Origin of the sequence: Rhodopseudomonas palustris, assembly GCF_034479375.1 — a bacterium.
Taxonomy (GTDB): Bacteria; Pseudomonadota; Alphaproteobacteria; order Rhizobiales; family Xanthobacteraceae; genus Rhodopseudomonas; species Rhodopseudomonas palustris_M.
Genome location: NZ_CP140155.1, coordinates 3,488,802 through 3,719,487, shown reverse-complemented (window position 1 = coordinate 3,719,487; position 230,686 = coordinate 3,488,802). Strand labels below are relative to the sequence as shown.

Sequence of the window (230,686 nt, the reverse complement as noted above, 5' to 3'; positions counted from 1 at the left end):
TGTATCGCGACATCACGGCGCTGAAGGAGGCCGAGCGGCAACTGCGCCAGGCGCAGAAGATGCAGGTGATCGGCCAGCTCACCGGCGGCGTCGCGCACGATCTCAACAACATCCTCACCGTGCTGACCGGCGGCGTCGAAATCCTCGCCGACGGCGTCAGCGACCACCCGACGCTCAAGGACGTGGCCTTGATGGTCGATCAGGCGGTGACCCGCGCCAGCGACCTCACCCACGGGCTGCTGTCGTTCGCCCGCAAGCAGCCGCTGCAGCCGCGCAGCATCGACGTCAACGCGCTGATGCAGGAAACCGCGCGGCTGCTGCGCGCGACTCTCGGCGGCGACATCGAGGTCGCGTTCGATCCCGAGCCCGACCTCCGCCGGGCGCTGGCCGATCCGTCGCAGCTCTCCAGCGCCCTGATCAATCTGGCGATCAACGCCCGCGATGCGATGCCGCGCGGCGGCAGGTTGCGGCTCGCCGCCGCCAATGCCGATCTCGACCAGGTCTACGCCGATCAGCACGACGAGGTCGCCGCCGGGCGCTACGTGGTGCTTTCGGTGACCGACACCGGGATCGGCATTCCGGCGGCGATCCGCGACCGGGTGTTCGAACCGTTCTTCACGACGAAGGCGGTCGGCGAAGGCACCGGGCTCGGTCTCAGCATGGTGTACGGCTTCGTCAAGCAGTCCGACGGCCACATCGAGATATGCAGCGATCAGGGCGTCGGCACCACGGTCCGGCTGTATCTGCCCTGCGCCGCGGCGCAGGACGATGTCGGCGATGCCGACGCGCCGCGGCGGGCGCAAGGCGGCCGCGAGACCATTCTGGTGGTCGAGGACGACCTCTTGGTGCGCAGCTATGTGATGACCGATCTGGCGGCGCTCGGCTACACCGCGCATGCCGCCGCGACCGCCGCGCAGGCGATGGCGCTGGTGTACGACGAACTCGAATTCGATCTGCTGTTCACCGATGTGAGGCTGTCGGGCGGCATCGACGGCCGGCAGCTCGCCGAGACGCTGCGCAAGCACAGACCCCATCTCAAGGTGCTGCTCACGTCCGGCTACAAGGCCGGCACGCCGAGGCAGCCGGGCGGCCCCGAGGACGGGGTTCTGATGCTGGAGAAGCCCTATCGCCGCGCCGAACTGGCGCGGATGCTGCGGCTCGCGCTCGACGGCGAGGCCGCCGCGCAGGCGAGCGACGGCGAGGTCCGCTTGCGCGGCAGGTAGTCGTCGCGTCAGGCTTTCGCCGGGGCGAAGCGGTGGGTCAGCCTGAACCCGTCGCGGATGTTGAGGCCGAGCAAGGTCAGGTTGACCGCTCCCGCCACGAGTTCGATCGCCTGCACCACGGCGAAGCTCTGATCGAACAGCCCGGCGTCGGCGCGCTGCTGCAGAAAGAACGCGCAGGGCACCAGCACGGCGATGCCGTTGATGGCGATGATCGGCATGCGTCTGCGTTTGCTCGCGACGTCGGGGTGCTGCGACCGGCCGCCGAGCCTGAAGCCGCTGGCGCCGGCGAGCGCGATCGACGGCACCAGCAGCAGCAGGCCCCACAGGATCGCGCGCTTGACGGCCGCGATCCCTTCCGGATCGCCGCCGAGTTCGACGGCGACGGTCGACAGCCAGAAGCAGAGGATGGTGAGAAAGGCGATGATCCCGGCGACCGGGTGAAGCGTCCTGATCATTCTGAACTCCCGTTCTCGGTGTGAAGCTCGAGCCGGCCCCGCAGGGCCGCGAGGTTGTCGGTGGTCTTGCGCAGTTCGCGGGCGGCGAGCCCCGACGCCATCGCGTCGGCGACCGGCCGCCACAATTCGGTGGCGCGCGCGAACACGCGCTGGCCGCGCGGCGTCATCACCACCAGCCGGGCGCGCTTGTGCGCCGGGTTGGGGGCGAAGTCGACCAGGCCGGCTTCGGCCAGTTCGTCGACGATGCGCTGCACCGACTGGCGGGCGAGGCCCATATTGTCGGCGAGCCGGGCGACCGGAAACGTGCCGCCGCCGTGCGCGATCGATCCCAGCACCTGCCAGCGCGCGCTGCTGAGGCCGAGCGGCTTCACCAGCGCGTCGCCGAACCGGATCAAGGCGCCGTTGAGCCGGAACACTTCCAGCACCAGCGCATTGGCGGGATGGTCGAACGGTGCCTGGGGCTCGTCTTTCATGACAGCATACTGCCATATGGACAGGATGCTGTCAAATTGCTTCGGTTCGCGACCCCCGCGTATCGGCCTTGTGGGCTCGAGAGATCGGGTCAGACGCCGCTGAACTTTGGAGTTCCGTTGGAACCGCCGCACTACACCTTCGATCGCGACAGGCTGACGGCTCTTTCCCGGTTCGCCATTCTCGACACGCCCCCCGAGCGCGGCTTCGACGACATCGTCGAACTGGCGGCGCTGATCTGCGAAACGCCCGTGGCCCTGGTCAGCCTGGTGTCCGAGGATCGTCAGTGGTTCAAGGCGCGGATCGGGTTCGACGCCTGCCAGACCGACCTGAACAGTTCGGTATGCGCCCACGCGCTGATCGAACCCGATCTTCTCGTGGTTCCCGATCTGACGCGCGACGCGCGCACCCGGAACAATCCGCTGGTCACGGGCGATCCGTTCATCCGGTTCTACGCGGGCGCGCCGCTGCGCACGGCGGGGGGCCACGTGCTGGGCAGCCTGTGCGCGATCGATACCAGGATCCGGCCGGGCGGCCTCACCGACGCGCAAGCGATTGCCCTGCGGACCCTCGCGCGCCAGGTCGTGGCGCAGCTCGAATTACGCCTCGCCGTCGCGCAACGCGATGCGCTGCTCGCCGAGCAGAAGGCCGCGGAGATCCGCCGCAACGGCCTGCTCGAGATCGGCGACCGGCTGCGCGACGCCACCACGATCGGCGAGGTGACGCGCGCCGCCGCCAAGGTCGCCGGCGAAACGCTTCAGGTCGCGCGCGCCGCGTTCGGCCGGTTCGACGAAGGCGACGAGGTCGTCGAAATCGAACCGGACTGGACCGCGGAGGGCGTGGTGTCCGCGGCCGGACGGCACCGGCTCGCCGACTATGGCGACAATCTGCTGGCCGGCGTGCTGAGCGGGCAGCCGCTGGTGATCACCGACGTCACCACCGATCCCGCCACCGCGGGGCATATCGAGCCGCTGCTCGCGCTCGACATCCGGTCGCTGGTCAACATGCCGGTGATCGAACACGGCCGCACCGTGGCGATGCTGATCGTCCACGCCAGGCAGCCGCGGGCCTGGGCGCCGGAAGTGCTGGCCTATCTCGGCAACATCGCCGACCGGATCGAGACCGCCGTCGCCCGGCTGCGCGCCGAGGCGCAGCAGCGCCTGCTGAACGACGAACTCAGCCATCGCATGAAGAACACCATGGCGCTGGTGCAGGCGATCGCGTCGCAGACGTTGAAGAACGTCCCCGACAAGGCGCCCGTCAAGGCGTTTTCCGACCGGCTGCTCGCGCTCAGCATGGCCCACGACGTGTTGCTGCAGCAGGACTGGCGCTCCGCCCCGGTGCGCAGCATCGTCGAGACGGCGATCCGCATCTTCGACGATGTCGGCCGGTTCGACGTCTCGGGGGGCAGCGTCCCGCTGGGATCGCGGTCGGCGCTTTCGCTTGCGCTGCTGCTGCACGAGCTGACCACCAACGCCGCGAAATACGGCGCGCTGGCCAACGACAGCGGGCGCGTGCAGATTGCCTGGACGATCGAAGACGCGGACGGCGAAGCCGAGCTTCGGCTGCGGTGGCGTGAATCCGGCGGCCCTGCCGTCGCTCCGCCGTCGCGCCAGGGTTTCGGCTCGCGACTGCTGAAGATGGGGCTGGCGGGCACCGGCGGCGCGCAGCTTCATTATCATCCGGCGGGCGTCGAGGCGGAATTCAGTGTTTCGCTCGCCGAATTGCAGACCTAGCCGGGGCAGGACCAATGGTGGATCGAGAAACCGTCGTACTGGTCGTCGAGGACGAGCCCGTTCTGCGCATGAACGTGGTCGACCTCGTCGAAGATGCCGGCTTCGTCGCCGTCGAGGCGGCGAACGCCACGCAGGCCCTCGGCGTGCTCGAAAGCCGCTCCGACATCGGCATCATCCTGAGCGACATCGACATGCCGCCCGGCATCGACGGCACGGCGCTGGCCGCCATCGTCCACGATCGATGGCCACCGATCGCGATCATTCTGGTGTCCGGGCACGCCGCCGCCGAAGACGTCCGGATTCCGGGCGGCGGCGAGTTCTTCAGCAAGCCCTATCGAGGGGCCGACATCGTCGACGCGCTGAACCGGCTGGCGGCTTGACGCCGCCGCCGGCGTGCCGATCGGCGGGCGGCGATCACCGGGCGGAGGGCTGCGCCGCGGGGGGCTTGTCGAAGTAATTCACCGCGACCTTGAGCTGCGCGTCCTCGGGCTTGCCGATCAGGTCGGCGCGGATCGGCGCCGAATAGGCGGCCTTGTTCACGTCCTTGGCCGGCATGTCGGTCTGCGGCTTGGCGGCTGCGCCCGGGCGCTTGTCGAACTGGCCGGGATTGGCGATCGCGCCGCTCAGCGCGCTCTCCCGCACCAGCGGCCCGCCGCTGATCTGCTGATCCTTGGGCGCCTCCTCGATCACATCGGGGGTGATGCCGTCGTCCTGAATCGAGCGGCCCGAGGGGGTGTAGTACAGCGCCGTGGTGAGACGGACCGCGCCGTGGCCCTTGATCGGGATCACGGTCTGCACCGACCCTTTGCCGAAGCTCTGCGTGCCGATCACCGTGGCGCGCTTGCGATCCTGCAGCGCGCCGGCAACGATCTCGGAGGCCGAGGCCGAGGCGCCGTTGATCAGCACGACGACCGGGACACCCGGCAGCATGTCGCCCTTGGCCGGCGCATTGAAGACGTGCTGATCGTTCGCCTCGCGGCCGCGGATGCTGACCACGGCGCCGCCGTTGAGCAGATTGCCGGAGACATCGACCGCCGCGGTGAGGAGGCCGCCGGGATCGTTGCGGAGATCGATCACGAGCCCCTTCAGTCCGGTGCCGGCGGCGTCGGTCTTCAGCCTGGTCAGCGCGGACTTGAAGCCCTCGGACGTATCGTTGCCGAACTGGCTGATGCGCACATAGCCGATGCGGTCCGGCTTGAGTTCGGATTTGACCGAGGCGACGCGGATGATCTCACGCGTCAGCGACACGTCGAACGGCTCCTCCTTGCCGCGCAGGATGGTGATGGTCACCTTCGAGCCCGGCTCGCCGCGCAGCATGTCGACGACCTTGCGCAGGCTCATCCCCTGGGTGCTCGTGGCGCCGACCTTGATGATCATGTCGCCGGGCTCGAGGCGGGCCCGCGCCGCCGGGGTGTCGTCGATCGGCGAGACGATGCTCGGGACGCCGCCTTGTGCGGTGATCTGCATGCCGAGACCGCCGAACTGGCCCGACATGTCGGTCTGCATCTGCTTGAACTCGTCTTCGTCCATGTAGTCCGAATGCGGATCGAGGCGATTGAGCATGCCCTTGAGCGCGTCCTTGGTGAGCGCATCCTGGCCTACGGGATGCACATAGGCGCGATTGACGAGCTGGATGACGCCCGCGAGCAGCCCGAGGTCCGGCGTGGTCTTGTCCTCGCGCTGCAAAGCGAGGGCGGACACGATCGGAACCGCGACGATGGAGACGGCGGCGACGACGCGGATGACGAGCGGGCGAGCCTTGATCATGGGGCGGACTCTTCTGACGTTGGAAGTCGGACGCGGATGACGGTCCGACTGATTGAATAACTGATGATTGGATGATGGCGACGGATGTATGGCGCTGATCGTCGGAGGCGGTGCCTGCGCGTGCCCGGTGCGCGGCGATACTTCGGCTCGGCTTCGCTCCTTGGGGAACTTTGACCCGACCGCCGGCCGCGGCGATAAGTTCCCCGATGGTTTCGCGGCGGACGGCCGCCCGTCCGGGGCCGTGCGGGCCGCGTCGCCCTTTCCCGCTATGCCGCCGGCTGCTGCTCGGCGTCGCCATTGGCGAGCAGGTGGACCAGCGCGCGCTTGATCGCGGCCTGCCGGGTCGGCGCGGTGATCTGGGCGCCGAGCAGATCGGTGACGTAGAACACGTCGCGGGCGCGTTCGCCGAAGGTGGCGACATGGGCCGAGGCGATGTTGAGGTTCAGCTTCGAGATCGCGGTGGTGAGCTGATACAGCAGGCCGGGGCGGTCGAGGCCCGAGACCTCGATCACGGTGTAGCGGTCCGACCAGTTGTTGTTGATCGAGACTTCGGGCTCGACCACGAAGGCGCGCAGCTTGGTCCTGCCGCTGGTGGCGCGGCGGGCGACCGCTTCGGGCAGCCGCAGCTTGCCTTCCAGCACCTCCTCGATCATCTCGCCGATCCGCGTGGCCCTGCGGCCCTCGTCCTCGTCGCGGTCGTATTCGCGGCGGATCGAGATCGTGTCGAGCGCGCGGCCGTCGGTGGTGGTGTAGATCTGGGCGTCGACGATGTTGGCGCCGGCCGACGCGCAGGCGCCGGCGATGACCGACAGCAGCCAGGGATGGTCGACCGCCAGAATGGTCAGTTCGGTGACGCCGCGCGCCTCGTCGAAGCCGACATTGATCGCGAGCTTGTGGCCGGCCTGTTCGGACGCGCGCAGGAAGCGGGCGTGGCGGATTTTTCGCGCCAGCTCGACCTTGAGCCAGTAGGCCGGGTAGTGCCGCGCCACATAGGCGTCGAGCTCGGCCTCCGGCCATTCGGTGAAATTGGCGCGGAATTCGGCCTGCGCGCTGCGGATGCGCTCGGCGCGGTTGACCTCGGAGAAGCCGCCGGTCAGCACCGGCTCGGTCTCGTAGTACAGCGTGCGGATCAACTGCGCCTTCCAGCCGTTCCAGACCCCGGGGCCGACGCCGCGGATGTCGGCGGTGGTGAGGATGGTCAGGAGCTTCATCTGCTCGACCGATTCGACCACGGCGGCGAAATTCTCGATCGTCTTGCGGTCCGACAGATCGCGCGACTGCGCCACCGTCGACATCACCAGATGCTTGTCGATCAGCCAGGCGATCAGTTCGGTGTCGGCGGCGTTGAAGCCGAACCGCGGACACAGCCGCCGCGCCACCTTGGCGCCGGCGGTGGAGTGGTCCTCGGGCTGGCCCTTGGCGATGTCGTGCAGCAGCACCGCGACGTACAGCACCGCGCGATGGTCGGGTCGGATTTTCCGGATGAGGTCGGACGACAGCATGAACTCGTCGTTGCCGCCGCGCTCGATCTCCTGGAGATTGCCGACGCAGCGCAGCAGGTGCTCGTCCACCGTGTAGCTGTGATACATGTTGAACTGCATCATCGAGACGATGCGGCCGAAGGCGCGGATGAAGCGGCCGAGCACGCCGGTCTCGTTCATCCGCCGCAGCACCGGCTCGGCATTGTCCGAGGTCAGGATCTCGATGAACAGCCGGTTGGCCTCGGGATCGTCGCGGAGCTGGGCGTTGATCAGTTGCAGCGAGCGCGTCACCGTCCGCATCGCGTCGGGATGGAAGGCGAGGCTGTTCTTCTGCGCCAGCCGGAAGATCCGGATCAGATTGACCGGGTCGTGCTTGAACACGTCCGGCATCGCGCAATTGATGCGGTTGTTGTCGATGACGAAATCGTCGCTCTCCGGCACCCGGCGGCGCGTCGTGCCGGGCCGCAGCCGCGCCATCATCCGCGACAGCGCCGGCGCCGGCTTGGCCTGCTGGTCCTCGAGCTTGGCGCACAGGATCGCGGTCAGATTGCCGACCTTCTTGGCGATCAGGAAGTAGTGCTTCATGAAGCGCTCGACGTCCTGCATCCCGGGATGCGAGGTGTAGCCGAGCCGCACCCCGATCTCGCGCTGCAGGTCGAACGACAGCCGCTCCTCGGCGCGTCGGGTCAGGAAGTGCAGGTTGCAGCGCACCGACCAGAGGAAATCCTCGCAGCGGCGGAAGGTGCGGAATTCGATCTGGTCGAACACGCCGTGTTCGAGCAGTTCGCTGGTGCCGCGGACGCGGTAGACGTATTTGGCGATCCAGAACAGCGTGTGCAGGTCGCGCAAGCCGCCCTTGCCGTCCTTGACGTTGGGCTCGACCAGATAGCGCGACTGGCCGGAGCGGCGGTGGCGCTCCTCGCGCTCGGCGAGCTTGGCGGTGACGAATTCGGCGGCGGTGCCCTCGACCACCTCCTTGTCGAAGCGGTCGACCAGTTCCTGATACAGCGCCTTGTCGCCGGTCAGGAACCGGGTCTCCAGAATCGCCGTCCGGATCGTCATGTCGGCGCGCGCCTGGCGGATCGATTCATCGACCGAACGGGTGGCGTGGCCGACCTTGAGGCCGATGTCCCACAGGCAATACAGGATCACCTCGGCGACCTGCTCGCCCCAGGCGGTCTGCTTGTAGGGCAGGATGAACAACAGATCGATGTCGGATTCCGGCGCCATCAGCCCGCGGCCGTAGCCGCCGGTGGCGACCACCGACATCCGCTCCGAGCTCGACGGCGTCGGCGAATTGTACAGATACTGCGTCGCCGCCATGAACAGCAGGCGGATGATCTCGTCCTGGACGAAGCACAGCCGCTCGGCGCAGCGCCGGCCGTGGCGGTCGCGCAGCAATTGCGCCTCGGCCTCGGCGCGCGATTTCGCCAGCTCGGCCTTCATCAGCATCGCCAGCGCGGTGCGGAAGCCCTGGCCATTGCCGGCGTGCTGCTCGGCCAGCACCGCGATCTCGGCGGTGATCCGCGGGGTATCGAACCGCTCGTCGGCGGCCGGCCGTTGAGGTGTCACGACTTTGTCCATGCGACTCCGGATATCGGACGCCGCCTGCGCTGTCACGAAATTCCGTGTGAACAGCCACGCCGGCGCCCCCGGCTCGTCGGCCGCTACGCCTTCAGTTCCGGTCGGCGAGGTGACAGCGGGCGAATTCCGGCATTAGATACCAAAAAACAATGAGGGAGAGAACCATGGACGCCGCCACGCTGCGCGCCACCCAGGCGCCGCTCAAGGAGCGCTTCAAGTCCGACCCGGACGCCGCGCTGATCACGCTGACGGCCAAAGGCGCGGTCGACGGCCCGGGCATCGCCTGCCGGCTCGAGACCGGCCGCGGGTTGGCGCAGGCCGGCCTGCATCCGTCGGCCGGCGGCTCCGGGCTCGATCTGTGCTCCGGCGACATGCTGCTGGAGGCGCTGGTGGCCTGTGCGGGGGTGACGCTGAAGACGGTCGCCACCGCGATCGAGTTGCCGCTGACCGATGGCCGCGTCACCGCGGAGGGCGACCTCGACGTGCGCGGCGCGCTCGGCATCGACAAGGACGCGCCGGTCGGCTTCCGCGAAATCCGGCTGCGCTTCGAGGTCGGCACCGACGCGCCGCAGGACAAGCTCGATCTGTTGCTCAGGCTCACCGAGCGCTATTGCGTGGTGTACCAGACCATCAGGAACGGCCCGAAGGTCTCGGTGTCGCTGCAGCGGGTGTGAGCGGGGCGATTGCTCTCGTTCGCTTGTTATGAGACATCGGGGCGCCGCGCGCTCCGCCGGGGAGCCGCGCGAATCCGAAAGCGCTCCGATGTCCAGCTCCGTCTCTCCGCTCGCGCCGACCAACGTTCCCACGCTGCCGGAGCTCGCCGGCGTCCGCCTCGCCACCGCGGCGGCCGGCATCCGCTACAAGAACCGCACCGACGTGCTGCTGGTGGCGCTCGATCCCGGCACCACGGTGGCGGGCGTGTTCACCACCTCGAAATGTCCGTCGGCGCCGGTCGAATGGTGCCGCGACAACCTCAAGGGCGGCACCGCGCGGGTGCTGGTGGTCAATTCCGGCAACGCCAACGCCTTCACCGGCAAGACCGGCCGCAAGGCGACGACGCTGACCGCGTCGATCGCCGCCAAGGCGATCGGCTGCAAGCCGGCCGACGTGTTCCTCGCCTCCACCGGCGTGATCGGCGAACCGCTCGACGCCACCAAATTCGACGGCGTGCTGGGCACGCTCGCCGAGACCGCGCAGCCCGGCGGCTGGCTGGACGCCGCCAAGGCGATCATGACCACCGACACCTTTCCGAAGGTGGCGACCAAGACCGTGAAGCTCGGCAAGGCCAAGGTCACGATCAACGGCATGGCCAAGGGCGCCGGCATGATCGCGCCCGACATGGCGACGATGCTGTCCTTCGTCTTCACCGACGCGCCGCTGTCGGCGTCGTGCCTGCAGGCGCTGCTCAAGGCCGGCGTCGCCGACACCTTCAATGCGGTGACGATCGATGGTGATACCTCGACCTCCGACACGCTGCTGGCGTTCGCCACCGGCGCCGCGGCTAAAAATGGCGCGCCAAAAATTTCGCGGGCGTCCGATCCGCGGCTGACCGCGTTCGTCAAGGCGTTCAACGCGGTGCTGGCCGATCTCGCCGAGCAGGTCGCGCGCGACGGCGAGGGCGCCCGCAAGCTGGTCGAGATCATCGTCGACGGCGCGACCTCCAAGGCCTCGGCGCGAAAAATCGCGCTGTCGATCGCCAATTCGCCGCTGGTGAAGACCGCGATCGCCGGCGAGGACGCCAATTGGGGCCGCGTGGTGATGGCGGTCGGCAAGGCCGGCGAGCCGGCCGATCGCGACAAGCTGTCGATCGCGTTCAACGGCATCCGCGTCGCCAAGGCCGGCGCGCGCGATCCGTCCTATGACGAGAAGGAAGTCTCGGCGGCGATGAAACAGCCGGAAATCCAGATCAAGGTCGGCCTCGGCCTCGGCAAGGGCCGCGACCGCGTGCTGACCTGCGATCTCACCAAGGAATATGTCGCGATCAATGGTGACTATCGGTCGTGATCTGCAATCACAGACTCTCAACGTCATTCCGGGCCCGCGCCAAGAGGCGCGTCCCGGAATGACAAAATCGGTGAAGCTCCTCCTCGTCGTCGCCGTGGCGCTGATCGACGCCGACAATCGCGTGCTGATCGCGCAGCGGCCGAAGCACAAGCAGCTCGGCGGGCTGTGGGAGTTTCCCGGCGGCAAGGTCGATGCCGGCGAGCGGCCGGAGGGCGCGCTGATCCGTGAACTGCAGGAAGAACTCGGCATCACCGTGAAGGAGGCCTGCCTGGCGCCGCTGACATTTGCGAGCCATGCCTATGAGGATTTTCACCTGCTGATGCCGCTGTATGTGTGCCGGCGCTGGGACGGGCAGGTGATGCCGCGCGAGGGCCAGGAACTGGCCTGGGTCCGCGCCAACAAGCTGCGCGACTACCCGATGCCGCCGGCGGATATCCCGCTGATCCCGCCGCTGATCGAACTGCTGATGTAGTTCGCCGGCCAAGGCCGAAGACGTCATGCGCGGGCTTGACCCGCCATCCATCCATCTTCGCAAGATGATGGATCGCCGGGTCGAGCCCGGCAATGACGATGCGCGTGATGCTCCGACTCCGCCAGGATCGGAGATGGTGTGCTCAGCCGGCGGTGTTCTGGATCAGCCGCACATAGAACCGGATCATGTCGGCGTAGTTCTTGATGCTGATCCGTTCGTTGGTGCCGTGGAAGCGCTTCAGGTCTTCGGAGGTGGCGCGCACCGGCGAGAACCGGAGGATGTTGTCGGCCACCGCCGAATAGTGCCGCGAATCGGTGGCGGCGATCATCAGGCCGGGCGCGACGATCACGTCGGGGAAAATCTCGCGGATGGTGCGGTTGAGGGCGACGTAGGACGGGCCCGCGGTGCCGGTCACCGGCGGCGGGTCGAAATTGCCCTCGAAGCCCTGGATTGCGATCCGGTCGTTGGCGACGCTGGTGCGGACGTGATCGGTGACGCTGGCCTGGGTGTCGCCGGGCAGCAGCCGGAAATTGACGCTGGCCTCGGCGATCCCGGGCAGCACATTATCCTTGTCGCCGGCGTTGAACACGGTCAGCGCCGTGGTGGTCCGCACCATCGCCTCGGTGGTGCCGCTCTTGGCGAATTCGCGCAGCAGCAGAGGCTTGAACAACCACAGATTCGACAGCACCACGCGGTTGAAGCCGCGCATTTCCGGCGCCAGCGTGTCGAACATGTCGGCGACCGAGCCGCGCACCCGCATCGGCAGGCGGTTGTCTTCGAGATGCGTCAACGCCGCCGCCAGCATCCCGATCGCGGTGTCGCGCGGCGGCATCGAGGAATGGCCCGGCGTGCCGCGCGCGGTCAGCACCAGCGTCGCGTAACCCTTTTCCGAGACGCCGATCAGTGCGGCCGGCCGGTCGAGGCCCTTCATGATGCCGTCGGTGATCAGCAGGCCCTCGTCGAGCACGAAGTCGAGCCGGACGTTTCGCGCGGCGAGCAGGTCGGCGATCTGCTTGGCGCCGCGCAGGCCGGAGACTTCCTCGTCGTGACCGAAGGCGAAATAGATCGTCCGCTTCGGCCGGAAGCCCTGCTTCGCCATCTGCTCGGCGGCCTCGAGCATGGCGTAGAGGTTGCCCTTGTCGTCCCACGAGCCGCGGCCCCAGACGAAGCCGTCGGCGATCACGCCGTCGAACGGCTTGTGCTGCCAGTCCTGTTCGGTCTTCGGCGCGATCGGCACCACGTCCTGATGCGCCAGCAGCGCGATCGGCCGGGCCTGCGGATCGGTGCCCGATCCCGATCCTTGCCAGGTGTAGAGCAGGCTCTTGCCGTTCACGAGTTCGCGCGTCGCGGCGGCGTGGAACGCCGGGAAGCTCGCCGCGATATGCGCCTGCATCCCGCGCAGGGCGTCGGCGTCCTGCTCGGGGTTGAGGAAGTTGGAGATGGTCCGAAAACGGATCGCCTCGGCGAGGCGTTGCGCCGCGCCCTGTTCGTCGACCGCGATCGGCGGCACCGCGGCGACGTCGATCTGCCGCGAGGGCTGGCGAAAGGTGTTGTAGGCCAGCACCGCGGCGAGGCCGGCGACCGCGAGGATCGCCACCACCACGACAGCGCGGATCCATCTCAGCAGCCGGCGCATCGCAGTCCCCTCCGCGGCCGGCGACGCCTCAGACCTTCGCTGCCTTCGCCCGCTCGATGCCTTCGAGGATCAGCTTGTGGGCATCCTCGGCGCCGCCCCAGCGCAGGATCTTCACCCATTTGCCGGGCTCGAGATCCTTGTAGTGTTCGAAGAAGTGCTGGATCTGCTGCAGGGTGATGTCGGGCAGGTCCGAATAGGTCTTCACCCGGTCGTAGCGCTGGGTCAGCTTCGACGACGGCACCGCGATGATCTTCTCGTCGTGGCCGGCCTCGTCGCTCATGAACAGCACGCCCACAGGACGCACGCTCATCATCGCGCCCGGCACGATGCCGCGGGTGTTGGCGACCAGCACGTCACAGGGATCGCCATCGTCCGACAGCGTGTGCGGGATGAAGCCGTAATTCCCCGGATAGCGCATCGCGGTATAAAGAAACCGGTCGACCACCAATGTTCCGGCGGCCTTGTCCATCTCGTATTTGATCGGCTCGCCGCCGACCGGAACCTCGATGATCACGTTGACGTCATGGGGTGGGTTGACGCCGACGGGAATTGCGTCAATGCGCATCGAGAACTCCGGGGTGATTGATTACGGGGACGTCCCGAATAGCCCGAGCTTGCGCCGTTCGCCAGCGCAAAAACGTCAGTTGCTCCAGGCGAACGCCACCTTGTCGAGCGACTTTTGGCCGAACCGCTCCGAGGAGCGCGCCACCATCCGGCCGCCCAGCGCGCGGTAGAACTCGGTCGCCGGCTCGTTGTCCGACAGCGCCCAGATCACCATGCTCTTCAGGCCGCTCTGCACCAGGTCGCGCCGCGCCGCTGTGAACAGCCGCCGGCCGAAGCCCAGACCCTGGAATTCCGGCCGCAGATACAGCTCGTAGACCTCGCCGTCGAAATGCAGGCTGCGGGCGCGGTTCCGGCCGTAATTGGCGTAGCCGGCGACCTTGTCGCCGAAACACAGAACGCTGACCCGGCTGCCCTTCCGGATCGCCGAGTCCCACCAGTTCGGGCCGCGGCGGTTGATCAGCTTTTCCAGCTCGGCGCCGGGGATGATGCCCTGATAGGCGGACCGCCAAGCCTCGTCATGGGTGGCGGCGACCGCGGAAGCATCCGCAGCCCTGGCCGGCCGAACCTCGATCAGCGTTGTGCTCATGACGCCGATCAAAGCAAGTCGCGGGCGCGGCATCAAGGTCCAACGTTAATTATCGGTTAACATGTGGATTTTCTGCATCACCGTGGACAGGAATGTGCCGGAATCGGACAGGATGGGGCGGAGAGCGGCCGGATGAGACGTTCTGCACCGCAGCGCTGCGCGGTTCGTCAGAGGGTCACATAAGCTTCGCCGCTGCTACTACGCGCTTAGCCATCACCTCCCGCGCCGCCCGCTCTCCCGAATCTCGCGCGCCGTGGGCGGTGGAGAAGAAGTGGGGCGAGGTGGCTTCGCCGGCGAAGAACAGGCGGTTGTCGACCGGCGCGGCCAGTATGGCGCGGGCGCCGGCGTGGCCGGGCAATGCGTGCGAATAGGAGCCGCGCGTGAAGGGGTCGCGCGTCCAGCGCGATTCCGCCAGCGGCGATAATTTGCGGCGGATGTCGTTGCCGAGCAGGTCGGCGATCTCGTCGATGCTCTGCGCCGCGAATGCGCCGTCGCCGGCGTCTTCGAGTTCGCGCGCGAAGCGGCCGCCGAAGAAGCCTTCGATGCAGTCCAGGCCGAACGGGCGCAGATGATAGCTCCCCATCGCGGCGCGCATGGTGGCGCCGCGCAGATTGCCGTCGGCGGGAAAGCCGTTCGGGTCGGACAGCTTCAGCATCACCTTGTCGTCGGCGCCGAGCGGCAGGCCGCGGGCGGCCTCGACCTTGTCGGGCAACTCCGGCAAGAACCGGATCGCTTCGTCGGCGATCAGGTTGGTCGGCACGGTGATAATGATGTTGCCCGCCGTGAGCGGGCCTTGCGATGTTTCGATCCTCAGTTGCAGACCGGAGTGATCGATCACGCTGACGGCGCAGTTCAGCGCGACCGGGCACGGCGCGCCATAGGCCGCGATCAGCGCGCCATAGCCGGCGCGAATCCGCCAGTTCACCCCGGTGTCGCGATAGGCCTCGACGTCGTGGATCGAGATGCGGTCGAGTTCGGCGCCGTTGACGTAAGTCGACACCGCATCGATCATCGGATTCCAGCGGTTGCCGGGTTCGAGCAGGGTCGCGGCGGCCGCATCGGTCTTGCGCTTGGCGGCGCGCCAGACGCGCTCATAGAAGGCATCGAGCGCCTTGCTGAAGGCGGCGCGCTGGCGCGGCGGAAACACGTCGCCGAAGCTGCGCTCGCTCCATGGCGGATGCGTGGTGTCGATCGCGATGCCGAGCTGCCCGGCGATGCCGACGAAGGAGTTCTCGTCGGCCGAATGCAGCCAGCCGCAGCCGACGTCGAAGGCGATCTCGGGCGTCACCATCCTGGTGAAGGCACGGCCGCCGATGCGGTCGCGCGCTTCCAGCACGATCACCGACAGGCCGGATTTCTCCAGCGCCCGCGCCGCGCCGAGGCCGGCCGCGCCGGCGCCGATGATGGCGACATCGACGGAGGAGGGGAAGCGTTGCTGAGACATGGTTCAGCGTTCTTACCACGCCGATGACGGCGCTACGATGTCACGGTGCGCGGCCGAAACGACAATGCCCGGCGCGAGGCCGGGCATTGTGCAATTCGGAACATTGAAGTTCGAAGGATCAGGCGACCGCCTGCTTCGACTTCTCGGCGCGCTTGCGCTCGTTGGCGTCGAGGTGGCGCTTGCGCAGGCGGATCGACTTCGGGGTGATCTCGACCAGCTCGTCGTCCTCGATATAGGCCAGCGCCTTTTCCAGCGTCATCCGGATGGGCGGGGTGAGGCGAACCGCCTCGTCCTTCGAGGTGGTGCGGATGTTGGTGAGCTGCTTGCCCTTGAGGACGTTGATCTCGAGATCGTTGTCGCGGGTGTGCTCGCCGACGATCATGCCCTTGTAGACCTTCCAGCCGGGCTCGATCATCATCGGGCCGCGGTCTTCCAGCTTGAACATCGCGTAGGCGACCGCCTCGCCCTGATCGTTGGAGATCAGCACGCCGTTGCGGCGGCCCTGGATCTCGCCGCGATACGGCAGGTAGTTGTGGAACAGCCGGTTCATGATGGCCGTGCCCTTGGTGTCGGTCATCAGTTCGCCCTGATAGCCGATCAGGCCGCGGGTCGGCGCGTAGAACACCAGCCGCAGCCGGTTGCCGCCGGACGGGCGCATCTCGATCATCTCGGCCTTGCGCTCGCTCATCTTCTGCACGACGACGCCGGAGAACTCCTCGTCGACGTCGACCACGACTTCCTCGACCGGCTCCAGCAACTGGCCGTTCTCGTCTCGGTTGAGCACCACGCGCGGACGCGACACGCTCAGCTCGAAACCTTCGCGGCGCATGTTCTCGATCAGGATCGCGAGCTGCAATTCGCCGCGGCCCGACACTTCCATCGCGTCCTTGTCGGCGGCCTCGACGACGCGCAGCGCGACGTTGCCTTCGGCTTCGCGCAGCAGGCGGTCGCGGATCAGGCGGCTGGTGACCTTGTCGCCTTCGGTGCCGGCGAGCGGCGAGTTGTTGACGATGAACGACATCGACACGGTCGGCGGATCGATCGGCTGGGCCTGGATCGGGGTGTCGACCGACGGATCGCAGAAGGTGTCGGCGACGGTGCCCTTGGTGAGCCCCGCGATCGCGACGATGTCGCCGGCTTCGGCGATATCCAGCGGCACGCGCTCGAGGCCGCGGAAGGCGAGGATCTTGGTGATGCGGCCGGTCTCGACCAGCTTGCCGTCACGCGACAGCACCTTGACGCTCTGGTTCGGCTTCAGCGTGCCCGACGCGATGCGACCGGTGATGATGCGGCCGAGATAGGGGTTGGCTTCGAGGATGGTGCCGAGCAGGCGGAACGGACCTTCTTCGACCGACGGCGACGGGACGTGCTTCATCACCAGTTCGAACAGCGGGCGCATGCCGTCTTCGTGGTTGCCGTCGGGCTTGTCCGACATCCAGCCGTTCTTGCCCGAGCCGTACAGGATCGGGAAGTCGAGCTGATCGTCGGTGGCGTCGAGCGCGGCGAACAGGTCGAACACTTCGTTGACCACTTCGGTGACGCGGGCGTCGGAACGGTCGACCTTGTTGATCGCGACGATCGGCTTGAGGCCGAGCTTCAGCGCCTTGCCGACGACGAATTTGGTCTGCGGCATCGGGCCTTCGGCGGCGTCGACCAGCACGATCACGCCGTCGACCATCGACAGGATGCGTTCGACCTCGCCGCCGAAATCGGCGTGGCCCGGGGTGTCGACGATGTTGATGTGGGTGTCGTCCCACACCACCGAGGTGCATTTGGCCAGAATGGTGATGCCGCGCTCGCGCTCGAGATCGTTGGAGTCCATCGCGCGCTCGACCTGGCGCTGGTTGTCGCGATAGGTGCCGGACTGCTGCAGCAGTTTGTCGACGAGGGTGGTCTTGCCGTGGTCGACGTGTGCGATAATGGCGATGTTACGGATGTTCATGGGTTCTCTGTCGGGTCCTGCGGGCCGGGTGCCGGTCATCAGCGCGATCGCAGGCAAGCCACGGAAGGCGCCTTCATGGCGCGCCGCAATTTACCTGTGCCTGAAACGCGCGGGGCAATTCCAAAAAACAGGCCCGGCCGAATGAGGGCCGGGCACTTGCACGCGTTGCGACGCAATATAACCAAAAAACGCGAAAAAACAATGACGATCGGGGATTTGTTGTTTTCCCGAGCGGCGTCCGGGGCTTGCGCGGACTGAAGCCGGCCCGTCGCTTCGCATGGCTGGCCTGGACCATCGGCAGTCTTTCGATACCGGCCGAATTGGATCGGTCGAATCTCAGGTGGTAAGGCTTGCCGGCGGAGAATGTTACGTTATAACATTACATACACGGAACCTCTCGTCTCGCAACAGGGCCCAGCCATACAGCGATGCCACCAGCGAATCGCCCGACCCGTTCGACTTACGGATGGGAAAACACCGGGCGCGTTCGTTGACAGCGTTCGGAAACCTCCAGTACGGTCGCACCCGACGGTTCCCGCAAGGGATCAATAGGGAATGCGGTGAGGATCGCGCGATCCGATTCCGCGGCTGCCCCCGCAACTGTGAGCGGCGAGCCTTTCGCCACACGCCACTGGGCCTCGCGCCTGGGAAGGCGGCGAAAGGCACGGACCCGCGAGCCAGGAGACCTGCCGTCGTTCGTGGTCACACGCGAGCGCATCGGGCGGGGTGTCCTGGTGAGTGTCGAACCGCGGCCATCCGGCTGCGGCAAGGCCTTGGCTTGCGGTGACGTGCCACGTTAACCGCGAGTCCTTCGATGTTCCCCTCTCCGACTGCTTCCGGGCGCAACCGTCGCCTGTTGTCCTCCGTCGCCTTGACGGCTCTGCTGTGGCCGGCTGCCGGCCAAGCCCAATCAGCGCCGCGCGGCCTCGACCCGATCGTGGTCGAAGGTCAGACCGCACGACCCGCCAAGCCGCGCGCGGCGGCATCGACCGCCGGCTCGTCGCGCCTGCGCCGATCTCAAGCGCCCTCGTCGCGCCCGACGGCTGCGCCCGCAGCCGCGGCGCCGTCTGCCGCCGTGGCGGCGGTGCCGACCTTCAACCTCGGCACGATGGCATCCAGCGCCAGCCGGCTCGGACTGACGCCGCTGCAGACGCCGGCCTCGGTCGAAATCATCAAGAGCGAAACCATCGCCGAGCGCGGCCAGCACAATGTGACCGACGCGGTGACGCAGAACGCGACCGGCTTCACCGCGAGCCCCGCGCCCGGCAATGGCGGCCTGTCCTTCGCGACCCGCGGCTTCAGCGGCAACGGCACGGTGATGTCGCTGTATGACGGCACCCGGATGTATGTCGGCTCGGGCACCATGACGTTCCCGTTCGACACCTGGACGGCGCAGCGCATCGAGGTGCTGCGCGGCCCGGCCTCGGTGATGTACGGCGAAGGCGCGATCGGCGGCGCCATCAATGTCATTTCGAAGAAGCCGCTCTGGCTGCCGCGCAACGAGGCCGAGATCTCGCTCGACACCAATCTGACGCGGCGGCTCGCGGTCGACTCGGGCGGTCCGATCAACCCGAATGTCAGCTATCGGCTGGCGGCGATCGGCAACATGTCGGACGGCTGGGTCGATCGCGACAACACCTCGAATGTCGCGATCTCCGGTTCGGTGCGGGTGCAGGCCGCCGACAATCTCGCCTTCACGCTGAGCGAGGACTACGCCGATCGCAGCCCGTCGCGCTATTTCGGCACGCCGCTGGTGGGAGGCCAGATCGACAAATCGCTGCGGTTCCAGAACTACAATGTCGGCGACAGCAGCATCCGCTATCGCGACAACTGGACCCAGCTCAAGACCGAGTGGGACGTCACCCCCGGCGTCTCGGTGAAAAACGTCAGCTATTATCTCAGCAGCCACCGGCACTGGAAGGACGTCGAGAGCTACGCCTACAGCCCGTCGACCGGCAACATCAACCGCAGCTCCTACATCGAGATCTTCCACGATCAGGAGCAAATCGGCAGCCGGACCGACGCGACCTTCAAGGGTCACCTGTTCGGCCTCGCCAACGAATTCGTCGCCGGCTTCGACGTCAACCGGATCGCCTTCAGCCACACCAATAATTCGCCCTATTCCGGCACGTCCACCGTCACCCCTTACAATTTCGATCCCGGCGGCTTTCTCTGGGTGAGCTCGACCCGGCCGAGCTTCCATACGCTGACCACCCAATACGGCCTCTTCGCCGAGAACCGACTCAGCCTGACCGAACAATTATCGGTGGTCACGGGAGTCCGGTCCGATCATCCGACGGTCGAGCGCACCGATTTCGTGACGCCGTCGAACAGTTTCGAGAAGACCTATTCGGCGCCGAGCTGGCGCGCCGGGCTGGTGTACAATCCGATCCCGGATCTGGCGCTCTACGGGCAGTATTCGACCGCGGTCGATCCGGTCACCAATCTGATCACCATGACCGGCGTCAACCGCGACTTCGCGCTGTCGACCGGCAAGCAGGTCGAAATCGGCATCAAGCAGCAACTCGCCGGCGGCCGCGCCGAATGGACGCTGTCGGCCTATCAGATCGTCAAGAACAACCTGCTGGCGCGCGATCCGTCCGACCCCAAAAACACCAACCCGCTGCAGATCGGCCAGCAATCCTCGCGCGGCATCGAGGCGTCGGCGGGCGTCAAGGTCACCGACACCTTGCGGCTCGACGCCAATGTCGCCTGGCTGCGCGCCAAATACGACGACTTCACCCAGGTGGTCGGCGGTCGGGTGGTGAACTACGCCGGCAATGTGCCGGCCAACGTGCCGCAGGTGGTCAGCAACATCTGGGCGACCTGGGCGTTCGCACCGACCTGGTCGGCCAATGCCGGCGTGCAGCTCGTCGGCGATACCTATGCCGACAACGCCAACACGCTGGTGCGGCCGGCCTACAATGTCGTCAATGCCGGCCTGATGTGGAAGCCGGATGCGCAGCAGACCTTCGCGCTTCGTGTCTACAACATGTTCGACACGGTCTACGCGACCTCCGGCGGCACCACGCAGTGGATCCTCGGAATGCCCCGCACCGCGGAGCTGTCCTACAACGTCAAGTTCTGACGATGCATCGTGTGGTGCGGCGGCTGAAGCGGTGGCTGTATCTCGGCCACCGCTGGCTCGGGATCGCGTGCTGTCTGTTGTTCGCGATCTGGTTCGTGTCCGGCGTGGTGATGATGTATGTGGCGTTCCCGGCCTTCGACGCGAAGGAGCGCTGGGCGGCGCTGCCGGATCTTGCCTTCAGCGAGGTCCGGCTCTCTCCCGATCAGGCGATGGCGGCGGCGGGGCTGCGGCGCTATCCGCGCGACTTGCGGCTGGCGATGCAGGACGGCGAGCCGGTCTACCGGCTCTCCGGCGCCAATGGGCGGCAGGCGATCTCCGCCGTCGACGGCCGCGCGCTCGGCGACATCGGCGCCGAACAGGCGGTGGCGATCGCGCGGCATCATCCCGCCGCGGTCGCGCCGGCACTGCTCGACATCGTCGATCGCGACCAATGGAGCCTGACGGCGCGGTTCGATCCGTTGCGGCCGCTGTTTCTGATCGGCCTCGGCGACGACGCCGGCACACAGCTTTACGTCTCGCAGAAGACCGGCGAGATCGTGCTCGACACCAATCGTCACGAGCGCGTCTGGAACTGGCTCGGCGCGATCCCGCACTGGATCTATCTCACCGTTCTGCGCCAGGACGCGCCGCTGTGGCGGCAGGTGGTGATGTGGACCTCTGGCGTCTGCATACTGGTCGCGATCAGTGGAATCTGGATCGGGCTGCTGCGCGCCGGGCTGCGGCGGCGCTATGCGTCGGGCCGGATCACACCGTATCGCGGCTGGATGGCGTGGCATCATCTGACCGGCCTCGTCGCCGGCATACTGGTGCTGACCTGGATGGCCTCGGGCTGGCTGTCGGTCAATCCGTTCGACCTGTTCGCGCGGCGCGGCGACAGTCGCGAGGCGCTGCAGCGCTATGCCGGTCACGACGCGCCGACGATCGCGGCCACGTTGCCGGCGCGGGATCGACCCGGCGTGGTCGAAGCGCGCTTCATCTGGGTCGGCGGCGCGCCGCTGATGTTGCTGGCGCATCGCGACGGAACGCAGAGCGTGGCCGATCCGGCGAGCGGCGCGTCGCGGACGCTGTCACAGGAGCGGATATTCAATGCGGCGACGCGGCTGCTGCCCGACGCCACGATGACGCTGCGGCAGCGGCTGGAGGAGCCCGACGCCTATTGGTACTCGCATCATCATCAGCGCGTGCTGCCGGTGTTGCGCGCCGGCTTCGACGATGACGCCGCCACCTGGTATCACCTCGATCCCGCGACCGGCGAAATTCTCGGCCGCAGCGATCACAGCCGCCGGGTCTATCGCTGGCTGTTCAACGCGCTGCACAGTTTCGACTTCCCGGTGCTGATCGCGCATCGGCCGGCGTGGGACATCGTGGTGATCGTGCTGTCGCTGGCGGGGCTGGTGATCTCGGTCAGCGGCGTCGTGATCGGCTGGCGGCGGCTGCGCCGCGCGTGATCACGCCGGCGCTCACACCACCTGCGGCCGCGCCGGGCGGATCGGCTGCGGCGGCGGCAGTGCCGCCAGCAGCATCTTGCGATCGACCACGGCGTTGTGGAACTGCTCCAGCGCGATGCTGAAGGCGGTCAACGCCGCGCTGTCGATGCCGCCATTCTCGTAGCAGTTCAGCGCGTCGCGCAGGATCGCGTCGGCTTCGGTCTGCATCGCGTCGAGTTCGTCCTGCGCGTCGCATCGCCGCGCCGCGGCCAGCATGTCGAGCAGCCGGTCGCGCTGCGAGACGTTGCTGTTGCGCTCGTCCTTGCGCAGATAGCTGGCGAACCATGCGCCGAGCGAGCCGGTCGCCGACAGGCCCATCAGCGAGAACCAGATCAGGTCGCTGTAGCGGTCGAGAAAGCTGCGCTCCTCGCCGTCCACATAGGCGGCGGCGCCGGCCTGTACCGGGATCACCGCGTCCTTGTCGGTGTCGGGCGTCTCGATCTTCGCCGCCAGCGGGTTCTCGGTCATCACGGTCTGGCGCGCCGTGAACAATTGCTGGGTGAAGCTCGCGATGGTGCTGTCGGAGACGCCGTCGCGCGCCACGATGTAGTGCGAAAAGCTGATGGTCTTGACGTCGTCGACCGGACGCGCCGGGGCGCCGCCGAAGGCGCCCGCCGGGATCGAGGCCGATTCGTAGGACGGATGGTTGGCGGCGAGCGCTTCGGACGAATCGATGCCGAGGAACACCGGCTCCCGGCCGGAACTCGCGGTCGCGGCCAGTGCCTCCCCGATCACCTTGCTGTTGAGCGGTCCTGCGGCCAGGAAAGCATCCACCTTGCGGGCACGCACCGCTTCGGCGACCTCGCCGACCGCGAGCTGCACGTTTTCGACCCTCGCCGGGTCGACGCCGTATTGCCGCAGGATCACCTCGAGCAGCCCCGCATTGGCTTCGGTGCGGCCGATGACGCCGACGCGCTTGCCGAGCAGTTGGGTGATGGTGGTGATCCCGGCGACCGCGGCCTTCTTGCGTTTGCCGGTCGCAGCTCTGCCGGGCGCCCACAGCACGGCGACGTTCTTGTGCAGCACCGCGACCGAGCGGGCGTTGCGCGGCACCGGCAGATCGCCGCGGATCACCGCGAGATCGGTGGCGTCGGATTTCAGCGCCGCGGCGCTCGCCGCCGGCCCGTCGGTGACGATCGGCCGCATCCGGACGATATTGCGCTCGCGCGCGAACACCTGCGCCAGCCCTTGAATGAGGCGCAGATCGTCGCTGGCCTGCGGGCCGACTGCGATCTTCAGCGTCGCCGGCCGCATCGCGAAATAATAGGCAGCGCTGATGGTGCCGACCAGCGCCAGAATGGCGGCCAGCGAAATCAGCGTCGTTCTCCGCCGCACCGGGCGCGGAGACGCATGCAGCAACGGGTCCACCGGTTCGGGCTCGTCCATCGACCGGGCAAACAGTCGCTTGAAATCCATCCCGGTCACAGCCCCATCATAGCAGTTCCATCGCCGTGCGAGACTTTCCGTTTTGCTGCTCCGCCCGTTATGGTGAAGCGGCGCAGACGAACATCTGGCCCGCCCTTTGTGGCCGAGTTCGGCGCGGAACGGGTCCACCCGATAAACTTGACGTGAGGAGAGCGGCATGGTCGAGCGGCTGACGGGCAAGGAGCGGCAGCAGGCGCTGCAGGGCTTACCAGGCTGGAGCGAGGTCGAGGGCCGCGATGCGATCGCGCGCAGCTTCGTGTTCGAGGATTTCAACGAGGCGTTCGGCTTCATGACTCGCGCCGCTCTGGTCGCCGAGAAGGCCGACCATCACCCGGAATGGCGCAACGTCTACAAGACCGTGGAGGTGGTGCTGACCACCCACGACGCCGGCGGCGTGACGGTACGCGACATCGAACTGGCGACGGCGATGAATGCGATCGCGGCGCAATTCGGTGTCGCGTGAGTTTCCGCCCAGGTTGCGGCGGGACGTCCTGATCACCAGATGGAAGGGCAAGGACGACTGCATTTCCGCACGCGCGGAGGGGACGCGATGACCACCGAACACAGCGTTGGCTTCGAGCCGGCCGACAAGCTCGCGCAGGATCCCGAGAGCGTGCGCCGCAGGTTCTGGCACAAGATCAAGCGGGTCGCGGCGCATCTGCCGTTCGCCGAAGACATCCTCGCCGCCTATTACTGCGCGTTCGACCGCCAGACGCCGCGGCATGTCCAGGTCGCGCTGCTCGGCGCTATCGCCTATTTCGTGCTGCCGTTCGACTTCATGCCGGACATCCTGCCGATCCTCGGATTCACCGACGACGCCGCGATCCTCGCCACCGCGCTGCGCATGGTCGCGAGCAACATCACCCCCGCCCACCGCGAAGCGGCCCGCAACGCGATGCAGCGCGGACTGGACGAGGCTTAGTCGCGATCTGCCCTAACTGTCCGAATTGTCCGGCTGCATCATCCGCTCCATCGCCCGCGTCGCCAGTGCGGCGCGCTGGGCGATCGCCTCGGCGTCGAGCGGCGGCTCGGTGCCGAGCAGCGTCTGCAACTGCGCGAAGCCGATCAGCACCGAGAAATAAACGCTGAGCAGCGTCGCGATGTCCGCGCGCCGGATGATGCCGCGCGCCGCGGCCTGATCGAAGAATCGCGTGGCCGCCCGCATCACCGGCTGCCGGCCGTTGGCGTCGAGCTCGCGCGCCACCAGCGCGCCGCCGCGTCCGGCTTCGGCGATCGCCAGGCGATACATCGCGGTGCGCTCGGGATGCAGCAATTCGCCGAGAAACCCGCGGCCGAACTGCTCCAGCACGGCGAGGAACTGGGCGCGGTTCTGCGGCGCCGGTAGCTCCGGCGACGGCTGCAGCTTCTGGCTGCCGTAGCGCACCAGCGCGGTCAGGATGTCCTGCTTGCTGGCGAAGAATGCGTACAGCGTCCGCTTCGAGGTTTTCGCCCGGCGGACGATCTCGGCGGTGGTCGCAGCGTCGAAGCCCTTTTCGACGAAGACGTCGAACGCCGCCTGCAGGATCGCCCCGCGGCGCGGATCGTCGCTTATTTTCGATCGCTCATTCATCGGGTTAGGTATGTTTGTCGCAGGCTGCTGGTTGCCGGTACCAATCGGTACCAGATGTGATATGAATTCGGTACCCGATGGTACCGAAAGCGTTGGCGGCGTCAATGTTGCGGCCGCTCAATGGCTCCGGCGTAGCCACGGGCGATGATTCCGACCCCGGAGGCCGCGATGAAGACGTTCCTGACCGTGAAACTGGTGCTGGTGCCGTTCGCGTTGTTCTGGGCGCTGCTGGCGATGCACCACGTCGACTGGGCGATCGGCGCGGGGCTCGCGCTATCGCTCGCCGGCAACGCCTGGCGCGCGTGGCGCCGCGAACTGTTCATGCTCGAAGTCGGCGGGCTGGTGCTGTTTCTCGGCCTCGGCGGGTTGCTGCTCGTGGCGCCCGAGTTTGCGGCGGCGAGCGCGCTGTGGCTGTCGTTCGCGGGACTTTCCGCGATCAGCGTGGCGAGCCTCTTGGCGCGGCGGCCGTGGACCGCGGACTACGCCCGCGCCGCCTATCCGGACAATGCCGCCACGCCGCAGTTCTTCGTCATCAACGCCGCGATCACCGCGCTGTGGGCGGTGCTGTTCGCCGCGATCGCCGCCTGCCGCTTTATCGGCGCACCGAGCGAAGTGATCACCGCGATCGTCACGGTCGGCGCGCTGATCTCGATCTTCGGGCCGAAGCTCGCGATCCGCGTCGTTCTGCAGCGGCTGGCCGCTTCGGGCGAAACCTATCGCTGGCCGGCGCCGTCCTTCGCGGGCGACACCGAGGCGGATTGCGACGTTGCGGTGATCGGCGCCGGCATCGGAGGGCTGACCGCCGCGGCCCTGCTCGCCGATGCGGGGCTGAAGGTGAAGGTGTTCGATCAGCACGTCGTCGCCGGCGGTTACTGCCATACGTATCTGCGCAAGGCGCATCATCTCAACAGGCCGGTGCTGTACCGCTTCGACGCCGGGCCACACGATTTCTCCGGCGTGCAGCCGGGTGGCCCGTTCAACACGCTGATGCGGCGGCTCGGCGTCGCCGACCGAATCGCGTGGGAGCGGGTGACGCAGAGCTTCCACACCGCGGCCGGCGCAATCGATGTGCCGCCGGACTGGCGCGACTACGTCCGCGTGCTCGGCGAGCGGTTTCCGGACAGCGCCGCCGGGATCAAGTCGCTGTTCGAGGAGACCAAGGCGATCTTCGACGACATGTTCTCGACGGCGGCGAGCCGCGGCGGCGTTCCCGGACCGCCGGCGACGATCGACGAATTACTGGCGTTTCCGCGCGCGCATCCGCACGCCTACAAATGGATGAACCGGCCGTTCGCCGAACTGGTCGCCGCACATGTCAGCGATCCCGCTGTGGTCGAGGTCATAGACGGGCTGGCGGGCTATATCGGCGACGGCAGCGAGCCGCCGAGCTGCGCCCGGATGGTGCCGATCTTCGGCTACTACTTCCACGGCGGCTATTATCCGCGCGGCGGTTCCGGCGTCGTCGCCGATGCGCTGGTCGAGGCGATCACGGCGCGTGGCGGTGAAATCCGGCTGAAGACCGCGGTGAAGCAGATCATCGTCGAGAACGGCAGTGCAGCCGGCGTGGTGCTCGCCACAGGCGAGACGGTGCGCGCCCGTGCGGTGGTGTCGAATGCCGACTTCAAACGCACGCTGCTCGAACTGGTGCCCGCGGCGGCACTGCCGCGCGGCGTTCGCGATGATCTCGCCGCGGCGGCGCCGGCGAATTCCTGCTTCAGCGTGCATCTCGGGGTCGATTTCATCCCCGACCTCGGCCCATCGACGCATCTGCACGCGCCGATGCAGCTCGGCATCGCGATGATGTCGAAATGCGATTCCACCGCCGCGCCGCCGGGACATTCGATCCTGTCGCTGATCGCGCTGGTGCCGCACGACGAGGCGCGGAGCTGGTTTCCGTCAGCAGGCGGCGGCAACGACTGGAAGGAGTGGCGGCGCTCTGCCGATTACTTGCGGCGCAAGGACGAATTCGGCGATCGCATGATCGCCGCCGCCGAGACCGCGATCCCGGGTCTGTCGCAGCACATCGTCTATCGCACCGACGCCAGCCCGGTGACCTACGCCCGCTACGACTGGGCGAGCTTCGGCTCGATCTACGGGATGTCGACCGCGGGACAGCTCAAGGGCTCGAAGACCCCGCTGCGCCATCTGGTGATCGCCGGCGGCGGCAATATCGGCGCCGGGGTCGAAGCGGTGGTCATCTCCGGAGCCAATGCCGCCGAAGCGCTGGTGCCGGGGTTGCTGGCTAGCGCGCAACCGGTCGCAAGCGAGCCCGCCGCGGCTACGAGGCCGGAGTTGACGCCAGCGTAACGCGATCACGCGTAGGGTGGGTTAGGCGCTCTTGCGCCGTAACCCACCATCTTCGCGCGGCGACGTGAATCGGTGGGTTACGCGCTGCGCGCTAACCCACCCTACGATTCAGCATTCTCAGGGATGCAGGATCACCTTGCCCATCGCCTGGCGGCCGCCGAGCACGTTGAGCGCGTCGGCGGTCTGCGCCAGCGGGAAGGTGCGGTCGACATGCGAGGAGATCTTGCCCTCGGCGGCCCACTGCACCAGCTTTTCCAGATTGGCGCGGTGCTTGGCCGGGTTGATCCTGGTCCAGGCGCCCCAGAACACGCCGCGGATGTCGCAGCCCTTCAGCAGCGCGAGGTTGAGCGGCATTTTCGGAATGTCGCCGGCGGCGAAGCCGATCACCAGGAAACGGCCTTCCCACGCGATCGAGCGCAGCGCGGCTTCGGCATAGCTGCCGCCGACCGGATCGAAGATGATGTCGACGCCCTTGCCGCCGGTCAGCTTCTTCAGGCCTTCTTTCAGATCTTCCTTGGCGTAGTTCAGCGTCAGCTCGGCGCCGTGCTGCTTGGCGAATTCCAGCTTCTCGTCGGACGAGGCGCAGGCGATCACCTTCAGGCCCATCAGCTTGCCGAGTTCGCAGGCGGCGAGGCCGGTGCCGCCGGCGGCGCCGAGCACGGCCAGCGTCTCGCCCGGCTTCGGGCTGGCGCGATCGTCCAGCGCATGCAGTGCGGTGCCGTAGATGATGATGATGCCGGCGGCGCGATCGTAGTCGAGATTATCCGGGATCTTGATGATCGCCGAGGCCGGAAGCGCGATCTTCTCGCGCGCGCCATTGTGGCCGCAGGAGGCCACCACGCGGTCGCCGACCTTCAGATCGGTGACGCCGTCGCCGACGCTCTCGATCACGCCGGCGACTTCGGCGCCGGGCGAAAACGGGAATGGCGGCTTGATCTGGTACTTGCCCTGAATCATCAGGATGTCGAAGAAGTTCAGCGCCGCCGCCTTGATCGCGATCACCGCTTCGCCGGGGCCGGCGACCGGATCGGGGATCTCGGTGAGAACGAGATCGTCGGGACCGCAATATTGCTGGCAGAGTATCGCCTTCATGAATCCACCCGGGTACGAGGTTTCTGGTTGTCGGGCGTTCTTGCCGGATTTGGTCGCGCCGGACAATCGGTTTCGGTCCGCGCCGAACGCAATGCCGCTGTCGCCGGGCGCACGGCGGCGATCCGCGGACTGTACGGCAGATACCTGCGGTGACGGGTGAAAGCGCCCGAAGCGTTGTTCGACGCCTTTCCAGAATCGGCCATCCCGGCTATTCCGGGTCCCGTGTTCAGGCGACCCCGCAAGCCATTTTGCAGTCACAATGATGAGGGACCAGACTTGCCCATGACTGACTTGTGCATGAGTGCGAGGCGAATTCTGATTGCCGCCGTTGCGGGGGCGATGGTGTGGAGCGCGGGCAGCGCCGCGCAGGCGCGTCCGGCGTCGAAAGGCGCGCCCGCCAAGCCGGAGCCGGCCAATGTGGCGGGGGGGCCCGAGCCGACGTTGATCGGCCAGTTCGGCAGCTGGGGCGCCTATATGGCGACGCCGAACGGCAAGCGGGTCTGTTTCGTGCTCGCCAAGCCGTCGTCGTCCAAGACCAACCCGCCGAACCGGCCGCGCGATCCGGCCTATGCTTTCATTTCGACCCGGCCGGCCGAAAAGGTGGTCAACGAGGTGTCGGTGATGATCGGCTATCCGCTGAAGCCCGGTTCGGAATCCACCATGGAAGTCGGCGGGGCGTCGTTCGCGATGTACACTCAGGGCGATGGCCTCTGGATCAAGAACGCAGCCGAGGAAGACCGTCTGGTCGAGGCGCTGCGCAAGGGGCCGGAGGTCACCGTCAAGGGCGTTTCCGCCAAGGGAACCGCGACCACCGACACGTTTTCGCTGAAGGGCCTGGCGCAGGCGCTCGACAAGGTGGCGCAGAACTGCGGCGGCTGAGCAGGGCGGCTGCCCCGATTCGTGGCTTTGCAGAACTGCCGAAAAAGCCTATCTGAAAGCTGGGTTTCGGGCCTGTGCGATTTGGTTCGGCCCTCGTGGTGAGGAGCCCGCCTCCGGCGGGCGTCTCGAACCATGATGTGCCCTGCCGTTTCATCCTTCGAGACGCGGCCTGGCGGCCGCTCCTCAGGATGAGGCTCGTTTTGCCGCGATTGCCTTTGTCGCCTGAACCGGACCGCCATGACCATCGCCGTATCCGCCGCCCCGCTCGAAAAAGTTCCGTTGGAGACCTACGTCCCGCCGGCTAAGCCGTCGCTGATTGGGCTGTCGCGCGCCGAACTGGCCGAAAAGCTGGGCGCGATCGGCGTGGCGTCGGGCCAGCGCAAGATGCGGGCGCAGCAGCTGTGGCACTGGATGTATGTCCGCGGCGCCCGCGATTTCGCCGAAATGACCAACGTCTCCAAGGAGATGCGGGCGCAGCTCGGCGACCATTTCACGGTCGACCGGCCCGAAGTGGTGGCCGAGCAGATTTCCAATGACGGCACCCGCAAATGGCTGCTGCGGCTGCCGAGCGGCGACGACGTGCAGAAGGCGCACGAGGTCGAGTGCGTCTACATTCCGGAGACCGACCGCGGCACGTTGTGCGTATCCAGCCAGGTCGGCTGCACGCTGAACTGCTCGTTCTGCCACACCGGCACCCAGCGGCTGGTGCGCAACCTCACCGCCGGCGAGATCGTCGGCCAGGTGATGGTGGCGCGGGATCGGCTGGGCGACTGGATCGATCGCGAGACCCCGAACGGCAACCGCCTCGTCACCAACGTGGTGATGATGGGCATGGGCGAGCCGTTGTACAATTTCGAAGCGGTGCGCGACGCGCTCTTGATCGTCACCGACAATGAAGGCATCGGCATTTCGCGGCGGCGGGTGACGCTGTCGACCTCCGGCGTGGTGCCGAACATCGCCCGCACCGGCGACGAGATCGGTGTGATGCTGGCGATTTCGCTGCACGCGGTGCGCGACGAATTGCGCGACGAGCTTGTGCCGCTGAACCGCAAATATCCGCTGAAAGAGCTGCTGCAGGCCTGCCGCGACTATCCCGGCGCCTCGAATGCGCGCCGCATCACCTTCGAATATGTGATGCTGAAGGGCGTCAACGATTCGCTCGACGATGCGCGCCGGCTGGTGCAGTTGCTGAAGGGCATTCCGGCCAAGATCAATCTGATCCCGTTCAACCCCTGGCCCGGCTCGAAATACGAGTGCTCGGACTGGGACCAGATCGAGAAGTTCTCGGAGTATGTCTTCAACGCCGGCTATTCGTCGCCGGTGCGCACGCCGCGCGGCCGCGACATTCTGGCCGCCTGCGGCCAGCTCAAATCCGAAACCGAGAAGCTGTCGGTCCGCGAGCGTGATGCGCTCCGCGCCATGGCGATGACGGATTAATGGGCGTTGCTACACATACCGACGTCACACGCGGGCTTGACCCGCCTTCGGGGCCGAAGCCCCTTCGGCGCGGCGAAGGCCCGCGTGTCCATCTTCTTCGAAGAGGATGGATTGCCGGGTCAAGCCCGGCAATGACGGTGCGGAAGAAAGCGGGCGTCACCCCAACCGCCGTCATGGCCGGGCTTGTCCCGGCCATCCACGTCTTCGCCGTGAGCCGGGCCGCCGTATCGTGGATGCCCGGGACGAGCCCGGGCATGACGAAGGAGAGGTGGTCGCGGCAAGCCGACGTCGAGGCCGTGCCATGTCGCTGATCGGCCGGCTGTTCGCGATCGCCTTCGGCTTCCTGTTCGCCAGCCTTGCGGCGGGGCTGGTGGTGGTCGGGACGATGCTGTTTCCCGAACTGAGCGACCTCGCCGGCGGCCCGCTCGATCCGGACGCGATGAATATCGTGCTCGGCTTCGGCTTCATCTTCGTGTCGGGCTTCGCGCTGCTGCCGGCGCTGATCATCGTGCTGGTGACCGAAGCGTTTTCGATCCGCAGCGCGCTGGTCTATGCGATCGGCGGCGGCCTGGTCGGCGTCGGCTGCTATCTCGGGCTGGTGCCGTTCGACCCGGGCACGCTGCAGTTCGACGGCATCGTCCGGCGGCATCTCGAAATCATGACCGGCGCCGGCATCATCGGCGGGCTGGTGTACTGGCTGATCGCCGGCCGCAATGCCGGCCTGTGGCGCGACCCGCCGCGGCTGCGGACGGCGCGACCCGGGCCTCCGCCGGTGCCGCAAGCGCCGTCACCGGCTCCGCAGACCCCGCCGCCGTCGCAGCCTTCGCCCTGAGACGCCGGGCCGCAGCCGGAGCCCTCGCGAGCACCGGCGGCCCGTCTTTCCATCCCCCGACGCCTCGGTTAAACCCCCGCCATGAACCGTACGGGACTTCACATCGCGCTGGCGCTGTTCGCTGCGATCGGATTGGTGTTCGGGCTTTTCCCCGGGCTGGATCTTTGGCTGTCCGGGCTGTTCTACGATCCTGCGACCAAGACCTTCCCGATGCGCGCGGATCAGGAGCTGGAATTCGTGCGCAATCTGGCGATGTGGATCGCCTGGGCGATCGCCGCGCCGTCGATCTTCGCGCTGGTGTTCAAGATGGTGCGCCCGGACCGGCCGCTGGTGATGCCCGGCCGCACCGTCGCGTTCCTGCTGATCTCGATCACGCTGTCGGCCGGCATCCTCACCAACCTGACCTTCAAGACCCATTGGGGCCGGCCGCGCCCGGTCGCGGTCGCCGAATTCAACGGCCCGTGGCAGTTCAAGGCGTGGTGGGACCCGCGCGGCGCCTGCCCGAAGAACTGCTCGTTCTTCTCCGGTGAGGGCGCCACGGCGTATTGGACCTTCGCGCCGGCGGCGCTGACGCCGCCCTCGGTGCGGCCCTACGCCTATGCGGCCGCCTTCGTGTTCGGCACCGTGACCAGCGGGCTGCGGATCGCGTTCGGCGGGCATTTCTTCACCGACGTTGCGATCGCGGGCCTCGTCACATTCCTGGTGATCTGGCTGCTCTACGCCCTGATCTACCGCTGGGCCTGGAGCCGGACCACCGACGCCGGCGTCGATGCTGCGCTGACCCGGGCGTTCTGGCCGCTGTACCGGTGGCGGCAGAAGCGCCGCGGCCGCGACGTCGGGCCTGCGCCGACGCCCGCGCCTGCGGTGTGAGCGACATTCACCGATCCCGTCACGATGAAAACGCGTGCCCGTCGGCACGAAGTTTGATATTCGCGCCGCAAGCCGCCCCAGCCGATTGGAAGTCCCAATGAGTACGATCCTGAAAAACCTGCCCAAAGGTGAAAACGTCGGCATCGCGTTTTCGGGCGGGCTCGATACCAGCGCCGCGCTGCTGTGGATGAAGCAGAAAGGCGCCCGCGTGTTCGCCTATACGGCGAACCTGGGACAGCCTGACGAGGCCGACTACGACGAGATCCCGCGTAAAGCGATGGAGTTCGGCGCCGAGAAGGCTCGCCTCGTCGATTGCCGGTCGCAACTGGTGCACGAGGGCATCGCCGCGATCCAGGCCGGCGCCTTCCACGTCTCGACCGGCGGCATCGCTTATTTCAACACCACGCCGCTCGGCCGCGCCGTCACCGGCACCATGCTGGTGTCGGCCATGAAGGAAGACGGCGTCAACATCTGGGGCGACGGCTCGACCTACAAGGGCAACGATATCGAGCGGTTCTATCGCTACGGGCTGCTGACCAATCCGGACCTGCGGATCTACAAGCCCTGGCTCGATCAGCAGTTCATCGACGAACTCGGCGGCCGCGCCGAAATGTCGGCGTTCATGACCGCCGCCGGCTTCGCCTACAAGATGAGTTCGGAGAAGGCGTATTCGACCGACAGCAATCTGCTCGGCGCCACCCACGAGGCCAAGGATCTCGAACACCTCGACTCGGGCATCAAGATCGTCAATCCGATCATGGGCGTGCCGTTCTGGCGCGACGACTGCGCCGTCAAGGCCGAGACCGTCTCGGTGCGGTTCGAGGAGGGCCAGCCGGTCGCGCTGAACGGCAAGAGCTTCGCCGATCCGGTCGCGCTGTTCCTGGAGGCCAATGCGATCGGCGGCCGGCACGGGCTCGGCATGAGCGACCAGATCGAGAACCGCATCATCGAGGCCAAGAGCCGCGGCATCTACGAGGCGCCCGGCATGGCGCTGCTGCACATCGCCTATGAGCGCCTCGTCACCGGCATCCACAACGAAGACACCATCGAGCAGTACCGCATCAACGGCATGCGGCTCGGCCGCCTGCTGTATCAGGGCCGCTGGTTCGACTCGCAGGCCCTGATGCTGCGCGAGACCGCGCAGCGCTGGGTGGCGCGCGCCATCACGGGCGAAGTGACGCTCGAACTGCGCCGCGGCAACGACTACTCGATCCTGAACACCGAAAGCCCCAATCTGACCTATGCGCCGGAGCGGCTGAGCATGGAGAAGGTCGAGGACGCGCCGTTCACGCCGGGCGATCGCATCGGCCAACTGACGATGCGCAACCTCGACATCGCCGACACCCGCGCCAAGCTGAACATCTTCGCCAAGGCAGGCCTGCTGTCGGCCGGCGAGGGCTCGCACATCCCGAAGCTCGAGAACGACAAGGGCTGAGCAACGTCATTCCGGGGCGCACGCAGCGAAGCTGCGGGCGAACCCGGAATCCCGAAGTTCAGGGCACCTCGCGGTCGGACGCAGAACAGTTCGAGATTCCGGGTTCGCGCTACGCGCGCCCCGGAATGACGCAAGTGGTCAATCGTAGTGATCAGGCGCGCGCCCCGGAATGACGGCCGCTTCCACACTGTCATCGAACCGTCATTTGCCGCTCATACGGTCCGCGCTCCGATTTGGAGCCGTTCCCATGATGCGTTTCGCCGCGACCTTTTTTGCCTTGTTGGTGTCGACTTCGGCCACCTCGGCGCAGACGATCTATCCGATCGACCGTGCCGAAATTCTCGCCGGCGCGAAGTTCGATCTCAAGGTCGAATTCGCCGGCGAAGTCACCGCCGACAACGCGACGCTGACCGTCAACGGCACGGATGCCGCAGCGGTGTTCGGCAAGGCTCCGGAACTGATCGCGCGCGAGGACGGCAAGCCTCAATCGGCGCTGCTGCTGCGCGACGTCGCGCTCGACAAACCCGGCGCCTACACGATCGAGGCCGGCGACGGCGCCAGCCGCCGCAGCGTGAGCTGGACGGTTTACGGCACCGGGCCGCGCAAGGCCAAAAACGTCATCCTGTTCATCGGCGACGGGCTATCGCCGGCGCATCGCGTCGCGGCGCGGCTGCTGTCGAAGGGGATCAAGGAAGGCCGCGCCGGCGGCAAGCTGGCGATCGACGACATGCCGCAGATGGCGCTGGTGTCGACCGCCGGCAGCGATTCGATCATCACCGATTCGGCCAATGCCGCCAGCGCCTACGCCACCGGCCACAAGGCCGCGGTCAACGCGATGGGCGTCTATGCGGACCGCACCGCGAGCCCGCTCGACGATCCCAAAGTGGAGACGCTGGCGTCGCTGGCGAAGCGGCGGCTGGGGCTGTCGATCGGCATCGTCACCAACACCGAGGTCGAAGACGCCACGCCCGCGGCGGTGATCGCCCATACCCGCCGTCGCGCCGCCTATGACGACATCGTCGCGCAGTTCTTCGCCGCCAGACCCGACGTGCTGATGGGCGGCGGCGCCGCGTATTTCCTGCCGAAGAGCGCGCAGGGCAAGCGCAAGGACGATCTCGACTACCTGTTGAAATTCCGCGACGCCGGCTACACGATTGCTACCAGCGCCACCGAGCTCGCGGCGGCCGGCAAGGCGAACCCAAGCAAGCTGCTCGGCCTGTTCGCGCCCGGCAATATGGACGGCGTGCTCGATCGCCGTTTTCTCAAGGGCGGCGGTGTCGCGAAGAATCCGGATCAGCCCGATCTCACCGAGCAGGTCGCGGTCGCGCTCGACGTTTTGTCGAAGAACGAGGCCGGCTTCTTCCTGATGGTCGAGTCCGGCATGATCGACAAATACGCCCACGCGCTCGACATGGAGCGCGCGGTCTACGACACCATCATGCTCGACAATGCGGTGCGGCAAACCCGTGACTGGGCCAAGGCACGCGGCGACGACACGCTGATCCTGGTGGTCGCCGATCACAATCATCCCAACGCGCTGGTCGGAACCGTGCGCGACGATCTCGCCGAGGGCGAGGACATGCCGCTGCGCGAGCGCATCGGCGTGTATCAGAGGGCCGGCTTTCCGAACTATCCGGCGCCCGACAAGGACGGCTATCCGGATCGCGTCGACGTCAGTCGAAGGCTCGCGATCTTCTCCGCCAGCCTGCCCGATCACTACGAGACGCTGCGGCCGAAGCTCGACGGCCCGAACCAGCCCACCGAGGCCGGCGACAGGCCCGGCACCTTCAAGGCCAACGAGAAATACAAGGCCGTGCCCGGCGCGCTGCTGCGGCTCGGCAATCTGCCGGCGATGATGAATGCCAGCGTGCATTCCGGCGAGGACGTGATCCTGACCGCCGCAGGGCCGGGCAGCGACCGGGTTCGCGGTTCGATGGAGAACACAGATGTGTTTCGGGTGATGGCCGAGGCGCTGGGCTTGTCGTCCGCAGCCTCAGCGAAATAGCGACGGCGTCACCGCCCGCCGCACCAGCCCTCGCGACGCCCGCTGCCGTAAGCCCGGGCGTAGCCGGCTTCGAGCAGCGCGGCGGAGACATTGGGCGTGCGCTTGGTGGCGACGTCGGCGACGACGCGGCCCTTATATTTGTCGGGGCCGATATTGTAGATCGCCACCTCGCCCTGCCGCAGCATGTCGCGCAGCGCGTCGGCCGCGGCCTCGGCCAGCCTCAGCTCCTGCGCGCATTGCGCCTTGAGTTCAGGCGCGTCGATGCCGCGCAGCCGGACGCGGGTCGCGAGGTCCGTTCCCGGCCACAGATGCACCCGCGCCTCGAACGTGTCGCCGTCGATCGTGTACAACACGTCGACCGGGTGCCGTACGCTAGGATTTCCGGCGCGCCGCCACACCGTCTCGCTGTCGTTCCTGATCGCCTGCGAATCGGTCGTCGACCACGGCCACTGCACCCAGTGCCGCGCCGGCAGCATCGTCCCCGCCGCGACGCCGAGCACGAACACCCACGGCCAGATCGACCTCAGCCGCCCCCGCCAGGGCAGTCGCGCGATCCGTGCCGGGTTCGTTCTCAATCGTGGGGACATATTCCTACGATAGTGCGAGTCGGCTTGCCCGGCAAGTCACGATCGACAGATCAGGAGCTGCTATCGAAGGGTTGGGCGGTAGCGCCCAGGTGCGGTGCCGGCTGAATTCGCCCGGCTCAGAAATCCGACGCGATGCCTTTGACTTCCCAGTCGCCGTAGCGGGTCGGTTCGGGGCCTTTCGGACCCTGATACTCCTTTGCACGCGCCGCGGTGTGTTGTGCGGCTTCGACGCGTCGCGCTTCGGCTTCGGCCAGCGCACGCTTCGCCGCTTCGGGAAGTTCCCTGCGCGGCGTTCCGGCCGGCGCCGCCGTCCCGGTCTGCAGATCGGATTTCGTCATCGGCCTTCGCCTTTCTTGCCCCGCGGTTCAATCGTTTGGTCTATGCCGTCACAACGCGGCGGCGTCGCGACGATTCTTAGAATCGGCATATTCGCCTGCCATCCATCGCCGAAATCGCGCCGCCTCGCGCGCGGCGTCATCCCCTCCAATGTGATACTCTCAATTCATGCCTGCTCCAAGATTCGCACAGCCGTCGGAGGTGCCCGGATTGGCAGCGCGCCGGATCGCCGCCGACATCCTCGACGGCGTCCTGCAGAAGCGCCGGATGCTCGACGACCAGCTCGAAGGCCCCGCCGCGCATCCCGGACTCAAGACGTTGCCGGATCGCGACCGCGCGCTGATGCGCCGGCTGGTGGCGACGATTCTGCGCCGACTCGGCACGCTCGAACATCTGCTGGCGCGGATGCTCGATCGCGGGGTGCCGACCGACGCGCCGCGCGCCAAGAGCGCGCTGCTGATCGGCGCCGCGCAGATTCTCTGGATGGACGTGCCGGATCATGCCGCCGTCGATCTGTCGGTGCGGCTGGTACAATCCGACCGTCGTGCTGCGAAATATGCCGGCCTCGTCAACGCGGTGCTGCGGCGCTGCGCGCGCGAAGGCCACCCTTTGATCGACGACGTCGCCGGCCAGGCGCTCGACGTGCCGGCGTGGCTGATGGCGCGGTGGCGCGCCCATTACGGCGACGACGCCGCCAAGGCGATCGCGCTCGCGATCAGCCACGAGCCGTCGCTCGATATCACGGTGAAATCAGATTCGGAGCATTGGGCCGGGCGGCTGTATGGCGAAATGCTGCCGACCGGCACGGTGCGGACGCTGTTGCAGGGCTCGGTGAAGATGCTGCCGGGCTTCGAAGACGGGCAATGGTGGGTGCAGGACGCCGCCGCCGCCTTGCCGGCGCGGCTGTTCGGCGATCTCGCCGGCAAATCGGTGGCCGACCTCTGCGCTGCGCCCGGCGGCAAGACCGCCCAATTGGCGCAGGCCGGCGCGCGGGTCAGCGCGATCGACCGCTCGCCTGCGCGGGTCGCGCGGTTGCGGGAAAATCTGACGCGGCTGTCGCTCGAGGCGGAGACCAGCGTCGCCGACGCCACCGAATGGCGCAGCGATGCGCCCGGCAGTTTCGACGGCGTGCTGGTCGACGCGCCCTGCGCCTCGACCGGCACCATCCGCCGCCATCCCGACGTCGCCTGGCTGAAGCAGGAGAGCGACATCGGCGCGCTGTCGGCGGTGCAGGGCCGGCTGCTGCACAAGGCGGTCGCGCTGCTCAAGCCCGGCGGCACCTTGGTCTATTGCACCTGTTCGCTGGAGCCCGAGGAGGGTGAGCAGGTGGTCGGCGCGCTGCTGGAGGCCGAGCCCGGGATGCGGCGGGTCCCGGTGGACCCCGCCGAGGTCGCCGGCCTGGCCGAGATCGTGACCGCCGAGGGCGATCTGCGGACGCTGCCGTCGCATCTGCCCCATGCCGATCCGAGGCTCGCGGGGTTCGACGGCTTTTACGCCGCGCGTCTGACGAAGTCCCTGTAACCACTTCGAAATTCTGCGCCGGCGCGCTTCGTCGGGCGCGCCGCAAAGGCGCCCGTCCACACCCCGCCCAACGGCAGGGTGTGTGCTGGCCAATTCCAGACTAAAAGGATTTGAAACGAATTTTCGTTAATCCGAGGTTGCTTTGGTTCACAACACCCTTCCGCCTCCGCCGCGCAGATGCCCGCAGAGCCGTTTCAGACAAAGCTGCTTTGGACCGCGAAGGTCTCGGACGTCTTGCTGAATCTGAAATTCGCAGCCCGACGGCCGCAGCCGGCCGTCGATGCGCTGTATGAACCCGGGGCATTAGCGCGCGTGTCACCCGCCCACCGCAGACGGATATCGAGCCTGATCGTGGGCCGCTTCGCGCGGAACATGGTGGCGCGCGCATCCGGCGGATCGGCGGCGCTGTCCCGGCTGTGGCCAGGCCGCACCGACCGGCTGATCATCGCCCCGCACGATCTGCGCACCGCCGACGCCACCCGGGCCGCCGAAATCTATGCCGGCCGCTTCGTGTTCGCCGGCAAGATCGTCACCTGTCACGGCCGCTCGATCTTCGATCTGGAGCCGCCGTCGGACGATTGGGAAGCCGCTTTGTTCGGCTTCGGCTGGCTGCGCCACCTGCGCGCCGCCGACACCGCGATCACCCGCGCCAACGCCCGCTCGCTGGTCGACGACTGGCTCGGCAACATGGCGCGCAACCGCACCGTCGGCCGCCGCCCGGACGTGATGGCGCGGCGGGTGATTTCGCTGCTGTCGCAGGCGCCGCTGGTGCTCGGCGACACCGACGGCAAATTCTATCGCCGCTATCTGCGCGGCCTGACCCGCGAGATCCGCGCGCTGCGCTACGCGCTGCTCGACGTGCCGGACGGCGTCGCGCGGCTGCAGGTGATGATCGCGCTGTGCTACGCCGCGCTCTGCCTCGCCAATCAGGCGCGCAACATCCGCGCCGCGACCAAGCGGCTGTCCGACGAATTGCAGCGCCAGATCCTGCCGGACGGCGGGCACTTCTCGCGCAATCCCGGTGCGCTGATCGAACTCCTGATCGACCTCTTGCCGCTGCGCCAGACCTTCGCGGCGCGCAATATCGCGCCGCCGCCGGCGCTGCTGAACGCGATCGACCGGATGATGCCGATGCTGCGGTTCTTCCGTCACGGCGACGGCAACATCGCGCTGTTCAACGGCATGAGCGGCACGCCGTCGGATCTGCTGGCGACGCTGCTCGCCTATGACGACAGCCACGGCATTCCGATGCCGAGCATGCCGCATTCCGGCTATCAGCGGATCGACGCAGGTTCGACGCTGGTGATCGTCGACGCCGGCCTGCCGCCGCCGCCGAATGTCAGCCAGGACGCCCATGCCGGCTGCCTGTCGTTCGAGCTGTCGTCGGGGCAATGCCGGATCGTCACCAATTGCGGGATGCCGGGCACCAATCGCGAGAGCTGGCGCGGCTTCGCGCGCTCGACCGCGGCGCATTCCACCGTCACCTGCCACGACACCTCGTCCTGCGCCTTCGTCGAGCGCTCGGCGATGAAGCGCCTGCTGCAGGGTGCGCCGATCGTCAGCGGCCCGACGCGGGTCGACAATCGCCGCGAAGCGGTCGCCAATGGCGTGCTGCTGACCACGTCGCACGACGGCTATCGCGACAAGTTCGGGGTGATCCATCAGCGCGTCATCATGGTGAAGCACGACGGCTCCAGGGTCGACGGCGAGGATACGCTCTCGCCGGCGCAGGGCGGCCGCCATCGCGCCGGGCAGGCCGACTACGCGGTGCGCTTCCATCTGCACCCGTCGATCAAGGCGAGCCGGCTCGGCGACGCGCATGGCGTGATGCTGGTGCTGCCCAATCGCGAGGTCTGGACCTTCGAGGCGCTCGACGACAAGGTCGATCTCGAAGACAGCGTCTTCCTCGCCGGCAATGACGGGCCGCGCCGCACCACCCAGATCGTGATCCGGCAGAATTCGATCGAGGCGCCGAACATCCGCTGGAGCTTCATCCGCTCCAACACGTCGCCGCAGCAGACTTCCGCCCGCCGCGCCGCCCGCCGCGAGCCGGAATTGCCGCTGTAGCGCCGAATGCCGCAGGCGGGCCCCAGACCCGCCGTTTTGGCCGGTTTCATCGCACGGAAAACCATGCTAGGCGGGCGTTCTCCCGCCAAAGGACACATTCCATGACCGATCTTCCGCGCCGCGTGACCCGCGCTCTATTGTCCGTTTCCGACAAGTCGGGGCTGATCGATTTCGCCCGCGCGCTGGCCGGCCACGGCGTCGAACTGGTTTCGACCGGCGGCACCGCCAAGGCGATCGCGGCGGCCGGGCTGCCGGTCAAGGACGTCTCCGAGATCACCGGCTTTCCCGAAATGATGGACGGCCGCGTCAAGACGCTGCACCCGAAGGTGCATGGCGGCCTGCTGGCGGTCCGCGATAATGACGAGCACAAGCAGGCGATGGCCGCGCACGGCATCGCCCAGATCGATCTCCTGGTGGTCAATCTGTATCCGTTCGAGGCAACCGTCGACAAAGGCGGCTCCTACGAGGACTGCATCGAGAACATCGACATCGGCGGCCCGGCGATGATCCGCGCCGCGGCGAAGAACCACGACGACGTCGCGGTGATCGTCGAATCCTCCGACTATCAGACGGTGCTCGACGAACTCGCGGCGAACGACGGCGCCACCTCGCACGGCTTGCGCAAGCGCCTCGCCGCCAAGGCCTATGCCCGTACCGCAACCTATGACGCCGCGATCTCCAACTGGTTCGCGCAGCAATTGAAGACCGACGCGCCGGATTTCCGCGCCGTCGGCGGCCGGCTGATCCAGAGCCTGCGCTACGGCGAGAACCCGCATCAGAATGCGGCGTTCTACGCCACGCCGGAGAAGCGCCCGGGCGTCGCCACCGCGCGGCAGGTGCAGGGCAAGGAACTGTCCTACAACAACATCAACGACACCGACGCCGCCTATGAATGCGTCGGCGAATTCGACGCCAAGCGCACCGCGGCCTGCGTCATCGTCAAGCACGCCAATCCCTGCGGCGTCGCCGAAGGCTCGAGCCTGCTCGACGCCTATCGCAAGGCGCTGGCCTGCGATTCGACGTCGGCTTTCGGCGGCATCGTCGCGCTGAACCGCACGCTCGACGCCGAAGCCGCGCGCGCGATCGTCGAGATCTTCACCGAAGTGATCATCGCGCCCGAGGCGACCGAGGAAGCGATCGCGATCGTCGCGGCGAAGAAGAATCTGCGGCTGCTGCTGGCCGGCAGCCTGCCGAATCCGCGCGCCGCCGGCCTGACCTACAAGAGCGTATCCGGCGGGCTGCTGGTGCAGTCGCGTGACAATGCCGTGGTCGACGACATGGCGCTGAAGGCGGTGACCAAACGGCAGCCGACCGAGGCCGAGCTGCGCGACCTGAAATTCGCATTTCGCGTCGCCAAGCACGTCAAGTCCAACACCATCATCTACGCCAAGGATCTCGCCACCGTCGGCATCGGCGCCGGCCAGATGAGCCGTGTCGATTCCGCCCGCATCGCCGCGCGAAAAGCGCTGGATGCCGCCGCCGAGCTGAAGCTGGCCGCGCCGATGACCAAGGGGTCGGTGGTGGCCTCGGACGCGTTCTTCCCGTTCGCCGACGGCATGCTGGCCTGCATCGAAGCCGGCGCCACCGCGGTGATCCAGCCCGGCGGCTCGGTGCGCGACGACGAAGTGATCAAGGCCGCCGACGAAGCCGGCATCGCCATGGTGTTCACCGGGACCAGGCATTTCCGGCACTGAGCTTGACCCTCTCCCCTCGTGGGAGAGGGTGGCTTCGCGCAGCGAAGCCGGGTGAGGGGCGTCTCCGCGAGGCCGAGCCTCAGTGCCTCGCGTCACCCCTCATCCGACGCGGACTGCGTCCGCGCCACCTTCTCCCGCAAGGGGAGAAGGGAAGAGGGCCCTGCATCACCACGACCCGGCAATCCATCTTCTTGCGAAGAGCGATGGATGCGCGGGTCAAGCCCGCGCATGACGCTGTGGAGGGCGCACGCGCTCCACACACTCATCGTCATCGCCCGCGAAAGCGGGCGACCCAGTATGCCAGGGCGGTTGCGCTGAATATCAGCGGCGCACCGCCGTACTGGATCACCCGCATGCGCGGGTGATGACGATTGTTGTGGGGAGAGGCGGTACGCTGAACTAATTCCGCACCCTCGTCAGCAGCGCCAGGCCGCCGACGAAGAACAGCACCAGCACCGCCATGCCGGCCTTCTGGCTGGCGGTGATGGCGGTGACGGTGGCGATCAGCAAGGGGCCGATGAACGACGTGACTTTGCCGGTCAGCGCGAACAGGCCGAAATATTGCGCGATGCGGTCGCGCGGGGCGATCCGGATCAGCAGCGTGCGCGATGCCGCCTGCAACGGCCCGCCGGCGATCCCGATCAGGCAGCCGAGCAGCAGATAAGCACGCTCGGCGGGTGCGGCGAACAGCGCGGCGCCGGGTTGCGGCGGCGTCACCTCGACGAACAGGATGTGCGACGGGTCGATCAGCAGGATGCCGCAGATCGCGATCAGCAGCAGCACGATGGATCCGGCGATCACGCGTTTCGATCCGAGCGCGTCGTCGAGCCGGCCGCCGATGAAGGCGCCGAAGGTCGCGGCGATCGCGAGAATCACGCCGAAGCTGCCGATCTGGATGGTGCCCCAGCCGAACGTGCCGGTGGCGTAGATGCCGCCGAACGCGAACAGCGAGACCAGGCCGTCGGTGTAGATCATGTTGGCGAGCAGGAAGGAGGCGAGCGAGCGCCGCTGCGGCAGGTCGCGCAGCGTCTCACCCAATTCGCGCAGGCCCTCGCGCACCGCCGCCTTCACCGACAGCTTGGCGGGAAAATCCGGCGTCAGCAGAAACATCGGCAGCACGAACACCATGAACCACAGCCCGGTGAGCGGGCCGGTGATGCGGTCGCCCTCGTGGCTCGCCGCGTCGAGCCCGAACAGCGGCGTGACGCCGATCAGGGTCTTGCCGGTCTGCGGATTGGCGGCGAGGAAGCCGAGCACGAGAATCAGCGAGAGAATGCCGCCGATATAGCCGGTGGCCCAGCCGGTGCCGGAGAGCCGTCCGATCTTCTCCGGCGGCACCAGATTCGGCATCATCGCATTGTTGAACACGGTGGCGAATTCGACCCCGATGGTCGCGATCGCGTAGGCGATCAGCAGCGGCAGGATCACGTCGGCATCGCCCGGCCGTCCGAACCACATCAGTGACGAACCAATCACCAGCATCGCGCCGAACACCGCGATCCACGGCTTGCGCCGGCCGCTCGCATCGGCGACCGCGCCGAGGATCGGCGAGGCCAGAGCGATCAACAGCCCACTCGCCGCCGTCGCGAAGCCCCACAGCGATTGCCCGGTGGCCGGGTCGGGCGCGACGTAGGTGGCGAAATAGGGCGCGAAGATGAAGGTGGTGATCAGCGTGAAATAGGGCTGCGCCGCCCAGTCGAACAGGATCCAGCCGCCGACCGCGGCGCGCGACGGATAGGTCCGCGGCACAGTGTCCCGCGAGAGGTGCGAGCCGATCGATGACGTCATGTTGTGTTCCCTGACCCGGCCGGGATTTGGCGGTCGCGCCGAAACCACTATAGGATTCCGGCATGCAGGACAGCACAACACTTGCCCCGCCACTTACTCCGCCGGAACCCCCGCTCCGCACGATGGCGATGCTTCGTCGCAAGGCTGTGACAGCGCTGGTCGTGATCGTCGCGCTGGTCGTGACGCCGCTCGCGACATCGGCGCAGGACATGCGCGGCGGCGCGGCGCGGTCCCCGGGCGCTGCGTCCGCCGTGGTCGCGCAACACGGCATGGTGGTGGCGCAGGAGCGGCTCTCGGCCGAGATCGGCGCGCAGTTTCTCGCCCGCGGCGGCAACGCGATCGATGCCGCCGTGGCGACCGGCTTTGCGATGGCGGTGACCTATCCGCGCGCCGGCAATCTCGGCGGCGGCGGTTTCATGCTGATCCACGCCGCCAAGACCAACGAAGACATCGCGATCGACTATCGCGAGACCGCGCCGCAGGCCGCAACCCGCGAGATGTTCCTCACCGACGGCAAACCCGATCCGGACAAGTCGCGCCGATCGGCGCTCGGCATCGGCGTCCCCGGCACGGTCGCCGGACTGGCGCTGGCGCTCGAAAAATATGGCTCCGGCAAGTTCTCGCTGGCCGAGATCGTGCAGCCGGCGATCGCATTGGCCCGCGACGGCGTCCCCGTCGCCGACGACACCGCCGACACGCTGCCGGACTGGCATCCATGGCTGTCGCGCTGGCCATCGACGCGCAAGATCTTCGCCCGCCCCGACGGCTCGCCGCTGCGCGAGGGCGACCGGCTGGTGCAGCCCGACCTCGCCGCGACGCTGCAGGCGATCGCGGATCACGGCCCCGACGGCTTCTATCGCGGCGAGGTCGCCGACAAACTGGCGCGCGGCATTCGGGACGCCGGCGGAATCGTCACCACGGACGATCTCGCGAACTATCAGGCGGTCGTCCGCGCGCCGGTGCGCGGGACTTATCGCGGCTACGACATCGTGGCGATGCCGCAGCCGTCGTCGGGCGGCGTGGTGCTGATCGAGACGCTGAACATCCTCGAGGGCTATCCGATGCCGTCGCTGGCGCAGGGCAGCGCGCCGTCGCTGCATCTGCTGATCGAGGCGATGAAGCGCGCCTATGCGGATCGCGCCCGCTATCTCGGCGATCCGGCCTATGTCGACGCGCCGCTGTCGACGCTGCTGTCGAAGGACTATGCGGCGAAGCTGCGCGCCGGCATCGACGCCGACCGGGCGACCGCCGCGACGCAGGCGCTGCCGCAGCCGAAGGAGGGCGAGAACACCACGCATTATTCGGTGGCCGACGATCAGGGCAACGCGGTGAGCAACACCTATACGCTGAACTTTTCCTATGGCGTCGGGCTGGTCGCCGACGGCACCGGCGTGCTGCTCAACAACGAACTCGACGATTTCACCGCCGCGCCGGGCGCATCGAACGCCTACGGGCTGGTCGGCTTCGGCGCCAATCTGCCGGCGCCGGGCAAGCGGCCGCTGTCGTCGATGTCGCCCACCATCGTGCTGAAGGACGGCAAACCGGTGCTGGTCACCGGCTCGCCGGGCGGCAGCCGGATCATCTCGGCCGTGCTGCAGGTGATCGTCGATGTGCTCGACTATCGCATGAACGTCGCCGCCGCCGTCGGCGCGCCGCGGCTGCATCATCAATGGATGCCGGACGAAGTCCGCGTCGAGCACGGCTTTCCGGACGCGACGCTGAATGCGTTGCGCGCGATGGGCCACCGCATCGCCACCCCGCTCGGCCAGACCTCGGCGAACAGCATCGTCATCGATGCGGGGGGCTTCCACGGCGCTCCCGACCCCCGCACCCGCGGCGCGACGGCGGCGGGCAACTAGCGCGTGTCATCGATTGATTGAAGCGATAGGACCCTTTGAGCGGGGTGGCCCCTGCCAAATGCACTGACTCCTCATCCTGAGGAGCCCGGCGATGCCGGGCGTCTCGAAGGATGGGGCGACGCGTGGCCGGCGGCGCATGATGGCCGGCGGCACATGGTTCGAGACGGCGCTTCGCGCCTCCTCACCATGAGGTTGTGCCTGTGGTGAGCGCTCCGGAACGCCGGGCTGATTGCGTGCCTGCCCCCCGCCCGGGCTACGCCCAGCCGTCGCCTTTGATGCCCGGGTTGGCGTAGGCGACGCCGCCGTCGACCGCGATGGTGGTGCCGACGACGTAGTCGCCGGCGCGCGAGGCGAGATAGATCGCGGTGCCGGCCATGTCCTCGTCGGTGCCGATCCGGCCGGACGGCACGCGCTTGGCCACCGCGTCGGCTTCGTCGCGCGCCGCCTTGTTCATGTCCGACGCGAACGGCCCCGGCGCGATCGCCGTGACCACGATGTGGTCCTTGATCAGCCGCACCGCCATCCGCCGCGTCAGATGGATCAGCCCGGCTTTCGACGCCGCATACGGATAGGTCTCGAGCGGGTTGACGAAGATGCCGTCGATCGAGGCGATGTTGATGACCTTGCCGGGGCGCTCCGCGGTGGCGGCGGCGCGCAGCGGCGCGTGCAGCGCCTTGGTCAGGAAGAACGGCGTCTTGACGTTGAGGTCCATCACCTTGTCCCAGCCGCTCTCCGGGAATTCGTCGAAATCCGCCGCCCAGGCGGCGCCGGCATTGTTGACCAGAATGTCGAGCTTCGGCTCGCGCTTCTTGATCTCGCCGGCCAGCATGTCGATGCCCGTCATGGTCGAGATGTCGATCGGCAGCGCGATGCATTCGCCGGCATGCTGTTCGCTCAGTTCCGCCGCGGTGGCGTCGCAGGCCGCGGCCTTGCGCGCGGTGATGTAGACCCGCGCCGCGCCGTAAGCGAGAAAGCCCGAGGCGATCATCTTGCCGATGCCGCGCGAGCCGCCGGTCACGACGGCGACGCGGCCTTCCAGCGAAAACAGATTGTGGAACATGCATCCTCCCTGTGTTTGTCGATGGTTTGCGGCGCGGCCCGGGGCGAGTCAAGGCGAGGGCGCGGCGATGCGTGCCCGCGTTCCGCGTCTCGGAAATATCAGATGAAGCGTAAGAATGAGGTTCGGACGGCTATCACGCCGCGTCGACGCGGCGGAAGCCGTTCCACATCGCGGTGGCGGCGCCCGACGTCAGCACCGGCAGGATGCGGTCGTCCTGGTAGTTGCCGTTGAGCGAGACCCGCGGCAGCGCGGTGAGGTGATCGGCGACGCCGGCGAACAGCATCCCCGGCCGCGTCGTCACCGCGGTCTTGTAGCCGGCCTGCCGCGCCAGCTCGTATTCGCGCGGCCCCGCGGCGGCGCGGTCGCCATAGGGATAAGCGAGATGCGCGACCTCGCGCTGCAGATGGCTTGCGATCCGGGCGCGCCCGATCGACAATTCGTGCGCCGCCAGCGCGTCGCGCTGCTTGGCGAGGATGCAATGGCTGATGGAGTGGGCGCCGATCGTCACCAGCGGGTCCTCGGCAAAGCTCCGCAATTCGTCCCAGTTCAGGCAGAGCTCGCGGCCGACGGCGGTTTCGTCGGTCCGGGTGCGGGCGCACAGCGCGCTCATCGCGCGCGGCAGATCGTCGCCCTCGGGCAGTGCGCGCAGCATGTCGTGCAGCCGGTCGAACGCCTCCTGCTTGGCTTCCGGCGTGCGCGCATCGAGCCTGATCTCGACGCCGCCGATCTCCGCTTCGATCCAGTCGCGGCCGGCGATCAGGCGCTCCAGCGTGATCCACCACAGCCGTCCGCTGCCCTGCGCGAAATCGCTGACGACATAGACGGTGAACGGCGCCTGAAACTCGTTGAATACCGGCAGCGCGAAATCCCGATTGTCGCGGTAGCCGTCGTCCAGCGTGATGCAGGCGAAGCGGCGGCCGAATTCCCGCGCCGTCAGTCGCCGGTGCAGCTCGTCGAGCGAAATGATGTCGATGTTCTGGGCGCGCAGATGTCGCAGCGTCGCGCGTAGAAATTCGGGCGTGACCTCGAGATGGCGGTTCGGCTGAAACGCGTCCGGCCGCGCCGGTTTCACATTGTGCAGCATGAAGATCGTCCCGATCCCCGAAAAGATCGGACGCAGCACGTGATAGGCGCCGGTAAAATAAAGCGCATCAAGCCCGGCGCGGATGATATTGTGGCGGAACTGCTTCATCGGGCTGCGGGCTGATTCATTTCAGGACAATGCTAGCGCCCTCATGCTGAAGAAACGGTTATAGAGAACTGGCGGGTCGGCGGCTTTTTTCTTGAATTGCGTTTGACAGCCTTCCAACGGTTTGATTTCTCTCTGCTTCTGATCCACGGGAAGCGGAATGCGCGGACTTTTCAGATCCAGCGGCCAATGGTGGCGGGGCGCCATCATTTTGATCGCTCTTTGGGCGATCGCGGCTTGGACCACCACGCCGGACGTGGAAGCCGATGTCGCCCAGCGGTCCGCCGCGGCGCTCAAGAGCACCGTCCTGGACAAAACCCGGCTGACGCCGGACGGTCGCGACATCGTGTTCTCTGCCGATGCGTTTTCGGAGGAGGGCCGACGCAGCGCGGTGGCCGCCGTGGAGGCTGTCCCCGGCGTCCGGCTGGTGGTCGACCGGACCCGCCTGGTGCCGCAGGCGACGCCGTTCGTCTGGTCGATCGAACGCGACGTCGTTCGCGTCACGCTGGCCGGCAGCGCGCCGTTGCCGGCGAGCCGGGCGCGGCTGGCGGATGCCGCCCGCGCCGATGTGGCCGGAGTCGAGGTCGCCGACCGCATGACGCTGGCGCGCGGCGCTCCGACCCGGTTCGATGCGGTCGCGCTGCTGCTGGTCGATCAGATCGGCAAGCTGAAGGAAGGCAAGATCACGCTGTCCGACACCAAGATCAGCCTCACCGGCATGGCGCGCGATCTCGGCGGCCGCGAGGCCATCGGCGCGGCGCTCCGGAACCTGCCGGACGGCTATTCGGTCGCGGAGAACACCATCAAGGCGCCGCCTTACGTGTTCCAGGCCAACAAGGATCCGGTGGCGTCGACGCTGACGCTGACCGGCTACGTCCCGGACAATAATGTCCACGCGGCGCTGGCGGCGGCGGCCGGCCGCAAGTTCTTCGGCGAGAAGGTGGTCGACCAGCTCAAGGCCAGCATCGGCGCGCCGCAGGGTTTCGCCAATGCGGTCGTGCCGGCGCTGGGTGCGCTGTCGCGGCTCTCGACCGGGACGCTGGTGGTGTCCGACCGCGAAGTGCGGCTGTCGGGGGACGCGCTGTTCGAGGCGGCGGTCAGCCAGATCCGCGGCGAGCTGAACAGGGACATGCCGCAGGGCTGGACGGTCAAGGCCGACCTCTCGGTCAAGCCGCCGGCCTCGCCGGTCGATGCCTCGGTCTGCCAGCAATTGTTCGACGGCCTGCTCGGCAAGAGCACGGTGCGCTTCGAATCCGCCAGCGCCACGATCGACAAGGACTCCGCCGGCCTGCTCGACCGGCTGATCGAGACCGCGATGCGGTGTCCGGGGGCCTCGATCGAGGTCGCCGGCCACACCGACAGCGACGGCGAGGACGGCTTCAACCAGGCCCTGTCGGAGAAGCGCGCGCGGGCGGTGGTCGACTATATGGTCAGGTCGGGGCTCACGCCGGAGCGCTTCCAGGCGAACGGCTACGGCAGCCGGATTCCGCTCGCCGGCAACGACAGCGACGCTGGCAAGGCGAAAAATCGCCGCATCGATTTCGTGATCAGGTGACGGCATGATGGCGATGGCGAACTTCTACGGAGGCTGGCTGCTCGGGGCGGTACTGCTGGGGTTCGCCGCGGGCTGGATTTCGGTGGTGCAACGCGGCGAGGGCCTGTCGAAGAATGCCTCGATGGGGCTCGGCGGGATCGCCGCGGTGCTGGTCGGGCTGTCGCTCGCCCGCATCGTTCCGGGTCGTGCCGGCTATTGGCTCGATCTTTTCCTTGTCATGATTGCCGCCTATCTGGTGGGATGTGCGATCGGATCGTGGCTGCGCTACTGGGTCGTTGCGCGGCAGATGAAGGGACACTGACCCGGCGGATGCGCCGGGTGCGGTGTCCGGCGAAACAATCCGCGGATGGGCCGTGGATGTGCAACCGGTCGCCTCGGCCGGATTTGAAGCAAGGAGCGGAATTGGCGGTATCGTCCGAATTCCATCCAGCCCGGGAACAAGCTACCACAGCGTCCTGGCCACGGACCGGTAACGGTTGCCGTGATATCGGTCGAAGCGTCCCAGGCGGCGGAGAGGGATTCGAGGTCTAGATGGTGGCCGCAATCGGCAGGGCGATCGCGTTTTTGCGCGAGAAGCAAATCCTGCACAAGCTGGGTGTTGCGATCAGCATCGCGGTCATCGCGGCCGCCTGTTACGTTCTCTACCACCAGGTGCGCGGCATCGACGTCGACGACGTCCTGGCCGCGATTCAGAAGATCTCGCCGCATTCGATCTTGCTGGCCGGGCTGTTCGTCGCCGCCGGCTATTTCACCCTGACGTTCTACGACCTGTTCGCGTTGCGGACGATCGGCCGCAACGACGTGCCCTATCGCACGGCCGCGCTGTCGGCCTTCACCAGCTATTCGATCGGCCACAATGTCGGCGCCAGCGTGTTCACCGGCGGCGCCGTGCGCTACCGGATCTATTCGGCCTGGGGGCTCGACGGCATCGACGTCGCCAAGATCTGCTTTCTCGCCGGCCTGACCTTCTGGCTCGGCAATGCCGCCGTGCTCGGCATGGGGATCGCCTATCATCCGGAAGCGGCGTCCTCGATCGATCAGCTTCCGCCCTGGGTCAACCGCCTGCTGGCGCTGGCGATCATCGGCGGGCTGGCCGTCTATGTGATCTGGGTGTCGATCAAGCCGCGCCGGGTCGGCCGCGGTAGCTGGACCGTCGAACTGCCGGGCGGACCGCTGACGATGCTGCAGATCGCCATCGGCATCGTCGACCTCGGCTTCTGCGCGCTGGCGATGTACGTGCTGGTGCCCGACGAACCCAATCTCGGATTCGTCGTCGTCGCGGTGATCTTCGTCTCGGCGACGCTGCTCGGCTTCGCCAGCCATTCGCCCGGCGGGCTCGGCGTGTTCGATGCCGCGATGCTGGTCGGCCTGTGGCAGATGAACAAGGAAGAGCTGCTCGCCGGCATGCTGCTGTTCCGGATGCTGTACTACATCGTGCCGTTCGTCCTCTCGGTGGTTATCCTCGCCGTCCGAGAAATCGTCATCGGCGCGCGCATGAAGCGCATGGACCGGCTTTCCGCCGCGCTCGATCCGAAGCCGATCCGACAGGATCCCACCCCAGGCTGACCATGATCGCGCATGCGCCCGACGAGCCCGCCCGCCACGGCGCACCGCCGGTCCCGACCACGGAAATCGCCCCCGCACCGGTGGTGACGCCCTGGGCGGACCGCCTGCGTCACGCCGCGATCATTCTGCTCGCAGCCGCGATCGCGCTGGCGACGCTGGCCGCGCTCGGCGAAATCTCCGCGATCGCCGCGGGCACGGTGTTCGTCTGCGTCGCGGCGGCGGCCCTGGTGCCGTGGCGGCTGCACGATGCGGCGAACAAGCGCGACGACGTTCCCGGCACCAGCCCGGTCGAGACGCCGGTGGTGCGCGCCATCGTGGCCGGCATGCCGGACCCCGCGGTGCTGCTCGATCGCGCCGGCCGGGTACTGCATCTCAACGCCGCCGCCGCGCAGCTCGCGCCGGCGCTGCGGGTTCGCGAACTCGCGCAATTCGCGCTGCGCAATCCGGAGATCGTCATCGCGCTGCGCGAGGCGATCGCAACCGCCGAGCCGCGGCGCGTCAGCTATCTCGATCACGCGCCGATCGAGCGCTGGTTGGAGCTGATCATCGTGCCGGTGCAGGTGCCGACCACCTTCGGCGGCACCGACCAGTGCATGCTGATGACGTTCCACGACCTGACGCCGCTGCGCCGCGTCGAGGAGATGCGCGCCGATTTCGTCGCCAATGCCAGTCACGAGCTGCGCACGCCGCTGGCGGCCCTGTCCGGCTTCATCGACACGCTGCAGGGGCCGGCGCGCGACGACGCCCGGGCCCGCGAGCGGTTTCTCGGCATCATGCAGGCGCAGGCGACGCGGATGGCGCGGCTGATCGACGACCTGCTGTCGCTGTCGCGGGTCGAGCTCAGCGCCCATGTCCGGCCGGACGTGCAGATCGACCTCGCGCCGCTGATCAGGCAGGTCGCCGACGGGCTCGAGCCGCTGGCCAAAGAGCGCCAGGTCGCGATCGAGATCGCCATGCCGGAAGCTCCGGCGGTGATCGCCGGCGACCGCGAGGAATTGCTGCGGGTATTCGAGAACCTGATCGAGAACGCGCTGAAATACGGCGCCTCCGGCGGCCGCGTCGCGGTTGCGGTGGCGGCGGCGGCGTCCAGCGATGGCGGCACCGAATATCGCGTCGCCGTGCGCGATTTCGGCCCCGGCATCGCGCCCGAGCATCTGCCCCGGCTGACCGAGCGATTTTACCGCGTTGACGTCGGCGATAGCCGCTCCCAGGGCGGTACTGGATTAGGATTATCGCTGGTGAAACATATTGTTAACCGCCACCGCGGCCGGCTTTTGATCGAAAGCGTACCGAAAAAAGGCGCGACTTTCACCGTCTGTTTTCCTCCGGTAAAGCCCTAGGTCCGCGCCGAAAATCGACGTTAATTCAACGGGTTGCGGTAGTCACATGAGTGTCATCAAACCCTCATAAAAGGTCAATCGACCGCTCGTAAAGCGAGCGGGGTAAGCGCAGTCGGGCGCGATCAGCGCTTCGCTTACGAACGGAGACCATCATGAATTTCATCAAGTCCATCGTCGCAGCCGGATTGGTTGCGGCGTCGACCTCGGCCTTCGCGGCCGACATCACCGGCGCGGGCGCCACCTTCCCGTTCCCGGTCTATTCGAAGTGGGCGGACGCCTACAAGAAAGAGACCGGCAACGGCCTGAATTACCAGTCGATCGGCTCCGGCGCCGGCATCAAGCAGATCATTGCCAAGACCGTGACCTTCGGCGCCACCGACGCGCCGCTGAAGCCCGAGCAGCTCGACAAGGAAGGCCTCGCTCAGTGGCCGATGGTGATGGGCGCGATCGTTCCGGTGGTCAACCTCGAGGGCGTCAAGCCCGGTGAGATGGTGTTCGACGGCCCGACGCTGGCCGACATCTACCTGGGCAAGGTCAAGACCTGGAACGATCCGGCGATCGCCAAGCTGAATCCGAAGCTGAAGCTGCCGAGCGACGCGATCACCGTGGTTCGCCGCTCCGACGGTTCGGGCACCACCTTCAACTTCACCGACTATCTCTCCAAGGTCAGCGCAGACTGGAAGACCAAGGTCGGCATGGGCACCGCCGTGGAATGGCCGGTCGGCGTCGGCGCCAAGGGCAATGAAGGCGTTGCCGGCAACGTCGGTCAGACCAAGAACTCGATCGGCTATGTCGAATACGCCTACGCCAAGCAGAACAAGCTGACCTATGCGGGTCTGGTCAACAGCGCCGGCAAGACGGTGCAGCCGACCATGGCGGCGTTCCAGGCGGCGGCGGCGAATGCCGACTGGGCCAACGCCAAGGGTTATTACCTGATCCTGACCAACCAGCCGGGCGAGACGTCGTGGCCGATCACCGCCGCGACCTTCATCCTGATGCACAAGGAGCCGACCGACAAGGCGGCCTCCGCCGAAGCCCTCAAGTTCTTCACCTGGGCGTTCGAGAAGGGCGACAAGATGGCCGAAGAACTCGACTACATCCCGATGCCCCCGTCGGTGGTCAAGCAGATCGAGAAGACCTGGTCCGCCGACATCAAGAGCTGATCGTCTCCGACAACGACACCCGCGGACCGGACCTGGTCCGGCCGCGGGTGAGACGAGCAAGGCCGGGATTCATCACCACCGAGGTGACCATGGATCCCGGTGCCTGCGCCGGGCCTGGGCCGCATGGCTCTGTGGCGTGATCCATGTGCGTCTCGACCGGGATTCGTCTCGTCCGAGGTGGCTTCCGGGCCTGAGGCTTCTGCATCCAGTTCAATTGCGATCAGTTCAAACAAATCGCTTCAGGGCGCGCGTTGCGTTCGGGTAGCGTGACAACATCAGGGTGACGGGCGTGGCAGACATGGCGGTTCAGACCACAGGAATGGAGGCCGCCGGACCTTACGACCGCGCCAGAGCCCTCGGCGCGTTCAAGGCCGGCGATACCGCGTTCTACTGGACGACGCGCGCATGCGCGATTTCAGTGTTGCTGATCCTCGGCGGCATCATCCTGTCGCTGATTGCCGGCGCATGGCCGGCGATCCAGGAATTCGGATTTTCTTTTCTGTTCACCGCGCGCTGGGCGCCGGCCAATGATCCGCCGATCCTCGGCGCGCTCGGGCCGATCTACGGCACGCTCGTCACTTCGGTGATCGCCATGGTGATCGCCATTCCGATCGGGCTCGGGATCGCGATCTTCCTCACCGAACTGTGCCCGCAATGGCTGCGGCGCCCGATCGGCCTCGCGGTCGAACTGCTCGCCGGCATCCCGTCGATCATCTACGGCATGTGGGGCTTCTTCGTGCTCGGGCCGTTCATGGCGAACTACATGCAGCCCTACATGATCCGCGCTTTCGAAGGCGTGCCGGTGCTGGAGACGATCTTCGCCGGGCCGCCGTCCTATCTCAGCCTGTTCAACGCCTCGCTGATCCTGGCGATCATGGTGCTGCCGTTCATCACCGCGATCTCGGTCGACGTGTTCAAGACCGTGCCGCCGGTGCTGAAAGAGGCCGCCTACGGCGTCGGCTGCACGACCTGGGAAGTGGTTCGCAGCGTGGTCATCCCCTACACCAGGGTCGGTGTGATCGGCGGCATCATGCTGGCGCTCGGCCGCGCGCTCGGCGAAACCATGGCGGTCACCTTCATCATCGGCAATGCCTTCCGGATCACCGGCTCGATCTTCTCGCCGGGCACCACGATCTCGGCGGCGATCGCCTCGGAATTCGCCGAGAGCGACGGACTGCACCAGTCCGGACTGATCCTGCTCGGCCTGCTGCTGTTCATCCTCACCTTCCTGGTGCTGACGGCGGCGCGGCTGATGCTGATGCGGCTCGAAAAGAAGGCGGGGAATTGATCATGAATCCGGTTTATGCCTCCCGCCGCCGCTCCGATTTCACCATCAAGGCGCTGTGCTACGGCGCCACGCTGTTCGGCGTCTCCTGGCTGGCGATGATCCTGTTCACGCTGTTCTACAACGGCTTCGCCGGGCTCAGCGTCCAGATCTTCACCGAGAACACGCCGCCGCCGGGCTCCGCCGAAGGCGGGTTGCTCAACGCCATCGTCGGCTCCGCGATCATGACCCTGATCGGCGTCGGCATCGGCGCCCCGCTCGGGCTGTTCGCCGGCACCTACCTCGCCGAATACGGCCGCTACGACCGGCTGACCTCGGTGATCCGCTTCATCAACGACATCCTGCTGAGCGCGCCGTCGATCATCATCGGTCTGTTCATCTACGGCGCCGTCGTGGTGCCGATGGGCGGGTTCTCGGCCTTCGCCGGCGCGCTGGCGCTGGCGGTGATCGTGATCCCGGTGGTGGTGCGCACCACCGAGGACATGCTGCTGCTGGTGCCGGGTTCGCTGCGCGAGGCCGCCGCCGCGCTCGGCCTGCCGCGCTCGCTGGTGATCAAGCGGATCTCCTACCGCGCCGCCCGCGCCGGCCTGATCACCGGCGTGCTGCTGGCGACCGCACGGGTCGCGGGTGAAACCGCGCCGCTGCTGTTCACCGCGCTCAGCAACCAGTTCTTCAGCCTCGACCTGTCGAAGACGATGGCCAACCTGCCGGTCACCATCAACAACTTCGTCCAGAGCCCCTACGACTACTGGAAACAACTGGCCTGGACCGGAGCCCTGATCATCACCCTCACCGTGCTTGCCCTGAACATTGGCGCGCGCATCCTTGGCGCCGAGAGGACCCCGAAATGACCGATATCTCCATTGCGACCAGTCTTCCGGCCGGACCGGCTCCCGGAGCGATCGTGCAGCCCGACGGCCCCGCGAAAGTCACGGTGCGCGACCTGAACTTCTACTACGGCGACAATCGCGCGCTGAAGGACATCAACCTCAATCTCGCCGCCAACCGCGTCACCGCCTTCATCGGTCCGTCCGGCTGCGGCAAGTCCACGCTGCTGCGGATCTTCAACCGGATGTACGACCTCTACCCCGGCCAGCGCGCCGAGGGGCAGGTGATGCTCGACGGTCACAACGTCCTCGATCCCAAGCTCGACCTCAACCTGCTGCGGGCGCGGGTCGGCATGGTGTTCCAGAAGCCGACGCCGTTTCCGATGACGATCTACGAAAACATCGCCTTCGGCATCCGGCTGTACGAGAAGATCTCCAAATCGGAGATGGACGGCCGGGTCGAGAAGGCGCTGCGCGGCGGCGCGCTGTGGAACGAGGTCAAGGACAAGCTCAGCGCCTCGGGCCTCAGCCTGTCCGGCGGCCAGCAGCAGCGTCTGTGCATCGCCCGCACCATCGCGGTGCGGCCGGAAGTCATCCTGTTCGACGAGCCGTGCTCGGCGCTCGATCCGATCTCGACCGCGAAGATCGAGGAACTGATCGACGAACTGAAGGAAGACTACACGATCGCCATCGTCACCCACAACATGCAGCAGGCGGCCCGCGTCTCGGAATCGACCGCCTTCATGTATCTCGGCGAACTGATCGAGTTCGGTCCGACCAACAAGATCTTCACCTCGCCGAACGACCGGCGCACCCAGGACTACATCACCGGCCGGTTCGGCTGACGCGCCACGCGCGAGGAGAATGAACATGGGCTTCGAGCACACCACCAAGGCGTTCGACGGCGACCTGCAGGAACTGACCCGGATGGTCGCCGAAATGGGAGGTCTGGCCGAGCGCCAGATCGTCGATTCGGTCGATGCGCTGGTCCGGCGCGACGTCGCGCTCGGCGCCCGCGTCGTCGCGGCCGATGCCGAGATCGACCAGATGCAGCGCGTCATCGAGGAGCACGCCGTGCTGACGATCGCGCGGCGGCAGCCGATGGCGGTCGACCTGCGCGAGATCGTCGGCGCGATGCGCGTCGCCACCGATCTCGAGCGGATCGGCGACCTGTCGAAGAACATCGGCAAGCGGGTCAACGCGATCGACAGCGACTTCCATCCGCTGAAGCTGATCCGCGGCCTCGAACACATGACCGATCTGGTGCAGTCGCAGGTCAAGGCGGTGCTCGACGCCTACACGGCGCACGATCTTCCGGCCGCGATGGTGGTGTGGAATGGCGACGAGGAAGTCGACGCGATCTGCACCTCGCTGTTCCGCGAACTCCTGACCTACATGATGGAAGATCCGCGCAACATCTCGTTCTGCATTCACCTGATGTTCTGCGCCAAGAACATCGAGCGGATCGGCGACCACGCCACCAACATCGCCGAGACGGTGTTCTACATGGTCGAGGGCCAGCAGATTCTGGACAAGCGCCCGAAGGGCGACGTGACCAGCTTCGCCAACGCGACGCCGGGCAACTAACCGATCGAAGCCGGACCCGATACGGTCCCGCAGGCAAGACTGAAGACGAGGACGACAATGGGTGCGCGCATTCTGGTGGTCGAAGACGAGGAAGCGCTGACAACGCTGCTGCGATACAATCTCGAATCCGACGGTTACGACGTCGAAACCGTGGCCCGCGGCGACGATGCCGATACCCGCATGAAGGAGCGCCTGCCGGATCTGGTGGTGCTGGACTGGATGCTGCCGGGCCTGTCCGGGATCGAGCTGTGCCGCCGGCTGCGGGCGCGGTCCGACACCAAGCAACTGCCGATCATCATGCTGACGGCGCGCGGCGAGGAAAGCGAGCGCGTTCGCGGGCTCGCCACCGGCGCCGACGACTACATCGTCAAGCCGTTCTCGGTGCCGGAACTGCTGGCGCGGGTGAAGGGTCTGTTGCGCCGCGCCGCGCCGGAACGGCTCGCCACCGTGCTGGCCTATGGCGACCTCGAACTCGACCGCGACAAGCGCCGCGTCGCGCGCTCGGGCCGGCCGATCGACCTCGGCCCGACCGAATATCGCCTGCTCGAATTCTTCCTGGAGCATCCGGGCCGGGTGTTCAGCCGCGAGCAGCTGCTCGACGGCGTCTGGGGCCGCGACATCTATATCGACGAGCGCACCGTCGACGTCCATATCGGGCGCCTGCGCAAGCTGCTCAATCCGGGCCGCGAGCAGGACCCGATCCGCACCGTCCGCGGCGCCGGCTACGCGCTCGACGACCGCTTCGCCAAGGTGGAGTGAGCGGGCGATCCGTTCGTCGGGCCGAGCGCAGTTTGTAGTTTGCAGTTGGTAGGGTGGGCAAAGCGTAGCGTGCCCACCAGGCTTTTCGACCTGCGAAGCGTCTCGCGATGACGATCGTCCGCACGCGTGGGCACGGCGCTACGCGCCTTGTGCCCACCCTACGATCCGGCGATCCTGCGCTTACTCGGCCACACATCTCAATTGTCATCCTCCGCGAAAGCGGAGGATGCAGTATTGCAAAGTACTCGTGAGGAGTAACAGGCGCTCGGGGGTACTGGGTCGCCCGGTCGAGCCGGGCGATGACGGCCTCAGTCGGCGGCGCGCGGACGATCGCGCCTTGAAGCGCAGAGCCGCGCTTATCGCGTCGGCTTCGGCTGCTGGCGGCGGCGGTCGCCGACCGGCTGATAGGCGATGCGCGAGTGATGCGAGCAATAGGGCAGGCCGGGCAGCGACTTGCCGCCGCAGAAGAAGAACTCCGGGCTCGACGGATCGCCGACCGGCCAGTGGCAGGTGGCCTCGTTGAGCTCCAGCAGCGACAGCCGCTGGTTCATCGGCACCACATTGTCGAAGGCGACCGGATCGGGCTCGGCCTCGACTTCGAACACATGCGCCAGCGCGGTATTGCCGCGCGCCACCGGCCGCGTCACCCGCATCATGTGCTGGGCGGGGCGCGCCTTGCGGGGCCGCGGCGCCGCCGAGGACGGGCTCTTGGCCCGGCCCGACAGGCCGAGGCGGTGAACCTTGCCGATCACGGCGTTGCGCGTCACATTGCCGAGCTCCGCGGCAATTTGACTCGCCGACAGTCCGCCTTCCCAGAGTTTCTTCAACTGCTCGACGCGCTCGTCGGTCCAGGTCAATGCCGTCATCGTCTCAATCCCTTCCTGCCGCGCGGTGCTGGTCCAGCGCCAAGTCGCGGCTGCGAGGTCGTCAATTGTCTTGCCGTCAGAATCCCTTAGCCCTCGCCGGACGGCCGGTGCCGTCCGGGCGTTTCGCCCCGACCGAGAACTCGTAAAGGATTACAAACCGTGCACGACATCTCGTGCCTGACGAGGAAAACGCTACAATATGGCGTGACTCACGCGCAAGAGTCAGACCTGGTGCGTCCACACCTTCTCTCTCGGGTGAGTCTTGAACGTCACAGCGGCGACCTGCGTAGAAGTCCGGGGGAACCCCGGCGGAAGCCCGGTTGACAGGCACTTCAGCGCACCTAGAATGACTACACGTGCCGCCTGGAAAGGCGGCACGTTTCGTTTCCGGGGTACTTTCGTTTCCGGGGCGCGCCGGGCCCGCGACCGCACTGACTGCGGCCGGCCCGGCGGCCCGCTTTTTCCGATCGGATCGGCCATGTCGAGTGCTAAGTCGAGCGCAGCAACTACCTCCCATCTTCTGCCGGTCTTCGCGCGGGCGGATGTCGCCTTCGAACGCGGCGAGGGCGCCTGGCTGATCTCGACCACCGGCGAGCGCTATCTCGATTTCACCAGCGGCGTCGCGGTCAATTCGCTCGGCCATTGCCACCCGCATCTGGTCGAGGCGTTGCAGCAGCAGGCGACCCGGCTGTGGCACATGTCGAACCTGTTCAAGAGCCCGGACGGCGAGCGGCTCGCCGCTCGGCTGTGCGAGCAGAGCTTCGCCGACTACGTGTTCTTCGCCAATTCCGGCGCCGAGGCGATGGAATGCGCGCTGAAGATGGCGCGGCATCATCATTTCTCGAACGGCTCGCCGGAGCGCACCCGGATCGTCACCTTCGAGGGCGCGTTCCACGGCCGCACGCTGGGCACGCTCGCCGCCACCGGCTCGGCGAAGTATCTCGAAGGCTATGGCGACCCGCTCACCGGGTTCGACCAGGTGCCGCTCGGCGATCTCGACGCGGTCAAGAAGGCGATCGGCCCGACCACCGCCGGCATCCTGATCGAGCCGCTGCAGGGCGAAGGCGGCGTCCGTTCGCCGGAGCCGGCGTTCTTCCGCGCGTTGCGCGAATTGTGCGACGCCAATGGTCTGCTGCTGATCTTCGACGAGGTGCAGACCGGCATGGGCCGCACCGGCGAGCTGTTTGCTTACCAGCGGATCGGCGTCGCGCCCGATATCATGTCGCTGGCCAAGGCGCTCGGCGGCGGCTTCCCGATCGGCGCCTGCCTCGCCACCGCGGATGCGGCCCGGGGCATGGCGCCGGGCTCGCACGGCTCGACCTTCGGCGGCAATCCGCTGGCGGTCGCCGCCGCCAATGCGGTGCTGGACGTCATGCTGAAGCCCGGCTTTCTCGATCACGTCAGGCGGATGTCGCTGCTGCTGAAGCAGAAGCTCGCCGGCATCGTCGATCGCTATCCGCAGGTGCTGAGCGAAGTCCGCGGCGAGGGGCTGCTGGTCGGCCTCAAGGCGGTGGTGCCGTCGACCGATCTGGTCGCCGCGCTTCGCGACCAGAAGCTGCTCACGGTCGGCGCCGGCGACAACGTCGTGCGGCTGCTGCCGCCGCTGATCGTCGGCGAGACGGAAATCGACGAGGCGGTGACGCGGCTGGAGCGTGCCTGCGACGTGCTGTCCGGCCAGCCGGCGCAGCGGGAGGCGGTGTGATGAGCATCGCCGATCGTGCCGCCATGAGTAGTCCCGAGAGTGATACCAAGAGCGATTCCAAGAGCTCCGCCATGACCAACGCCCCGCGGCATTTCCTCGATCTCACCGAGGTCCCGACCTCGGAGCTACGCAATATGCTGGCCGCCGCCGACGCGATGAAGGCGAAGCGCAAGGCCAATGCGGCTTCGGACAAGCCGCTCGCCGGCAAGACGCTGGCGATGATCTTCGAGAAGCCCTCGACGCGCACGCGGGTGTCGTTCGACGTCGGCATGCGCCAGCTCGGCGGCGAGTCGATCATGCTGACCGGCGCCGAGATGCAGCTCGGTCGCGGCGAAACCATCGCCGACACCGCGCGGGTGCTGTCGCGCTTCGTCGATATCATCATGATCCGCATCCTCAATCACGATTCGCTGCTGGAGCTCGCCGCCAACGCCACCGTGCCGGTGATCAACGGGCTGACGCGCAAGTCGCATCCGTGCCAGGTGATGGCCGACGTGATGACGTTCGAGGAGCATCGCGGCCCGATCAAGGGCGCGACCGTGGCCTGGACCGGCGACGACAACAACGTGCTGGCGTCGTGGGCCCACGCGGCGCAGCGCTTCGACTTCAAGCTCAACATCGCGACCCCGCCGCAGCTCGCGCCGAACAAGGCGATGCGCGACTGGATCAAGCGCAGCGGCGCGCAGGTCACGCTCGGCAGCGACGCCGAGGAAGCCGTGCGCGGCGCCCATTGCGTCGTCACCGACACCTGGGTGTCGATGGGCGACAAGGACGGCGAGCATCGCCACAATCTGCTCAAGCCGTTTCAGGTCAACGCCAAGCTGATGTCGCTCGCCGACAAGGACGCGATCTTCATGCACTGCCTGCCGGCGCATCGCGGCGAGGAAGTCACCGACGAGGTGATCGACGGCCCGCAATCGGTGGTGTTCGACGAAGCCGAAAACCGCCTGCACGCGCAGAAGGGCATCTTGGCCTGGTGCTTGGGCGCGGTGGCGTAGTCGCCGACGGCGCCTTCTTCTAACCCTCTCCCCTCGTGGGAGAGGGTGGCGAGCGAAGCTCGCCGGGTGAGGGGGCCGCGGGCACTGGCCTCGCGTCCACCCCTCATCCGACGCGGACTGCGTCCGCGCCACCTTCTCCCACAGGGGGAGAAGGAAGAGGCCGCCTGCATCGCTGCCATTCGCCCTCCAGCTCGGCCCTTCCGATCCGCAGCCTCCGCCCCCAGATAGAGCGCCATGACCTCGCAATCGCAAAATCCCAAGACCTCCGAGACGCCCCCGGTTCGCGCGCCGTCCGCGGTTCCGATCGACGACACGGTGCTGCCGTTCGAAGTCGGGCCGCTCGATCTGCGCGGCCGGCTGACCCGGCTCGGCCCGGCGCTCGACGAACTGCTGGAGAAACACGCTTATCCGACGCCGGTCGCCAAGCTGCTCGGCGAGGCGATCGTGCTGGCGACGCTGCTCGGCTCGGCGCTGAAATTCGACGGACGCTTCATCCTGCAGACCCAGACCGACGGTCCGGTGTCGTTTCTGATCGTCGACTTCCAGGCGCCCGACCGGCTGCGCGCCTATGCGCGGTTCGACGAAAGCAAGCTCGCGCCCGGGCTCGATTCCGGCGCGCTGCTCGGCAAGGGCCATCTGGCGATGACGATCGATCAGGGCCCGGACATGAGCCGCTATCAGGGGCTGGTGGCGCTGGACGGCGGCGGGCTGGAGGAGGCCGCGCACGAGTACTTCCTGCGCTCCGAGCAGATCCCCACCCGGGTGCGGCTCGCGGTCGGCGAAGAATGGCGCGGCGGCGAGGGCGGCCGGCATCATTGGCGCGCCGGCGGCATGCTGCTGCAGTTCCTGCCGAAGGCGCCGGAGCGCGCGCGGCCGGCCGATCTGCATCCCGGCGACGCGCCGGACGGCGCCGAGGTTCACGCCGTCACCGAGGACGACGCCTGGGTCGAGGGCCAGTCGCTGATCGCCACCGTCGAGGACATCGAACTGATCGACCCCGACCTGTCCGGCGAGCGGCTGCTGTACCGCCTGTTCCACGAACGCGGCGTCCGCGTGTTCTCGTCACTGCCGCTGCGCGCGCAATGCTCCTGCTCGCGCACCGCCGTCTCCGGCATGCTGTCCCGTTTCTCGGCGCAGGACCGCGCCGACATGGTCAAGGACGGCAAGGTCGTGGTGACCTGCGAGTTCTGCAGCTCGATGTACGAATTCACGCCGGAAGAGGCGGGGGTGGAGACGGGCGCCGAAGCGGCGAACACAGAGGCGAAGGACGGCGCTGCGGCGAACGAGTAGTTCGCCCGTCGTCGAGAACTAACCCGTGTCCCGGACGCGATGCAGCACGCAGTGCTGCTTCGCAGATCCGGGGCCCCGGTTTCTCGACGCCGACATAGCGTAGTCTTCCGTAGGGTGGGCAAAGGCGCGCAGTGCCGTGCCCACGCTCTGCGCTTGCCCCCGTCGCGACCTCGCGCGTGGGTTTCGCTGCGCTCAGCGCTACCCTACGGAGCTGCATCGATCTCCTCGGCCACGTCACTTCCGAGCGCGCGTGGCGCGAACCCGGAATCTAGAAATTCTTCAATGACCAGCCTTTCTGGTGAACAATCACAGCGAGGCATTGCGATCTTGCGTATATACCCGGTCCTCGACCATCCCCCCAAAGCCGTCTTGTCTTGCAACCGAAGATTTCGCTACGGTCGCAGGGCGTATTTGCGGGGCAGGCGATGGCGGATTCGAACGAGATGGCGCAAGGGGCGGGCAGCGGGGTGCCCGACCCAAGCAATCTAAATGGGTGGACGGATTGGTTGGCGCAGCAGCCATCTGAATGGTCGGTCGTACTTGCATCGCGTGCTGCAATGCGGGTGCTCCCTCTATTAGATCCAGAGATCAGTACTTCAATTGAAGTCCTTTCAGTTTTTCGGGCAACCGCGATTGCGCGTTTTGTTTCGAAGTATCCAAGTCGTGCAGCCGGCGCACCGGCCGCCGCAGGCGCTGCTTCGAAGCTTAACATGGAAGAATTTCGCGCGTTCGCGGCGTCCCGCTCTGGAGGAAGGGGCTTTGCTTCATCCGCCTTTGCCAGCAGCGCCCTTGCTTCATCCGCCATTGGCCGAAGTGCCGTGGGTCGATCCCCCGCCGCCACGGCGCTCACCGCTTCCTCCATAACCACAATGGCAGCTATGGCATCAGCGGCGGCCGCCGCAAGTGACGACTCTTCCGCACTTGAACTTTGGACCGATGTAAACGTTTGGCTTGTTGACGGTGCCGCTGCCTCTTATTCGCTCCCTGCTGCTGCCGCTACCATCACCGCAATGCACCAAGAGGCAGAGGCGCTGTTCTCGGGAGGCCCCTCTTCCGAACAAATTGCTGCAGCGTCGCTTTGGCGGGTGAACAGGTCAAATCCGTTCGAGCAGAATTGGCAACACTTGAAATCGAAACTGTTAGGACGTGGTGAGCACTGGTCGGTGTGGACCAATTGGTACGATGACGTTCTCGCGGGAACGCCATACTCGGAGGCTGAAGATGCAGCCTTCACGGATATTCCCGGCGATCTGCCGTGGAAAGAAACTTCTGAGGCCGTGAATACGGAGATCATCCGGCGGCTGAGGGCGATTTGGAGCTGGAAGGGGCGGCCTTCAGATTTTCTGGGTCGGCAGCTATCGAAGGCGGAGACTGTCCACCGCCTCGCCGAAGTCGCCAGCCCGCAGCCTTCGATCAACGACGGCGGCCAGTTGGATGCGGGGCCGAACAAGGCCTTCGATGTTCCGGTGGTCGACGAGGATTTGTCCACACTCCCGCTGCGTCAGCGGAAACTGATCGAGCGAATCGTAAAAATTCTGCCGCCTCAAGCGCCTCCCGCGTTGCAGGAATTCCTCCGCTCCTATGATGAAGAGCTCAAGACCCGTGGCACCCAGCCGATCATCGGGCTGCTGAAGGATGATGCCGACATTATTGCGGCATCGGTTGCAGCCCCGCGGGCCGAAGACGAGTGGTTGGAGGCCGGAGTGCGCGAAGCGTTCGATCGCTTCGCGGACAATCACGCCAAGTTCGTCGAGCACTTCCCGCTCGATGCCGAGCGCGAGAAGATCTACAGTGAAACCGCTGTCGATGAAAACAAAGCGGCTGGGAAGGATTTCAGCGCGCCATTCGAGGGCGTCGCGAAGGCTGCAAAGCAGGCGCACGATGCAGGCTTGGTGACGGGAGATTTTCTCGCTGCGACGCAGGGGATGTCTGAGACGGCACAAGTTCTCTCTACCCTGCCGCCGGCGCGTGAGACGGAGGCGCGCAAGACTCCCAGTCCCGATATCGCTCTCTCGGAGAACGATCGCATTGTGCCAGTGACCACCAAGCAGCGCGTCGTCCTCAATGGTCTTGGATTTTACAGCGGCGCGGATCAGCGGCTGGCCGATACGGCAAACATGGTGACGATCGCATCGGCGGCCTATCCGCCGCTGGCGACGGCTCTGAAGTCGGCGGTGGATGCGTTGTCCAAGTTCTTGAATCTGCCTGGGTAGCGTGAGCGCCGCTGCGCTCAGCGCTACTCACTCTGCTTGATCGATCGGTTTGCGATTGATCCCGTGTCCCGGACGCGACGCAGCACGCAGTGCTGCTTCGCAGATCCGGGACCCCGGTTCGCGGTTCGACACGATATATTTCGAAGCTGTTCGGATGCACCTCAACCGGGGCCCCGGATCAGCAGCGCACCACGCCGCAAAGCGCGGCGCGCTGCGCAGCATCCGGGGCACGAAGTCTGCGCCCCTCAATACAGTCGGTTGTCATTCGTCGGAGTCCGTAGGGTGGGCAAAGGCGCGCAAGCGCCGTGCCCACGCGTCGCCGGTGATGCTGTCGGGATGTCCGCGTGGGCTCCTCGCTCAGCGCCACCCTACGGGGCCATCAGCGCCGCGCCCTCAATTCAGCGTCCGTTTCCCCTCCGGGCTGTCCAGCGAAAACGCCGGGACGTCGATGTCGAATTTCTCGCCGCTTTCGCTTTCCATCTGGTAGCGGCCGGCCATGAAGCCGGAGGCGGTGGGGAGGGGGACGCCGCTGGTGTATTCGAAGCGTTCGCCGGGGGCGAGCACCGGCTGTTCGCCGACCACGCCTTCGCCACGCACCTCCTGGGTGCGGCCGGAGGCGTCGGTGATCACCCAATGCCGGGTGCGGAGCTGCACGGTCTCCTCGCCCGAATTGGTGATGACCACGGTGTAGGACCAGAAATACTGCCGGTTCTCCGCCGAGGAGCGTTCCGGCAGATAGTTCGGCTCGACGGTCACCTCGATCTGGCGGGTAATGGCGCGGTACATCAGGCTTGTTCCAACTTGCGTCGCGATCATATCGCAGATTTCCCTCCTGAAACCAGTCGTTCGGAACGATTTTCAGGGCCCGCGCCGATCCCGGGGCCGCGGTTTCACCACAGTCGGCTCCTAACCGTCACGGCCGTAACGTCGCCCCGCATCGGCTCGGCGATCCGGCCGCGGCGTTGTAACCCTCGCCTGCCTCCGGGCAGGTGCTATATCTGTGCCAACTCGATCTCTGCCTGAGCCGGTTCGATCTGTGCCAAGGCGCAAGGATGCGCCCGTTCGGAAGCCCATGACTGCCGTCGCCTCTGCCGTCGCCTCGTCTGTCGCCGAACCGATCGCCGGAGCGCCGCCCGCGGGTCTTCCGCCGCCGGCGGACCCGGCGCCGCCGCCGCTGCAACCGGAAGTCCGCAAGCCGCCGCCGAAGCGCGAATTGCGGCTCGATCTGTTCCGCGGCCTGGCGCTGTGGCTGATCTTCATCGACCACCTGCCGGCCAATGTGCTGACCTGGCTGACGATCCGGAACTACGGCTTTTCCGACGCCACCGAGATCTTCATCTTCATTTCCGGCTACACCGCCGCCTTCGTCTACGGCCGGGCGATGCGCGATCAGGGCGTGGTGGTGGCGTCGGCGCGGATCATGAAGCGGGTCTGGCAGATCTACGTCGCCCACGTGTTTCTGTTCACGATCTTCCTCGCCGAGATCTCCTACGTCGCCACCAGCTTCCAGAACCCGCTCTACACCGAGGAAATGGGCATCCTGGATTTCCTCAAGCAGCCCGACGTCACCATCGTGCAGGCGCTGCTGCTGCGGTTTCGTCCGGTCAATATGGACGTGCTGCCGCTGTACATCGTGCTGATGTTCTTCCTGCCGCCGATCCTGTGGACGATGCGGCGCTCGCCCGATCTGGCGCTGGCGCTGGCGACCCTGCTGTACGCCGCGACCTGGCAGTTCGACCTGCACCTCACCGCCTATCCGAGCGGCGTCTGGGCGTTCAATCCCTATGCATGGCAGTTGCTGTTCGTGTTCGGCGCCTGGTGCGCGATGGGCGGCGCGCAGCGGCTGTCGCGGGTGCTGGCGTCGAATGTCACGCTGTGGTTGTCGGCGGCCTATCTGCTGGCGGCGTTCTTCATCACCCTGACATGGCACATGCCGCAGCTCTACCACATTCTGCCGAAATGGCTCGAGCAGTGGATGTACCCGATCGACAAGCCCAATCTCGACGTGCTGCGGTTCGCCCACTTCCTGGCGCTGGCGGCGATCACCGTGCGCTTCCTGCACCGCGACTGGCGCGGGCTGAATTCGCCCTGGCTGCGGCCGCTGATCCTGTGCGGCCAGCATTCGCTGGAGATCTTCTGCCTCGGCATCTTCCTTGCATTCGCCGGCTACTTCGTGCTGGCCGAAATCTCGGGCGGCGCCGTGATGCATTTCGTCGTCAGTCTGGCCGGGATCGTCATCATGTCCGGGTCGGCATGGCTGTTTTCATGGTACAAGAACGCGGTGGCAAAGGGCGGCAGTCAGAAAACAAGCCCGGATGCCGACCTCGCGGGGGGCGATGCATGAGGGCGGGCGGACGGGCCGGCTTGGGATGGGTGCTGGGCTTGGCCCTGCTCGGCGCGTTGGTCGCGCCGGCTCGCGCCGCCGCGGATGCGTCCCCTCCGGGCTGCGACGCGCCGGCCTACATGCTGTCCACCGGCATCACGCTGGGCAAGGTGGTGGCCGCGCTCAAGAATGACCGCAAGCTCGACATTCTGGTGGTCGGCAGCCGCTCCTCCAGCATCAACTCGGCCGAAAGCACGGCCTATCCGGCGCGGCTGCAGACGCTGCTGCGCGACAGGCTGCCCGGCATCGCCGTCAACGTCACCTTCGAGATGCGGGTCAAGCGGACCGCCGCCGAGGTCGGGGCGGGGCTCGGCCAGCTCGTCGCCGATCGCAAGCCGGCGTTGCTGATCTGGCAGACCGGCACCTACGACGCGATCCGCTCGATCGACGCCGACGACTTCCGCCACGCGCTCAGCGAGGGCATCGAAGCCTCGCAGAAGGCCGGCGCCGACGTCATCCTGATGAATCTGCAATACAGCCCCCGGATTGAAACCATGATCAATCCGGCGCCCTATCTGGATAATATGCGGGCCGTGGCGCAGGAACACGACGTGCCGCTGTTCGACCGCTTCGCGCTGATGCGGCACTGGAACGAGACCGGCGAGTTCGACCTGTTCAATCCCTCGCCCGGGATCGACCTGGCGATGCGGGTGCACAATTGCATCGCGCGGGCGCTGTCGACCTTCATCGTCGATACGGCCAAGATCACGCCATCGGAGCTGAGGACGTTGCGTTGATGAGTCGAAGTTGCGTGAAGCTCGCCGCCGGCCTGGCGTCGGCAGCGATGCTGCTCGGGATGGCGTTGTCGGGCGCGCGCGCGCAGGCGCCGCAGCCGCCCTCGGATCCGGCCCCGGCCGCGGCCTCCCCCGCCGCGCCGGCGCGCGACGCCGGCCAGAAGGGCATCGCCGGCCAGACCATCGACCGGGTCAAGCAGGCGGCCAAGCAGGCCGGCGACGTGCTGACGCGGGTGCCCTGCCTGGCGCCGAAAGGCGGCGGCAAGTCGATGGGCTCGCTGCCCCACGTCGCCCGCAAGCTGATCGCCGGCCAGCCGGTGGTGATCGTGGCGTTCGGCTCGTCGTCGACCCAGGGCTACGGCTCCAGTTCGCCGGCGAACAACTATCCGAACCGTCTGGCCGAGCGGCTGCGCCGGCAATACCCGGGCGCCGACATCAGCGTGATCAACAGCGGCAAGGGTGGCGAGGACGCGCCCGAGATGATGGCGCGGCTGAAGGCCACCGTGCTCGACGCCAAGCCCGATCTGGTGATCTGGCAGGTCGGCACCAACGCCATCCTGCGCAATCTCGATCCGGCCGAGACCGGCCGGCTGGTCGAGGAGGGCATCGCGGCGATCCAGGCGGCGGGGTCCGACGTGGTGCTGGTCGATCCGCAATACGCGCCGCGGGTCAACGAGCGCGCCGAGAGCGCCGGCAAGATGATCGCCGCACTCGGCCGGCTCGCCGAGCTGCGCCGGGTCGCGATCTTCCCGCGCTTTCAGGTGATGAAGGAGTGGCACGAAAAGCAGGCGCTGCCGTTCGACGATTTCGTCATCGCCGACGGCCTGCACATGAACGATTGGGGCTACGCCTGCTTCGCCCAACTGCTCGGCGACGACATCATCCGCTCGGTCGGCCAGATCAAGCTCGGCGTCACCGTGCCGTCCGACGTCCGCGCCTATCGGCCGATGTGAGGCGCTGCGCCGCAACGCGAGCCGCGCCGCGCATCCGCAGCCGTCATGCCCGGGCTCGACCCGGGCATCCATCGCCCGCGGAGCGGGCGGGATCGTGGATCCTGAGTGCTTTTGCGAAGAAAGGTGGATTGCCGGGTCGAGCCCGGCAATGACGTCTCGTGTACGGCAGCGTGCGGCGCTTACTACACCTTCTCCAGCGCGGCGACGATGTCCTCGATCAGGTCGTCCTTGTGCTCGAGGCCGACCGAGTAGCGGATGAAGCCTTCGCTGATGCCGAGTTCGGCGCGCGCTTCCGGCTTCAGCCGCTGATGGGTCGTCGTCGCCGGATGCGTGACCAGGCTCTTGGCGTCGCCGAGATTGTTGCTGATCCGGATCAGCTTCAGCGCATTCAGGAAGCGGAACGCCTCGGCCTTGCCGCCCGCGACCTCGAAGCCGATCAGCGTCGAGCCGGCGCCCATCTGCTTCTTCACGGTCGCGGCCTGCGGATGGTCGGCGCGGCCGGGATAGACCAGCCGCGGGATTTTCGGATGGCCGGCCAGCGCATCGGCGATCGCCGCCGCCGTCTCGGTCTGCGCCCGGACGCGCACCGCCAGCGTCTCCAGCCCCTTCAGCAGCACCCAGGCGTTGAACGGCGACAGCGACGGTCCGGTCTGGCGCAGATACATCTGGATGTGCTCTTCGATGAACGCCTGCGACGACAGCACCACGCCGCCGAGACAGCGGCCCTGGCCGTCGATGTGCTTGGTGGCGGAGTACACCACGACGTCGGCGCCGAGTTCGAGCGGGCTCTGCCAGATCGGCGTCGCGAACACGTTGTCGACGACCAGCCGCGCGCCGCCCGCATGTGCGATTTCGGCGATCGCGCCGATGTCGAGCACGTCGAGCGTCGGATTGGTCGGGCTCTCGAGGAAGCAGGTCCTGGTGTTGGGGCGCAGCGCCTTCTGCCACTGGTCGAGGTCGAGGCCGTCGACCAGCGTCGATTCGATGCCGTAGCGCGGCAGCAGGTCCTCGACCACGTAGCGGCACGAGCCGAACATCGCCTTCGAGGCCACGACGTGATCGCCGGCGCGCAGCGGCGCCAGCATCGCGGCGGTCACCGCGGCCATGCCGGTGGCGGTGGCGCGCGCGGCTTCGGCGCCCTCGAATTCCGCCATCCGCTGCTCGAAGCTGAACACCGTCGGATTGGAGAAGCGCGAATATTGGAAGCCGGCATCGTCGCCGGTGAAGCGCGCCTCGCACTGCTCGGCGCTGTCGTAGACGAAGCCCTGGGTGAGAAACAGCGCCTCTGAGGTCTCGCCATATTGCGAGCGCAGGCTGCCGGAATGCACCAGCCGGGTCTCGCGGCGAAAATGCGCGGTGTCGGGGATGGCGATCGAGGGCTTCGGGGCGGGCGTGCTGGAATCGGGCGTATTGGTCTCGGACATGTGGTCTCCATTCGTGACCACACCTGGCGGTGCGGGCACAAAAAAACCGGCCTGGAAAAATTTCCACAAGCCGGGATCACATTGTCCCCGGCCTGTTTAGCGACTTGTTTAACGTGGCTGCAAGCCGGCCGGCTCAAATCACCACGGGATAAGTCGGGCTCATAATCCTCCGCGGACTTCCCGTCAAGCCGGCCATCGGATAACCGATGAAATCCAGTATTTTCCGCGTCTGGCGGCCGCGCGGCCGCCGTGAGGATCGCCGCCGTGCCGTTCGCGTTGCCGCCCGATGCCGATGGAATCCTGCCCGACCGCATGATCGCGGCGATGGCCGAGGCCGGGCTGATCCTGCCGGAATATCCGTTCGTCGAGAGCCAGATCCAGCCCGCCAGCCTCGATCTGCGGCTCGGCGGCATCGCCTATCGGGTCCGCGCCAGCTTCCTGCCGGGGCCGGACTGCACGGTGGCCGAGCGGATCGATGAATTGAAGCTGCACGAGATCGACCTGTCGGACGGCGCCGTGCTGGAGACCAACTGCGTCTACATCGTGCCGCTGCTGGAGAGCCTGGCGCTGCCGCGCAATATCGTCGCCGCCGCCAATCCGAAGAGCTCGACCGGGCGACTCGACGTGTTCACCCGCGTCATCGCCGACGGAACGAGACGTTTCGACATGATCGGCGCCGGCTATCACGGCCCGCTTTACGCCGAGATCAGCCCGAAGACCTTCCCGGTGCTGCTGCGCGAGGGCTCGCGGCTGTCGCAGGTTCGCTTCCGCGCCGGACATGCCACGCTGGAGCAGGACGAGCTTGATGCGCTGCACGACGCCGAGCGGCTGGTCGACGCCGACGACGCCGATCTCAATGGCGGCGTCGCGCTCAGCGTCGATCTGTCCGGGAGCAATTCGAACGGCTTCGTCGGCTACCGCGCCAAGCGCCACACCGGCGTGGTCGATATCGATCGTCGCGGCGGCTACGCGGTCGGCGAATTCTGGGAGCCGATCGCCGCACGTCCCGATGGCACGCTGATCCTCGACCCCGGCGAGTTCTACATCCTCGCTTCAAAAGAGGCCGTCCAGGTGCCGCCGGACTACGCCGCCGAGATGGTGCCGTTCGATCCCTTGGTCGGAGAATTCCGCGTGCACTACGCCGGCTTCTTCGATCCCGGCTTCGGCTACGAGGGCGCCGGCGGCCTCGGCTCGCGCGCGGTGCTGGAAGTGCGCTCGCGCGAGGTGCCGTTCATCCTCGAACACGGCCAGATCGTCGGCCGCCTGATCTACGAAAAGATGCTGTCCCGCCCCGACGCGCTATACGGCCAGAAGATCGGCTCGAACTATCAGGGCCAGAGCCTGAAGCTGAGCAAGCATTTCAAGGTGTGACGCTGTTGCCCTGTCTGAGGTGGGTCTCAACATCAAGTTTGACCGAGGCAATCAGGCTTGTAACTTCCGCATCAACAGCGTGGAGCTGAGGCAGTTGCTTAAATCCAGTGATCACGTAGCGAAACTCGTATCTTGTGGCAAAAGGATCCAGAAGCTCGATAAGCTGCTCAGTGCAATCTCTCCGAATTGGATGAAGCTTCAGACCGTGCTTAAGACATTCGTCCCAAAGTACGTTCAGTTGGTGGCCGTACTTCCTTGACGAAAGCTGTTTCATATCGAAGCCTTTTGTCCGAAGGAAACTCTTCAGCGCAAGCTCGATCGCATGGGAGTACAAGTAATATACTGGCATCTCAAATCTGAGTTTGAGATTCCCCGACACAGTTCCGTTTCTTAGGTGCTGGGCTGATTTCAAGAATGACTCAGCAGATAGCAAAATGGCGATCGGTGGAGATCGATCGATCTCCTCTTCAGCGGCCAGCAGTTGAAGGTTCACAACTGCTTCCTTCCGTGAAGCACGTTGACGCAACTATCGGCATAGATCGTCCGCCCCTCGCGGTCGATCTGGAAGCTGATCGTGCTCGGATCACGCCTGGCAGCCTCGAACCGGCCGCGGCGCAGCGGCACGATCTGGATCGGCAGGCCGAGGTCTGAAATCGGTTCCCAAAGCGAGACCGGGGTGAATGCCCCGGGTGCGATATCGTCATTCAGGATGACGCACAGGTCGAAATCGCTGTCCTCGGTGTGGTCGCCGCGGGCGCGGCTGCCGAACAGGATGATTTCCTCGACCGGCGCCGCGGCCACGAGGCGCCGCACGGCTTCTCGAAGCCGCACGTCCTCTGCAATATCGGCGACCGCATCGTGCATGGCCCGAGTATAGTCCGAACCGGTGAGGAAATCATCCGGTCCGTGATCGCGACTACTTTCGCACCGCCACCGTCCGCTTCAGCACCTCGACCATCCGCGGGCTGAGCTGTTTCAGCAGCTCGACATTGCTCGACGCATGATACTGGACCGGCTTGTCCGCGCTCGTCAGATCGACGAACCGGATCGACGGATCGGTGGCTTTGGGGTCGTCGCTTTGCGGCCGCGTCGGGTCCATGCTCGGTACCGGAATCTTGCCGCCGGCGGTCGCGTAGTTCGGGCTGTTGGGCCGCAGGTCGTTCTGGATGATCTGCTGGGTGGCGATGGCGTATTTGCGCGATTGCGCCGCCGGCGTTCCATCCGCGGCCGCGACGTCGATATTCACCGCCTCGATCGACACCGTGTAGTCCGCGTTCAGCGAGATCTCGAAAGTCCGGAATTGCTGCGGAAAGTCGCGTAGCGAGCAGGTCTCGACCTGCCAGAAGCCTTGCTCCGGCCGGTCCGGGTCGGTGGACGGAAACGCCTTCACCACATTCACATGGCGATGCCCGGCGATCCACATCAGCAGGTTCGGCGCAGTCTGCAGCGTCTTCACCAGGCCGGCGAGGTCGACGGCGTTGGCAAAATCAGGCGCCGCATTGGCGTCGCCCAGCCACCATTCCATTTCGGAGCCGATCGGCGACACGCCGATCGGAATATGGTTGGCGATGATCATCAACTGATCCTCGGCCTGGCCGCGCGCCAGCTCCATCTTCAGCCAGTCCCAGCGCCTGGCATCGAGAAAGCCGTGGCCGTGGATGTCGCGCGAGCCGTCCTGTTCGGACTGCGTGACGTCGAGCACGATCACCTTCAGCGGCAGATCGGATTTCGGCACGAAGCTGTAGCAGGCGAAGCCGTCGCCGGCGCCGTCGACCAGATCGAAGCCGTGCCCCTTCGGACGGGTCGTGGTGTCGCGGAACTCGGCGAGCCATTCGGCGCGCGCCAGCGGACGGCGGCCGGGATCGGGCGCGATCTGCGGTGGCTTGCCGGCGAAGGCCGGATCGTCGGCGCGGCCGGCATGGATGATCGCGCCATAGCGGCTCGTGCCGTCGATCACCCCCGGATAGTACGCCGGCGTGGCCTTCAGGCCGCGATAGTCGAACAGCGCCGGGAAGCCTTCGCGATTCGGTTTCAGCACGTCGCCGACCGCCCAGATCCTGTCGGCCGTGTAGGACTGGCGCAGGCCGATCGACGGATCGGCGTCGACCGGAAACGATCCGATCATGAAATGATCGTGGTTGCCGAGGACCTGATACCAGGGAATATCGCGGGCGAGCCCGGCGGCCTGAAACGGCATCTGGAAGTCGACGCTGTCGCGGCCGCGATGGTCGCCGGAGCTCGGCGTGATCGGCCGGCCGTCGATCACGTCGATATACCAGCGCACTTCATTGTAGGACGTGCTGTTGCAGGCGTCTCCGAGCGCGATGCCGAAATCGAACGGGTCGCGGCTGTGCAGGTCGTTGACGGTCTGCACCGCCGCATCCAGCACCTGCGTCGTATACGGCATCACCGGCGAATAGATCGAGGTGTTGTTCACCGCCTCCGGTTCGGTCTGCTGGAATCCGATCAGCTGGTTGGGCGCTTCCTTGTCGGTGATGTGGACGTCGGTGAACGCGAAAAACCGGATCAGACGCTTGTTCTCGCCGGGCGCCGGCTTTTGGTAGCCGGCTCGCATCAGGTCGGCGCGCGTCACGATCGGCAGGCCGGAGCCCAGCGTCCATTCGCCATAGCCGAAGTCCTTGTAGCGCGCGACCTGATGCAGCGCGGTCTTCGCCAGGCCGGGCTCGATCGTCGCCGGGAACGCCAGCATCTGCTTCACGGTCGTCTCGGCCGGCGTCGCGATCGGGTAGCGCGGCAGTTCGCGGCCCCATGCCGGCGCGCCGAGCGTCGGGCCGAGGGACAGCGCGCCGATGAAGGCCGCGGATGATTGCAGAAACGCGCGGCGGGTGGAGAGCAGCCGGCTCGACGGCGCAGGTGACGGAAGGTGATGAGTCATGGGACAGGCCCTCTTGCGCGGCCATCCAGAGCGACGCGACGGCGTCGCGTTATGTCATCCTGCGCGCAATCGCATAGATTCCATCGGCCGTTCGAAGCGGTTGTTGTAACGGCGACAGGTTAATGGGCTGCGAAGTACAAGCCGCCGAATTGTTGTGGTAATTCGCAGCAGCTAGCAACGCCGGATTGCTTGTGAGACGTGTTAGCGAAGAACGGCCGCACAAGCGCGCATGGAAGGCCGGATTGCGTCATCGATCGATTGAAGCGATACGCACTGATGCCGAATGCACGGACTCCCTCATCCTGAGGAGCCCGGCGAAGCCGGGCGTCTCGAAGGATGGAGCGACGGACACTGCCCGCGGGGCATGGTTCGAGACGGCGCTTCGCGCCTCCTCACCATGAGGTTGTACCTGTGGTGAGCGTCACGAGCAGAACTGCGTCGCGGCGATCGTAAAGGACCCGGCCGCTGCGGTCGATTTGGTAGCTGATGCTCGCAGCGTCGCGCTTCGCGGCGTCGAAGCGGCTACGGCGCAGCGGCACGATCTCTCTTACCGCGCCGCCTGCTCGCGCCCCGCCGGCGTCACCCGCCAGATCGAATTGCCGACATCGTCGGCGACCAGCAGCGCGCCGCGCCCATCGATCGCGACGCCGACCGGGCGGCCCTGCGCCTCCTCCTTGTCGTTGAGGAAGCCGGTGAGGATATCGCGCGGCGGCCCCGACGGCTTGCCGCCTTCGAACGGCACGTAGATCACCTTGTAGCCGGAATGCGGCTTGCGGTTCCACGAGCCGTGCTGGCCGACGAAGGCGCCGCCTTTCATGTCGGCTGGAAACAGCTCGCCGGTGTTGAAGGCCAGCCCGAGCGAGGCGGTGTGGTTGCCGAGCGCGTAGTCCGGCACGATCGCCTTCGCCACCAGGTCCGGCCGCGGCGGCTCGACGCGGGTGTCGACGTGCTGGCCGAACCAGCTGTAGGGCCAGCCGTAGAAGCCGCCGTCCTGCACCGAGGTCATGTAGTCCGGCACCAGATCGCTGCCGATTTCGTCGCGCTCGTTGACGACGACCCACAGCGCGCCGGTCTCGGGCTCGAAGGCCGGGCCGTTCGGGTTGCGCAGGCCGGAGGCGAACAGCCGGGTCGCGCCGGTCGCGCGGTCGATCTCGAGCACCGCGGCGCGGTTGATCTCCTCGTCCATGCCGTGCTCGGCGGCGTTGCTGTTCGAGCCGGAGGTCGCGTACAGCTTGGTGCCGTCGCGGCTGGCGATCAGGTCCTTGGTCCAGTGGTGGTTGCGCGGCCCCGCCGGCAGATCGGCGAGCTTCTCGCCGGCCGTGGTGATCCGCGTGTCGCCGGGATTGTAGGGGAAGCGCATGATCGCGTCGGTATTGGCGACGTAGAGCTCGTTGCCGACCAGCGCCATGCCGAACGGCGAATTCAGCCCGTCGATAAAGGTGGAGCGGACTTCCGCCACGCCGTCGCCGTCGGCGTCGCGCAGCAGCGTGATGCGGTTGGCGCTCGGCGTCTTGGCGCCGGCCTGACCCATCACGAACTCGGCCACCATCCGCTTCAGCCCTTTGCCCTGCTCGGGCCGCTCCGGCGCGTTGGTCTCGGCCACCAGCACGTCGCCATTGGGCAGCACATGCAGCGTGCGGGGATGGTCCAGCCCGGTCGCGAAGGCGGTCACCGCCATGCCCTCCGCCGGCTTCGGCTTGGCGCCCTGCGCCCAGCCGACCGCCGGCGCGATATTGACGGTCGGCAGCAGGTTGTTGCTCGGCTCCGCCAGTTTCGGCGTCGGGCCGTAATCCTCGCCCTGGGTCAGGCTGGCCTGGTCGCCGCAGGCCGCCAGCGGCAAGACCATTGCGACGCAGATTGCGAGGCGGCTGGTCGTGAAAGGTCGGGGCATGGTCGTGGCTCTCCGCTTGCAGAAACCGATGCCGAGCCAATGAACCAGAGGCGGTTGCGTTCGGCGGACCGCCCGGAAAATCATCTGATACGGCCTGCCGAGATGTCGCAGCGGCGGCAGCTTGCGGCCCGACCGCGTTGATCTGCCGCGCAACCACCCATGCGTGGCGCGGGCATCGCTTTGCCGCGGATCGATGATAGGAACGTCGTAAGGCGCGGCTGTCAGATCGGGCCTCGGGGGGAACCATGTCCGACATCGCCGTCGCCGAACTGCCGCCGGTGCAGGGCGAGCCGCCGCGGCGCGAGGCCGAGCCGCCGCTGCCGCCGCCCAATCCGCTGCTCGACGGCGCCATCCTGCCGACCCTGCTGCGGCTGTCTTGGCCGAATGTGGTGGCGCTGACCGCCGGCACCTGCGTGGTGGTCGCCGAGACCTCCTATATCGGCCGGCTCGGCACCGAGGCGCTGGCGGCGATGGCGCTGGTGTTTCCGTTCGTGATCCTGACCATGACGATGTCCGGCGGCGCGATGGGCGGCGGCGTCGCCTCCGCGGTCGCGCGCGCGCTCGGCTCCGGCGACAGCGACCGCGCCGCGACGCTGGCGATGCATGCGTTGCTGATCGGGCTGTGCTTCGGCCTGGTGTTCACGGTCGGGATGCTGGTGTTCGGCGCCCGCGCGCTGGAGCTGCTCGGCGGCCGCGGCAATGTGCTGGCGCAGGCGGTGAGCTACGCCCACGTCTTCTTCGCCGGCGCGGTGGTGCCGTGGCTGATGAACACCTTCGCGGCGATCCTGCGCGGCACCGGCAACATGAAGCTGCCGTCGCTGATGATCCTGAATGCGGCCGGGCTGCAGATCGTGCTCGGCGGCGTGCTCGGCCTTGGCTTCGGCCCGATCCCGAGCTTCGGCATGCCGGGCGTCGCCGCCGGCACGTTGACGGCGTTCTCGGTCGGCGCCGGGGTGATGGCCTGGTACATCTTCTCCGGCCGCGCCGGGGTGACGCCGAAGTTCAAGGGGCTGCGGATCCAGCGCGCGATGTTCTTCGACATTCTCAAGGTCGGCGCGGTGGCCTGCTTCACGCCGCTGCAGTCGGTGCTGACGATCACCATCTTCACCCACATGCTGGCGCGGTTCGGCACCGAGATCCTCGCCGGCTACGGCATCGGCGCGCGGCTGGAATTCATGCTGACCTCGATCGCCTTCGCGGTCGGCATCGCCTCGGTGCCGATGATCGGCATGGCGATCGGCGCCGGCCGGGTGGCGCGCGCGCGGCGGATCGCCTGGACCGCGGCGCTGGTGTCGTTTCTCTGCGTCGGCGTGGTCGGCACCGCGGTCGCCTTCTTCCCGCATCTGTGGGTCGATCTGTTCACCAGCGACCCGGGCGTCAAGCTCGCCGGCGAGCGCTATCTGCGGGCGGCGGGGCCGATGTACGCCTTCATCGGCCTGTCGATCTCGCTGTACTTCTCGGCGCAGGGCGCGGCGCGGGTGCTCGGCCCGGTGCTGGCGCAGACCGGGCGGCTGCTCTTCGTCGGCATCGGCGGCTGGCTGCTGATCGCCAACAACGGCAGCGCCGGCAATTTCTTCGCGCTCGCCGCCGCCTCGATGGTGGTGCTCGGCCTCGCCACGGCGCTCGCCGTGCTGCTGACGCGCTGGGCGCCGAAAGCTGTGCCGGTGCCCGATCCGCGGACGCTCGGGCTGGACTGATCGGCTTGTTCTGAGTTCTAGCGATCCGCCTGGCGCGGCGCGGCGGTGAGCAGTACGTCGAACAGGCTCGGGCCGCGGGTCGCCAGCGCGCCCTCGACCGCCAGCAGCCGCCGCCGGGTGATGGCGCCGCCATTGGCGCAGGTGCCGCTGGTGTCGCCGGCGATCGTCAGCGCGCGATGGCAGGGCACGATCACGGCGAACGGATTGTTGCGGATCGCATGGCCGACCGCATGCAGCGCGCCGGGCGAGCCGGCGCGCCGGGCGATCTCCGCATAGGTCGCGGTCTCGCCGCGCGGAATGTCGCGCAGCACGTCGTAGACCCGGCAGTCGAAGGCCGGCAGGCCGCCGAGGTCGAGCCGGACGTCGGAAAAATCCCAATGCGCGCCGCGCAAGATCGCCGCGATGCCTTCGATGGCGCTGTCGATTCCGACCGTCGGCCGGGCCTCGCGGGCATCCGGACACTGCTTCAGCAGCCGGCGGCGGGTGTCGATCTCGCGGCTCTCGGCGAGCTGGACGGCGAGAACGCCGTCGAGGCCCCATGCGATGCCGCATCGGCCCATCATCGTATCGAAAATCGTATACGCAACCCCCACCATGGGTTCGACTATACCAGCGCCGTGGAACCGCGCATCCGGAATCTTTACAAATTGTTAACGGTGTTGCTGGGGCTCGCGGCCGACCCGCCGCGCCGGCCGTTCGCCGCGCCGCCGATCCCGCGCCGCGCCGCCTCGGCTGCCCTCGGTGGCCGGTTGGGCTGACCCCTTGGCGGAACGCGCGGTCTCGGCTAGACCAAGGCGGTCGGCCGCGCCTGTCGCGGCCCGGCGCGCGGGCGTAGTTCAATGGTAGAACGGCAGCTTCCCAAGCTGCATACGAGGGTTCGATTCCCTTCGCCCGCTCCAGCCGATTTTCCCCAAGAAATAGGGCACTTCCCTGGGGCCGTGCGGTACCGGTCCGGAGGGCTAGGCCTCATCGCGTTCCGCCAGCGTTTCCTCGATGGCTTCCTCGAGCATCGTGATCTCATCGTCGGTCAACTCGGGAAACTGCTCGCGTTTCTTCTTTGATAGCTTTCCGGCGTTCTGCATGCAGAGGCCGACGAACAACGACGCGCGCCTGTTCGGCATGTCGATCTGGTTCGTCACCGCGGTGTAGGCACGGTCGAACTTCTCGACGAACTCGACTTCCTCCTTGAGGTCGGTGGCGATCGTCTCCGCAAGCTTGTCGTAGAGGTATTCGACGAAACGGGTCGCGTCGAAGTACCGGTAGAGGTGCGCTGTCTCGTTCAAGACCTCGACTTCGTTCTTCGGCGTCATCCTGTACTTGACGTGCGCGAGAAGCGGATTCGAGTAGCTTTCGAGGGCCGTGTCGTACTCCTTGATGTTGCGCAGGATCGCCGCCGAGACCGGAAAGATGATTCCTTTGGGCGTGTAGTGCTGGGACGACAGCACGTGATGGATGAGAAAACGGTGGATACGGCCGTTTCCGTCCTCGAACGGATGGATGAAGACGAACGTGAAGGCGATCAGCGCCGCCGCGGTGACGGGCTCTGCGTCCTGCTTGAGGCGCGCGGTCATCTTCCTCCAGTCCGACATCAGAGGCTTCACGTCCTTCGGTTTCGGGCAGACGAAATGCACCTTCTCCCGGTGCGAGCCGAGCGTTTCGCCCACGAAGTTCTGGAAATCGCGGACGTCCGAGGCGGCGTATCTCGGGTCGACGATCTCATTCTGAAGCGCGATGAGACCCTTCTCGTCGGTCGGGTCGAACTTTTCGCCCTGCTCGAGCGCGGCGATGAAGCGCCGTGCCTTCTCCGGCGTCGGCCTTTCGTGTTCGATCTCGAAGGAGGATTTCGTTTCCTTCGTGTACAGGTACTGCACGGCCCGCTTCAGCGTCTCGGCGGGCACCTTCTCTGTGTAAGCCTTCGCGACTTCGTCGAGCTTCTCCGCGATGTGCTGCTGGATCTTCGCGGTCCGCCGGACGGTGAGGAAGAAGCCGGGCGCTCCGAGGAGATTGTCCGTCACCTTGTGCCTGCGCGATCGCGCGCCGTTCGCGACGATGTGCCGTTCGGGATCTAAGGCGTCGACGTACGTCACCGCGCCGGCGTCTTCGATGTCGAGCGTGTCGCCGGTCAGCGTCTCATAGAGAAACCATGCCCGCCGCGAGAAGGCGCCGGTCGGCTCGGACTTGATCCAGGTCTCGATGTCCTGCTTCGGCATCGCCTTGAGGGCGGCAGTCAGGACTCCCATGTCCAGCGGTTCGTGACGTAGCGCGAACTTGAGATGGTCGATCGCGGTGTCTTGCGGGACGTACCGGGGAGGAAACTGTTCGATCAGTGCATCCTGTCCCTCGATGGTTCGACGGTTGCCACGGACCGCCGTCGAGCGCACGTGGGGCTTCGGTACGTCGAGCTCCAGCATCTCATGGAGGCGGAGTTGACCTAAGCTCTGGTCCTGCAAGTGGAACTCCTTGTTCAAAACCGGCGCCCGGGGCGGAAAATCGTTCAGCAGGATGGCGAAACGTTCAGGATAAGGTGAGTTCACAGTAAAACATTCAGATTCCCAAAAAATCGTTCAACAATAAGGCTGACTGCGGAAAAACATTCAATATTATGGTCATCCGCGGAAAATCGTTCAAGGAAATTCCGGGCCTGCCAAAAATGCCATCGAATGCGGGAAAACAATCAGCCTTACGGTAAAACGTTCAAAATGCCATGCTTGGCCCCTCCGGAGTGCACCCGCTGCGGCCCGCAGCGCCCACCGGCCCTGCCGGACGCGCCGGCGCTCGCTTCGGTGCCGCGACGATCAGCCTGACCGTGATCATCTGGACGACTTCGCGGCTTTGGTTGCGGGTCTCGACGCCCGTGACGATCGTATGTCGGCAGACGAACGCGCATCGCCACAGGATCAGCGGCACCAGCACCAGCACCGCTGCCGACCGTGCATTCTGCGTTCTCAGTGTCTCAAAGCGCTAAGGCGATCCTTTGGGACGGTTTATTACAAATCGTTTTCCCAAGCTGCATACGAGGGTTCGATTCCCTTCGCCCGCTCCAGCCGTCCGCCAGCCCTCAGCTTGCAACCCGAGTTGAAAGCGCCTCAGTCGAAGAGGCGCGGCCCTGATCCGTGCGCGCCGCCGCCCGGGAACAGGTTCGCGACGTGCATTGGTCGACACGCCTCGCGGGAGCGTTGCGAATCGCGACGCGTCGCCATCGGCGGTGACGCTGCCGACGTATTCTCGATTGCGTTTGCATTGATTCAAATCAAACCAGCGATCACTTCCGGCGATCAGTTGGTACTTTGTGATCGCAACGTTCATGACGATCCCCGCGCCATTCGAGTTAGTTCGCAGTTTGGAATTATTCAGGATGAGCGCGCCCGAATTGTACCGCCATTTCGGGGTGAATCAGTGCAAGGAGTCGGTCGCAGTCGCACGTCACAACGAAGCAGGCGTGCTGCTCGACGCGCGGCGATGAGCCGGGTTCACACAGGAGGAAAGTTGATGGCGGGTCGGAACAATCAACACGAGTCGGACCGGATCGATCAGATCGATCAGAGCAGTCTTGCTGAACTTCGCTCGGACCGGGCGATGCGCGTGTGGGCGCGCAATCGGCTGCGCGAACTGGCGGAGTCCGGAAAGCTGGGGCTGAGCAGCGGCGCCGCGCCGCTGCGCGTGTCGGCGTCCGCATCCGCGACGCGCTGAGAATCGACGCGCCCCGATCTGCGGCGCGAATGAGAATGGTGCACGTCGCCTTGACCGGCGTGAACCCGAGCGACCCGGCCCACCCCCGTCTTCACGATCGTTCGGCGAGCCCTGCGGCGGAGCGGCTGCGGGCCTGAAGACGGCGGATTGCGGGATCGGCCCGGCCTCCGCGACGGCCCGGGCGTTGCGCCGCGCAGCCGAGCGGTGCAACCGCGCGCGCGGCGATCCCAGGCCGCCACCCCAACTTCCCGATCGGTCATTCATCTGCGATCAAAAACCGCACCCCGGAACGGATGCGGAGATCGGTGCTTGGACTGCGGAAGGCCACGGCGCGATCGCGCTTCGCGCCGCAACGCCGATGTCGGCATCGTCCAGCCCCGGGTCGGCATCGAACGACACCCTCCGTCGATCCGAAGGATGCCGATGCCGAAGGATTCCTCCAAGCGCCCCACCGTCCTCATCACCGGCAGCAGCGGGTTTCTCGGTCAGGCCATCGCCAAGGGTCTGCAGAAACGCTACCGGGTGATCGGTCTGGACCTGATGCCGGCGAAGCATCCCGTCGAGGGGATGGAGACCGTCGAGATCGACCTCACCTCGGACGAGAGCGTCGACAGCGCCGTGAATGAGGCGACGAAGCGGGCGGGCGGGACCATCGCCTCGGTGGTGCATCTGGCCGCCTACTACGACACGACCGGCGAGGACGATCCCAGATATCAGTCGGTCACGGTCGAGGGCACGGCGCGGCTCCTGCGCGCGCTGAAGACGGTCGGCGCCGGGCAATTCATCTTCTCCAGCACCTTGCTGGTGCATGCGCCGAGCCCCGACAAGGGCGTGCGCGTCGACGAGGATTCGCCGATCCGTCCCGCCTGGGCCTATCCGCAATCCAAGGCCGACACCGAACGGCTGATCGCGCAGCAACGCGGCGATACGCGGACCGTGATTTTGCGGCTGGCCGGTGTCTATGACGAGGATTGCCGCGCGGCGTTCATCGCGCAGCAGATCTCCCGCATCTTCGAGCGGCTGCCGACCGCCTATCTGTTCACCGGCGATCTCTCCGCCGGGCAGCCCTATCTGCACAAAGACGATCTGGTCGACGCGATCGTGCGCACGGTCGATCGCCGCTGCGATCTTCCGGACGAGACGACGCTGCTGATCGGCGAGGAGGAGACGCCGTCTTATCAGGAGATGCAGAAGCGCATCGGCCGCCTGGTGCACGACGAGGAGTGGCGCACGCTCAGCCTGAACAAGGGCCTCACCAAAGCGGGCGCCTGGGTGCAGACCGAGGTGCTCGATCAGGACACCGACATCAAGCCCTGGATGATCGAGAATTCCGACGATCACTACGAGATCGACGCGTCGCGCGCCCGCGCGCTGCTCGGCTGGAAGCCGGCGCATCGGCTGGTCGACACGCTGCCGGAGATGATCCGCCGGCTGAAACAGGATCCGACCCGCTGGTACGAGATCAACAAGCTCGAAGCCCCGGCCGTGGCCGCGTCGGAGCCGGAACTCGACCAGGCACAGGAGCGGCTGAAGCAGCCGCTCGAGCTGAGCCCGGCGCAGGTCGACGAAGCCGTCGATCGGCATCGCGCCTGGACGCTGTGGGCGCCGCTGACGAATGCCGCGCTCGGGCTGTGGCTGATCACGTCGCCGATGACGCTCGGCCTGTTCGACGCCGTCACGGCGGCCGCGCCGCCTGCGCTCGGCCACGAGGTGGCGGATGCCCAGACCCGCAACGCCAGGCTCGGCATCAGCGAGATCGTCTCCGGGCTGCTGATCACCGTGATGGCGCTCGCGAGCCTCGCCCGCGAGCGGCGCTGGATGCAGTGGGCGACCGCGGCCGTCGGGCTCTGGGTGATGTTGGCGCCGCTGCTGTTCTGGACGACGAGCGCCGCCGCCTACGGCCTCGATACGCTGGTCGGCATGCTGGTGGTCGCCCTCGCGGTGCTGATCCCGCCGCCGGCCGGCGTCAGCCGGCGGGCGTTGGCCGCCGATGACGATCGTCCGCTCGGCTGGAGCTACTCGCCGTCGACCTTCACCCAGCGCATTCCGATCGTCGCGCTGGCCTTCGTCGGGCTGTTCGTCTCGCGCTATCTGGCCGCCTATCAGATGGGCCACATCGACTCGCTGTGGGACCCGTTCTTCGGTCCGGGCGACGCGCCGGTTCGCAACGGCAGCGAGGCGGTGGTGACGTCGTGGGTGTCGAAGGGCTTCCCGATCGCGGATGCCGGCCTCGGCGCCTTCGCCTACGCGCTCGACATTCTCGCCGGCTCGATCGGCGACCGCCGCCGCTGGCGCACCATGCCATGGATGGTGTTTCTGTTCGGCCTGCTGATCATTCCGCTCGGCGTGGTCAGCGTCACCTTCATCATCATCCAGCCGCCGCTGATCGGCGCGCTGTGCACGCTCTGTATCATTCAGGCGGTCGTCACCGTGATCCTGATTCCCTATTCGGTCGACGAGGTGCTGGCGAGCGTGCAGTATCTCTGGCGCGCCACCAGGGCCGGCGAGCCGTTCTGGCGCACCTTCTGGATGGGCGGTCCGGCGTTGTCGCAGGACCAGACGCCCGCGCCCGATCTCGACCGTCCGATCGGCGAGATCCTGAGGGATTTCGTCGTCGGCGGCGTGACCTTCCCGTGGACGCTGCTCGCCAGTATCGGTCTCGGCGTCGTGCTGGTCGCATCGCCGCTGCTCCTCGATACCCGGCCGCCGCTGTCCTTCAGCGATCACATCACCGGTTGCCTGGTCGTGCTGATCGCCGTCACGGCTCTGGCCGAGGTCGTGCGCCCGGTGCGCTTCCTCAATGTCGGGCTCGGTGCCTGGCTGGTCGCCGCGCCGTTCCTGCTCGACGGCGGAACGGCGGGCGGCATCGTCCAGATCGCGATCGGCCTGGCGCTGATCGGTCTCAGCCTGCCGCGCGGCGCGCGCAGCGATCAGCATTATGGCGGCTGGGACCGGGCGATCATCTGACGATCCGGGTGCGGAATCGGCGGCGAAGCGGCGCCCGGGCGTCGCAGCGAAGGCGACGCCGAATTGATCGGCATCAACGCTGCGCTCCGAAGGCGGCGTGATGCTGTCCCCACTGCATCGGGTGCAGGGGGAATACGACCATGATGACCTACGACATTCTGCTGCTGGCTGCCGCCGCGCTGTCCACCGTTGTGATCCTGTTCGGCGTGGTGATCTTCGCCGGGCACGAGGGCGACCACCCGCACAGCGCCGGGCCGCAGCAGCCGCACGGCACGACCTGACAGCCGAGCCGACGACGATCCGATCCGGCCTGTCCCGGATCCGACTTCGGCCGGGGCGATGCCCCGAGTTGTTGCTTGGGCAAGTCGTTAATTAGGCAAGTCGCTACTTGGGCAAGTCGCTACTTGGTCGGGTCCTTGCCGGCGGCCTCGCTGAGGTCGCGCTTGATGGTTTCCAACAGCGACGCCAGCACGTCGCCGGGCGGCGGCTCGGCGGTCGCCCGAGCTGCGGACGCGGTGTGCTGCAGTGCGGTAGGATCGACCGAGCGCGGCACGGACGTCGCGAGGCGCGGGCGGCGCGGCAGTTCCGGCGGCCATTGCGGCGACAGTATCGGCGGCGACAGTATCGGCGGCGACAGCGCCGGGCCGATCGGCTCCGCCTGCTGATCCTGCGCGGCGCCCTGCGGTGGCGAGACGAACGATCCGTACAGCACGTCCTCGCGCCGGCCCATCAGCCACAGCGCCATCCAGTAGACGACGGCCAGCGTGATCACGGCGAAGATGCTGAGTTCAAGCATCGGCGGCGCCCGGTGCGAACGAAGCCGTCCGCGGCTGTCGCGGCCGAATCCGGCGGCCGGCTGTGACCAGCCATGCTGTCCGCCCGGATCGCTCGGCAGGAGCCACGCGCATCTTCACCCCCCTTTTGGAACTGATTGATTCCGCAAGCGGGAGGCGGTCGCAAGCGGATTCTGGACACGACCCGCGTCGGCGCGAATCAAAAGCGCCGGGCGATGGCCCGGCGCTGATGATCGGTTCGTCTTTGCAGCAGTTGATTCAGCGGCCGAGCAGCACCGGCAGGCCGAGCATCGAGGAGAACGGCGTCGGATCGTTGATCAGCTTGGCCGATCCGTTCTGATTGGCCGCGAGCTGCGAGAACGGCTTCTGGCTGGAGGTGAGCGACGACCACGGCTTCTGGCTCGACGCCAGCGACGACATCGGCTTCTGCGACGACGACAGCAGCGGGCCGAACATCGAGGACAGGAAGAAGTTCGGGCTGGTCAGCTCCGGGAAGATGCCGCCCAGGGTGGTGCGCGAGTCGGTCAGGCGCGGCGCGCCTGTCAGGTTTCCAGACGATGACGTCCGGGCATATCCGGACACGGCGGCGTTGCTCGGACCATGGCGGTTGAGAATCGCTTCGGCCTGGCCGCCCTTTCCGAACGGCGGGTCGACGCTTACCACGCTACCGTCTTTGTTGGTGGTGAGTTCGGCGTTGTCGAACGAGGCCGCTTTGAGCTCGGCGACGGCCGCCTGGGCCTTCTTCGCATCGTCGTACAGTTTCACAATTTGCGTCATGCTTACCTTCCTCGATACCAATGAGCGTGCGGCGGAATCTCAGTGTTTACCGACAATTCTGCGGCACCGGCCCAGTTCCCAATCTCGCACATTTTCGCGCTGCGGCAAGCCAATTCAGGCATCAACTTACCGGTGACAACGCGTCGCACAAGACTAAGTAAGTGGTCGGTGAACGATCGCTAGTCAAAGCGCGGTGATTTGCCGCCGACAAGCGTGGCGATCGGCGCGAATGGTAGATTGATACAGAGCGGTGCTCGGCGGCGGCAGTCCATGCGCGAGAGGGCGACGCGAGGCGCTGCGCGGCGATCGGATATGGATCAAATGTTCGGCCGCTGCCTCCGCGACGCGTCGTCCCCCGCGCAGGCGGGGACCCATAGCCCCTGGCTTCCCGAGCGGAGCAAGGCCTCTGCCACCGGATTCCAATCGAGACGCTGCGGCGTATGGGTCCCCGCCTGCGCGGGGACGACATGCGGACAGGCAATGCCGAATCGCTCATTGCCCCGACCTTCGAACGCCCGATGCGGTCGTCTCCCCAAGGGAGAGCTGAACGCAGCCTCCGCCTTCACGGCGCTGACGCATGCTTGTGCGAAGCGAAACCAGCCGCCGCCGGAACAAGCTGGCGGCTTCGGGCGTCTGTGAACGCGAGACCCGAGAAGGACAACCGATGACCGATGTGACCACCCCGTCCTGGTGGGCGGCCGGCGTGCTGTACCAGATCTATCCGCGCTCGTTTCAGGACAGCAATGCCGACGGCATCGGCGATCTGCGCGGCATCATCGACCGGCTCGATCATCTGTCCGACCTCGGCGTCGACGCGCTCTGGCTGTCGCCGGTGTTTCCGTCGCCGATGGCGGATTTCGGCTACGACGTCGCCGACTATGTGGGGATCGATCCGATCTTCGGCACGATGGAGGATTTCGACGCGCTGGTGCTGATCGCGCATGCGCGCGGGCTCAAGGTGATCCTCGATCTGGTGCCGAACCACTCGTCCGACCAGCACCCGTGGTTCGTCGAGAGCCGCGCCTCGCGCGACAATCCGAAGCGCGACTGGTATCTGTGGCGAGACCCTGCGCCGGACGGCGGTCCGCCGACCAACTGGCTGTCGGAATTCGGCGGCAGCGGCTGGACCTTCGACGAAACCACCGGGCAGTACTATTACCACGCGTTCCTCGCGCAGCAGCCGGACCTCAACTGGCGCAATCAGCAGGTGCGCGCGGCGATCTACGATGCGATGCGGTTCTGGCTCCGGAAGGGCGTCGACGGCTTCCGCGTCGACGTGATCTGGCACCTGATCAAGGACGATCAGTTGCGCGACAACCCGCCCAATCCGGATTTCAGGCCCGGCATGCCGCCGCACGCAGCGTTGCTGACGGAGTATTCCGCCGACCGGCCGGAGACGCAGGAGATCGTCGCCGAAATGCGCGCGGTGCTCGACGAATTCGATCAGCGCCTGTTGATCGGCGAGATCTATCTGCCGATCGAGCGGCTGGTCGCGTACTACGGACCCGGGCTCAAGGGCGCGCATCTGCCGTTCAATTTCGCGCTGCTGTCGACGCCGTGGCGCGCGCAGGACATCGCCGCGCTGATCGCGCGCTACGAGGCGGCGCTGCCGGCGGGCGCGTGGCCGAACTGGGTGCTGGGCAATCACGACCGTCCCCGCGTCGCGAGCCGCGTCGGCGCCGCGCAGGCTCGAATCGCCGCGATGCTGCTGCTGACGCTGCGCGGCACGCCGACGCTGTATTACGGCGACGAACTCGGCATGGAGCAGGTCGAGATCGCGCCGCAGGACGTGCAGGACCCGTTCGAGAAGAACGTGCCGGGCATCGGGGTCGGCCGTGACGGCTGCCGCACGCCGATGCCGTGGGACGCCTCGCCGAATGCCGGCTTCAGCGATGTGAAACCGTGGCTGCCGCTGGCGCCCGACGCCGCGCAGGACAACGTCGCCAATCTGCGCGCCGACGCGCAGTCGATCCTCAGCCTGTATCGCGCGCTGCTGCGGCTGCGCCGCGCCCGACCGCAATTGTCGCTCGGCGATTATCAGCCGCTCGCGGTGCAGGGCGATCTGTTGCTGTATCGCCGATATCATCAGGGCGAGTCGGTGCTGATCGCGCTCAATCTCGGCGCCGCGCCGGTGTCGGCGGCGTCCGATGCGTTCGGGCTCGATGGCGAGGTGCTGCTGTCGACCGCGATGGATCGCACCGGCGAACGCGTCGGCGCAACCCTCGACCTGCGCGGCCACGAAGGCGTCATCGTCGGCCGCGCGCCGGAGCCGGTGGTGTAGTTGGGGCGAAGCGATGAGGCCGCTGCTCCCCTCCCCCTTGCGGGGATGCGCACGCGATTCCGGTACTTCGTAGGGTAGGCAGAAGGCGCGCAGCGCCGTGCCCACGCCGACGTCGACGCGTCGTTTTGTGTCACGCGTGGGCACGGCGCAACAGCGCCTTTGCCCACCCTCCCGTCCGAAGGCCGTCCGTCGCGTGGGTTTCGCTAGCTGCTCAGCCGCGCCTTCGCCACCGCCTTCTTGAACAGCGCGTCCATCGCCTCCGAGATGCCCTGGGTCGGGCTGACTTCGAAGTAGAACCCCGGCGAGGCGCAGGCCTGCATTTTGGCGGCGATCTGGCTGTTGGTCGACGGGCCGTAGGGGCCCGGATTGAACGGCGCGATGTGCTGGTTGTACCAGTCGTTGGTCGGCAGCGCCAAGTAGGTGGTGTACAGCACCGCGATCTGGATGCCGCGGTCCTTCATCACCTTGCATTGCGCGACCGTCAGCGGCTCCTGGCAGCGGCCGCCGCTCACGGTGGGGCGGGTGCAGGTCGACGGATAGTAGGCGTCGGCGACGCCGTCGGAGACGAAGAACAGCCATTTCTGCGGCTGCTCCGCGGTCCCGGTGCCGGACGACGGGATCGTCGTATTCATCGCCGCCAGCGTGCCGTCGAAATCGGTGCACTGGTCGTTGTTGTAGTTCTGCTTCGGGATCGTCATCAGGTCGATCGCGCTGGCGGAGGTCTGCACGCTCGACATGCTGGACGACAGGTTGGCCACCGTCGTCAGCCCGAGCGAGGCGCAGGAGCTTCCGAAGGTGTAGACCGCCATCCGGAACTGATTGTTCACCGCGCTCATCAGCGTCGCCGTGGTGGTGAGCTGCTGTACCGCCTGCCGGACCACGTCGATCCGCATCTTGACGCCGAGCTTCTTGGCGAGTTTGTAGTAGTCGTTCGAATTCGACAGGTCGTGACAGGCGAACGCGCATTTGTCCGACGTGTTCGCCACCATCGTGGCGATGTCGGAATTGGTCGCGGCGACCCCCATCGACGGCGAATTGTCGAGCAGTAGATAGAAGTCCTGGTAGATCGGCAGCGACGCCGTCGAGGTCGAGCGGTTGCCGATCGCCAGCGTCGGATAGCCGAGCAGATTGAGGAACTGGGTCTTCACCGTCGAGGTGAACTCCGAGCTCGCGCTGCGCTTGCCGTCGCTCTCGGTGACGTCGAGCTTGATCGTCGCGCTCAGGCCGTAGGCGTCGAGCGTGGCGTTGAAGAATTGGACGGCGTCGGCCTTGGCCTGCTCGGTGGTGCGCTTGATCGACGAGTGGCTGACCGCCAGCAGCACCGCCGCGTCCTGGGCCGACTGCAGCTTGGCGCGGATCCGGTTCGCCATCGCGTAGTCGATCGCCGCGCCCAGAAAGCCCAGGGTCGGCAGCAGGGCGATCGCGAAGATCACCGCGATATTGCCCGAGCGATCGCGCCCGAAGCGGCGTAGCACGCGCCGGGCGTGACGGGTGTCAAGTAGCTTCTGCATATCCGGCCCCCGCAGGTCGCGAATTCTCTCGCGCTGATGCCGGCCGTTAGTTTGACGATCGGGAACTAAGACCGGGTAAAGAACATCGACGAAAGCGGATGGTATCCATCGGCACCCGGCCTGGAGGCGTGGCCCGGCATCGCGGTCCGCGTCGGCCGGGGAGCGCGTCGGCCAAAAGGCAGAAGCAAAAGGCAAAAAAGGCGGGCCGCATGATTGCGACCCGCCTTCTGTGACTGGCCGGATGCGCCTGCATCCGGAGATCGCGACGGCGCTACGTCAGCGCCACGCCGTAATAATCGTCGACCTTGCGGGCGCCGCGCCAATCATATTCCGCCTCGCGGTCGTATTTGGGCGCGCGCTCGAGCTGGTCGATGGTGATCATGGTCTGGTAGCCGCCGAGCTCGACATTGTACTTCAGCGACGGCCAGGGCAGCGGATAGTGATCGTCGCCGATGCCGAGGAAGCCGCCGAAGCTCAGAACCGCGTAGGACACCTTGCCGCTGACCTTCTCGATCATCACCCGCTCGACGCTGCCGATCTTCTCGCCGTCGGCGCCGTACACCGCGGTTCCCTGCACCTTGTCGCTGCCGATCAGGCTGACGGTTTCGCTCTTTTCCGGGTTCATGGTGATCTCTCCCTGTGAGCAGGGACAACGGCGGATCGCGGCCGCCGTTCCGCGATCGGCCCCGGCGCGAAAACGTCGCAGCGGGGGCTTTTCAATCCCGAGAATCATTCCTATTCTTTCAATTCCTGAAAACAACGAAAGGAGGTGATCCAGTGTCTCACTCGAAACGCTGTCACCTCGTTGGGGCCGCCCGCTGATCTGACCTCTCGAGGTCCGCTCGGCCAGGGCGCCCCGGCGCCTGGGAACCAGCGAGTTTACGAGGGGCGCGTCGGCGGCAACGCCGGCGCGCCTTGTCGTTTGGGGACGAGGGGGCCGTACGATGAGTAGTCCCGTGTGAGGGACGCCGTTCCCCCGCGTCTCGAGTCCGACGTCGTCATGGCCGGGCTCGTCCCGGCCATCCACGTCTTTGCCGTGGGTAGTGCAGGACGTGGATGCCCGGCACGAGGCCGGGCATGACGAGTCGTTGCAGGCGCGTTGTCTGAACTACGCTTTCGTCGCCGTTTTTGCCTTCCCGGCGATCACGCCCTCGCGCTTCTTCACTGCGTGGTAGTAGGCCCACCACAGATGCGCCGCGGCGCCGCGCAGTGGGCGCCAGGGTTCGGCGAGCGGCGCCATCTGCTTGATGGTCGGTCGCGCCTTCAGGCCGAGGCCGATCCGCATCGCCTCCTGCACGGCGAGATCGCCGGCCGGCCAGGCGTCGCCATGGCCGAGACAAAACAGCAGATAGATGTCGGCGGTCCACGGCCCGATGCCGTGCAGCGCGGTCAGCGTGGCGTGGGCGATGTCGGCGTCCTCATTGGCGAGCACGTCGAGATTGAGCCGTTCGGCGTGCAGTTCCTTGGCCAGCGCCTTCAGCGTCTTGATCTTTGCCGCCGACAGGCCGAGCCGGCCGAGCCGGTCGGCGCGCACGCCATCTGCTCTTCAGCAGCGGGGGCGGATCTGAGAAGGACGATCATGTGGGGAGTATGAGGTCACGACGATACGATGACCCTTGCCTTGTCCATGCACACGCCTGTAATCAACCAGAGCGAGAAAAGAGAGAGGATGCAGTTGTGGCAGCTGATCCGGGAACGACGGCCACATGGTGGACGCTTCTCACCGCCTTCGGCGGATCAATTGTTGGCGCTACAGTTAGCGCTGTTGTGTCCTTTAGCATTCAGAAAAGAAACTTAGATGCGGCGAAAAGGCAACGAGACGAAGATAAACTCGAGTTGCGGAAAGCAAGAGGCTACTCGCTCCTTTTCAAAATGATAAAGCTATCTTCCAGCTTGGAAAATCTAGGTAAAGCTATTCAGAGTTGCTTTGATCAAGCGGAGCAGCATCGATTTGAAGGGGCCCCATGGCAAATTGTCCAGCCGATAGTCGGCGGGCCGGATGAGGTTCATTTTGCCCCCGAGGAAATGGCGCTTCTCCTTTCGATTGACGATAAACTGTTCAACGAAATCGCCGCACTTGATGAACTACACAACAGCACCGTTGCCTTGTCTAATTTGTACGGACAGATGAGGACTAAGGTATTGGAACGTTTCGGTGCGGTGATGTCTGGGCCCATCGGGGCGATAGGTCTTACGCAAGAGGAGGTCAATTGGCTTTCCCCAAGGGCGGCAGAACTTAACAGCCTTATCGAAGCGCTGAAGCAACGTTGTGATGTTGACGGCGCGCACGCTTGGTCAATGTTACTTAAGCTGCGCGATTCATTGGAAATGAACCTTGGCATCAAGCACAGGTTGATTCACAGATCCGAGGATCAGTCGCAAGCAGCCAACTAGGCAGCAGTGAAAATGTCCGACTGAGGTCGCGGAGTCGGTTTGGTATGCGCAATGGTGATTCGCTTGCTGGTATTCTTGAAATAACTCGCCTTCGCGCGCCATTCCGATAAAGCAGCGGCCGGTGTTCGCGCAGGCCGCGCCAGTGATGTAGCTGCCATGCAGTTGTCCAATACATCTTCACCGGTACTACTCGATGCAAGCGGGTAGCCCGGGTGAGCGCAGCGAGACCCGGGTCTGCGGAGCGCCGCGGTTCCTGCATGTCGCTTCGCTCATGCCGGCTACGGGTCTGCTACGTCGTCGCCTTCCCCGCAATCACGCCCTCGCGCTTCTTCACCGCGTGGTAGTATGCCCACCACAGATGCGCCGCGGCGCCGCGCAGCGGGCGCCAGGATTCGGCGAGCGGCGCCATCTGCTTGACGGTCGGCCGCGCCTTCAGGCCGAGGCCGATCCGCATCGCCTCCTGCACGGCGAGATCGCCGGCCGGCCAGGCGTCGCCATGGCCGAGACAGAACAGCAGATAAATGTCGGCGGTCCACGGCCCGATGCCGTGCAGCGCGGTCAGCGTGGCGTGGGCGATGTCGGCGTCCTCATTGGCGAGCACGTCGAGATTGAGCCGTTCGGCGTGCAGTTCCCTGGCCAGCGCCTTCAGCGTCTTGATCTTCGCCGCCGACAGGCCGAGCCGGCCGAGCCGGTCGCTGCGCGCGCGCTTGATCGCGGCGTGGTCGAACGGATCGAACGCCGCGCCGACCCGGCCCCAGATCGCCGCCGCGCTCGCCACCGACAATTGCTGGCCGCAGACGATCGCGGCGAGGCCCTTGAAGCCGGGATCACGTCGCCGCAGCGCCGGCATCCCGGCCGTTTTCAGCACCGGCCGCAGCCGCGCGTCCTGCTTCACCAGCGTGGTGATCGCGGCCTCGAGGTCGGCCTGGGTGTCGAGATGGATGGTCATCGGGCCAGTTTCATTTGCTCTGTCGTCATGCCCGGGCTTGACCCGGGCATCCATCCAAGACGTAACAAGTCTCATGTTGGATGGATTGCCGGGTCAAGCCCGGCAATGACACGCGCCGAGACCAATGCCACCCGTTTTCCGATTCGCCCCGAGCCCGAACGGCTTTCTGCACCTCGGCCACGCTTATTCGGCGCTGCTCAACGCCGACCTGGCGAAGGCTGGCGGCGGCCGGCTGCTGCTGCGGATCGAGGACATCGACGCGACGCGCTGCCGGCCGGACTATGAAGCGGCGATCTATCAGGATCTGGCCTGGCTCGGCATCGCCTGGGAACCGGCGGTGCGGCGGCAGTCCGATCACCTCGATTTGTATCGCGACGCGGTCGATCGCCTCGCGGCGCGCGGGCTGGTGTATCCGGCGTTCGACAGCCGCGCCGAGATCGCCCGGCTGGTCGCGGCGAAGGACGAGGTCGCGCCGTGGCCCCGCGATCCCGACGGCGCGCCGCTGTATCCCGGCTCGGGCAAGCATCTCGATGCGGAGCAACGCGCGCTACTGATCGCCTCCGGCGTGCCCTATGCGCTCCGGCTCGACATGGAAGCCGCCTGCGAGATCGCCGGCGCATTGACTGATGAGTTGAGCTGGCACGAGCTCGGCCACGGCCCCGACGGCGAGACCGGTTTGGTCGCGGCGCAACCCGAGGCCTGGGGCGACGTCGTGATCGCCCGCAAGGAGACGTCCACCAGCTATCACCTCTCGGTGGTGATCGACGACGCGCTGCAGGGGGTGACCGAAGTGGTCCGCGGCGCCGACCTGTTCTGGTCGACCAGCGTGCACCGCCTGCTCCAGATTCTGCTCGATCTACCGGCTCCGGTATATCGGCACCATCCGCTCCTGCGGGATGCCGAGGGGCGCAAGCTGTCGAAGTCGACCGGCGCGACCGGGCTGCGCGACTTGCGGGCGGCGGGCGTGAGTCCGGAGGAGGTTCGGCGCATGGTCGGGCTGGCGGCTGCTGCCTGAAGTTTGCCCGAACTTTGCCGCATGCCGGCAGCCGCCGGATTCACGTTTTCCCGATGGCTCCGTTAAGGCCGCCATGGCATGGTGCCGGGCGTTGGGGTCGGGGGAACCATGGCAGTGAAGTCGCGCGCCCTGCGCAGCGGGCGGACGCCGGTCAAGCGGTCGCCGGCGAAGCGCGCCCGCAGGAAGGCCGAAACGCCCGGCATGGTCGAGACGGCGCTGGCGGCGTTCGCGCATGAAGTCCGCACGCCGCTCACCGGCATCCTCGCCGTCAGCGACCTGCTGGCGACCTCCGATCTCGGCGAGCGCGAGCGCCGCTGGGTCGATACCATCAAGGCCGGAGCCGAGCATCTCTCTGGATTGGCTACGCTTTTCGTCGATGCCGCGCGGCTCGGCGCGACCGGCCTGGGGGTCCGCAGCGAGTTCTTCGATCTCCGCGCGCTGGCGCGCAGCGCCGGCGACTCGCTGTCCGGCCGCGCTGCCGCCAAGGGCCTGCGCGCCACGGTGACGATCTCGTCGCGGCTGCCGGCCTTCGTGGTCGGCGACATGGTGCGGCTGCGCGCGGCGCTGGAGAACCTGATCGACAACGCCGTGAAGTTCACCGAGCAGGGCGACGTCGCGCTCAAGGTCACTTCGGCCGCGGCCGGCAGGGACAAGGCCGATGTGAGTTTCGAGGTCTCGGACAGCGGCATCGGCCTGTCGCTCGCGGAAATCCGTCGACTTTTCAAGCCGTTCTCGCAGGCCAATGTCAGCATCGCGTCGCGCTTCGGCGGCGCCGGCCTCGGGCTGTCCTCGGTGCGGCAGATCGCGCGCGCGATGCAGGGCGACGTCGCGGTGGCGCAGCGGCCGAAGGGCGGCACCGTCTTCACGTTGACGATCAAGCTGGCGCGCGCCAGGCCGCCGCAGCCGTCGACGCCGGGGCCGTATCTAGCCAGGCCCGCGCGCCCGATGCGGCTGCTCAGCGTCGAGGACAATCCGTTCGGCCGCGTCGTGCTCAACGCCATTCTCACCGAACTCGGTCACCACACCGAATTCGTCGGCAGCGGCGAACTGGCGCCCGAGCGGCTGGCCCAAGGCGGCTTCGACGCCGTGCTGATGGACATGGTGCTGCCCGGCATCAGCGGGCCGGAGGCGATTCAGTCCATCCGCGCGCTCGCGCCGCCGCTCGGCGCGGTTCCGATCATCGGCATTTCGGGCCGCGATCAGGACGAACCCGCGGCGCGTCAGGCCGGCGCCGACGCCTTTCTGCTCAAGCCGGTGTCTCCCCGCGCGCTCGCAACTGCGCTGCTTGCAGTGTCACGCCGTCCGGCAGCCGCGACTTGATGATCGCGGCGTTGAGTTCGCCGCCATAGACGAAGATCGTGGCGATGAAATACAGAAACACCAGGGCGATGATCACCGAGGCCAGACCGGCATACATCGTGACGTAGTTGTTGGCGAAGCGCGCCAGATACAGGCCGAATCCCATCCCCGATGCCAGCGAGGCCACGATGGTGAAGACGATTCCGGGCACGATCTGCCTGATTGTCCGACGCCCCGCCGGCAGCCGGGCGTGCAGGATGAACAGAGCGAGGACGAGCGTGCCGATCGCGATGCCGTAGCGCGCGATCGTCAGCAGCGTCTGGTTGTCCTCGACCAGCAGCGGCACGTAGTGGCGGGCGGTCGCGAGGATCAGCGGGCCGAGCACGATCAGGAACGCCATCGCCAGCGCGGTGAAGGCCGCGACCAGTGTGTAGCCGATCGATTCCAGCCGCAACATGTACCAGGGCCGCACCTCGATCACCGCATAGGCGCGGTTCAGCGCGACCCGCAGGCTCTCGACGCCGTTGGAGGCGAAATACAGCGCCAGCAGCAGGCCGATCGTCAGCGCGTCGCCGCGTGTGGTGGTCAGCACGTCGTGGATTTCGCCCGACAGCGTACTGGCGACCTGGGCCGGCCAGATGTCCAGCATCAAGGTCGCGGCCTGATCGGCGAGGTCCTTGGAGCCGAAAAAGCCCGCCACCGAGGTCAGCACGATCAGAAACGGAAACAGCGCCATCAGCGAGGACAGCGCGATATGGCTCGCGATCGCCCACCCGTCATCGGCCAGAAACGTATAGAATGCGTCCATCGCGACCGCATAGACGTAGCGGATCTGCCTCACTGGTCACCTGACTGAACGTTGCGGGCCGGAGTCTAGCATCGCTACCAACCTGCTCAAACCGACTTCGTTGCCCGCGCCGGGATGGCGCGCCCCGGCTGGCGGTGTTATGAGACCTGAATGGTAACGTTCCTCAGTACGTTTCTCCTACCCATTGCCCTCGGCGCCGTCGCGTTGGTCCTGCTGCTGGGCCTGATCAATATGATGCGGGGCGGATCGCCGAACCGGTCGCAGTCGCTGATGCGGTGGCGGGTGCTGTTGCAGTTCGTCGCGATCATCGTGACCATGCTTGCGGTCTGGGCGCTGGGCCGCTAGCCACGGCCCTTCGGTTTCCGCTTTCACCATGCCGTTCCGTGCTGCGAGGTTCCTGCGCGATGGTCGTCCTCAATCGTATCTACACACGCACCGGTGACGACGGCTCCACCGCGCTCGGCACCGGCGAGCGCCGGCCGAAATACGATCTGCGGATCAGCGCCTATGGCACGGTCGACGAAACCAACGCCGCGCTCGGCGTGGCGCGGCTGCATCTGGCGGGTCACCCGCAGATCGACGCGATGCTGGGACGGATCCAGAACGATCTGTTCGATCTCGGCGCCGACCTCGCGGTGCCGGAGCGCGAGGGCAAGGCCGAGCGGCTGCGGGTGCTGTCGACCCAGGTGGAGCGGCTGGAGCGCGAGATTGATCAGCTCAACGAGTGTCTCGCGCCGTTGACGTCATTCGTGCTTCCCGGCGGTAAGCCCGGCGCCGCCTACCTGCATCTGGCGCGGACAATATGCCGCCGCGCAGAACGCGTGATTGCGGAACTCGCGGCGAAGCCGGAGGAGAAGATCACCACGGCGGCGGTGCAATATGTCAACCGGCTGTCGGACTTCCTGTTCGTCGCCAGCCGCGCGGTGAACGACGACGGCGCCGGCGACGTTCTCTGGGTTCCCGGCCAGAACCGCTAGAATAGGCGGTTTCGAATAGGCGGTTTTGGCTTTTCGCGCGTTGACCGGCGATAGCAGGGGCTTTAGGTTCCGCCGCCACGACTAAGACGACAAGATAAACCCAGCGCAACACGAAAGAGGATCGATGAAGGTTCTGGTGCCGGTCAAGCGGGTGGTCGACTACAACGTCAAGATCAGGGTCAAGAGCGACGGATCGGGCGTTGAACTCGCCAACGTCAAGATGTCGATGAATCCGTTCGACGAGATCGCGGTCGAGGAAGCCCTGCGCCTGAAGGAGGCCGGCAAGGCGACCGAAATCGTGGTGGTGTCGATCGGACCGGCGCAGGCTTCGGAAACGCTGCGCACCGGGCTCGCGATGGGCGCCGACCGCGGCATCCTGGTCAAGGCCGAGGGCATCGTCGAGCCGCTGGCGGTGGCCAAGATCCTCAAGGCGATCGCCGACGAGGAGCAGCCGGGGCTGATCATTCTCGGCAAGCAGGCGATCGACGACGACAGCAACCAGACCGGCCAGATGCTGGCCGCGCTGCTGGGCTGGTCGCAGGCCACCTTCGCCTCCAAGCTCGAGGTCGACGGCTCCGACTTCCAGGTGTCGCGCGAAGTCGACGGCGGCTCGCAGACCGTGAAGCTGAAGGGCCCGGCGATCGTCACCACCGATCTGCGGCTGAACGAGCCGCGCTACGCCAGCCTGCCCAACATCATGAAGGCGAAGAAGAAGCCGATCGCCGAGAAGACCGCGGACCAGTACGGCGTCGATCTCGCGCCGCGCCTGGAAGTCCTCAAGACCGTCGAGCCGAGCGGCCGCAAGGCCGGCGTCAAGGTCAAGGACGTCGCCGAACTGGTATCCAAACTCAAGAACGAAGCGGGTGTTATCTGATGGCCACGCTGCTGATTGCCGAACACGACCACGCCCAGCTCAAGGACGCCACCAACAAGGCGCTGACCGCGGCCACCGCGCTGGGCGCCGAGGTTCACGTCCTGGTCGCCGGTGGCGGCGAGGGCACCAAGGCCGCCGCCGAAGCCGCCGCCAAGCTGCAGGGCGTCGCCAAGGTGTTGCTGGCCGATGCGCCGATCTATGAGCACGATCTCGCCGAGCCGCTGGCCGCGCTGGTGGTCTCGCTGGCGCCGAACTACGACGCGATCGTCGCGCCCGCGACCTCGCGCTTCAAGAACGTGATGCCGCGCGTCGCCGCTTTGCTCGACGTGATGCAGGTGTCGGAGATCATCAAGGTGGTGGCGCCCGACACCTATGAGCGGCCGATCTATGCCGGCAACGCGATCCAGACCGTGAAGTCGAAGGACGCCAAGAAGGTGATCACCGTCCGCACCTCGACCTTCCAGGCGACCGGCGAGGGCGGCAGTGCCGCGATCGAGCCGGTGGCCGCGGCGGCCGATCCCGGCCTCTCCACCTTCGTCGGCGAGGAAGTCGCCAAGAGCGACCGGCCCGAACTGGCCTCGGCCAAGATCATCGTCTCCGGCGGCCGGGCGATGCAGAGCCGCGAGAACTTCACCAAATACATCGAGCCGCTCGCCGACAAGCTCGGCGCCGGCGTCGGCGCCTCGCGCGCCGCGGTCGATGCCGGCTACGCGCCGAACGACTGGCAGGTCGGCCAGACCGGCAAGGTGGTGGCGCCTGAGCTGTACATCGCGATCGGCATTTCCGGCGCGATCCAGCATCTCGCCGGCATGAAGGACTCCAAGGTGATCGTCGCGATCAACAAGGACGAAGACGCGCCGATCTTCCAGGTCGCCGATTATGGTCTGGTCGCCGATCTGTATCAGGCGGTGCCGGAACTGACCGACGAACTGGGCAAGCTCGGCAAGTAGACTGAGGCTGATGGACGGATCCGGCCGCGGCCGGGTCCGTTGCAGAAGCTTTCATTTTTGCCGTGATACGGTCGGCCCGCGCCGTTGCAACGGACTTCGGCGCGGAAATATGCGAGACTGACCGGCCGGCGCATCGCGCGGTCGGACTCCCAACGAGATGACGAGATGGCGGCAGCAATCAAGAAGGTCGGCGTAATCGGCTCGGGTCAGATGGGCAACGGCATCGCGCATGTCGCCGCACTCGGCGGCTTCGAGGTGGTGCTGAACGACGTCTCGGCCGATCGGCTGAAATCGGCGATGGCCACCATCAACGGCAACCTGTCGCGCCAGGTCGCCAAGAAGGTCATCACCGAGGACGCCCGCAAATCGGCGCTCGCCAACATCACCGCCACCGAAAAGCTCGACGGCCTCGCCGATTGCGATCTGGTGATCGAAACCGCTGTCGAGAAGGAAGAGGTCAAGCGCAAGATCTTCCACGATCTCTGCGCGACGCTGAAGCCGGAGGCGATCGTCGCCTCCAACACCTCGTCGATCTCGATCACCCGGCTCGCCGCCTCGACCGACCGGCCGGAGCGCTTCATCGGCATTCATTTCATGAATCCGGTGCCGCTGATGGAGCTGGTCGAACTGATCCGCGGCATCGCCACCGACGACGCCACCTTCGAGACCGCGAAAGCCTTCGTCACCAAGCTCGGCAAGCAGATCGCGGTGTCGGAGGATTTCCCGGCCTTCATCGTCAACCGCATCCTGCTGCCGATGATCAACGAGGCGATCTACACGCTGTACGAAGGCGTCGGCAATGTCGAAGCGATCGACATGGCGATGAAGCTCGGCGCGCATCATCCGATGGGGCCGCTTGAACTGGCGGATTTCATCGGCCTCGACACCTGCCTGTCGATCATGCAGGTGCTGCACGAGGGCCTGGCCGACTCCAAGTACCGGCCCTGTCCGCTGCTGGTGAAATACGTCGAAGCCGGCTGGCTCGGTCGCAAGACCCAACGCGGCTTCTACGACTATCGCGGCGACAAGCCGGTCCCGACGCGCTGAGCGCAGGTGCGTCCTTCATCGTTATCTGTCTGACGTCATGGCCGGGCTCGTCCCGGCCATCCACGTGTTTCTTCCGGCTTCGTCTGTTAGTTCGTGGATGCCCGGACAAGCCCGGGCATGACGGATTGCTGAGAAGGGGCCGGCACACTCAACGCCGGCGAGGGCTTCAGATCGTCACACGATCCCGGGCACGGTCCTGATCTGATCGGCCAGAAAGTCGATCAGCAATCGGACGCGCGCGATACCGGCGCGCTCCGGCACGATCAGCAAATTCAGTGGCACCGCTGCCAGTCGATACTCCGGCAGGAGGACTTCGAGGCGGCCCGCGGCCAGCAGGTCGTCGACCAGCCAGCGATGGGTGGCCGCGATGCCGCGCCCGGCAATCATCGCTTCCCGGGCCGCGAGACCATGGTCGACCCTGAGCCGGCCGCCGAACGGGACGCGATGGGTCTCCTGATCCGGCCCCTGCAACACCAGCGTCTCACTGCCCGCAACGTTCACCATGCGGATGCCCTGGTGGCAGGACAGATCCTGCGGCGTCGTGGGTCTGCCGTGGGCTGACAGATAGTCCGGGGAGGCCACCAGCAGGCGCTGGCTGTGGCCGAGCGTGCGCAATTTCAGCGAACTGTCGGTGAGTGGCGCCAGCCGGATCGCCAAATCGACGCCCTCGCGGACCAGATCGACGCGCTGATCGGTGAGACCGAAGTCGACCCCGATTTCCGGATAGCGATCCTGAAACGCGAAGATCAGCCGGCTGGCGTGGAGCACGCCAAACGACGCCGTGCAGGAGATCCGGATTGTGCCGGCCGGCGCTCCGGAGGCGCCGAGTGCTTCGTCGCCCGCCTGCTCGAGCAGCCGCAGGATCTGGACGCTGCGGGCGTAATAGCGGCTGCCTTCTTCGGTCAGCGTCACCCGGCGCGTGGTGCGGCTCAACAGCGGCGCGCCGATCGCGGCTTCGAGCTCCTGCAACTGCCGCGTCACGGTGGATTGGCCGACGTTCAGGTCGCGGGCGACCGCCGACAGGCTTCCCCGCTCGGCGATGCGCACGAAGGTCCGGATCCGTTCGATCGTGACGGCCGATTTATCCATTCATCAGAACAATCATATCGAATTTCGACGTCTACCGGAATAGTTGCTGCCGGTCTACCCGGAGGCCCTGGTCATCATTCAGGGAGCCCTGCCGTGAAAATCCTTCTGGTATTCGCCCATCCCGAGCCGCGCTCATTGAACGGCGCCTTGCGCGACGTCGCGGTCGCGGAGCTTCGTCGCCAGGGCCACGAGGTGCAGGTGTCCGATCTCTATGCCCAGAACTGGAAGCCCACGGTCGACCGCTCGGACTTTCCGGGACTGGCCTCCGAGGAGCGGCTACTGCCGACCGCCGCCTCCAAGGCGACCTTCGACGCCGGAGAGTTGACGCAGGATGTCCGCGCCGAGATCGACAAGCTGCTCTGGGCGGACGTCCTGATCCTGCAATTTCCGCTGTGGTGGTTCAGCATGCCGGCAATTCTGAAAGGCTGGGTCGAGCGGGTGTTCGCCTGCGGCTTCGCCTATGGGGTCGGCGAGCACAGCGACAAGCGATGGGGCGATCGCTACGGCGAAGGCGTTCTGGCCGGCAAGCGCGCGATGCTGATGGTGACCATCGGCGGCTGGGAGCAGCACTACGGCGCCCGCGGCGTCAACGGGCCGATCGACGACCTGCTGTTTCCGATCCATCACGGCATTCTGTTCTATCCGGGTTACGACGTGCTGCCGCCGTTCGTCGTGTATCAGGCGGGCCGTCTCGACCAGGCCGGCTTCGAGATGGCGGCCGAGCATCTGCGCGAGCGGATGCGCACGCTCGCGACCACCCCGCCGATTCCCTACCGACGCCAGAACGGCGGCGACTACCTGATCCCCAGCATGGAGCTGCGCCCCGGGTTGGACGCGCCCGGCGCAAATGGTTTTGCGCTCCACCTCAGAGACGAACAGACAGGGCGGTAGCGGATGGCGGTGCCGCCCCGCTGATCGCTTGCAAGCGCCGACGCTAAAGACTGTTAACGCTTCCCTGTTAGAGTCCGGCCATGGACATGAGCATGATCACCGCGGCGCTCGGCATGCAGGCGAGCAGCACGCAGATGCAGATCGCGACGACGATCCAGGCGTCGAATGCGCGCATGGAGCGCGACACGGTGCAGACGCTGCTCGGCATCGGGCAGGGCGGTTCGCCGTCGCTCGCCAATGTCGGCGCCGGCGTCGGCGGCAACGTCAACGTCACCGCCTGATCCGCCGGCCAGCCGCTACACCAGCTTCTTGAAGCCGCCGAAGAACATCCGCTTGGTGTCGAACGGCATTTCCTTCTCGAACCCGCCGAGCCGCGGGTCCTGCATCGCCTTGGCCATCACCCGGTCGCGCTGCTTGCGCGATTTGTAGACGATGTAGGAAAACACCACGACCTCGTCCGGCTTCAGCTTCACGCTGCGCGGAAACGACGTCACCTTGCCGGGCTCGACGTCGTCGGCGATCCACTCGCGATAGTCGACTGCGCCGTGTTCGCGAAACACCTTCTCGGCCTTGCGCGCCAGCTTGGTGTAGTCGGCGAGCTTGGCTTTCGGCACCGGCACGACGAACCCGTCGACATAGGACATTCGCTTCCTCCTGATTTCTTTGCGGCCGCATGATGCGGCTTGCTGCAAGACGAACGAATACGAAAACTCCCGACGGTGCGTCGAGGGCTTTTTGTCGCGGGGGCTTTGCGCCGGCAGCGACGTCGGATCAGCGGGTGAGGCTGGCCCGCACCAGCGCCAGTGCGTCTTCGCTGTCCCATTCGGCGGGGCCGGCGATGGTGGCGATCTCGCAGCCCTTGCCGTCGACCAGCACCGAGGTCGGCATGCCCAGCGCGCGGCCGACGCTTTTGAGGTCCTGGAACACCCGGGCCGAGGCGTCGGTGAAGTAGCTCAGCCGGGTCAGCTTCTCGTCGTCGAGAAACTTCTTCGGCTTGGCCGGGTCGCGGGTGTCGATGTTGATCGCCACCACCTCGAAATCCTTGCCGCCGAGCTTGCCCTGCAGATTGTCGAGCGCGGGCATTTCCTTGCGGCACGGCACGCACCAGGTCGCCCACAGGTTCACCAGCAGGGTCTTGCCGCGGAAGTCGGACAATTTCTTCGGCTGGCCGGCGCCGTCCTGGAAAACGAGGTCGGGCAGCTTCAGCGGCGCCGAGGCCATCGTCACCGCCGCAACCTCCCCGCGCGCCAGCGGCTTGAGCTGCTGCGCCAGCGCGACCGCCGGCCGGCAGGTCGGATCGCCTGCATTGCGCTGCAGCCCGCCGATCCCGTATACCCCCGCTGCTCCGGCGACGACGAGCACGGCGATCGCGGCCAGAATGATGGTGCGGCGGCCGGCGTGGCGCGGCGGAGTGGAAGAGGGCTGGGTCTCGGTCATCGGCACTCGGGACAGGGACGCGCCGCGGGCTCGCAGGCGGTCACTTGTGGTTCGAAAGATTCAGAGGCGAGCATGATCGTGAGCGGCGGACAGTGAGCGGCGAAAGATGAGCAACAAGATGTGGGGCGGCCGGTTCACGGATCGCCCCGACGCGATCATGGAAGAGATCAACGTCTCGATCGACGTCGATCGGCATCTCTACGCCCAGGACATCGCGGCGTCCAAGGCCCATGCCGCCATGCTCGCCGCGCAGGGCATCATCACGGCGAACGATGCGAAAAATATCGGCAAGGGTCTAGACACGATTCTGTCAGAGATCGGCGCAGGTAAATTCACCTTCAAGCGCGCGCTCGAAGATATCCATATGAACGTCGAGAGCCGGCTCGCCGAGCTGATCGGCCCTGCCGCCGGGCGGCTGCATACCGCGCGCTCGCGCAACGACCAGGTCGCGACCGATTTCCGGCTCTACGTCCGCGACGTGCTGGACGAGACCGACGCGGCGCTGGCGGCGTTTCAATTCGCGCTGGCGGAGCGGGCGCTGGAGCAGGCCGACACCGTGATGCCGGGCTTCACCCATCTGCAGACCGCCCAGCCGGTGACCTTCGGCCATCATCTGATGGCCTATGTGGAGATGGCGGCGCGCGATCGTGGCCGTTTCCAGGACGCCCGCAAGCGGCTCAACGAAAGCCCGCTCGGCGCAGCAGCCCTGGCCGGCACCTCGTTCCCGATCGACCGCCACGCCACCGCGCAGAAGCTCGGCTTCGACCGGCCGATGGCGAATTCGCTGGATGCGGTGTCGGACCGCGACTTCGTGCTGGAGACGCTGTCGGCGGCGTCGATCTGCGCGGTGCATCTGTCGCGCTTCGCCGAGGAGATCGTGATCTGGACCTCGCCGCTGGTCGGCCTGATCCGGCTGTCGGACAAGTTCACCACCGGCTCGTCGATCATGCCGCAGAAGCGCAATCCGGACGCCGCCGAGCTGGTCCGCGCCAAGACCGGCCGGGTGATCGGCGCGCTCAACGGTCTGTTGATCGTGATGAAGGGCCTGCCGCTCGCCTATCAGAAGGACATGCAGGAAGACAAACAGGGCGCGATGGAAGGCTTCGCCGCGCTGTCGCTGGCGATCCGGGCGATGACCGGGATGGTCCGCGACCTCGTCCCCGAGCACGACCGGATGCGGGCGGCGGCCGGCGAGGGCTATGCCACCGCCACGGACCTCGCCGACTGGCTGGTGCGGACGCTGAAGATGCCGTTCCGCGACGCGCACCATGTCACCGGCCGGATCGTCGGCCTCGCCGCCAAGCAGGGCCTGGCGCTGCACGAACTGCCGCTCGCCGAGATGCAGGCGGTGGAAAAGCGCATCACCAAGGATGCGCTGGCGGTGCTCAGCGTCGAGTCCTCGGTGAAGAGCCGCACCTCTTATGGCGGCACGGCGCCGAAGAACGTCCGCGCGCAGGCCAAGGCGTGGCTCAAGCGACTGGAAAAAGAGCGGAAATTGGGCTGAACCGGGAAGCCGCGGGATAATTCTCTGCCGCGCCGGGTCTCGCCAGAGCGCGGCAATCTCTGTAGGATGCGGCCGCAATTGGGGATTGACGACGTGAACCGCACTGCCGGCCCATCGCGATGGGCGCTTGTTGTGATTGCCGTGGCGACGCTGGCCCTTGCGGGCTGCGGCCGTAAAGGCGGGCTGGACCTGCCGTCCGGCGCCGCCGAGACGTCGTCGTCCGCGCCTTCCTCCGCACCCGCCGCCAAGGGCGACGTGTTCGATTCGTCCTACGGCACCAACGCGCCGCCGGTCGCCGCCAAAGGCCAGAAGAAGCGCATCATCCTCGACCCGCTGCTGGACTGATCCGCGATGCGTCATTTCGACTACCGCGACGGCGCCCTCCATGCCGAAGGCGTCGGTCTTGCCTCGATCGCGCGCGCGGTCGGCACCCCGTTCTATTGCTACTCCACCGCCACGCTGGAGCGGCACTACCGCGTCTTCAGCGAAGCCTTCGCCGGCACCGACGCGCTGGTGTGCTACGCGATGAAGGCCAATTCCAACCAGTCGGTGCTGCGCACGCTGGCGAAGCTCGGCGCCGGCGCCGACGTCGTCTCGGGCGGTGAATTGCAGCGCGCATTGGCCGCGGGCATTCCGGCGAGCAAGATCGTGTTCTCCGGGGTCGGCAAGACCGAGGCCGAACTGCGCGCCGCGCTGGCGCATGACATCAAGTGCCTCAACGTCGAATCCGAGCCCGAGCTGGAATTACTATCGCGGCTCGCGGTCGAGACCGGGCGCGTCGCGCGGATCTCGATCCGGGTCAATCCGGACGTCGATTCCGGCACCCACGCCAAGATCTCGACCGGCAAATCCGAGAACAAGTTCGGCATTCCGCTGGCGCACGCCCGCGACGTCTATGCCCGCGCCGCCAAGCTCCCCGGTCTCCAGATCGCCGGCGTCGACGTCCATATCGGCAGCCAGATCATCGATCTGGCGCCGATGGAATCGGCGTTCCGCCTCGTCGCCGAATTCGTGCACCAGCTCCGCGGCGATGGTCACACGATCAGCCACGTCGATTTCGGCGGCGGTCTCGGCATCCCGTACTACGAGGACCGCGCCGCGCCGCCGGAGCCGTTCGCCTATGCGGAGATGGTCAAGCGCGTCACCCACAATCTCGGCTGCGCGCTGCTGTTCGAGCCGGGCCGGATGATCGTCGGCAACGCCGGCATCCTGGTCGCGCAGGTGATCTATGTGAAGCACGGCGACGGCAAGACCTTCGTCATCATCGACGCGGCGATGAACGATTTGATCCGGCCGACGCTGTACGAGGCCTATCACGAGATCCTGCCGGTCGCAGAGCCTCTGCCGGGCGCGAAGACGATCACCGCCGACGTCGTCGGCCCGGTCTGCGAGACCGGCGATTACCTGGCGCTCGACCGCCAACTGCCGGAGCTGAAATCCGGCGACCTGATCGCGATCATGACGGCGGGCGCCTATGGCGCGGTGCAGGCGTGTACCTACAACACCCGCGCGCTGGTGCCCGAAGTGCTGGTCAAGGACGATCAGTTCGCGGTGGTGCGCCCCCGCATCGAGGTCGAGCAACTGATCGCGCTGGATCAGCCGGCGCCGTGGCTGTGACGCGCCGCCTCTAAATTCGCTGATAGCAAGAGTAAGGGGTGGGACCGCCAGAACGCGGCGGACAAAAGCTGGCGGTCCCGGATCGCGCATTGCAATCGTGGCCGGGAGTGCGGCCTCGCCGACCAGTTCGCGCGACGTGGTGACCGTATCGATCCGCCGCGCCGCGGCAACGCAAACCATTGCTTAACCTAACCGATCAACCTTAACGCGGCGCGCTAGGCGGCGGCTGGTCGGTTCGCGGCACGGCAAAGCGCGACCCACGCGGCTGCACGCCATGCGCGAGCCTTAGATTCGCCATCAGCGCACCGCTCAACACCGCCGCCGCCATCGCAGGCCGGGCTCGCGCCCGCATCCACGTCGATCCAGGACAATCAGGACATGAGCCAGGCCACGCACGACGATGTCGTCGACAAATATCCCGCGACGCTCCGCATCCTGCACTGGCTGCGCGCGCTGCTGATCCTCGGATTGATCGGGGCGGGCTGGACGATGACGTCGCTCGACGACGAGACCGCCGCGAAATTCGAGCAGCTCTATCCGCTGCACAAATCATTCGGCGTGCTGGTCTTCCTCGTCGTGCTGATTCAGCTCGGCATCCGCGCGACGTCGCGCCTGCCGGGGCCGGCCGAACTGCCGGCGCAGGAGCGCGTGCTCTCGCATGTCGTGCATGTGGCGATCTACGCGCTGCTGCTGATCGTGCCGCTGATGGGCTATGCGATGTCCAGCAGCTTCACCCAGAGCGACGGGGTGACGTTCTTCGGCATTCATCTTCCCGAATTGCTGCCGAAGAACGATGACTGGTTCCGGGTCTTTCAGTTCCTGCACAAGACGCTGGCCTACACCCTGCTGGCGCTGGTCGGGCTGCATGTGCTCGGCGCGCTGAAGCACCGCTTCTTCGACCGGAACCCGAAGGCCGACGTGCTGCCGCGGATGTTGTAGCGCGCCACGTCGCCTCGGCGCGTCACCCCTTGTCGATCTCGGCGAACACCTCGCGGGCGATGCGGAAGCTGTCGACGCCGGCCGGCACGCCGGCGTAGCAGGCGACCTGCATGAAGATTTCGCGGATCTCGTCGCGGCTCACGCCGTTGGTCAGCGCGCCCTTGATGTGGGCGCGCAGTTCGTGCGGCCGGTTCAGGATCGCGATCATCGCCAGGTTGAGCATGCTGCGGGTCTTGCGCGGCAGTTCCTCGCGGCCCCAGATCGCGCCCCAGCAATATTCGGTGACCAGTTCCTGGAACGGCTTGTTGAAGTCGTCGGCGTTCTTCAGCGCGTTCTCGACATAGGCTTCGCCCAGCACCGCCTTGCGGATCTCGAGCCCCTTGTCGTGCGTCGTCTTGTCCATCGTGGGTCCTCTTGTTGGAATGGCGCGGACGTTACGGACTGCCGGCGCGTCCGTCACGCATTCGTGTGGGACAACCCGCGGCGGCCTGCGCTGGTGCAAGGTGCCTCATTGCCGCCGCCGTGGTAGGCTGTTCTGGTTGCAACCCGGAGAGATAGTTGAGCGGACGCAGTCCCGACCCGTCACAGCCCCCGCGCGATCCAGACGCGACCGCGCGGCTGCGACTGGCCACGGCGCTGCAGCGCGCGACGATCGCGATCGCCTGGGAACGGAGCTGGCCGCTTCTGGTCCGGCTGCTGAGCGTCGTCGGGCTTTTTTTGGCGGCGTCCTGGGCCGGGCTGTGGCTGGCGCTGCCGTTCACCGGGCGCATCGGCGGCCTGGTGCTGTTCGCGGCGCTGGCGCTGGCCGCGCTCTACCCCGTCGTCAGGTTCCGCTGGCCGAGCCGCGACGAGGCGCTGTCCCGGCTCGATCGCAACACCGGGCTGAAGCATCGCCCCGCTACCGCCCTGACCGATACGCTGGCCTCCAGCGATCCGGTGGCGCAGGCGCTGTGGCGGGCGCAGCGCGAGCGCATGCTGGCGGCGCTGCAGGGGATTCGCGCCGGGCTGCCGGAGCCGCGGCTGCCGAAGCACGATCCATGGGCGCTGCGCGCCTTGGTCGCGGTGCTGCTGGTCGCGACCTTCATCGCCGCAGGCGAGGAACGGACCTCGCGCGTCGCCGCGGCGTTCGACTGGAACGGCGCGCTGGCCGCCCCGAACGTTCGTGTCGACGCCTGGGTGACGCCGCCGGTCTACACCAACAAGCCGCCGATCATTCTGTCGGCCGCCAACAAGGACCTCGCCGCGCAGAACCAGGCCGCGCTGCCGGTGCCGGCCGGCTCGATCCTGCTGGTGCGGTCCAGCGGCGGCGCGCTCGACGTCGCGGTGACGGGCGGCATCGTCGAGGCCCAGCCGGAGGGCCAGGCGCCTGCGGGCACCAGCGAGCGGCATTACAAGATCACCGGCGACGGCACCGCGCATGTCCGCGCCCCGTCCGGCCAGCCGCAATGGGCGTTCAAGGTGACGGCCGATCACGCGCCGTCGATCGCTCTGGCCAAGGATCCGGAGCGGCAGGCTCGCGGCTCGCTGCAACTGTCCTACAAGCTCGAAGACGATTACGGCATCACCGAAGCGCACGCGCTGGTCAGCAAGGCGCCGTCGGCGGACGAGCAGAGCAGCGACACGCCGCGGCCGCTGTACGAGCCGCCGCAATTCGCGCTGACGCTGCCGAATGCGCGGACCCGCGCCGGCGTCGGCCAGACCGTGAAGGATCTCAGCGAGGATCCCTATGCGGGCGCCGAAGTCACGCTGACGCTGACCGCGAAGGACGAGGCCGGCAATGAAGGCCGCAGCGAGCCGCATAAGATGCGGCTGCCGGAGCGGCTGTTCACCAAGCCGCTGGCGCGGGCGCTGATCGAGCAGCGCCGCATTCTGGCGCTCGACGCTACCAAGAACGCGCAGGTCTACACCGCGCTCGACGCGCTGATGATCGCGCCGGAAGCGTTCACGCCGGACGCCGGCCAGTATCTCGGCCTCTACAGCGTCGCCGACCAGCTCGAACGCGCCCGCACCGACGACGCGCTACGTGAGGTCGTCGCCAGCCTTTGGTCGCTCGCGCTGGCGATCGAGGACGGCGAAACGTCGGACGCGGAGAAGGCGTTGCGCGCCGCGCAGGACGCGTTGAAGCAGGCGCTGGAACGCGGCGCCTCCGACGAGGAGATCAAGAAGCTCACCGAGAACCTGCGCGCCGCGCTCGACAATTTCATGCGCCAGCTCGCCGAGCAGATGAAGAACAATCCGCAGCAGCTCGCCCGCCCGCTCGATCCGAACACCAAGGTGATGCGGCAGCAGGATCTCAACAACATGATCGAGCGGATGGAGCGGCTGTCGCGCTCCGGCGACAAGGATGCCGCCAAGCAGTTGCTCGAACAGCTCGCCCAGATGCTCGAGAACCTGCAGATGGCGCAGCCCGGCCAGGGCGGCGACGACGACATGCAGCAGTCGATGAACGAACTCGGCGACATGATCCGCAAGCAGCAGCAATTGCGCGACAAGACCTTCAAGGAAGGCCAGGATCAGCGCCGCGACCGGATGCGCGGCCAGAACGGCGAGCAGAGCCTCGGCGACCTGCAGCAGGATCAGCAGAACCTGCAGGAGCGGCTGCGCAAATTGCAGCAGGAACTCGCCAAGCGGGGTCTCGGTCAGAGCCCGCGCGGCCAGCAGGGCGAGCAGGGCCAGGGTCAGCAAGGCGAACAGGGCGAGCAGGGCGAGGGCGGTCTCGACCAGGCGGAGTCCGCGATGGGCGACGCCGAGGGCCGGCTCGGCGAAGGCAATGCCAGCGGCGCCGTCGACTCGCAGGGCCGCGCGCTCGACGCACTACGCAAGGGCGCGCAGAAGCTCGCCGAGGCGATGCAGCAGGGTGACGGCCAGGGCGAAGGCCAGGGCAACCGTCCCGGCCGCCAGCAGAGCAGCGGCGCCAACACCGACCCGCTCGGCCGGCCGCTGCGCGGCCGCGAATTCGGCGACGATCTCACGGTGAAGATTCCCGGCGAGATCGACGTCCAGCGCGTCCGCCGCATCCTCGAAGAACTACGCCGCCGCCTCGGCGATTCGGTGCGGCCGCAGATCGAACTCGATTACATCGAGCGGCTGCTGAAGGATTATTAGGGCGATTAGCTAACGCCGAGCATGGCGCAACCTCTCCCGCCTGCGGGAGAGGTCGGATCGCGCAGCGATCCGGGTGAGGGCACTCCTATCAACGAGCGTCTGAGTCAGTGCTCGGCTCGCCCTCACCCCAGCTCTCTCCCGCAAGCGGGAGAGGGGGCGCGCTGCGGTCCGGCGCTGGTGATCAGCCCGTCTTCTTCGCCGCCAGCGCGGCGGCCACCGCGTTGCGGATGTCGGCCACCGAGAACGGCTTGGTGATGACGTCGTGGATCAGGGCGTCGAGCCCGGAGGCGCGCTCGCGCTGATCGGCGAAGCCGGTCATCAGCAGGATGGTGAGGTCGGGGAAATCGCGCGCCGCCGCCAGCGCCAGCGCGATGCCGTCCATGATCGGCATCTTGATGTCGGTCAGCAGCAGGTCGAACCGGCCCGCATTCTCGATCAGGATCTCCAGCGCCTCGCTGCCGTCCTGGGCGGTGACGGTCTCGTGGCCGTCCATGCCGATGGCGCGCGCCACCAGCAGGCGCATCGATTCTTCATCGTCGGCGATCAGGATTCGCGACATCACTCGGTCCCAGCTTGCGCCGTCGTGCGGCCGGCCGGCACGCGGATGGATCGGATCGGCGTCATGCGCCCCCGGTCATGATATCGCGCCGGTTGAAGAAGCGCACGTCGATCGAGCGGGCTTCGGCGGGTGGCGACGCCAGCCGCGAGCGGAACCAGGCCTGTTCGCCGGGCCGCAGCACGGTCTGCTCCAGCACCGCGTTCCAGGCGTAGATTTCGGTGCCGCGCTCGTCGCGGACCACGAAGCGCAGTCGCGGCAGATCCGCCGGCTTGCGGCCGAGCCCCATGATCATGCCTTCGATCACCAGCACCGGCTTGGACTCCACCGTCTCCCGGCTGATCTTGACGTCCTTGATCGCCAGCGAGCGCAGATTCACCTCGAACCCGACCAGCCGGTAGAACGTCCCGGTCTGCGGCAGCAGCCGCACCACGTCGGCGCGCCAGATCAGCAGCCCCAGCGCCAGCGCGCCGAACGCCGCGCAGGCGGTCGAGGCGGTGAACGCCGATTTGATCGTCCCGATCGGATCCTGTTTGAGCGGCTCCAGCAGCGCCTTCAGCCCCTTGGGACGGCGCGCGCCGAACGAGCGCTTGCTGCGCTTGCGGCCCGCGCGCGGCACGACTTCCGCATCCGCATCCGCATCCGCATCTGGCTCCGGTTCGGGCGTCGTGCGATCTTCGACTGTCGGCAGTTCGGCTGCGATCGGCGGGCTGTCGACGACCGGCGTGTCCTGGTCGTCGTCGGTCAGGCCCCAGCCGGCATCGGCGGCGAGATCGTCGGTCGGCTGCTTGTCCTCGGCCGTCATCGCCGCGACGCGCGCCTCGCTCTGGATCACGTCCTCCGGACGCGCCAGCCAGACTTCCTTGCAGCGGGAACAGCGCACGGTCCGGCCGGTGTCACCCAGTTTTGCCGGATCAATCGCATAGGATGTCGTACAATGGGGGCAGACGATATGCATGACGAATCGCTGGCTGTGTTCCTGGCCGGATCCTAGCCGGCGTCCGTTAACGAACCGGAAACCATAACCGCCCCACAACCGGCCCACGGGCATTTGGCGTGGCGTGCCCTTTCCCGCTGCGCCGATCGCGATCGGAGCTGAATTTGGTCCGCTTCGAAAATGTCGGCCTGCGCTATGGGCTCGGTCCGGAGATCCTGCGCGATCTCAATTTCGCGATCCCGGCGCATTCCTTCCAGTTCCTGACCGGCCCCTCGGGCGCGGGCAAGACCTCGCTGCTGCGGCTGTTGTTCCTGTCGCTGCGCCCGACCCGCGGACTGGTCAATCTGTTCGGCAACGACGTCTCGCTGTTGACCAAGGACGAGGTCTCGGCGTTGCGGCAGCGGATCGGCATCGTGCTGCAGGACTTCCGCCTGCTCGACCACATGACCACCTACGAGAACGTCGCGCTGCCGTTCCGCGTCACCGGCCGCGACGAATCCAGCTATCGCAAGGAGGTCATCGATCTGTTGAAATGGGTCGGGCTCGGCGAGCGGATGGATGCGCTGCCACCGGTGCTGTCCGGCGGCGAGAAGCAGCGCGCCGCGATCGCCCGCGCGGTGATCGGCCGGCCGCAATTGCTGCTGGCCGACGAGCCCACGGGTAACGTCGATCCGACATTGGGCCGCCGCCTGCTGCGGCTGTTCATCGAACTCAACAAATCCGGCACCGCGGTGGTGATCGCGACTCATGACATCAACCTGATGGATCAGTACGAGGCGCGCCGCATGGTTCTGCATCAGGGGCGGCTGCACATCTATGAATAGGCAACCGCGACAGGGCGATCCGCGCGACGTATTGGTCGATCTCGGCGACGAGCGCCCGCAGGTGCCGGCGCGCGCGCGCAACCAGTCGCCGATCGTGCCGCGCGCCTCGATCGCCGGCCGCGCATTGGTCGCCGTGGTGGCGATCATGACATTCCTCGCCTCGATGACCACCGGCGTCGTGCTGCTGGTCAGCGCATCGGCGGCGGAATGGCAATCCGACGTGTCGAGCGAGATCACCGTTCAGGTCCGCTCGGTGCAGGGCCGCAGCCTGGAGCGCGACGTCGCCGCTGTGGCCGAGGTGGTGCGCAACCAGCCCGGCATCGTCGAGGTGCGGCCGTTCACCAGGGAAGAATCCGCCAAGCTGCTGGAGCCGTGGCTCGGCACCGGGCTATCGCTCGACGATCTGCCGGTGCCGCGGGTGATCGTGGCGCGGATCGCGCCGGGCACCGCGCTCGATCTCGCCGGTCTGCGCGGCCGCATCGCTCAGGCGGCGCCGGGCGCCACCGTCGACGATCACCGCGCCTGGATCGAGCGGATGCGCTCAATGACCGGCGCCACGGTGTTCGCCGGCATCGGCGTGCTGGCGCTGGTGATCGTCGCCACCATCATCTCGGTGTCGTTCGCGACCCGGGGCGCGATGGCGGCGAATCGCCCGATCGTCGAAGTGCTGCATTTCGTCGGCGCCAGCGACCGCTTCATCGCCGACCGCTTCTTCCGCCACTTCCTGATGCTCGGCCTGCAGGGCGGTCTGATCGGCGGCGGGGCGGCGGTGTTCGTGTTCGGCTTCTCCGAATCGGTCGCGACCTGGTTCTCCGGCACGCCCGTCGGCGACCAGTTCGCGGCGCTGCTCGGAACCTTCTCGCTGCGCCCCACGGGCTATCTGGCGCTGGCGGGGCAGGCGGCGCTGATCGCGGCGATCACCGCGCTGGCGTCGCGCCGCACGCTGTTCAGCACGCTGAATGCGATCGATTGACGCCGCCGCCACAGCCGCGGCAGGCCGGACCCAATTCGGACGCCCGTCGGACTCCCTTTCGCCGGAAAACGCACTAGAGTCCGGTCGTCTTTCGCCCAGCGAGGTCCGCCGAAAGAAGCCGCACCGGCGGCCCGCAATCGAGGTATATCGGCATCCGATGGATCCGCGCTCTGCCCAGTTTCCGCCCGACCTGCGCCAGGCCAGACCGATTCGCCGGTTCGGGTTGCTGCGCGCGGCCTTCGCGGCCGTGCTCGGGCTCGGCGTGCTCGGCGTCGGCGGCTTCGTCGCCTTCCTGCTGCAGTTGCGGGTCGAGGAGGCCAGGCCGGCCCGCGCCGCCGACGGCATCGTGGTGCTGACCGGCGGTTCGTCGCGGGTTTCGGACGCCGTCGAGCTGCTCGCCTCCGGCTACGGCAAGCGGCTGCTGATCTCCGGCGTGCACCGGACCAACGGCGCCAGCGACATCTCGCGCTCGGTGCCGGACAGCAAGGACTGGCTGGGCTGCTGCGTCGATCTCGACCGCTCGGCGGTCAATACCCGCAGCAACGCCGCCGAAACAAGGCGCTGGGCACACGAGCGCGGTTTCCGCTCGCTGATCGTCGTCACCTCCAATTACCACATGCCCCGCGCCATCGTCGAAATGTCGCACGCGATGCCGGACGTCGAGCTGATCCCGTTCTCGGTGATCGGCGAGAAGTGGCGCGACGAGGCGTGGTGGAGCAGTGGCGCGACGCTGCGGCTGCTGCTATCCGAATACGCCAAATACGTCGCCGTCGAAGCGCGGGTGCGGCTGGCGCGACTGGGCATCGACATCGCGCCCGAAGCCACGGAGCAGTCGCCCGAGTCGGTGGCCCACAAACCCGCGACGGCGCTCGCCAATTGACCGGATCGTTTCGATGACGAGCATTTTCGTCCGTTCGTTGATTTTCAACGTGCTGTTCTATCTGCTGCTGGTGTTCTGGATTCTGGTCGCGGTGCCGACCTTCGTGCTGCCGCGCCAGGCGCTGATCGGGGTCGCCAAGCTGTGGGGCCGCAGTAGCATCTGGCTGATGCGTGTCGTCTGCAATACCAAGGTCGAATTCCGCGGCGTCGAGAAAATTCCGCAGGGCCCGCTGATCGTCGCGCCGAAGCATCAGTCGATGTGGGAGACCTTCGCGCTGCTGCAGTTCTTCGACGCGCCGCTGTACATCCTCAAGCGCGAGCTGACCTGGATCCCGTTCTTCGGCTGGTTTCTGATCAAGGCCGACATGATCGCGATCAACCGCAAGAAGGGCGGCCGTATCCTGATGGAGATGGCGCGCCGCGCCAGCGAGGAAGTCAATCGTGGCCGGCAACTGATCATCTTCCCGGAAGGCACCCGCACGGCGGTCGGCGCGCCGCCGCACTACAAGGCCGGCATCGCCCAGATCTATGTCGATTGCGACGTGCCCTGTCTGCCGGTGGCGCTGAATTCCGGACTGTTCTGGCCGCGCCGCCAGTTCATGCGCTACCCCGGCACGATCGTCGTCGAGTTTCTCGATCCGCTGCCGGTCGGCCTGTCGCGACGGGAATTCATCGACACCGTCAGCGAGCTGATCGAGACCGCCAGCAACCGCCTGATCGACGCCGGCCGCAAGGAGCAGGAAGCGCTGTTCGGCCGGGTGCCGAACGCACCGAACGCCCAGCCGTCCGCCCCGGCAGTCGCCAAGCGCAAAATCGGCAATCAGTAAAGTCAGGTTCAACGGATCGCAGCCTTCTCCCTCTCCCCGCGAGCGGGGCAGGGCAATCGCCTATGGACGTCGAGGCTATTGCACCAGGCTCTCTTCACCCTCCCCTGGAGGGGGAGGGTCGGCACGCAGCCCGCGGAGCGGGATGCGTGACGGGGTGGGGTGAGCCGCAGGCACGGCGGACGAACTCTTCGCCACCCCACCCCGCTCGCTGACGCGAGCGACCCTCCCCCTCCAGGGGAGGGTGATGCGTGTCGCAGCCGCGAACTGTCATATGCGATTGCCCGGCCTGCGGCAGGGTTGCGTCGCGCATCGCGTTGCGAGTTAGCGATGCGGCGGCGTTTCGTCGCGCAGGCCCTCGGCGATGCGGTGCAATTGTGGATCGCGGCAGCCTTGGGCCTCGAGCGCGCGCACCGTCGACAGCACGTAGTCGCGGTTCGGGCCGGAGCGGCCGTGGCCCTGCCGGACCAGCCGGAGCTGTTCGGCCGGCGTCAGGCGGCCGGCATATTGCGCGTGACCGCGGTCGACCACATAGGCCAGCGCGCTGATCCGCCGCCTGGCATCGTCCTCCAGCCAGACCGAGCGCTTGACCTCGCGATACACGTTGGTGACCTGCTCGCGCTCGCGTAAGTAAGCCACCGTCTGCATCCGGTGTTCGTCGGCGACGCGGAAGGCGATGCCGCGGCAGGCGCCGCCGCGGTCGAGCCCGAGCACGAGGCCCGGCTGTTCCGGCGTGCCGCGATGCACGAAGGAATACACGCACAGCGCCCGGTGCTCGCCGATCAGCCGCGCCGGCACCTGCTCGATGAAAGCGAAGCCCGGGCTCCACATCAGCGAGCCATAGCCGAACACCCACAAATCGCCGTCGGACAGCTCGGAATCGGACAGGGTCTTGGCAGACATGACGGCGGGCCATCGCTCTAATGACAAATTCCGTCTCTACCCCATCGTGTATGCCGATGTCAGCGATTTCGCCGCTGATCCGCTGCGCGGCTCCGGCATGGCGCCGCCGCCGGGGTTGCCCCGATTTGCCTTTTCAGGCGCACACTCTAAGTAGGCTCGATGACAAACCTCCCGCTGCCCCGCCGCCGCCGGCTTTGGCCGCTGTTCCTGATGCCGACGCTGCTGCTGATCGCCGCGATCGGCTGGAGCCTGTTCTGGTTCGTCTCCGCCTCGCAGGTCGACCGCATCGTCGACGCCTGGCGGGCGCGCGAGGCTGCCGCCGGCCGGGTCTACGACTGCGGCGACCGTTCGGTGGCGGGCTTCCCGTTCCGCCTCGAAGTGCGCTGCACCGACGCCAGCGTCGCGCTGACCTCGCAGACCGCCGAGCAGGTGGCGAGCCGGACGCCGCTGACGGCGAAGCTCGCCGAGATCCTGGTGGTGTCGCAGATCTACGATCCACGGCTGCTGATCGCCGAATTCAAGGGCCCGGCAAGCTTCGCCGATCGCGGCCAGCCGACCTCGATGGTGCTGAACTGGGCCACCGCGCGCAGCAGCGTCGCGGGACTTCCCGGACCGCCGCAACGCGTCGCGCTGGTGTTCGATGCGCCGGCGCTCGACCGCGTCGACGGCGCCACGCAGGTGCCGCTGGCCCGCGCCCGCCAGGCCGAGATGCACGCGCGTCAGGTCGAGGGACCGGCGCCGGGGCAGCCGCGGATCGAGACCGATTTCCGCTTCGAAGGCGCCAGCATCCAGGACGTGCATCCGCTGCTCGCCGAACTGTTCGACGCGCATCTGCGCGTGGTGCTGAGCGGGCTGAAGGACTTCCGGCCGAAGCCGTGGCCGGAGCGCTTCCGCGAATTGCAGGCCGCCGGCGGCCGGATCGAGATTCGCGAAGCGCGGATCCAGCAGGGCGAAATGATCGCGACCGCGATCGGCGCGCTCGGGCTGACGCCGACGGGGAATGTCGACGGCGAATTGCAGATGGTGGTCGCTGGGCTCGACAAGGTGATCCCGAAGCTCGGCATCGACAAGGTGCTGGAAGAAGGCGTGTCGCAATCCACCATCGATCGCCTCGCGCCCGGCGTGCGTGCGAACGACGTCAACAACATGCTCGGCGCGCTCGACCGCGCCATCCCCGGCCTCGGCCGCGTGGTCCGCCAGAACGCCAATGTCGGCGTCGCCGCCGGCATCAACGCGCTCGGCCAGGAAGCCACCCTCGAAGGCCGCCCCGCCCGCGCCGTCCCGCTGCGCTTCGTCGACGGCGCGGTGATGCTGGGGCCGATCAAGGTGGCGCAGATGAAGCCGCTGTTTTAGCGGCTCCTCGTCTCTTTGAAGTAAGCGTCACCGCGTGCCGCAGCCTGCTCCCTCTCCCGCTTGCGGGAGAGGGCTGGGGTGAGGGCGCGCCGAGGGTACGGACCGGATAGATTCCTGACAGTTCAGACCGGGGTGATTGTCGACAGTTCACACTGCATCGGAGGGAGGACCGCCGATGCCTTTTGTGGAGACCTGTCGGATGGAACAGCGGGTGCGGATGCTGTCGGAGCATGCGAGCGGCCATTGGAGCGTGTCGGATCTGTGCCGGCGCTACGGGGTCAGTCGAGACACGTTCTACGAGTGGCGGCGGCGTCGGGACAGCGGGGCCGAGGACTGGTTCGTGGACCGCTCGCATGCTCCGCATCATTGCCCGCAGCGGACCGATGCCGCACTGGTTGCGACGATCGTCGATCTGCGGCGCCGGTTTCCGCACATGGGTCCGCGCAAGCTTCTGGCGATCCTGCGGCGCAAGCATCCGGAGAACGCGTGGCCTTCGGCCTCGACGATCGGCGGATTGTTGAAGCAGGCCGGGCTGATCGCGCCGGTCAGGCGGCGGCGGCCGGCGCTGGCTCAGCAACGACCGTTTGCAGCGGTGAGCGCGCCGAACGACGAATGGGCGGCCGACTTCAAGGGCTGGTTTCGGACCCGCGACGGCACCCGGATCGATCCCTTGACGCTGACCGACGGTTTCAGCCGCTATCTGTTCGACATCGCCATCACGCCGCAAACCATCGACGCCACGATGCCGTTGTTTCTCGATGCCTTCCGCCGCCATGGCCTGCCGCGGGCGATCCGCTGCGACAACGGCTCGCCGTTCGGTTCGACCGGCGCCTGCGGGCTGACCCGGCTGTCGGCCTGGTGGCTCAAGCTCGGGATCGAGCCGCATTTCGTGCATCCAGCCTCGCCGCAGGAGAACGGCCGTCACGAGCGGATGCATCGGACCCTGAAGGCACAGACCTCGCGCCCGCCGGCGGCCACGGCGACCCAGCAGCAGTCCCGCTTCGATGCCTTCCGCGATCACTACAATCGGGAGCGCCCGCACGAGGCGCTCGGCCAGCGACCGCCGGCCGAACTCTACACCGTCTCGACGCGGCAGATGCCGGACCGGATCGCGGACCCCTGGTACGACGCCGACCACGAGGTGCGGCGGGTCCGCAGCTCCGGCGAGATCATGTGGCACGGCGAGCGCATCTTCATCAGCGAGGCGCTGATCGGAGAACCGATCGGCATCGCCGAACTCGACAACGGCGACCAGATCGTGCGGTTCTGCCATTACGACATCGGCCTGATCGATCGCCTCCGCGTGTTCCGTCGCTTCGCTCCGCCCCGAGAGGGGCTGCGCTACGCGCCGCAACACGCGGACAAAGACCTGTCGACAATCATCCCGGTCTAAAGTGTCGGGAATCATGCCGGTTGAACAGAGCACTGACTCAGCAAGCTCGGAGAGGAGTGCCCTCACCCGGATCGCTGCGCGATCCGACCTCTGCCGCAAGCGGGAGAGGTGCCGAACGCGCCGCCTCGCGCCCAACTAATCAGCTTGCTCACGACTAACTATGCAGCCCCGGCGCCTCGTGGCCGGTCCTCGCCACGTATTCGGTGTAGCCGCCGCCGTATTTGTGGATTCCGTCCGGCGTCAGCTCCAGCACGCGGTTCGACAGCGCGCCGAGGAAATGCCGGTCGTGCGAGACGAACAGCATGGTGCCCTCGTATTCGGCGAGCGCCTTGATCAGCATTTCCTTGGTGGCGATGTCGAGATGGTTGGTCGGCTCGTCGAGCACCAGGAAGTTCGGCGGGTCGTACAGCATCTTGGCCATCACCAGCCGCGCCTTCTCGCCGCCGCTCAATACCCGGCATTTCTTCTCGACGTCGTCGCCGGAAAAGCCGAAGCAGCCGGCGAGCGCGCGCAATGAGCCTTGTCCGGCCTGTGGAAACCATTCTTCGAGCGATTGGAATACGGTGAGTTCGCCGTCGATCAGGTCCATCGCGTGCTGGGCGAAGTAGCCGAGCTTGACGCTGCCGCCGATCGCGACGCTGCCGTCGTCGGGCGGCGTCGAGCCGGTGACGAGCTTCAATAGCGTCGACTTGCCGGCGCCGTTGATGCCCATCACGCACCAGCGCTCGCGGCGCTGGATCTGGAAATCGAGTCCGTCGTAGATCACCCGGCTGCCGTAGCGCTTGGAGACACGCTTGAGGCTGACGACGTCTTCGCCGGAGCGCGGCGCCGGCAGGAAGTCGAACGCGATGGTCTGGCGGCGGCGCGGCGGCTCGACCTTCTCGATCTTGTCGAGCTTCTTGACCCGGCTCTGCACTTGCGCGGCGTGCGAGGCGCGCGCCTTGAAGCGCTCGATGAAGGCGACTTCCTTGGCGAGCATCGCCTGCTGGCGCTCGAACTGCGCCTGCTGCTGCTTGTCGGCGAGCGCGCGCTGCTGCTCGTAGAATTCGTAATTGCCCGAATAGCTGGTCAGCGTGCCGGCATCGATCTCGATGATCTTGTTGACGATGCGGTTCATGAACTCGCGATCGTGCGACGTCATCAGCAGCGCGCCTTCGAAGCCGCGCAAAAATTGTTCGAGCCAGATCAGGCTTTCGATGTCGAGATGGTTGCTGGGCTCGTCGAGCAGCATCACGTCGGGGCGCATCAACAGGATCCGCGCCAGCGCCACGCGCATCTTCCAGCCGCCGGAGAGTTTGCCGACGTCGCCGTCCATCATCTCCTGGGTGAACGACAGGCCGGCCAGCACCTCGCGGGCGCGGCCCTCCAGCGCGTAGCCGTCGAGCTCCTCGAAGCGGTGCTGCACCTCGCCATAGCGTTCGAGGATCTGCTCCATCTCGTCGGCCTTGTCGGGATCGGCGAGCGCGTGTTCGAGTTCGGCCAGCTCGGCCGCGACCTCGCTGACCGGCCCGGCGCCCTCCATCACCTCGGCGACGGCGCTGCGCCCGGCCATCTCGCCGACGTCCTGGCTGAAATAGCCGATCGTCAGGCCGCGATCGACCGACACCTGGCCCTCGTCGGGCGTCTCGGTGCCCTTGATCATCCGGAACAGCGTGGTCTTGCCGCTGCCGTTGGGCCCGACCAGCCCGATCTTCTCGCCGCGCAGCAGTGTCGCGGAGGCCTCGATATAGAGGATCTGGTGGCCGTTCTGCTTGGAGATGTTGTCGAGACGGATCATGGGCTCACAGGGCGAGGAAATTGCTGCGGCGCGTTTAGCGGAAAGTGGCCAGACGCGCCAGTTTGTCGATTGCCCCACCTCGTCATTCCGGGGCGCGCGCAGCGCGAACCCGGAATCCCGAAATGCTCTGCCCGTGTCAGATTCCGGGTTCGCTTGCTGCGCAAGCGCCCCGGAATGACGGACGATGGGGCGTCTTACCCCTCCGGCAGCACCGCGTTGCTGGGGGTCGCCCGGTCGGTGACCTGCATGCCGAACAGGCTGCCGATCAGTTCCACCGCGACGCGGGCGGTGCGGCCGCGCTCGTCGAGGAACGGGTTGAGCTCGACCACGTCGAGCGAACGCACCAGCCCGGAATCGTGCAGCAGTTCCATCACCAGATGCGCCTCGCGATAGGTCGCGCCGCCCGGCACGGTGGTGCCGACGCCGGGCGCGACCGCAGGGTCGAGCACGTCGACGTCGAACGACAGATGCAGCACGCCGTTCGCGGCGCGGACCCGGTCGATCACGCGGCGGATCAGCACGGCGACGCCGAATTCGTCGATCGCCCGCATGTCGACCACCGGGATCGCGCGGGCGCGCACCAGCTCCTTTTCCAGGGGATCGATCGAGCGGATGCCGAACAGGTCGAGCCGGTCCGGCGGGATCGAGACGCGCGGCTCGTCGCCGAGCAGATGGTCGAGCCCCGGCTCGCCGCACAGGAACGCTGCCGACATGCCGTGCATGTTGGCGGAGAGCGTCGTCGCCGGCGTGTTGTAGTCGGCATGCGCGTCGAACCACAGCACGAACAGCGGCCTGCCCTGCGCCTGCCAGTAGCGCGCGACGCCGTTGACCGAGCCCATCGACAGGCTGTGATCGCCGCCCATGAACAGCGGCACCGCGCCGGACTTCGCCAGCTCATAGGCCCGCGCCGAGATGGCGCCGACCCAGCCTCGCACTTCGTCGTAGTAATTGGCGTTGGCCGGCGCCGGGTCGGTGCCGCGATCGAGCGCGGGGCGCGTCATGTCGCCGTGATCCGCGACGGTGAAGCGGAGCTGCTCCAGAACGCGACCGATGCCGGCGGTGCGCAGCGCCGCCGGCCCCATCAGCGTGCCGCGCAGCCCGGCGCCGATCTCGATCGGCACGCCGAGCAATGCGACGCGGCGGTTGGGATCGGGCGGGATCACGGAGCTGGAGGGCGTCATGCGCGGCGCCTTTCCGACGGGGGAGCACGGCGGTTTCAAGCGACGTCGGTAGCAGCATCGCGTGACGACAACGCGTCGACCGAGCGTCTGCGATCAGGCCTTGAAATAGGTGATCTGATGCGTCGTCGCCAGCAAACGCCCGTTGGCCGACCACAGTTCCCCGGTTTGGTCGCTGAAGCTCTTGTGAAACACGTTGGCGTCGGCGACGCCGAGCACCGCCGTTGTCGGCTCGGCGGCGAGGTCGGCGGCGTCGACGTGAAAATACGTCGTCATCGACACCGTGCCGATCGGCAGCAACTCGCCGCGGACGTGGAAGATCCGCGCGAAGAACGCGTCCGCGATCGCCGACAGCGACAGCAGGTCGATCACCCGCGGCACGGCGTGGCCGATCCACACTTTGGTGTGCGCGCTCGCCGGCTCGGGATGCGGCGCGCCGCCGAAATTCGGCTCGTTCTCGGCAAAGCGGAACTCGAACTGCCGGATCCAGGACGCCGCGACGCCGGCGCGCGCATACACCGGAGTGTCTTCGTAGTGCGTCGTCTGCGGTTTCTCGGTCGGCTGGTGCGACCAGGTTTCGCGACGCTGCGCGAACACCGCGGTGGCGAACGCCGCGACGCCGGTGTCGGGCTGGGTGAGGTCGATCGACCAATGCTGGGTCGAGCGCGTCGCCTTGATGAGCCGCGGCGTCAGATCGAACGCGCCGTTGCCGACCGGGGCGCAGAAATTCACCGTCAGCGCCAGCGGGTCGCCGGCGCGGTCCGGGTGCTGCATCAGCGCGCGCAGCAGCGTCGCCGTGGTGGCGCCGCCGAACTGGCCGACGAAGGCGTGATAATCGTCGCTGGTGTATCCGGTCCAGCGCCCGTCGCCGGCCTCGACCGCCGTTGCGATGTCGAACGGATGCGGCGCGTGCTCGACCTTGGCGTCCATGGTGCTGTCCTCATGTTCTTGTTCTTGCTTGGCCGCAATTTGCCTTGCGGCGGGCCGGCGCGCAATGGCTGTCGGTCGTCATGTGATACGACGCGGCCCCTGGGCTCCCTCTCCCGCTTGCGGGAGAGGGTTGGGGTGAGGGCGAGCCGAGCACCGAGTCAGCGATCCGCCGAGAGCCCTTCCCCCACCCGGATCGCTACGCGATCCGACCTCCCCCCAAGCGGGAGAGGTTGCGCTGTGCGCTCGCGCGAGCGTTTGCTCAGCCCTTCGCCCGCCGTGCCGGCGAGGGCTGCGTCGCGTGGCGGGTCGGGACGTCCCATATGTCCTCGGCGTATTCGCGAATGGTGCGGTCGGACGAGAACCAGGCCATCCGCGCGACGTTGAGGATGCCGGCGCGGGTCCAGGCGGGGCCGGCGGCCCAGCGGGCGTCGATGCCGCGCTGGGCTTCGTAGTAACTGTCGAAATCGGCGCTGACCATGTAGTGGTCGAGGTGCCGCAGCGCGTGCGCCACCGAGGCGAACCGCGCCGGATCGTCGGGCGAGAACGCGCCGGCGTCGATCGCCCGGATGGCGCGGGCGAGCGGCTGCGAGCGGCTGATGACGTCGTTGGCGTCCAGCCCCTGGGCGCGGCGCGCCACCACGTCCAGCGCCTCCATGCCGAAGATCGCGATGTTCTCGGGCCCGACGTGATCGCGGATCTCGATATTGGCGCCGTCGAGCGTGCCGATCGTCAGAGCGCCGTTCAGCGCCAGCTTCATGTTGCCGGTGCCGGACGCTTCCATGCCGGCGGTCGAAATCTGTTCCGACAAATCGGCGGCCGGAATGATCACTTCGGCGAGGCTGACATTGTAGTCGGCGAGGAACACCACCTTCAGCTTGCCGCCGATCGAGGCGTCGTTGTTGATCACCTCGGCGACGTCGTTGATCAGCTTGATGATCAGCTTGGCGTAGCGATAGCTCGCCGCCGCCTTGCCGGCGAAGATCTTGACGCGCGGCACCCAGTCGCGGTCCGGCTCGTCCTTGATCGCGTGATACAGCGCGACGGTCTCCAGCACGTTGAGGAGCTGGCGCTTGTATTCGTGGATGCGCTTGATCTGCACGTCGAACAGCGCGCCGGGGTCGACCCGGACGCCGTTGCGCTCGCTGATCAGCCGCGCCAGCGCGATCTTGTTGCGGTGCTTGACCGTGCGGAACTGCTGCTGGAACGCGCTGTCGCCGGCGAAGGCTTCGAGGCGCTCGAGCCGCGTCGGATCGTCCAGCACCTCGTCGCCGCAGGCCGCGCGCACCAGATCGGTCAGTCCCGGATTGGCCAGCGTCAGCCAGCGCCGGAAGGTGATGCCGTTGGTCTTGTTGGTGATGCGGTCCGGATAGAGATGATTGAGATCGTGGAACACCGTCTCCTTCATCAGGTCGGAATGCATCGCCGAGACGCCGTTGATCCGGTGCGAGCCGATGAAGGCGAGGTGGCCCATGCGGACGCGGCGGCCGGCCCGCTCGTCGATCAGCGATACCGACGCGCGGAATTCGATGTCGCCGGGGCAGCAGGTCTCGGCGTGCGCCAGATGCGCCTCGTTGATGCGGTAGATGATCTCCAGATGCCGCGGCAGCGTGCGCTCGAACAGATCGAGCGGCCAGGTCTCCAGCGCCTCGGGCAGCAGCGTGTGGTTGGTGTAGCTCAGCGTCGCGGTGGTGATCTGCCAGGCGTCGTCCCAGCGCAGGTGGTGGACGTCGATCAGCAGCCGCATCAGCTCGGTGACGGCGAGGCTGGGATGGGTGTCGTTGAGCTGGATCGCGGCCTTCTTGGCGAGGTTGCGGATCTGCCCGTCCGAATCCAGATGCCGCTTGATCAGGTCCTGCAGCGAGGCGGAGACGAAGAAATACTCCTGCCGCAGCCGCAGCTCGCGGCCGGCGGGGCTTTCGTCGTTGGGATAGAGGAATTTGCAGATCGCCTCGGCGCGCGCCTCATGGGCGGTGGCGCCGAGATAGTCGCCGGTGTTGAACACGTCGATCAGCATCGGGTCGGGCGCCCGCGCCGACCACAGCCGCAGCGCGTTGACGTGCTCGCCGCGCCAGCCGACGATCGGCGTGTCATAGGCCATCGCCTGCACTGTTTCGATCGGCGTCCAGACCGCGCGCGTCACGCCCTTGGCATCGGTGACCTGGTCGACGCTGCCGCCGAATTTCACCTGATACACCACCTCGGGCCGCTGCAGCTCCCAGGGGTTGCCGAAAGACAGCCACTCGTCCGGGAATTCCTGCTGCCAGCCGTGATTGATGATCTGCCGGAACAGGCCGTAATCGTAGCGGATGCCGTAGCCGATCGCCGGGATCTCCAGCGTCGCCATGCTTTCCATGAAGCAGGCGGCGAGCCGGCCGAGGCCGCCATTGCCGAGCGCTGCGTCGGGTTCGCATTTGCGCAGATCGTTGAGGCCGACGCCGAGGTCGCCGAGCGCGGCGCCGTATTGCGCCAGCAGGCCCATATTGTTGAGCGCGTCGGTGAACAGCCGGCCGATCAGGAATTCCAGCGAGAGGTAATATACCCGCTTGCGGCCGGCGTCGTAGCTCTCCTTCTCGGACACAAGCCAGCGGTGCACGATGCGGTCGCGCAACGCCATCGCCGCGGCCTTGTACCAGTCCTGCTTGGTCGCCTGGGTCGCCTCTTTGCCGATCGCAAGCGTCAGCTTGGCCAGAATGGCGCTCTTGATCTCGGACAGCGCCAGTTCGTCGATCGGCGGCTGCTGAAATTTCTCTGGCACGGGCTGCACGGGCAAATGATGATCCTACAAGGGTTTTACGAGTTTCAAACCATACAAACATTAGCGCCGGACCGAAACCCATGACGAGTGCATCGTTGCGGCGCGGTGCCTTGGTTTTGTGCACAACTCGCGTTTCTGCGGCGTGTTTCTGAGAATGCGACCGCTTTCGATCAACCGATGGCGCCCGAAGCCGGTCCGCGCGCGATGATAACTGCTAGCGGATGAGTTTGACGCGGTCGCGACCGCTCACCGTCGCTTTGCGTTGCAGGTCGCCACGCGCGCTGGGGGCACGACAGACACCTCGACACCTTTGAGCACTCATCGCGGGGTTCGATCGATTGGACGCCGGATTGCCGGGAGAACTAGAACAAATTAAGAACAATTTTACAAGTCATTGATATATCATCTTGATTCGGCGCGTGGCGCCACAATATCTATGGCCTATCCAAACTTGCGAGGACTACATGTCCACCATCGCCTTCGATCAGATGGCTCTGACCCGGATCGCCGATTTCGCGCGATCGCTGTCGCGGCTGCATCAATTGGCCCGGCGGCAGTGGATCGACGACGACCAGCTCGACCGCGAATTCAACGCGGTGTGCCTGTCGATCTGGGGCTATTCACCTGACGATCTGTGCGACGAGATGTTCTGGGTCGACGATCTCGCCTGGCTCGACACGCTGGATGAAGCATCCGCCCGGATCTTCGCCGCCGAGCATGGCTACGACCTCGTCGACGATTCCGGCATGCTGACCGACTGGTGGGGCTATTGCTGGATGATCCTCGCCGAGAAGCGCGGCCTGCTCACCCCCGAAAACCGCGCCGCCGCCCGCGCCCGGATCGAAGAAACCTACCGCGCCGCGCCGAATGTGATCGGCGTGATCGTCGGGCGGTAGCCCCCTGGACGGTCATTCCGGGGCGCTCGCGCAGCGAGCGAACCCGGAATCTGGAGCTGTTCTGCGCGGGACCGCCGGGCGCCCCGAACGTCGGGACTCCGGGTTCGCCGCTTCGCCGCGCCCCGGAATGACGGCGGGCTTAGGCCGCTGTCGCCTCAGTACCTCAGTCGATGCCCGCCCGGCGCCCGCGCACCGCGGGTTGCGCCACGGCCGGGGCCGGCAGCGCCACGTCGCGGCTGACTTGCGGGGCTTCGGTGAGCTGGTCGTTCACCGGCGCCACCTTCATCTCGCTGAGACGGGCGCGGAGCTGCGCGGTCAGGCCGGGATAATCCGCCACCGGGGTGAAGTCCGGGGTCTGCTCGGCGCCGAGCCGGACGCCCGTATAGGCGGCGAGCCCGGTTGCGGTCGCGACGATGTCGCCGGCGCGCAGCGAGGTATCCTGCGACAGGTCGATCTGCGCGAGGCCGGCCGGGTCGCGGCCGTTGCAGGTGCAGTCGGGCTTCAGCGCCTTGCGGTAGGCGAAGGCGTTTTCGCTGTCGGCATAGCGCTGCCCGTTCGATGCCGTCGCGTAGTCGATGTTGCTGCCGTAATACACCTTGGCGTTGCCGGCCGGGCAGAACGCCTGGCACATCTGCGCCGGCGTCGCGCCCCCGCGCGTCTGCAGCGCGAAATACTTGCCGTCGCAGGGCCGCACGCAGAACGCCGGCCCGCCGCCGGAGGCGACCGGGCGGGCGGGAGGCGGCGGCGCGGCCTGCTGGTTCAGCCCGAACGGATCGGCGAAGAAATTCGCCTGCGCCGGCGCGCCGCGCTGCTGCGGCCGCTGCGGGCCGCCGCCGCCGAACAGCATTTCGAGGATGTTCTGTGCCGGTGCGGCCGACGGGATCAGCACCACCGGCATTGCCAGAGCGAGCGCCGCCGCGACCGCGACGGTGCGCCGAAGGCGCAGCATTTCAAAGACTTGACGCAACGCCCACTCCACCCGACGCGATCGTGCTGCGGCCTGGCCGCGACCCGGTCACTTTAAGGCGGGATGGTAAACGGGCGGTTTCCTCGGGCGCCCGGGCGCCGGTGTATTCACCGATTGAGGAATTCGCTGGCCCTGTACAGCGAGCGGAACGGCAGGCCGGCCTCGGCGAAGGCTTCGGTGGCGCCTTCCTCGCGGTCCACCATGGTCAGCACCAGCACGATCTCGGCGCCGGATTCGCGCACCGCCTCGACCGCCTTGATGGCCGAGCCGCCGGTGGTGGTGACGTCCTCGACGATGACGCAGCGCTTGCCGGCCAGGGTCTCGCCCTTGGCCAGACCTTCGACCGCCAGCCGCGCGCCGTGCTCCTTGGGCTTCTTGCGCACGAAGAACGCCGCGATCGGGTGATTCTTCAGCCACGACAATTGCGCGATCGCACCGGCCAGCGGCACCGCGCCCATCTCCAGTCCGCCGACATAGTCGACCTGCTCGTCGCGCAGCGCCTCGTAGGTCAATTCGGCCAGCAGCGCCGCCCCCTCGGGATCGAGCATCGTCGGCTTCAGATTGAAGTAGAAGTCGCTCTTGCGCCCCGACGCCAGCGTGATCTCGCCCCGGCCGAACGAGCGGGCGCGAATGATGTCGGCAAGACGGGCGCGGGAGGCGGATTTGGACACGGGCGATCTCTGGGCTGTTGGAAGCTGCCGCAATCTAGCCGCCGGCATCCCGCGATGCCAGCGCGCAGCGGCGGCAATTAACGGCTTGATGGTCCGCCGGCCTCTCGACCGGCACAGCGCAACCTCTCCCGCTTGCGGGGGAGGTCGGATCGCGCAGCGATCCGGGTGGGGGAAGGGCTCTCGGCGGGTCGCTGACTCAATGCTCGGCGCGCCCTCACCCCAGCCCTCTCCCGCAGGCGGGAGAGGGAGCGCGCTGCGGCGGGGGGAGAGGGGCAGTCACACCGAGAGCCAGAAGCGCTAATGCGCCTCGTCCCAATTGTCGGCCGCCCGGGCGTCGACCTGCAGCGGGACGTTGAGGATCACCGCCGGGAACGGCGCGTCCTGCATCACGTGGCTCACCACCGGCAGTGTCGCCGCCACTTCATCCTCCGGCACCTCGAAGATCAGTTCGTCGTGGACCTGCAGCAGCATCTGCGCCGAGAGCTTCTTCTCCGCCAGCGCGTCCTCCATCCGCACCATGGCGCGGCGGATGATGTCGGCGGCCGAGCCCTGCAGCCGCGCATTGATCGCGGCGCGTTCGTTGAAGGCGCGGATCGACGGGTTCGAGGCCTTGATGTCCGGGTAGTGGCATTTGCGGCCGAACAGCGTCTCGACAAAACCGTGCGCCCGGCAGAAGTCGCGGGTCTCGTCCATATAGGCGCGGATGCCGGGGAAGCGTTCGAAGTAACGCTTTATGTAGGCGCCGGCCTCCTCGCGCGGAATGCCGAGCTGGTTGGCGAGGCCGAATGCCGAGATGCCGTAGATGATGCCGAAATTGATCGCCTTGGCGCGGCGGCGGATGTCGGACGGCATGCCCTCGACCGGGACGCCGAACATCTCCGACGCGGTCATCGCGTGAATGTCGATGCCGTCCTGAAACGCTTTGCGCAGCGCCGGCACGTCGGCGACTTCGGACAGCAGGCGCAATTCGATCTGCGAGTAATCGGCGGAGACCAGTTTGTGCCCCGGCGTCGCCACGAAGGCGCGGCGGATTTTCCGCCCGTCCTCGGTGCGCACCGGGATGTTCTGCAGATTCGGCTCGTTCGACGACAGCCGCCCGGTGGTGGTGGCGGCGAGCGCGTAGGTGGTGTGGACGCGCTGGGTCTGCGGGTGCACGTAGTTCGGCAGCGCATCGGTGTAGGTCGAGCGCAGCTTCGAGACCTGCCGCCAGTCGAGAATTTTTCGCGGGAATTCGTGCCCTTGTTCGGCGAGTTCATCCAGCACCTGCGCCGAGGTCGACCACGCGCCGGTCTTGGTCTTGCTGCCGCCCGGCAGGCCCATCTTGCCGAACAGGATGTCGCCCAATTGCTTGGGGCTGCCGATGTTGATGTCCTCGCCGGCGAGTTCGCGGATCTCTGCCTCGATACGCGCCGCGGTCTGGGCGAAGTCCGACGACAGCCGCGACAAAACGCTTCGATCGATAGAGATGCCGCGACGTTCCATCCGCGCCAGCACGCCGACCAGCGGCCGCTCCAGCGTCTCGTACACCGCGGTCATCCGCTCGGCGACGAGCCGCGGCTTCAGCACGCGCCACAATCGAAGCGCGACGTCGGCGCGCTCGCCGCCATATTCGGTGGCGCGGTCGATCGGCACCTGATCGAACGCAATTTTCGCCTTGCCGCTGCCGGTCAGCGCGCCGAGCACATGCAGCGTGTGGCCGAGATTGCTTTCGGACAGCGCATCCAGACCGTGGCTGCCGCGGCCGGCATCGAGCACATACGAGATCAGTTGCACATCGTCGATGTTGCGCAGCGTGACGCCGTGCTGCGCCAGCAGCACCGCGGTGAACTTGATGTTGAAGCCGATCTTGGCGAGCCCGGCGGAGTCCAGCAGCGGCCGCAGCGCATCGAGCACGTCGCGCGCGCCGAGCTGGTCGGGCGCGAGGCCGGCGGCGAACAGGCCGCTTCCGTCACCGGTCTGGCGGTGGCCGACCGGGATGTAGCACGCATCATTGGGGCCGAGCGCCAGGGCGATGCCGCACAGCTCCGCTTGCATCGGATCGATCGAGGTCGCGATCGCATCGACCGCGAAGGCGCCGGCGTCATGGATGCGGGCGATCCAGCCCTGCAGCTCGTCGAGGGTGCGCACGGTCTTGTAAGCGGCGCGATCGACGGGGATCTTGCGGGCGGCCTCGGCGCGGGCCGCCGCGAGCGCCTGTGGCGTGAGTTCGCCCGCGGCGACCCCACGCTTGTTGCCGTCACCCCCGGGCTTGACCCGGGGGTCCATCGTCTTCGACGACGAATCTTGCGACGGGGGATGGATGGCCGGGTCAAGCCCGGCCATGACGGTCTGAGAGCCGGGCTGATTCTGTGCGCCGCTCTTCAGCGCGGCTTCCGCCTCGACATCCGACGGATCGATCTGCGAATAGTCCGCGACCCGCCGCGTCAGCGTGGTGAATTCCATCGCCTTCAGAAACGAGATCAGCTTTCGCGCGTCGGGCTCGTGCACGGCCAGCTCGTCGAGCGGCACGTCGAGCTTCACCTTGTCATCGAGCAGCACCAGTTGCCGCGAGATCCGCGCCTTCTCGGCGTTCTCGATCAGCGCCTCGCGCCGCTTCGGCTGCTTGATCTCGGCGGCGCGCGCCAAGAGCGTGTCGAGGTCGCCATATTCATTGATCAGTTGCGCCGCGGTCTTGATGCCGATGCCCGGCACGCCGGGCACGTTGTCGACGCTGTCGCCGGCCAGCGCCTGCACTTCGACCACCTTCTCCGGCGGCACGCCGAACTTTTCGATCACCTCGGCAATGCCGATGCGGCGGTCCTTCATGGTGTCGTACATCGTGACGCAGTCGGTCACGAGCTGCATCAGGTCCTTGTCGGACGAAACAATTGTAGCCGTGGCGCCGCGCTCGCACGCCTCGCGCACATAGGTGGCGATCAGATCGTCGGCCTCGAAGCCGGATTGCTCCAGGCAGGGCAGGTCGAACGCCCGCACCGCCTCGCGGATCAGCGCGAATTGCGGGATCAGATCGTCCGGCGCCGGCGGCCGGTGCGCCTTGTAGTCGGGATAGAGCTGGTTGCGGAAGGTGTGCTCGGATTTGTCGAAGATGATGGCCAGATGCGTCGGCCGGTTGTCCGGCGGCATCTCGCGGAGCAGCTTCCACAGCATGTTGCAGAAGCCGAGCACGGCGTTGACCTGCAGCCCGTCCGACTTGCGGGTGAGCGGCGGCAGCGCGTGATAGGCGCGGAAGATGTAGGACGACCCGTCGACCAGGAAGATGTGATCGCCCTGGCCCGGCGGCTTGACGGCGGCCGGGGCAGGGGCGTTGGCGGCGACGGGCGCGGCGGCTTTCGAGGGGGATTTCGGCATGGCCGCAACTTAAGGCGTTTTGCGGCTTTTGACACCCTGCCGGACGCGGGCGGCGGCGATTTTTGCGAGGCCCCGGGAAACCGGTTGCGCGGGCTGCTGTTCCGTGCGCGGGTGGCCGCTCCGCCGCACCTGAAAGGACTTCCGATGCCCACGCCCCTCGACGATCTGATGGCCAGACTGCGCGCAGTCGAGGCCGAGATCGAGGTCGAACTGACCAAGCGGCGCGAAGCGCTGCGCTGGCATCTGGACAATCAGCGCATCGTGTTCGAGCAGGGCGTCGAGCGGCTGCACGGCGCGATCAAGGTCCGGCTGTCGCGCTACATTCGCGACGCCAATCCGTGGATCGTGCTCACCGCGCCGGTGATCTACGCGCTGATCGTGCCGTTCGTGATCCTCGATGTCAGCGTGATGGCCTATCAGGCGATCTGCTTTCCGATCTACAAGATCCCGAAAGTGCGCCGCCGCGACTATCTGGTGTTCGACCGCCACCACCTCGCTTATCTGAACCTCTTGGAAAAGATCAATTGCGCCTACTGCTCCTACGGCAACGGCGTGATCGCCTTCGCCCGCGAGGTCGCGGCGCGGACCGAAGTCTATTGGTGCCCGATCAAACACGCCCGCCGCATCCTCGGCCCGCACCCGCACTACCAGGGCTTCGCCGATTTCGGCGACGCCGAAACCTATCGGGCGAAGATCGTCGGGATGCAGGGCGGGGTGAAGATCGAGGGTGGCGGGTAGTCGTACTGGAGCGTTTCATCGATTGATTGAAGCGGTATGGCCCTTGCCAGATGCACTGCCCCTCATCCTGAGGAGCCCGGCGAAGCCGGGCGTCTCGAAGGATGGGGTGACGTGCAGTGTCGGCGGCGCATGGTTCGAGACGGCGCTTTCGCGCCTCCTCACCATGAGGTTGTGCCTGCGGCGAGTATCCCTGAACGCCAATCTGATTCCATCGGAGACAGAACGGCTCTAGAATCCGTTACGACTGATCGATCAACCTCGTCATGGCCGGGCTCGTCCCGGCCATCCACGCCTTGGTCGAGTGGCCAAGCCCAAAGACGTGGATGCCCGGGACAAGCCCGGGCATGACGTGGGTAAGAACGCAGTGAGAGCAAAAATCGCTACACAAACCCGTGCTTCGCCTTGCTCTCCTGCTCCTGCGCCCTGAACTGGTTGAAGCGCGGCAGGAACTTGTCCCAGTCGATGATGTGGGCGTCGATTTCCGGGCCGTCGATGCAGGCGTGCTTGCGCACCAGCTTGCCGTCGATCGTCACCGGCACCATGCAGGCGCCGCACATTCCCGTCGCATCCACCATGATCGAGTTGAGGCTCGCCACGGTCTTGACGCCATACGGCTTGGTGAGGTCGCTCACCGCCCGCATCATCAGCGGCGGACCGATCGCGATCACTTCGGCGATGCTGCGGCCGATGCCCTGCTGATTGGCCTTGATCATCTCTTCCAGCGGCCCGGTGACGAAGCCCTTGACGCCATAGCTGCCGTCATTGGTGGTGTAGATCAGCGACAGCTGGTCACCGAACTCGCGCTTGATCTTGCCCATGCGCTCGTCCTCGCCGGTCCAGAACAGAAACTCCTTGGCCCGGAAGCCGGAGATCAGCGTGACGTGATTGCCGAGCCGCAGATGCTCGCGCAGGATCGGATACACCGGCGGCAGGCCGACGCCGCCGGCGCAGAACACCACGGTCTGGTTGCCGTCGTAGCGATGCAGCTCCGAGGCGCGGCCGAGCGGGCCGGCGATGCCGGAGAACGCGTCGCCGATCGCCATCCGGTTGATCTCCAGCGACGACGTGCCCATGCCCTGGACCACGAGATCGATAGTGCCCGTCTCGACGTCCCAATCCGCCAGCGTCAGAGGGATCAGCTCGCCCTTCTCCCACGGCAGCACGCGGACGAACTGCCCGGCCTGCGCCGAGCGCGCCACCATCGGCGCCCGCACGGTGAACTCGACGATGCCGCCGGCGAGCGGCACCTTGTTGACGATGGTCTGTTCGATCTGGCCGAGTTCGGTGTAGCGCGCCGCGCGCTCCACACGGTTCTTGATCTCGGCGGCCGTGAACGGAATCTCGCCGACGATTTCCTTCGCCGCCGCCTGGCCGTCGCCGGCCGCGCGGATCGCCGTGGAGCCGCCGCGCGCGGCGTCGCCGCCGGAGTAGACGTCCTGGATCGAGGTGCGCTGCGAACCCTGCTCGACCTCGATGGTGCCCCATTTGTTGGTCTTCAGCCCGGGCTCGGCGTCGCGCATGATCGGGTTGGCGGTGTTGCCGAGCGCCATGATCACCAGATCGACCGGCACCCGTTCGATCTGCCCGGTCGGCTTCGGGCTGCGGCGGCCGGACTTGTCGGGCTCGCCGAGCTCGTTGACGTCGAGCAGCGCGTGGGTGACGAAATGGGTGTGGTCGTCGCCGATGAATTCGCGCGGCGCGCGCAGCACCGCGAGATTGATACCTTCTTCCAGCGCGTGATGCAGTTCCTCGACGCGCGCCGGCATCTCGCTCTTGGTGCGGCGATACACGATGGTGACGTTGCCGCCGAGACGCTTGGCGGTGCGCGCCGCATCCATCGCGGTGTTGCCGCCGCCGATCACGAACACGTTCTTGCCGCGGGTCTCGGGCAGCGGCGTCTCATAGCGATCGTCGAGCCCGCGCATCAGGTTGACGCGGGTCAGGAACTCGTTGGCCGACATCACGCCGAGCAGATGCTCGCCGGGCACGTTCATGAAGGTCGGAAGGCCCGCGCCGGTGCCGACAAAGATCTTCCAGAAGCCTTCGGACTTCAGGTCTTCCAGCGTCGCGGTCTTGCCCACCACAAAATTCTTGACGAAACGCCCGCCGAGCAGCGTGATCTTCTCGACGACGTCGTCGATCAGTTGATTGGGCAATCTGAATTCCGGGATGCCGTAGCGCAGCACGCCGCCGAGGTCATGAAACGCCTCGAAGATCGTGACCGGGAAGCCTTCGACCGCCAGCAAGTAAGCGTTGATCAGGCCGGACGGGCCGGAGCCGACCACCGCGATCGGCGGCTTCGCCGCCGCGGCCCACGGGCTGATGCGGCCGGCGAAGCGGTCGTTGGCGGTCGGGTTCACCAGCTTCTCGTGCTCGGGCAGATACCATTCGATCTGGCCGATCTCGATCGGGCGCTTGGTGTGGGTGCAGACGCCCTGGCACTGCAGTTCCTGCGGGCAGACCCGGCCGGTGACGTTGGGCAGCGGGTTGCAGCTCTCGATCAGCTCCAGCGCCTCGCGGTGCTTGCCGTTGCCGAGCAGGTCCAGCATCTCGGGGATGTGGATCTTGACCGGGCAGCCGCCCTTCGGCTCGGTCTTGCCGTGGATCAGCACGCCGAGCTCGCACGGCTTGTCGTCACATTGCTTGTCGCGCATCACTTCGAGCCAGACGAACAGCTCGCACTCACGCAGCGAGTAGCCGATCGACTGGTAGCCGAGATAGCCCTGATTGACGAGGTCGAAGTCGACCGCGCGCTGCTCCGCCGGGCGGATGTAAGGCGGGATGAATGCCTCGCCCGGCCAGCCTTCCGACAGGTTCTCGAACATCGGGTAGCGACCGCGCAGATGCACGTCGATCGCCTTGATGAACTTGCGCTTGAACTTCAGCGGCAGCGCCCAGATGAAGCGCTGCAGGATCGCGCTCATGTCGTCGTCGCGCGCCAACAGATTCCACAGCGTCGTGGTGAACGCTTCGCCGAGCTCCGCCTGCTGGAATTCCCAGACGATCGCCTGGGTGCCGTCGGCGATGAACATGTTGCGCAGCGACGCCGGGTCGCTGACCAGGCGCTTCTGCAATAGCGCGAGCTGCTTCTGGAAGATGCCGACGGCCTCGCTGGCCTGCAGCTCTTCCAGTTCGGTCTTGGAGCTTTCCAGCGCGCTGCGCGCCTGTTCGTAGCGCAGCACGTCGTTGGCGATGGTGTTGGTGACGCCGCTCATCGGATGATCTCCGCGTCGCAGTTCGCCGCCGCGCGGCTGAGTTTGGCCGACAGTTCGGGCGTGAGCTTGATCTTGTCGAACACGCCCGGGATCACATGGGCGACCTCCTTGGAGGCGCCGCCGACGACGATCTTGGTCAGTTCGAACACTTCGGGCACGTCCTGATAGCAGCTCTTGCAGTTGGTGCATTTGTCGAGATCGGTCTCGGCGATGTCGATATGCGTGCCGCCATTGGCGCCGTTCGCGGGCTTCGCGCCGTTGGTCTGCGCCGCCGGTGCCGGGGCGAGCCCGGCCATCAGCCCTGCGAAGCCGCCGCCGGCGGGCGCGTTCGAACTCGCCGCCAGTTCGCTCATGCCGCGCGCGATGCTGTCGAGCGAGGATTCGCGCGCCTTGACCTGCTCTTCGTACTGGTGCTGCAGCGCGGCCAGTTCGGAGCTGTGCGCCTCGTCCAGCGCGCGGACGTCGAAGCCGGCGAGCACCTGCAGCGTGCGCCAGTATTTGCGCCGCTCCTCGACCAGCGCCACCACGGTCTCGCCGACCGCCATCCGGACCAGCTTCTTGTCGCCGTCGACGACGTGGATGAACGGCGTCTTGCCGGCACGCGCGGCCGGGTCGAGCGCCACGTATTCGTCGATCGGCAGGCCGTCGGCATCCTTCTTCAGCGGCTTGAACTGCTTGCGGAAGCGGACCTCGGTATAGGCGAAGTCGGCCGGGGTGAGCTTCGCCTTCATCAGTTGGGTCGCGCCGTTATCGTCGACATATTCGATCGACTTGCTGGCCCAGTCCTGATCCGCCTCCGGATTGCCGTCGAGGCAGAACGCGCTGGTCAGCTTGCCGCCCTTGCGCGGATCGTGGACGAACACCGGGTTCATCCGGCTCTCCACCGCAAGGCGCGCCTGGCGGTTGGCGACGGCGTCGCCGATGCCGTGCTCGGCCTGGCACGGCGTGTAGACGTCGAGCACCGCCGGCGACGAGGTGTGGTTGAGGAACTCCATCACGTTCTTCAGGAAGTGGCCCTGCAGCGCGGTCGCGGTCTGCACCACGAGCACGTTCGGATGGAACGAGGCGATCAGGCCGAGCTCCTTACGGGATTCCTGCTTGCCGTGATTGGCGATACCGAACCGCGACAGGTCAGAATCTTGACCCGTCAAACTCGCCGTCGAGGTCTGGCCGCCCGTGTTGGAGTAAGCGCCGGTGTTCAGCACCACGACCTTGATCGGGGTCTTGGTCGACAGCAGCCGCGACAGCGCGCCGAAGCCGATGTCGTAGGTGGCGCCGTCGCCGCCCATGCTCAGCACGGTCGGCAGCAGGCTGCGTTCCTCCGGCGTGAACTGGCCCCAGCCGAAGTAACGGAAGTAGCCGTCGTGCTTGGCTGGATCATAGGCGTCGGCCAATTCAAGCTTCGCAACGCGCAGCGCGCGAAAATCGTCGGAGGCCTGCGCGGTGAGGCCCTCGAAGATGCCCTTGGCCACCGCCGGGGTGTCCTGGAACAGGCTGTTCACCCACGGGTCGGTGTAGGGGTTGAACGGGAAGGTCGAGGCATAGACGCTCGAACAACCCGTCGCGTTGGCGATCACCATGCCGGACGGGCCGTTGCCGGTCGGGCCGCTCTCATAGGTGTAGAGCCGCTTCTCCAGCGTCTTCAGCGTCGCGTCGATCCGCGCGGCGCGCGCCGCGTCGCCTTCGACCTGCGTCCGCTTGGCGGTGAGCTGGTCGATCAGGGCTTCCAACTCGCGGGTGTGGTCCTTGCGGCGCTTGTCGTGGATCGCGTGGTTGGTCGAGGTCACCAGGCGGATCGCGGTGACTTCGCCGCAGCCGCGGCAGGCGCCGTGGCCGCCGGTGGTGGCGTAGTAATTGGCGCGATCGAGCATCAGCCGCTTGGTCTCACCCTCGGGCTTGGTGGCGCCTTCGGTGAAGCGCGCCGGGGTGTTCGGGGTGCGGCTGAGGAATTCGAACCGCGCCTGGAGCTGTTCGAGCAGCGGTTCGTCCTGCTCACGATCGACCAGCGCGCCGGGGCCGCAGACGTCGATACATTCGAGGCAGCCCGAGCATTTCCACGGATCGACGCTGACCGAATACAGCCCGCCGGTGCCCGGCTGGCTCTTCTCCATCGCGTCGAAGAACGGCCGCGTCCGCGCCACCGGATACACCGACAGCGCCGCCGAGAGCTTGCCGAAATTGCGGTTCAGCGTCGCGTTGTCGACGTCGAGCGCCTCCGCCGCCTGGGCAACCACCTCGTGGAACGGCTTGTCGTCCTTGGCGGCGCGATACACCTCGCGGATCGCCTCGCTCAGCGCCGGCACTTTTCCGCGCAACGCATCCTGCTGCGCCGGCGCGATGTCGAGCTGCTTGATCGCGGTGCCGAGCAGTTCGTGGATGTCGTGCACGGCGTTGGGGATCGCGGCGTCCGGGCAGACCAGCGCGCATTCCATGCAGCCGGTGCACAGATCGGCGTTGAACTCCGGCACGTTGCGGCGGAACAGGCCCTTGTCCTTCGCTGCCGCCGAGCCCGCCGGCATGAACATGCCCATGCCCGGCAGCACCGGCGCGTCCGCGATGGTGCCGTCGCGGAACGGGCCGGCCAGCACGTCGTCGTAATATTCCGGATCGAGGAAGCCCGCGGCGGAGGCCGGCGCCGCGGCGCGGCACATCGAGGCCGAGATCGCGGCGCTGGCTGTCTTCTTCGGCGCCGCCTTGATGGCGTCCTCGCTGAATTCCGGCGCGCCGACATCGACCTTGTGGGTGGCTTCGAGGCCTTCGCGGATCACCGCCATGTTGCCATCGACGATGTCGCCGCCCTTGGCGCCGAACTTCTTGCTGATTTGCTGACGTATCTTGGTCAGCATCGCGTCCTGCGAAGCGTCGGCGACCACGCGATCGACATTGCCGCACACCGCGCCGATGAAGGCGATGCCCATCATGCGGGTTTCGAGTTCGGCGGTCGGCGCGTGGCGCTTGGCCACCGCGAAGGCGTCGATCACGTAGAACTTGATGGCCTTGTCGCGGATGGTCTGCCGCGCCTTGGCGGGCAGGTCACGCCAGACTTCGAGCGCCGTCAGGTTGGTCTGCAGGATGAAGGTGCCGCCCTGCACCAGGCCGCGCAGCGGGTTGGTGTGCACGAAGACCTTATGATCCGGCGAGATCACGATCTCGACGTCTTCCAGCTCGGCATTGGTGATCTTCACCGGCTCGGGGCTGAGCGTGATGTAGTAATTGGTCGGCGCGCCGCTCTTTTCCGAGCCGTATTTCGGCGCGGATTTCGAGTGCATGTCGAGCGCACCGGCGAGAATGTCGGTGAGCAGCTTGCCCGATGCGATGGTGCCGTAGCCGCCGATCGAGTGGAAGCGGATGCGGAAGGCGGACGGCGGCAGCAGGTTCGGGTTCGTCCCCGTTTCCAGCGCCATGTACTGCGTTTCCGGATAGGCCGCCTTCAGCCGGTTCTGCAGCGCTTCCATCCGGGGCGACGCATTCTCGGTGAAGAAACGAGTGCCGAGATACACGAACGGCGCCGAGTCCGGCTTCTCCATATTGGCGTAGCAGGCGATCATGTCGCGCGGCTGCAAATCGTGGCCGCCGAGGCCGAAGATCGCGGTGGTGATCTTCGGCAATTTGTCGAGCGCCGGGATTCCGGCGTGACGGACGCCGGCGTCGCCGTTCTCGCGCGCCTTGCACAGCGCCTGCGTCACCAGGCTGGTCAGCGCGGTGACGTCGGAGCGTTCCAGCACGGTGACGGCAGTCTTGCCCTTCAGCGCCTCGATCAGGTCCGCCTCGGGGAACGGCTGCAGCACCTTGATCGACACCACGCCGACCTTCTTGCCCTGCGAGCGCAAGTAAGCTGCGACCGCCTCGGCATCGTCGGTCACTGAACCGAGCCCGATCACGACGTGCTCGGCGTCGTCGCACATATAAGTCATCACCGGCTTGTATTCGCGGCCGGTCAGGCTTGCGTATTCGTCCATCGCTTCCTTGACGAAGCGCGGCACCGCATTGGCGAAGTGGGTGCGGTGGTCGACCGCGCCGGCCTGGAAATCAGGCTGGTTCTGCACGCCGCCGGTCAGGCCCGGATTGTCGATGTCGACCAGCGCCGGCACCAGTTGCCGCGTGCCCTTTTCGGGCGCGTTGATCCACTGCCGCTTCCACGGCCCGCGCAGTTCGTCCGGCACGTAAGCCAGCGTCTCGGCGACGATCTCGCCGACATTGTCGGCTTCGATCGCGTCGGCGTTGTCGTCCAGGAATTTCTTGAGCGACTCGAGGTCGGTGGCGACGAAGTCGGTGTCGTGCCGCAGCAGATATTGCTTGAGCTGGAACACGCGGCCCTTGGCGCCGAACAGCATCTCCTGCGCCACGGTCGGGCACTTGATGCGGCCGGACGGGTCGCCGAGGAAGTCGCGCAGCAGTTCCGGCTCCGGCATCAGCGCTTCGCTGAGCATATGCGAGGTGGCGAAGCCGTCCATCGCATTGGCGACCGGGATCAGCGAGGTCGCGGCGACCTTGTAGGAGATCGCCGCGAGGTCGGCGGCTTCCTGCGGGTTGGAGCCGAACAGGATGGTGTAGCCCGACGACAGCAGCGCATAGACGTCGTCATGACCGGCCATCACATTGAGCGAGTGCTTCGACACCACGCGCGCGGCAACCTGCAGCACGAAGCCGCCGACCTTCTTGCCGACGGTGACGTAGTGCGATTCCAGGCCGTACAGGATGCCTTGAGATGACGAGGCATTGGAGATGAACTTGCCGCCGGTCAGCGCCGCGCCCAATGCGCCCGATTGCGCCGAGTGCTCGCCCTCGGGCTCGAAGAAGAACGGATGCTTGCCCCAGACGTTGCAGCCGCCGGAGGAGCGGAACGCCTCGTAGATCTCGGAGATCTCGGTCGAAGGCGTGATCGGATAGCCGATGACGCCGCCGCAGACATGCCCCATCACCTGCGCCACCGCGCCGTTGCCGTGGATCACCGAGGGGATGCCGGGATATTTTGCGTTCATGGGTCGTTCCATTCCTAATGACTGTTGGCGCAGCGATGCCGCGCGGCGCGTCCGAGAAAAGCGTTCCGGGCCGTGGCGGCTGCGATCGCAGCGGACGGCGAACCTCGTCTCGATCCTTCAGAAGTGGCTACCGGCGGGGTCGAACCTCCGCAGTGGTAAAGCCGTAGCCTTGTGTGCGGTGCACTAGCACGCGGCGGGAACAGCCGATTTGACGCGCATCAAAGGCGAAGATTATGGGGCAGTTTGCGCAATAAAATTACAAAATTCTCAAATGAGAGGCATCCGCAGGTGGCGGGGTATGGGGTTGATGGGAGAGCCGCCGCAGCCCTCCCAAAGGTCAAACTGCTCCCTCACGGAACTCGTTATATATTCAAATATACGACGTAGGCCGGCTTTCGCGATTGCGCCGGGTCGGGGGTGCATGCCGTCCATGGAGCGCCGGCGTGCCGGCGGACAGACGATGACGTTCGATTCCCAATGCGATCTTGCGGCGCTGGTCTACGACCCCGACGCGTTGCTGCACGCGCACGCCACGATGTTCGAAGTCTACAAATAGGCGATCGGCGCGGCGGGTCGATCCGCAGCAGTCACGGCTTCTCCGGCGCGGCGTCGCGGGCGTGGTTCTGCAGATAGGATCGCAGCAGCCCGATCTCGTCGGCGTCGAGCGCGGTGAAGCGCTTCATCGCGTTGATGTGGCCGATCCACTGATTGGCGGTGGCGACGGTGGGCTCCCGCAGCGCGTGGCACATCGTGCAATTGTCGTCGTTGATCCGGGCGCCGATCTGCCACAGCGGATCGCGCGACGGCGCAAAGCCGCCGGCGGCGACCCACAGCACCAGTCGGGCGCGGGTCCAGAGCTGGTCGGTGTCGGCATCGGTGACGGTTTCGAGCGGGGTTAGTTTCGCCACCGCCGCCTCGTTCAGCGTCGCCACCAGCACCCGCTGGCCCTGGCGCTGATACAGGATCTCCGGCGAGCCGTCGCGCTGCCAGCCCTGCAATTCGACCTCGAGCGCATCGCCGTCGCTGCGGATCACGCTCACCGCCGCGGCCGGGGCGATCTCGCCGTCGGGCTCGCTCGTCGCGCGCGCCAGCCGGAACGGCGTCCGGGCGATGGCGTAGAGCGTGGCGCCGGCCGCCGGCGTGAGTGCCTTGGCCTCCGCGGCGAGCTGCGCGAATGCGGCGCGATGCCGCGCGGTGATGTCGGGCAGTTTGTGGGCGATGCCCTTGTGGCAGTCGATGCAGGTCTTGCCGGCCTTCATCGCCGCGGTCATCGCGCTCGCCGCCTTGGCGCTCTGCTTGTGGAAGTCCATCGCCTCGAAGGAGTGGCAGTTGCGGCATTCGCGGCTGTCGTTGGCGCGCATCCGGTCCCATTCGTGGCGCGCCAGCTCGTGGCGCCTGGCTTCGAACTTCTCCTTGGTGTCGATGCTGCCGATCGCCCAGTGATAGAGCTCCTTGGTCGCCGTCACCTTGCGCGTCACCTTGTGCAGCCAGTCGCGCGGCACGTGGCAGTCCGAGCAGATCGCCCGCACGCCGGTGCGGTTCTGGTAGTGCACCGTCTTCTTGTATTCCTGATAGACGTTGTCGCGCATCTCGTGACACGACACGCAGAAGCCCAGCGTGTTGGTGGCTTCCATCGCGGTGTTGAAGCCGCCCCACGCGATCACGCCGGCAATCGCCGCCAGCACCGCGACCGGCACCAGCGCCCATGGTGATCGCATCCAGCGGAAGTTCATCAGTCCATTCCTCGACGCCGGCGGCTGCTGTCGCTCGGGCTTGAAGCGTGCAGCAGCACGGCCGCCGGCAAGGAGCGGGACGGCATCGCTGCCGCCCGCTCCTTCGAAGGTGCGCGCGCGCTGATCGCGATCGCGCCGTCGCGCCGGCTCAGTCGAACGGCTTCGGCGGCGTGGTCTTGTCGGTCGACGGCGGCAGGATCGGCAGCTTGAAGTCGGGCTGGTCGCCGGTCAGGGTCTTCAGGAAGGCGACGATCTTGGTGTTCTCGGCCGGCGTGAATTTCTTGCCGAGCTGGATCCGCCCCATGGTGTCGACCGCTTCGGACAGCGTGGTCGCCGCGCCGTCATGGAAGTAGGGATAGGTCAGCTCGACATTGCGCAGCGTCGGCACCTTGAAGTTGAAGCGGTCGGCTTCCTCCTTGGTGACGGCGAAGCGCCCCTCGGCCGGATTGTCGGTCTTGTAGGGCTCGACCAGGCCCATCTTCTGGAAGGTGTTGCCGCCGACCGCGGAGCCGTTGTGGCAGGCGGTGCAGCCGGAATCCTTGAACAGCTCGTAGCCGGCGAGTTCGGTCGGCGTCAGCGCCTTCTTGTCGCCCTTCAGCCATTTGTCGAACCGCGAATTCGGCGTCACCAGCGTCTCCTCGAAGGCCGCGATCGCCCGCGTCACTTCCTCGATGTCGATCGTGCTGCTCTTGCCGAACACCGACTGGAATTCGCCGACATAGCCGGGGATCGATTTCAGCAGATCGACCGCCAGGTCATGCGTGAACGCCATCTCGCCCGGATTGGCGATCGGGCCGCCGGCCTGATCCTTCAGGGTCAGCGCCCGGCCGTCCCAGAACTGCGCGACGTTGAGGCTCGAATTCAGCACCGTCGGCGCGTTGATCGGGCCCTTCTGCCAGTTGTGGCCGATCGAGGTCTTGAGGTTGTCGGTGCCGCCCATCGACAGGTTGTGACAGGAGTTGCAGGAGATGAAGCCCGACTTCGACAGCCGCGGATCGAAGAACAGCTTCTTGCCGAGTTCGACCAGCTTGGCGTCCTTCACGACCGCCGGCTTGATCGGCGAGATCGGCTCGTCATTGGCTGCACGGGCGGGCAACGACAGCGACAGCGTGATGGCGGTTGCCATCAGCAGCATGTTGGCGAATTTCATGAGTGAACCCCCAGAGTGGCAGCGCATCGGGAGGGCGACCCACGGTCGCTCCGCGCGATGCGGAACGCCACTAGAGTAATTCTTATTCGCAGATGAGGGCTTTGATCGGAGTCAATGGCGGGGTCGCGAGACGCTCTTGCCGACCTCGTTCAAATACTTGGTACTACGTTGGTTTTGGTCGATGTCATGCGGTGACGAACAGGCCTCGGCCGAAAGTCGAATGTCATTCCGAATCGCAGAAGGCGATCCGGCGCGCGAAGCTCCGGATCGCAATGGCACGCCTGCGTGACTCAGTCTTCCAGCAGGCTGCGCAGCATCCACGCGGTCTTTTCGTGGACGTCGAGCCGCTGCGTCAAAAGATCGGCGGTCGGCTGGTCGTTGGCCTCGCCGACGATCGGAAACAGCTCGCGTGCGGTGCGCGCGGTGGCTTCCTGCGCCGACACCAGGTGCCGCACCATGTCCAGCGCCTTCGGCTGGCCTTCGACTTCGGCGATCGAGGCCAGCTTGACGAATTCCTTGTAGGTGCCGGGCGCCGGGAAGCCCAGCGCGCGGATGCGCTCGGCGATCTGATCCAGCGCGGTCCACTGCTCGGTATATTGCGTCATGAACATCGCATGCAGCGTGTTGAACATCGGGCCGGTGACGTTCCAGTGGAAATTATGCGTCATCAGATACAGCGTGTAGGAATCCGCCAGCAGCCGCGACAGCCCGTCGGCGATCTTGCCGCGATGTTTCTCGGAGATGCCGATATTGATCTGGGGGGGCTTCTTCATGTCATGTCCTCAAAGTTGCACGGTCGAGCGGCGCGGGTCGGGCGCCTCGACCACAGAGCGAATATTGTATCATGCGCCGGTTCGATGAGAGTCGCCCGAAGCGCGGATCTTGCCCGCATCGGGGTTCGACGAAAGAACGATGGCTGCGAATATTCTGGTAACTAACTACCCTGTCATTGTTTTGGATCAAATCTAAACAGCTTCCAACTTATTGATCCTATAGAACAAAATCTTTGACGCCGGCCCGTTGTCACATGCAATTAGTTCCCGGAATTAGTTGCGTTGCGATTTCGGGGGTCGAATGTTGTTGCAATTTGATGCGGCGGGCGGTCGTCGCAGGAGATCGATTTTCTGTGTTGCGCTGGGCGCCTTGGCGCTCGGGTCGATGCTGCCGGCCACCGCTGACGCCGGCGACGCGCCGTCCTGGCTGTCCACCGCCTCGGCTTCCTCGACCAGCGCTGCCGTGCGGGCCGTCAAGCCGCGCGCCGACCTGCTCGACGCGCAGGCGCAGCACGACGGCGTCGATACCGAGCACATTTTCGGCTTCAGCATGGGCTCCGATATCGGCAAGAAGGGCGAGATCGAACTCGAGATCGAGAACGTCGGCCGCTTCAACAGGCGCGCCGGCTCGTATACCGGCGTCGGCGTGCTGTCGCAGGTCAAGTTCGTGCTCACCGACAATTTTCGCGTGGCGCCCGGCGTCAGTTTCGCCTCGACCAGGGTCGGCGGCGTGCCCGACATGATCGACAACCGCCGCACAGCGCTGGCCGGCGCGTCGCTCGAATTCCGCTACAAGCTGTTCGACCGCGACGTGATGCCGTTCGGCCTGACGCTGCACGCCGCGCCTGCGTGGAACAGGTTCGACGAACTGACCGGCTTCGATGTCCAGACCTATGGCAGCGAATTCGCCGCGCTGATGGACAAGGAACTGATCCGCAACACGTTGTTCGCCACCATCAACGTCTGGTACTCCGGCGGCGCGTCGCGCGAACTCACCAACGAGTGGACGCGCGATTCGGAGTTCTCGGTGAACGGCGCCATGTCCTATAAAGTCGGCCCGGATCTGATCCTCGGCGCCGAGGCGCGCTATCTGCGGGCCTATGACGGCCTCGGGCTCGATCGCTTCGTCGGCGACGCGGTCTATCTCGGCCCGACCTTCTCGATGCATCTGGCGCACAATGTCGGCCTGTCGGGCACCTGGAGCGCGCAGGTGGCGGGCAAGGCGATCAACGACCCGCGCCGTCTCGACCTCACGAATTTCGAGCGCCACCAGGCGATGCTGCGTCTCAATTATCTGTTCTGAGGGAAGCGCCGGTCGACGCTGCGCACACACAGCGTCGACCGGCCGCCATCAGTCGATCGCCACCAGCACGTCCGAGGCCTTGATCACCGCCATGGCCGCCTGGCCCTTGGCCAGCTTCAGCTCGTCGACCGCCTCATTGGTGATCGCCGCGGTGACGACCGCGCCGCCGCCGATGTCGATGCGGACATGCGAGGTGGTCGCGCCCTTCTGAATGTCGATAATGGTGCCCTTGAGCTGGTTGCGGGCGCTGATCTTCATAGCCGAATCTCCTGGTTGCGGAATGTCCCGATCGGGGTTAGCGTTATATAGATCATCTATACGACCATCGGCGAGCCCGTCTTTATGTCAATCGAGGCCACGGTCACCCTGAAGACCAAGGACATTTCCGGCGTCGGCCGCGATCGCATCCGGCTGCTGCAGGCGGTGGCGCGCGAGGGCAGCATCACCGCCGGCGCCAAGGCGGCGGGCCTCAGCTACAAGGCGGCGTGGGACGCGCTCGACGCGATGACCAACATGTTCGGCCGCCCGCTGCTGGAGACCCGAACCGGCGGCAAGGCCGGCGGCGGCGCGGTGCTGACGCCGACCGGCCTGCGGGTGATCGAGGCGTTCGGCCGGTTGGAGGCCGAGATGGCGCGGGTATTCCGCAATATCGAGCCGGACCTCGCCGGCACCGGCATCTCCCCGCTCAATCTCGTCTCCGGATTCTTCATGAAAACCAGCGCCCGCAACGCCCTCCGCGGCACCATCACCGAGATCAATTCCGACACCCTGAGCGCCGAGGTCGCGGTCGCGGTGTCGGCCGACACCACGATCTACGCACTACTGACCAGTGAGAGCGTGCGCAGCCTGGGCCTCGTGGTCGGACGCGAGGTGATCGTGCTGATCAAGGCGCCGTTCGTGCTGATCTCGCCGGGCGCCACCGCGCCGATGGTGTCGGCGCGCAATTGCGTGCGCGGCGTGGTCCGCCGCGCCGACGTCTCCGCCGTCAATGCCGAGATCGTGCTCGACATCGGCGACGACAAGACGCTGGCCGCCTCGATCACCGCGCGCAGCGCCATCGACATGAAGCTGTCCCCCGGCGATCCGGCCTGCGCGTTGTTCGATGCCGCCCACGTCATCGTCGCCATTGATTGATCCCCATGCATCCGCGTCATTGCGAGGAGCGAAGCGACGAAGCAATCCAGGAGCACCGTGCAAGTGGCTGGATTGCTTCGTCGGCTGCGCCTCCTCGCAATGACGGATGAGAGTTCATCGTCCACACTTAGGAGACATGCTTTGAAACACGTCCTCAAACTCGCGCTGTTCGGCGCCGTCGCGGTCGGCCTGTCGGCCGGTCAGGCCTTCGCCGCGTCCACCAATGTCGCGGTCGCCGCCAACTTCACCGAGGCCGCCAAGGAAATCGCCGCGGCGTTCCAGAAGAAGACCGGCCACGAGGCGGTCCTGAGCTTCGGCTCCAGCGGCCAGTTCTTCACCCAGATCAACCAGGACGCGCCGTTCCAGGTGTTCCTGTCGGCGGACTCGGCGCGGCCGCAGAAGCTCGAGGAGAGCCCGCTCGGGGTCAAGGGCAGCCGGTTCACCTACGCGGTCGGCAAGCTGGTGCTGTGGAGCAAATCGCCCGGCGTGGTGAAGGGCGAGGAGACGCTGAAGGAGGCCAAATTCGCCAAGCTGTCGATCTGCAACCCCACCGCCGCGCCCTATGGCGCCGCCGCCGTCGAAACCATGCAGGCGCTGAAGCTGGACGCCGAGCTGAAGCCGAAGCTGGTCGAGGGCGCCAACATCACTCAGGCCTATCAGTTCGTGCAGACCGGCAACGCCGAGGTCGGTTTCGTCGCGCTGTCGCAGGTGATCAACGACAAGGACGGCTCGCGCTGGATGGTGCCGCAGACTCTGTACAAGCCGATCACCCAGGACGCGGTGCTGCTGAAGAAGGGCGAGGCCAATGTCGCGGCCAAGGCCTTCATCGACTTCCTGAAAGGCCCCGAGGCGCGCGCGATCATCGAAAAGTACGGCTACGAGCCCGGCAAGGTGAGCTGACGCTGTCATGCTGAAGCCTCTCCGTCATTGCGAGGAGCGCAGCGACGAAGCAATCCAGTTCGGTGTTTGCCGCATGGATTGCTTCGCTTCGCTCGCAATGACGGAGGACGGCCTCGTTTCCTTCAGCACCTCAGTCCTGATCACTTATGCATAATCTCCCCCCCGACATCTGGCAGCCGGTGTGGCTCACCATCGAACTCGCGGCCATCACCACGATCATCCTGCTGATCGTCGGCACGCCGATCGCGTGGTGGCTGTCGCGCTCCAGGGCGGCGTGGAAGGAGGGCGTCGCAGCCGTCGTGGCGATGCCGCTGGTGCTGCCGCCGACCGTGCTCGGCTTTTATCTCTTGGTCCTGATGGGGCCGGACGGGCCGGGCGGCGCGCTGGCGTCGCTGTGGGGCGGACGCACGCTGGCCTTCACGTTCGGCGGGCTGGTGTTCGGCTCGGTGATCTATTCGATGCCGTTCGTGGTGCAGCCGATCCGCAACGCCTTCGACGCGATCGGCGACCGGCCGCTGGAAGTCGCCGCGACGCTGCGCGCCTCGCCGCTGAAGGCGTTCTGGACGGTGGCGGTGCCGCTGGCGCGGCCGGGCTTTCTAGCCGGCGCGGTGCTCGGCTTCGCCCACACCGTCGGCGAGTTCGGCATCGTGCTGATGATCGGCGGCAACATCCCGGGCAGCACCAAGGTGCTGAGCGTGGCGATCTACGACTATGTCGAGACCTCGCAATGGCGTGAGGCCAATATCCTCGCCGGCGGCATGGCGGCGTTCGCCTTCGTGGTGATCCTCACCATGATGATGCTGGAAAAACGCACCGCGCGGATCCGCGGATGAGGGCGACCGCTCCGCGCAGTATCCGTGGCGAATTCCGCGGCCGGCTCGGCGGCTTCGCGCTCGATGCGGCGTTCAGCGTGCCGGCGACCGGCATCACCGGCCTGTTCGGTCCGAGCGGTTGCGGCAAGTCGACGGTGCTGCGCTGCCTGGCGGGGCTGCAGCGTCTGCCCGGCAGTCGTTGCGAAGTCGACGGCGACATCTGGCAGGACGACGCGATCTTCCTGAAGCCGCATCAGCGCCCGATCGGCTACGTGTTTCAGGAAGCCAGCCTGTTCCAGCATCTGTCGGTGAAAGCCAATCTACTGTACGGCGCGCCGCACGGCGACGCGCTCGCGACCGCGGGCGCGATCGGCTTCGACGAGGTGATCGACCTGCTCGGGCTGGCGCGGCTGCTCGAGCGCGCGCCGCGCAATCTGTCCGGCGGCGAGCGCCAGCGCGTCGCGATCGGCCGCGCGCTGCTGTCGCAGCCGAAACTGCTGCTGATGGACGAGCCGTTGTCGGCGCTCGACCGGCTGACCAAGGACGAAATCCTGCCGTTCCTGGAGCGTCTGCATGCGCGGCTGTCGCTGCCGGTGATCTATGTCAGCCACGACATGGCCGAGATCGAACGCCTCGCCGATCATCTGGTGCTGATGCGGGCCGGCAAGGTTCTGGCGGCCGGCCCGTTGCATGAACTGCAGAGCGATCCGGCGCTGCCGCTGGCGACAGCGCGCGACGCGGCGGTGAATTTCGACGCCATCGTGGAGGCTTACGATCCGGGCTACGGCCTGCTGACGCTGCGGATCGACGGCGGTCACCTGCTGGTGCCGTCCGCGCCGGTGGCGACCGGCGACCGCCGGCGGATCAGGATCGCCGCGGGCGATGTCAGCCTCGCGCGCGAGGCGCCGCACGGCACCTCGATCCTCAATGCGCTGCCGGCGCGGATCGTCGCCACGTCGCCGGTCGGTCCGAACGAAATTCTCGTCGTGCTCGCGCTCGGTCCGGATGGGCGGGGAGCCCGGCTGCTGGCGCGAGTGACGCGGCGGTCGTGGGATCAGTTGCGGCTCGCCGAAGGCCTCGACGTGTTCGCGCAGGTCAAGGGCGTGGCGTTGGCGCCGGAGCGCGGCGTCGCGGGCGAGGGCGCGAAGTAACCGCTCCTTGTGGTGCGATCACGCTCGCGGTCGGAACGCGGCGTGAACCGATGATTGCGGATTGGTCTGGGCCAGATGCCAAAGTCCGAACGGCGAGTTGGCGGCGCTGTCATAGATCACGCCGGTGAGGCGGGCCGCTGCGGCCTCGACATTCGCCCGCCCGATCCAGGCGCGCTGGCACTCGTCGGTCCGCGCCGCGAGCCGCGGCGTCGCGCTGCCGAGGATCGCCTCGATCGCTGCGGCGGGGTCCGGCGCCTGACCGGTGGCGGTCTGCGCCCCGAGCAGCAGCCCGGCAATGCCGGCGATCAGCGCCGCGGAGTAGTTCGCGCCGCGGCGCTCGCTGATGCCGCCTTCCCGCGCCGCGCCGATCAGTCTGGCGCCGGGCACGGCGATGCCGATCTCGTGCAGGCTGGCGTCGCCGCCGCCGATCAGCCGGCCGTGTCTGTCGATCGCGCCGACCGGCAGAAGATTCGTCGCGCCGCAGCGGCGCAGCAGGCTGGCGCAGCCGTCGCGGCCGGCGCCGGCGACGATCAGCGCGTTGTGGTCGTTGCATTGCGCGACCGCCGCGCTGAGTTCGGCGGTCGGCTGCCGCCGCCCCTCGAACAAGCCGCCGCTGATGTGGATGACGTGGGCGCCGTGATCCAGCGCCATGACGATCGCCTGCGCCAGGTCGGCTTGCGAACAGTCCGGCCGGTCGTCGCCGAAGATCGGCACGCTCAGTCCGCGGCACAGCGGCGCGACGCCTTCGACCGAGCTGCAGGGCTGGCCGAAGATCAGGCTGGCGATATGGGTGCCCTGGGCGGTGGCGTGTCCGTCGGCGCAGCGCGCCCCGGCTGCGGTGTCGAGCGGCGCCAGCCGCGCGCCGCGAAAACAATCATGCGTGCGGTCCACCGGCCCATCCAGCACCGCGATGGTGATCTGCGGATCTCCGCCACCGAACGCGAACAGAAGTTCCTGCTGGAAATCCGCTCCTGCTACCCCTACCATTTCACCCTGCCCGCCCTGACTCTGCCGCTACTCATCATGCGAGTTACTCGCATCCATGCTGCGAGTAGCTCCAACCCGCGACCAAGCGGCCATCTCTGCGTGCTCTCCGGAAATTTCGTCCGGTGGAAGAACGCATCCGCATTTTTCCTTATCGCGTTCCCCTTCGTCTTCTTATCGAGCTGTTTCCGGCGTGAAATTCACGTGATAGACGCGTGAAAAATGCTATTCTGAGTTGAATTTGGATGATCGAGAATATGACGGAGACGTCGGGGCTTTTTACTGTCAGCTTGCTGGGGCCTTTCGAACTGTCGACGCCGGGCGGTCAACGCATCGAAATCTCCAGCAAGAAGGGGACGGCCGTTATCGCCATGCTGGCGATGTCGCGTGACGGTGAGCGGACCCGCGGCTGGCTGCAGGATCGATTGTGGGGCAGTCGCGGCCATTCCGAAGCGGCGGGCAGTCTGCGCCGCGAATTGTCGAATCTGCGAAAGCTTGTGAATGGCGGCGATCTCGAGCTGCTGGTCAGCGATCGTGACCGCGTCCGCCTGCGGCTCGACCTGATCTCCGTCGACGCGCTCGATCCCAACGCCGATCCGAAAACCGCCGGCGAGTTTCTCGAAGGCTTCGATATTCCGGGCGAAGCCAGCTTCCGCGATTGGCTGCGCGAGCAACGCACGCGGCTGATGCGGGGGCCGCGCGCGCCGTCGCCGGCCGCGCCATTGCCCGGCGGGCTGCCGAGCCACATCCTCGATACCAGCCAGCCGCCGGTCGGCTTCACCGGTAATCAGGCGATCGCGGTGCTGCCGTTCACCAACGTCACCGGCGACGAGACGCTGGACTATCTCGCCGAGGGCATCAGCGAAGAACTGATCGTCGGCCTGTCGCGGATTCGCTGGCTGCCGGTGATCGCGCGCAGTTCGAGCTTCTCCTTCGCCGACACCATCGACCGCAAGGTGATCGGCCAGCGGCTCGGCGCGCATTATCTGATCGAGGGACATCTGTATCGCGCCTATGACTCGTTCGGCGTCTCCGCCAGCCTGTCGGAGGCGGCGACCGGCTATGCGATCTGGTCGCGGCGGTTCACGCTGCAATCGCCGGCGCTGCGCGACGAACTCGAGCAGTTCGTCAACGAACTGGTGGCGCAGCTCGAGACCCGGATCGAGCACGCCGAGCAGATCCGCATCCGCAACAAGCGCCAGGACGCGCTCGGCGTCAGCGATCTGATCTGGCGGGGGCGCTGGCACCTCAACCGGCTGACCCGCGCCGACTCCGAAATGGCGCAGAAGCTGTTCGCCGACGCGCTGGCGCTCGATCCGGCCTCGGCCGAGGCGCTGATCCAGACCACCTCGGCGCTCGGCTGGTCGATCTGGGCCGGACGCCAGCCGCAGGAGCAGATCCTGCGGATGCGCAAGCTGGCGCAGGAGGCCAGCCTCGCCGATCCCGACGACGGCCGCGGCTTCATGCTGGCCGGCATCGCCGAGATGTGGCTGCGCCATCCGCAGGAGGCCAGGACCCTGCTGCAGCATGCGATCGCGCTCAATCCGAGCCTCGCGCTGGCGCACGCCCAGCTCGGCGGCTGCTACAATCTCGCCGGCGAGCCGGCGAAGGCGATCGATCACCTCAAGGCGTCGCTGCGGCTGAGTTCGAACGACCCGAACATCTTCTATGCGCTGGGCGAACTGGCGATGTCGCACACCATGCTGGGCCGCTGGGCCGAGGCGGCCGAGCACGCCTCGCTGTCGCTGGCCCGCCGCCCGGCCTATTGGTACGCGCACGTGCTCAGGATCAACGCGCTGGCGCGCAGCGGCCATCTCACCGCCGCGCGCGTCGCCACCGATGAATTACTTGCTGTCAAGCCGAATTTTTCCCGGCGATATCTCGAATGGTTGCCGTTCGTCGACAGAACATGGATTGACCATTTCGTGGAAGGCCTGAAAATGGTGCCGGGCCGCGATGCGGACTGGCTGGAGCGCGACGGTCACGACAGCGACGCGCAATTTCTGCCGAACTGATTCGGCGAACCCGATTTTTGATGTGTTTGTTGAGGTGACCGATGCTCACGCTCAAGTATTATGACGCGATCAAGAAAGCCCAGTCCGACGCCGCTTCCGCCCCGCCCGCTCCGATCCTTCCGTTCGATCTCGACGACCTCGGCGCCGACACCACGCTGAAGCGCTGGACCGGCCGGGCGTTCGGCTGGCTGATGCGCGGGGCGCTGTACGTCTTCCGCGAATTTCGACCCAATCCGCAATTCGGCCGGCTGGTGATCGTCACCCGCGAGGCCGACGTCCGCGAGGTGCTGGCGCAGCCCGGCCTGTACGAGGTGCCCTACGGGCTGGAAATGACCGAGCTCGCCGGCGGCACCAATTTCGTGCTCGGCCTCGAAGGCCCCGAGCACGACCGCCAGAACGCCATCATTCGCAGCGTGCTGCGCCCGGCCGATCTCGACCGCATCAGGCAGTTGTCCGCGCACTACACGACGATCCTGATCGACGCCTCAGGCGGCCGCATCGACGTGATGAAGGATCTGATGACGCGGGTCGCCACCGAGACCTGCTGCGGTTATTTCGGCCTCGAACCGGAGGATCCGGACGCCTTCGCCGAATGGGCGATGTCGATCTCGGCGCTGCTGTTCGCCGATCCGTTCGGCAACGCCGCGACGCGGCGGCTGGCGCTGAACGGCGCCGCGCAGGTCCGCGACGTGATCGACCGCGCGATCGCCCGCGCGAAGGCCGCGCCGGAAACCGACACCGTGGTCGGGCGCCTGGTGGCGCAGGCGAGTGACGGCGTCGTCACCGAGGACGAGATCCGCGCCATTCTGGTCGGCCTCGTCACCGGCTTCATCCCGACCAACACGCTCGCCGCCGGCAAGATGCTGGAGGAGCTGCTGCGCCGGCCGAAGGAGTGGGCGGAAGCGATCGCCTGCGCCGGCCGGGACGATGCCGCCGGGCTGCAGGCGATCCTGCTCGAAGCCGGCCGGCTCAATCCGGCGCTGGCGCCGGGGCAGTGGCGCTACGCGACGGCCGACGGCGTGATCGCCCACAACACCAGCCGGCAGCGACGCGTCAAGGCCGGCTCGGTGCTGATGGTGGCGACGATGTCGGCGCTGCGCGACAAGCGCGCTTTCGTGTCGCCCGGATCGTTTCGCGCCGACCGGCCGAACGCCACCGGCCTGATGTTCGGCGACGGCGCCCATGCCTGCCTCGGCATGCATGTCGCGGCCGCGCAGATCACCGAAGTCTTTCGTGTGCTGCTGAAGCAGCCCGGTCTGCGCACGGTCGCGGGTAGTTCGGGGTCGATCGGCTGGGTCGGCCCGTTCCCGCGGCGGCTCGACATGGAGTTCGAGCCGCGCGTCGCGCCGCAGACACAGAACATGGTGGTGATCTGCGCACCGGTGCGTCCCGGCGCCGATCTCGACGCCCTGCGCGCGCAGATCACCGCGCTCGGCAATCCGGCGCGGCCGGACGTCGTGGCGGCGCTGTCGGCCACCGACATCATCCACTTCGCCTCGATGACGCTGATCGACGCCGGCACGCCGGAGCAGCCCGCGCCGCATCTGTTGCTCGAGCTCAATGTCGACGGCACGCCCGACGGCGCGATCCGCGCCGTGGTGCGTGAGGCGGAGCAATGGCTGGCGCCGATCTTCGCGCAGGCCGAGGCGACCGCCGGCGCGGCGCTCGCCGACATTCTCCGCGACAACATGCTCGACCTGCAGACCCGGCCATGGGGCGCGATCGGACTGAACTTCAACGGCACGCCGGAATTCGCCGTCGCCGATATCATCCGGCAGCGCGAGCTGGCGCAATTCGCCCAGGACGCGATCGAGGACTATCTCGAAAACCACGCCTGCCTCGGCAGCCGCGCGATGGTGGCGCTCGGCTATGTCCGCAAGCTGATCCGGCAGGACCCCGAGCTGAAGCGAACCATCGACCAGTCGCCGGATTCGCCGCGCAAGGCGCGGCTGCAGGCGCTGTTCGCGCGCGGCGCGGCGTTCACCCGATATCTGATCCGGCCGAGCCGGAGGCGGCTGGCGATCTCCGACTGGGTGCCGCGCTCCGGCACCGACTCGCTGCTGTCGCTGCTGGGCTCACCGACCTTCCGCTGGGTCGGCGCGATCGTGATCGCGCTGGTGCTGATCGCCAGCCAGGCGATCTATTTCGCGATCGAGCCGTATTCGGACGCCGCCTATATCGGCCGCATCGCGCTCGCTTTGGTCGGCGGGATTTTGCTGGTGGCGCTGATGCTCGCGGCGCTCGGCGGGCTGTTCCTGCTGGTGCTGAACTACTACGAATCCGGCGACGTCCCCGACGACAGCGATCCGGATCTCGCCAAGGTCCGCGAGATCGCCGCCAGCGAGAACCATCCCGGCTTCATTCAGAACCACATCACCGCGGTCACCGCGCTCAAGCCCGGCTGGTTCAGGAAGCTGACGCTGGCGTTGTCGCTGTGGGGCATCAAGGAGCTGGTGACGCATTGGTATCGCCCCGGCTTCGTGCTCAACATGGGCACCATCCACAAGGCGAAATGGTTCCGGCCGCCCGGCACCGACAAGCTGATCTTCCTCGCCAATTACGACGGTAGCTGGGAGAGCTATCTCGAAGACTTCGTGATGAAGGCCCATGCCGGCCAGTCGGCTGCGTGGAGCAACGGCGTCGGCTTTCCGCGCACCCGCTTCCTGATCCTCGACGGCGCCCAGGACGGCGACCGCTTCAAGCGCTGGGTCCGTCGGCAGCAGGTGCCGACGCAGTTCTGGTTCAACCGCTATCCCCGGCTCACCACCGACGAGATCCGCCGCAACGCGATGATCCACGACGGCCTGGTCCGCGCCGCGACCGACAGCGCCGCGCAGGCCTGGCTCGACTGCTTCGGCTCGATGACGCGGCCGGACTACGCGATCGAGACGCCCGAGGTGCAGGCGCTGGTGTTCCGCGCGATGGGCCAGTTGCCCTACACCGCGACCGCGCTGCTGCGGCTTCCCGCGGACCGGGCCGCCGGCAAGGCGTGGCTGCGCGCCATCATGCCGGAGGCGGGGCTGCTGCAGGATCCGTCGGCGCCGCGCCCCGCGGTCGGCGCCATCACCTTCGGCGATAGGCCGTTCACCGGCGGCGACGCTCCGCACAATGTCGCGACCTTCGTGGCGTTCTCGGCGCAGGGTCTGGCGCGGCTCGGACTGCCGGCGCGTAACGCCAATGACGGGCTGACGACGTTTCCGACCGCGTTCAACATCGGCATGTCGCAGCGCGCCAACATCCTGCGCGACACCGGCCCGTCGGGGCCGCAGCACTGGGACTGGGCCGATGCCGCGCTGGACGGCAACGACGACGTCGCCGCGGCCGACGCGGCGCTGTTCGTCTACGGCCATTCGCCCGAGGTCTGCCGCGCCGCGCTCGACCAGCACGCCGCATTGCTCGGCGGCCGCGACGCGCTGCGCTACGTGGTCGAGACCAGCCCGCCGACCGTCGACGTCGACGGCGAGCCCACGACCTCGCTCCTCTACGAACATTTCGGTTTCGTCGACGGCATCTCGCAGCCGGTGATCAAGGGCACCCAGCGTTTCGCCAAGGGCGTAGCGGACCGCGACATCGTCGAGCCCGGCGAATTCATCCTCGGCTATCGCAACAATCAGGGCTACTTCCCGCCGAGCGCCACGGTGGCGAGCCGTTCCGATCCGGCCAATCATCTGCCGATCCTGCCGGACGCGCTGCCCAGCCGGTTTCCGAATTTCCGCTCCGACACGCCGGCGAAGCCGGTGCGCGATTTCGGCCGCAACGGGACTTTTCTGGCGATCCGCCAGTTCGTGCAGGACGTCGACGGCTTCAGGGCGTTCACCGAAGCCAAGGCGCAGGAGCTGTCGAAATATCGCGACCTCGCGGCGGTGATCGGCGAGACGCCGAGCGCCGAGTGGGTGGCGGCGAAGATGATGGGGCGCTGGCGCAACGGCGTGCCGCTGGTCGACAAGCCGAATTCGACCACCTTCAACACCCGCCGCGGCAAATCGCGCAGCGACGTGCGCGATCCCTACGACCGCGACAACGACTTCGCCTACGGCCAGGACGATCCGCAGGGGCTGCATTGTCCGTTCGGTGCGCATATCCGCCGCGCCAATCCGCGCGACAGCCTGCAGCCCGACGATCCGACGCAGCAGCAACTGACCGCGCGACACCGGCTGCTGCGTCGCGGCCGCTCGTTCGAAACCGGGCAGGGCGACGGCAAGCCGGAAAAGGGCCTGCTGTTCGTCGCGGTCTGCGCCGACGTCGAGCGCCAGTTCGAACTGGTGCAGCAGAGCTGGGTGTCGTCGCCGTCGTTCCACGGCCTCAGCGACGAGCCGGACCCGATCATCTCGTCGGCGCCCGACGATCCGGCGGAGAAGCGCGTCTTCACCATCCCGACCGCCGCCGGCCCGCTGACCCTGCACGGCATCCACAGCTACGTCACGGTGAAAGGCGGCGGCTACTTCTTCATGCCGAGCCGGTCGGCGCTGCAATATCTGATCGATCTGGGGTGAGGGCGCTGCCGAGCCGGGGCGTCTCGACCCATGAGGTTGCACGGACTCAGCCCCTCATGGTGAGGAGCATCGCGCAGCGATGCGTCTCGAACCATAGAGACGGGCACAACCTCGGCCCTCATGGTGATGAGCCCGGCGTCGCGCGCCCACCTCGCGTTCGTCATTCCGGGGCGCGCAGCGAAGCTGCGCGAACCCGGAATCCAGAGGTTGTTGCGCGGAGGCAAGATGAACGGCTCGAGATTCCGGGTTCGCCGCTGCGCGGCGCCCCGGAATGACGAACGAGAGAGTCCCCATTCGTCATGCGCGGGCTTGACCCGCCTGCGGGGCCGAAGCCGCTTCGGCGCGGCGAAGGCCCGCGCATCCATCGCGCGCGAAGCGCGCCATGGAGAAGTTTATGCGAAGAGGATGGATCGCCGGGTCGAGCCCTACGACATTCACACATCTGCTTTGGCTGTTGCGGGCGGCAGCTTTCTCTGACTCGATAGTGGTCGAGATCTGAGGAGGAGCAGATGGACGTTGGTTTGGGACGGTTCGGTGACCGGCGCCTGGAAAAAGGGGGGCCTGCTTGCTGGCTCGGCTGGTCGACGTCGGTCGCGCGGGGATCAGCGTGCGCCGGGTCGGCGGAGATCGTGCGGGCGAGATCCGCTTCACCCGGTTTCTGCGTAATCCCCGAGTGACGCCACAGGAGATGGTGGCGCATGCCAGGGCGCGCACCGCCGGGCTGGTCGAGGGCCGCCACATTCTGGCGATCCAGGACACCACGACGCTGCGCGATGACGGCAAGCTGTGCAGCTTGAACCTGCACCCGACGATCGCCGTCGATGCCGCCGATGGCGCATTGCTCGGGCTTGTCGATGCGGTGTTTCTCAGCCGCGTCGGCGGCACCAAACGGCTGTGTGCCAAACGGCCGTTCGCCGACAAGGAAAGCCGACGCTGGCTCGATGCGACCAGGGCGGCGGCCGGTCTGGTCGCCGCGGGCGCAGCTTGCGTGACCGTCATCGCCGACCGCGAAGGCGACATCTACGATGAGTTCGCCTGCCGGCCGGCAGAAACCGAACTGTTGATCCGCGCCCATCATGATCGCGCTCTGGAAGGCGGCGGCAGGCTGTACGACTGCATGGCTCAGGTGGCCGAGCTTGGCCGCGAGACCATCGATCTGCCGGCTAATCCGGGCCGGTCGGCGCGTCGGGTGACGCTGGCGCTTCGTGCCCGCGAGATCACCTTGAAGCGACCCAAGCGCAACCATCCGGCCGAAGCGGCGCATCTGCCCAAGAGCGTGACGCTGACCTTGGTGGAAGCGCGCGAGATCGATCCGCCGCCCTCGGTGGCGCCGGTGCATTGGCGTCTGCTGACGACGCACGAGGTGACGACGCTGGCGCAAGCTCTGCTGATCACCAGGTTCTATCGCCAGCGCTGGACCATCGAGCAAGTCTTCCGCCTGATGAAGACCAAGGGCTTCGACATCGAAGCGGTGCGTATCGCCGAGGGCGGACCGTTCGAGAACCTGACCACCGCGACTCTGATCGCCGCGATCCAGGTGCTGCAGATGGTGCGTGAACGCGATGGTGCAGCCGGCCGGCCGATGCAGGACACGTTCGACCCCGACGATGAGCCGGCGCTCCAAACCATCTGCCGAACACTGGAGGGCAGCACCGCGAAACAGAAAAACCCGCATCCGCCAGGATCACTCGCCTACGCCAGTTGGATCTGCGCCCGCCTTGGCGGATGGACCGGCTACTACGGCAAGCCAGGCCCCATCGTGATCCTCCACGGCCTCCAATCCCTCAGAGCCATGCTCGCAGGCTGGAAGCTAAGGCCAGATGTGTGAATCTCGTAGGGTCGAGCCCGGCAATGACGCCGCAAGAGGGAACGCGACTCTCTTTCGAGCAACGGTCGCCGAGTTCAGCTCAGATCGCCTGCGCGACCTGCTCGAGGCCCATGGCGCGGGCGAGTTTGCGGACTTCCTGCTTCTGGTCTTCGCGCAACTGGAACAGCAGCGGCATCGCGGCGTATTTCAGTTGCTGGACTTCGGCGCTGTCGGGATCGATCGGCGGCGGGCCGCTGTCGGCGACAGTGCGGGTGGCGTGCAGCTTGCGGCCGATCGCGCGCAGCGCCTGCTCGACCGACGGCCAGTAATATTCCTGCGACGACGACAAATTGAGCCGGCCGCGGAGCTGGGAGATCGACGCGTCGCTGAGCAGCGCCGGCGGCTTGGGTTTGGCGGCCGGCTTCGGCTTCTGCGCCGGCGCGGTGGCGATCACTGGCGGCAGCTTGGTGGCAGGCGTCGCGCCGGCCGCATGGTCGGCCGGATCGGGCAGCGCGCCGACCGCAAGGTCGCCGACGTCGTCGGCGGCATAGGCCAGTTGCATCGGCTTCTGTTGTCCTGCGACGCTCGGCGCGGCGGCGTCCTCGGCCGAGGGGTCGGACACCGACGGATCGGGCGCCAACGGATCGGGCGCCAACGGCTCGGACGACAGCAGCGCGGGCAGCGACAGTTCGGACGCGGTGGCCGCAGACGCCAGTTTGTCGGATTTGTTCGCCCGGTTGCTCACCGGGATCGCGATCGCGCCGGTTCCGGGCCCGGCCATCGCGGCGCTTGCGATCGGAACTCCAGCGGCCGGCACGCTGGCGCGCGCCAGGATGGTGGCGGCCGAGGCGCCTGCGATCAGGAGGCACACCAGAGCCAGAAGGGTCGCTGCTTTCGTCAAGCTGGTCTCCGTCGCGGTGACGAACGCCTGTCCGTGTCGCGCATAAATGCAGAGGAAATATGGCCCGGCACCGAATACAGGTGTCGAGCCGGCCCGCGCCGGGCGCGTGGCATTGGAACGCTGCGGTTCCGCCGTGTCGTCAGGCCGCCCGGCTTTCGGCGACGACGGCGAGTTCGTAGGCTTCCTGGATATCGGAGACGATCTCGGACGCTTCCCACAATGCGTCGGGCGCGACCGCCTGGATGCTGATCGTCCAGTTGCCGCCCTTGCGGGTGCGCGGCGTCGAGACGATTTCGAACCGCACGTCGCGGCACAGCGGATGACGGTGCAGCGCGCGCGCCACGCGGGCCCTGATCTCGTCGAGAGAAGCGGGAGTCTTTTCGGAGTACAACATGCCAGCGTCCACTTCGATGCCGAGGCGCCGGCGCGGCAGCATCGAAGCGTCGAGGCGCCCGCGTCACGGCGGCCCAATGTTGGTCCGGAGATGGTTAACGCGAGGTTTAAGCCTGCGGTCGCGGACTTCGTAGAACTACTCAGCGCGGCTCGATCACCAGGTTCTGGATCGCGCGGCCGAAGTAACCCGTGACGTCGGCGAGCCGCGACGACGCGATGCCGGCGCCGTCCGGGCCGAGCCACATCTCCGAGTTCAGCAGGACCCAGTCGCCGACCGGCTGCCGCGCCAGAAACACGTTGAGATCGGCGTTGATGAAGATCCAGTGCTTGAAGTCCAGCAACGACGAGGTGGCGTTGCTGAAGTCGGAGGCGATCACCGCGCGCATCAGCGGCGAGGTCGGCCGGCCCTCGATCAGCGGCCGGTCGGCGCGATACCAGGTCGCGCCCGGGCCGATCGCGCCGAAGCCGCCGCGCACCTTGCGCAGCGACATGCCGCCGACGAACGGATTGCGGGTGAAGCCGACGTCGAGCGTCGGGCAGTCGTCGGGCAGCGGCACGTCGAGCGCCGGATGCTCGATGTCGTCCGGCAGCTCCGGCGGCGCGTTGCGGATCTTGAGCACGCTGGCGTTCACCACCACGACGCCCTTGGAAAGCAGCCGCACCGCGCAGAGCTGGATCTTGCGGCCCTCGCGCAGCACCTCGGTCTCGAAGCTCAGGGGTCCGACCGGCACCGGGCGCAGCAGATCGACCGTGACGCGCACCACCTGCATCGGCACCGGCGTCGGCATCTGTTCGGCGAGATGCGCGACCAGCGCCGACGGCGGCGAGCCGTGCTGCATCGACGGATCCCAGGGCCCGGCGGCGTTGCCGCTGGTCGCGATGTCGTTGCCGTCGATGCGATAGATGGCGTCCATTGGTTTCAAAGTCCGATCGTCACCGGCATTGGTCGACCCTCTCCCCTTGTGGGAGAGGGTGCCCGCGCGAGGCGCGGGCGGGTGAGGGCAAGCCACGCTACGCGACCCCTCATCCGGTGCGGACGAGGTCCGCGCCACCTTCTCCCACAAGGGGAGAAGGGAAGAGGCTCCGCGACTTCGGTGAGAGGCGCGACTACGCCAGCGGCGGATCGTTCGCTTCGTCGTATTCCTGCTTGAAGCGCGCGACCATTTCGGCGACCGGCACGATCCCGGTGATGCTGCCGATGCCCTGACCGGCGCCCCAGATTTCCTTCCAGGCCTTCGGCTTGGCGCGCTCGCCGGATTCGTCGGTGCCGAAGTTCATCTTGGTCGGATCGGACTGTTCGAGATTGTCCGGGTCCATCCCGGCGGCGACGATCGACGGCTTCAGATAGTTGCCGTGCACGCCGGTGAACAGGTTGGAGTAGACGATGTCGTCGGCGCCGGAGGTGGTGATCATCTCCTTGTAGCGCGGCACCGCGTTGGCTTCCTGGGTGGCGATGAAGGCCGAGCCGATATAGGCGAAGTCGGCGCCGAGCACGCGGGCGGCGCGGATCGCGCGGCCGTTGCCGATCGCCCCCGACAGCGCGACCGGGCCGTCGTACCAGCTCCGCGTCTCGGTGACGAAAGCGAACGGAGACTGCATGCCGGCATGGCCGCCGGCGCCGGCCGCGACCAGGATCAGGCCGTCGGCGCCCTTCTCCACCGCCTTGTGGGCGAAGCGCTGGTTGATGACGTCGTGGAAGACGATGCCGCCCCAATTATGCGCGGCCTGGTTCAGCTCCTCGCGGGCGCCGAGCGAAGTGATCAGCATCGGCACCTTGTGCTTCTCGCACAGCGCCAGATCGGCATCGAGCCGGTTGTTGGATTTGTGCACGATCTGGTTGACGGCGAACGGCGCCGACGGGCGCTCCGGATGCGCCTTGTCGTGGGCGGCGAGCTCTTCCTTGATGCGATGCAGCCACTCGTCGAGCAGCGCCGCGGGCCGCGCATTCAGCGAGGGAAACGAGCCGACCACGCCGGCCTTGCATTGCGCGATCACCAGATCGGGCGTCGAAATGATGAACAGCGGCGAGCCGATCACCGGGATCGACAGGCGGCCCTTGAACAATGCAGGCATGGACATTCCGGGTGTCTCCTTTTGTTGTGTTTGGCGGTGCAAACCGCGGCGACACAAAAGCAATTGAGGAACCGGCCCGCAAGGCATCGATGCGGAAAAATGCAGCGTTTCGACGCAAGCGCGCGAAAATCCCGCTGCGTTACTGGCACCACGCCCGTGTGACGAAATTTTCGGTGCGGCAGTCGCCGGGCTGGCGGGCGCGGCCGGGGATCAGCAGCTTGGCCGAGCATTTCTCGGTGGCGTCGACCGCGAGGCTGCGGCCGTCCTGATAGCCCTTGCTCCGGCACAGGATGGCGGCGCCCGCGGCGCAATCGGGCGCGCCGTTGGCCGAGGCCGGGCAGACCTGGCGGCCGTTGATCATCGCCGGGATCGTCGGCGAGGCGGGCGGCGAGGCGGGCGGCGATGGTGCGGGCGTGGCCGGGACGGCGGGTTGCCGCTGCGGCGGAGACACCGGCGGCGGATCGGCAGTCGGCTGCGGCGCCGGCGGCGCGTCGGGGACCGGCGTGTCGGTCTTGCCGCTGTCCGGCTTCGCGAAATCCGGCAGCAGCAGCGACGGGTCCTTCAGCAGCTTGCCGATTTCATTGACGAGGCCGGGATTCTCGCGCGGCGCGGGCGCTTCGGGAGGCCGCGGCTGCTGCGCGCCGGCCGGCCCGGTCGCGGCGAGCGCCGTGATCGCCAAGGCGACCAGACGCGACGCTCGTCGCCGGAACAGCGGTCGGATCGAAGCAGGCATGGCGTGAGCCTACGCCGTTGTGTCGACAGGGAGAAGTCGCTTCACATCCTGCCCGGCTAGACCAGCTTGATCGCGACGACGAAGCCGAGCACCAGCACGACGGCTCCGATCGTCACCCACATTGTCAGCCGCTTCTCGATCTGCTCCCGGATCACAACGCCATAGCGATTGAGCACGATCGCGACCACGAAGAAGCGGCCGCCGCGGGCGATGATCGAGAACAGGATGAACAGCCAGATGTCGTAACCGGCGAAGCCCGAAGTGATGGTGACGAGCTTGTAGGGGATCGGGGTGAGGCCCTTCAGCAGGATGATCCAGGCGCCCCATTCGGCATAGCCGGCGCGAAAGGTCTCGACCTTGTCGGCATAGCCGTAGAGCTGGATCAGCCAGTGGCCGACCGAGTCGTAGAGCAGCGCGCCGATGGCGTAGCCGACCACGCCGCCGAGGACCGAGGTGACGGTGCACAGCGCCGCGTAGAACCACGCCCGCTCCGGCCGCGCCAGCGACATCGGAATCAGCATCACATCCGGCGGGATCGGGAAGAACGAACTCTCCGCGAAAGACACCATCGCCAGGATCCAGAGGGCGTAGGGCTTGTGGGCGGCGTCGATGCACCAGTCGTAGATTCGTCTCAGCATGGCCGCGATCAACCATCCCGGGACGGATTTGTCCATTCCGCAGTTATGACGGCGCCCGGCGCCCGAACGACAATCAGCGCCGCTTGCGTGCCGCGCTGGCTTCGAGCGGGGTGAAAGGCCGCCGTGCCGGGTGCGGCGCCACCGGTTCGGGGAGTTTCAGTGCGGATTTGGGAAGCTTCTCGGCGATCCCGAACAGGGCTTCGCGCCGGCTCATCTCCGCCCAGACGTCGTCCGGGCGAACCCCGGCGGAGGCCCACAGCACGGTGAGATTATAGATGAGATCGGCACTTTCGCGGATCACCGCCTCCCGGTCGCCATTGATGGCGTCAATGACGACCTCGATCGCTTCTTCCGCGAGCTTCTTGGCCATTTTGCCGGAGCCGCCGCGGAACAGCCGCGCGGTGCGCGACGTCGCGGGATCGAGATCCCGGGCCGCGAGCACCGCCTGATAGAGCCGCTCAACCGAATCAGCCATTTAGCCAGCCTAACGCCAATCGATGTCGGTTGCGTAAAACCGGCCTCCCAGTGCAGAGGCAAATGGCCGCGCCGCTGGCGCTGCCTCGACATGGAGGATCACGACCGGTCAATAGCCGTAATAATAGCCGTTCCCGTAGCCGTAGCCCGGGTGGCCGCCGATATAGCCCGGACCGCCGTAATAGCCATAGGGGCGCGGGCCGTAATAATGGCTCTCGTAGTAATCGCGGCGGGCCTGACTGGCGGCGATCGCGCCGATGGTGCCGATGATCCCGACGAAGGCCGCGGCCGCCGCGGCATTGTTGCCGCCGCCGCGCCGGACGTGGCGGCGCTTCCTGGCGGCGCTGACATCGGTCATCTCATGCTGGGTGGTGACGCCCGCGGGCTTCGGCGCCGCGACGGCCGCGGTCGGCTCGAAGGCGGGCAGCGCCAGCGCCGCGACCATCGCGATCACGACGGCTCGGACGCCGGCGCGTCGCAAAACTCTCTGCTTCAACATCTCGGAACCTCCGACAGGCGGCCGGACTTGTATCGGCCGGCGCGGGACAACCCGCGTCTGATACGTAAGGTTCCTCGAACGAAACACAAGGTTCCGGCCGTTGGTGATCATCGTCACAGCCGTCGGGCAGTTCCGAGATACTGAGCCGTCATGCCCGGCGGCCGGGCATGACGATCGTTCAATGACGAGCGGCTCAGCCCTGCGCGAGCTGCCGGTCGAGGTCGTGCAGCACCTGGTAGCACGGCAGCACCTGGGCGACGCTGGCGTTCGGCTCGCGGCCTTCGCGGATCGCGGCGAAGAATTCGCGGTCCTGCAGCTCGATGCCGTTCATCGAGACGTCGACCTTGGAGACGTCGATCTTCTCCTCCTTGCCGTTCACCAGATCGTCGTAGCGGGCGATGTAGGTGCCGGTGTCGCCGATGTAGCGGAAGAAGGTGCCGAGCGGGCCGTCATTGTTGAACGACAGCGACAGCGTGCAGATCGCGCCGTTTTCCGCCTTGAGCTGGATCGACATGTCCATGGCGATGCCGAGCGACGGGTTGATCGGGCCCTGCATCGCGTTGGCCTTCACGATCGGCGAGCCCGCCTGATAGGCGAACAAATCGACGGTGTGGGCGGCGTGGTGCCAAAGCAGATGGTCGGTCCAGCTGCGCGGCTGGCCGAGCGCGTTCATGTTGGTGCGGCGGAAGAAGTAGGTCTGCACGTCCATCTGCTGGATGTTCAGCTCGCCGGCCTTGATCTTGTTGTGGACGTATTGATGGCTCGGGTTGAAGCGGCGAGTGTGGCCGCACATCGCCACCAGTCCGCTCGACTTCTGCAGGTCGACCACCGCCTGCGCGTCGGCCAGCGAATCCGCCAGCGGAATCTCGATCTGCACGTGCTTGCCGGCCTTCATGCAGGCGATGCCTTGTTCGGCATGCATCTGGGTCGGCGTGCAGAGAATGACCGCATCGACCTCCTTGATCGCCAGCGCGTCGGCGAGGTCTGTCGAAACGTGCGCGATGCCGTATTTGTCGGCGACCTCCTTGGTCGGCTCGAGCCGTCGTCCGACCAGCGACACCACCTCGACGCCGTCGATGTTCTTGATGCCGTCGAGATGTTTGATGCCGAACGCGCCCGCACCCGCGAGCGCGACCTTGATCGCTTTGGCCATATCAGGCGTTCTCCAGAATCAGATGACCGACCGCGGTGTTGCTGGCCGGGACGTGATAGAAACGATGGGCGACCTTGGGCTTCGGACCGCCGGCGACGTCGCTCATCGCGCCGCGCGCGATCAGCCACATCACCAGCTCGATGCCCTCCGAGCCCGCCTCGCGGACGTAGTCGATATGCGGCTTCTTCGACAGCGCGTCAGGATCATTGATGAGCTGGTCCAGGAAGGCGTTGTCCCATTCGCGGTTGATCAGGCCCGCGCGCGGGCCCTGCAACTGGTGGCTCATGCCGCCGGTGCCCCAGATCTGCACGTTGAGATCCTCGTCGTAGGAGCGGATGGCGCGGCCGATCGCCTGACCGAGCATGTAGCAGCGCCGGCCGGACGGCACCGGATATTGCACGACGTTGACGGCGAACGGGATCACCGGGCAGGGCCAGGCCTGCGGCTCGCCGCACATCAGGCTGAGCGGCACGGTGAGGCCGTGGTCGACGTCCATCTTGTTGACGATGGTGAGATCGAAATCGTCCTGGATCACCGACTGCGCGATATGCCCGGCGAGCCTGGGATGGCCGATCACCTTCGGCACCGGGCGCGGCCCCCAGCCTTCGTCGGCCGGCGTGTATTCGGCCGCGGTGCCGATCGCGAAGGTCGGGATGAAGTCGAGGCTGAAAGCGGTGGCATGATCGTTGAACACCAGGAAGATCACGTCCGGCTTCTCGTTCTTCAGCCATTCTTTGGAGAACTCGTAGCCCTTGAACACCGGCTTCCAATAGTCCTCGCCGGTCTTCTTGGTGTCGATCGCGGCGCCGATCGCCGGCACGTGCGAGGTGTAGACGCTGGCGGTGATACGAGCCATCACTTCTTCTCCCCGATATAGCGGTTGCCCTCGGCGGAACGGCCGCCATTGATCATCATGTTGCGATATTCCTCTTCGGTCATGCCGGTCATCGAGCCCGCCATCTGCTGGAAGCTCTTGCCGTCGGTGGCGCCGATCTTGGCGAGGAAGTAGATGTTGCCGCCGAGCGCGATGCAGCGGTTGAGGTCGCGATCGAGCACCGCCTGCTTCTGTTCCTCGGTCATCGGCCACTCGTCGAGATAAGCCCGCTCGTCGGCCTTGAAGCGGGCGCGGTTGTCCGCCTTCATCAGCGACATGCAGAACTGGTTGAGGTGATAGCCGAGCCGCGACATGTCGGCGTCGAAGATCGTCGTGCCGGGCACGTCGGTATAGGGTTTGTCGAGGGACATGGCGGTTTCTCCTCTGTCTTTCGTGTTATTATTCCCGTCATGGCCGGGCTTGTCCCGGCCATCCACGTCTTTGCTGCGGATCGTCTGCCTTCGTGGATGCCCGGGACAAGCCCGGGCATGACGGTGAGTTACTTCTCCTCCGGCCAATATAGCCGCATCGGGTTATCGACCAGTAGTTTGCGCTGAAGTTCCGGCGTGGTCGCGATGTGCGGGATGAAATCGACCAAGAGGCCGTCGTCGGGCATGTGGTCCTTCAGGTTCGGGTGCGGCCAGTCGGTTCCCCACAGCACGCGGTCCGGGAAGGTCTCGACGATGCGGCGGGCGAACGGCACCACGTCGCGGTACGCATTCTGCTCGCCGCCGAGCGCCGGCGGGCCGCTCACCGACAGCCGCTCCGGGCAGCTCACCTTCGACCAGACGTTGTCGTGCTCGCGCATGAATTTGACGAACAGCTCGAATTCCGGACCGTCCAGCGGCTTGGTGACGTCCGGCCGGCCCATATGGTCGACCACCACGGTGGTCGGCAGCGCGGTGAAGAAGTCCCACAGCTCGGGCAGGTCGACCGCTTCGAAATAGATCACCACGTGCCAGCCGAGCGCCTTGATGCGCTCGGCGATCTCGACCAACTCGTCCTTCGGGGTGAAGTCGACCAGCCGCTTGACGAAGTTGAAGCGCACCCCGCGCACGCCGGAATCGTGCATCGCCTGCAGCTCGGCGTCGGTGACGCTGCGCCGCACCGTGGCGACGCCGCGCGCCTTGCCGTTCGAATGCACCAGCGCATCGATCATCGCGCGATTGTCGGCGCCGTGGCAGGTCGCCTGCACCACGACATTGCGGCCAAAGCCGAGATGGTCGCGCAGCGCGGTGAGCTGCTGCTTGGAGGCATCGCACGGCGTGTATTTGCGCTCCGGCGCGAACGGGAATTCATCGCCCGGCCCGAACACATGGCAATGCGCATCGACGGCGCCCGCCGGGACTTTGAAGCGCGGCTTCGACGGGCCTTGGTACCAGTCCAGCCAGCCGGGGGTCTTTTCGAAGGTCATACCGTCACTCATTTTAAGTAGGCGCTGTCTGAAGTCAGCGCGTGGTTCGCTCCGGGCTTCTTCTCCCCTCCCCCTTGCGGGGAGGGGTCGGGGGTGGGGGTGCCACGGGCGCAGTGCTCACGGCACCCCCGCCCCGGCCTCCGCTTCGCTCGGCCGACCCTCCCCGCAAGGGGGAGGGGAGCTAACCAGCGCTGCGGTCAAATCTCGTCGACGCTAGGTCTTCGTCTCGTCCTTCACCTTCGCCAGAATCCGATCCGCCTCGACGCGCCAGTCCGGGCTCCGCGCAAACTCCTTGCTGCCGCGCTCGCCGAACAGTCCCACATCCGCGAGATCCGCTACCCACGCCTGCCGCTCGGCGGTGCCTTGCGCCGACCACGGCGTCAGCCCGGCGTCGCGCACGGTCTCGGCGACTTCGCGCACTTCCTCGGCGCGGCGGCGGCCGTGTTCGATCACGCGCTGAAAGAAGTAAGCGCCCTGCTTCTCCCAATCGATCGACGGAAACGTCTCCTGCAGCGAGGCGATCACCGAATCTTCGACGCCGTAGGCGCGGGCGGTGGTGAAGCTCTCGATCACCATCGCCTCCAGCCCCTTGATCATGATGCTGCGGCACATCTTGGTCGCCGACGCGACGCCGAGCGTGTCGCTCGCCGGCTTGGCGTCGAAGCCGAGCGCATTGATCAGCGGCGCGAGTTCGGCGGCGTGCGGTCCGCCGAGCAGCAGCGGCACCTTGATCCGATAGGGCGGCACCGAGGTCATCACCGCGCCTTCGACGTAGCGGCCATGAGCGCTCTCGATCAGCGCGGCGGCGCGCTGCTTGGCGCCGGGCGAGGCCGAGTTGAAATCGAGAAACCACGAGCCCTGGTTGAGCGCGCCCGCACAGGCTTCGGCCACCGCCACGGTCTGGCTCGCCGTCACCGCCGAAATGATCAGGTCACAGCGCCCGGCGAGATCGGCATGTGAGGCCGCCAGCGTCACGCCATGCGCGGCGGCGTGGTCGCGCAGCGGCGGCGCGCGGTCGTCGCCGAGCTTGACGTCATAGGCCGTAACCTCGACGCCCTGCGCGCGCAGATCCTCGGCGAGGATTTTGCCAACCTCGCCATAGCCGACCAGTCCGATGCGCGCCTGTTTGGGATCGCTGCTCATCAGTCGATATACTTCAGTCCGGCTTTTTCCAGCGGCTCGCGCATCTTGTACATGTCGAGGCCGAGCACGCCGCTCGCGAGCTTGGCGCGCTTGTCGGCCTCGTTGGCCTCGCGTGCCGCCGCCGCATCGGCGACCTGCTGCGCGACTGCGGCCGGCACGACGACGACGCCGTCGTCATCGGCGATCACCACGTCGCCGGGCACCACATAGGCTCCGGCGCACACCACCGGAATGTTGACCGAGCCGAGCGTCGCCTTCACCGTGCCCTTGGCGTGGATCGCCTTGGAGAACACCGGGAACTGCATCTGCGTCAGATCGCGGACGTCGCGCACGCCGGCGTCGATGATCAGGCCGAGCGCGCCGCGTGCGCGGAAGCTCGTCGCCAGCAGATCGCCGAAGAAGCCGTCGGTGTTGTCGGCGGTGCAGGCCGCCACGACGATGTCGCCGGGCTGAAGCTGCTCGGCCGCGACATGCATCATCCAGTTGTCGCCAGGCTGCAGCAGCACGGTGACGGCGGTGCCGCAGATGTGGGCGCCGGGATAGATCGGCCGCATATAGGGCTGCATCAGGCCGACGCGGCCCATCGCCTCGTGCACGGTGGCGACGCCGAAGCGCGACAGTTGCTCCACCGCCGCCTTGTCGGCGCGGGTGATGTTGCGCTTGACGATGCCGAGATCGTTCATCCGCACGGTCATGTTATTGGCCCTTCGCTTTCAGCGCCGCATCCATCCGGGGATACACCCGCCGCGCATTGCCCTCGTAAATCTGCAGCTTCTCGGCCGGCGTCAGGATCGTCGACGCCTCGATGTAGCGCTTGGTGTCGTCGTAGTAGAAGCCGGTCTCCGGATCGATGCCGCGCACCGCGCCGATCATCTCCGAGGCGAACAGCACGTTGTCGACCGGAATCACCTTGGTCAAGAGATCGATGCCGGGCTGGTGATACACGCAGGTGTCGAAGAAGATGTTGTTGAGGAGATGATCCTTCAGCAGCGGCTTCTTCAGTTCCTGCGCAAGGCCACGGAAGCGGCCCCAGTGATACGGCACCGCGCCGCCGCCATGCGGGATGACGAATTTCAGCGTCGGGAAATCCTTGAACAGGTCCGAGGTCAGGCACTGCATGAAGGCGGTGGTGTCGGCGTTGAGATAATGCGCGCCGGTGGTGTGGAAGCAGGCGTTGCAGCTGGTCGAGACGTGGATCATCGCCGGTATCTCCAGCTCGACCATCTTCTCGTAGATCGGGTACCACTGCCGGTCGCTGAGCGGCGGCGAGGTCCAGTGTCCGCCGGACGGATCGGGATTGAGATTGATGGCGACGAAGCCGTACTCTTTGACGCACTTTTCCAGTTCGGGGATGCAGGTCTTCGGATCGACGCCCGGCGACTGCGGCAGCATCGCAGCCCCGATGAAATTGTCCGGGAACAGTTGCGCGACGCGGTGGCACAGTTCGTTGCAGATCGAAGCCCAGGTCGACGACACGTTGAAGTCGCCGATGTGGTGCGCCATGAACGAGGCGCGCGGGCTGAACACCGTGAGATCGCTGCCGCGCTCCTGCATCTTCTTGAGCTGGTTGTCGATGATCGAGGCGCGCAGTTCGTCGTCGCTGATCTTCAGCTCGGACACTTTCGGCATCGCCGACGGGTCCTTGATGCCCGCGATCTGGCGGTTGCGCCAGTCCTCCAGCGCCTTCGGCGCGGTGGTGTAGTGGCCGTGAATGTCGATGATCATCGGGTGTCCTCGAATAGTCTGTGGCCGTCATTGCCGGGCTTGACCCGGCAATCCATCCTCTCGAGATGATGGATACGCGGGTCAAGCCCGCGTATGACGTCCGTGGCTTGTGGCGTCGCTCGCACGAACAGCGCGGGCTTCGATGTTATTTCTTCTCTGCATTCGACGTCTCATCCCGCCCGCCGCGCCGCCGCGTCGCTGGTCTGCTTTCCGTCCCACACCGAGCCGGGCACCATCACGTCGCCGCGCATCAACAGCCGCGCGGTGCGTAGCAAGGCGGCGCGGGTGACGGTCTGCGGATCGGCCGGATCGACTTCGATCTCGACCGAGAACTCGCCGGTCGGATGCTCGACCGAGATCTGCTTGACGGCGCCGTCCGGCACCTGCGCGATGCCCTGCGTCACCGAGCCGTCGAGCACGCAGGCGGTGGCGACGGTGACGGCGGCGAGCACGCCGATGGCGTCGTGGCAGACATGCGGGATGAAGCTGCGGGTGGTGATGCTGCCGCCGGCGCGCGGCGCGGCGATCAGCGTCATCTTCGGATAGTTCTTCGACGTGACGTCGCCGAGCTGCATCGCGTGGCCGCAGGCGATCCGCAGTCGCTCCAGCCGCGCCTTGAGGTCGGTGTCGGCGTTGAGCTGCGCCACGCCCTCATAGCCGGTTCGGCCGACGGCCTCGGCCTTGAACATCACCAGCGGCATGCCGTTGTCGATGCAGGTCACCTCGACGCCGTCGATGACGTCGCGGACCTGGCCGGTCGGCAGCAGCGATGGCGCCACAGAGCCCGCGGTGTCGAGGAAGTTGATCTTGATCGGCGCCGAAGTGCCCGGCGCGCCGTCGATCCGCGCGTCGCCGTCATAGCTGACGTGACCGGCCGGCGTCTGCACCGTGATGTCGCATTGCATGTCGGTGTTGAGCGTCAGCACCCGCAGGGTCGTGGCGTCGCCCTGCGGCTGCACCAGTCCGGTTTCGAGCGCGAACGGCACTACCGCGGCGAGCATGTTGCCGCAGTTCGGCGTGGTGTCGACACTGTCCTTGTCGGGCTGCAATTGCGCGAACAGGAAGTCGAGATCGACGCCCGGCTTGGAGCCTTTCGAGACGATGCCGACCTTGCTGGTCAAAGGATGCGCGCCGCCGAGTCCGTCGATCTGGCGGCGGTCGGGCGATCCCATCACCGCCAGCAGCACCTTGTCGCGGGTGGCGATGTCGTCGGGCAGATCGGCTGCGTTGAAGAACGGGCCGCGTGAGGTCCCGCCGCGCATGAACAGGCAGGGGATGGCCGTTTGCATTCGCTTCCTTCCCGGATTGTTGTGACCATTGTGGCGATGGCGGGCGAACGACGCCACCGCGACGTGTCAATAACAGCTATCGGGTTAAGGCATGGCGAAAGCACATCGCCATGCCGCCCCAGCACGGGCGGCTTGCGGCGGGTTCAGGTCGGCAGGCCGCGCGCGAGCTCGGTCAACAGCCGCATGGTATATTGCGCCAGCGGCGTCGGCCGTCTCGTCGCGGACACTGCGAGGCACAGCGCGCTGGTCGCCGCCGGCTCCACCAGCCTGCGCATACTCAGCTCGGCGGCGCGCGGCGAGGCGGCGACGCCGCTCGCGGTCAGCACCGCATGGCCGTAGCCGGCGCAGACCAGCTCGATGATCGACGGCACGCTGGAGACCTCCCAGGCAATGTCGAGTTTGACGCCGGCGAGCGCCGCCTGGGTCTCCAGCAGCCTGCGCATCGCATGGACACGCTCGGGCACGATCAGCGGATAGGTCGATAGTTCCTTGAACGGCAGCGGCGGCGCCGGCTGGCCGCGCTTGCCCTTCGGCGCGCGGCTGACGAGGCCGAGCGGCTCCTGCAGCAGCGGCGTGATGTCGATGCCGGATTGCGCTTCCGGATTGTACACCAGCCCGACATCGGCGCGGCCGGTGGTGACCCATTCGACGATATGCGACGACAGCCCTTCGACGATCGCCAGCCGCGCCGCCGGCAATTCGCGCTTGAAGCGATCGATCAAAGGCAGCGTGAGCTGGCGGCCGATCGAGGGCGGCAGCCCGATGGTGACGCGGCCGACCGGCGCGTCGCGGCTGGCGCCGAGATCCTCGCGCGCATGCGCCACCATCTGCATGATGCCGACGCTGTGGTCGAACAGCCGCCGTCCTGCTTCGGTCAACGCCACGCCGCGGCCGTTGCGCAGGAATAGCTGCTGGTTGAGCTCGGTCTCCAGCCCGCGGACCTGCCGGCTCAGCGCCGGCTGCGCGATGTCGAGCATCATCGCCGCCTTGCTGAACGAGCCGAGCTCGGCCACGCGCATGAAATATTCGAGCTGCTTGAGATTCATTGAAGCGCCTCGCCCGGAGGGGCGGCTATTGTTTCTCGATCCCGGAGGCGTCGATCACGGCCTTCCATTTCTCGATGTCGGTGCGCAGTCGCGTGGCGAGTTGATCCGGCGTCGAGCCGCGCGCGTCGACGCCGAGGTCGAGCAGTTGTTTCTTCAGCGCCGGGTCGGCGAGAACCTCCTGCAGCGCGCGGTTCAGCGTGCTGATCACCGCCGGCGGCGTCGAGGCCGGCGCGAACAGCGCGTTCCAGGATTCGATGCTCACCTCCAGTCCGTTTTCGCGCAGCGTCGGCACGTTCGGCGTGATCTTTGAGCGCAGCGGCCCCGAGGCCGCCAGCGCACGGATCTTGCCGTCGTCGAGGCTGCCCTTCAGCGCCGAATAGCTGTCGATCGCCATGTCGAGATTGCCCTGCAGCAGCGACACCAGCACTTCCGGCGTGCCGCGATGCGGGATCACGACGAAGTCGATCCCCGCCGCGGTCCTGAACATGCCGGCCGCGAGATTCTGCGTACTGCCGAGAATGATGGTGCCGACATTGAACCGGCCGGGGCTCTGCTTGCCCGCCTTGATGAAGTCTTCCATCGTCTTGAACGGCGCATCGGCGCGAACCACGAACAGGAAGTCGAAGAACCCCAGCGTCGAGACCGGCGCGAAATCCTTGACCGGGTCGAACGGCAGCTTCTTGAACAGCGAGGCGCTGATCGCCGTGCCGTTGGACAGCAGCGCCAGCGTGTAGCCGTCGGGCTGCGCCGACATCACGGTGCGCGCCGCGGTGATGCCGCCGGCGCCGGGCTGGTTCTCGATGTAGAAGCGGCTGCCGAGCTTGGCGCCGAGCCGGTCGGCCACCAGACGCGCGGTGATATCGGCGACCCCGCCCGCGGCGAACGGCACCACGATGCGGACGGGGCGCGCGGGATACAGTCCCTCGGCGCCGGCGCGGTCGACCGGCAGCAATCCGGTCAGGAGCGCAAGCGCGGCGACGATCGCGGCGAGGCGGCGAGTGCATTGTCGGCTGATCAGCGTCATCTTTCGACGATAGTCCAAATGTGCCGGATTTCACAATCGCAGCAAGCAATTGACCGAGGCTGGCCGCGACCGCTGAATTCCGCCGGACGGGCCGCGCCGGCCGCGTCGGCGCGCCCGGATTGACGCTGCTCCCGCCACAGGGCAGACCCTGATGCCAACGAATCCGAAGTAGAGAGCTGTGGAGAGCCCGATGTCGCAGCCGCCGCTGTTCCGCCCGCTTACCCTGCGTGGCATCACCGCCAAGAACCGCATCCTGATCTCGCCGATGTGCCAGTACTCTGCGGTCGACGGCGTCGCCAACGACTGGCACCTCGTCCATCTCGGCAAGTTCGCTCAGGGCGGCGCCGGCATCGTGATGGTGGAAGCCACCGCAGTCACCGCCAACGGCCGCATCACCCACGGCGATCTCGGGCTTTGGCACGACGGCCAGGTCAAGCCGCTGGAGCGGATCGCCGCGTTCCTGCGCGACAACGGCGCGGTGCCGGCGATCCAGCTCGCCCATGCCGGCCGCAAGGCCAGCATGCAGCGCCCGTGGTACGGCAACGCCGCGCTCACCGCCGAAGATCGTGCGCGCGGGGATCAGCCGTGGCCGATCGTCGCGCCGAGCCCGCTCCCGATGGAAGAGGGCTGGCTGACGCCGCAGGAACTCTCGGAGGATCAACTCGGCGAGTTGCTCGATGCCTGGCGCGCCGCGACGCTGCGCGCAGTCGATGCCGGTTTCGAGATGCTCGAAGTGCATTGCGCCCACGGCTATCTGCTGCACTCGTTCCTGTCGCCGCTGTCCAACATGCGGACCGACGAATACGGCGGCAGCCGCGACGGCCGGATGCGGTTTCCGCTGCAGGTGATCGAGACGGTGCGGGCGGCATGGCCCGACACGCTGCCGCTGGCGGTGCGGGTATCGTCGGTCGACGGGGTCGAGGGCGGCATCGAACTCGCCGATTCGGTGGTGTTCGCGCGGGAAGCCAAAGCGCGCGGCGCCGACATCATCGACTGTTCGTCGGGCGGGTTGCTCGGCTCCGCCACCGCGGCGCGGATTCCACGCGGCTACGGCTTCCAGGTGCCGTTCGCCGAAACCATCCGCAAGGAGGCCGACATTCCGACTATCGCGGTCGGGTTGATTCTACATCCGGATCAGGCGGAGAAGATCGTCGAGCAGGGCCACGCCGATCTGATCGCGATCGGCCGCGAGGCGCTGTTCGATCCGAACTGGACGCTGCACGCCCAGCTCGAACTCACCGAAGACGACGGCGAAGTGTTCGCCGACTGGCCGAAGCAATACGGCTGGTGGCTGGAGCGCCGCGAGCCGGGCCTGCGCAAGCTCGAGGGCTGGACGCTGCCGCACCGGCGAGGGTGATCTTCGTCCTTGCGAGGAGCGAAGCGACGAAGCAATCCAGCTCCGCGACGTGCGGCTGGATTGCTTCGCTCCGCCCGCAAGGACGAGGATAGAGTCGTTGATTGCCTACCAGCCGCAGCCGCCGCAGCGCGGGCGCACCGGCGCGTAGTAGACCTGCGCCGGCGCCACCATCTCGACCCGCTCGCGCGTGGCGTATTGCGGCGGAATGCGCTCGTATTCGACGCCTTCCGGCGCGACCATCACGGTCTTCGGCACCATCACGGTGCGGTACTGCGCCGGCGTGCGATGCGCGACGACGCGGCCCGGCGCCACCATCACGGTCTCTTCGACGGTGCGGTATTGCGGCGGCGCCACCTGCTGCTGATAGCAGGTGTGGCAGGGCGGCGGCGTGTAGCAGCCGTAGCAGGCCGAAGCAGCGGTCGGCAGCGCGACGGCGCCGGCGACGACGGCGGAAGCGATCAAGGCGGCGTTGAGGCGTGACATGGCGGGACCTGCGCTTTCAGGGTTGAAACCGCCGCCATCTTCGATTGCATCGCCGCGCGCCGTCAACGAACGAGCGATATCAACCTTTATGAACAGCGTTAACGGCGCAGCACGATCAGCACGGCGCCGTTAACGTGGTGTTTTCCGATCAGGCGGCGCGGACGGTGCGCAGGAAGCGGCCGACCTCGTCCTTCAGTCGTGTGCTGTCGTGCGACAACGAATGCGCGGCCGACAGGACCTGCGTCGACGCCGAGCCGGTCTCGCTCGCGCCGCGCTGCACCTCGACGATGTTGGCCGAGACCTGCTGCGTGCCGGCAGCGGCGTGCTGGACGTTGCGCGAAATCTCCTGCGTGGCGGCACCCTGTTCCTCGACGGCGGCGGCGATCGTCTCGGCGATCTCCGACATCCGCGCGATCGTGGTGCCGATCTGTCGGATCGATGCCACCGACTGCCCGGTCGCGGTCTGGATGCCGCCGACCTGCTGGCTGATCTGCTCGGTCGCCTTCGCGGTCTGCTCGGCCAGCAGCTTGACCTCGCTCGCCACCACGGCGAAGCCGCGTCCGGCGTCGCCGGCGCGCGCCGCCTCGATGGTGGCGTTGAGCGCCAGCAGGTTGGTCTGCGAGGCGATGCTGTTGATCAGTTCGACCACGTCGCCGATTCGCGCCGCGGCTTCCGACAGATGGCTGACCCGGTCGTTGGTCTCTTGCGCTTGCGTCACCGCCTCGCTGGCGATCCGCGCCGATTCCTGCACCTGTCGGCTGATCTCGTTGACCGACGACGCCATCTCTTCGCTGGCGGAGGCCACCGACTGAACATTGGTCGAGGCTTCCTCCGATGCCGTCGCGACCAGCGTGGTGAACTGTTGGGCGTGTTGCGCAGTGGTCGTCAGCGTCGTCGCCGAGGCTTCGAGCTCCGTCGAGGCCGACGACACCGTCTCGACGATCTCGCCGACCGCTTCCTCGAATTGCGTGGCCAGTCTGTGCATGTCGTGCTTGCGCTGCTCGGCGGCGATGCGATCCTGCTCCGCCTTGGCCTCCGACTCGGCGCGGGCTTTCTCCTGCGCCTTCAGCTTGAACGATTCCACCGCCTTCGCCATGTCGCCGATCTCGTCGTGGCGGTCGAGGCCGGGCAGCACCACGTCGAAATTGCCGGCGCCGAGTTCCTTCAGCCCGACGGTGAGGCCCTTCAGCGGTCGCGCCACCGACCGGCCGATCAAGAGGCCGAGCAGGCTGACGGCCAGGATGATCGCCGCGATCGCGATCTGCATGCGCAGCGTGGTCGCCTCCCGCGCCGCGGCGGCGGCCGCCTTGGCCTGCTCGGTCGATTGCTGGATCGTCGCACCGACGTCCCGGATCACCGGCTCGATCGCGCGGAAACTCTTCACCAGCGCCAGTTCGTCCCGTGCCAGCACCAGCGCGGCGTCCATCCAGGCGAAGAAGTCATGCTGATAGGCGGCGAGCTTCTGATCCACGTCGGCCTTGGTCGCGGCGGGAAGACCGGACGCGGCCAGCCGGGCGGAGAATTCGGCGGCGCGCTTCTTGATGTCGTCGCCGTATTTCGGATTGCGGCGGAGCATGAAGTCCTTCTCGTGCCGTCGCATCATCAGCATCGTGGTCGTCAGCGCCGGTTCGTCGAACTTGCCGAGCGCGGCCTCGATCTCGTGGACCGACTTGCGCAGGCCGCCTTCCAACCCGAGGGTCTCCTTCAGCCCGAGCTTGATCTGGGCGGCGGCGAGTTGGGCGAAGTGGCGCTCGTAGTCGGCGTAGCCGGCCTCGATTGATCGGAGGTTGCGGGTGAGGTCGGACCGACCCGCCGCTTCGGTTTGACGGATCATGTCGGCGACCGTCGCACGGGCCGATTTGCCGCCTTCCTGGTGCGCGGCGACGTAGGCGTCATCCTTGCGGAGCATGAAGTTCTTCTCGGCGCGGCGCTGCTCGAGCATCGCGATTTGCAGCAATGTATTGCTGTCGCCGAGCGCCCGCGCGCGTTCGTCTTCCAGCCGCGCGGCTTCCTGCGACGCGCTCCCCAGCATGAACAGCCCGCCGAGGGCGAGAACACCGGCAATCCCGACCGCGGCGATGGAATTGATCTTGTGGCTGAGACGAAGGCGGAGCGACATGGGTATCCTCAGTCAATTGCTGTCCGCCGACCAGCACTCGCCGTCGCGCGTTCGTGAGCGAGGGCGGTCCGGCGGCAAGGAAAGTGTTGCTGGCAATTTTGAACGCAGACGCGGCGCCTCACCGGCGAGGCGATGACTGCCATGATTGCTTTGTGAATCAGTGTTGCGCGACGTTCGCTAATCTTGCCTTAAAGTGCGCGCGCTGCGTGTAGGGTTGGTAGTAATACCAATGAATAATCGACCGAACGCGAATGCACTCTGGACAGTTGGGATTTATGCTTTGCGTCACGCTACGCGGTGTCAAGCCACCGCCTCTGCCGCCGCGCGGCCGGCATTGCGGCCGGAGAACAGGCAGCCGCCCAGGAACGTGCCTTCGAGCGAGCGATAGCCGTGCATGCCGCCGCCGCCGAAGCCGGCGGCTTCGCCGACCGCGTACAGCCCGGGAATGATCGCCCCGCCTTGGCCGAACACGCGGGCGTCGAGATCGGTCTCGAATCCGCCCAGCGTCTTGCGGGTGAGGATGTTGAGCCGCACCGCGATCAGCGGGCCGTAAGCCGGATCGAGGATCTTGTGCGGCTTCGCGATGCGGATCAGCCGGTCGCCGATATAGCGCCGCGCATTGTGGATGTTCATCACCTGCGCGTCCTTGACGAAGGCATTGTCGATCTGCCGGTCGCGCGCCTCGATCTGCGTGCGCAGCGCGTCGAGCGTCAGCAGATTGTCGCCGGACAGCGCGTTCATCGCGGTGACGAGATCGGCGAGGTTGTCGCGGACGATGAAGTCGGCCCCCTTGCTCTTGAAGGCTTCGACCGGCGCCGGTGCGCCCTTGTTGGTGGCGCGGCGCGCGGTCATCAGCCAGCTCTTGCCGGTGAGGTCCGGATTCTGCTCCGAGCCCGACAGCGCGAACTCCTTCTTGATGATCGCCTGCGTCAGCACGAACCAGGAATAATCGTAGCCGGTTGCCATGATGGCGTGGAGTTGGCCGAGCGTGTCGGAGCCGGGAAATAGCGGCGCCGGCAGCCGTTTGCCGGTGGCGTCGAACCACATCGACGACGGTCCGGGCAAAATCCGGATGCCGTGGCGCGGCCAGATCGGGGCGAAATTCTGCAGGCCCTCGACATAGTGCCACATCCGGTCGCGGTTGATCAGCCGCGCGCCGGCGGCTTCGGTGATGCCGAGCATGCGGCCGTCGACATGTTCGGGCACGCCGGAGATCATCCGTTGCGGCGGGCTGCCGAGCCGCTGCGGCCAGTTCTGTCGCACCAGATCATGATTGCCGCCGATGCCGCCCGAGGCGACGATCACCGCCTGTGCCCGCAGCGCGAAGTCGCCGATCACGATGCGCGAACTGCTGGCGCCGCGCTCGGCCTGCGTCGGCTCGAGCAGCGCGCCGCTGACGCCCTCGACCACCCCGTTCGTCATCGTCAACCCATCGACGCGATGGCGGAACTTGAAGGTGAGGCGGCCGGCATCCCGCGCGGCGCGGGCGCGGCGCACGAACGGCTCGATCAGTCCGGGCCCGGTGCCCCAGGTGACGTGGAAGCGCGGCACCGAATTGCCGTGGCTCATCGCATCATAGCCGCCGCGCTCGGCCCAGCCGACCACCGGGAAGATGCGATGCCCCATCGCCCGCAGCCAGTCGCGCTTCTCGCCGGCGGCGAACGCCAGATAGGCTTCGGCCCAGCGTCGCGGCCACAGATCCTCGTCGCGGTCGAAGCCCGCTGCGCCGAGCCAGTCCTGCAGCGCGAGTTGGTAGCTGTCGCGAATTCCGAGCCGCCGCTGCTCCGGCGAATCGACCAGGAACAGCCCGCCGAACGACCAGAACGCCTGACCGCCGCAATTCTGTTCGCCCTCCTGATCGATCACGATCACCGAGCGTCCGGCCTCGGCGATCTCGGTGGCGGCGACCAGACCGGCGAGCCCGGCGCCGATCACAATCACATCCGCATCTGTCGTCATGAGCGTTCCTCGTCGAGGAACCGATTGAACCGCGCGCGATGCGGCGCGGTCAACGGCTTTGGGCCGATGCTGTTTCAGATTGGGACCCCGACCCGCACCACTGCATCCCGCCTGCAACACTCGATTTGAATTTAATTCGAGGCAGCCCCGCGATCTGGACAAACACCCGATCCGAAATCACGCTGACGATGTCTTGAATCGGGCGCACCTGATCGAGACGGCGAAGCAGGCAGACGTGGAACTGAGCTGACTGAAAGCTGACTGGGGCGGGGCTATGAGATTGCTGACGGGGTTGCTTGCGGCTGTGCTGCTTCTCGCCGGTGTGGCGTCCGGTCACGCCGTGGTCCGGATCGCGGACGATCGCGGCGGCCGAATCGGAACCTACGTCGACAGATATCAGAGCCTCCGCTCCTCCGGCGAGACCGTGGTGATCGACGGTCTGTGCGCCTCGGCCTGCACCATCGTGCTCGGCGCTGTGCCGCACGACAAGATCTGCGTCACTTCGCGCGCCAATCTCGGTTTCCACGCGGCCTGGGACCTCGGTTCCAACGGCCGCGCGATCACCAATCCCGAAGCGACGCACATGCTGTACACGATGTATCCGGCGGAGATCCGCCGCTGGATCGCCAAACGCGGCGGGTTGAAGCGGCAGATGATCTTCCTGCGCGGCAAGCAACTGATGTCGATGTACCGCCCGTGCTATATGGACGCACAGGCCTCAGCTTCGCGCTGACGGCAAGCTCGCCGCTCCGCATCACGTGATCCTGCGCGCGGCGGGCGCGCTTGCCGGTCGTCACGCAGCGCTCTATGGCTTCGGCACACGCGGCGGCGCGCCGTGTGCCCCTGCCGGTCCGCGGACGTTCGCTTCGTCGACCGGCGTTCGACGAGGATACCGCGATGGCCGCACCAGCCTCTTCCACCCGTCCGCTCGTCATCATCGCGGCGTTCGCCGGCAGTCTGGTCGTCGGCCTGGTCGTGGTGCTGTGGCTGCTCGGCGGTCTGACCAAGGTCACCGCGCCGGCCTCGATCGGCGGCCCGTTCCAGCTCACCGACCAGAACGGGCAGGTCGTCACCGAGCAGAGCCTGAAGGGCAAGCCGACGCTGATCTTCTTCGGCTTCACCCGCTGCCCGGACGTCTGCCCGACCGCTCTGTTCGAAATCACCCAGGTGCTGCAGGCGCTGGGGCCGGACGCCGAACGCCTCAACGCCTATTTCGTCTCGGTCGATCCGGAGCGCGACACGCCCGAATCGATGAAAGAGTACCTGTCGAGTTTCGATCCGCATCTGAAGGGATTGTCCGGCACGCGCGAAGCCACCGACAGGATCGAGAAGGGCTACCGGGTCTATGCGAAGAAAGTCCCGACCTCGGACGGCGACTACACCATGGACCACACCGCGCTGATCTATCTGATGGACAAGGACGGCAGGTTCGTCGCGCCGTTCAACATCAAGCGGAAGCCCGAAGAGGCCGCCGCGGATCTGAAGCGCTATCTCTGACGGCCGATGTCTGCACGGCAGCCGCGGCGGGCGCCCGCGCGGCGACGCCGTGCTCGGTCTTCTGCCAATGATGCGGCTTCCACACCAACTCGCCGAGCGCGCGCCACGCCGCCACCGACAGGCAGATCCAGTACAGCGGCATCAGCAGCAGCCAGGGCCACTCGCGCAGCCGGCCTGTCCGCCGCAGGCCGATCGCGGCGACGAGCGCGCTGCCGATATATCCGGCCGCGATGGTCGGGCCGTGCAGCCAGGCCGGAAGCCCCGCGCTGACAGCCGGTCCGCCCGATGCGAGGCTCCATCCGGCGGCGGCGAGATCCAGCAGCAGCAGCGGATGGATCAGGGCGGACAGCACGCCGCCGCCGACGAACAGGTTGAGCGCCAGCATCCCGCGCCAGCCGGCGTCGCGCCAGAACAGTCGCGGCCGTCGCATGTGCACGCACCAGGTCTGCATCCAGCCCTTCATCCAGCGCGTGCGCTGACCGAGCCACGCGGCGAGGCCGATCGGCGCCTCCTCGAAGGTGCGGGAGTCGAAGCTGATCGCCGTGTAGCCGAACCGCGCCAGACGGAAGCCGAGATCGGCGTCTTCCGTCACGTTGTAGGCGTCCCAGCCGCCCACCGCGCGCAGCACATCGGTGCGGAAATGATTCGAGGAGCCGCCGAGCGGCAGCGGCAGTCCCAGCCGCGTCAGGCCGGGCAGCACCGCCTCGAACTGGCCGGCATACTCGGCGAGGAACAGCCGCGACAGCCAGCTATGGGTGATGTTGTCGACGCACAGGCCGGCCTGGACGCAGCCGATCTTCGGGCCGCCGCGCGCGAAGGCGTCGAGCGCGGCGCGAAGCTGGCCGGGCTCCGGACGGTCCTCGGCGTCGAACACCGTCACCATGCCGCCGCGCACGAACGGCAGCGCGTAGTTGAGCGCCTTCGGCTTGGTCTTGGGCCCGACGGCCGGCGCTATCAGCACGCGCAGATGCGGTCGCGGCCCGAGCCGCGCGATCGCGGCGCGGGTCGCCAGATCGTCGGGTTCGACGACCAGGATGATGTCGAGTTTCTCGTGCGGATAATCCAGCGCCTCGATCGCCTCGACCAGCGACGCCACCGACGAAGCCTCGCGATACAGCGCCGCGATCGCGGTGTAGATCGGCAGCTCCTGGTCCGGCCGGCGCGGCGATCGTGCTGCGGGCTGTCGCGGCAGCAGGCTCGCCGTCAGCCGCAGCCCGATGAAGCCGAGAAACAGCAGCGCCGGGATCACGCCCGAATCGCCGGCGCACAGCAGCGGCAATGCGGCGGCCAGCAGCGCCCCGCCCGCCGCGCGCCTGAGCCGGGCCCGCCAGCGGATCTTGCCGTCGCAGGGCGTCACCGCCAGCGCCGGATAGCGGCGCTGCAGGCCTAAGCTCGCATGTTGCGCCAGCCCCCGACCGGTCTGCTGCAGGAATTGCTGCATCGCGCCGTGGGTCGCGACCCGAAACCGGCCGCGCAGCGATGGATGGTCGTGCAGCACCTCGCACAAGGTGCGGGCCGCCACCCGCCGTGGCGCCATCGCCCACACCAGTTCGCCGTTCCGCCGCAACGGCATCACGCCGGATGTGGCGGCGAAGCGCATCTGGTCGTCATGAAGCGGCGTGTCGCCGCGGTCGACGCGCGCGAAATCCTCGCGTGCGATCCGGAGATGCCGGGCCAGTCGCTGCAGATAGGTCGCTTCGTCGATCATCCCCCAACGGATCAGCACCTGGTCGGCGCCGATCCCGAGCTCCTGCGCGCGCCGACGGGCAGCCTGCAGCAGATCGGGCGCCAGCACGCCGCGCAGGCAGTCCAGTTCGGGACTCTGCGACGCGCCCACATCGCCGTCCGTGGCCGGCCCGATCCAGCTCGCGAGAAAGCCCGGCCGCTTCGGCCATGGCGAAGGCCGCGCGTCGTCGTCGCGCCGCGCTCCCGTAACGATGTGTCCGGCGCGGTCGACGACGACCATGGAACGCCCTTACGCAAACGGCACTCGCGTCTCGCGCCGGATGGTCTATAAGGTCGCCGGTGCGGATCCCGACTATGCAACCATGGATTGAGTGTTTCATCAACGGCCGTTCGGCCGTGGTGCGGCTATTGCTTTCGGCCGCGGCGCGGCCTTTGCGTTTAGCCGCGGCGCGGCCATGGCTGATGGCGCTGGTGCTGTTCGGTGCCATGCTGCCGCTCGACGCTGCGCACGCCGCCGAAACCGAGGCCGCGGCGAAGGCGACCGCCGCGGCGACGGCGCATGCCGTGCCGGGCTTCTGGGACCCGCGGCGGCGGCCGGAGCGGCCCGATCTGTCGCGTCTCACCGTGATCCGGTTTCTCACCGAGACCGACTATCCGCCGTTCAATTTCACCGGCGCCGACGGCAATCCGGCCGGCTTCAATGTCGATCTGGCGCGGGCGCTGTGCGAGGAGATGAAGGTCACCTGCACGGTGCAGATGCGGCGGTTCGAGACCCTGCTCGACGCGCTGGCGAGCAATCGCGGCGACGCCATCATCGCCTCTCTTGCGGTGACGCCGCAGACCCGCGGCAAGGTCGACTTCACCGATCCGTATTACCGCGCGCCCGGCCGCTTCGTCGCCCGCAAGGACGCGGTGATGCCGGAGATCCGCCCGGAATATCTCGAGGGCAAGAAGGTCGGCGCGATCTCAGGCTCCGCCCACGAGGCCTACCTCAAGGCGATGTTCACCGACGCCGAGCTGCATTCCTACCCGAACGACGAGGCCTTGCGCGCGGCGCTGAAGCGCGGCGAGGTCGACCTCATCTTCGGCGATGCGATTTCGCTGGCGTTCTGGATCAACGGCACCGATTCCGAGAATTGCTGCGCCTTCTCGGGTGGTCCGTTTACCGAAAGCCGCTATTTCGGCGAGGGCGTCGGCATCGCGGTCCGCAAGGGCAACGATCTGCTGCGCCAGTCGCTGAACTGGGCGCTGTTCCGGGTCTGGGAAAAGGGCCGCTACACCGATCTGTGGCTGCGCTATTTTTCCGTCAGCCCGTTCTGACCAATCCGAAAGACCCGCCTCGCGCGGTTGGAGACCTCGATGACCACGACCGAACTGCCCAGCGCTGCCGACCTGCGCTCGCTCGCCGAACAATCCAACGCCTGGCCGTTCGAGCAGGCGCGCGCGCTGGTGAACCGCCTGAAGAAGCAGCCGAAGAACGAGGTGCTGTTCGAGACCGGCTACGGCCCGTCCGGCCTGCCGCATATCGGCACTTTCGGCGAGGTCGCCCGCACCACCATGGTGCGCCACGCCTTCCGCGTGCTGACCGACGACAAGATCAGGACGAAGCTGCTGGCATTCTCCGACGACATGGACGGCCTGCGCAAGGTCCCGGACAACGTGCCGAACAAGGAAATGCTGGCGCAGCATCTCGGCAAGTCGCTGACCAGCGTGCCGGATCCGTTCGGCACCCACGAGTCGTTCGGCGCCCACAACAATGCGCGGCTGCGCGCCTTCCTCGACACCTTCGGCTTCGACTACGAATTCGCCTCGGCGACCGATTACTACAAGAGCGGTCGGTTTGACGCGACGCTGCTCACGGTGCTGCAGCGGCTCGACAAGGTGATGGCGATCATGCTGCCGAGCCTGCGCGAAGAGCGCGCCGCGAGCTACTCGCCGTTCCTGCCGGTGTGTCCGCGCACCGGCGTGGTGCTGCAGGTGCCGATCGTCGATCACGACGTCGCGGCCGGCACGGTGTCGTACGACGATCCCGAGACCAGCGAACGCGTCACTGTTCCGGTCACCGGCGGGCATTGCAAATTGCAGTGGAAGCCGGACTGGGCGATGCGCTGGACCGCGCTCGGCGTCGATTACGAGATGGCCGGCAAGGACCTGATCGATTCAGTCAAGCTGTCGGGCAAGATCGCGCAGGCGATCGGCGGCACGCCGCCGGAGGGTTTCAACTACGAGCTGTTCCTCGACGACAAGGGCCAGAAGATCTCCAAGTCGAAGGGCAACGGCCTGACCATCGACGAATGGCTGCGCTACGCCTCGCCGGAATCGCTGTCGCTGTTCATGTATCGCGAGCCGAAGGCGGCGAAGCGGCTGTATTTCGACGTGATCCCGCGCAACGTCGACGACTACCAGCAGTTCCTCGACGGCTTCGGCCGGCAGGACGCCAAGCAGCAACTCGCCAATCCGGTCTGGCACATCCATTCGGGCCAGCCGCCCAAGTCCGACATGCCGGTGACGTTCCAGCTCTTGCTGACGCTGGTGTCGTCGTCGAACGCCGAGAACGCCGAGACGCTGTGGGGCTTCATCGGCCGCTACCGGCCGGGCGTGACGCCGCAAACCCATCCGAAGCTCGACGCCATGGTCGGCTACGCGATCAACTACTATCGCGACTTCGTCGCGCCCACCAAGACCTTCCGCGATCCGACCGATCAGGAGCGCGCCGCCTTGCAGGACCTGCGCGATGCGCTGTCGCAACTCGCGCCGGACTCCACCGCGGAGGCGATCCAGGACGTCGTCTACGAGATCGGCCGCCGCGAGCCGTTCCTCGACCACAAGAAGGCCGCCAAGGACGGCAAGCCGGGCGTGTCGCTCGACTGGTTCAACATGTTGTACCAGGTGCTGCTCGGCCAGGAAAAAGGCCCGCGCTTCGGCTCCTTCGTGGCGGTGTACGGCCTCGGCAACGCCGTCGCGATGATCGACGGCGCGCTGGCGCGTAGCGCCTGAGTCGCCCCCCGCGCAGCGCGGAGTTGCAACGCTGCGGCGCCTGAATCAGGCGGCGCGGACGACGGCGCAGAAGCGGTCGACCTCGGTCCTGAGATGACAGCTTTCGGCCAGCAGCAAAGCGGCGAGGTCGTGGACATGCGCCGACGCCGAGCCGGTGTTCTCCGCGCCTTGGCGCACCGTCCCGATGGTGCCTGAGACTTCGGTCGCGGCGTCGGCCGCCTGCTGGACGCTGCCGGCGATGCCGTGCATCGCCGTGCCTTGCTGCTCGACTGCCGAGGCGGTCGCATTGGAGATATCCGAAATCTGCAGGATGGTGTTGCCGATCGCTTCGATCGCCGACACCGAGGAGTCGGTCGCCGTCTTCATTTGCGCGATTTGGGCGACGATCTCGTCGGTGGCTTTCGCGGTCTGCGACGCCAGCGCTTTGACTTCGGAGGCCACCACGGCGAAGCCGCGGCCGGCCTCGCCGGCGCGGGCGGCCTCGATGGTCGCGTTGAGCGCCAGCAGGTTGGTCTGCGCGGCGACGGCGTTGATCAGGTTGACGACGTCGCCGATGCGGCCGGCCGCGTTTGAAAGCTCGGCAACCCGCGCATTGGTTTCCTGAGCTTGGCGAACCGCGGCCTGAGAAATATCCTGGGACTGCCGGACCTTCTGTCCGATTTCCGTCGCCGACGACGCCACCTCGTTGCACGACACTGCGGCCGACTGGGCGCTGGCGCAGGATTGCTGCGCTGCCGCCGACACATTGCCGGCGAGCCTCTGGGTGGATTCGGCCGAGCCGGCCAACTGGCGCGCGGCCACTTCCATTTCGGTCGAGGTGGACGTCACGGTCTGGATGATCCGGCCGATTGCGCGATCCAGATCGTCGGCGAGCTTGTGCATCTCGGTGCGGCGGTCCGCTTCGGCTTGCGCCTTGATGTCGTTCTCGGATTGCATCGCTTCGACCCGCAGCGCATTGTCCTTGAACACCTGCACCGCCCGAGCCATCGCGCCGACCTCGTCGCCGCGCTCGATCGCAGGAATCGCCACCGACCGGTCTCCGCTGGCGAGACGACGCATCACCTCGGTCATCCCGGTGATCGGCGCGATCACGCCTTTCACGATCCCCGTCAGGCCCGCGATGAACAACAAGAAGACCGCGGACGACACACCCCACAGCAGATAGTTGAGATCGGCCGCGCGCACCGCCGTCGCCGCTTCGGTCGCTGCGTTCAGATCATTGGTGCGTTTGACGATATCGTCGATGATGGCGCGATGCGCCGTGTAGGCCTTGGTCAGGTCCCTATAGGCGTGCATCGCCGTGTCGGGGTCTTTACTCTCGATCGCCGGGAACAGGCTGGCATCCAGGATGTCCCAGAACTTCTTCACTTCGCGGTCGGAATCGTCGATCAGGCGTGCCTTGATCGCGGGATCGAGCGGCGCAGTGAGCCAGAATGCGTGGCGGTCCTGGTATTCTTTCTTAAGTCGGCCGAGCCGCTCGCGGCGTAGCGGGAACGAATCGGGCTCCTCGATCGCCAGCGTCGCCTCCAGATAGGCTTCAATCACGTAAGCGGGCGGCGGCAGGATGTCGGCCACCAGATCGTTTCCGAGCTTGATCTGGTCATAAAGCGGTCCGCCGACTTTGAGTTGCGACAGTCCATACAGGCTTGCCCCAAAAATCGCCGTCATGCCGGACCCGATGACGAGCCCAAAAAGAAGGACGGCGCGCGTAATCGTCAGTCGCATCTGCTGTTCCGATCGTCGTGCGAGTGGCCGAACTCCCGCGTATGTCGGAACTCATGATGTTAGCGTTAACGTAACAGCGGCCGGACCCGCCGCAACCGCTATTTGATGCGTCGCCGGTAAACGTCCCAACCGTGTAACTACGAGTTTGATCCGTATGCGGTGATAAGCGGGGCGATTTTTGCGATCGGGGGTGATACTCAAGAACTATTCGGCCAAAAGTCGGAACGACCTTCGTCGTGCCGGCGCTGATCGAGTCCAGTGAGTTGTGCGATGAAAATGACGCGATTCGCGTGGCGATGCAGCTCCGCGTAGCGGTTACTTCTCCGCCGGCGGCGCGACTACCACCGGCCGCACCGGGTCGCCTTCGCGCAGCAAGGCGCCGGCGCGGGCGACGATGACGTCGCCTTCCTGCAGGCCTTCGCGGATCTCGATATTGCCGCCGCTCATCAGCCCGACCTCGACGCGCTTGGTCTCCACCGTCTGCCGCCGCACCACCTGCACGACCGTTCCGGCCGAGCTGTAGAGCACGGCGGTCAGCGGCACTGAGATGCCGCAGCTTTCGCCGGTCTTGATCATCGCGCGGCCCGAGGCGTTGGACAGAAGCCGCTTGGTCGAGCTGATGCCGACGAACACATTGGCGAGTTGAGTATTCGGCTCCACCGTTGACGAGACGCGCCGGACCCGGCCCTCGATCTCATCCGGCACGCCGACGATCTTGACCGCGGCGGTCTGGTTGACCGCGAGCTGCGCGAGATTGCGCGTCGGCACCTGGCCGACCAGATCGAATTCGCTGCGTGCGATGATGGTGAACAGCGCCTCGCCTTTGGCGGAGGCCGGCGATCCGATCACCGCGGTGGAGCTGGAGACGAGGCCCGCGACCGGCGCGGAGACCGTCGATCCGCCGTCGGCGCCGGCGAGCTTCGCCAGCGCCTGGCCCTGCGCGACGATCTCGCCGGCGTCGGCCATCACCTCGGTGACCCTGGCGCCGGGGCGGTCGGGGCGGATCGAGATTTCGTCGCGCGGGATCAGGAAGCCGGAGACTTCGACGATCGCCGGAAAGCAGGATTTGGCCGCCTTCAGCACCGTCACCGCCTGGCCCTTGCCCGCATCGGGCTCCGCCTCGTCGGCGGCGCGCGCCGGGAGCGCGATCGCGCACAGTGTGGCGATGACCAGCGCGCTTATGCTGCGCCGGAGGATGGCGCGGGCAGGGCCGATCACGATACCAAAGTTCATCGTCACAACCTCTGTCCGGTCCGAGATTCCGAATGGCCTGCAAGTCTCCCCGCAAGTCTAGTCATGCGCGCCCGCTGCGCCAAGCGCTCACGACGCACGGACGGCACTGGCCGCCGCGCGCGTGTCATTAGTGTCCGCATCCGCGTCCGAGGTTTCACGCCAGCGCAGTATTTCCACGGCCGGTATCGGGCGGCTGAAGCCTTTCAGCGTCAGCGGCGCGATCGGCCGCGCCTCGGCTCCGTCTTCGACCATCGCAAAAGCGCGCTGGCTGACAATGATTTGGCCCGGCGCGGCTTCGGCGCACAGCCGCGAGGCGAGGTTGGTGACGCTGCCGATCGCGGCGTATTCCAGCCGGCGCTCGAAGCCGACCTGGCCGATCGTGGCGTAGCCGACCGCGATGCCGATGCCGAAGCCGAGGCTGTGGCCGCGATGGCTCCATTTTTCGGTCAGCGTGGCCAGCGCATCGCGCATCTCCACCGCCATCTTCACCGCGCGTCGGGTATGATCGGCGAACGGGATCGGCGCGTTGAACAGGATCATCACGCCGTCGCCGGCGAAGCGGTCGAGGGTGCCTTCGTAGCGGAAGATCAGTTCGCCCAAAGCGGCGTGATACTCGCGCAGCACGTTCATCGCCTCTTCCGGCTCGGAGGCTTCGGTGAAGGCGGTGAAGCCGCGCAGATCGCAGAACACCACGGTGACTTCGCGGCGATGGCTGTCGAGCAGTGCATCATGGCCGTCGGAGGAGGCGATCAGTTGCGCCACCTGCGGTGCGAGAAAGCGCTCCAGGCGCCGGATCCGCTCGATCTCGCCGAGCTGCTTCTCGACGCGCTCCTCGAGCGAGCGATTCCAGTCTTTGAGCTGGTCGGTCTGCTCCCGCAGTTGCGCCGCCTGAAGCTGCACGGTGTCGTGGGCGCTGGCCAGTTCGCGGCCCTTGTGGTCGACCTCGCGGAACAGCCGCGCGTTGCGCATCGCCAGTTCCGATTGATGCGCGAAAGTGCGCATCAGCCCGATCAGATTAGCGGGGAAATCGCCGGCGTGGCGCCGCAGCACCACCAGCGCGCCGAGCGCGCCCTGCTGATCGAGCAGCGGCACCACCAGTACCGCGGCGAAGCCGGCGGCGAGAGCCAATTGCTTCAGCGGATGGTCGGGTGCGGCTGCGAGATCAGACACCGCGATCGGCTGGCCGGACTGCGCCGCGTTGCCGAGCAGGCTGCCGTCGGCGTCGATCGACGCATAGGCGGCTTCGCCGTCGGAGGGCGCGTCGATGCCCTTGGCCTCGGCGAGATCGAACCGCCGCCGCAGCGGATCGTAGCTGAAGATCAGCACCGCATCGGCACGCGTGATCTCCAGCGCGCGCGCCGCCACCGTCGGCAGCACCGCGTCGAGATCGAGCGAGGAGGCGATCGCGCGGCCGACTTCCTCGAGCGCCTTCAGTTCGTTGATCGATCGCTCGAGGTCGCGGGTACGTTCCTCGACCTTGCTCTCGAGCCCCGCATAGGTCTCCTGCAATCGCCCGGCCATGCTGTTGAACTGGTCGGACAGTTCCTCCAGCTCGTCGCCGGTGCGGACGGCGATGCGCTGGCCGAAATCGCCTTGGCCGAGCCGGGTCGCGCCGGTGCGCAGCGCGTCGATCGGCACCAGCATCCGCCGCGCCAGCAGCATGCTGGCGATGATCGCGACGATCAGGCCGAGCGCGATCAGGCCGGCGATCCGCAGCAGCACTTCGCCGATCGGCGCGAAGGCCTGGCTGCGCGGCTGCTCGAACAGCACGAACCAGCCGAGCTTGGCCACCGGCCGCGACGCCACCAGCATGGCGTTGCCGTCGCCGTCCTGTCCCGACGCCAACGCCTGCGGCGGATCGCGCAGCAGCGCCGCGACCTGGCGCCGGCTCGCGATGTCGTCGCCGAGCGTGTCGCTGTCGCGCGAACTCGCCAGCAATCGGCCTGCGGGGTCGATCACATAAGCGATCCCGACCTTGCCGGCCTGGGCGTCGCCGACCAGTTCCGACAGAAACCGCAGGTCGATCTCGGCTGCGGTCACCGCCGGGTCGCGTCCGGCATGCGCCACCGCGACGACGATGAACGGCCGTCCGTTGCGGAAGCGGATCTGGCCGAACGACACGCCGGTCACGGCGGCCTGCGCGACCTGCGGATCGCGCCAGAACTCCGCGCCGCCGCCGGGCGCCGCCGCGCGGGTCAGGCGTAGCGCCTCGCGGCCCTGGCCGTCGACCAGCGCGAGCTGGCTGATCGCCGGCACCTGCTGCATCAGTTGGGTGTAGTCGGTGCGGCGCTGCTCCAGCGCCTGCACGCTGGCGCGGGTGGTCCAACTGATCTGGCGTTCCAGCTCGGTCATCGCCTGTTCGATCCGCCGCGCGGTGGCTTCGGCCTTCTCCGCCATCGCATCGATCAGCGCCGTGCGGGTCTGCCGATAGCTGAACCAGATTTCGAGCGCGCCGTTGACGGCGAGCACGAACACCACCAGCCCGACCAGCGACGTGACGTATTTCGCGAACAGGCCGCGACGTCGCGTTCGGGTGATCGTCTCGACGCCGGGCATTCTGTTCCTTTGCAGCCGCGCCGCTACGCGCTGCGGGATGGACACGAGCGGTCCGCGTTGCGGGACGGCGCCGCCGACCGGCGGCCGCGCGGGACCGGCTTGGTCTTATCACAGAATGCGGGGCGAGCGCTGCCGCGGGCTCAGCCGGGGCGGCTCGGGACGGGGAGGGCGGCCTATTGGCGGCCGAACAACTGCTTCATGATCGCGTTCATGGTGGCGTCGTCGGTCCGGTCGGCGGGCGCAGCGCCGGGCTGTTGCGGCGATGGCGGCTGCGATGGCGTCGCGTCGCGCGGGGATCCGGCCGCGCCGCCGCTCTGGAGGCCCTGCTGGATCAGCCGGCCGATGCTTTCGCCGAGCGCGCCACCGAGCGGATTGTCCGTCCCCTGCGCGCCGCCCGCGCTGCTGTTCGCTCCGCCGCCGAGGGCGCCGAACAGGCCCGTGCCCATCTGGCGCAACCGGGCATAGGCCGCGTCCGGATTATCGAGGATGCCGGCGGCGTCCGGGAAGATCCGTGGCGACGCCCACGGCCCTTCGATCATCACCGGGATGCCGAGCCCGACCGGCTCGGCGTTCGCCGCGCCGCTCTGCGCCGTGCCGCTCTGGCCCTGAATGTTCAGCACCAGCTTCGGCTCGACCTTGAGCGCCAGCGTCTTGGCGCCGAGATCGATGGTGCCGGCTCCTGTCATCCGCACCAGCGGGCCGGCCAGCGCGAGGTCGGCGGTCGCGGCCTTGCCCTGCGCGATCCGGAACGACGCGCCGAGCTGGGTCAGGTCGGTGGCTTCGGTGCCGCTCTGCTGCCAGCCCGACAGCGTCGAACTGGTCAGGTTGCGGATCATCCGCGCGACATTGAGGCCGCGGATTTCGCCGTCGCGAACGTTGACGAAAGCGGTGCCGGCGATGCTCGACAGGATGGCGCGCTGGCTGTCGCCGCTGGCGCGCAACGCCAGCTTCGCCTGCATCTTGCCGTCGATCCTGTCGAATTCGGCGAGGCCGCCCAGCAGCGGCAGCGCCCGGACGCCGTCGAGGTCGCCGCTCAGGCTGAACGACGGCGTCGGCTGCGAGGCGTCGATTCCGAGCCGGCCCTCCGCCTCGCCGCCATAGACGCCGATCTGCGAGAACTGCGCGGTGACCACGCCGCCGACGAGCTTGGCGTCGATCGATGCCGGGGCGAAATGCGCCGCGCCGAGATCGAGCTCGGCCGCCGACAGCCGCAGCTCGGCGTCGACATAGTTCAGGCCCGACAGGTCGATCCGGGCATCGCTCCACGGCGCGCCGGCGGGCTGCGCGGGGGCGCGCGGATTGCCGAGGTCGAGGCGCTGGAAATCGAGGTCGAGCTTGAGCCGCGGCTTGCCGGCGAGATCGGCAGAGGCCCAGCCGTTGAAGGCGCCGTCGCCCAGCGTGCCGGACAGGCCGCTGATTTGCAGCAGCGTGCCGCGCAGCCGCACATCGGCCTTGGCGGCGAGCGGCGCGGGCAGCAGATCGGGCGCGTCGAGTTTGAATTCGAGCGGCACCGGCTGCGCGTCCACAGCGGGCAGCGCCGCCTTGATCTCGTATTTCGCCGGCCGGCCGCCGAGCTGCGCGCCGCCGACGGCGCTGACGCGGCGCTCCGCATCGATGGTGATCTCGGCATTCATGCCCTCGATCCGGTCCTCGACGCGGTCGGCCGCATTCGCCATCACGACGACGCCGTCTTCGACAATGACGCGGTCGATGACCGTCTCGATCTGTCGGCCGTTGCGGATGGCCGACGGCGGCGATGAGGCGGTCGGCGCGCGCGCGCGGATCAGCGGGACGCGAAGCTCCGGCCTGGTCAGCGTCAATTCGCTGACGTGAGGCTTGCCCGAGATCACGCTGCCGAGCGGCAGTTCGGCGCGGACGCGCCCGATCGTGAGGCGGCTGTCGGGATTGCGATCGTTCGGGTTCTGCAGCGTCACATCGTTCAGCGTGACGCTGAAGCCCGGAAACAGGCTCACCTTGCTCGCACCGCCGATCGCGATCCGGTAGCCGGTGTCGCGCTCGACGCGGGATTGAATCGCCGAGGTCATGGCGCCCGATGGAATTCCGACGACGAACAACAGCACGGCCGCGGCGACAATGACCGCGACCAGGATGCCGGCAAGCTTGCTGATTTTCATCACCACTTCCCAAGGCGCGATGTCGCGCGCGTGTATAACTTCGCCGCGTCACGACCCGCGGCATGTTCCGACGCGCGACCGATGTGCCCCGATCGGATCAGGCGTGATCAGATCGCAATTTCAGATCGGCGGCGAGCCTCGTGTGTAGCGGCCGGGCAAAATACTGCAGTGAAAACCGAACATTCTGTGACGCGCGGCACATTTCTTTTGAACCATTGCGCCGCTCGTGCGGCTAAACGGTAGGTGACATTCTGGGGGGCGATCGTCGCGATGAGTACACAGGCCGAATTCGCGGTGATCCTGAAAATGAATCCCCTGTTCGCCGATCTCGGTCCCGAGGAATTGCAGCGGATCGCCGGCCTCTGTCACACCCAGCAGCTCGATGCCGGCGAGATGCTGTTCCAGAAGGGCGATGACGGCGATGCGCTGTTCGGCGTGCGGCGCGGCCAGATCCGGATCGAGACCGGCGCCTCCGACGGCAGCCGGCTGACGCTGAATTTCCTCGGCCCCGGCGACCTGTTCGGCGAGGTCGCGGTGCTCGACGGCCAGAGCCGCACCGCCGACGCCACCGCCGGCGAATCCACCGAATTGTTCGTGCTGCGGCGTGAGGATTTCCTCGGCCATCTGGAGCGCGAGCCGAAGCTCGCGGTGAAGCTGATCGCGCTGCTGTGCCAGCGGATTCGCTGGATGAGCGAGCGCATGGAAGAATCGGTGCTGCAGCCGCTGCCGGTACGTCTGGCCCGGCGGCTGTGCGCGCTGGCGGCCGATTTCGGTGCCGAGGTCCACATCTCGCAGGAGCAGCTCGGCGTGTTCGTCGGCGCCGCGCGCGAGAGCGTCAACCGCCAGCTCCAGAGCTGGCGCAAGGACGGCATCCTCGATCTGCACCGCGGCCGCATCCTGCTGAAGAACATGAGCCGCCTGACCCAGGTCGCGCGCAGCCAGGAGCGCTGAGCACACCTCGAAGTCGCCATTCCGGGGCGCGCGCAGCGCGAACCCGGAATCTATCCCCCTGCACGCGCCGCAATCGCACCGCGCTCCATAACCGGAGTAGTTCTGCCTCCGATGCAATCAGCAATGGCGTTCTGAGACGCTCACCATAGGCACAACCTCATGGTGAGGAGGCGCGCAGCGCCGTCTCGAACCATGCGGCGCCGCCTGCCTGCGTCGCTTCATCCTTCGAGACCCGGCTTCGCCGGACTCCTCAGAGGCTGACTGAAAATGCAGGCCACAAAAGCAGTCGATTTCGCAAGTCGTTCACTTCGCAATTCACACCGTCATGGCCGGGCTTGTCCCGGCCATCCACGCCTGCTTGCGGCTTCCGCCGCAGGACGTGGATGCCCGGCACAAGGCCGGGCATGACGAGTTGAAACGAAAGGGTCTGATTTCATTGGCTGCATCCCGGTCAGACTCTCGGGATGAGGGGCAGTGCAGCTGGTAGGGGCCCATCGCATCGATCAATCGATGAAATGCTCAAATAGGAGCGTAGTGGTTGTGGATTCCGTGTTCGCTTGCTGGTGCGCGCCGACGCGCATCGTCCGCGGCGCGCAATCAAATCGCCGATCGCGACTCTCCGCGTCGCTTACTTGCTTCGCCAGAACGACAGGCTCTTCGCCGGCGCGATGCTGGCCGGCGCCGGGTTCGCCGGCGCGGCTGCGGCCGGCGCGGGGGTGGGCTTCGGCGGCGCGGGCGGGCCGGGCGTCCTGCCGGTGTCCTCGTCGTCGCCGTGATGGGTGAGCAGCAGCTTGCCGAACCGCCAGAACAGGCGGCCGACATCGTCCATCATCATGAACATCGCCGGCACGAAGATCAGCGACAGCACCGTCGAGAAGATCAGCCCGCCGATCACCGCGAGCGCCATCGGCGAGCGGAATTCGCCGCCGGCGCCGAACGCCAGCGCGCTCGGGATCATGCCGGCGACCATCGCGATGGTGGTCATCACGATCGGGCGGGCGCGCTTCTGGCCGGCGTCGATCATCGCCGCTTCACGAGGCTTGCCCTCGCGGATCGCTTCCAGCGCGAACTCGACCAGCATGATGGCGTTCTTGGTGACGATGCCCATCAGCATCAGGATGCCGATCCACACCGGCGTGGTGAGTTGCTTGCCGGTGACCAGCAGCGCGGCGATCGCGCCGCCGATCGACAGCGGCAGCGAGAACAGGATGGTGATCGGCTGCAGGAAGGTGCCGAACAGCAGCACCAGCACCGCATAGACCATCATCAGGCCGGCCGAGATCGCGGTGGCGAAGCCTTCCGACAGCTCGTTCAGGCTTTCGGCGTCGCCGGAGGGGCTGACGCGGACGCCCTTCGGCAGCGACTTCATCACCGGCAGATCGTTGATCAGCTTGGTGGCGTCGCCGAGTGCGGCGTTGCCGACCAGATCGGCGGCGACGGTGGCCTGACGTTCGCGGTCGTAGCGGTTGATGCTGGTCGGGCCCTGGTCGAACTTGATGTCGGCGACCACCGACAGCGGCACCGAGCCGCGGCCGCCGAAGATCGGCACCTGAAGCTGCTCCAGCACGCCGAGCTCGCCGCGCGCGCCGTCCTCGAGCTGCACCCGGATCGGCACCAGCCGGTCGCCGGCGTCGAATTTGGCGAGCGCCGGCCCGACGTCGCCGATGGTGGCGACGCGGATTGTTTCGGACAGGCTCTCGGTCGAGACGCCGAGCCGGGCGGCGAGATCGGCGCGCGGCTGGATCCGCAGCTCGGGCCGGTCGAGCGAGGTCTCGGAGATCACGTTGGAGATGAGCGGGATGCGCTTCATCTGCGCCGCAAGTTCCTGGGCGACGTTGTTGACGATGTTGCTGTCGGCGCCGGTCACCACCAGCGAGATCGCGCGCAGGCCGTTCTCGTCGAGGAACCAGTAGCGGATGTCGGGAATCTGATCGAGATCCTTGCTGATCGCCAGTTCGAGTTCGCGCTGGGTGATCTTGCGGTCGCCCTTCGGCGTGTAGTTGATGATCAGCGAGGCGCGGCGGACTTCCTGGATGCCGGGCGGCACCCTTCCGCCGTCGACGAACACGCTGCGCACCTCTGGCCGCTGGCGCAGCAGCGTGACGATCCGCTCTGTAGTCTTTTCGGTGGTGCGGATCTGGGTGCCGGGCGGCAGCTCCATCGCCATCACCGATCGCGCGGTGTCCTGCGCCGGCAGGAAGCCCTGCGGCAGCAGCACGATGCTCCAGATCGACGCGGCGAACACCCCGAGCCCCATCAGCACCGTGAGGTAGTAGTGCTTCACCGACCAGGTCACCATGCGGGTGTAGCCCTGCAGGATGCGGCCGGGCGGCTTTTCCTCGTGCGAGACGTTCTTCAGGAAATACGCGGCGAGCACCGGCGTGATGAAGCGCGCCGCCAATAGCGAGAAGAACACCTGCACCGAGACGGTGATGCCGAACTGCTTGAAGAACTGCCCGGCGATGCCGGACATGAAGCTCGCCGGCGCGAAGATCGCGATGATGGTCAGCGAGATCGCGATCACCGCGAGGCCGATTTCGTCGGCGGCCTCGATCGCCGCCTGATAGGGCGATTTGCCCATCCGCATGTGGCGGACGATGTTCTCGATCTCGACGATGGCGTCGTCGACCAGGATGCCGGTGGACAGCGTGATGGCGAGGAAGCTGACCAGGTTCAGCGAGAAGCCGAGCATGTCCATCGCCCAGAACGCCGGGAAGATCGACAGCGGCAGCGAGATCGCGGCGATCACGGTGGCGCGCAGGTCGCGCAGGAACAGGAACACCACGATCACCGCGAGGATCGCGCCCTCGAACAGCGTCGAGATCGCGGCTTCGTAATTGCCCTTGGTGTAGTCGACCGAGGTGTCGATCAGCTTGAGATCGACGTCGGGATGCGCCGCCTTGAGCGCGTCGATCCGCTTCTGCACGGCTTCCGCGACGACGACGTCGCTGGCGCCCTTGGAGCGCTTGATGCCGAGCGCCACCACCGGCTCGCCATTGACGCGCGCGAAGGTGCGGCGGTCGGCGATGGTGTCGGTCACGGTGCCGAGATCGTCGAGGCGGATTTCGCCGCCGGACGGCAGGCTGATCATGGTGCCGGCGAGATCGTTCAGCGTCTTGGCGCCGGCCAAAGTGCGGATCGCCTGGTCGTTGCGGCCGATTTCGGCGCGGCCGCCGGCGAGGTCGACATTGGTGCCGCGCAGCCGCCGCGATACGTCGAGCGCGGTCAGGCCCGCGGCCTTCAGCCGGTCCGGATCGAGCGACACCAGGATCTCGCGCTCGACGCCGCCGATGCGCTCGACCTGCGCCACGCCGCGCACGCCCTGCAGCGCCCGCTTCACCACGTCGTCGACGAACCACGACAATTGCTCCGGCGTCTTGCCGGGCGAGATCGCCGCGTAAGTGAGGATCGGCAGGCCGATCACGTCGACGCGCTGGATCAGCGGCTCGTTGACGTTCTGCGGCAGGTTGCTGCGGACCCTTGTGATGGCGTCCTTGATGTCGTTCAGCGCGCGGTCGGTGTTGGTCTCTAGCGCGAACTGGATGGTGGTGACCGACAGTCCGTCGGTGATCGACGAGGCGATGTGGCGCACGCCCTCGACGCCCGAGACGCCGTCCTCGATGGTCTTGGTGACCTGCGCTTCCAGCTCCGCCGGCGCCGCACCGAACTGCGCCACCGCCACCGAGATCACCGGGATGTCGGCGCTCGGCAGTCGCGTCACCGCCAGCTTGGTGAAGCTGATCCAGCCCAGCGCCAGCAGGATGATCGAGAACACGATCGAGGGCAGCGGATGCCGGATCGACCAGGAGGAGACGTTGAGGCCCATTAGCGTGCTCGCGATCGGTCGAATTCGTCGGGGAAGATCGGCTTGATCGGGTCGCCATCGTGCAGCGAGGTGCCGGCGTCGGCGACGACGAGCTCGCCTTCGCGGACACCGTCGAGGATTTCGACGCTGCTGTCGGACACCAGCCCGACCTTGACCCTGCGGGTTTCCACCGTGCCGCCCTTCACCACCTGCACCTTGAGGTGGTCGATCGCCGAACGCGGGATCGCGACGCCGCAGCTCCGCCGCGCGTCGATGGTGGCGCGGACGAACATCCCGATCTTCAGCGACGGCGTGTTGGTGACCGAGATCCGGACCTTGCCGAGCTGGGTCTTGCGGTCGATCTGCGGCGCGATCAGCCGCACCTTGCCAACCAGATCCGGCCCGTCGTCGCGGCCGATGCGCGCGGGCGCGCCGGGCGTGACCTTGAGCGCGTGGATGCTCGGCACTTCGGCCTCGATCTCGACGTCATTGCCGACGGCGATGCGCGCCACCGGGCCGGCGAGCGGCGAGGCCGGCGCGCCGACGGCGGTGCGCAGTTCGGTGATCAGTCCGGCGGCCGGCGCGCGCAGCGATTTCGGCCCGGTCGCGCCGACGGTGCGCACCAGCTCCTGATTGTCGGTGACGAGGTCGCCCTCGCGGACCAGCACCTCGGTGACCTTGCCCTCGCTGTCGGCGATCACCACGGCCTCGCGGCGCGGCACCACGAAACCGGTGACGCGGACCATGTCGGAGAAGCAGGCGTTGGTCGCCTTGACGACGGTGACCTGCACGCCCTGCGGCGGCGGCTCGGCCTTCTGGGCCGCGATCGCCGGACCCGCAAAGCCAAACGCCGCAAAGCCGAGCGTCACAGCCGCGAGGGTCGCGACGGCGATGTTCGCCTCAGGAGCCCGGGGGCGGCGCGGGCCGGCCGAAACCGCAGTCGACTCGGAAACCACAGTCGAGTTGAAAGAAGAGGAGAGGGCGGCCGGCTCGATCCACACCTTGGTCATAAGCGCACTCGATCAGGTCTCGATTCGGATCTTCGCTTCATCAGTTCGATCGTTCAGCGGATTCGAATCGAAGAACACTGAAAACCAAACGTCCGCGCTGCCGTGAGCCGCAATCTACACACCGCGAGGAAGGGGACAAAGGGCAAAAGCGCCCCGCCGGGAGCGGAGCGCCGAATTGCCGAGACGCGATTACATGCCTTGCGTCCGGTATCACTTGGAGGCAGTGGTCTGATTGGTCATGTTGACTACCTGCACCCGCCGGTTCGACGGGTCGGTCGGATTGGCGGCGTTCTTCGGCTTGCTCTCGCCGTAGCCGACAGTCACGAGATCGGCGCCGGCGACGCCGTATTTCTCGACGAGGACGCGCTTGATCGTGTCGGCCCGGCGTTCGGAGAGCTCCTGATTATACGGCTCGCTGCCGATGCTGTCGGTGTGGCCGGCGACCACGAAGGTCGATCCCTTGAGATCGGCATTGGACAGCGCCTTGCCGAGCGCTTCGACCGCGGGCCCGGCCTTGCGGCTGATATCCGCCGAATTGTACTCGAAGGTAATTTCAAGATCGATGTTCGGCTTGTCCTTCGCCATCGCGGCGATCTGCTCGCGCTCGCCCGACGACAGCGAACGGGTGGGGCGGTTGCGCAGCGTATCGACGAATTGCCGCTCGGCGGGGTCGGCCGCCGGCCGCGATACCGACAGGCTGCGCGTCAGCGGCTTCTTGGGCGCCAGCGCGCGCAGGATCTGGTCTTCGGTGACGTCGTCGGCGGCGAACGCTACGCCGGCCCCGAACGACAATGCGGCGCCGACACCGAGAACTGCGCGGAAAATCCCGAGACTGGATGTGTTCGACATGGCGCTTCCCCCTCCGCCCTCAGGCGATCTCTGCAACAAGGTTGTGAGGTTCATCAAAATCCGGCTCGATCAATCGTCGCTGCCGGGGCAAAGGAGGTTCAATGCCGCGGTGAGGCGGTGCGTCGCAGTCAGCGCACCCCGTAGTTGTCGAACTCCTTCACGATGTTCGGGTCCATCCCCTTGGCGGTGGTGATGTCGATCTCGCCTTCGGATTTCATACCGGCGCGCTGCCGGGCGAGGCCGCGCCCATACAGCGACGATGTCAGCCGCGGATTGATCTTCAGCGCGGCGTCGAAATCGGCGATCGCGTTCTTGTTCTGACCGTTCTTGAGGTTGAGCAGGCCGCGGCTGTCCAGCGCGTCGACGAAATTCGGGCGCAGCCGCAGCGCTTCGTTGCAGTCTTTCAGCGCCGCGGTCAGGTCGTTGACGATGGTGCGCACCCAGCAACGGTTGTTGTAGGCCTCGACGTCGCGCGGGTTGAGCCGGATCGCGTCGTCGAAATCCTTGATCGCCGACCAGTAGGCGCCCTTGCTGGCATAGACCTGGCCGCGCCGGTAGAGCGCATTGGCGTCCGAAGGATTTTCCTCGATCCGGCTGCTCAGGCTCTGCACCGTCGGGTCGTCGCGCAGCGCCAGCTTGACCTTGTCGTCGTCCTGCTTCGGATCGCCGGCCGGGTCGGCCTTGACGGTTGCGGAGTCCTTCGCGAGTTCTTTCGACAGCTCCTTGGGCAGCTCCTTCGGCACGTCGATCGGCTTCGGAAGCTCGATCTGCTTGGCGAGTTCGACCGGCTTCGCGGGCACATTGTTGGCGGGTGCAGCAGGCGTGGCGGGCGCAGCGGGCGCGGCGGATTTTTCAGGCGCAGCAGGCTTGGGATCCGGCGTTGCGGCGACCGGCGGCGTCGGCTTGGTCTCGACCGGCGTCTCCGGCGGGGTGCGAGCGACGATCGGGCTGCTCTTCGGCGCGCTGTCGTTCGCCGCGGTCGCCGCGGCGGGCACGAACGAAAAATCCTCCGCCAGCGACGACGAGATCCACGGCACCTGTTCGCTGCGCGACGCTCGTGTGACGCCGACGCGGGTGCGGTTGAGCGCTTCCTCGGCGCTCAGCCCCGGGACGCGGATTTCCTTGAGCAGTTCGCTGACGAACAGGCTGTGATCGCCGCCATTGTCGCTGACCACCGAACTCAGTGCGGCGGAGTACATCACCAGCGAGCCGCCGGGCGCGATGATCGGCGCGAGGCCGGCCGAGAAGCTGCGGAACCGGCGTTCGAACGGATTGCGGCGCGACGCGTCGACCAGCGCGATCTTGACCGAGGCGCCGCGGCTGTTGAGTTCGCCGAGCACGGTCTCGAGGCTGATGCCGTCGCGGCGGACGTCCGGCTCGGTCCAGATCTGGGCGTCGATCGGGATCATGTAGCTCTGCCGGCCGGACTGGATGCCGAACCCGCTGAAGAACACCAGCCCGACCGAGCCGGGCTTGACGCGATTATACAGCCGGTCGAAGGCGCGCCGCATCGCATCGCCGCTCAGGTTCTCGCCGACCTCGACGTCGAAACCGTCGCGCTTCAACTCGTCGGCGAGATCGCGCGCATCGTTGACGGGCTGTTTGAGCGGCTTGTCGGAATCGGGATATTTGGCGTTGCCGATCACCAGCGCGACGCGCCCGCCGTCGGCGGCATCCGATCGGGTCGCCGGCGCCGTCAGCAAGGTGAGGAGTACGAGCAACGCGATGCGGATCTTCATTCAACCCCGGTCCTGAGATGGGGCGCCGATCCAGGCGGAGCCGGACGGCGACCTGACTTCAATCAATGGTCTTCATAGTATCAAACCGTGCCGGTCGCCACTGTCAATCAGCCGCGGCGTCGGCTTTCGGCGGCGTGGTGAGTTCAGGTGGTGTCGTCGCGCCGTCACGCTGGGCCTGGTACGACGGCATCTTTCCGGCGGTCGCGCCACAGGCCGAAGGACGTCCGTTGGCGAGACTGTTGGTAGAAGACATCCATGTGATGGATCGCGCATGTGATGGATCGTGCGCGCGGGCGACGTGCCGTTCCGGAAACGGCGCTGGCGCGACGCTGCAGGCGTCAATAGCCGATGCCCAGCATCAGCACGAAGTGACGCCGCTGCCACGATGCTCCGCCCGGCGCTTCGCCGGCTTCGGGACGGCGCAAGGATCGCGGGGCCGTCGCGCCGCGCATGCGCTTCGCCGCCGGGGCCGGTGCTTTCGCCATCGCGCCGGAGGCCGATGCTGTCCCAGCCGCCTGGATCGGCGTTGCGGCCGGCGCCGTGGAGACTGATGACGCAATGCCCGTCGCAGCGCCGCGATCGGCGGCCGCCGCTTCGGTTTCGGATGTGGCGACGCCCTGTTCGAGGACGCCGAGCTTCACCGGCGTCGTGATGGCCTGGTTACTGGCGACCGCACCCTCGGTGGCGGAGACCTGCAGCACGGCGGCGGTCGCGGCGAACCCGGCCGCGGCGATCGCGCGTCGCGTCAGGCGTGGATAGTCGAGCATCGATCACCTCTTCGCTGATTGCCGGCGTCGAGCGCCGGTCTCGTTCCATCGCCGGCGCGAAAGCCGGATCGATCAGTAGGTCGGGCGGCTCAGAAGCCGACGCCGATCATCGCCGCGGCGCCGCCGCTCGGCCGCGAGGTGGCCTGCTGGCGGACGCGCGGTTCGGGCCGCTGCTGCCGGCGCTCCTGCTTCGCCTCGCGGCGGGCCGGCTTGCGTCGCGCCCCGCGATCGTCGTCGTCGCGCTGGCGGCCTGTCGCCGCCTTCGGCTCGTCGAGCGTCTTGCTCGCGACGCAGCTATTCTCCTTGGCGACCTCGCCCGCCTTGCACTCCAGCGGGCACACCCGGCCGGATTGTTTGCCGAGGTCGGACACCAGCGCCTCGGTGACGCTGATGTCGCTCGAAGGCTGACCCTTGATACTCAGATAGCGCCCGAGCGCCGTCCTGGTCTGGTCGCCGAGCACGCCGTCGGGCTTGGCGCCGAGGCAGCCGATCCGCGCCAGTTCGGTCTGGGCCGAGCCAACCAGTTGCGGCGAGTTCGGCATCGCGGCGGCGCGTTTTTCGGCTTCGAGCTTCAACCGGTCGATCGCCATGGCGACCATTGGCTGCAGCCGGCCGCAGGTAATCGACTTGGCGAAGGCCGTCATGTCGTCCAGCGCCGAGGGCGTGTCGCTCTTGCCGTTGAGGTCGTCGAACTTGGCCTGCTGATCCTTGCAGACCGTTTCCTGAATGGCAGCCTCCGCGGCCTTGCGCCGCTCGTCCTCGGCCTGTTTGGCCCGCTTTTCGCTCTCGGCGCGCAACGCCGCGGCCTCCTGCGCGGACTTCTGGCGTTCGGCTTCGTCCGCCTTGCGTTTCGCTTCGGCCGCCCTGCGCTCGGCTTCCTCCGCCTTGGCTTTGGCTTCGGCCTCTGCCTTCTGGGCGCGGCGTTCTTCCTGCTCGCGCTTGCGCGTGGCGGCCTCCTCGGCCTTCTTCTGCGCGGCCTGGAGCTTCGCCAGTTCGGCGGCGCGGGCGGCCGCCTCGCGCTCGGCGCGGGCGCGCTCCTGCCGCTCGCTGGCGATCTGCTGCAGCAGTTCGAGGCGGCTCTGGGCCGTGATCGAAAGCGGCGAATCCGGATAGCGCTTGATGAATTTCTGCAGCGCCGCGATGTCGCTGCTGTCCTTGACGCGATCCCAATCCAGCGCTTCCCGGGAATTGACTTCGCGCCCCGGCGCCACCGTGTCGGGATCGACCGCCGCGGTCTTGATCCGACCTGCCGCCGACGGGGGTTCGCTGCTCGGGACCTGGTCCGTCAGGCTGGCGATCTGGGCGCGGGCCAGATCGGCGTAGAAGCCGGTCTGGTAGGTGGCGAGGAACACCTCCCAGGCGCGGCGCGAGCCGATCTTGGCGACCAGATCGTAGTCGGCCTTGACGTCGCTCGCCGTCGCCTCCTTTGCCACGGCCGGCGCCGGCACCAGCGACACGTTGCCGCCGCCGAGCGAGCCGTACACGAACGGCTCCTGCTTGTTGCCGGTGACCTTCATCACCTCGTCGCGCACCCGGCCGAACGCCAGCCGGATATCGAGCCCGGGCACCGTGAGGTTTTTCAGGATCGCGGTCGTGAACGGGCTGTGATCGCCGGAACCGTCCTCGGCGGTGGAGCCGGCCTTCGCCGCATAGGCTATCAGCGTATCGGTGCTGGTCGGTTCGACCTTGCCGAGGCCGGACACGACATTGCGGCTCGCGACCTTGCGCTCGCGGCGCATCCGCACCGTGAACGGGTTGTCACGGCAGGCGTCGAGGATCACCACGCGCAGCTTCTGCGCGCCGTCGGCGGACGACACCAGGCGCTCGAGCGGAATTGCCTCGTCCTCGGCGTCGCGGTCGCTGGCCAGCCGTGCGTCGGTCGGGATCAGGTAGTTGGTTCCGCTGATCTCGATGCCGTGGCCGGCGTAGTAGATCACCGCGACGTCGGCCTGGTCGGCATCGGTCTCGAACTTGCGGATCGCGCGCTTGAAATCGAGGTTGCCGGCGTCGATCACCCGGGTGACGTCGAAGCCGGCATCCTTGAACATCCGCGCCACGGCGTCGGCGTCGCGCGACGGATTGGGGAGCTGCGGAACGCTCTGATACAGCGAATTGCCGACCACCATGGCGACGCGCCTGGCTTCGGCCAGCGCAGCGCCGGACGATACCGCCACCGCCAGGATGGCGGCGACAATCGTCGCTGCAATCGGACCAAGACGCTCGATCATGTCGATTCCTGAGGGCGGCTCGCCGCCGGGTAGATCCTCATTCATTCAAGACGGAACGATGCGTGACGAGCGCGAGCCTGATGCAAATAACGTGACGCAACGCAGCGTGACGCGAGTTCCGGTCGCTCGTAGAGAGATCAAATCCCACTATCATCCTATCCGCAACCCGGCGCCCGATCAATCATGACCGGCGCCGGGGGCGATCGGCGGCGCGTCGCACTTACTTCGCCGCTTCGTCGTGCTCGGCCATGTTGACGATCTGGACGCGGCGGTTCTCCGCCGCGAGCGGATCGGCGGAGGTCTTGAGCTGCTTCTCGCCATAGCCGACCGCGACCAGATTGTCGGGCTGGATCCGGTAGCGCTCGATCAGGTAGCTCTTGACGGCTTCGGCCCGCCGCTCCGACAGGCTCTGATTGTAATCGTCGCCGCCCTTGGCGTCGGTATGGCCGGCCAGCATCACGATCGAATTCTTCAGGTCGCTGCTGGTCAGGGCGTCGCCGAGGCTCTTGAGCTGCGGTTCCGCCCGCGGCGACAGGGTCGCGGAATTGTAGTCGAAGTTGATCTCGAGATCGATCGTCGGCCGCTTGGCGGCGATCGCCGCGATCTGGTCGCGGTCGCCGGCCGACAGCGAGCGGGTCCGGCTGACCCGCTTGATCGTGGCGAGATCTTCCGGACTCATCGCCGCGCGGGTTCCGCTCAGGCTGCGGGTCTTCGAGGCCTTGAGCTGATCGCGGATCTGCTGCGAGGAGACCTCGCCGGCCTCCGTCGCCGCCGTGCTGATACCAAGGCTGCCGGCCAGAACGGCGGCGGCCAGCGCCAGGCTGATATTGATCTGCCGAATCATCATGGTTCGCTCCATCTGGCCGGGATCGCTCTGCGATGGGCCGGTCCTCATGGTGATCACTATGCTCCCTGAGTGCTGCGTATCGCTGTGACGTAAGTCACTCAGGGTGAAGGTTGGAGGCGCGGCCGGTAACGGCGGCAGTGAGCAGGGCAGGCGCGCCTCCCCTCTGGCTTTGGACGCCGGACGAACGCTAATTGTTCAAGCGGTTCGCGAATTTAGTCGGCAAACGAATCACTTGAATCGAGCCGCGGAGGTAGCTGTTAGCGAGTATGTACTCGGCTGATCCGTCCGCTCGGACGGTGCTACCTGTGTGAATAGTAATCGGCGTCACAGATGTTGCTGCAATAGCACATGAACTTGAATTATCGGGTTCTGCACCCCTCCCGCCAACCTCGTCCTTGCCCGTGTCGATTCCCGTGACTTAGAAATACTACGAAACATCCCGTCAGCCTCGGCGGCGCGGATGACGACGAGATTTCAGATTATCGATGGGGGTCGATAGGTATGCGGAACGCTCGGACACGAATTCTGGCAGGCTTCGCTTTCGCAATGGCCGCTTCGGTTTCCACCGGCGCCGTTGCGGCGTGTACCGGCACCGGCAGCTTCGTCCCGGGTCTGGTACCCGGCTTCAACCCGTCATCGGTTCTCCCGTTCGCCGCCGGCGGCGCCGTGAATTCGCTGGTGTCGGCGATCAATACCGCCAACACCGCGTTTCTCACCCAGTCGACCGCCTTCGTCAGCGCGCCGGGCAATCCGGGGCCCAATCAGGAAGGCGGCGGCGTCTGGACCCGCGCGATCGGCGGTGAAGTCACCACCAAATCGACCAGCACCACCACCAACGTCGCGGTCGGCGGCGCCGGCCTGCCCGGCACGGTGACCTGCGACAATGAGAACAAGCTCAGCTTCGCAGGCGTCCAGGTCGGGGCCGATACCTCGATCCTGAACTACAACGGCTGGAACCTGCATCTCGGCTCAACGGTGGGCTATCTCGGCGCCAAGTCGCGCGACAAATCGTCGGCCGGCGTGCTCAATCCGCTCGGCGGCACTTTCGAGGACACGTTGCAGGTTCCATTCGCGGGCGTCTATGTGGCGATGACCAAGGGCGGCTTCTTCGCCGACGGCCAGGTCCGGCTCGACTACTACCAGAACTCGGTGAGCGACCCGATCGTCGGCGGCATCTTCGGCCAGAAGCTGGATGCCCGCGGTCTCTCCTTCACCGGCAATGTCGGCTACAATCACGCGCTGCCGAACAACTGGTTCATCGAGCCTTCGGCCGGCGTCGTGGTTTCGAAGGTCAAGGTCGATCCGCTCAACGTCACCGGCTCGCTGGTGCTGCCGGCGAACTTCACGCCGGGCGTGACCTTCCCGGGCCAGTTGCAGGTCGACGACATCAACAGCACGCTCGGTCGCTTCAGCCTGCGCGGCGGCACCAGCATCGCCTCCGGCAACATGATCTGGCAGCCGTTCGCGATCGCCAGCGTCTATCATGAATTCAGGGGTGCGGTGACTTCGTCGTTCAACGGCGCGGCGGCCTCGGCCGTCACCGGCATTCCGTCGGTGACCGGCAACATCTCCAGTTCCAACCTCGGCACCTACGGCCAGTTCGGCCTCGGCGTCGCCGGCCAGATCGTCAACACCGGGCTGCTCGGCTACGTCCGTGCCGACTACCGCACCGGCGATCACATCGATGGCTACAGCCTGAACGGCGGCGTGCGCTATCAGTTCGCCCCCGAGGCGGTGGTCGCGGCCCCGCTCTACACCAAGGCGGCGAAGGCTCCGGTGCTGATCCGGTCGGCCTATAACTGGACCGGCTTCTTCATCGGCGGCAGCTTCGGCGTGCTGAACGGCCGGACCGACTGGACCTTCCAGCCGGGCGGCACCACCACCGATCCGCGCTTCGCCGGCGCCATCGGCGGCGGCCAGATCGGCTACGACTACCAGTTCGGCAAATGGGTGGTCGGCGTCGAAGGCGCCCTCAACGCCACCAACGCCAACGGCGCGCGTCCGTGCCCGTCCAGCGTGTTCTTCACCTGCGAAACCAACGTCAGCTGGATGGGCACCGCGACCGCCAAGCTCGGCTATGCGCTGTGGGATCGCTCGCTCTGGTACGTCCGCGGCGGCGGCGCCTTCGGCGACCTGAAGGTCACCACCACCTGCAACACCGGGCCGTTCAACCCGCTCGCTCTGGCCGGCTGCGGCGAGAGCGCCAGCCGCAGCCGCGCCGGCTGGACGATCGGCATCGGTTCGGAATTCGCGCTCAGCCGGAACTGGACGGTGCGGACCGAAACCAACTACTTCGACATGGGCCGCGAGCGCTACGAGACGCCGACCTCGACGATCGACGTCAAGCAGAACGGCTTCATCTCGACCGTCGGCCTGAACTATCGCTTCGCCCCGACCGTGCTGGTGGCGAAGTACTGAGCGCTGCGTTCGGGTCACCCCGACCGACAAAGGCTCCGGCGCAAGCCGGGGCCTTTCGCGTTCCAACACTGTTTGCTCAAGACTGTCTTCTCAAGACTGTCTTCTCAGAGTCTGACCGACAATGCAGGCCGCCAAATCAACGCCCTATCCCCGTCATTGCGAGCGAAGCGAAGCAATCCAGTGCGCCAAGCACAGGAGTCTGGATTGCTTCGTCGCTTCGCTCCTCGCAAAGACGAACTCAAGCGCCTGATCTTGTTGCTCTCATTTTGAGTCAGACTCTCAAGGCTGTCTGCTCAGGACAGTCTGCTCAGGACTGCCGCCGTCGGCCCGAGCCGACCGATCGTCAGCCGGCCGACAGCCGCGGCTTGGTCGCCGCCGGCTGGTCCTGATCGTGGCTCGCCTGGATCAGATCCAGGTGCCGCTCGATCTTGCCGAGCGCCGCCGCCAGATCGGCGCGCTCGCGCGCCGACAGGCACGACAGGATCTCCTGTTCTCGCCGCTTCAGCCGCGGCACCAGCTCGCGATACAGCGCGCGGCCCTTGTGCGTCAGTTGCAGCCGGAATTCGCGGCGGTCGTCCTCGTTCTCGACGCGCTCGATCAGTTCGCGCTCCAGCAGCGCCGTCACCGCGCGGCTGATGGTCGATTTGTGCGTCCTGGTGCACTGCGAAATGAACTGCGCCGTGCAGGCGTCGTCGCGGAAGCCCAGCGTGGCGAGAATCCGCCAGCCCGGAATATCGAGCCCGTAGCGCTGCTGATATTCGCAGGCCAGCGCCGCGCTGACCTCGGCGGCAAGCCGGTTGAGCTGAAACGGCACGAACGAAAACAGATCGAGCTTGCTCAAAAAAATCTCCGGCTCGGGTTGCGCGGCGTCGCGAGGCCGGCTTAGATGGTTGCAAATGAAACTATCATGCAGGAGGACGCCTTGACCAGCGCTTTGCCGGGCCGCCCATGTCTCCCCGGTCTTCCGGGCCGAAAAGGCTGAGGCCGATGCCCCTTCAGGCTCCGGCGCATTTCCAGTTCGGCTACCGCCGTCACCCCGATCAGGACCGCGCAGCTCTGGATGGTGGGCGCGATCCGGCCCGCCATCCGGTGGTGGTGGTCGGCGCCGGCCCGGTCGGGCTGTCGCTGGCGATCGATCTGGCGCAGCGCGGGCAGAGCGTCGTGCTGCTCGACGACGCCGACCGGATCGGCGAGGGCTCGCGCGCGATCTGCTTTTCCAAGCGCGCGCTCGAAGTCTGGGACCGGCTCGGCGTCGGCTCCCAGATGCTCGACAAGGGCGTGGTCTGGCAGGTCGGCAAGATCTTCCGCCGCGACGAGATGGTGTACCGCTTCGATCTGCTGCCCGAGACCGGCCACAAGATGCCGGCCTTCATCAACCTGCAGCAATACTACGCCGAAGCGTTTCTGGTCGAACGCGTCCAGCAATTGCCGCAGATCGATCTGCGCTGGCGCAACAAGGTGATTGCGCTGGCGCAGCACAACGACCATGCGGTGCTGACGATCGAGACGCCAGACGGCGCCTATCGGCTCGCCGCCGACTATGTCGTCGCCTGCGACGGCGCCCGCTCGGCGCTGCGCGGTCTGGTCGGCGCCGAATTCGCCGGCGAAGTGTTCGAGGATCAGTTCCTGATCGCCGACGTCAAGATGACGGCGGAATTTCCGACCGAGCGATGGTTCTGGTTCGATCCGCCGTTCCATGCCGGCCAGTCGGCGCTGCTGCATCGCCAGCCCGACGATGTCTGGCGGATCGATCTGCAGATCGGCGCCGAGGCCGACGCGGCGGTCGAGCGCTTGCCCGAGAACGTCCGGCCGCGGATCGAGCGGATGCTCGGCCATGGCGATTTCTCGTTCGAGTGGATCTCGGTCTACAAGTTCCAGTGCCGCCGGATGCAGCGCTTCCTGCACGAGCGGGTGATCTTCGCCGGTGATTCCGCCCATCAGGTCTCGCCCTTCGGCGCGCGCGGCGCGAACTCCGGGCTGGAAGACGGCGAGAATCTCGCCTGGAAGCTCGCCATGGTGTTGCGCGGCGAGGCGCCCGCGAGCCTGCTCGACTCTTATGAAATCGAACGCGGCCAGGCCGCCGACGACAACATCCGGCATTCGACCCGCTCGACCGATTTCATCGCGCCGCATTCGACGCAGGAGCGCCGGCTGCGCGATGCCGCGCTCGCTCTCGCCAAGGAGGTCGACTTCGCCAAGCGCATGGTCAATGCCGGTCGGCTGTCGACGCCGTCGGTGTACCAGTCGCCGTTGTCGACGCCGGATGCCGATGCCTGGGCCGCGGGCCCGAAGCCCGGCGCCGCGATGCTCGACGCGCCGCTGACGGCGGATGGCGAGCCGATCTATCTCACCGAGGCGTTCAAGGCCGCGGCCTGCGGCTTCGTGCTGCTGGAGAGCGCCAATGGCGCGGCGGCGCCGGTGCCGCAGGGTGTGCGCGGCGTCCGCATCGGCACGGACGCGCCGTTGCGGGACGACGAGGGCGTATTCGCGAAACGCTACGACGCCACCCCGGGCTCGGCCTATCTGCTCCGCCCCGACGGCTACGTCGCCGCCCGGTTCAGGCACCCAACACGAGAAGCGCTCGACGCCGCGCTGGCGCGGGCGAGTGGACGATAAGGGCGTGGCGATGAAGTCTCTCGTGATCACGAGTTTCGAACAAACTCCGCGATGCGCAGGGCCGAACCTCTCCCCGCGAGCGGGGAGAGGTCGACCGGCGAAGCGCAGCGAAGCCGGTCGGGTGAGGGGGCGTCTCGACGAGGCCGAGACTTCGTGCCCGCGTTGCCCCTCACCCCAACCCTCTCCCCGCAAGAGCGGGGCGAGGGAGCTCGCCGCGGTCGGGGCGAAGGCCGTGCGCAGCAACGATCGCTTGAAGGGGAGGGCCTCTCAATGACCGTCGCCCTCTCGACCCAGAGCAACTTCGCCGATCCGGACGCCGCCTATCGGCTGATCGTCGAGGCGCATCGCGGGCTCGGCGACGAGCAGAGCGCGGCGCTCGACGCGGCGCTGGTGCTGATCCTCGCCAATCACATCGGCAATCTGGATTTGTTGCGCGAGGCGGTGACGCTCGCGAAGCGGAGTGTGGTGGATGGAGGGTAGGGATGGTGTTCGACGGAAACGCCGCGGTGACAGCGTCGTTGCCCTCAAGTCCGTCATTCCGGGGCGCGCGAAGCGCGAACCCGGAATCTCGACGTTGTGAACAAGACAGACGCAGAACAGCTCGGGATTCCGGGTTCGCTCGCTGCGCGAGCGCCCCGGAATGACGGGCTCCAATTCGATAACTAACAAGGACCACCACATGGCCAAGGGCTTCGCTTCCACCACCGACCTCGCCGAGAAGAAGGTGACGTTCTCCGAGATCGGTCCCGATCTCTACGCCTTCACCGCAGAGGGCGATCCGAATTCGGCGGTGATCGTCGGCGAGGACGGCTGCCTGGTGTTCGACGCGCAGGCGACGCCGGCGATGGCCGGCAAGGTGATCGAGCGCGTCAAGGCTGTCACCGACAAGCCGATCAAATACGTCGTGCTGTCGCATTATCACGCGGTGCGCGTGCTCGGCGCCTCGGCCTATGGGGCCGAAGGCATCGTCGCCTCGCAGGAAACCTTCCGCCTGATCGAGGAACGCGGCCAGCAGGATTGGGATTCCGAATACGGCCGCTTTCCGCGGCTGTTCCAGGACGCCGAGAGCATTCCCGGCCTGACCTGGCCGACGCTGACCTTCGACGGCGAGATGTCGATCTATCTCGGCAAGCGCGAGGTGCGGCTGATGCAGCTCGGCGCCGGCCACACCTCGGGCGACATCGTCGCCTGGGTGCCCGACGCCGAAGTGATGTTCACCGGCGACCTCGTCGAATATCACTCGGCCTGCTACTGCGGCGACGCTTATCTGCGCGAATGGCCGATGACGCTGAACGAGATCCGCGAGTTCAACCCCAAGGCGATCGCGCCCGGCCGCGGCGACGCGCTGAAGGGGCTGGAGACGACGCGCGAGGCGATCGCGATGACGCGCGATTTCGTCGGCACGCTGTACGGCGCCGCCGAAATCTCGGTCGCCCGCGGCCTCAGCCTGAAAGACACCTGGGACGCGACCCGCGAGAAGATGGACCCGAAGTTTTCGAGCTTCGCGATCTATGAGCACTGCCTGCCGTTCAACGTCTCGCGCGCATTCGACGAGGCCTCGGGCATCGACGATCCGGTGATCTGGACCGCCGAGCGCGACCAGGAGATGTGGGCCGCGCTGCAGGGCTGATACGTCCGGCCGGGGGGCGACATCATGCGTAACGGAATTGGAGGATGACATGAACATCAACGCCGCGCCGCAGATCGTCGGCCAGGTCTCGCAGGGCATCACCCCGGGCTACATGTCCGGCTTCGGCAATTCGTTCGAGACCGAGGCGCTGCCCGGTGCGCTGCCGGTGGGGCGCAACTCGCCGCAGCGCGCGGCCTATGGGCTCTATGCCGAGCAATTATCAGGCTCGCCCTTCACCGCGCCGCGCGGCGCCAACGAGCGCTCGTGGCTGTATCGCATCCGGCCCTCGGTGAAGCACTCCGGCCGCTTCGCCAAAGCGAACATGGGACTGTGGCGTTCCGCGCCTTGCCTCGAGCACGACATGCCGATCGCGCAATTGCGCTGGGATGCGCCGCCGATGCCTGCGGAGGACGTCACCTTCGTGCAGGGCGTGCGGACCATGACCACGGCCGGCGACGTCAACACCCAGGCCGGCATGGCCGCGCATATGTATCTGATCACCCAGTCGATGGTCGATCAGCACTTCTACAATGCCGACGGCGAATTGATGTTCGTGCCGCAGCAGGGCCAACTGCGGCTGGTCACCGAATTCGGCGTCATCACCATCGAGCCCGCCGAGATCGCGGTGATCCCGCGCGGCGTCAAGTTCCGCGTCGAACTGGTCGACGGCCCGGCGCGCGGCTATCTGTGCGAGAATTACGGCGGCGCCTTCACGCTGCCGGAGCGCGGTCCGATCGGCGCCAATTGCCTGGCCAATTCGCGCGACTTCCTGACGCCGGTGGCAGCCTATGAGGACAAGGACACGCCGACCGAATTGTTCGTCAAATGGGGCGGATCGCTGTGGCAGACGACGCTGCCGCATTCGCCGATCGACGTGGTGGCGTGGCACGGCAACTACGCGCCGTACAAATACGATCTGCGCACCTTCTCGCCGGTCGGCGCGATCGGCTTCGATCATCCCGATCCGTCGATCTTCACCGTGCTGACCTCGCCGTCCGAAACCGCCGGCACCGCCAATATCGACTTCGTGATCTTCCCGGAGCGCTGGATGGTGGCGGAAAACACCTTCCGGCCGCCATGGTATCACATGAACATCATGTCGGAATTCATGGGGCTGATCTACGGCGTCTACGACGCCAAGCCGCAGGGCTTCGTTCCCGGTGGCGCGTCACTGCACAACATGATGCTGCCGCACGGGCCGGATCGCGAGGCGTTCGATCACGCCTCGAACGGCGAACTGAAGCCGGTGAAACTCACCGGCACGATGGCCTTCATGTTCGAGACCCGCTATCCGCAGCGCGTCACCGAATACGCCGCGACCGCGGGCACGCTGCAGGACGACTACGCCGATTGCTGGCGCGGCCTGGAGAAGCGCTTCGACCCGAGCCGGCCATGACCGGGGTTGCCGATCACGACGCCGCGGTGCTGTACGGCTACTTCCGTTCCTCCGCGGCGTATCGGGTGCGGATCGCGCTCAATCTGAAGGGCGTCGTCTTCGCGCAGCGCTATGTGCATCTGCGCAACGGCGAGCAGAATCTCGAAGCCTTCCGCTGGATCAATCCGGCCGGCTCGGTACCGTTTTGGCGTGAGGGCGATTTCAGTCTGGCGCAATCGCTGGCGATCATCGAATATCTCGACGAGACCCATCCCGAGCCGCCGCTGCTGCCGAAAGATCCCAAGGCTCGTGCGATCGTCCGCGAGATGGCGTACGCGGTCGCCTGCGATATCCATCCGCTCGGCAATCTGCGGATTCTGAAACGGCTGACCGAACTCGGCGTCGACGACATCGAGCGCGCGCGCTGGTCGAAGCAATGGATAGAGCAGGGCTTCGCCGCGATCGAGGTCCGGCTTTCGCAGACGCCGGGGCCTTTTGCTTTTGGCGAGCAGCCGACGCTCGCCGATCTGTGCATCGTGCCGCAGGTGTTCAACGCCCGCCGCTTCGACGCCGACCTCGCCCCGTTCGAACGCATCCGCCAGATCGAAGCCGAGGCAATGAAACTCGACGCCTTCGTGGCGGCGGAGCCGGGACGTCAGCCGGATGCGGAATAGCTTGTTCCGTCATTGCGAGGAGCCGAGCAATCCAAAGACTTCAAGCTCAAATCTCTCAACCCGTCATGCCCGGGCTTGTCCCGGGCATCCACGAAAGCTGCGTTGCCGCAAAGAAATCGTGGATGGCCGGGACAAGCCCGGCCATGACGGCATACTTGTGAACGACGCCCCACCCAACGAAGTCGAGACTATCATGCATCCCAACGATCCGCGCCTGCGCTCCTTCATCGATGTGAAGGCTGACTCCGACTTCCCGATCCAGAACCTGCCGTATGGGGTATTCTCCACCGCGAACAACGCGTCGCCGTGCGTCGGCGTCGCGATCGGGGACTACGTGCTCGATCTCGCCGCGTTGCAGAGCGCGAAGCTGCTCGAGCTGCCGGACGGCGTGTTCGCGCAATCCTCGATCAATGCCTTCATGGCGCTCGGCCCGCAGGTCTGGCGCACCACGCGGGCGCGGATCAGCGCGCTGCTGCGCCACGACAGCGCCGAGCTGCGCGACGACGCCGCGCTACGCGAGCAGGCGCTGATCCCGATGCGCGACGTGAAGCTGCACCTGCCGCTGCGCGTCGAGGGTTTCACCGATTTCTATTCGTCGAAGGAACACGCCACCAATGTCGGCACCATGTTCCGCGACAAGACCAATCCGCTGCTGCCGAACTGGTTGCACATCCCGATCGGCTACAACGGTCGCGCCTCGACCGTGGTGGTCAGCGGCACCAAGATCCACCGCCCGCGCGGCCAGCTCAAGCCGCCGTCGGCCGAATTGCCGAGCTTCGGCCCGTGCAAGCGGCTGGATTTCGAGCTCGAGATCGGCGTCGTGGTCGGCCAGCCTTCGGCGATGGGCACGATGCTGACCGAACAGCAGGCGGAGGAGATGATCTTCGGCTTCACGCTGCTGAACGACTGGAGCGCGCGCGACATCCAGCAATGGGAGTACGTGCCGCTCGGCCCGTTCCAGGCCAAGGCGTTCGCGACCTCGATCAGCCCGTGGATCGTGACCCGTGAGGCGCTGGAGCCGTTTCGCGTGCACGGGCCGACGCAGCAGCCGACGCCGCTGCCCTATCTGCAGCAACAGGGCGCCAACAATTACGACATGGCGCTGGAAGTCGCGCTACGAACCCCGGCGATGAACGCGCCGGCGCGGATCAGCGCCACCAACTTCAAGTACATGTACTGGTCGTCGGTGCAGCAACTGGTGCACCACGCCTCCAGCGGCTGCGCGATGACTATCGGCGACCTGCTCGGATCCGGCACCGTCTCCGGGCCGGAGAAGGATCAGCTCGGCAGCCTGCTCGAACTGAGCTGGAACGGCACCGAGCCGGTGTCGCTCCCCGGCGGCGAGAGCCGCGGCTTCCTCGAAGACGGCGATTCGCTGATCATGCGCGGCTGGTGCCAGGCCGACGGCTACCGCGTCGGTTTCGGCGAGGTCGAGGGGACGGTGCTGGCGGCCGCCAACTAACAACTCGCATTCGTCATTCCGGGGCGCGAGCGCAGCTCGCGAACCCGGAATCCCGGCGTTCAGGGCACCTCGAGATTCCGGGTTCGCTCACTTCGTGAGCGCCCCGGAATGACGAACGGGAGGTCGTAGTCGTAGGGTGGGCAAGAGGCGCGCAGCGCCGTGCCCACGCGGCGGCGTCGGATTGGTGGCGCGTGGGCTTCGCTTCGCCCAGCGCCACCCTACAGGCTGCTCCGAACTAACCGCCCCATTCCTTCGCCAGGCCGGCCAGATCCGCCTGCAGCGGCGTGCGGACCGACGACGGCGTGCGCGAGAACCGCGGCGCGGGTGCCGGCTGGGTGTGGCCTTCGTGCTTGATGAAGACTTCGCGCGCCACCATGTGCGGATGCTGCGTCGCTTCCGCCATGGTCAGCACCGGCGCGAAGCAGACGTCGGTGCCTTCCATCAGCTTGCACCATTCGTCGCGCGTCCTGGTCTTGAACACCGCGGTCAGCTTCTCTTTCAGCACCGGCCAGTTCTTCGGATCCATCTGGCCGTCATATTGCGGGTCGGTCAGGCCGGCGAGTTCGCGCAGCAGTTTGTAGAACTGCGGCTCGATCGAGCCGATCGAGACGAAATGCCCGTCCTTGCATTCGTACACGCCGTAGAAATGCGCGCCGCCGTCGAGCATGTTGCTCTCGCGGCCTTCCTGCCAGCGGCCCGCCGCGGTCATGTCGAAGAACATCGTGATCAGCGAGGCGGCGCCGTCGCACATCGCGGCGTCGACCACCTGGCCCTTGCCGGACGATTTCGCCTCGAGCAGCGCGGCCAGCATGCCGACGACGAGATACATCGAGCCGCCGCCGAAATCGCCGACCAGGTTGAGCGGCGGCACCGGCCGTTCCGCCGGGCCGATCGCGGCGAGCGCGCCGGTGATCGAGATGTAGTTGATGTCGTGGCCGGCCGCCTGCGCCAGCGGGCCGCTCTGGCCCCAGCCGGTCATGCGGCCGTAGACCAGTCTCGGATTGCGGCCGAGCACCACGTCGGGGCCGAGGCCGAGCCGCTCCATCACGCCGGGGCGATAGCCCTCGATCAGCGCGTCGGCGTTGTCGAGCAGCGCCAGCACGCCGTCGAGCGAGGCCTTGTCCTTGAGGTCGACCACGACGATCTTGCGGCCGCGGGCGGCGGCGCCGCGCGGCGTCTGGCCGGCGCGCGAAAGCGTGATCACTTCGGCGCCCATGTCGGCCAGCAGCATCGCGCCGAACGGCCCCGGGCCGATGCCGGCGAATTCGACGATGCGGATGCCGGCGAGCGGTCCGCTGGCGCGGCCGGAGGTCTGCGGCTTCTTGGAGGCGGTCGCTGTGTCTTGCACCTTGGGTGTCCATTGTTGTTGTCCGCGTCGCGCGGAGCGGTTGTGGTCGCCCGGAAATCACCACGGCGGGCGCATCGAGGGCAAGCGCCTTTTCAGCGCAGCGCTGCATGCCGCCATGCGACCGCGCCGCACAAAACAGAACGGCGCGCCAATCGCGCACCGCCTGCCGTCATGTGGAATTATCATGTCGGGCGCAACGGCGATCGGCACACTAACCGCGAACAGACGCCGCCGGTCGCGCGAGCGGCAGCGCGCTCCCTCGCCCCGCTCTTTGCGGGGAGAGGGTTGGGGTGAGGGGCGACGCGAGTCGCTGCCTCTCGGCCTTGGCGAGACGCCCCCTCACCCGGATCACCGCTTCGCGCTGATCCGACCTCTCCCCGCGCGCGGGAGAGGTGAAGTGCCGGCACGCGGGGAGAGGGGAAGCCCAAGCAGAACGTGACGTTCAGCCGGCAGCCTCGACCGCGCGTTGTGCCATCACGCGGATCAGATTGGCGCGATAGTCGGAGCTGCCGTGGATGTCGGCCATCAGGCCGTCGTCCGACACCTTCACATTGTCCAGCGCGGCCGCCGACCAGTTCGCCTTCAGCGCGTCCTCGATCACGGGAACGCGCATCACGCCGTTCTGCGATGCGCCGGTGGCGGCGACGCGGATCTCGCCGGACTTCAGCCGGGCGACGAACACCGCGGTGAGCGCGAAGCGCGACGCCGGGTTGCGCATCTTGGCGTAGCCGGCCTTCTCGGGGATCGGGAACGAGATCGCCGTGATGATCTCGTTGTCCTCGAGCGCGGTCATGAACAGCCCCTTGAAGAACTGATCCGCCGGGATCTCGCGCTTGTTGGTCTTCACCGTTGCGTTCAGCGCCATCACGGCGGCCGGATAGTCGGCGGCCGGGTCGTTGGTCGCCACCGAGCCGCCGATCGTGCCGCGATAGCGCACCGCGGGATCGCCCAGCACCGAAGTGAGATGCGCGATCGCCGGGATCGTCCGCTTCACGTCGGCATTGTGCATGATGTCGTAATAGGTCGTCGCCGCCCGGATGGTCAGCGCGTCGGCGCTGGCCTCGATGCCGATCAGTCCGGGAATCTTCGCGATGTCGATGACGTCGCTCGGCCCGGCGAGGCGCTGCTTCATCACCGGCAGCAGCGTGTGGCCGCCGGCGAGATATTTCGGGTCGCTGCCCTTGCCGAACAAGGCGACGGCTTCGTCGACGGTCGAGGGTCGGTGATAGTTGGTGGAATACATGCTGTGTCCTCCCTCAGGCCGCGTGGATCGCGTGCCACACCCGGTCGGGCGTCGCCGGCATTTCCAGTTTGTTGTTGCCGATCGCGTCGGTGATGGCGTTGATCACCGCCGCCGAGGCGCCGATCGCGCCGGCCTCGCCGCAGCCCTTGACGCCGAGCGGATTGCCCGGACACAGCGTCTCGGTGTGCGACACCTTGAACGACGGCACGTCGTCGGCGCGCGGCATCGCGTAGTCCATGAACGACGCGGTGACGAGCTGGCCGGTGTCGTCGTAGATCGCGTTCTCCAGCAGCGCCTGGCCGATGCCCTGGACGAGTCCGCCATGGACCTGGCCCTCGACTATCATCGGGTTGATCAGCCGGCCGAAATCGTCGACCGCGACGAAGTTGACGAACGAGGTCTTGCCGGTGCCGGGATCGACTTCGAGCTCGCAGATGTAGGAGCCCGCCGGGAAGGTGAAGTTGGTCGGATCGTAGAACGCGCTCTCCTTCAGGCCCGGCTCCATGCCGTCGGGCAGGTTGTGCGCCGTGTAGGCGGCGAGCGCGACCATCGGCAGCGCGATCGATTTGTCGGTGCCGGTGACCTTGAACTCGCCGTTCTCGATCACGATGTCGCCCTCCGACGCCTCGAGCTGATGCGCCGCGATCTTCTTGGCCTTGGCCTCGACCTTCTCCATCGCCTTGAAGATCGCCGACATCCCGACGGCGGCGGAGCGCGAGCCGTAGGTGCCCATGCCGAACTGCACCTTGTCGGTGTCGCCGTGGACGATCGAGACCTGGTTGATCGGGATGCCGAGCCGGTCGGCGACGAGCTGCGCGAACGTCGTTTCGTGGCCCTGGCCGTGGCTGTGCGAGCCGGTCAGGATCTCGATGGTGCCGACCGGATTGACGCGTACTTCGGCGGATTCCCACAGGCCGACGCCGGCGCCGAGCGAGCCCACCGCCTTCGACGGCGCGATGCCGCAGGCCTCGATGTAGCAGGAGAAGCCGAGCCCGCGCAGCTTGCCTTCCGCCTTGGCCTTTTCCTTGCGCGCCTGGAAGCCGGAATAATCGGCGGCCTTCAGCGCGGCGTCGAGCGACGCGTTGAAGTCGCCGATGTCGTAGGCCATGATCACCGGGGTCTGATGCGGGAACTGGGTGATGAAGTTCTTGCGCCGCAGTTCGGCCGGGTCGACCTTCAACTGCCGCGCCGCGGTCTCGACCAGCCGCTCCAGCAGATAGCACGCCTCGGGCCGCCCGGCGCCGCGATAGGCGTCGACCGGCGTGGTGTTGGTGTAGACGCCGATCACCTCGGCATAGATCGCCGGGATGTTGTACTGGCCCGACAGCAGCGTGGCGTACAGATAAGTCGGCACCGAGGACGAGAACAGCGACATGTAGGCGCCGAAATTGGCGTGGGTCGTCACCCGCAGCGCCAGCATCTTGTTGTCCTTGTCGAACGCCATCTCGGCCTTGGAGACGTGATCGCGGCCGTGGGCGTCGGTCAGGAACGCCTCGGAGCGGTCGCCGGTCCATTTCACCGGGCGGCCGACCTTCTTGGAGGCCCACAGCGCCACCATCTCTTCCGGATAGATGAAGATCTTGGAGCCGAAGCCGCCGCCGACGTCGGGCGCCACCACCCGCAGCTTGTGCTCGGGCGCGATGTTGTAGAATGCCGACAGCACCAGCCGGGCGACATGCGGATTCTGCGAGGTGGTGTACAGCGTGAAGTGCTCTTCCGCCTCGTTGTAGTCGGCCAGCGCGGCGCGCGGCTCCATCGCGTTCGGCACCAGCCGGTTGTTGGTCAGCTCGAAGGTCACGACATTCGCGGCCTTGCCGAACGCCTCGTCGACCGCCTTCTGGTCGCCGATCTCCCAGTCGTAGACGATGTTGCCGGGCGCTTCGGGATGAAGCTGTGCGGCGCCGGGCGCGATCGCGGCCTTGATATCGGCGACCGCGGGCAATTCCTCGTACTCGACCACGATGGCTTCGGCGGCGTCGCGGGCCAGATTGCGCGTTTCGGCGATCACCACCGCGACCGCCTGGCCGACGAAGCGCACCGTCTCCGGCGCCATCGCGGGCCACGCGCCCATCTTCATCGCCGAGCCGTCCTTGGAGTGGATTGCCCAGCCGCAGATCAGATTGCCGACCTTGTCGTCGACGATCTGCTGTCCGGTGAGCACGTCGACCACGCCCGGCATCGCCTTGGCGGCCTCGACGTCGATGCTCTTGATTCTGGCGTGGGCGTGCGGGCTGCGCAGGAAATACGCGTGAGTCATGCCGATGATCTTGATGTCGTCGACGTAGCGACCCTTGCCGGTGATGAAACGCCGGTCTTCCTTGCGCACGACGCTGGCGCCAATTCCCTCGATGCCCATTGTGTTTGCTCCCTGTCCGACTGCGTCGGCCGCGACGTTGACGACGCGGGCGCAGCGCTCGATTTATTTGATAGGTGACGAAAGTGGCTGAGGCGGCAGTGCTTATTCTGCGGCCTGCGCCATCTTCATGCGGGACGCGGCGTCGAGCACCGATTTGACGATGTTGTGATAGCCGGTGCAGCGGCAGATGTTGCCTTCGAGCTCCTGGCGGACGGTCTCTTCGTCGAGGCCGGCGCCGTGCCGGTTGACGATGTCGATCGCCGACATGATCATGCCGGGCGTGCAATAGCCGCACTGCAGGCCGTGATTGTCGCGGAACGCCGCCTGCATCGGGTGCAGTTCGTCGCCGCGGGAGATGCCTTCGATCGTGGTGATGTTGGCGCCGTCGGCCTGGCCGACCAGCGTGGTGCAGGATTTCACCGCGCGGCCGTCGATGTGGACGATACAGGCGCCGCACTGGCTGGTGTCGCATCCGACATGGGTGCCGGTCAGGTTCAGGTGATCGCGCAGTAACTGGACGAGGAGGGTTCGATCCTCGACCTCCGCCGTGACGGCTTTCCCGTTGACAGTCATAGAGACTTTGGACACGCGCAGTCCTCCCGCTGAATTTTTAATTGTTCCAATTAGAGGCACGGTCGCGGGACTTTGCAACTGGGATTTTTTCGCTGTCGGGCCGCTGCAAAGTGTTAAGCTTCGATGACGGTTCGGTAACCGCAACAACCTGAGCGGTCGTCCGCGACGACCGGATGGCCCTGCTGACGAGGGGCTTCTTCACGCGTGATCGCGGCTTTGCGATCTCGAGGCGCTTACGTTGCGGTGCAGCGACAGCCTGGAATGTGCCGGCCGAGCCGGCGGCCAATCGTGAGGCGTCGACGGAACTTGGCGATCTTGCTTCCGGGGCGCTCGACCGGCCGGCCGAGACCTGGCTCCGGCGACGCGATGAGCACCGGCTGGCAGTTCAGCCGATGCTCTCTTCGTCGTTCGCGGCCGGCAACCGCCCGACTTTGCCGACCATCCTGATTGAAGTCGCTGTCTCCCGGCGCCGTTGCGGGCGCCGATCCATCAGGCGTTGTTGGCCGCGTGCAACAGCGCCCTTACGGAGGCCGTGGCGACGTCGGGATCGATGCCGACGCCGAATATCGGTCGGCCATCTGCTGTGCGGCATTCGACATAGGCCGCGGCCTGCGCGGTGGCGCCGTAGCCGATGGCATGCTCCTGGTAGTCTGCGACGTCGAGCGCCGGACCACCCGCTTCTTCGAGCGCTGCCACGATCCCGGAGATCAGGCCATTGCCTCGCCCCGAGAGCGAACGGACCACACCGTCGATTTCGATGCGGCCAACGAACGTCCGTTGCCCCACCGGGCCGATCTCCTCGTAGTCCACCAGTACGAACCGGTCGGCCGGGCGTTGCAAGTAACAGCTTTCGAAGCACCGCCAGATGTCGGAGGTGTTCAACTCGCGACCGAGATCATCGGACAGCTTTTGCACATGCGCGCTGAAATCGGCCTGCATGCGTTTGGGCAGTTTCAGTCCCTTGTCCTGCTCCAGCACCCAGGCGACGCCGCCCTTGCCGGACTGCGAATTGACGCGGATGACGGCTTCGTAGGTCTCGCCGATGTCCGCCGGATCGATCGGCAGATACGGCATCTCCCAGAGGCCATCGTTACGCTGCGCGTGTGCGGCAAACCCCTTGCGGATGGCGTCCTGATGCGAGCCGGAAAAGGCCGTGTGCACCAGCTCACCGACATAGGGATGCCGCGGATGGATCGGCAGTTCGGTGCAATGCTCGACCGTGTTCACCACCTCGCGCATCGCCGGAAAGGAAAGCCTGGGATCGATGCCTTGCGTGTAGAGATTCAACGCCAGCGTCACGAGATCGACGTTTCCGGTTCGCTCGCCGTTACCGAATAGGCAGCCTTCGACGCGATCGGCGCCGGCGAGCAGCGCCAGCTCGGCGGCGGCAACCCCGGTGCCCCGATCATTGTGCGGGTGCAGGCTGATAACGACGGAGTCCCGCCGCGAAATATGGCGGCAGAACCACTCGATCTGATCGGCATAGACATTCGGCATTGCGACTTCGACCGTCGCCGGCAGATTCAAGATCACCGGGTGCTCCGGTGTCGGCTGCCACACATCGAGCACGCGCTCGCAGATTTCCAGCGCGAAGTCGGGTTCTGTGAAGCAGAAGGTTTCAGGCGAATACTCGAAGGTCCAGTCGGTGCCGGGGCGCTTCAGGCTCTCATCGCGCATCGCCGTGACGCCCTTGACCGCCAGATCAACGACGTCATCCCGCTCCATGCCGAACACCACACGCCTGAACAGCGGCGCAGTCGCGTTGTAGAGATGGACGATGGCGCGCTGCGCGCCCTCCAGCGACTCGAACGTTCGCGCGATTAGGTCGGTTCGCGATTGGGTCAGAACCTGGATTGTCACGTCGTCGGGGATTTTGTCGTCGTCGATCAGCCTGCGAACGAAATCGAATTCGGTCTGCGATGCCGAGGGAAAGGCGACCTCGATCTCCTTGAAGCCGATCGCGACAAGCAAGTCGTAGAAGCGCTGCTTGCGTTCGACGCCCATCGGGTTGGCCAGCGCCTGATTGCCGTCGCGCAAGTCGGTGGACAGCCAGCGTGGTGCCGCAGTGAGGCGCCGGGACGGCCATTGCCGATCCGGGAGGTTCATGGGCGTGACAAAGGGACGATATTTGGTTTCCGGGTTCTTCAACATGCTGGATTTCCGTTGCGCGCGGGGAAGCTCAAAGCGGGCACGGCTGGATACGGGCGCCGGGTTGCCGTCAGTCCCGGCGACCGCCAGTAAGTCGAAGCGCCATGGAACGGAGGCGATGCTGGTGAGCCCCGCTCGGGGCGCAGGTGCGCGAACCTCGCTCGATGGCCGCGGGATCCGCAAGACGCGGTTGGGCGTGGCGGCGGATGATAGGAGCGATCGAATCCACGGGAGTATCCTGATGCCAGACCGGCCCCTACCTAAACCATCAAGCCGGTGATAATCTCGCGCGGGAAGATCAATCATCGTCGCGAAAGGATCATGTTGGGCAATGCCGGTGCAGGCGGTCACTGATCATGTTGCCGTCCTCAGCCAGGATGCGCCCCGTTTCGCCAGCCTCCGCCATTCCCATTCGCAAGCGCAGCTCATTTACGCGATCAGCGGCGTCGTCTCCGTGACGACAGCCGACGGGACCTGGGTCGTGCCGCCGAGCCGCGCGGTCTGGGTGCCGGCCGGTATCGAACACGACACGCGAAGTCATTCCGCCGTGCAGTTCCGCGCGCTGTTGGTCGAGTCGTCGGAGGCAAAAGGACTGCCCGTCGTCTGCACGGCGATAGAGGTCACGCCCTTGCTGCGCGAATTGATCCTGCGCCTCGCCGTGATCGCCGACGCCCCAGGACGGAAAGAGTTCAGGTGCGCGGTCACGCAGCTCCTGCTCCTGGAACTGGCGCGCCTGCCGGTCGAGCCGCTCAGTTTGCCGACCCCCAGCCATGCCCAGCTCGCTCGCTTTTGCGACCAGATCCGGGGCGAGCCGGCCCGCTCGATCGCGCTCGTGGACGCCGCTCGCGCGCTTCATATGAGCCGGGCCAGCCTCATGCGCCTGTTCCAGCGTGAAACGGGCATGAGCTTTCTTCGCTGGCGGCAGCAGGCGCGTCTGTTGCACGCGTTGTCGCTCCTGGCCGAAGGACAATCGGTTCTGAACGTGGCGTTGGCTTGTGGTTATGACAGCCCAAGCGCCTTTTCTGCGATGTTCCGACGCTCGCTCGGCAGATCGCCGAGCGCGTATTTCGCGCCCGCGCGGCGTTAAACGAAGCCATTCCCGTGCAGCGTGACGCGGGGCCACCGGGCGGCCGTCCCGAATCATCGGGAACCGATGCCGTCGACTTCCGTTGTCTTCGCAACCGATCCGCCGCCCGCGGCGGATCGCCACGTTCGGCGCTTGCGGCGTGGCTCAACGCCGGAGCGAGGTGAATGGCCATTCCGACCAGCGCCGTGATCAACGAGCCGCCGCGGGCGCGGGCCGATGGTGCCGCCGGTGTCATCGAAACGGACATTCCGTCGCGGCTGGACGGATTGCTGTGGAGCGGCTTTCATACCCGCGTGGTGGTCGCGCTCGGCGTCACTTGGATTCTGGACGGCCTCGAAGTGACGCTCGCCGGCACTTTGTCGGGCGCGCTGAAACAGCAGCTTCAATTCTCCAACCTCGATGTCGGCCTCGCCAACAGCGCCTACCTCGCCGGCGCGGTGATCGGCGCGCTCGGCTTCGGCTGGCTGACCGACCGGATCGGCCGCAAGAAACTGTTCTTCATTACGCTCGCGCTGTATCTCGCCGCGACCGCTGCGACGGCGCTGTCATGGAATGTCTGGAGCTACGCACTGTTTCGATTTCTCACCGGCGCAGGCATCGGCGGCGAATACACCGCCATCAACTCGACGATCCAGGAACTGATGCCGGCGCGCTATCGCGGCTGGACCGACCTCGTCATCAACGGCAGCTTCTGGATCGGCGCGGCGCTCGGCGCGGTCTGCGCCATCGTGTTGCTCGATCCGGCGGTGATCGATCCCGGATATGGCTGGCGGCTGGCTTATTTGACCGGCGCCGTGCTCGGCCTGGTGGTGTTCGTGATGCGGCTCTGGATTCCCGAAAGCCCGCGATGGCTGATGATCCACGGCCGGCCGCGAGAGGCCGAAGCGATCGTGGCCGATATCGAGCGCACGGCGCGCGCGGCGCCGGAGGCGGAGCACCGCATCAAGTCGAAGATTCGGCTGCAGATGCGCAGCCACACGCCGCTGCGAGAGGTCGCGCACACGCTGCTTACCAAATACAGGCAGCGGTCGTTCGTCGGGCTGACGCTGATGGCGGCGCAGGCGTTCTTCTACAATGCGATCTTCTTCACCTACGCGCTGGTGCTGACCGACTTCTTCGGCATTCCGTCCAGCCATATCGGCTGGTACATCCTGCCGTTCGCAGCCGGCAATTTTCTCGGCCCGTTGCTGCTCGGACGATTGTTCGATACGATCGGCCGCCGCAAGATGATCGCATTCACTTATGGCATGTCGGGAATTCTGCTCGCAGGGTCGGGCTATCTGTTCTCGATCGGTGCGCTGACCGCGCAGACTCAGACGATCGCCTGGATGGTGATCTTCTTCTTCGCATCGCCGGCCGCGAGCGCGGCCTATCTCACGGTCAGCGAGACCTTCCCGCTCGAAGTCCGTGCGCTGGCGATCGCAATCTTCTACGCGATCGGCACCGGAATCGGCGGCGTCGCCGGCCCGGCGCTGTTCGGCGCGCTGATCGATACCGGGTCGCGTACCACCGTGTTCGCCGGCTATCTGCTCGGCGCGAGTCTGATGATCGTCGCCGCAATGGTCGGTTGGCGTTATGGTGTGGCGGCCGAACGCAGGTCGCTGGAACAAGTAGCGCGGCCGCTGGCCGCTGTAGAGGGAAACCGATGACTTCGAATCTCGCCGACGACGCCCCGCGGCCGACCACCAATTCCGTACCGGTGCCGAGCGCGCTGGTGCCGCATCTCGACCAATGCGCGCTGCTGCTCGATATCGACGGCACGCTGCTCGACCTCGCGCCGACGCCGCGCGAAGTCTGGGTGCCGCCGGAACTCGAGCAGACGCTGCGCGCCCTGCACGAGCGCACCTCCGGCGCGCTGGCGCTGGTCAGCGGCCGCTCGATCAACGATATCGATCTGATCTTCGCGCCGTTGAAACTGCCCGCGGTCGGCGGCCACGGCGCGGAGATGCGGCTGTTGTCCGGCGCCGAACGGGTCGCGACCAATGTGCCGCCGCTGGATCCCGAGTTGAAGAGCCGGCTCGCCGCGATCGCGCGGATCAGCCCCGGCATTCTGCTCGAGGACAAGGGCTATTCGCTCGCGCTGCACTACCGGCTGGCGCCGCACACCGAGAAGGCGATCTATGAATCCGTCGCTGCGATCCGCGCCGAGAATCCGCACGCGCCGCTCGAAGTGCTGCCCGGCAAGGCGGTGTGCGAGATCAAGCATGCCGGCGTCACCAAGGCGACCGGCGTGCTCGAACTGATGACTCACGAACCGTTCAAAGGTCGCCGGCCGGTGTTTCTCGGCGACGACGTCACCGACGAAACGGTATTTGCGATCATGCCGGAACTGCGCGGTCTCGCATTTTCGGTGGGACGCCACAGCGATATCGTGGCCGGACATTTCGACGAGCCGCGCGACGTGCGGGCCTGGCTCGCGCGGCTGCTCGATCCACAGTTTGTCACAACTTAGCCGCAAGATTTTTGGGTTCCGCGTCTTTCCGTGTCATGGCCGCAATGTTGCTGAAATCGGGCCATGGAACGAACTCGATGAATGGTTGTTAATATCGGCAATCATCAAGAGGTTGGGCGCCGGAGGGACATGTGAACCTAGTGGTCGTTTCGAACCGGGTGGCGAGGGCTTCGGCAAATGAGCCGATGACCGGCGGTCTGGCCGCCGCGCTGCTGCCGATTGTCGAAAAATCGGGAGCAATCTGGGTCGGTTCCAGTGGTCGTGTGCGCGATGGCGTACAAAGGGAGCCGTTCGCAGAGATCGAACAACTGGGCGCCGGCGCGCTGGCGATGCTGGATCTGCCGGCCGCTCACTATGGCGGCTATTACGAAGGCTTCGCCAATTCCGCATTGTGGCCGGCGCTGCATTCGCGCGCCGATCTGATCCGCGTTTCGCCGGACGACTATCACTCTTATCGTGAAGTCAACGGCTTCATGGCGCGCGCGCTGATGCGCTTCCGCAAGCCCGACACCGCCTTTTGGATTCAGGATTACCACTTTCTCGCGCTCGGCGCCGAGTTGCGCGCGCTCGGCGTCACCCAGCCGATCGGCTTCTTTCTGCATACGCCCTGGGCGTCGGCGGCGACGATGGGTTGCGTGCCGCACAATCGCGAACTGATCGAGGCGATGCTCGCTTACGATCTGATCGGATTTCAGACCGAAGAAGACCGCAGCAACTTTCTCGCTTATGTCAAAGCCGAACTTGCCTATAGCATCACCGACGGCGTGATCGCTACGCCGCACGGAACATCGCGCTGCGAAGTCTTCCCGATCGGCATCGATGCCGATCTTTTTGCGCAGCAGGCCCAGAAGGCAACGGCCCATCCGGACGTTTCGCGGCTGCGCAAGAGCCTCCACGGCGAGAAGCTGGTGATCGGTGTCGATCGCCTCGACTACTCCAAGGGCCTGATCAACCGCGTCAATGCGTTCGACCGCATGTTGACCTCGCGGCCGTCGCTGCAGCGCACCGTATCGCTGCTGCAGATCGCGACGCCCTCGCGCGGCACCATCGAGGCGTACGGCAATCTGCAGGGCGAACTCGCCAGGCTCGTCAGCGACGTCAACGGCCGGCTCGGCGAGGCCGACTGGACGCCGATCCGCTATCTCAACAAGGGATTCCGCCAGGGCGTGCTGGCGGGTCTGTACCGTACCGCGCAGGTCGGTCTGGTGACGCCGCTTCAGGACGGCATGAATCTGGTGGCGAAGGAATATGTCGCAGCGCAGAACCCGATCGATCCGGGCGTGCTGGTGCTGTCGAAGTTCGCCGGCGCCGCCAACGAACTCGACACCGCGCTGCTGGTCAATCCGCACGACGTCGAGGGCATGGCGCGCGCCATCGCCACCGCGCTGTCGATGCCGCTGACCGAGCGGCGGCTGCGCTGGGAGGCAATGATGGCCAAGCTGCGCCGCGGCAGCGTGCAGTCCTGGTTCGCCGATTTCGTCGCGTCCCTGGAAGACGCCCACGGCGCCAATCGCGAAGCCGCCCGTGAAATTGCCAGCCAGCCGCCGGCGCTGAAGATGGCGGGAGGCTGGTCGCGGGGTGGCCCTTCGGCATTCGGCGGCGCGAGGCTGCAGTAGCACGCAGCCGCGCCGCTCCCGGCGGGCACTGCTGCCCGCCCGGATTCCCGCAACCATGTTGCGGCCGGCGGGACCTGCGGCCCGCGCTTTCCGATGCGGGAGCGCCCCATCAAATCAATAATTTAGGTGAAATCCGCCAGCCGCGGCCGCGATCCCTTGCCAAATCCGCCCGGCGCGGTCATGAGAGGGCGCCCGGAGAGATGGCCGAGTGGCTTAAGGCGCACGCTTGGAAAGCGTGTGTGCGGGAAACCGTACCGTGGGTTCGAATCCCACTCTCTCCGCCAGCAGACGGAAAAACGCAGTCCCGCCGCTGGGGGCGCAGCATCAAAGCGCTACTCTCGAGTTGCCACGATCGCCGCCGACCCGCGGCTGGCCCGAGCCGTCGCTCGGGTTCAAGGTCCGCCGGGCCGTTCTTCCATTGTCATCAGCAACGGCCCCATCGATCGGCGAGCGGACACGTGAGTGGTCCGACGTGCCGGTGAGTGCGGTAGCGCGATAGGGGGGCGGGCGCCGGGTGCACATAAACTCAACAATGTATGATTACAAATTAATCTCCATTCTGGTCTCTTTGAATATGCAAAATTGCACATTGCGTTGCACTATTCGGCATTTTCATACGGTCTCGATCGACGATGATGGACCAACCAGCCGCTGAACGATCGGCCTGGTCACCGCGGAGATCTGAACACCGTGCCGTTCGCCCT

187 protein-coding genes, 2 tRNA genes, 1 pseudogene and 2 riboswitches (2 of these 192 only partly in view) are annotated in these 230,686 nt (G+C 66.7%); of the genes and pseudogenes, 95 read left to right on the top strand and 95 right to left on the bottom strand.

Translation table 11 applies throughout. The annotated features are described in order from the left end of the window. On the top strand, nt 1-1,223 hold the 3' end of the coding sequence (locus SR870_RS16785) for an ATP-binding protein (protein ID WP_322514679.1). 1,543 nt of this gene lie to the left of the window's left edge; 1,223 of the gene's 2,766 nt are visible here — the last part of the coding sequence; its start codon lies beyond the left edge, outside the window; its stop codon occupies nt 1,221-1,223. An 8-nt stretch (nt 1,224-1,231) separates the two neighbouring features. On the opposite strand, the gene SR870_RS16780 is transcribed toward SR870_RS16785, so the two are convergent. Continuing rightward, nucleotides 1,232-1,678 carry a hypothetical protein gene (locus tag SR870_RS16780; protein ID WP_322514678.1) on the bottom strand — a complete coding sequence of 149 codons (447 nt, stop codon included), beginning with the start codon at nt 1,676-1,678 and terminating at the stop codon, nt 1,232-1,234. Further along, complete coding sequence (locus SR870_RS16775) at nt 1,675-2,151, bottom strand: MarR family winged helix-turn-helix transcriptional regulator (protein ID WP_322514677.1); 477 nt, start codon at nt 2,149-2,151, stop codon at nt 1,675-1,677. Before SR870_RS16775 ends, SR870_RS16780 begins: the two co-directional genes overlap by 4 nt. A 117-nt stretch (nt 2,152-2,268) precedes the next feature. On the opposite strand from SR870_RS16775, the gene SR870_RS16770 reads away from it, so the two are divergent. Both SR870_RS16770 and SR870_RS16765 read left to right on the top strand, forming a co-directional pair. Further along, a complete protein-coding gene (locus tag SR870_RS16770; protein ID WP_322514676.1) occupies nt 2,269-3,885 on the top strand; it encodes a sensor histidine kinase in 1,617 nt (538 codons plus the stop codon). Between the two features lie 14 nt (nt 3,886-3,899). Beyond that, complete coding sequence (locus SR870_RS16765) at nt 3,900-4,265, top strand: response regulator (protein ID WP_322514675.1); 366 nt, start codon at nt 3,900-3,902, stop codon at nt 4,263-4,265. A gap of 34 nt (nt 4,266-4,299) precedes the next feature. Here SR870_RS16765 and SR870_RS16760 read toward each other — a convergent pair whose 3' ends face one another. Next, on the bottom strand, nt 4,300-5,652 hold the full coding sequence (locus tag SR870_RS16760) for a S41 family peptidase (RefSeq protein ID WP_322514674.1): 1,353 nt from the start codon (nt 5,650-5,652) through the stop codon (nt 4,300-4,302). Nucleotides 5,653-5,918: 266 nt separating this feature from the next. Next, a complete protein-coding gene (locus SR870_RS16755) occupies nt 5,919-8,717 on the bottom strand; it encodes a [protein-PII] uridylyltransferase (RefSeq protein ID WP_322514673.1) in 2,799 nt (932 codons plus the stop codon). A gap of 164 nt (nt 8,718-8,881) precedes the next feature. Here SR870_RS16755 and SR870_RS16750 point away from each other — a divergent pair, with 164 nt between their 5' ends. The 3 genes from SR870_RS16750 (at nt 8,882) to mutT (ending at nt 11,193) form a co-directional block, all read left to right on the top strand. Continuing rightward, the gene (locus SR870_RS16750; protein ID WP_322514672.1) at nt 8,882-9,391 is read left to right on the top strand and encodes an OsmC family protein; all 510 of its coding nucleotides are present in this window, start codon (nt 8,882-8,884) and stop codon (nt 9,389-9,391) included. 88 nt (nt 9,392-9,479) lie between these two features. Further along, nucleotides 9,480-10,721, top strand: coding sequence for a bifunctional glutamate N-acetyltransferase/amino-acid acetyltransferase ArgJ (gene argJ / locus SR870_RS16745; RefSeq protein WP_322514671.1), 1,242 nt, complete (start codon nt 9,480-9,482; stop codon nt 10,719-10,721). Between the two features lie 58 nt (nt 10,722-10,779). Then, entirely contained in the window at nt 10,780-11,193 is a 414-nt protein-coding gene (gene mutT / locus SR870_RS16740; protein ID WP_322514670.1) for an 8-oxo-dGTP diphosphatase MutT, read from the top strand. A gap of 142 nt (nt 11,194-11,335) precedes the next feature. On the opposite strand, the gene SR870_RS16735 is transcribed toward mutT, so the two are convergent. The 5 genes from SR870_RS16735 to typA form a co-directional block, all read right to left on the bottom strand. Further along, the gene (locus tag SR870_RS16735; RefSeq protein ID WP_322514669.1) at nt 11,336-12,829 is read right to left on the bottom strand and encodes a M20 family peptidase; all 1,494 of its coding nucleotides are present in this window, start codon (nt 12,827-12,829) and stop codon (nt 11,336-11,338) included. Nucleotides 12,830-12,857: 28 nt separating this feature from the next. After that, nucleotides 12,858-13,394 carry an inorganic diphosphatase gene (gene ppa / locus SR870_RS16730; RefSeq protein ID WP_322514668.1) on the bottom strand — a complete coding sequence of 179 codons (537 nt, stop codon included), beginning with the start codon at nt 13,392-13,394 and terminating at the stop codon, nt 12,858-12,860. A gap of 75 nt (nt 13,395-13,469) precedes the next feature. Next, nucleotides 13,470-13,979: a GNAT family N-acetyltransferase gene (locus SR870_RS16725; RefSeq protein WP_322514667.1), complete on the bottom strand. Its 510-nt coding sequence runs from the start codon at nt 13,977-13,979 to the stop codon at nt 13,470-13,472. Nucleotides 13,980-14,154: 175 nt separating this feature from the next. Further along, nucleotides 14,155-15,423 (bottom strand): NAD(P)/FAD-dependent oxidoreductase, encoded by a 1,269-nt coding sequence (locus tag SR870_RS16720; RefSeq protein WP_322514666.1) that lies wholly within the window; start codon nt 15,421-15,423, stop codon nt 14,155-14,157. 118 nt (nt 15,424-15,541) lie between these two features. Next, entirely contained in the window at nt 15,542-17,365 is a 1,824-nt protein-coding gene (gene typA, locus SR870_RS16715) for a translational GTPase TypA (RefSeq protein WP_322514665.1), read from the bottom strand. 512 nt (nt 17,366-17,877) lie between these two features. After that, a riboswitch (cobalamin riboswitch) is annotated at nt 17,878-18,074 on the top strand. Between the two features lie 105 nt (nt 18,075-18,179). Between typA and SR870_RS16710 the strand changes: the two genes are divergently transcribed. Both SR870_RS16710 and SR870_RS16705 read left to right on the top strand, forming a co-directional pair. Next, a complete protein-coding gene (locus SR870_RS16710; protein WP_322514664.1) occupies nt 18,180-20,453 on the top strand; it encodes a TonB-dependent siderophore receptor in 2,274 nt (757 codons plus the stop codon). 2 nt (nt 20,454-20,455) lie between these two features. Continuing rightward, complete coding sequence (locus SR870_RS16705; protein ID WP_322514663.1) at nt 20,456-21,901, top strand: PepSY domain-containing protein; 1,446 nt, start codon at nt 20,456-20,458, stop codon at nt 21,899-21,901. A 12-nt stretch (nt 21,902-21,913) separates the two neighbouring features. Here the strand turns inward: SR870_RS16705 and SR870_RS16700 are convergent, their stop codons facing one another. Then, nucleotides 21,914-23,356, bottom strand: a complete 1,443-nt coding sequence (locus SR870_RS16700; RefSeq protein WP_322514662.1) for a TAXI family TRAP transporter solute-binding subunit — start codon at nt 23,354-23,356, stop codon at nt 21,914-21,916. Between the two features lie 166 nt (nt 23,357-23,522). Here SR870_RS16700 and SR870_RS16695 point away from each other — a divergent pair, with 166 nt between their 5' ends. Together SR870_RS16695 and SR870_RS16690 are read left to right on the top strand one after the other, a co-directional pair. Further along, a complete protein-coding gene (locus SR870_RS16695; RefSeq protein ID WP_322514661.1) occupies nt 23,523-23,828 on the top strand; it encodes a 4a-hydroxytetrahydrobiopterin dehydratase in 306 nt (101 codons plus the stop codon). Nucleotides 23,829-23,915: 87 nt separating this feature from the next. Then, nucleotides 23,916-24,287 (top strand): YkvA family protein, encoded by a 372-nt coding sequence (locus tag SR870_RS16690; RefSeq protein WP_322514660.1) that lies wholly within the window; start codon nt 23,916-23,918, stop codon nt 24,285-24,287. Between the two features lie 12 nt (nt 24,288-24,299). Here SR870_RS16690 and SR870_RS16685 read toward each other — a convergent pair whose 3' ends face one another. Further along, a complete protein-coding gene (locus SR870_RS16685) occupies nt 24,300-24,935 on the bottom strand; it encodes a TetR/AcrR family transcriptional regulator (RefSeq protein ID WP_322514659.1) in 636 nt (211 codons plus the stop codon). Nucleotides 24,936-25,103: 168 nt separating this feature from the next. On the opposite strand from SR870_RS16685, the gene SR870_RS16680 reads away from it, so the two are divergent. Further along, complete coding sequence (locus SR870_RS16680) at nt 25,104-27,242, top strand: NAD(P)/FAD-dependent oxidoreductase (protein ID WP_322514658.1); 2,139 nt, start codon at nt 25,104-25,106, stop codon at nt 27,240-27,242. A 117-nt stretch (nt 27,243-27,359) separates the two neighbouring features. Here the strand turns inward: SR870_RS16680 and SR870_RS16675 are convergent, their stop codons facing one another. Then, on the bottom strand, nt 27,360-28,334 hold the full coding sequence (locus tag SR870_RS16675) for an NADPH:quinone oxidoreductase family protein (RefSeq protein ID WP_322514657.1): 975 nt from the start codon (nt 28,332-28,334) through the stop codon (nt 27,360-27,362). 297 nt (nt 28,335-28,631) lie between these two features. Between SR870_RS16675 and SR870_RS16670 the strand changes: the two genes are divergently transcribed. From SR870_RS16670 to SR870_RS16645, 6 genes are all read left to right on the top strand, one after another. Further along, on the top strand, nt 28,632-29,213 hold the full coding sequence (locus tag SR870_RS16670; RefSeq protein ID WP_322518287.1) for an invasion associated locus B family protein: 582 nt from the start codon (nt 28,632-28,634) through the stop codon (nt 29,211-29,213). 237 nt (nt 29,214-29,450) lie between these two features. Continuing rightward, nucleotides 29,451-30,650 (top strand): 23S rRNA (adenine(2503)-C(2))-methyltransferase RlmN, encoded by a 1,200-nt coding sequence (rlmN, locus tag SR870_RS16665; protein ID WP_322514656.1) that lies wholly within the window; start codon nt 29,451-29,453, stop codon nt 30,648-30,650. A 301-nt stretch (nt 30,651-30,951) separates the two neighbouring features. Then, the gene (locus tag SR870_RS16660; protein WP_322514655.1) at nt 30,952-31,482 is read left to right on the top strand and encodes a hypothetical protein; all 531 of its coding nucleotides are present in this window, start codon (nt 30,952-30,954) and stop codon (nt 31,480-31,482) included. Between the two features lie 81 nt (nt 31,483-31,563). After that, nucleotides 31,564-32,352, top strand: a complete 789-nt coding sequence (locus tag SR870_RS16655; RefSeq protein WP_322514654.1) for a phosphatase PAP2 family protein — start codon at nt 31,564-31,566, stop codon at nt 32,350-32,352. A gap of 97 nt (nt 32,353-32,449) precedes the next feature. Then, entirely contained in the window at nt 32,450-33,787 is a 1,338-nt protein-coding gene (gene argG, locus SR870_RS16650) for an argininosuccinate synthase (RefSeq protein ID WP_322514653.1), read from the top strand. A gap of 247 nt (nt 33,788-34,034) precedes the next feature. After that, nucleotides 34,035-35,792: an alkaline phosphatase gene (locus SR870_RS16645; protein WP_322514652.1), complete on the top strand. Its 1,758-nt coding sequence runs from the start codon at nt 34,035-34,037 to the stop codon at nt 35,790-35,792. Nucleotides 35,793-35,800: 8 nt separating this feature from the next. On the opposite strand, the gene SR870_RS16640 is transcribed toward SR870_RS16645, so the two are convergent. Further along, on the bottom strand, nt 35,801-36,379 hold the full coding sequence (locus SR870_RS16640) for a thermonuclease family protein (RefSeq protein WP_322514651.1): 579 nt from the start codon (nt 36,377-36,379) through the stop codon (nt 35,801-35,803). Between the two features lie 116 nt (nt 36,380-36,495). Continuing rightward, on the bottom strand, nt 36,496-36,717 hold the full coding sequence (locus tag SR870_RS16635; protein ID WP_322514650.1) for a DUF1674 domain-containing protein: 222 nt from the start codon (nt 36,715-36,717) through the stop codon (nt 36,496-36,498). A 166-nt stretch (nt 36,718-36,883) separates the two neighbouring features. On the opposite strand from SR870_RS16635, the gene SR870_RS16630 reads away from it, so the two are divergent. The 3 genes from SR870_RS16630 to purH all read left to right on the top strand — a co-directional run bounded on the left by SR870_RS16630 (nt 36,884) and on the right by purH (nt 41,997). After that, nucleotides 36,884-38,236: an RsmB/NOP family class I SAM-dependent RNA methyltransferase gene (locus SR870_RS16630; protein WP_322514649.1), complete on the top strand. Its 1,353-nt coding sequence runs from the start codon at nt 36,884-36,886 to the stop codon at nt 38,234-38,236. 312 nt (nt 38,237-38,548) lie between these two features. Next, complete coding sequence (locus SR870_RS16625; RefSeq protein WP_322514648.1) at nt 38,549-40,303, top strand: heparinase II/III family protein; 1,755 nt, start codon at nt 38,549-38,551, stop codon at nt 40,301-40,303. 101 nt (nt 40,304-40,404) lie between these two features. After that, on the top strand, nt 40,405-41,997 hold the full coding sequence (gene purH / locus SR870_RS16620; protein ID WP_322514647.1) for a bifunctional phosphoribosylaminoimidazolecarboxamide formyltransferase/IMP cyclohydrolase: 1,593 nt from the start codon (nt 40,405-40,407) through the stop codon (nt 41,995-41,997). Nucleotides 41,998-42,396: 399 nt separating this feature from the next. Here purH and SR870_RS16615 read toward each other — a convergent pair whose 3' ends face one another. Further along, the gene (locus SR870_RS16615) at nt 42,397-43,785 is read right to left on the bottom strand and encodes an MFS transporter (RefSeq protein ID WP_322514646.1); all 1,389 of its coding nucleotides are present in this window, start codon (nt 43,783-43,785) and stop codon (nt 42,397-42,399) included. A gap of 122 nt (nt 43,786-43,907) precedes the next feature. Here SR870_RS16615 and ggt point away from each other — a divergent pair, with 122 nt between their 5' ends. Further along, a complete protein-coding gene (gene ggt, locus SR870_RS16610; RefSeq protein WP_322514645.1) occupies nt 43,908-45,644 on the top strand; it encodes a gamma-glutamyltransferase in 1,737 nt (578 codons plus the stop codon). A gap of 253 nt (nt 45,645-45,897) precedes the next feature. Here the strand turns inward: ggt and SR870_RS16605 are convergent, their stop codons facing one another. The 3 genes from SR870_RS16605 to SR870_RS16595 form a co-directional block, all read right to left on the bottom strand. Further along, complete coding sequence (locus SR870_RS16605; protein ID WP_322514644.1) at nt 45,898-46,704, bottom strand: SDR family oxidoreductase; 807 nt, start codon at nt 46,702-46,704, stop codon at nt 45,898-45,900. 133 nt (nt 46,705-46,837) lie between these two features. Then, nucleotides 46,838-47,896, bottom strand: a complete 1,059-nt coding sequence (locus tag SR870_RS16600) for a polysaccharide deacetylase family protein (protein WP_322514643.1) — start codon at nt 47,894-47,896, stop codon at nt 46,838-46,840. Nucleotides 47,897-47,917: 21 nt separating this feature from the next. After that, the gene (locus SR870_RS16595) at nt 47,918-48,103 is read right to left on the bottom strand and encodes a hypothetical protein (protein WP_322518395.1); all 186 of its coding nucleotides are present in this window, start codon (nt 48,101-48,103) and stop codon (nt 47,918-47,920) included. On the opposite strand from SR870_RS16595, the gene SR870_RS16590 reads away from it, so the two are divergent. The 10 genes from SR870_RS16590 to phoB all read left to right on the top strand — a co-directional run bounded on the left by SR870_RS16590 (nt 48,054) and on the right by phoB (nt 57,975). After that, nucleotides 48,054-49,448 (top strand): OmpA family protein, encoded by a 1,395-nt coding sequence (locus tag SR870_RS16590; protein WP_322514642.1) that lies wholly within the window; start codon nt 48,054-48,056, stop codon nt 49,446-49,448. The two genes, SR870_RS16595 and SR870_RS16590, sit on opposite strands and share 50 nt — an antisense overlap. A gap of 4 nt (nt 49,449-49,452) precedes the next feature. After that, the gene (locus SR870_RS16585; protein ID WP_322514641.1) at nt 49,453-49,749 is read left to right on the top strand and encodes a hypothetical protein; all 297 of its coding nucleotides are present in this window, start codon (nt 49,453-49,455) and stop codon (nt 49,747-49,749) included. Nucleotides 49,750-49,979: 230 nt separating this feature from the next. Continuing rightward, nucleotides 49,980-51,014: a lysylphosphatidylglycerol synthase domain-containing protein gene (locus tag SR870_RS16580; RefSeq protein ID WP_322514640.1), complete on the top strand. Its 1,035-nt coding sequence runs from the start codon at nt 49,980-49,982 to the stop codon at nt 51,012-51,014. Nucleotides 51,015-51,016: 2 nt separating this feature from the next. After that, nucleotides 51,017-52,354 (top strand): ATP-binding protein, encoded by a 1,338-nt coding sequence (locus SR870_RS16575; RefSeq protein WP_322514639.1) that lies wholly within the window; start codon nt 51,017-51,019, stop codon nt 52,352-52,354. Between the two features lie 152 nt (nt 52,355-52,506). Next, a complete protein-coding gene (pstS, locus tag SR870_RS16570) occupies nt 52,507-53,517 on the top strand; it encodes a phosphate ABC transporter substrate-binding protein PstS (protein ID WP_322514638.1) in 1,011 nt (336 codons plus the stop codon). Between the two features lie 289 nt (nt 53,518-53,806). Beyond that, nucleotides 53,807-54,805 (top strand): phosphate ABC transporter permease subunit PstC, encoded by a 999-nt coding sequence (gene pstC, locus SR870_RS16565; protein WP_322514637.1) that lies wholly within the window; start codon nt 53,807-53,809, stop codon nt 54,803-54,805. A 2-nt stretch (nt 54,806-54,807) separates the two neighbouring features. Next, nucleotides 54,808-55,653: a phosphate ABC transporter permease PstA gene (gene pstA / locus SR870_RS16560; RefSeq protein ID WP_322514636.1), complete on the top strand. Its 846-nt coding sequence runs from the start codon at nt 54,808-54,810 to the stop codon at nt 55,651-55,653. Further along, nucleotides 55,650-56,474, top strand: a complete 825-nt coding sequence (gene pstB / locus SR870_RS16555; protein ID WP_322514635.1) for a phosphate ABC transporter ATP-binding protein PstB — start codon at nt 55,650-55,652, stop codon at nt 56,472-56,474. The genes pstA and pstB overlap by 4 nt, the downstream gene beginning before the upstream one ends. Nucleotides 56,475-56,499: 25 nt before the next feature. Beyond that, entirely contained in the window at nt 56,500-57,216 is a 717-nt protein-coding gene (phoU, locus tag SR870_RS16550) for a phosphate signaling complex protein PhoU (protein ID WP_322514634.1), read from the top strand. A gap of 57 nt (nt 57,217-57,273) precedes the next feature. Beyond that, a complete protein-coding gene (gene phoB, locus SR870_RS16545) occupies nt 57,274-57,975 on the top strand; it encodes a phosphate regulon transcriptional regulator PhoB (protein ID WP_322514633.1) in 702 nt (233 codons plus the stop codon). A 356-nt stretch (nt 57,976-58,331) separates the two neighbouring features. On the opposite strand, the gene SR870_RS16540 is transcribed toward phoB, so the two are convergent. After that, nucleotides 58,332-58,841, bottom strand: coding sequence for a GcrA family cell cycle regulator (locus SR870_RS16540; RefSeq protein ID WP_322514632.1), 510 nt, complete (start codon nt 58,839-58,841; stop codon nt 58,332-58,334). Nucleotides 58,842-59,319: 478 nt separating this feature from the next. Between SR870_RS16540 and SR870_RS16535 the strand changes: the two genes are divergently transcribed. The 4 genes from SR870_RS16535 (at nt 59,320) to SR870_RS16520 (ending at nt 65,044) form a co-directional block, all read left to right on the top strand. Next, entirely contained in the window at nt 59,320-60,543 is a 1,224-nt protein-coding gene (locus SR870_RS16535) for an aspartate aminotransferase family protein (RefSeq protein ID WP_322514631.1), read from the top strand. Between the two features lie 71 nt (nt 60,544-60,614). Further along, nucleotides 60,615-61,541: an ornithine carbamoyltransferase gene (argF, locus tag SR870_RS16530; RefSeq protein ID WP_322518286.1), complete on the top strand. Its 927-nt coding sequence runs from the start codon at nt 60,615-60,617 to the stop codon at nt 61,539-61,541. A gap of 234 nt (nt 61,542-61,775) precedes the next feature. After that, nucleotides 61,776-62,831, top strand: coding sequence for an Hsp33 family molecular chaperone (locus tag SR870_RS16525; protein WP_322514630.1), 1,056 nt, complete (start codon nt 61,776-61,778; stop codon nt 62,829-62,831). A gap of 425 nt (nt 62,832-63,256) precedes the next feature. Next, nucleotides 63,257-65,044 carry a hypothetical protein gene (locus tag SR870_RS16520; protein WP_322514629.1) on the top strand — a complete coding sequence of 596 codons (1,788 nt, stop codon included), beginning with the start codon at nt 63,257-63,259 and terminating at the stop codon, nt 65,042-65,044. A 393-nt stretch (nt 65,045-65,437) separates the two neighbouring features. Here the strand turns inward: SR870_RS16520 and apaG are convergent, their stop codons facing one another. Then, on the bottom strand, nt 65,438-65,830 hold the full coding sequence (gene apaG / locus SR870_RS16515) for a Co2+/Mg2+ efflux protein ApaG (protein ID WP_322514628.1): 393 nt from the start codon (nt 65,828-65,830) through the stop codon (nt 65,438-65,440). A gap of 286 nt (nt 65,831-66,116) precedes the next feature. Here apaG and SR870_RS16510 point away from each other — a divergent pair, with 286 nt between their 5' ends. From SR870_RS16510 to SR870_RS16500, 3 genes are read left to right on the top strand one after another with little or no spacing between them, the layout of a single operon-like run. Then, nucleotides 66,117-67,388 carry an OpgC domain-containing protein gene (locus tag SR870_RS16510; protein ID WP_322514627.1) on the top strand — a complete coding sequence of 424 codons (1,272 nt, stop codon included), beginning with the start codon at nt 66,117-66,119 and terminating at the stop codon, nt 67,386-67,388. Next, the gene (locus SR870_RS16505) at nt 67,385-68,164 is read left to right on the top strand and encodes an SGNH/GDSL hydrolase family protein (protein WP_322514626.1); all 780 of its coding nucleotides are present in this window, start codon (nt 67,385-67,387) and stop codon (nt 68,162-68,164) included. Before SR870_RS16510 ends, SR870_RS16505 begins: the two co-directional genes overlap by 4 nt. After that, nucleotides 68,164-69,114, top strand: a complete 951-nt coding sequence (locus SR870_RS16500; RefSeq protein WP_322514625.1) for an SGNH/GDSL hydrolase family protein — start codon at nt 68,164-68,166, stop codon at nt 69,112-69,114. The genes SR870_RS16505 and SR870_RS16500 overlap by 1 nt, the downstream gene beginning before the upstream one ends. A gap of 182 nt (nt 69,115-69,296) precedes the next feature. On the opposite strand, the gene SR870_RS16495 is transcribed toward SR870_RS16500, so the two are convergent. Further along, the gene (locus SR870_RS16495; RefSeq protein WP_322514624.1) at nt 69,297-70,538 is read right to left on the bottom strand and encodes an O-succinylhomoserine sulfhydrylase; all 1,242 of its coding nucleotides are present in this window, start codon (nt 70,536-70,538) and stop codon (nt 69,297-69,299) included. A gap of 75 nt (nt 70,539-70,613) precedes the next feature. Then, a riboswitch (SAM riboswitch) is annotated at nt 70,614-70,693 on the bottom strand. 109 nt (nt 70,694-70,802) lie between these two features. Between SR870_RS16495 and SR870_RS16490 the strand changes: the two genes are divergently transcribed. Further along, a complete protein-coding gene (locus SR870_RS16490; RefSeq protein WP_322514623.1) occupies nt 70,803-71,909 on the top strand; it encodes a 2'-deoxycytidine 5'-triphosphate deaminase in 1,107 nt (368 codons plus the stop codon). On the opposite strand, the gene SR870_RS16485 is transcribed toward SR870_RS16490, so the two are convergent. The 4 genes from SR870_RS16485 to SR870_RS16470 form a co-directional block, all read right to left on the bottom strand. Next, nucleotides 71,899-72,402, bottom strand: a complete 504-nt coding sequence (locus tag SR870_RS16485; RefSeq protein ID WP_322514622.1) for a hypothetical protein — start codon at nt 72,400-72,402, stop codon at nt 71,899-71,901. The two genes, SR870_RS16490 and SR870_RS16485, sit on opposite strands and share 11 nt — an antisense overlap. Beyond that, entirely contained in the window at nt 72,399-72,773 is a 375-nt protein-coding gene (locus tag SR870_RS16480) for a nucleotidyltransferase domain-containing protein (RefSeq protein ID WP_322514621.1), read from the bottom strand. Before SR870_RS16480 ends, SR870_RS16485 begins: the two co-directional genes overlap by 4 nt. Nucleotides 72,774-72,825: 52 nt before the next feature. Continuing rightward, nucleotides 72,826-74,805, bottom strand: a complete 1,980-nt coding sequence (locus SR870_RS16475; RefSeq protein WP_322514620.1) for a TIGR03768 family metallophosphoesterase — start codon at nt 74,803-74,805, stop codon at nt 72,826-72,828. A gap of 547 nt (nt 74,806-75,352) precedes the next feature. Continuing rightward, entirely contained in the window at nt 75,353-76,696 is a 1,344-nt protein-coding gene (locus tag SR870_RS16470; RefSeq protein ID WP_322514619.1) for a sorbosone dehydrogenase family protein, read from the bottom strand. Nucleotides 76,697-76,941: 245 nt separating this feature from the next. Between SR870_RS16470 and SR870_RS16465 the strand changes: the two genes are divergently transcribed. Beyond that, entirely contained in the window at nt 76,942-78,393 is a 1,452-nt protein-coding gene (locus SR870_RS16465) for an MATE family efflux transporter (protein WP_322514618.1), read from the top strand. 17 nt (nt 78,394-78,410) lie between these two features. Here the strand turns inward: SR870_RS16465 and SR870_RS16460 are convergent, their stop codons facing one another. Then, nucleotides 78,411-78,989 (bottom strand): methylated-DNA--[protein]-cysteine S-methyltransferase, encoded by a 579-nt coding sequence (locus SR870_RS16460; RefSeq protein WP_322514617.1) that lies wholly within the window; start codon nt 78,987-78,989, stop codon nt 78,411-78,413. Between the two features lie 229 nt (nt 78,990-79,218). Between SR870_RS16460 and SR870_RS16455 the strand changes: the two genes are divergently transcribed. Further along, nucleotides 79,219-79,292, top strand: a tRNA-Gly gene (locus SR870_RS16455). A gap of 60 nt (nt 79,293-79,352) precedes the next feature. On the opposite strand, the gene SR870_RS16450 is transcribed toward SR870_RS16455, so the two are convergent. Together SR870_RS16450 and SR870_RS16445 are read right to left on the bottom strand one after the other, a co-directional pair. Next, nucleotides 79,353-80,927 (bottom strand): Fic family protein, encoded by a 1,575-nt coding sequence (locus SR870_RS16450; RefSeq protein WP_322514616.1) that lies wholly within the window; start codon nt 80,925-80,927, stop codon nt 79,353-79,355. A gap of 160 nt (nt 80,928-81,087) precedes the next feature. Continuing rightward, entirely contained in the window at nt 81,088-81,312 is a 225-nt protein-coding gene (locus tag SR870_RS16445; RefSeq protein WP_322514615.1) for a hypothetical protein, read from the bottom strand. 570 nt (nt 81,313-81,882) lie between these two features. Between SR870_RS16445 and SR870_RS16440 the strand changes: the two genes are divergently transcribed. The 3 genes from SR870_RS16440 to SR870_RS16430 all read left to right on the top strand — a co-directional run bounded on the left by SR870_RS16440 (nt 81,883) and on the right by SR870_RS16430 (nt 85,331). Further along, nucleotides 81,883-82,083, top strand: a complete 201-nt coding sequence (locus SR870_RS16440) for a hypothetical protein (RefSeq protein WP_322514614.1) — start codon at nt 81,883-81,885, stop codon at nt 82,081-82,083. A gap of 423 nt (nt 82,084-82,506) precedes the next feature. Next, complete coding sequence (locus tag SR870_RS16435; protein ID WP_322514612.1) at nt 82,507-85,050, top strand: NAD-dependent epimerase/dehydratase family protein; 2,544 nt, start codon at nt 82,507-82,509, stop codon at nt 85,048-85,050. Between the two features lie 140 nt (nt 85,051-85,190). Continuing rightward, complete coding sequence (locus SR870_RS16430; protein WP_322514611.1) at nt 85,191-85,331, top strand: hypothetical protein; 141 nt, start codon at nt 85,191-85,193, stop codon at nt 85,329-85,331. A gap of 119 nt (nt 85,332-85,450) precedes the next feature. Here SR870_RS16430 and SR870_RS16425 read toward each other — a convergent pair whose 3' ends face one another. Both SR870_RS16425 and SR870_RS16420 read right to left on the bottom strand, forming a co-directional pair. Continuing rightward, nucleotides 85,451-85,846, bottom strand: a complete 396-nt coding sequence (locus SR870_RS16425) for a hypothetical protein (RefSeq protein WP_322514610.1) — start codon at nt 85,844-85,846, stop codon at nt 85,451-85,453. 256 nt (nt 85,847-86,102) lie between these two features. Further along, nucleotides 86,103-86,621: a hypothetical protein gene (locus SR870_RS16420; RefSeq protein ID WP_322514609.1), complete on the bottom strand. Its 519-nt coding sequence runs from the start codon at nt 86,619-86,621 to the stop codon at nt 86,103-86,105. Between the two features lie 664 nt (nt 86,622-87,285). On the opposite strand from SR870_RS16420, the gene SR870_RS16415 reads away from it, so the two are divergent. Next, nucleotides 87,286-88,902, top strand: coding sequence for an alpha-amylase family glycosyl hydrolase (locus SR870_RS16415; RefSeq protein ID WP_322514608.1), 1,617 nt, complete (start codon nt 87,286-87,288; stop codon nt 88,900-88,902). Nucleotides 88,903-89,105: 203 nt separating this feature from the next. Here SR870_RS16415 and SR870_RS16410 read toward each other — a convergent pair whose 3' ends face one another. The 3 genes and pseudogenes from SR870_RS16410 to SR870_RS16400 form a co-directional block, all read right to left on the bottom strand. Next, nucleotides 89,106-90,413: a TadE/TadG family type IV pilus assembly protein gene (locus tag SR870_RS16410; RefSeq protein ID WP_322514607.1), complete on the bottom strand. Its 1,308-nt coding sequence runs from the start codon at nt 90,411-90,413 to the stop codon at nt 89,106-89,108. Nucleotides 90,414-90,684: 271 nt separating this feature from the next. Further along, nucleotides 90,685-91,038: a PRC-barrel domain-containing protein gene (locus tag SR870_RS16405; protein WP_322514606.1), complete on the bottom strand. Its 354-nt coding sequence runs from the start codon at nt 91,036-91,038 to the stop codon at nt 90,685-90,687. Nucleotides 91,039-91,521: 483 nt separating this feature from the next. Then, a pseudogene (locus tag SR870_RS16400) lies at nt 91,522-91,944 on the bottom strand (DNA-3-methyladenine glycosylase family protein); the annotation flags it as partial. Nucleotides 91,945-92,090: 146 nt separating this feature from the next. Here SR870_RS16400 and SR870_RS16395 point away from each other — a divergent pair. Continuing rightward, nucleotides 92,091-92,807, top strand: a complete 717-nt coding sequence (locus SR870_RS16395) for a hypothetical protein (RefSeq protein WP_322514605.1) — start codon at nt 92,091-92,093, stop codon at nt 92,805-92,807. Nucleotides 92,808-93,096: 289 nt separating this feature from the next. Here SR870_RS16395 and SR870_RS16390 read toward each other — a convergent pair whose 3' ends face one another. Beyond that, a complete protein-coding gene (locus SR870_RS16390) occupies nt 93,097-93,756 on the bottom strand; it encodes a DNA-3-methyladenine glycosylase 2 family protein (protein ID WP_322514604.1) in 660 nt (219 codons plus the stop codon). Between the two features lie 124 nt (nt 93,757-93,880). Here SR870_RS16390 and gluQRS point away from each other — a divergent pair, with 124 nt between their 5' ends. Continuing rightward, entirely contained in the window at nt 93,881-94,771 is an 891-nt protein-coding gene (gene gluQRS / locus SR870_RS16385) for a tRNA glutamyl-Q(34) synthetase GluQRS (RefSeq protein ID WP_322514603.1), read from the top strand. Between the two features lie 108 nt (nt 94,772-94,879). Beyond that, entirely contained in the window at nt 94,880-96,091 is a 1,212-nt protein-coding gene (locus tag SR870_RS16380; RefSeq protein WP_322514602.1) for an ATP-binding protein, read from the top strand. On the opposite strand, the gene SR870_RS16375 is transcribed toward SR870_RS16380, so the two are convergent. Further along, a complete protein-coding gene (locus SR870_RS16375) occupies nt 96,018-96,911 on the bottom strand; it encodes a YihY/virulence factor BrkB family protein (protein ID WP_322514601.1) in 894 nt (297 codons plus the stop codon). The two genes, SR870_RS16380 and SR870_RS16375, sit on opposite strands and share 74 nt — an antisense overlap. Before the next feature lie 117 nt (nt 96,912-97,028). On the opposite strand from SR870_RS16375, the gene SR870_RS16370 reads away from it, so the two are divergent. From SR870_RS16370 to SR870_RS16350, 5 genes are all read left to right on the top strand, one after another. Continuing rightward, the gene (locus SR870_RS16370; RefSeq protein ID WP_322514600.1) at nt 97,029-97,223 is read left to right on the top strand and encodes a twin transmembrane helix small protein; all 195 of its coding nucleotides are present in this window, start codon (nt 97,029-97,031) and stop codon (nt 97,221-97,223) included. A gap of 59 nt (nt 97,224-97,282) precedes the next feature. After that, entirely contained in the window at nt 97,283-97,855 is a 573-nt protein-coding gene (locus SR870_RS16365) for a cob(I)yrinic acid a,c-diamide adenosyltransferase (protein ID WP_322514599.1), read from the top strand. Between the two features lie 124 nt (nt 97,856-97,979). Beyond that, nucleotides 97,980-98,729: an electron transfer flavoprotein subunit beta/FixA family protein gene (locus tag SR870_RS16360; protein WP_322514598.1), complete on the top strand. Its 750-nt coding sequence runs from the start codon at nt 97,980-97,982 to the stop codon at nt 98,727-98,729. Beyond that, complete coding sequence (locus SR870_RS16355) at nt 98,729-99,679, top strand: electron transfer flavoprotein subunit alpha/FixB family protein (RefSeq protein ID WP_322514597.1); 951 nt, start codon at nt 98,729-98,731, stop codon at nt 99,677-99,679. Before SR870_RS16360 ends, SR870_RS16355 begins: the two co-directional genes overlap by 1 nt. A 165-nt stretch (nt 99,680-99,844) precedes the next feature. Further along, the gene (locus SR870_RS16350) at nt 99,845-100,726 is read left to right on the top strand and encodes a 3-hydroxybutyryl-CoA dehydrogenase (protein ID WP_322514596.1); all 882 of its coding nucleotides are present in this window, start codon (nt 99,845-99,847) and stop codon (nt 100,724-100,726) included. Between the two features lie 174 nt (nt 100,727-100,900). Here SR870_RS16350 and SR870_RS16345 read toward each other — a convergent pair whose 3' ends face one another. Next, nucleotides 100,901-101,815, bottom strand: a complete 915-nt coding sequence (locus tag SR870_RS16345; RefSeq protein ID WP_322514595.1) for a LysR family transcriptional regulator — start codon at nt 101,813-101,815, stop codon at nt 100,901-100,903. A gap of 93 nt (nt 101,816-101,908) precedes the next feature. Between SR870_RS16345 and SR870_RS16340 the strand changes: the two genes are divergently transcribed. Together SR870_RS16340 and SR870_RS16335 are read left to right on the top strand one after the other, a co-directional pair. Beyond that, nucleotides 101,909-102,706, top strand: coding sequence for an NAD(P)H-dependent oxidoreductase (locus tag SR870_RS16340; protein WP_322514594.1), 798 nt, complete (start codon nt 101,909-101,911; stop codon nt 102,704-102,706). Nucleotides 102,707-102,786: 80 nt separating this feature from the next. Continuing rightward, on the top strand, nt 102,787-102,987 hold the full coding sequence (locus SR870_RS16335) for a hypothetical protein (protein ID WP_322514593.1): 201 nt from the start codon (nt 102,787-102,789) through the stop codon (nt 102,985-102,987). A 15-nt stretch (nt 102,988-103,002) separates the two neighbouring features. Here the strand turns inward: SR870_RS16335 and SR870_RS16330 are convergent, their stop codons facing one another. Both SR870_RS16330 and tlpA read right to left on the bottom strand, forming a co-directional pair. Further along, on the bottom strand, nt 103,003-103,350 hold the full coding sequence (locus SR870_RS16330; RefSeq protein ID WP_322514592.1) for a DUF1428 domain-containing protein: 348 nt from the start codon (nt 103,348-103,350) through the stop codon (nt 103,003-103,005). Between the two features lie 127 nt (nt 103,351-103,477). Then, a complete protein-coding gene (gene tlpA, locus SR870_RS16325; protein ID WP_322514591.1) occupies nt 103,478-104,143 on the bottom strand; it encodes a thiol:disulfide interchange protein TlpA in 666 nt (221 codons plus the stop codon). Between the two features lie 106 nt (nt 104,144-104,249). Here tlpA and argH point away from each other — a divergent pair, with 106 nt between their 5' ends. From argH to SR870_RS16305, 4 genes are all read left to right on the top strand, one after another. Further along, nucleotides 104,250-105,647: an argininosuccinate lyase gene (gene argH, locus SR870_RS16320; protein WP_322514590.1), complete on the top strand. Its 1,398-nt coding sequence runs from the start codon at nt 104,250-104,252 to the stop codon at nt 105,645-105,647. Nucleotides 105,648-105,740: 93 nt separating this feature from the next. After that, complete coding sequence (lptM, locus tag SR870_RS16315; RefSeq protein WP_416221089.1) at nt 105,741-105,992, top strand: LPS translocon maturation chaperone LptM; 252 nt, start codon at nt 105,741-105,743, stop codon at nt 105,990-105,992. A gap of 6 nt (nt 105,993-105,998) precedes the next feature. Beyond that, on the top strand, nt 105,999-107,264 hold the full coding sequence (lysA, locus tag SR870_RS16310) for a diaminopimelate decarboxylase (protein ID WP_322514588.1): 1,266 nt from the start codon (nt 105,999-106,001) through the stop codon (nt 107,262-107,264). 378 nt (nt 107,265-107,642) lie between these two features. Next, complete coding sequence (locus SR870_RS16305) at nt 107,643-108,203, top strand: cytochrome b (protein ID WP_322514587.1); 561 nt, start codon at nt 107,643-107,645, stop codon at nt 108,201-108,203. A 22-nt stretch (nt 108,204-108,225) separates the two neighbouring features. Here the strand turns inward: SR870_RS16305 and SR870_RS16300 are convergent, their stop codons facing one another. Further along, nucleotides 108,226-108,606: a carboxymuconolactone decarboxylase family protein gene (locus SR870_RS16300; RefSeq protein ID WP_322514586.1), complete on the bottom strand. Its 381-nt coding sequence runs from the start codon at nt 108,604-108,606 to the stop codon at nt 108,226-108,228. Between the two features lie 155 nt (nt 108,607-108,761). Here SR870_RS16300 and SR870_RS16295 point away from each other — a divergent pair, with 155 nt between their 5' ends. After that, entirely contained in the window at nt 108,762-111,308 is a 2,547-nt protein-coding gene (locus tag SR870_RS16295) for a TIGR02302 family protein (protein WP_322514585.1), read from the top strand. A 181-nt stretch (nt 111,309-111,489) separates the two neighbouring features. Here SR870_RS16295 and SR870_RS16290 read toward each other — a convergent pair whose 3' ends face one another. Beyond that, nucleotides 111,490-111,867, bottom strand: coding sequence for a response regulator (locus SR870_RS16290; RefSeq protein ID WP_322514584.1), 378 nt, complete (start codon nt 111,865-111,867; stop codon nt 111,490-111,492). A 61-nt stretch (nt 111,868-111,928) separates the two neighbouring features. Next, the gene (locus tag SR870_RS16285) at nt 111,929-112,822 is read right to left on the bottom strand and encodes an MJ0042-type zinc finger domain-containing protein (protein WP_322514583.1); all 894 of its coding nucleotides are present in this window, start codon (nt 112,820-112,822) and stop codon (nt 111,929-111,931) included. Nucleotides 112,823-112,965: 143 nt separating this feature from the next. Between SR870_RS16285 and ftsE the strand changes: the two genes are divergently transcribed. From ftsE to SR870_RS16265, 4 genes are all read left to right on the top strand, one after another. After that, the gene (ftsE, locus tag SR870_RS16280; RefSeq protein WP_322514582.1) at nt 112,966-113,625 is read left to right on the top strand and encodes a cell division ATP-binding protein FtsE; all 660 of its coding nucleotides are present in this window, start codon (nt 112,966-112,968) and stop codon (nt 113,623-113,625) included. After that, nucleotides 113,618-114,598 carry an ABC transporter permease gene (locus tag SR870_RS16275; RefSeq protein WP_322514581.1) on the top strand — a complete coding sequence of 327 codons (981 nt, stop codon included), beginning with the start codon at nt 113,618-113,620 and terminating at the stop codon, nt 114,596-114,598. The genes ftsE and SR870_RS16275 overlap by 8 nt, the downstream gene beginning before the upstream one ends. Nucleotides 114,599-114,755: 157 nt before the next feature. Further along, nucleotides 114,756-115,478, top strand: a complete 723-nt coding sequence (locus tag SR870_RS16270) for a YdcF family protein (RefSeq protein ID WP_322514580.1) — start codon at nt 114,756-114,758, stop codon at nt 115,476-115,478. 13 nt (nt 115,479-115,491) lie between these two features. Continuing rightward, nucleotides 115,492-116,304, top strand: coding sequence for a lysophospholipid acyltransferase family protein (locus SR870_RS16265; protein WP_322514579.1), 813 nt, complete (start codon nt 115,492-115,494; stop codon nt 116,302-116,304). Nucleotides 116,305-116,625: 321 nt separating this feature from the next. On the opposite strand, the gene SR870_RS16260 is transcribed toward SR870_RS16265, so the two are convergent. Continuing rightward, nucleotides 116,626-117,204: a gamma-glutamylcyclotransferase gene (locus SR870_RS16260; protein ID WP_322514578.1), complete on the bottom strand. Its 579-nt coding sequence runs from the start codon at nt 117,202-117,204 to the stop codon at nt 116,626-116,628. A 159-nt stretch (nt 117,205-117,363) separates the two neighbouring features. On the opposite strand from SR870_RS16260, the gene SR870_RS16255 reads away from it, so the two are divergent. Next, complete coding sequence (locus tag SR870_RS16255) at nt 117,364-118,557, top strand: DUF2125 domain-containing protein (RefSeq protein WP_322514577.1); 1,194 nt, start codon at nt 117,364-117,366, stop codon at nt 118,555-118,557. Between the two features lie 199 nt (nt 118,558-118,756). After that, nucleotides 118,757-119,950: an IS481 family transposase gene (locus tag SR870_RS16250; RefSeq protein WP_322514220.1), complete on the top strand. Its 1,194-nt coding sequence runs from the start codon at nt 118,757-118,759 to the stop codon at nt 119,948-119,950. Between the two features lie 154 nt (nt 119,951-120,104). Here SR870_RS16250 and SR870_RS16245 read toward each other — a convergent pair whose 3' ends face one another. The 4 genes from SR870_RS16245 to SR870_RS16230 form a co-directional block, all read right to left on the bottom strand. Continuing rightward, nucleotides 120,105-121,727 carry an ABC-F family ATP-binding cassette domain-containing protein gene (locus SR870_RS16245; protein ID WP_322514576.1) on the bottom strand — a complete coding sequence of 541 codons (1,623 nt, stop codon included), beginning with the start codon at nt 121,725-121,727 and terminating at the stop codon, nt 120,105-120,107. A 194-nt stretch (nt 121,728-121,921) separates the two neighbouring features. Then, nucleotides 121,922-122,908, bottom strand: a complete 987-nt coding sequence (gene rocF, locus SR870_RS16240; protein WP_322514575.1) for an arginase — start codon at nt 122,906-122,908, stop codon at nt 121,922-121,924. 93 nt (nt 122,909-123,001) lie between these two features. Beyond that, the gene (locus SR870_RS16235; RefSeq protein WP_322514574.1) at nt 123,002-123,835 is read right to left on the bottom strand and encodes a thioesterase family protein; all 834 of its coding nucleotides are present in this window, start codon (nt 123,833-123,835) and stop codon (nt 123,002-123,004) included. Between the two features lie 259 nt (nt 123,836-124,094). Beyond that, nucleotides 124,095-126,605 (bottom strand): glycogen/starch/alpha-glucan phosphorylase, encoded by a 2,511-nt coding sequence (locus SR870_RS16230; RefSeq protein ID WP_322514573.1) that lies wholly within the window; start codon nt 126,603-126,605, stop codon nt 124,095-124,097. A 449-nt stretch (nt 126,606-127,054) separates the two neighbouring features. Between SR870_RS16230 and SR870_RS16225 the strand changes: the two genes are divergently transcribed. Further along, nucleotides 127,055-127,486, top strand: coding sequence for a hypothetical protein (locus SR870_RS16225; RefSeq protein WP_322514572.1), 432 nt, complete (start codon nt 127,055-127,057; stop codon nt 127,484-127,486). Between the two features lie 163 nt (nt 127,487-127,649). On the opposite strand, the gene SR870_RS16220 is transcribed toward SR870_RS16225, so the two are convergent. The 3 genes from SR870_RS16220 to polA all read right to left on the bottom strand — a co-directional run bounded on the left by SR870_RS16220 (nt 127,650) and on the right by polA (nt 132,472). Continuing rightward, nucleotides 127,650-128,453 carry a DUF2865 domain-containing protein gene (locus tag SR870_RS16220; RefSeq protein WP_322514571.1) on the bottom strand — a complete coding sequence of 268 codons (804 nt, stop codon included), beginning with the start codon at nt 128,451-128,453 and terminating at the stop codon, nt 127,650-127,652. A gap of 107 nt (nt 128,454-128,560) precedes the next feature. Then, on the bottom strand, nt 128,561-129,124 hold the full coding sequence (gene pyrE, locus SR870_RS16215) for an orotate phosphoribosyltransferase (protein ID WP_322514570.1): 564 nt from the start codon (nt 129,122-129,124) through the stop codon (nt 128,561-128,563). A 297-nt stretch (nt 129,125-129,421) separates the two neighbouring features. Then, the gene (gene polA / locus SR870_RS16210) at nt 129,422-132,472 is read right to left on the bottom strand and encodes a DNA polymerase I (protein ID WP_322514569.1); all 3,051 of its coding nucleotides are present in this window, start codon (nt 132,470-132,472) and stop codon (nt 129,422-129,424) included. 144 nt (nt 132,473-132,616) lie between these two features. Here polA and SR870_RS16205 point away from each other — a divergent pair, with 144 nt between their 5' ends. Then, nucleotides 132,617-133,210, top strand: a complete 594-nt coding sequence (locus SR870_RS16205; RefSeq protein ID WP_322514568.1) for a hypothetical protein — start codon at nt 132,617-132,619, stop codon at nt 133,208-133,210. A 380-nt stretch (nt 133,211-133,590) separates the two neighbouring features. Here the strand turns inward: SR870_RS16205 and SR870_RS16200 are convergent, their stop codons facing one another. From SR870_RS16200 to SR870_RS16180, 5 genes are all read right to left on the bottom strand, one after another. After that, entirely contained in the window at nt 133,591-136,425 is a 2,835-nt protein-coding gene (locus SR870_RS16200) for a sulfide/dihydroorotate dehydrogenase-like FAD/NAD-binding protein (protein ID WP_322514567.1), read from the bottom strand. Next, nucleotides 136,422-141,407, bottom strand: coding sequence for a 2-oxoacid:acceptor oxidoreductase family protein (locus SR870_RS16195; protein WP_322514566.1), 4,986 nt, complete (start codon nt 141,405-141,407; stop codon nt 136,422-136,424). The genes SR870_RS16200 and SR870_RS16195 overlap by 4 nt, the downstream gene beginning before the upstream one ends. Before the next feature lie 587 nt (nt 141,408-141,994). After that, on the bottom strand, nt 141,995-143,140 hold the full coding sequence (locus SR870_RS16190) for a NapC/NirT family cytochrome c (protein WP_322514565.1): 1,146 nt from the start codon (nt 143,138-143,140) through the stop codon (nt 141,995-141,997). A 148-nt stretch (nt 143,141-143,288) separates the two neighbouring features. After that, on the bottom strand, nt 143,289-144,290 hold the full coding sequence (locus tag SR870_RS16185) for a cytochrome-c peroxidase (protein WP_322514564.1): 1,002 nt from the start codon (nt 144,288-144,290) through the stop codon (nt 143,289-143,291). 290 nt (nt 144,291-144,580) lie between these two features. Continuing rightward, entirely contained in the window at nt 144,581-145,063 is a 483-nt protein-coding gene (locus SR870_RS16180) for a Dps family protein (RefSeq protein ID WP_322514563.1), read from the bottom strand. Between the two features lie 385 nt (nt 145,064-145,448). Here SR870_RS16180 and SR870_RS16175 point away from each other — a divergent pair, with 385 nt between their 5' ends. Then, entirely contained in the window at nt 145,449-146,366 is a 918-nt protein-coding gene (locus SR870_RS16175; protein ID WP_322514562.1) for a hypothetical protein, read from the top strand. Nucleotides 146,367-146,414: 48 nt separating this feature from the next. On the opposite strand, the gene SR870_RS16170 is transcribed toward SR870_RS16175, so the two are convergent. Next, nucleotides 146,415-146,624: a TOBE domain-containing protein gene (locus SR870_RS16170; protein ID WP_011439755.1), complete on the bottom strand. Its 210-nt coding sequence runs from the start codon at nt 146,622-146,624 to the stop codon at nt 146,415-146,417. An 84-nt stretch (nt 146,625-146,708) separates the two neighbouring features. Between SR870_RS16170 and SR870_RS16165 the strand changes: the two genes are divergently transcribed. The 4 genes from SR870_RS16165 to modC all read left to right on the top strand — a co-directional run bounded on the left by SR870_RS16165 (nt 146,709) and on the right by modC (nt 150,363). Next, nucleotides 146,709-147,500: a TOBE domain-containing protein gene (locus SR870_RS16165; protein WP_322514561.1), complete on the top strand. Its 792-nt coding sequence runs from the start codon at nt 146,709-146,711 to the stop codon at nt 147,498-147,500. Nucleotides 147,501-147,599: 99 nt separating this feature from the next. Beyond that, entirely contained in the window at nt 147,600-148,400 is an 801-nt protein-coding gene (modA, locus tag SR870_RS16160) for a molybdate ABC transporter substrate-binding protein (protein ID WP_416221169.1), read from the top strand. A gap of 146 nt (nt 148,401-148,546) precedes the next feature. Beyond that, nucleotides 148,547-149,233 carry a molybdate ABC transporter permease subunit gene (modB, locus tag SR870_RS16155; RefSeq protein ID WP_322514559.1) on the top strand — a complete coding sequence of 229 codons (687 nt, stop codon included), beginning with the start codon at nt 148,547-148,549 and terminating at the stop codon, nt 149,231-149,233. Next, nucleotides 149,230-150,363, top strand: a complete 1,134-nt coding sequence (gene modC / locus SR870_RS16150; protein ID WP_322514558.1) for a molybdenum ABC transporter ATP-binding protein — start codon at nt 149,230-149,232, stop codon at nt 150,361-150,363. Before modB ends, modC begins: the two co-directional genes overlap by 4 nt. A gap of 18 nt (nt 150,364-150,381) precedes the next feature. On the opposite strand, the gene SR870_RS16145 is transcribed toward modC, so the two are convergent. After that, nucleotides 150,382-151,350 carry a S8 family serine peptidase gene (locus tag SR870_RS16145; protein ID WP_322514557.1) on the bottom strand — a complete coding sequence of 323 codons (969 nt, stop codon included), beginning with the start codon at nt 151,348-151,350 and terminating at the stop codon, nt 150,382-150,384. Nucleotides 151,351-151,604: 254 nt separating this feature from the next. Here SR870_RS16145 and SR870_RS16140 point away from each other — a divergent pair, with 254 nt between their 5' ends. The 3 genes from SR870_RS16140 (at nt 151,605) to SR870_RS16130 (ending at nt 159,683) form a co-directional block, all read left to right on the top strand. Then, nucleotides 151,605-153,362: a hypothetical protein gene (locus SR870_RS16140; protein ID WP_322514556.1), complete on the top strand. Its 1,758-nt coding sequence runs from the start codon at nt 151,605-151,607 to the stop codon at nt 153,360-153,362. Between the two features lie 41 nt (nt 153,363-153,403). After that, nucleotides 153,404-157,855 (top strand): cytochrome P450, encoded by a 4,452-nt coding sequence (locus SR870_RS16135; RefSeq protein ID WP_322514555.1) that lies wholly within the window; start codon nt 153,404-153,406, stop codon nt 157,853-157,855. Between the two features lie 565 nt (nt 157,856-158,420). Further along, on the top strand, nt 158,421-159,683 hold the full coding sequence (locus SR870_RS16130) for an IS4 family transposase (protein WP_322514554.1): 1,263 nt from the start codon (nt 158,421-158,423) through the stop codon (nt 159,681-159,683). A gap of 79 nt (nt 159,684-159,762) precedes the next feature. Here SR870_RS16130 and SR870_RS16125 read toward each other — a convergent pair whose 3' ends face one another. From SR870_RS16125 to SR870_RS16040, 18 genes are all read right to left on the bottom strand, one after another. Beyond that, the gene (locus tag SR870_RS16125; protein ID WP_322514553.1) at nt 159,763-160,563 is read right to left on the bottom strand and encodes a hypothetical protein; all 801 of its coding nucleotides are present in this window, start codon (nt 160,561-160,563) and stop codon (nt 159,763-159,765) included. A gap of 139 nt (nt 160,564-160,702) precedes the next feature. Then, a complete protein-coding gene (locus SR870_RS16120) occupies nt 160,703-160,957 on the bottom strand; it encodes a hypothetical protein (RefSeq protein WP_322514552.1) in 255 nt (84 codons plus the stop codon). A 139-nt stretch (nt 160,958-161,096) separates the two neighbouring features. After that, nucleotides 161,097-161,870, bottom strand: coding sequence for a thioesterase family protein (locus SR870_RS16115; RefSeq protein ID WP_322514551.1), 774 nt, complete (start codon nt 161,868-161,870; stop codon nt 161,097-161,099). Between the two features lie 193 nt (nt 161,871-162,063). Continuing rightward, nucleotides 162,064-163,035: a nitronate monooxygenase family protein gene (locus SR870_RS16110; RefSeq protein ID WP_322514550.1), complete on the bottom strand. Its 972-nt coding sequence runs from the start codon at nt 163,033-163,035 to the stop codon at nt 162,064-162,066. Nucleotides 163,036-163,168: 133 nt separating this feature from the next. After that, entirely contained in the window at nt 163,169-163,762 is a 594-nt protein-coding gene (locus tag SR870_RS16105) for a hypothetical protein (protein WP_322514549.1), read from the bottom strand. A 56-nt stretch (nt 163,763-163,818) separates the two neighbouring features. Continuing rightward, on the bottom strand, nt 163,819-164,400 hold the full coding sequence (locus tag SR870_RS16100) for a YqaA family protein (protein ID WP_322514548.1): 582 nt from the start codon (nt 164,398-164,400) through the stop codon (nt 163,819-163,821). A gap of 73 nt (nt 164,401-164,473) precedes the next feature. Further along, nucleotides 164,474-164,875 (bottom strand): phosphoribosyl-ATP diphosphatase, encoded by a 402-nt coding sequence (gene hisE, locus SR870_RS16095; RefSeq protein ID WP_322514547.1) that lies wholly within the window; start codon nt 164,873-164,875, stop codon nt 164,474-164,476. 108 nt (nt 164,876-164,983) lie between these two features. After that, nucleotides 164,984-165,373: a hypothetical protein gene (locus tag SR870_RS16090; protein WP_322514545.1), complete on the bottom strand. Its 390-nt coding sequence runs from the start codon at nt 165,371-165,373 to the stop codon at nt 164,984-164,986. A gap of 193 nt (nt 165,374-165,566) precedes the next feature. After that, nucleotides 165,567-166,526: a Gfo/Idh/MocA family oxidoreductase gene (locus SR870_RS16085; RefSeq protein WP_322514544.1), complete on the bottom strand. Its 960-nt coding sequence runs from the start codon at nt 166,524-166,526 to the stop codon at nt 165,567-165,569. 1 nt (nt 166,527) lies between these two features. After that, nucleotides 166,528-167,382 carry a class III extradiol dioxygenase subunit beta gene (locus tag SR870_RS16080; RefSeq protein WP_322514543.1) on the bottom strand — a complete coding sequence of 285 codons (855 nt, stop codon included), beginning with the start codon at nt 167,380-167,382 and terminating at the stop codon, nt 166,528-166,530. After that, complete coding sequence (gene ligA / locus SR870_RS16075; protein WP_322514542.1) at nt 167,382-167,771, bottom strand: protocatechuate 4,5-dioxygenase subunit alpha; 390 nt, start codon at nt 167,769-167,771, stop codon at nt 167,382-167,384. Before ligA ends, SR870_RS16080 begins: the two co-directional genes overlap by 1 nt. Nucleotides 167,772-167,899: 128 nt before the next feature. Further along, nucleotides 167,900-168,814 carry an amidohydrolase family protein gene (locus tag SR870_RS16070; RefSeq protein WP_322514541.1) on the bottom strand — a complete coding sequence of 305 codons (915 nt, stop codon included), beginning with the start codon at nt 168,812-168,814 and terminating at the stop codon, nt 167,900-167,902. Nucleotides 168,815-169,027: 213 nt separating this feature from the next. Further along, nucleotides 169,028-169,957, bottom strand: a complete 930-nt coding sequence (locus SR870_RS16065; protein ID WP_322514540.1) for an NAD(P)-dependent oxidoreductase — start codon at nt 169,955-169,957, stop codon at nt 169,028-169,030. Beyond that, nucleotides 169,957-170,652: a 4-carboxy-4-hydroxy-2-oxoadipate aldolase/oxaloacetate decarboxylase gene (gene ligK, locus SR870_RS16060; protein WP_322514539.1), complete on the bottom strand. Its 696-nt coding sequence runs from the start codon at nt 170,650-170,652 to the stop codon at nt 169,957-169,959. Before ligK ends, SR870_RS16065 begins: the two co-directional genes overlap by 1 nt. Before the next feature lies 1 nt (nt 170,653). Continuing rightward, on the bottom strand, nt 170,654-171,682 hold the full coding sequence (locus SR870_RS16055; protein WP_322514538.1) for an amidohydrolase family protein: 1,029 nt from the start codon (nt 171,680-171,682) through the stop codon (nt 170,654-170,656). 170 nt (nt 171,683-171,852) lie between these two features. After that, nucleotides 171,853-172,971 (bottom strand): 4-oxalomesaconate tautomerase, encoded by a 1,119-nt coding sequence (locus tag SR870_RS16050; protein ID WP_322514537.1) that lies wholly within the window; start codon nt 172,969-172,971, stop codon nt 171,853-171,855. Between the two features lie 143 nt (nt 172,972-173,114). Continuing rightward, the gene (locus SR870_RS16045) at nt 173,115-174,017 is read right to left on the bottom strand and encodes a LysR substrate-binding domain-containing protein (RefSeq protein ID WP_322514536.1); all 903 of its coding nucleotides are present in this window, start codon (nt 174,015-174,017) and stop codon (nt 173,115-173,117) included. Between the two features lie 25 nt (nt 174,018-174,042). Next, on the bottom strand, nt 174,043-175,041 hold the full coding sequence (locus tag SR870_RS16040) for a tripartite tricarboxylate transporter substrate binding protein (protein WP_322514535.1): 999 nt from the start codon (nt 175,039-175,041) through the stop codon (nt 174,043-174,045). A gap of 190 nt (nt 175,042-175,231) precedes the next feature. Here SR870_RS16040 and SR870_RS16035 point away from each other — a divergent pair, with 190 nt between their 5' ends. Beyond that, nucleotides 175,232-176,398: an NADH:flavin oxidoreductase/NADH oxidase gene (locus SR870_RS16035; protein WP_322514534.1), complete on the top strand. Its 1,167-nt coding sequence runs from the start codon at nt 175,232-175,234 to the stop codon at nt 176,396-176,398. A 105-nt stretch (nt 176,399-176,503) separates the two neighbouring features. Here the strand turns inward: SR870_RS16035 and SR870_RS16030 are convergent, their stop codons facing one another. From SR870_RS16030 to SR870_RS16020, 3 genes are all read right to left on the bottom strand, one after another. Then, complete coding sequence (locus SR870_RS16030; RefSeq protein WP_322514533.1) at nt 176,504-176,881, bottom strand: hypothetical protein; 378 nt, start codon at nt 176,879-176,881, stop codon at nt 176,504-176,506. 148 nt (nt 176,882-177,029) lie between these two features. Next, nucleotides 177,030-179,000: a HAMP domain-containing methyl-accepting chemotaxis protein gene (locus SR870_RS16025; RefSeq protein ID WP_322514532.1), complete on the bottom strand. Its 1,971-nt coding sequence runs from the start codon at nt 178,998-179,000 to the stop codon at nt 177,030-177,032. 300 nt (nt 179,001-179,300) lie between these two features. Next, nucleotides 179,301-180,959 (bottom strand): FAD-binding dehydrogenase, encoded by a 1,659-nt coding sequence (locus SR870_RS16020; RefSeq protein ID WP_322514531.1) that lies wholly within the window; start codon nt 180,957-180,959, stop codon nt 179,301-179,303. A 274-nt stretch (nt 180,960-181,233) separates the two neighbouring features. Between SR870_RS16020 and SR870_RS16015 the strand changes: the two genes are divergently transcribed. After that, nucleotides 181,234-181,692: a hypothetical protein gene (locus tag SR870_RS16015; RefSeq protein WP_322514530.1), complete on the top strand. Its 459-nt coding sequence runs from the start codon at nt 181,234-181,236 to the stop codon at nt 181,690-181,692. Between the two features lie 164 nt (nt 181,693-181,856). Next, complete coding sequence (locus tag SR870_RS16010) at nt 181,857-182,456, top strand: SCO family protein (RefSeq protein WP_322514529.1); 600 nt, start codon at nt 181,857-181,859, stop codon at nt 182,454-182,456. Here SR870_RS16010 and SR870_RS16005 read toward each other — a convergent pair. After that, the gene (locus tag SR870_RS16005) at nt 182,407-184,422 is read right to left on the bottom strand and encodes a glycosyltransferase (protein ID WP_322514528.1); all 2,016 of its coding nucleotides are present in this window, start codon (nt 184,420-184,422) and stop codon (nt 182,407-182,409) included. The two genes, SR870_RS16010 and SR870_RS16005, sit on opposite strands and share 50 nt — an antisense overlap. Before the next feature lie 182 nt (nt 184,423-184,604). Here SR870_RS16005 and SR870_RS16000 point away from each other — a divergent pair, with 182 nt between their 5' ends. Further along, nucleotides 184,605-185,462 carry a transporter substrate-binding domain-containing protein gene (locus SR870_RS16000; protein WP_322518285.1) on the top strand — a complete coding sequence of 286 codons (858 nt, stop codon included), beginning with the start codon at nt 184,605-184,607 and terminating at the stop codon, nt 185,460-185,462. Between the two features lie 39 nt (nt 185,463-185,501). Continuing rightward, nucleotides 185,502-187,139 carry a lysine--tRNA ligase gene (locus tag SR870_RS15995; RefSeq protein ID WP_322514526.1) on the top strand — a complete coding sequence of 546 codons (1,638 nt, stop codon included), beginning with the start codon at nt 185,502-185,504 and terminating at the stop codon, nt 187,137-187,139. Between the two features lie 45 nt (nt 187,140-187,184). Here the strand turns inward: SR870_RS15995 and SR870_RS15990 are convergent, their stop codons facing one another. The 4 genes from SR870_RS15990 to SR870_RS15975 form a co-directional block, all read right to left on the bottom strand. Then, the gene (locus SR870_RS15990) at nt 187,185-188,807 is read right to left on the bottom strand and encodes a methyl-accepting chemotaxis protein (protein WP_322514525.1); all 1,623 of its coding nucleotides are present in this window, start codon (nt 188,805-188,807) and stop codon (nt 187,185-187,187) included. Nucleotides 188,808-189,179: 372 nt separating this feature from the next. Further along, nucleotides 189,180-190,097 (bottom strand): efflux RND transporter periplasmic adaptor subunit, encoded by a 918-nt coding sequence (locus tag SR870_RS15985; RefSeq protein WP_322514524.1) that lies wholly within the window; start codon nt 190,095-190,097, stop codon nt 189,180-189,182. Nucleotides 190,098-190,184: 87 nt separating this feature from the next. Beyond that, a complete protein-coding gene (locus tag SR870_RS15980) occupies nt 190,185-192,653 on the bottom strand; it encodes an adenylate/guanylate cyclase domain-containing protein (RefSeq protein ID WP_322514523.1) in 2,469 nt (822 codons plus the stop codon). A 173-nt stretch (nt 192,654-192,826) separates the two neighbouring features. Next, nucleotides 192,827-194,788 (bottom strand): AsmA family protein, encoded by a 1,962-nt coding sequence (locus SR870_RS15975; protein WP_322514522.1) that lies wholly within the window; start codon nt 194,786-194,788, stop codon nt 192,827-192,829. A 270-nt stretch (nt 194,789-195,058) separates the two neighbouring features. Between SR870_RS15975 and SR870_RS15970 the strand changes: the two genes are divergently transcribed. Next, nucleotides 195,059-195,739, top strand: coding sequence for a Crp/Fnr family transcriptional regulator (locus SR870_RS15970; protein WP_322514521.1), 681 nt, complete (start codon nt 195,059-195,061; stop codon nt 195,737-195,739). Between the two features lie 628 nt (nt 195,740-196,367). Here SR870_RS15970 and SR870_RS15965 read toward each other — a convergent pair. The 7 genes from SR870_RS15965 to SR870_RS15935 all read right to left on the bottom strand — a co-directional run bounded on the left by SR870_RS15965 (nt 196,368) and on the right by SR870_RS15935 (nt 206,984). Then, a complete protein-coding gene (locus SR870_RS15965) occupies nt 196,368-199,565 on the bottom strand; it encodes an efflux RND transporter permease subunit (protein ID WP_322514520.1) in 3,198 nt (1,065 codons plus the stop codon). Beyond that, entirely contained in the window at nt 199,565-200,554 is a 990-nt protein-coding gene (locus SR870_RS15960) for an efflux RND transporter periplasmic adaptor subunit (RefSeq protein ID WP_322514519.1), read from the bottom strand. Before SR870_RS15960 ends, SR870_RS15965 begins: the two co-directional genes overlap by 1 nt. Nucleotides 200,555-200,764: 210 nt before the next feature. Continuing rightward, nucleotides 200,765-201,403 carry an OmpA family protein gene (locus tag SR870_RS15955; RefSeq protein WP_322514518.1) on the bottom strand — a complete coding sequence of 213 codons (639 nt, stop codon included), beginning with the start codon at nt 201,401-201,403 and terminating at the stop codon, nt 200,765-200,767. Nucleotides 201,404-201,531: 128 nt separating this feature from the next. After that, nucleotides 201,532-203,142 (bottom strand): caspase family protein, encoded by a 1,611-nt coding sequence (locus SR870_RS15950; RefSeq protein ID WP_322514517.1) that lies wholly within the window; start codon nt 203,140-203,142, stop codon nt 201,532-201,534. 338 nt (nt 203,143-203,480) lie between these two features. Beyond that, nucleotides 203,481-203,909 carry a hypothetical protein gene (locus tag SR870_RS15945; RefSeq protein ID WP_322514516.1) on the bottom strand — a complete coding sequence of 143 codons (429 nt, stop codon included), beginning with the start codon at nt 203,907-203,909 and terminating at the stop codon, nt 203,481-203,483. Nucleotides 203,910-203,998: 89 nt separating this feature from the next. Then, nucleotides 203,999-206,137 carry a caspase family protein gene (locus tag SR870_RS15940; protein WP_322514515.1) on the bottom strand — a complete coding sequence of 713 codons (2,139 nt, stop codon included), beginning with the start codon at nt 206,135-206,137 and terminating at the stop codon, nt 203,999-204,001. 220 nt (nt 206,138-206,357) lie between these two features. After that, nucleotides 206,358-206,984, bottom strand: a complete 627-nt coding sequence (locus SR870_RS15935) for an OmpA family protein (RefSeq protein ID WP_322514514.1) — start codon at nt 206,982-206,984, stop codon at nt 206,358-206,360. 546 nt (nt 206,985-207,530) lie between these two features. Here SR870_RS15935 and SR870_RS15930 point away from each other — a divergent pair. Further along, nucleotides 207,531-209,402, top strand: coding sequence for an autotransporter domain-containing protein (locus tag SR870_RS15930; RefSeq protein ID WP_322514513.1), 1,872 nt, complete (start codon nt 207,531-207,533; stop codon nt 209,400-209,402). Between the two features lie 343 nt (nt 209,403-209,745). On the opposite strand, the gene SR870_RS15925 is transcribed toward SR870_RS15930, so the two are convergent. Further along, on the bottom strand, nt 209,746-210,243 hold the full coding sequence (locus SR870_RS15925) for a MarR family transcriptional regulator (RefSeq protein WP_322514512.1): 498 nt from the start codon (nt 210,241-210,243) through the stop codon (nt 209,746-209,748). 146 nt (nt 210,244-210,389) lie between these two features. Here SR870_RS15925 and SR870_RS15920 point away from each other — a divergent pair, with 146 nt between their 5' ends. The 6 genes from SR870_RS15920 (at nt 210,390) to fahA (ending at nt 217,159) form a co-directional block, all read left to right on the top strand. Then, nucleotides 210,390-212,018 carry an FAD-dependent oxidoreductase gene (locus SR870_RS15920; RefSeq protein ID WP_322514511.1) on the top strand — a complete coding sequence of 543 codons (1,629 nt, stop codon included), beginning with the start codon at nt 210,390-210,392 and terminating at the stop codon, nt 212,016-212,018. Nucleotides 212,019-212,288: 270 nt separating this feature from the next. Continuing rightward, nucleotides 212,289-212,498: a DUF2783 domain-containing protein gene (locus SR870_RS15915; RefSeq protein WP_322514510.1), complete on the top strand. Its 210-nt coding sequence runs from the start codon at nt 212,289-212,291 to the stop codon at nt 212,496-212,498. Between the two features lie 199 nt (nt 212,499-212,697). Beyond that, a complete protein-coding gene (locus SR870_RS15910) occupies nt 212,698-213,648 on the top strand; it encodes an MBL fold metallo-hydrolase (RefSeq protein ID WP_322518284.1) in 951 nt (316 codons plus the stop codon). Nucleotides 213,649-213,697: 49 nt separating this feature from the next. Next, on the top strand, nt 213,698-215,044 hold the full coding sequence (gene hmgA, locus SR870_RS15905; RefSeq protein WP_322514509.1) for a homogentisate 1,2-dioxygenase: 1,347 nt from the start codon (nt 213,698-213,700) through the stop codon (nt 215,042-215,044). Beyond that, nucleotides 215,041-215,697 carry a maleylacetoacetate isomerase gene (gene maiA / locus SR870_RS15900; protein ID WP_322514508.1) on the top strand — a complete coding sequence of 219 codons (657 nt, stop codon included), beginning with the start codon at nt 215,041-215,043 and terminating at the stop codon, nt 215,695-215,697. The genes hmgA and maiA overlap by 4 nt, the downstream gene beginning before the upstream one ends. Nucleotides 215,698-215,890: 193 nt before the next feature. Then, the gene (gene fahA / locus SR870_RS15895) at nt 215,891-217,159 is read left to right on the top strand and encodes a fumarylacetoacetase (RefSeq protein ID WP_322514507.1); all 1,269 of its coding nucleotides are present in this window, start codon (nt 215,891-215,893) and stop codon (nt 217,157-217,159) included. A 235-nt stretch (nt 217,160-217,394) separates the two neighbouring features. Here the strand turns inward: fahA and SR870_RS15890 are convergent, their stop codons facing one another. From SR870_RS15890 to leuA, 5 genes are all read right to left on the bottom strand, one after another. Beyond that, nucleotides 217,395-218,507 (bottom strand): CaiB/BaiF CoA-transferase family protein, encoded by a 1,113-nt coding sequence (locus tag SR870_RS15890; RefSeq protein WP_322514506.1) that lies wholly within the window; start codon nt 218,505-218,507, stop codon nt 217,395-217,397. A gap of 442 nt (nt 218,508-218,949) precedes the next feature. Continuing rightward, complete coding sequence (locus tag SR870_RS15885; RefSeq protein WP_322514505.1) at nt 218,950-219,750, bottom strand: xanthine dehydrogenase family protein subunit M; 801 nt, start codon at nt 219,748-219,750, stop codon at nt 218,950-218,952. Between the two features lie 13 nt (nt 219,751-219,763). Continuing rightward, entirely contained in the window at nt 219,764-222,106 is a 2,343-nt protein-coding gene (locus SR870_RS15880) for a xanthine dehydrogenase family protein molybdopterin-binding subunit (protein ID WP_322514504.1), read from the bottom strand. 102 nt (nt 222,107-222,208) lie between these two features. Beyond that, nucleotides 222,209-222,694 carry a (2Fe-2S)-binding protein gene (locus SR870_RS15875; RefSeq protein WP_322514503.1) on the bottom strand — a complete coding sequence of 162 codons (486 nt, stop codon included), beginning with the start codon at nt 222,692-222,694 and terminating at the stop codon, nt 222,209-222,211. Between the two features lie 474 nt (nt 222,695-223,168). Next, the gene (gene leuA / locus SR870_RS15870; protein WP_322514502.1) at nt 223,169-224,830 is read right to left on the bottom strand and encodes a 2-isopropylmalate synthase; all 1,662 of its coding nucleotides are present in this window, start codon (nt 224,828-224,830) and stop codon (nt 223,169-223,171) included. A 328-nt stretch (nt 224,831-225,158) separates the two neighbouring features. Here leuA and SR870_RS15865 point away from each other — a divergent pair, with 328 nt between their 5' ends. The 6 genes from SR870_RS15865 to SR870_RS15840 form a co-directional block, all read left to right on the top strand. Next, nucleotides 225,159-225,914, top strand: a complete 756-nt coding sequence (locus tag SR870_RS15865; protein WP_322514501.1) for a helix-turn-helix transcriptional regulator — start codon at nt 225,159-225,161, stop codon at nt 225,912-225,914. Nucleotides 225,915-226,078: 164 nt separating this feature from the next. Further along, nucleotides 226,079-227,563 carry an MFS transporter gene (locus SR870_RS15860; RefSeq protein WP_322514500.1) on the top strand — a complete coding sequence of 495 codons (1,485 nt, stop codon included), beginning with the start codon at nt 226,079-226,081 and terminating at the stop codon, nt 227,561-227,563. Then, nucleotides 227,560-228,366, top strand: coding sequence for a trehalose-phosphatase (gene otsB, locus SR870_RS15855; protein WP_322514499.1), 807 nt, complete (start codon nt 227,560-227,562; stop codon nt 228,364-228,366). The genes SR870_RS15860 and otsB overlap by 4 nt, the downstream gene beginning before the upstream one ends. 131 nt (nt 228,367-228,497) lie before the next feature. Further along, on the top strand, nt 228,498-229,982 hold the full coding sequence (gene otsA, locus SR870_RS15850) for an alpha,alpha-trehalose-phosphate synthase (UDP-forming) (RefSeq protein WP_322514498.1): 1,485 nt from the start codon (nt 228,498-228,500) through the stop codon (nt 229,980-229,982). A gap of 194 nt (nt 229,983-230,176) precedes the next feature. Further along, nucleotides 230,177-230,266 (top strand) — tRNA-Ser (locus SR870_RS15845). Nucleotides 230,267-230,672: 406 nt separating this feature from the next. Further along, a protein-coding gene (locus SR870_RS15840; protein ID WP_322514497.1) for an ABC transporter permease crosses the window boundary here: on the top strand, nt 230,673-230,686 show its start. The gene runs 772 nt beyond the window's last position; only the first 14 of its 786 coding nucleotides appear in the window; it begins with the start codon at nt 230,673-230,675; its stop codon lies off the right edge, out of view.

What these genes read in the sequence shown, in the direction of transcription:
- SR870_RS16335 (WP_322514593.1), top strand. Translation starts at nt 102,787, where the DNA reads ATGGACATGAGCATGATCACCGCGGCGCTCGGCATGCAGGCGAGCAGC.
- phoU (WP_322514634.1), top strand. Translation starts at nt 56,500, where the DNA reads ATGGGCTTCGAGCACACCACCAAGGCGTTCGACGGCGACCTGCAGGAA.
- SR870_RS16360 (WP_322514598.1), top strand. Translation starts at nt 97,980, where the DNA reads ATGAAGGTTCTGGTGCCGGTCAAGCGGGTGGTCGACTACAACGTCAAG.
- mutT (WP_322514670.1), top strand. Translation starts at nt 10,780, where the DNA reads ATGACAAAATCGGTGAAGCTCCTCCTCGTCGTCGCCGTGGCGCTGATC.
- SR870_RS16475 (WP_322514620.1), bottom strand. Translation starts at nt 74,805, where the DNA reads ATGACTCATCACCTTCCGTCACCTGCGCCGTCGAGCCGGCTGCTCTCC.
- SR870_RS16005 (WP_322514528.1), bottom strand. Translation starts at nt 184,422, where the DNA reads ATGGTCGTCGTCGACCGCGCCGGACACATCGTTACGGGAGCGCGGCGC.
- SR870_RS16435 (WP_322514612.1), top strand. Translation starts at nt 82,507, where the DNA reads ATGCCGAAGGATTCCTCCAAGCGCCCCACCGTCCTCATCACCGGCAGC.
- SR870_RS16270 (WP_322514580.1), top strand. Translation starts at nt 114,756, where the DNA reads ATGGATCCGCGCTCTGCCCAGTTTCCGCCCGACCTGCGCCAGGCCAGA.
- ggt (WP_322514645.1), top strand. Translation starts at nt 43,908, where the DNA reads ATGGCGATGCTTCGTCGCAAGGCTGTGACAGCGCTGGTCGTGATCGTC.
- SR870_RS15935 (WP_322514514.1), bottom strand. Translation starts at nt 206,984, where the DNA reads ATGATGATTCGGCAGATCAATATCAGCCTGGCGCTGGCCGCCGCCGTT.
- leuA (WP_322514502.1), bottom strand. Translation starts at nt 224,830, where the DNA reads ATGTTGAAGAACCCGGAAACCAAATATCGTCCCTTTGTCACGCCCATG.
- SR870_RS15915 (WP_322514510.1), top strand. Translation starts at nt 212,289, where the DNA reads ATGACCGTCGCCCTCTCGACCCAGAGCAACTTCGCCGATCCGGACGCC.
- SR870_RS16540 (WP_322514632.1), bottom strand. Translation starts at nt 58,841, where the DNA reads ATGACGGCATTGACCTGGACCGACGAGCGCGTCGAGCAGTTGAAGAAA.
- SR870_RS16190 (WP_322514565.1), bottom strand. Translation starts at nt 143,140, where the DNA reads ATGAACTTCCGCTGGATGCGATCACCATGGGCGCTGGTGCCGGTCGCG.
- SR870_RS16100 (WP_322514548.1), bottom strand. Translation starts at nt 164,400, where the DNA reads ATGCTGAGACGAATCTACGACTGGTGCATCGACGCCGCCCACAAGCCC.
- SR870_RS16750 (WP_322514672.1), top strand. Translation starts at nt 8,882, where the DNA reads ATGGACGCCGCCACGCTGCGCGCCACCCAGGCGCCGCTCAAGGAGCGC.
- SR870_RS16235 (WP_322514574.1), bottom strand. Translation starts at nt 123,835, where the DNA reads ATGGACGCCAAGGTCGAGCACGCGCCGCATCCGTTCGACATCGCAACG.
- SR870_RS16645 (WP_322514652.1), top strand. Translation starts at nt 34,035, where the DNA reads ATGATGCGTTTCGCCGCGACCTTTTTTGCCTTGTTGGTGTCGACTTCG.
- polA (WP_322514569.1), bottom strand. Translation starts at nt 132,472, where the DNA reads ATGCCGAAATCCCCCTCGAAAGCCGCCGCGCCCGTCGCCGCCAACGCC.
- modB (WP_322514559.1), top strand. Translation starts at nt 148,547, where the DNA reads ATGCATAATCTCCCCCCCGACATCTGGCAGCCGGTGTGGCTCACCATC.
- SR870_RS15945 (WP_322514516.1), bottom strand. Translation starts at nt 203,909, where the DNA reads ATGCTCGACTATCCACGCCTGACGCGACGCGCGATCGCCGCGGCCGGG.
- modA (WP_416221169.1), top strand. Translation starts at nt 147,600, where the DNA reads ATGACGGATGAGAGTTCATCGTCCACACTTAGGAGACATGCTTTGAAA.
- SR870_RS16285 (WP_322514583.1), bottom strand. Translation starts at nt 112,822, where the DNA reads ATGCATATCGTCTGCCCCCATTGTACGACATCCTATGCGATTGATCCG.
- SR870_RS16575 (WP_322514639.1), top strand. Translation starts at nt 51,017, where the DNA reads ATGATCGCGCATGCGCCCGACGAGCCCGCCCGCCACGGCGCACCGCCG.
- argH (WP_322514590.1), top strand. Translation starts at nt 104,250, where the DNA reads ATGAGCAACAAGATGTGGGGCGGCCGGTTCACGGATCGCCCCGACGCG.
- SR870_RS16710 (WP_322514664.1), top strand. Translation starts at nt 18,180, where the DNA reads ATGTTCCCCTCTCCGACTGCTTCCGGGCGCAACCGTCGCCTGTTGTCC.
- SR870_RS16030 (WP_322514533.1), bottom strand. Translation starts at nt 176,881, where the DNA reads ATGTCACGCCTCAACGCCGCCTTGATCGCTTCCGCCGTCGTCGCCGGC.
- SR870_RS16275 (WP_322514581.1), top strand. Translation starts at nt 113,618, where the DNA reads ATGAATAGGCAACCGCGACAGGGCGATCCGCGCGACGTATTGGTCGAT.
- SR870_RS16245 (WP_322514576.1), bottom strand. Translation starts at nt 121,727, where the DNA reads ATGATCCGTCTCGACAACATCTCCAAGCAGAACGGCCACCAGATCCTC.
- SR870_RS16700 (WP_322514662.1), bottom strand. Translation starts at nt 23,356, where the DNA reads ATGGATTTCAAGCGACTGTTTGCCCGGTCGATGGACGAGCCCGAACCG.
- SR870_RS16695 (WP_322514661.1), top strand. Translation starts at nt 23,523, where the DNA reads ATGGTCGAGCGGCTGACGGGCAAGGAGCGGCAGCAGGCGCTGCAGGGC.
- otsB (WP_322514499.1), top strand. Translation starts at nt 227,560, where the DNA reads ATGACTTCGAATCTCGCCGACGACGCCCCGCGGCCGACCACCAATTCC.
- ligK (WP_322514539.1), bottom strand. Translation starts at nt 170,652, where the DNA reads ATGACCGTGCGGATGAACGATCTCGGCATCGTCAAGCGCAACATCACC.
- SR870_RS16185 (WP_322514564.1), bottom strand. Translation starts at nt 144,290, where the DNA reads ATGAAATTCGCCAACATGCTGCTGATGGCAACCGCCATCACGCTGTCG.
- SR870_RS16035 (WP_322514534.1), top strand. Translation starts at nt 175,232, where the DNA reads ATGTCGCAGCCGCCGCTGTTCCGCCCGCTTACCCTGCGTGGCATCACC.
- SR870_RS16535 (WP_322514631.1), top strand. Translation starts at nt 59,320, where the DNA reads ATGTCGAGTGCTAAGTCGAGCGCAGCAACTACCTCCCATCTTCTGCCG.
- SR870_RS16425 (WP_322514610.1), bottom strand. Translation starts at nt 85,846, where the DNA reads ATGCTTGAACTCAGCATCTTCGCCGTGATCACGCTGGCCGTCGTCTAC.
- SR870_RS16675 (WP_322514657.1), bottom strand. Translation starts at nt 28,334, where the DNA reads ATGAAGGCGATACTCTGCCAGCAATATTGCGGTCCCGACGATCTCGTT.
- SR870_RS16495 (WP_322514624.1), bottom strand. Translation starts at nt 70,538, where the DNA reads ATGTCCGAGACCAATACGCCCGATTCCAGCACGCCCGCCCCGAAGCCC.
- SR870_RS16175 (WP_322514562.1), top strand. Translation starts at nt 145,449, where the DNA reads ATGCTGCCGGCCACCGCTGACGCCGGCGACGCGCCGTCCTGGCTGTCC.
- SR870_RS16415 (WP_322514608.1), top strand. Translation starts at nt 87,286, where the DNA reads ATGACCGATGTGACCACCCCGTCCTGGTGGGCGGCCGGCGTGCTGTAC.
- SR870_RS16655 (WP_322514654.1), top strand. Translation starts at nt 31,564, where the DNA reads ATGAACCGTACGGGACTTCACATCGCGCTGGCGCTGTTCGCTGCGATC.
- SR870_RS16430 (WP_322514611.1), top strand. Translation starts at nt 85,191, where the DNA reads ATGATGACCTACGACATTCTGCTGCTGGCTGCCGCCGCGCTGTCCACC.
- SR870_RS16420 (WP_322514609.1), bottom strand. Translation starts at nt 86,621, where the DNA reads ATGACGCAAATTGTGAAACTGTACGACGATGCGAAGAAGGCCCAGGCG.
- SR870_RS16600 (WP_322514643.1), bottom strand. Translation starts at nt 47,896, where the DNA reads ATGAAGCAGTTCCGCCACAATATCATCCGCGCCGGGCTTGATGCGCTT.
- SR870_RS16605 (WP_322514644.1), bottom strand. Translation starts at nt 46,704, where the DNA reads ATGTTCCACAATCTGTTTTCGCTGGAAGGCCGCGTCGCCGTCGTGACC.
- SR870_RS16115 (WP_322514551.1), bottom strand. Translation starts at nt 161,870, where the DNA reads ATGGACGCCATCTATCGCATCGACGGCAACGACATCGCGACCAGCGGC.
- SR870_RS15965 (WP_322514520.1), bottom strand. Translation starts at nt 199,565, where the DNA reads ATGGGCCTCAACGTCTCCTCCTGGTCGATCCGGCATCCGCTGCCCTCG.
- SR870_RS16640 (WP_322514651.1), bottom strand. Translation starts at nt 36,379, where the DNA reads ATGTCCCCACGATTGAGAACGAACCCGGCACGGATCGCGCGACTGCCC.
- SR870_RS16460 (WP_322514617.1), bottom strand. Translation starts at nt 78,989, where the DNA reads ATGGTGGGGGTTGCGTATACGATTTTCGATACGATGATGGGCCGATGC.
- SR870_RS16500 (WP_322514625.1), top strand. Translation starts at nt 68,164, where the DNA reads ATGAGTCGAAGTTGCGTGAAGCTCGCCGCCGGCCTGGCGTCGGCAGCG.
- SR870_RS16580 (WP_322514640.1), top strand. Translation starts at nt 49,980, where the DNA reads ATGGTGGCCGCAATCGGCAGGGCGATCGCGTTTTTGCGCGAGAAGCAA.
- SR870_RS15860 (WP_322514500.1), top strand. Translation starts at nt 226,079, where the DNA reads ATGGCCATTCCGACCAGCGCCGTGATCAACGAGCCGCCGCGGGCGCGG.
- SR870_RS16135 (WP_322514555.1), top strand. Translation starts at nt 153,404, where the DNA reads ATGCTCACGCTCAAGTATTATGACGCGATCAAGAAAGCCCAGTCCGAC.
- argG (WP_322514653.1), top strand. Translation starts at nt 32,450, where the DNA reads ATGAGTACGATCCTGAAAAACCTGCCCAAAGGTGAAAACGTCGGCATC.
- SR870_RS16300 (WP_322514586.1), bottom strand. Translation starts at nt 108,606, where the DNA reads ATGGACAAGACGACGCACGACAAGGGGCTCGAGATCCGCAAGGCGGTG.
- SR870_RS16205 (WP_322514568.1), top strand. Translation starts at nt 132,617, where the DNA reads ATGCCCACGCCCCTCGACGATCTGATGGCCAGACTGCGCGCAGTCGAG.
- phoB (WP_322514633.1), top strand. Translation starts at nt 57,274, where the DNA reads ATGGGTGCGCGCATTCTGGTGGTCGAAGACGAGGAAGCGCTGACAACG.
- SR870_RS16055 (WP_322514538.1), bottom strand. Translation starts at nt 171,682, where the DNA reads ATGATCATCGACATTCACGGCCACTACACCACCGCGCCGAAGGCGCTG.
- SR870_RS16050 (WP_322514537.1), bottom strand. Translation starts at nt 172,971, where the DNA reads ATGCAAACGGCCATCCCCTGCCTGTTCATGCGCGGCGGGACCTCACGC.
- SR870_RS16590 (WP_322514642.1), top strand. Translation starts at nt 48,054, where the DNA reads ATGCGCGGACTTTTCAGATCCAGCGGCCAATGGTGGCGGGGCGCCATC.
- SR870_RS15885 (WP_322514505.1), bottom strand. Translation starts at nt 219,750, where the DNA reads ATGTATTCCACCAACTATCACCGACCCTCGACCGTCGACGAAGCCGTC.
- SR870_RS16380 (WP_322514602.1), top strand. Translation starts at nt 94,880, where the DNA reads ATGGCAGTGAAGTCGCGCGCCCTGCGCAGCGGGCGGACGCCGGTCAAG.
- SR870_RS16200 (WP_322514567.1), bottom strand. Translation starts at nt 136,425, where the DNA reads ATGAGCGGCGTCACCAACACCATCGCCAACGACGTGCTGCGCTACGAA.
- SR870_RS16350 (WP_322514596.1), top strand. Translation starts at nt 99,845, where the DNA reads ATGGCGGCAGCAATCAAGAAGGTCGGCGTAATCGGCTCGGGTCAGATG.
- SR870_RS16370 (WP_322514600.1), top strand. Translation starts at nt 97,029, where the DNA reads ATGGTAACGTTCCTCAGTACGTTTCTCCTACCCATTGCCCTCGGCGCC.
- SR870_RS16265 (WP_322514579.1), top strand. Translation starts at nt 115,492, where the DNA reads ATGACGAGCATTTTCGTCCGTTCGTTGATTTTCAACGTGCTGTTCTAT.
- SR870_RS16680 (WP_322514658.1), top strand. Translation starts at nt 25,104, where the DNA reads ATGAAGACGTTCCTGACCGTGAAACTGGTGCTGGTGCCGTTCGCGTTG.
- SR870_RS15990 (WP_322514525.1), bottom strand. Translation starts at nt 188,807, where the DNA reads ATGACGGCGATTTTTGGGGCAAGCCTGTATGGACTGTCGCAACTCAAA.
- SR870_RS15970 (WP_322514521.1), top strand. Translation starts at nt 195,059, where the DNA reads ATGAGTACACAGGCCGAATTCGCGGTGATCCTGAAAATGAATCCCCTG.
- SR870_RS16040 (WP_322514535.1), bottom strand. Translation starts at nt 175,041, where the DNA reads ATGACGCTGATCAGCCGACAATGCACTCGCCGCCTCGCCGCGATCGTC.
- modC (WP_322514558.1), top strand. Translation starts at nt 149,230, where the DNA reads ATGAGGGCGACCGCTCCGCGCAGTATCCGTGGCGAATTCCGCGGCCGG.
- SR870_RS16085 (WP_322514544.1), bottom strand. Translation starts at nt 166,526, where the DNA reads ATGGCCAAAGCGATCAAGGTCGCGCTCGCGGGTGCGGGCGCGTTCGGC.
- SR870_RS16705 (WP_322514663.1), top strand. Translation starts at nt 20,456, where the DNA reads ATGCATCGTGTGGTGCGGCGGCTGAAGCGGTGGCTGTATCTCGGCCAC.
- SR870_RS16015 (WP_322514530.1), top strand. Translation starts at nt 181,234, where the DNA reads ATGAGATTGCTGACGGGGTTGCTTGCGGCTGTGCTGCTTCTCGCCGGT.
- SR870_RS16720 (WP_322514666.1), bottom strand. Translation starts at nt 15,423, where the DNA reads ATGTCTCAGCAACGCTTCCCCTCCTCCGTCGATGTCGCCATCATCGGC.
- maiA (WP_322514508.1), top strand. Translation starts at nt 215,041, where the DNA reads ATGACCGGGGTTGCCGATCACGACGCCGCGGTGCTGTACGGCTACTTC.
- argF (WP_322518286.1), top strand. Translation starts at nt 60,615, where the DNA reads ATGACCAACGCCCCGCGGCATTTCCTCGATCTCACCGAGGTCCCGACC.
- fahA (WP_322514507.1), top strand. Translation starts at nt 215,891, where the DNA reads ATGCATCCCAACGATCCGCGCCTGCGCTCCTTCATCGATGTGAAGGCT.
- tlpA (WP_322514591.1), bottom strand. Translation starts at nt 104,143, where the DNA reads ATGACCGAGACCCAGCCCTCTTCCACTCCGCCGCGCCACGCCGGCCGC.
- hisE (WP_322514547.1), bottom strand. Translation starts at nt 164,875, where the DNA reads ATGGCTGATTCGGTTGAGCGGCTCTATCAGGCGGTGCTCGCGGCCCGG.
- SR870_RS16110 (WP_322514550.1), bottom strand. Translation starts at nt 163,035, where the DNA reads ATGTCCATGCCTGCATTGTTCAAGGGCCGCCTGTCGATCCCGGTGATC.
- SR870_RS15950 (WP_322514517.1), bottom strand. Translation starts at nt 203,142, where the DNA reads ATGAAGATCCGCATCGCGTTGCTCGTACTCCTCACCTTGCTGACGGCG.
- SR870_RS15880 (WP_322514504.1), bottom strand. Translation starts at nt 222,106, where the DNA reads ATGGGCATCGAGGGAATTGGCGCCAGCGTCGTGCGCAAGGAAGACCGG.
- SR870_RS15955 (WP_322514518.1), bottom strand. Translation starts at nt 201,403, where the DNA reads ATGTCGAACACATCCAGTCTCGGGATTTTCCGCGCAGTTCTCGGTGTC.
- pstS (WP_322514638.1), top strand. Translation starts at nt 52,507, where the DNA reads ATGAATTTCATCAAGTCCATCGTCGCAGCCGGATTGGTTGCGGCGTCG.
- SR870_RS16080 (WP_322514543.1), bottom strand. Translation starts at nt 167,382, where the DNA reads ATGGCTCGTATCACCGCCAGCGTCTACACCTCGCACGTGCCGGCGATC.
- SR870_RS16065 (WP_322514540.1), bottom strand. Translation starts at nt 169,957, where the DNA reads ATGAGCAGCGATCCCAAACAGGCGCGCATCGGACTGGTCGGCTATGGC.
- SR870_RS16510 (WP_322514627.1), top strand. Translation starts at nt 66,117, where the DNA reads ATGACTGCCGTCGCCTCTGCCGTCGCCTCGTCTGTCGCCGAACCGATC.
- SR870_RS16020 (WP_322514531.1), bottom strand. Translation starts at nt 180,959, where the DNA reads ATGACGACAGATGCGGATGTGATTGTGATCGGCGCCGGGCTCGCCGGT.
- SR870_RS16045 (WP_322514536.1), bottom strand. Translation starts at nt 174,017, where the DNA reads ATGAATCTCAAGCAGCTCGAATATTTCATGCGCGTGGCCGAGCTCGGC.
- gluQRS (WP_322514603.1), top strand. Translation starts at nt 93,881, where the DNA reads ATGCCACCCGTTTTCCGATTCGCCCCGAGCCCGAACGGCTTTCTGCAC.
- SR870_RS16260 (WP_322514578.1), bottom strand. Translation starts at nt 117,204, where the DNA reads ATGTCTGCCAAGACCCTGTCCGATTCCGAGCTGTCCGACGGCGATTTG.
- SR870_RS16470 (WP_322514619.1), bottom strand. Translation starts at nt 76,696, where the DNA reads ATGCCCCGACCTTTCACGACCAGCCGCCTCGCAATCTGCGTCGCAATG.
- SR870_RS16070 (WP_322514541.1), bottom strand. Translation starts at nt 168,814, where the DNA reads ATGACCTTCGAAAAGACCCCCGGCTGGCTGGACTGGTACCAAGGCCCG.
- SR870_RS16410 (WP_322514607.1), bottom strand. Translation starts at nt 90,413, where the DNA reads ATGCAGAAGCTACTTGACACCCGTCACGCCCGGCGCGTGCTACGCCGC.
- SR870_RS16595 (WP_322518395.1), bottom strand. Translation starts at nt 48,103, where the DNA reads ATGATGGCGCCCCGCCACCATTGGCCGCTGGATCTGAAAAGTCCGCGC.
- SR870_RS16105 (WP_322514549.1), bottom strand. Translation starts at nt 163,762, where the DNA reads ATGCCTGCTTCGATCCGACCGCTGTTCCGGCGACGAGCGTCGCGTCTG.
- SR870_RS15985 (WP_322514524.1), bottom strand. Translation starts at nt 190,097, where the DNA reads ATGAACTTTGGTATCGTGATCGGCCCTGCCCGCGCCATCCTCCGGCGC.
- SR870_RS16140 (WP_322514556.1), top strand. Translation starts at nt 151,605, where the DNA reads ATGACGGAGACGTCGGGGCTTTTTACTGTCAGCTTGCTGGGGCCTTTC.
- hmgA (WP_322514509.1), top strand. Translation starts at nt 213,698, where the DNA reads ATGAACATCAACGCCGCGCCGCAGATCGTCGGCCAGGTCTCGCAGGGC.
- typA (WP_322514665.1), bottom strand. Translation starts at nt 17,365, where the DNA reads ATGAACATCCGTAACATCGCCATTATCGCACACGTCGACCACGGCAAG.
- SR870_RS16465 (WP_322514618.1), top strand. Translation starts at nt 76,942, where the DNA reads ATGTCCGACATCGCCGTCGCCGAACTGCCGCCGGTGCAGGGCGAGCCG.
- SR870_RS16735 (WP_322514669.1), bottom strand. Translation starts at nt 12,829, where the DNA reads ATGCGCCGGCTGCTGAGATGGATCCGCGCTGTCGTGGTGGTGGCGATC.
- argJ (WP_322514671.1), top strand. Translation starts at nt 9,480, where the DNA reads ATGTCCAGCTCCGTCTCTCCGCTCGCGCCGACCAACGTTCCCACGCTG.
- SR870_RS16630 (WP_322514649.1), top strand. Translation starts at nt 36,884, where the DNA reads ATGCCTGCTCCAAGATTCGCACAGCCGTCGGAGGTGCCCGGATTGGCA.
- SR870_RS16440 (WP_322514614.1), top strand. Translation starts at nt 81,883, where the DNA reads ATGGCGGGTCGGAACAATCAACACGAGTCGGACCGGATCGATCAGATC.
- rlmN (WP_322514656.1), top strand. Translation starts at nt 29,451, where the DNA reads ATGACCATCGCCGTATCCGCCGCCCCGCTCGAAAAAGTTCCGTTGGAG.
- SR870_RS16405 (WP_322514606.1), bottom strand. Translation starts at nt 91,038, where the DNA reads ATGAACCCGGAAAAGAGCGAAACCGTCAGCCTGATCGGCAGCGACAAG.
- SR870_RS16290 (WP_322514584.1), bottom strand. Translation starts at nt 111,867, where the DNA reads ATGTCGCGAATCCTGATCGCCGACGATGAAGAATCGATGCGCCTGCTG.
- SR870_RS16390 (WP_322514604.1), bottom strand. Translation starts at nt 93,756, where the DNA reads ATGACCATCCATCTCGACACCCAGGCCGACCTCGAGGCCGCGATCACC.
- SR870_RS16660 (WP_322514655.1), top strand. Translation starts at nt 30,952, where the DNA reads ATGTCGCTGATCGGCCGGCTGTTCGCGATCGCCTTCGGCTTCCTGTTC.
- ppa (WP_322514668.1), bottom strand. Translation starts at nt 13,394, where the DNA reads ATGCGCATTGACGCAATTCCCGTCGGCGTCAACCCACCCCATGACGTC.
- SR870_RS16780 (WP_322514678.1), bottom strand. Translation starts at nt 1,678, where the DNA reads ATGATCAGGACGCTTCACCCGGTCGCCGGGATCATCGCCTTTCTCACC.
- SR870_RS16170 (WP_011439755.1), bottom strand. Translation starts at nt 146,624, where the DNA reads ATGAAGATCAGCGCCCGCAACCAGCTCAAGGGCACCATTATCGACATT.
- SR870_RS16615 (WP_322514646.1), bottom strand. Translation starts at nt 43,785, where the DNA reads ATGACGTCATCGATCGGCTCGCACCTCTCGCGGGACACTGTGCCGCGG.
- purH (WP_322514647.1), top strand. Translation starts at nt 40,405, where the DNA reads ATGACCGATCTTCCGCGCCGCGTGACCCGCGCTCTATTGTCCGTTTCC.
- SR870_RS16025 (WP_322514532.1), bottom strand. Translation starts at nt 179,000, where the DNA reads ATGTCGCTCCGCCTTCGTCTCAGCCACAAGATCAATTCCATCGCCGCG.
- SR870_RS16010 (WP_322514529.1), top strand. Translation starts at nt 181,857, where the DNA reads ATGGCCGCACCAGCCTCTTCCACCCGTCCGCTCGTCATCATCGCGGCG.
- SR870_RS16305 (WP_322514587.1), top strand. Translation starts at nt 107,643, where the DNA reads ATGAGCCAGGCCACGCACGACGATGTCGTCGACAAATATCCCGCGACG.
- SR870_RS16355 (WP_322514597.1), top strand. Translation starts at nt 98,729, where the DNA reads ATGGCCACGCTGCTGATTGCCGAACACGACCACGCCCAGCTCAAGGAC.
- apaG (WP_322514628.1), bottom strand. Translation starts at nt 65,830, where the DNA reads ATGTACCGCGCCATTACCCGCCAGATCGAGGTGACCGTCGAGCCGAAC.
- lysA (WP_322514588.1), top strand. Translation starts at nt 105,999, where the DNA reads ATGCGTCATTTCGACTACCGCGACGGCGCCCTCCATGCCGAAGGCGTC.
- SR870_RS16505 (WP_322514626.1), top strand. Translation starts at nt 67,385, where the DNA reads ATGAGGGCGGGCGGACGGGCCGGCTTGGGATGGGTGCTGGGCTTGGCC.
- SR870_RS16670 (WP_322518287.1), top strand. Translation starts at nt 28,632, where the DNA reads ATGAGTGCGAGGCGAATTCTGATTGCCGCCGTTGCGGGGGCGATGGTG.
- SR870_RS15980 (WP_322514523.1), bottom strand. Translation starts at nt 192,653, where the DNA reads ATGCCCGGCGTCGAGACGATCACCCGAACGCGACGTCGCGGCCTGTTC.
- SR870_RS16255 (WP_322514577.1), top strand. Translation starts at nt 117,364, where the DNA reads ATGACAAACCTCCCGCTGCCCCGCCGCCGCCGGCTTTGGCCGCTGTTC.
- SR870_RS16180 (WP_322514563.1), bottom strand. Translation starts at nt 145,063, where the DNA reads ATGAAGAAGCCCCCCCAGATCAATATCGGCATCTCCGAGAAACATCGC.
- SR870_RS16165 (WP_322514561.1), top strand. Translation starts at nt 146,709, where the DNA reads ATGTCAATCGAGGCCACGGTCACCCTGAAGACCAAGGACATTTCCGGC.
- SR870_RS16145 (WP_322514557.1), bottom strand. Translation starts at nt 151,350, where the DNA reads ATGGTAGGGGTAGCAGGAGCGGATTTCCAGCAGGAACTTCTGTTCGCG.
- pstA (WP_322514636.1), top strand. Translation starts at nt 54,808, where the DNA reads ATGAATCCGGTTTATGCCTCCCGCCGCCGCTCCGATTTCACCATCAAG.
- SR870_RS16365 (WP_322514599.1), top strand. Translation starts at nt 97,283, where the DNA reads ATGGTCGTCCTCAATCGTATCTACACACGCACCGGTGACGACGGCTCC.
- SR870_RS16195 (WP_322514566.1), bottom strand. Translation starts at nt 141,407, where the DNA reads ATGAACGCAAAATATCCCGGCATCCCCTCGGTGATCCACGGCAACGGC.
- ligA (WP_322514542.1), bottom strand. Translation starts at nt 167,771, where the DNA reads ATGTCCCTCGACAAACCCTATACCGACGTGCCCGGCACGACGATCTTC.
- SR870_RS16725 (WP_322514667.1), bottom strand. Translation starts at nt 13,979, where the DNA reads ATGAGCACAACGCTGATCGAGGTTCGGCCGGCCAGGGCTGCGGATGCT.
- SR870_RS16775 (WP_322514677.1), bottom strand. Translation starts at nt 2,151, where the DNA reads ATGAAAGACGAGCCCCAGGCACCGTTCGACCATCCCGCCAATGCGCTG.
- SR870_RS16000 (WP_322518285.1), top strand. Translation starts at nt 184,605, where the DNA reads ATGGCGCTGGTGCTGTTCGGTGCCATGCTGCCGCTCGACGCTGCGCAC.
- SR870_RS16685 (WP_322514659.1), bottom strand. Translation starts at nt 24,935, where the DNA reads ATGAATGAGCGATCGAAAATAAGCGACGATCCGCGCCGCGGGGCGATC.
- SR870_RS16635 (WP_322514650.1), bottom strand. Translation starts at nt 36,717, where the DNA reads ATGACGAAATCCGATCTGCAGACCGGGACGGCGGCGCCGGCCGGAACG.
- SR870_RS16090 (WP_322514545.1), bottom strand. Translation starts at nt 165,373, where the DNA reads ATGTTGAAGCAGAGAGTTTTGCGACGCGCCGGCGTCCGAGCCGTCGTG.
- SR870_RS15940 (WP_322514515.1), bottom strand. Translation starts at nt 206,137, where the DNA reads ATGATCGAGCGTCTTGGTCCGATTGCAGCGACGATTGTCGCCGCCATC.
- SR870_RS16525 (WP_322514630.1), top strand. Translation starts at nt 61,776, where the DNA reads ATGACCTCGCAATCGCAAAATCCCAAGACCTCCGAGACGCCCCCGGTT.
- SR870_RS16250 (WP_322514220.1), top strand. Translation starts at nt 118,757, where the DNA reads ATGGAACAGCGGGTGCGGATGCTGTCGGAGCATGCGAGCGGCCATTGG.
- rocF (WP_322514575.1), bottom strand. Translation starts at nt 122,908, where the DNA reads ATGACGCCCTCCAGCTCCGTGATCCCGCCCGATCCCAACCGCCGCGTC.
- SR870_RS16765 (WP_322514675.1), top strand. Translation starts at nt 3,900, where the DNA reads ATGGTGGATCGAGAAACCGTCGTACTGGTCGTCGAGGACGAGCCCGTT.
- SR870_RS16520 (WP_322514629.1), top strand. Translation starts at nt 63,257, where the DNA reads ATGGCGGATTCGAACGAGATGGCGCAAGGGGCGGGCAGCGGGGTGCCC.
- SR870_RS16480 (WP_322514621.1), bottom strand. Translation starts at nt 72,773, where the DNA reads ATGCACGATGCGGTCGCCGATATTGCAGAGGACGTGCGGCTTCGAGAA.
- SR870_RS16690 (WP_322514660.1), top strand. Translation starts at nt 23,916, where the DNA reads ATGACCACCGAACACAGCGTTGGCTTCGAGCCGGCCGACAAGCTCGCG.
- SR870_RS16585 (WP_322514641.1), top strand. Translation starts at nt 49,453, where the DNA reads ATGATGGCGATGGCGAACTTCTACGGAGGCTGGCTGCTCGGGGCGGTA.
- SR870_RS16755 (WP_322514673.1), bottom strand. Translation starts at nt 8,717, where the DNA reads ATGGACAAAGTCGTGACACCTCAACGGCCGGCCGCCGACGAGCGGTTC.
- SR870_RS15865 (WP_322514501.1), top strand. Translation starts at nt 225,159, where the DNA reads ATGCCGGTGCAGGCGGTCACTGATCATGTTGCCGTCCTCAGCCAGGAT.
- SR870_RS15975 (WP_322514522.1), bottom strand. Translation starts at nt 194,788, where the DNA reads ATGAAAATCAGCAAGCTTGCCGGCATCCTGGTCGCGGTCATTGTCGCC.
- SR870_RS16330 (WP_322514592.1), bottom strand. Translation starts at nt 103,350, where the DNA reads ATGTCCTATGTCGACGGGTTCGTCGTGCCGGTGCCGAAAGCCAAGCTC.
- SR870_RS15910 (WP_322518284.1), top strand. Translation starts at nt 212,698, where the DNA reads ATGGCCAAGGGCTTCGCTTCCACCACCGACCTCGCCGAGAAGAAGGTG.
- SR870_RS16345 (WP_322514595.1), bottom strand. Translation starts at nt 101,815, where the DNA reads ATGGATAAATCGGCCGTCACGATCGAACGGATCCGGACCTTCGTGCGC.
- SR870_RS15920 (WP_322514511.1), top strand. Translation starts at nt 210,390, where the DNA reads ATGCCCCTTCAGGCTCCGGCGCATTTCCAGTTCGGCTACCGCCGTCAC.
- SR870_RS15960 (WP_322514519.1), bottom strand. Translation starts at nt 200,554, where the DNA reads ATGACCAAGGTGTGGATCGAGCCGGCCGCCCTCTCCTCTTCTTTCAAC.
- SR870_RS16760 (WP_322514674.1), bottom strand. Translation starts at nt 5,652, where the DNA reads ATGATCAAGGCTCGCCCGCTCGTCATCCGCGTCGTCGCCGCCGTCTCC.
- SR870_RS15995 (WP_322514526.1), top strand. Translation starts at nt 185,502, where the DNA reads ATGACCACGACCGAACTGCCCAGCGCTGCCGACCTGCGCTCGCTCGCC.
- SR870_RS16225 (WP_322514572.1), top strand. Translation starts at nt 127,055, where the DNA reads ATGTCCACCATCGCCTTCGATCAGATGGCTCTGACCCGGATCGCCGAT.
- SR870_RS16120 (WP_322514552.1), bottom strand. Translation starts at nt 160,957, where the DNA reads ATGTTGTACTCCGAAAAGACTCCCGCTTCTCTCGACGAGATCAGGGCC.
- SR870_RS15930 (WP_322514513.1), top strand. Translation starts at nt 207,531, where the DNA reads ATGGCCGCTTCGGTTTCCACCGGCGCCGTTGCGGCGTGTACCGGCACC.
- pstB (WP_322514635.1), top strand. Translation starts at nt 55,650, where the DNA reads ATGACCGATATCTCCATTGCGACCAGTCTTCCGGCCGGACCGGCTCCC.